218 protein-coding genes, 2 tRNA genes and 4 pseudogenes (2 of these 224 running past the window's edge) are annotated in these 223071 nt (G+C 66.1%); 112 read left to right on the top strand and 112 right to left on the bottom strand.

Going from position 1 to position 223071, the window contains the following annotated elements; translation table 11 throughout:
• Nucleotides 1-109, bottom strand: partial view of a DUF6489 family protein gene (locus F7D01_RS06605; RefSeq protein ID WP_215229398.1) — the 5' end (the start) only. The gene continues 164 nt to the left of window position 1, outside the view; 109 of the gene's 273 nt are visible here — the first part of the coding sequence; it begins with the start codon at nucleotides 107-109; its stop codon lies beyond the left edge, outside the window.
• A gap of 112 nt (nucleotides 110-221) precedes the next feature.
• Between F7D01_RS06605 and F7D01_RS06600 the strand changes: the two genes are divergently transcribed.
• The gene (locus F7D01_RS06600) at nucleotides 222-920 is read left to right on the top strand and encodes a dienelactone hydrolase family protein (protein ID WP_215229397.1); all 699 of its coding nucleotides are present in this window, start codon (nucleotides 222-224) and stop codon (nucleotides 918-920) included.
• 5 nt (nucleotides 921-925) lie between these two features.
• Entirely contained in the window at nucleotides 926-2497 is a 1572-nt protein-coding gene (locus F7D01_RS06595; protein ID WP_215229396.1) for an FMN-binding glutamate synthase family protein, read from the top strand.
• On the opposite strand, the gene F7D01_RS06590 is transcribed toward F7D01_RS06595, so the two are convergent.
• From F7D01_RS06590 to hemE, 4 genes are all read right to left on the bottom strand, one after another.
• Nucleotides 2494-3021, bottom strand: coding sequence for an AAA family ATPase (locus tag F7D01_RS06590; protein ID WP_215229395.1), 528 nt, complete (start codon nucleotides 3019-3021; stop codon nucleotides 2494-2496). The two genes, F7D01_RS06595 and F7D01_RS06590, sit on opposite strands and share 4 nt — an antisense overlap.
• Before the next feature lie 10 nt (nucleotides 3022-3031).
• Nucleotides 3032-4297: a transcription termination factor Rho gene (gene rho, locus F7D01_RS06585; protein WP_215229394.1), complete on the bottom strand. Its 1266-nt coding sequence runs from the start codon at nucleotides 4295-4297 to the stop codon at nucleotides 3032-3034.
• A gap of 186 nt (nucleotides 4298-4483) precedes the next feature.
• Nucleotides 4484-4927 carry a CopD family protein gene (locus F7D01_RS06580; protein ID WP_215229393.1) on the bottom strand — a complete coding sequence of 148 codons (444 nt, stop codon included), beginning with the start codon at nucleotides 4925-4927 and terminating at the stop codon, nucleotides 4484-4486.
• Between the two features lie 24 nt (nucleotides 4928-4951).
• Complete coding sequence (gene hemE / locus F7D01_RS06575; RefSeq protein ID WP_215229392.1) at nucleotides 4952-5977, bottom strand: uroporphyrinogen decarboxylase; 1026 nt, start codon at nucleotides 5975-5977, stop codon at nucleotides 4952-4954.
• Between the two features lie 326 nt (nucleotides 5978-6303).
• Between hemE and F7D01_RS06570 the strand changes: the two genes are divergently transcribed.
• From F7D01_RS06570 to F7D01_RS06525, 10 genes are all read left to right on the top strand, one after another.
• Nucleotides 6304-7140: a pyruvate, water dikinase regulatory protein gene (locus F7D01_RS06570; protein WP_215229391.1), complete on the top strand. Its 837-nt coding sequence runs from the start codon at nucleotides 6304-6306 to the stop codon at nucleotides 7138-7140.
• Nucleotides 7137-7736: a Maf family protein gene (locus F7D01_RS06565; protein WP_371819715.1), complete on the top strand. Its 600-nt coding sequence runs from the start codon at nucleotides 7137-7139 to the stop codon at nucleotides 7734-7736. Before F7D01_RS06570 ends, F7D01_RS06565 begins: the two co-directional genes overlap by 4 nt.
• Nucleotides 7733-8590 (top strand): shikimate dehydrogenase, encoded by an 858-nt coding sequence (locus tag F7D01_RS06560; RefSeq protein ID WP_215229389.1) that lies wholly within the window; start codon nucleotides 7733-7735, stop codon nucleotides 8588-8590. Before F7D01_RS06565 ends, F7D01_RS06560 begins: the two co-directional genes overlap by 4 nt.
• The gene (gene coaE, locus F7D01_RS06555) at nucleotides 8587-9195 is read left to right on the top strand and encodes a dephospho-CoA kinase (RefSeq protein WP_215229388.1); all 609 of its coding nucleotides are present in this window, start codon (nucleotides 8587-8589) and stop codon (nucleotides 9193-9195) included. Before F7D01_RS06560 ends, coaE begins: the two co-directional genes overlap by 4 nt.
• 51 nt (nucleotides 9196-9246) lie before the next feature.
• The gene (dnaQ, locus tag F7D01_RS06550) at nucleotides 9247-9936 is read left to right on the top strand and encodes a DNA polymerase III subunit epsilon (protein WP_215229387.1); all 690 of its coding nucleotides are present in this window, start codon (nucleotides 9247-9249) and stop codon (nucleotides 9934-9936) included.
• Between the two features lie 62 nt (nucleotides 9937-9998).
• Nucleotides 9999-10568 (top strand): ribosome hibernation-promoting factor, HPF/YfiA family, encoded by a 570-nt coding sequence (gene hpf / locus F7D01_RS06545; RefSeq protein ID WP_215229386.1) that lies wholly within the window; start codon nucleotides 9999-10001, stop codon nucleotides 10566-10568.
• Nucleotides 10569-10664: 96 nt separating this feature from the next.
• Nucleotides 10665-11126, top strand: coding sequence for a PTS sugar transporter subunit IIA (locus F7D01_RS06540; protein WP_215229385.1), 462 nt, complete (start codon nucleotides 10665-10667; stop codon nucleotides 11124-11126).
• On the top strand, nucleotides 11086-11583 hold the full coding sequence (locus tag F7D01_RS06535) for a PaaI family thioesterase (protein WP_215229384.1): 498 nt from the start codon (nucleotides 11086-11088) through the stop codon (nucleotides 11581-11583). Before F7D01_RS06540 ends, F7D01_RS06535 begins: the two co-directional genes overlap by 41 nt.
• Nucleotides 11584-11627: 44 nt before the next feature.
• Nucleotides 11628-11954: a DUF1491 family protein gene (locus F7D01_RS06530; protein WP_215229383.1), complete on the top strand. Its 327-nt coding sequence runs from the start codon at nucleotides 11628-11630 to the stop codon at nucleotides 11952-11954.
• A gap of 217 nt (nucleotides 11955-12171) precedes the next feature.
• Nucleotides 12172-12819 carry a cell wall hydrolase gene (locus tag F7D01_RS06525; protein ID WP_251567129.1) on the top strand — a complete coding sequence of 216 codons (648 nt, stop codon included), beginning with the start codon at nucleotides 12172-12174 and terminating at the stop codon, nucleotides 12817-12819.
• A 45-nt stretch (nucleotides 12820-12864) separates the two neighbouring features.
• Here the strand turns inward: F7D01_RS06525 and xth are convergent, their stop codons facing one another.
• The 3 genes from xth to F7D01_RS06510 are packed head-to-tail and all read right to left on the bottom strand — an operon-like array spanning nucleotide 12865 to nucleotide 14499.
• Complete coding sequence (xth, locus tag F7D01_RS06520) at nucleotides 12865-13644, bottom strand: exodeoxyribonuclease III (protein WP_215229381.1); 780 nt, start codon at nucleotides 13642-13644, stop codon at nucleotides 12865-12867.
• A gap of 38 nt (nucleotides 13645-13682) precedes the next feature.
• Nucleotides 13683-14036, bottom strand: a complete 354-nt coding sequence (locus F7D01_RS06515) for an iron-sulfur cluster assembly accessory protein (RefSeq protein WP_215229380.1) — start codon at nucleotides 14034-14036, stop codon at nucleotides 13683-13685.
• A gap of 31 nt (nucleotides 14037-14067) precedes the next feature.
• Nucleotides 14068-14499 carry a CBS domain-containing protein gene (locus tag F7D01_RS06510; protein ID WP_215229379.1) on the bottom strand — a complete coding sequence of 144 codons (432 nt, stop codon included), beginning with the start codon at nucleotides 14497-14499 and terminating at the stop codon, nucleotides 14068-14070.
• A 94-nt stretch (nucleotides 14500-14593) separates the two neighbouring features.
• Here F7D01_RS06510 and F7D01_RS06505 point away from each other — a divergent pair, with 94 nt between their 5' ends.
• Nucleotides 14594-14893, top strand: a complete 300-nt coding sequence (locus F7D01_RS06505; protein WP_215229378.1) for a hypothetical protein — start codon at nucleotides 14594-14596, stop codon at nucleotides 14891-14893.
• A gap of 12 nt (nucleotides 14894-14905) precedes the next feature.
• On the opposite strand, the gene F7D01_RS06500 is transcribed toward F7D01_RS06505, so the two are convergent.
• Genes F7D01_RS06500 through F7D01_RS06485 form a run of 4 tightly spaced genes read right to left on the bottom strand, consistent with a single transcriptional unit; the run spans nucleotide 14906 to nucleotide 17878 of the window.
• Entirely contained in the window at nucleotides 14906-15295 is a 390-nt protein-coding gene (locus F7D01_RS06500; RefSeq protein ID WP_215229377.1) for a ferredoxin, read from the bottom strand.
• Between the two features lie 46 nt (nucleotides 15296-15341).
• A complete protein-coding gene (locus F7D01_RS15380; RefSeq protein WP_215229376.1) occupies nucleotides 15342-15791 on the bottom strand; it encodes a DUF2497 domain-containing protein in 450 nt (149 codons plus the stop codon).
• A gap of 3 nt (nucleotides 15792-15794) precedes the next feature.
• A complete protein-coding gene (locus F7D01_RS06490; protein ID WP_215229375.1) occupies nucleotides 15795-17276 on the bottom strand; it encodes a TolC family outer membrane protein in 1482 nt (493 codons plus the stop codon).
• Between the two features lie 2 nt (nucleotides 17277-17278).
• Entirely contained in the window at nucleotides 17279-17878 is a 600-nt protein-coding gene (locus tag F7D01_RS06485; RefSeq protein WP_215229374.1) for a protein-L-isoaspartate O-methyltransferase, read from the bottom strand.
• Between the two features lie 137 nt (nucleotides 17879-18015).
• On the opposite strand from F7D01_RS06485, the gene F7D01_RS06480 reads away from it, so the two are divergent.
• The 4 genes from F7D01_RS06480 to F7D01_RS06465 all read left to right on the top strand — a co-directional run bounded on the left by F7D01_RS06480 (nucleotide 18016) and on the right by F7D01_RS06465 (nucleotide 21599).
• The gene (locus tag F7D01_RS06480) at nucleotides 18016-19527 is read left to right on the top strand and encodes a fumarate hydratase (RefSeq protein ID WP_215229373.1); all 1512 of its coding nucleotides are present in this window, start codon (nucleotides 18016-18018) and stop codon (nucleotides 19525-19527) included.
• A 67-nt stretch (nucleotides 19528-19594) separates the two neighbouring features.
• On the top strand, nucleotides 19595-19861 hold the full coding sequence (locus F7D01_RS06475; protein WP_215229372.1) for a hypothetical protein: 267 nt from the start codon (nucleotides 19595-19597) through the stop codon (nucleotides 19859-19861).
• Nucleotides 19858-20748 (top strand): diacylglycerol kinase family protein, encoded by an 891-nt coding sequence (locus F7D01_RS06470; RefSeq protein ID WP_215229371.1) that lies wholly within the window; start codon nucleotides 19858-19860, stop codon nucleotides 20746-20748. The genes F7D01_RS06475 and F7D01_RS06470 overlap by 4 nt, the downstream gene beginning before the upstream one ends.
• The gene (locus F7D01_RS06465; protein ID WP_215229370.1) at nucleotides 20745-21599 is read left to right on the top strand and encodes a metallophosphoesterase; all 855 of its coding nucleotides are present in this window, start codon (nucleotides 20745-20747) and stop codon (nucleotides 21597-21599) included. The genes F7D01_RS06470 and F7D01_RS06465 overlap by 4 nt, the downstream gene beginning before the upstream one ends.
• 16 nt (nucleotides 21600-21615) lie before the next feature.
• On the opposite strand, the gene F7D01_RS06460 is transcribed toward F7D01_RS06465, so the two are convergent.
• The 5 genes from F7D01_RS06460 to F7D01_RS06440 form a co-directional block, all read right to left on the bottom strand.
• Nucleotides 21616-22647 (bottom strand): phytase, encoded by a 1032-nt coding sequence (locus F7D01_RS06460; RefSeq protein WP_215229369.1) that lies wholly within the window; start codon nucleotides 22645-22647, stop codon nucleotides 21616-21618.
• Nucleotides 22647-25493, bottom strand: a complete 2847-nt coding sequence (locus tag F7D01_RS06455) for a TonB-dependent receptor (RefSeq protein ID WP_215229368.1) — start codon at nucleotides 25491-25493, stop codon at nucleotides 22647-22649. Before F7D01_RS06455 ends, F7D01_RS06460 begins: the two co-directional genes overlap by 1 nt.
• Before the next feature lie 210 nt (nucleotides 25494-25703).
• Nucleotides 25704-26171 carry a 30S ribosomal protein S9 gene (rpsI, locus tag F7D01_RS06450; RefSeq protein ID WP_215229701.1) on the bottom strand — a complete coding sequence of 156 codons (468 nt, stop codon included), beginning with the start codon at nucleotides 26169-26171 and terminating at the stop codon, nucleotides 25704-25706.
• 185 nt (nucleotides 26172-26356) lie between these two features.
• Nucleotides 26357-26836, bottom strand: a complete 480-nt coding sequence (gene rplM, locus F7D01_RS06445; RefSeq protein ID WP_215229367.1) for a 50S ribosomal protein L13 — start codon at nucleotides 26834-26836, stop codon at nucleotides 26357-26359.
• A 180-nt stretch (nucleotides 26837-27016) separates the two neighbouring features.
• A complete protein-coding gene (locus F7D01_RS06440) occupies nucleotides 27017-28063 on the bottom strand; it encodes a COX15/CtaA family protein (RefSeq protein ID WP_215229366.1) in 1047 nt (348 codons plus the stop codon).
• 126 nt (nucleotides 28064-28189) lie between these two features.
• Here F7D01_RS06440 and F7D01_RS06435 point away from each other — a divergent pair, with 126 nt between their 5' ends.
• The 5 genes from F7D01_RS06435 to F7D01_RS15200 all read left to right on the top strand — a co-directional run bounded on the left by F7D01_RS06435 (nucleotide 28190) and on the right by F7D01_RS15200 (nucleotide 31369).
• Nucleotides 28190-28582: a MerC domain-containing protein gene (locus F7D01_RS06435; RefSeq protein WP_215229365.1), complete on the top strand. Its 393-nt coding sequence runs from the start codon at nucleotides 28190-28192 to the stop codon at nucleotides 28580-28582.
• Nucleotides 28579-29592 (top strand): sulfur carrier protein ThiS, encoded by a 1014-nt coding sequence (thiS, locus tag F7D01_RS06430; protein ID WP_215229364.1) that lies wholly within the window; start codon nucleotides 28579-28581, stop codon nucleotides 29590-29592. The genes F7D01_RS06435 and thiS overlap by 4 nt, the downstream gene beginning before the upstream one ends.
• A 100-nt stretch (nucleotides 29593-29692) precedes the next feature.
• Nucleotides 29693-30220: a hypothetical protein gene (locus tag F7D01_RS06425; RefSeq protein WP_215229363.1), complete on the top strand. Its 528-nt coding sequence runs from the start codon at nucleotides 29693-29695 to the stop codon at nucleotides 30218-30220.
• A gap of 55 nt (nucleotides 30221-30275) precedes the next feature.
• Nucleotides 30276-30959, top strand: coding sequence for a calcium:proton antiporter (locus tag F7D01_RS15205; RefSeq protein ID WP_251567124.1), 684 nt, complete (start codon nucleotides 30276-30278; stop codon nucleotides 30957-30959).
• The gene (locus F7D01_RS15200) at nucleotides 30908-31369 is read left to right on the top strand and encodes a hypothetical protein (RefSeq protein ID WP_251567121.1); all 462 of its coding nucleotides are present in this window, start codon (nucleotides 30908-30910) and stop codon (nucleotides 31367-31369) included. The genes F7D01_RS15205 and F7D01_RS15200 overlap by 52 nt, the downstream gene beginning before the upstream one ends.
• A gap of 7 nt (nucleotides 31370-31376) precedes the next feature.
• On the opposite strand, the gene F7D01_RS06415 is transcribed toward F7D01_RS15200, so the two are convergent.
• From F7D01_RS06415 to F7D01_RS06405, 3 genes are all read right to left on the bottom strand, one after another.
• Nucleotides 31377-33182: a long-chain fatty acid--CoA ligase gene (locus F7D01_RS06415; protein ID WP_215229362.1), complete on the bottom strand. Its 1806-nt coding sequence runs from the start codon at nucleotides 33180-33182 to the stop codon at nucleotides 31377-31379.
• A gap of 109 nt (nucleotides 33183-33291) precedes the next feature.
• Entirely contained in the window at nucleotides 33292-35013 is a 1722-nt protein-coding gene (gene ggt, locus F7D01_RS06410) for a gamma-glutamyltransferase (protein ID WP_215229361.1), read from the bottom strand.
• An 11-nt stretch (nucleotides 35014-35024) separates the two neighbouring features.
• Nucleotides 35025-36074 (bottom strand): quinone-dependent dihydroorotate dehydrogenase, encoded by a 1050-nt coding sequence (locus tag F7D01_RS06405; RefSeq protein WP_215229360.1) that lies wholly within the window; start codon nucleotides 36072-36074, stop codon nucleotides 35025-35027.
• Nucleotides 36075-36225: 151 nt separating this feature from the next.
• Here F7D01_RS06405 and F7D01_RS06400 point away from each other — a divergent pair, with 151 nt between their 5' ends.
• The 11 genes from F7D01_RS06400 (at nucleotide 36226) to F7D01_RS06350 (ending at nucleotide 43224) form a co-directional block, all read left to right on the top strand.
• Entirely contained in the window at nucleotides 36226-36654 is a 429-nt protein-coding gene (locus tag F7D01_RS06400; RefSeq protein ID WP_215229359.1) for an SUF system Fe-S cluster assembly regulator, read from the top strand.
• 53 nt (nucleotides 36655-36707) lie between these two features.
• Entirely contained in the window at nucleotides 36708-38183 is a 1476-nt protein-coding gene (gene sufB, locus F7D01_RS06395) for a Fe-S cluster assembly protein SufB (protein ID WP_215229700.1), read from the top strand.
• Entirely contained in the window at nucleotides 38180-38353 is a 174-nt protein-coding gene (locus F7D01_RS06390; protein WP_215229358.1) for a hypothetical protein, read from the top strand. The genes sufB and F7D01_RS06390 overlap by 4 nt, the downstream gene beginning before the upstream one ends.
• On the top strand, nucleotides 38350-38928 hold the full coding sequence (locus F7D01_RS06385; protein WP_215229357.1) for an endonuclease domain-containing protein: 579 nt from the start codon (nucleotides 38350-38352) through the stop codon (nucleotides 38926-38928). Before F7D01_RS06390 ends, F7D01_RS06385 begins: the two co-directional genes overlap by 4 nt.
• Before the next feature lie 95 nt (nucleotides 38929-39023).
• On the top strand, nucleotides 39024-39770 hold the full coding sequence (gene sufC, locus F7D01_RS06380; protein WP_215229356.1) for a Fe-S cluster assembly ATPase SufC: 747 nt from the start codon (nucleotides 39024-39026) through the stop codon (nucleotides 39768-39770).
• Nucleotides 39767-40153 (top strand): hypothetical protein, encoded by a 387-nt coding sequence (locus tag F7D01_RS06375; RefSeq protein ID WP_215229355.1) that lies wholly within the window; start codon nucleotides 39767-39769, stop codon nucleotides 40151-40153. Before sufC ends, F7D01_RS06375 begins: the two co-directional genes overlap by 4 nt.
• The gene (locus tag F7D01_RS06370; protein WP_215229354.1) at nucleotides 40150-40920 is read left to right on the top strand and encodes a SufD family Fe-S cluster assembly protein; all 771 of its coding nucleotides are present in this window, start codon (nucleotides 40150-40152) and stop codon (nucleotides 40918-40920) included. Before F7D01_RS06375 ends, F7D01_RS06370 begins: the two co-directional genes overlap by 4 nt.
• Nucleotides 40917-42134 (top strand): cysteine desulfurase, encoded by a 1218-nt coding sequence (locus F7D01_RS06365; protein WP_215229353.1) that lies wholly within the window; start codon nucleotides 40917-40919, stop codon nucleotides 42132-42134. Before F7D01_RS06370 ends, F7D01_RS06365 begins: the two co-directional genes overlap by 4 nt.
• A gap of 12 nt (nucleotides 42135-42146) precedes the next feature.
• On the top strand, nucleotides 42147-42665 hold the full coding sequence (locus F7D01_RS06360; RefSeq protein ID WP_215229352.1) for an SUF system Fe-S cluster assembly protein: 519 nt from the start codon (nucleotides 42147-42149) through the stop codon (nucleotides 42663-42665).
• Complete coding sequence (locus tag F7D01_RS06355; protein ID WP_215229351.1) at nucleotides 42665-43021, top strand: iron-sulfur cluster assembly accessory protein; 357 nt, start codon at nucleotides 42665-42667, stop codon at nucleotides 43019-43021. The genes F7D01_RS06360 and F7D01_RS06355 overlap by 1 nt, the downstream gene beginning before the upstream one ends.
• A complete protein-coding gene (locus F7D01_RS06350; protein ID WP_215229350.1) occupies nucleotides 43018-43224 on the top strand; it encodes a hypothetical protein in 207 nt (68 codons plus the stop codon). The genes F7D01_RS06355 and F7D01_RS06350 overlap by 4 nt, the downstream gene beginning before the upstream one ends.
• On the opposite strand, the gene F7D01_RS06345 is transcribed toward F7D01_RS06350, so the two are convergent.
• A complete protein-coding gene (locus tag F7D01_RS06345) occupies nucleotides 43221-43667 on the bottom strand; it encodes a hypothetical protein (RefSeq protein WP_215229349.1) in 447 nt (148 codons plus the stop codon). The genes F7D01_RS06350 and F7D01_RS06345 overlap by 4 nt on opposite strands.
• Nucleotides 43664-44341: an EI24 domain-containing protein gene (locus F7D01_RS06340; RefSeq protein ID WP_215229348.1), complete on the bottom strand. Its 678-nt coding sequence runs from the start codon at nucleotides 44339-44341 to the stop codon at nucleotides 43664-43666. The genes F7D01_RS06345 and F7D01_RS06340 overlap by 4 nt, the downstream gene beginning before the upstream one ends.
• Nucleotides 44342-44475: 134 nt before the next feature.
• Between F7D01_RS06340 and F7D01_RS06335 the strand changes: the two genes are divergently transcribed.
• Nucleotides 44476-45471, top strand: coding sequence for an adenosine kinase (locus F7D01_RS06335; protein ID WP_215229347.1), 996 nt, complete (start codon nucleotides 44476-44478; stop codon nucleotides 45469-45471).
• A gap of 1 nt (nucleotide 45472) precedes the next feature.
• On the opposite strand, the gene purD is transcribed toward F7D01_RS06335, so the two are convergent.
• The gene (purD, locus tag F7D01_RS06330) at nucleotides 45473-46765 is read right to left on the bottom strand and encodes a phosphoribosylamine--glycine ligase (RefSeq protein WP_215229346.1); all 1293 of its coding nucleotides are present in this window, start codon (nucleotides 46763-46765) and stop codon (nucleotides 45473-45475) included.
• On the opposite strand from purD, the gene xseA reads away from it, so the two are divergent.
• The 4 genes from xseA to F7D01_RS06310 are packed head-to-tail and all read left to right on the top strand — an operon-like array spanning nucleotide 46764 to nucleotide 50369.
• Nucleotides 46764-48224, top strand: a complete 1461-nt coding sequence (gene xseA / locus F7D01_RS06325) for an exodeoxyribonuclease VII large subunit (protein ID WP_215229345.1) — start codon at nucleotides 46764-46766, stop codon at nucleotides 48222-48224. The two genes, purD and xseA, sit on opposite strands and share 2 nt — an antisense overlap.
• 24 nt (nucleotides 48225-48248) lie before the next feature.
• Complete coding sequence (locus F7D01_RS06320) at nucleotides 48249-48452, top strand: DUF2093 domain-containing protein (protein WP_215229344.1); 204 nt, start codon at nucleotides 48249-48251, stop codon at nucleotides 48450-48452.
• A complete protein-coding gene (locus F7D01_RS06315) occupies nucleotides 48452-49372 on the top strand; it encodes a M23 family metallopeptidase (protein ID WP_215229343.1) in 921 nt (306 codons plus the stop codon). The genes F7D01_RS06320 and F7D01_RS06315 overlap by 1 nt, the downstream gene beginning before the upstream one ends.
• Before the next feature lie 19 nt (nucleotides 49373-49391).
• A complete protein-coding gene (locus F7D01_RS06310; RefSeq protein WP_215229342.1) occupies nucleotides 49392-50369 on the top strand; it encodes an esterase-like activity of phytase family protein in 978 nt (325 codons plus the stop codon).
• A gap of 31 nt (nucleotides 50370-50400) precedes the next feature.
• Here the strand turns inward: F7D01_RS06310 and rpmB are convergent, their stop codons facing one another.
• A complete protein-coding gene (rpmB, locus tag F7D01_RS06305) occupies nucleotides 50401-50697 on the bottom strand; it encodes a 50S ribosomal protein L28 (protein WP_215229341.1) in 297 nt (98 codons plus the stop codon).
• Between the two features lie 211 nt (nucleotides 50698-50908).
• Between rpmB and F7D01_RS06300 the strand changes: the two genes are divergently transcribed.
• Both F7D01_RS06300 and tadA read left to right on the top strand, forming a co-directional pair.
• Nucleotides 50909-51157, top strand: coding sequence for a hypothetical protein (locus F7D01_RS06300; RefSeq protein WP_215229340.1), 249 nt, complete (start codon nucleotides 50909-50911; stop codon nucleotides 51155-51157).
• 25 nt (nucleotides 51158-51182) lie between these two features.
• Nucleotides 51183-51635, top strand: a complete 453-nt coding sequence (gene tadA / locus F7D01_RS06295; RefSeq protein ID WP_215229339.1) for a tRNA adenosine(34) deaminase TadA — start codon at nucleotides 51183-51185, stop codon at nucleotides 51633-51635.
• Between the two features lie 3 nt (nucleotides 51636-51638).
• Here the strand turns inward: tadA and F7D01_RS06290 are convergent, their stop codons facing one another.
• From F7D01_RS06290 to F7D01_RS06270, 5 genes are all read right to left on the bottom strand, one after another.
• On the bottom strand, nucleotides 51639-52385 hold the full coding sequence (locus F7D01_RS06290) for a ribonuclease T (RefSeq protein WP_215229338.1): 747 nt from the start codon (nucleotides 52383-52385) through the stop codon (nucleotides 51639-51641).
• Nucleotides 52348-52734, bottom strand: coding sequence for a hypothetical protein (locus tag F7D01_RS06285; protein ID WP_215229337.1), 387 nt, complete (start codon nucleotides 52732-52734; stop codon nucleotides 52348-52350). The genes F7D01_RS06290 and F7D01_RS06285 overlap by 38 nt, the downstream gene beginning before the upstream one ends.
• Nucleotides 52735-52827: 93 nt before the next feature.
• Complete coding sequence (gene nadC / locus F7D01_RS06280) at nucleotides 52828-53688, bottom strand: carboxylating nicotinate-nucleotide diphosphorylase (protein ID WP_215229336.1); 861 nt, start codon at nucleotides 53686-53688, stop codon at nucleotides 52828-52830.
• Nucleotides 53689-53819: 131 nt separating this feature from the next.
• Nucleotides 53820-54617 carry a LytTR family DNA-binding domain-containing protein gene (locus F7D01_RS06275; protein WP_215229335.1) on the bottom strand — a complete coding sequence of 266 codons (798 nt, stop codon included), beginning with the start codon at nucleotides 54615-54617 and terminating at the stop codon, nucleotides 53820-53822.
• A 2-nt stretch (nucleotides 54618-54619) separates the two neighbouring features.
• Nucleotides 54620-55861: a sensor histidine kinase gene (locus F7D01_RS06270; protein WP_215229334.1), complete on the bottom strand. Its 1242-nt coding sequence runs from the start codon at nucleotides 55859-55861 to the stop codon at nucleotides 54620-54622.
• Nucleotides 55862-55954: 93 nt separating this feature from the next.
• On the opposite strand from F7D01_RS06270, the gene F7D01_RS06265 reads away from it, so the two are divergent.
• The gene (locus F7D01_RS06265; RefSeq protein ID WP_251567117.1) at nucleotides 55955-56566 is read left to right on the top strand and encodes an HD domain-containing protein; all 612 of its coding nucleotides are present in this window, start codon (nucleotides 55955-55957) and stop codon (nucleotides 56564-56566) included.
• Here F7D01_RS06265 and F7D01_RS06260 read toward each other — a convergent pair.
• The 8 genes and pseudogenes from F7D01_RS06260 to F7D01_RS06225 all read right to left on the bottom strand — a co-directional run bounded on the left by F7D01_RS06260 (nucleotide 56563) and on the right by F7D01_RS06225 (nucleotide 64108).
• A complete protein-coding gene (locus F7D01_RS06260) occupies nucleotides 56563-57567 on the bottom strand; it encodes a M48 family metallopeptidase (protein WP_215229333.1) in 1005 nt (334 codons plus the stop codon). The two genes, F7D01_RS06265 and F7D01_RS06260, sit on opposite strands and share 4 nt — an antisense overlap.
• A complete protein-coding gene (locus F7D01_RS06255) occupies nucleotides 57564-58259 on the bottom strand; it encodes a DsbA family protein (protein WP_215229332.1) in 696 nt (231 codons plus the stop codon). Before F7D01_RS06255 ends, F7D01_RS06260 begins: the two co-directional genes overlap by 4 nt.
• 12 nt (nucleotides 58260-58271) lie before the next feature.
• A complete protein-coding gene (locus tag F7D01_RS06250) occupies nucleotides 58272-59627 on the bottom strand; it encodes a M48 family metalloprotease (protein ID WP_215229331.1) in 1356 nt (451 codons plus the stop codon).
• A gap of 103 nt (nucleotides 59628-59730) precedes the next feature.
• Nucleotides 59731-60849 carry a phosphatase domain-containing protein gene (locus tag F7D01_RS06245; RefSeq protein ID WP_215229330.1) on the bottom strand — a complete coding sequence of 373 codons (1119 nt, stop codon included), beginning with the start codon at nucleotides 60847-60849 and terminating at the stop codon, nucleotides 59731-59733.
• 84 nt (nucleotides 60850-60933) lie between these two features.
• Nucleotides 60934-62238 carry a PAS domain-containing protein gene (locus tag F7D01_RS06240; protein ID WP_215229329.1) on the bottom strand — a complete coding sequence of 435 codons (1305 nt, stop codon included), beginning with the start codon at nucleotides 62236-62238 and terminating at the stop codon, nucleotides 60934-60936.
• 102 nt (nucleotides 62239-62340) lie between these two features.
• Nucleotides 62341-62751 (bottom strand): DUF2141 domain-containing protein, encoded by a 411-nt coding sequence (locus F7D01_RS06235; protein ID WP_371819692.1) that lies wholly within the window; start codon nucleotides 62749-62751, stop codon nucleotides 62341-62343.
• Nucleotides 62752-62759: 8 nt separating this feature from the next.
• A complete protein-coding gene (locus tag F7D01_RS06230) occupies nucleotides 62760-63482 on the bottom strand; it encodes a sterol desaturase family protein (protein ID WP_215229327.1) in 723 nt (240 codons plus the stop codon).
• 84 nt (nucleotides 63483-63566) lie between these two features.
• A pseudogene (locus F7D01_RS06225) lies at nucleotides 63567-64108 on the bottom strand (MmcB family DNA repair protein).
• Between the two features lie 294 nt (nucleotides 64109-64402).
• On the opposite strand from F7D01_RS06225, the gene F7D01_RS06220 reads away from it, so the two are divergent.
• Nucleotides 64403-64479, top strand: a tRNA-Arg gene (locus F7D01_RS06220).
• 423 nt (nucleotides 64480-64902) lie between these two features.
• Here F7D01_RS06220 and F7D01_RS06215 read toward each other — a convergent pair.
• Nucleotides 64903-65934 (bottom strand): serine/threonine-protein kinase, encoded by a 1032-nt coding sequence (locus F7D01_RS06215; protein WP_215229326.1) that lies wholly within the window; start codon nucleotides 65932-65934, stop codon nucleotides 64903-64905.
• A complete protein-coding gene (locus F7D01_RS06210) occupies nucleotides 65934-66407 on the bottom strand; it encodes a hypothetical protein (RefSeq protein WP_215229325.1) in 474 nt (157 codons plus the stop codon). The genes F7D01_RS06215 and F7D01_RS06210 overlap by 1 nt, the downstream gene beginning before the upstream one ends.
• A 122-nt stretch (nucleotides 66408-66529) precedes the next feature.
• On the opposite strand from F7D01_RS06210, the gene F7D01_RS06205 reads away from it, so the two are divergent.
• A complete protein-coding gene (locus F7D01_RS06205) occupies nucleotides 66530-67231 on the top strand; it encodes a BglII/BstYI family type II restriction endonuclease (protein ID WP_251567114.1) in 702 nt (233 codons plus the stop codon).
• A gap of 1 nt (nucleotide 67232) precedes the next feature.
• Here the strand turns inward: F7D01_RS06205 and F7D01_RS06200 are convergent, their stop codons facing one another.
• The 9 genes from F7D01_RS06200 to F7D01_RS06160 form a co-directional block, all read right to left on the bottom strand.
• Nucleotides 67233-68075 (bottom strand): MT-A70 family methyltransferase, encoded by an 843-nt coding sequence (locus F7D01_RS06200; protein WP_215229324.1) that lies wholly within the window; start codon nucleotides 68073-68075, stop codon nucleotides 67233-67235.
• A gap of 210 nt (nucleotides 68076-68285) precedes the next feature.
• The gene (locus tag F7D01_RS06195; RefSeq protein WP_215229323.1) at nucleotides 68286-70157 is read right to left on the bottom strand and encodes an ATP-dependent endonuclease; all 1872 of its coding nucleotides are present in this window, start codon (nucleotides 70155-70157) and stop codon (nucleotides 68286-68288) included.
• A 260-nt stretch (nucleotides 70158-70417) separates the two neighbouring features.
• A complete protein-coding gene (locus F7D01_RS06190) occupies nucleotides 70418-70621 on the bottom strand; it encodes a hypothetical protein (RefSeq protein WP_215229322.1) in 204 nt (67 codons plus the stop codon).
• The gene (locus F7D01_RS06185; RefSeq protein WP_215229321.1) at nucleotides 70618-70872 is read right to left on the bottom strand and encodes a helix-turn-helix domain-containing protein; all 255 of its coding nucleotides are present in this window, start codon (nucleotides 70870-70872) and stop codon (nucleotides 70618-70620) included. Before F7D01_RS06185 ends, F7D01_RS06190 begins: the two co-directional genes overlap by 4 nt.
• Nucleotides 70873-71651: 779 nt before the next feature.
• Entirely contained in the window at nucleotides 71652-72734 is a 1083-nt protein-coding gene (locus F7D01_RS06180) for an IS110 family transposase (RefSeq protein WP_251567111.1), read from the bottom strand.
• A 233-nt stretch (nucleotides 72735-72967) separates the two neighbouring features.
• A complete protein-coding gene (locus F7D01_RS15510) occupies nucleotides 72968-73417 on the bottom strand; it encodes an HNH endonuclease (RefSeq protein ID WP_371819691.1) in 450 nt (149 codons plus the stop codon).
• A gap of 2 nt (nucleotides 73418-73419) precedes the next feature.
• On the bottom strand, nucleotides 73420-74358 hold the full coding sequence (locus F7D01_RS06170) for a HEPN domain-containing protein (RefSeq protein ID WP_215229697.1): 939 nt from the start codon (nucleotides 74356-74358) through the stop codon (nucleotides 73420-73422).
• 373 nt (nucleotides 74359-74731) lie between these two features.
• Nucleotides 74732-76060, bottom strand: coding sequence for a site-specific integrase (locus F7D01_RS06165; protein ID WP_215229319.1), 1329 nt, complete (start codon nucleotides 76058-76060; stop codon nucleotides 74732-74734).
• A gap of 249 nt (nucleotides 76061-76309) precedes the next feature.
• The gene (locus tag F7D01_RS06160) at nucleotides 76310-78601 is read right to left on the bottom strand and encodes an FdhF/YdeP family oxidoreductase (RefSeq protein ID WP_215229696.1); all 2292 of its coding nucleotides are present in this window, start codon (nucleotides 78599-78601) and stop codon (nucleotides 76310-76312) included.
• A 146-nt stretch (nucleotides 78602-78747) separates the two neighbouring features.
• On the opposite strand from F7D01_RS06160, the gene F7D01_RS06155 reads away from it, so the two are divergent.
• The 12 genes from F7D01_RS06155 (at nucleotide 78748) to F7D01_RS06100 (ending at nucleotide 91576) form a co-directional block, all read left to right on the top strand.
• The gene (locus tag F7D01_RS06155) at nucleotides 78748-79629 is read left to right on the top strand and encodes a COX aromatic rich motif-containing protein (RefSeq protein WP_215229318.1); all 882 of its coding nucleotides are present in this window, start codon (nucleotides 78748-78750) and stop codon (nucleotides 79627-79629) included.
• Complete coding sequence (locus F7D01_RS06150; protein ID WP_215229317.1) at nucleotides 79626-81692, top strand: cbb3-type cytochrome c oxidase subunit I; 2067 nt, start codon at nucleotides 79626-79628, stop codon at nucleotides 81690-81692. Before F7D01_RS06155 ends, F7D01_RS06150 begins: the two co-directional genes overlap by 4 nt.
• Entirely contained in the window at nucleotides 81689-82318 is a 630-nt protein-coding gene (locus F7D01_RS06145; protein ID WP_215229316.1) for a cytochrome c oxidase subunit 3, read from the top strand. The genes F7D01_RS06150 and F7D01_RS06145 overlap by 4 nt, the downstream gene beginning before the upstream one ends.
• Nucleotides 82315-82626 (top strand): cytochrome o ubiquinol/quinol oxidase subunit IV, encoded by a 312-nt coding sequence (locus F7D01_RS06140; RefSeq protein WP_215229315.1) that lies wholly within the window; start codon nucleotides 82315-82317, stop codon nucleotides 82624-82626. Before F7D01_RS06145 ends, F7D01_RS06140 begins: the two co-directional genes overlap by 4 nt.
• 107 nt (nucleotides 82627-82733) lie before the next feature.
• The gene (gene rpe / locus F7D01_RS06135; RefSeq protein WP_215229314.1) at nucleotides 82734-83399 is read left to right on the top strand and encodes a ribulose-phosphate 3-epimerase; all 666 of its coding nucleotides are present in this window, start codon (nucleotides 82734-82736) and stop codon (nucleotides 83397-83399) included.
• 17 nt (nucleotides 83400-83416) lie between these two features.
• Entirely contained in the window at nucleotides 83417-85249 is a 1833-nt protein-coding gene (locus F7D01_RS06130; protein ID WP_215229313.1) for a heparinase II/III family protein, read from the top strand.
• Nucleotides 85250-85257: 8 nt separating this feature from the next.
• Nucleotides 85258-86847, top strand: coding sequence for a bifunctional phosphoribosylaminoimidazolecarboxamide formyltransferase/IMP cyclohydrolase (gene purH, locus F7D01_RS06125; protein ID WP_215229312.1), 1590 nt, complete (start codon nucleotides 85258-85260; stop codon nucleotides 86845-86847).
• Nucleotides 86848-86944: 97 nt separating this feature from the next.
• Nucleotides 86945-87094, top strand: coding sequence for a hypothetical protein (locus F7D01_RS06120; protein WP_215229311.1), 150 nt, complete (start codon nucleotides 86945-86947; stop codon nucleotides 87092-87094).
• Nucleotides 87091-87777: a peptide-methionine (S)-S-oxide reductase MsrA gene (gene msrA / locus F7D01_RS06115; protein ID WP_215229310.1), complete on the top strand. Its 687-nt coding sequence runs from the start codon at nucleotides 87091-87093 to the stop codon at nucleotides 87775-87777. The genes F7D01_RS06120 and msrA overlap by 4 nt, the downstream gene beginning before the upstream one ends.
• Before the next feature lie 41 nt (nucleotides 87778-87818).
• Nucleotides 87819-88280, top strand: a complete 462-nt coding sequence (locus tag F7D01_RS06110) for a Fur family transcriptional regulator (RefSeq protein WP_215229309.1) — start codon at nucleotides 87819-87821, stop codon at nucleotides 88278-88280.
• Between the two features lie 78 nt (nucleotides 88281-88358).
• Nucleotides 88359-90281 (top strand): 1-deoxy-D-xylulose-5-phosphate synthase, encoded by a 1923-nt coding sequence (dxs, locus tag F7D01_RS06105; RefSeq protein WP_215229308.1) that lies wholly within the window; start codon nucleotides 88359-88361, stop codon nucleotides 90279-90281.
• A gap of 59 nt (nucleotides 90282-90340) precedes the next feature.
• Nucleotides 90341-91576: a S41 family peptidase gene (locus tag F7D01_RS06100; RefSeq protein WP_215229307.1), complete on the top strand. Its 1236-nt coding sequence runs from the start codon at nucleotides 90341-90343 to the stop codon at nucleotides 91574-91576.
• Between the two features lies 1 nt (nucleotide 91577).
• Here the strand turns inward: F7D01_RS06100 and F7D01_RS06095 are convergent, their stop codons facing one another.
• The 4 genes and pseudogenes from F7D01_RS06095 to F7D01_RS06080 form a co-directional block, all read right to left on the bottom strand.
• On the bottom strand, nucleotides 91578-92252 hold the full coding sequence (locus F7D01_RS06095) for an NnrU family protein (protein WP_215229306.1): 675 nt from the start codon (nucleotides 92250-92252) through the stop codon (nucleotides 91578-91580).
• A gap of 31 nt (nucleotides 92253-92283) precedes the next feature.
• Complete coding sequence (locus F7D01_RS06090) at nucleotides 92284-93666, bottom strand: amidohydrolase family protein (protein WP_215229305.1); 1383 nt, start codon at nucleotides 93664-93666, stop codon at nucleotides 92284-92286.
• Nucleotides 93663-95033 carry an amidohydrolase gene (locus tag F7D01_RS06085; RefSeq protein WP_215229304.1) on the bottom strand — a complete coding sequence of 457 codons (1371 nt, stop codon included), beginning with the start codon at nucleotides 95031-95033 and terminating at the stop codon, nucleotides 93663-93665. The genes F7D01_RS06090 and F7D01_RS06085 overlap by 4 nt, the downstream gene beginning before the upstream one ends.
• A gap of 62 nt (nucleotides 95034-95095) precedes the next feature.
• A pseudogene (locus tag F7D01_RS06080) lies at nucleotides 95096-96762 on the bottom strand (peptide MFS transporter).
• 173 nt (nucleotides 96763-96935) lie between these two features.
• On the opposite strand from F7D01_RS06080, the gene F7D01_RS06075 reads away from it, so the two are divergent.
• From F7D01_RS06075 to F7D01_RS06060, 4 genes are all read left to right on the top strand, one after another.
• A complete protein-coding gene (locus tag F7D01_RS06075) occupies nucleotides 96936-97292 on the top strand; it encodes a GntR family transcriptional regulator (protein WP_215229303.1) in 357 nt (118 codons plus the stop codon).
• A 151-nt stretch (nucleotides 97293-97443) separates the two neighbouring features.
• On the top strand, nucleotides 97444-97728 hold the full coding sequence (locus tag F7D01_RS06070) for an integration host factor subunit beta (RefSeq protein WP_215229302.1): 285 nt from the start codon (nucleotides 97444-97446) through the stop codon (nucleotides 97726-97728).
• 90 nt (nucleotides 97729-97818) lie between these two features.
• Nucleotides 97819-97903: transfer RNA gene (locus tag F7D01_RS06065), tRNA-Leu, on the top strand.
• A gap of 97 nt (nucleotides 97904-98000) precedes the next feature.
• Nucleotides 98001-98612: a PilZ domain-containing protein gene (locus F7D01_RS06060; protein WP_215229301.1), complete on the top strand. Its 612-nt coding sequence runs from the start codon at nucleotides 98001-98003 to the stop codon at nucleotides 98610-98612.
• Nucleotides 98613-98637: 25 nt separating this feature from the next.
• Here the strand turns inward: F7D01_RS06060 and msrB are convergent, their stop codons facing one another.
• The 4 genes from msrB to F7D01_RS06040 all read right to left on the bottom strand — a co-directional run bounded on the left by msrB (nucleotide 98638) and on the right by F7D01_RS06040 (nucleotide 102883).
• A complete protein-coding gene (msrB, locus tag F7D01_RS06055) occupies nucleotides 98638-99129 on the bottom strand; it encodes a peptide-methionine (R)-S-oxide reductase MsrB (RefSeq protein ID WP_215229300.1) in 492 nt (163 codons plus the stop codon).
• A gap of 73 nt (nucleotides 99130-99202) precedes the next feature.
• Nucleotides 99203-100537, bottom strand: a complete 1335-nt coding sequence (locus F7D01_RS06050; protein ID WP_215229299.1) for a cytochrome P450 — start codon at nucleotides 100535-100537, stop codon at nucleotides 99203-99205.
• Between the two features lie 109 nt (nucleotides 100538-100646).
• Nucleotides 100647-101891 carry an ABC transporter permease gene (locus F7D01_RS06045; RefSeq protein WP_215229298.1) on the bottom strand — a complete coding sequence of 415 codons (1245 nt, stop codon included), beginning with the start codon at nucleotides 101889-101891 and terminating at the stop codon, nucleotides 100647-100649.
• The gene (locus tag F7D01_RS06040) at nucleotides 101888-102883 is read right to left on the bottom strand and encodes an ABC transporter ATP-binding protein (protein WP_215229695.1); all 996 of its coding nucleotides are present in this window, start codon (nucleotides 102881-102883) and stop codon (nucleotides 101888-101890) included. Before F7D01_RS06040 ends, F7D01_RS06045 begins: the two co-directional genes overlap by 4 nt.
• 60 nt (nucleotides 102884-102943) lie before the next feature.
• Here F7D01_RS06040 and queG point away from each other — a divergent pair, with 60 nt between their 5' ends.
• Nucleotides 102944-103978 (top strand): tRNA epoxyqueuosine(34) reductase QueG, encoded by a 1035-nt coding sequence (queG, locus tag F7D01_RS06035; protein WP_215229694.1) that lies wholly within the window; start codon nucleotides 102944-102946, stop codon nucleotides 103976-103978.
• On the opposite strand, the gene F7D01_RS06030 is transcribed toward queG, so the two are convergent.
• From F7D01_RS06030 to F7D01_RS05995, 8 genes are all read right to left on the bottom strand, one after another.
• Nucleotides 103962-105188: an NAD(P)/FAD-dependent oxidoreductase gene (locus tag F7D01_RS06030; RefSeq protein WP_215229297.1), complete on the bottom strand. Its 1227-nt coding sequence runs from the start codon at nucleotides 105186-105188 to the stop codon at nucleotides 103962-103964. The genes queG and F7D01_RS06030 overlap by 17 nt on opposite strands.
• Before the next feature lie 62 nt (nucleotides 105189-105250).
• Nucleotides 105251-109939, bottom strand: a complete 4689-nt coding sequence (locus F7D01_RS06025; protein ID WP_215229296.1) for an NAD-glutamate dehydrogenase domain-containing protein — start codon at nucleotides 109937-109939, stop codon at nucleotides 105251-105253.
• Between the two features lie 176 nt (nucleotides 109940-110115).
• Nucleotides 110116-111102: an LLM class flavin-dependent oxidoreductase gene (locus F7D01_RS06020; RefSeq protein WP_215229295.1), complete on the bottom strand. Its 987-nt coding sequence runs from the start codon at nucleotides 111100-111102 to the stop codon at nucleotides 110116-110118.
• A complete protein-coding gene (locus F7D01_RS06015) occupies nucleotides 111099-111806 on the bottom strand; it encodes an alpha/beta fold hydrolase (protein WP_371819714.1) in 708 nt (235 codons plus the stop codon). Before F7D01_RS06015 ends, F7D01_RS06020 begins: the two co-directional genes overlap by 4 nt.
• 93 nt (nucleotides 111807-111899) lie before the next feature.
• Entirely contained in the window at nucleotides 111900-112775 is an 876-nt protein-coding gene (locus F7D01_RS06010) for an alpha/beta fold hydrolase (RefSeq protein ID WP_215229293.1), read from the bottom strand.
• Between the two features lie 4 nt (nucleotides 112776-112779).
• Entirely contained in the window at nucleotides 112780-112971 is a 192-nt protein-coding gene (locus F7D01_RS06005; RefSeq protein ID WP_241555023.1) for a helix-turn-helix transcriptional regulator, read from the bottom strand.
• Nucleotides 112968-113561 carry a hypothetical protein gene (locus tag F7D01_RS06000; RefSeq protein ID WP_215229291.1) on the bottom strand — a complete coding sequence of 198 codons (594 nt, stop codon included), beginning with the start codon at nucleotides 113559-113561 and terminating at the stop codon, nucleotides 112968-112970. Before F7D01_RS06000 ends, F7D01_RS06005 begins: the two co-directional genes overlap by 4 nt.
• A 1-nt stretch (nucleotide 113562) precedes the next feature.
• Nucleotides 113563-113739: a hypothetical protein gene (locus F7D01_RS05995; RefSeq protein WP_215229290.1), complete on the bottom strand. Its 177-nt coding sequence runs from the start codon at nucleotides 113737-113739 to the stop codon at nucleotides 113563-113565.
• A 370-nt stretch (nucleotides 113740-114109) separates the two neighbouring features.
• Here F7D01_RS05995 and thrS point away from each other — a divergent pair, with 370 nt between their 5' ends.
• On the top strand, nucleotides 114110-116107 hold the full coding sequence (gene thrS / locus F7D01_RS05990) for a threonine--tRNA ligase (RefSeq protein WP_215229289.1): 1998 nt from the start codon (nucleotides 114110-114112) through the stop codon (nucleotides 116105-116107).
• Between the two features lie 24 nt (nucleotides 116108-116131).
• On the opposite strand, the gene F7D01_RS15375 is transcribed toward thrS, so the two are convergent.
• The 3 genes from F7D01_RS15375 to F7D01_RS05980 are packed head-to-tail and all read right to left on the bottom strand — an operon-like array spanning nucleotide 116132 to nucleotide 118991.
• A complete protein-coding gene (locus F7D01_RS15375; protein ID WP_255750434.1) occupies nucleotides 116132-116254 on the bottom strand; it encodes a hypothetical protein in 123 nt (40 codons plus the stop codon).
• Nucleotides 116255-116290: 36 nt separating this feature from the next.
• Nucleotides 116291-117268 (bottom strand): agmatine deiminase family protein, encoded by a 978-nt coding sequence (locus tag F7D01_RS05985; RefSeq protein WP_215229288.1) that lies wholly within the window; start codon nucleotides 117266-117268, stop codon nucleotides 116291-116293.
• A gap of 10 nt (nucleotides 117269-117278) precedes the next feature.
• Entirely contained in the window at nucleotides 117279-118991 is a 1713-nt protein-coding gene (locus F7D01_RS05980; RefSeq protein ID WP_215229287.1) for a M28 family metallopeptidase, read from the bottom strand.
• Between the two features lie 105 nt (nucleotides 118992-119096).
• Between F7D01_RS05980 and glnE the strand changes: the two genes are divergently transcribed.
• From glnE to F7D01_RS05955, 5 genes are all read left to right on the top strand, one after another.
• Nucleotides 119097-121790: a bifunctional [glutamate--ammonia ligase]-adenylyl-L-tyrosine phosphorylase/[glutamate--ammonia-ligase] adenylyltransferase gene (gene glnE, locus F7D01_RS05975; protein ID WP_215229286.1), complete on the top strand. Its 2694-nt coding sequence runs from the start codon at nucleotides 119097-119099 to the stop codon at nucleotides 121788-121790.
• Nucleotides 121790-122263, top strand: a complete 474-nt coding sequence (locus F7D01_RS05970; RefSeq protein WP_215229693.1) for a peroxiredoxin — start codon at nucleotides 121790-121792, stop codon at nucleotides 122261-122263. Before glnE ends, F7D01_RS05970 begins: the two co-directional genes overlap by 1 nt.
• On the top strand, nucleotides 122260-123063 hold the full coding sequence (locus tag F7D01_RS05965) for a ferritin-like domain-containing protein (protein WP_251567106.1): 804 nt from the start codon (nucleotides 122260-122262) through the stop codon (nucleotides 123061-123063). Before F7D01_RS05970 ends, F7D01_RS05965 begins: the two co-directional genes overlap by 4 nt.
• Nucleotides 123064-123218: 155 nt before the next feature.
• Nucleotides 123219-123911 (top strand): M23 family metallopeptidase, encoded by a 693-nt coding sequence (locus tag F7D01_RS05960; RefSeq protein ID WP_215229285.1) that lies wholly within the window; start codon nucleotides 123219-123221, stop codon nucleotides 123909-123911.
• Nucleotides 123912-124022: 111 nt separating this feature from the next.
• Nucleotides 124023-125540: an acyl-CoA synthetase gene (locus tag F7D01_RS05955; protein WP_215229284.1), complete on the top strand. Its 1518-nt coding sequence runs from the start codon at nucleotides 124023-124025 to the stop codon at nucleotides 125538-125540.
• Here F7D01_RS05955 and galU read toward each other — a convergent pair whose 3' ends face one another.
• Complete coding sequence (gene galU, locus F7D01_RS05950; protein ID WP_215229283.1) at nucleotides 125541-126431, bottom strand: UTP--glucose-1-phosphate uridylyltransferase GalU; 891 nt, start codon at nucleotides 126429-126431, stop codon at nucleotides 125541-125543.
• Nucleotides 126432-126533: 102 nt separating this feature from the next.
• Between galU and murA the strand changes: the two genes are divergently transcribed.
• Together murA and F7D01_RS05940 are read left to right on the top strand one after the other, a co-directional pair.
• A complete protein-coding gene (gene murA, locus F7D01_RS05945) occupies nucleotides 126534-127817 on the top strand; it encodes a UDP-N-acetylglucosamine 1-carboxyvinyltransferase (RefSeq protein ID WP_215229282.1) in 1284 nt (427 codons plus the stop codon).
• 58 nt (nucleotides 127818-127875) lie between these two features.
• A complete protein-coding gene (locus tag F7D01_RS05940) occupies nucleotides 127876-128115 on the top strand; it encodes a hypothetical protein (RefSeq protein WP_241555035.1) in 240 nt (79 codons plus the stop codon).
• Here F7D01_RS05940 and F7D01_RS05935 read toward each other — a convergent pair.
• The 6 genes and pseudogenes from F7D01_RS05935 to F7D01_RS05915 form a co-directional block, all read right to left on the bottom strand.
• Nucleotides 128109-128363: a ribbon-helix-helix domain-containing protein gene (locus F7D01_RS05935; RefSeq protein WP_215229281.1), complete on the bottom strand. Its 255-nt coding sequence runs from the start codon at nucleotides 128361-128363 to the stop codon at nucleotides 128109-128111. The genes F7D01_RS05940 and F7D01_RS05935 overlap by 7 nt on opposite strands.
• Complete coding sequence (locus F7D01_RS15505) at nucleotides 128363-128542, bottom strand: hypothetical protein (protein ID WP_371819713.1); 180 nt, start codon at nucleotides 128540-128542, stop codon at nucleotides 128363-128365. The genes F7D01_RS05935 and F7D01_RS15505 overlap by 1 nt, the downstream gene beginning before the upstream one ends.
• A gap of 252 nt (nucleotides 128543-128794) precedes the next feature.
• A pseudogene (locus F7D01_RS05930) lies at nucleotides 128795-129729 on the bottom strand (lyase family protein); the annotation flags it as partial.
• A gap of 333 nt (nucleotides 129730-130062) precedes the next feature.
• Nucleotides 130063-131028: a hypothetical protein gene (locus F7D01_RS05925; protein ID WP_215229280.1), complete on the bottom strand. Its 966-nt coding sequence runs from the start codon at nucleotides 131026-131028 to the stop codon at nucleotides 130063-130065.
• Between the two features lie 91 nt (nucleotides 131029-131119).
• A complete protein-coding gene (phbB, locus tag F7D01_RS05920; RefSeq protein WP_215229279.1) occupies nucleotides 131120-131842 on the bottom strand; it encodes an acetoacetyl-CoA reductase in 723 nt (240 codons plus the stop codon).
• 131 nt (nucleotides 131843-131973) lie between these two features.
• Entirely contained in the window at nucleotides 131974-132714 is a 741-nt protein-coding gene (locus F7D01_RS05915; RefSeq protein ID WP_215229278.1) for a hypothetical protein, read from the bottom strand.
• A gap of 327 nt (nucleotides 132715-133041) precedes the next feature.
• Between F7D01_RS05915 and F7D01_RS05910 the strand changes: the two genes are divergently transcribed.
• The 4 genes from F7D01_RS05910 to holA are packed head-to-tail and all read left to right on the top strand — an operon-like array spanning nucleotide 133042 to nucleotide 137586.
• Nucleotides 133042-133497: a DUF3576 domain-containing protein gene (locus tag F7D01_RS05910; RefSeq protein WP_215229277.1), complete on the top strand. Its 456-nt coding sequence runs from the start codon at nucleotides 133042-133044 to the stop codon at nucleotides 133495-133497.
• A 38-nt stretch (nucleotides 133498-133535) separates the two neighbouring features.
• Nucleotides 133536-136055 carry a leucine--tRNA ligase gene (gene leuS / locus F7D01_RS05905; protein ID WP_215229276.1) on the top strand — a complete coding sequence of 840 codons (2520 nt, stop codon included), beginning with the start codon at nucleotides 133536-133538 and terminating at the stop codon, nucleotides 136053-136055.
• Entirely contained in the window at nucleotides 136052-136558 is a 507-nt protein-coding gene (gene lptE / locus F7D01_RS05900; RefSeq protein WP_215229275.1) for an LPS assembly lipoprotein LptE, read from the top strand. Before leuS ends, lptE begins: the two co-directional genes overlap by 4 nt.
• Nucleotides 136555-137586, top strand: coding sequence for a DNA polymerase III subunit delta (gene holA, locus F7D01_RS05895; RefSeq protein ID WP_215229274.1), 1032 nt, complete (start codon nucleotides 136555-136557; stop codon nucleotides 137584-137586). The genes lptE and holA overlap by 4 nt, the downstream gene beginning before the upstream one ends.
• Before the next feature lie 6 nt (nucleotides 137587-137592).
• On the opposite strand, the gene F7D01_RS05890 is transcribed toward holA, so the two are convergent.
• Genes F7D01_RS05890 through F7D01_RS05880 form a run of 3 tightly spaced genes read right to left on the bottom strand, consistent with a single transcriptional unit; the run spans nucleotide 137593 to nucleotide 139479 of the window.
• A complete protein-coding gene (locus F7D01_RS05890; protein WP_215229273.1) occupies nucleotides 137593-138177 on the bottom strand; it encodes an LptA/OstA family protein in 585 nt (194 codons plus the stop codon).
• A complete protein-coding gene (locus tag F7D01_RS05885; protein ID WP_215229272.1) occupies nucleotides 138174-138848 on the bottom strand; it encodes an LPS export ABC transporter periplasmic protein LptC in 675 nt (224 codons plus the stop codon). Before F7D01_RS05885 ends, F7D01_RS05890 begins: the two co-directional genes overlap by 4 nt.
• Before the next feature lie 13 nt (nucleotides 138849-138861).
• Nucleotides 138862-139479 carry a ribonuclease D gene (locus F7D01_RS05880; RefSeq protein WP_215229271.1) on the bottom strand — a complete coding sequence of 206 codons (618 nt, stop codon included), beginning with the start codon at nucleotides 139477-139479 and terminating at the stop codon, nucleotides 138862-138864.
• 80 nt (nucleotides 139480-139559) lie between these two features.
• Between F7D01_RS05880 and F7D01_RS05875 the strand changes: the two genes are divergently transcribed.
• Nucleotides 139560-140270 carry a uracil-DNA glycosylase gene (locus F7D01_RS05875; protein WP_215229270.1) on the top strand — a complete coding sequence of 237 codons (711 nt, stop codon included), beginning with the start codon at nucleotides 139560-139562 and terminating at the stop codon, nucleotides 140268-140270.
• A gap of 345 nt (nucleotides 140271-140615) precedes the next feature.
• Here F7D01_RS05875 and F7D01_RS05870 read toward each other — a convergent pair whose 3' ends face one another.
• From F7D01_RS05870 to F7D01_RS05860, 3 genes are all read right to left on the bottom strand, one after another.
• The gene (locus tag F7D01_RS05870) at nucleotides 140616-142052 is read right to left on the bottom strand and encodes a glutamate synthase subunit beta (RefSeq protein WP_215229269.1); all 1437 of its coding nucleotides are present in this window, start codon (nucleotides 142050-142052) and stop codon (nucleotides 140616-140618) included.
• Between the two features lie 10 nt (nucleotides 142053-142062).
• Nucleotides 142063-146703 carry a glutamate synthase large subunit gene (gene gltB, locus F7D01_RS05865; protein ID WP_215229268.1) on the bottom strand — a complete coding sequence of 1547 codons (4641 nt, stop codon included), beginning with the start codon at nucleotides 146701-146703 and terminating at the stop codon, nucleotides 142063-142065.
• 197 nt (nucleotides 146704-146900) lie between these two features.
• Complete coding sequence (locus F7D01_RS05860) at nucleotides 146901-147950, bottom strand: hypothetical protein (protein ID WP_215229267.1); 1050 nt, start codon at nucleotides 147948-147950, stop codon at nucleotides 146901-146903.
• A 287-nt stretch (nucleotides 147951-148237) separates the two neighbouring features.
• Between F7D01_RS05860 and F7D01_RS05855 the strand changes: the two genes are divergently transcribed.
• The 3 genes from F7D01_RS05855 to F7D01_RS05845 all read left to right on the top strand — a co-directional run bounded on the left by F7D01_RS05855 (nucleotide 148238) and on the right by F7D01_RS05845 (nucleotide 150663).
• A complete protein-coding gene (locus tag F7D01_RS05855) occupies nucleotides 148238-148687 on the top strand; it encodes a MaoC family dehydratase (protein ID WP_215229266.1) in 450 nt (149 codons plus the stop codon).
• Nucleotides 148688-148712: 25 nt separating this feature from the next.
• On the top strand, nucleotides 148713-149891 hold the full coding sequence (locus tag F7D01_RS05850; RefSeq protein ID WP_215229265.1) for an acetyl-CoA C-acyltransferase: 1179 nt from the start codon (nucleotides 148713-148715) through the stop codon (nucleotides 149889-149891).
• Nucleotides 149892-150033: 142 nt separating this feature from the next.
• Nucleotides 150034-150663: a hypothetical protein gene (locus tag F7D01_RS05845; protein WP_215229264.1), complete on the top strand. Its 630-nt coding sequence runs from the start codon at nucleotides 150034-150036 to the stop codon at nucleotides 150661-150663.
• Between the two features lie 22 nt (nucleotides 150664-150685).
• On the opposite strand, the gene F7D01_RS05840 is transcribed toward F7D01_RS05845, so the two are convergent.
• The gene (locus tag F7D01_RS05840) at nucleotides 150686-151906 is read right to left on the bottom strand and encodes a polyhydroxyalkanoate depolymerase (RefSeq protein ID WP_215229263.1); all 1221 of its coding nucleotides are present in this window, start codon (nucleotides 151904-151906) and stop codon (nucleotides 150686-150688) included.
• 305 nt (nucleotides 151907-152211) lie between these two features.
• Between F7D01_RS05840 and F7D01_RS05835 the strand changes: the two genes are divergently transcribed.
• From F7D01_RS05835 to F7D01_RS05815, 5 genes are all read left to right on the top strand, one after another.
• Nucleotides 152212-153939, top strand: a complete 1728-nt coding sequence (locus F7D01_RS05835) for an ABC transporter transmembrane domain-containing protein (RefSeq protein ID WP_251567199.1) — start codon at nucleotides 152212-152214, stop codon at nucleotides 153937-153939.
• A gap of 129 nt (nucleotides 153940-154068) precedes the next feature.
• Entirely contained in the window at nucleotides 154069-156246 is a 2178-nt protein-coding gene (locus F7D01_RS05830) for a M13 family metallopeptidase (RefSeq protein WP_215229261.1), read from the top strand.
• Between the two features lie 81 nt (nucleotides 156247-156327).
• The gene (locus F7D01_RS05825) at nucleotides 156328-157137 is read left to right on the top strand and encodes an undecaprenyl-diphosphate phosphatase (protein WP_215229260.1); all 810 of its coding nucleotides are present in this window, start codon (nucleotides 156328-156330) and stop codon (nucleotides 157135-157137) included.
• 65 nt (nucleotides 157138-157202) lie between these two features.
• Nucleotides 157203-157457, top strand: a complete 255-nt coding sequence (locus F7D01_RS05820) for a GlsB/YeaQ/YmgE family stress response membrane protein (RefSeq protein WP_215229259.1) — start codon at nucleotides 157203-157205, stop codon at nucleotides 157455-157457.
• A gap of 81 nt (nucleotides 157458-157538) precedes the next feature.
• Nucleotides 157539-157802 (top strand): hypothetical protein, encoded by a 264-nt coding sequence (locus tag F7D01_RS05815; protein WP_215229258.1) that lies wholly within the window; start codon nucleotides 157539-157541, stop codon nucleotides 157800-157802.
• 90 nt (nucleotides 157803-157892) lie between these two features.
• Here the strand turns inward: F7D01_RS05815 and phhA are convergent, their stop codons facing one another.
• The 3 genes from phhA to F7D01_RS05800 form a co-directional block, all read right to left on the bottom strand.
• Nucleotides 157893-158831 (bottom strand): phenylalanine 4-monooxygenase, encoded by a 939-nt coding sequence (gene phhA, locus F7D01_RS05810; protein ID WP_215229257.1) that lies wholly within the window; start codon nucleotides 158829-158831, stop codon nucleotides 157893-157895.
• 129 nt (nucleotides 158832-158960) lie between these two features.
• A complete protein-coding gene (locus F7D01_RS05805; RefSeq protein WP_215229256.1) occupies nucleotides 158961-159104 on the bottom strand; it encodes a hypothetical protein in 144 nt (47 codons plus the stop codon).
• 165 nt (nucleotides 159105-159269) lie between these two features.
• Complete coding sequence (locus F7D01_RS05800; protein ID WP_215229255.1) at nucleotides 159270-159611, bottom strand: hypothetical protein; 342 nt, start codon at nucleotides 159609-159611, stop codon at nucleotides 159270-159272.
• Nucleotides 159612-159760: 149 nt separating this feature from the next.
• Here F7D01_RS05800 and recQ point away from each other — a divergent pair, with 149 nt between their 5' ends.
• From recQ to F7D01_RS05785, 3 genes and pseudogenes are all read left to right on the top strand, one after another.
• Nucleotides 159761-161551 (top strand): DNA helicase RecQ, encoded by a 1791-nt coding sequence (gene recQ / locus F7D01_RS05795; RefSeq protein WP_215229254.1) that lies wholly within the window; start codon nucleotides 159761-159763, stop codon nucleotides 161549-161551.
• A gap of 64 nt (nucleotides 161552-161615) precedes the next feature.
• A complete protein-coding gene (locus tag F7D01_RS15500) occupies nucleotides 161616-161909 on the top strand; it encodes a hypothetical protein (RefSeq protein ID WP_215229253.1) in 294 nt (97 codons plus the stop codon).
• A pseudogene (locus F7D01_RS05785) lies at nucleotides 161852-162114 on the top strand (DksA/TraR family C4-type zinc finger protein). The gene F7D01_RS15500 and the pseudogene F7D01_RS05785 overlap by 58 nt, the downstream one beginning before the upstream one ends.
• Here the strand turns inward: F7D01_RS05785 and F7D01_RS05780 are convergent.
• The 3 genes from F7D01_RS05780 to F7D01_RS05770 form a co-directional block, all read right to left on the bottom strand.
• Complete coding sequence (locus F7D01_RS05780; protein ID WP_215229252.1) at nucleotides 162106-162609, bottom strand: GNAT family N-acetyltransferase; 504 nt, start codon at nucleotides 162607-162609, stop codon at nucleotides 162106-162108. The pseudogene F7D01_RS05785 and the gene F7D01_RS05780 overlap by 9 nt on opposite strands.
• 86 nt (nucleotides 162610-162695) lie before the next feature.
• The gene (ribA, locus tag F7D01_RS05775; RefSeq protein ID WP_251567104.1) at nucleotides 162696-163730 is read right to left on the bottom strand and encodes a GTP cyclohydrolase II; all 1035 of its coding nucleotides are present in this window, start codon (nucleotides 163728-163730) and stop codon (nucleotides 162696-162698) included.
• Nucleotides 163731-163759: 29 nt separating this feature from the next.
• Entirely contained in the window at nucleotides 163760-164554 is a 795-nt protein-coding gene (locus F7D01_RS05770) for an exodeoxyribonuclease III (protein WP_215229251.1), read from the bottom strand.
• Nucleotides 164555-164667: 113 nt separating this feature from the next.
• Here F7D01_RS05770 and F7D01_RS05765 point away from each other — a divergent pair, with 113 nt between their 5' ends.
• Complete coding sequence (locus tag F7D01_RS05765) at nucleotides 164668-166113, top strand: alkaline phosphatase (RefSeq protein WP_215229250.1); 1446 nt, start codon at nucleotides 164668-164670, stop codon at nucleotides 166111-166113.
• A gap of 241 nt (nucleotides 166114-166354) precedes the next feature.
• Here the strand turns inward: F7D01_RS05765 and F7D01_RS05760 are convergent, their stop codons facing one another.
• The 5 genes from F7D01_RS05760 to pabB form a co-directional block, all read right to left on the bottom strand.
• Complete coding sequence (locus tag F7D01_RS05760) at nucleotides 166355-167008, bottom strand: outer membrane lipoprotein carrier protein LolA (protein ID WP_371819689.1); 654 nt, start codon at nucleotides 167006-167008, stop codon at nucleotides 166355-166357.
• A gap of 100 nt (nucleotides 167009-167108) precedes the next feature.
• The gene (gene rpmG / locus F7D01_RS05755; RefSeq protein ID WP_215229248.1) at nucleotides 167109-167276 is read right to left on the bottom strand and encodes a 50S ribosomal protein L33; all 168 of its coding nucleotides are present in this window, start codon (nucleotides 167274-167276) and stop codon (nucleotides 167109-167111) included.
• A gap of 150 nt (nucleotides 167277-167426) precedes the next feature.
• Complete coding sequence (gene arfB / locus F7D01_RS05750; protein WP_215229247.1) at nucleotides 167427-167834, bottom strand: alternative ribosome rescue aminoacyl-tRNA hydrolase ArfB; 408 nt, start codon at nucleotides 167832-167834, stop codon at nucleotides 167427-167429.
• Nucleotides 167827-168477, bottom strand: a complete 651-nt coding sequence (locus F7D01_RS05745; RefSeq protein ID WP_215229246.1) for an RluA family pseudouridine synthase — start codon at nucleotides 168475-168477, stop codon at nucleotides 167827-167829. Before F7D01_RS05745 ends, arfB begins: the two co-directional genes overlap by 8 nt.
• Nucleotides 168474-170285: an aminodeoxychorismate synthase component I gene (gene pabB / locus F7D01_RS05740; protein WP_215229245.1), complete on the bottom strand. Its 1812-nt coding sequence runs from the start codon at nucleotides 170283-170285 to the stop codon at nucleotides 168474-168476. Before pabB ends, F7D01_RS05745 begins: the two co-directional genes overlap by 4 nt.
• Before the next feature lie 106 nt (nucleotides 170286-170391).
• On the opposite strand from pabB, the gene F7D01_RS05735 reads away from it, so the two are divergent.
• Nucleotides 170392-171966, top strand: coding sequence for a helicase HerA-like domain-containing protein (locus tag F7D01_RS05735; RefSeq protein WP_215229244.1), 1575 nt, complete (start codon nucleotides 170392-170394; stop codon nucleotides 171964-171966).
• A gap of 21 nt (nucleotides 171967-171987) precedes the next feature.
• Here the strand turns inward: F7D01_RS05735 and F7D01_RS05730 are convergent, their stop codons facing one another.
• The 6 genes from F7D01_RS05730 to F7D01_RS05705 form a co-directional block, all read right to left on the bottom strand.
• Complete coding sequence (locus tag F7D01_RS05730) at nucleotides 171988-174702, bottom strand: M1 family metallopeptidase (RefSeq protein WP_251567102.1); 2715 nt, start codon at nucleotides 174700-174702, stop codon at nucleotides 171988-171990.
• Nucleotides 174703-174773: 71 nt separating this feature from the next.
• Nucleotides 174774-176171, bottom strand: coding sequence for an ATP-binding protein (locus F7D01_RS05725; protein ID WP_215229243.1), 1398 nt, complete (start codon nucleotides 176169-176171; stop codon nucleotides 174774-174776).
• Nucleotides 176171-176905, bottom strand: a complete 735-nt coding sequence (locus tag F7D01_RS05720) for a response regulator (protein WP_215229242.1) — start codon at nucleotides 176903-176905, stop codon at nucleotides 176171-176173. The genes F7D01_RS05725 and F7D01_RS05720 overlap by 1 nt, the downstream gene beginning before the upstream one ends.
• Nucleotides 176906-176947: 42 nt before the next feature.
• Complete coding sequence (locus F7D01_RS05715; RefSeq protein WP_215229241.1) at nucleotides 176948-177529, bottom strand: EF-hand domain-containing protein; 582 nt, start codon at nucleotides 177527-177529, stop codon at nucleotides 176948-176950.
• Between the two features lie 200 nt (nucleotides 177530-177729).
• Nucleotides 177730-178131: a cupin domain-containing protein gene (locus F7D01_RS05710; protein ID WP_215229240.1), complete on the bottom strand. Its 402-nt coding sequence runs from the start codon at nucleotides 178129-178131 to the stop codon at nucleotides 177730-177732.
• Between the two features lie 75 nt (nucleotides 178132-178206).
• Entirely contained in the window at nucleotides 178207-180018 is a 1812-nt protein-coding gene (locus F7D01_RS05705; protein ID WP_215229239.1) for an aminopeptidase P family protein, read from the bottom strand.
• Nucleotides 180019-180168: 150 nt separating this feature from the next.
• On the opposite strand from F7D01_RS05705, the gene F7D01_RS05700 reads away from it, so the two are divergent.
• Entirely contained in the window at nucleotides 180169-182253 is a 2085-nt protein-coding gene (locus F7D01_RS05700; RefSeq protein ID WP_215229238.1) for a S9 family peptidase, read from the top strand.
• Nucleotides 182250-182660 (top strand): thioesterase family protein, encoded by a 411-nt coding sequence (locus tag F7D01_RS05695; protein ID WP_215229237.1) that lies wholly within the window; start codon nucleotides 182250-182252, stop codon nucleotides 182658-182660. The genes F7D01_RS05700 and F7D01_RS05695 overlap by 4 nt, the downstream gene beginning before the upstream one ends.
• Nucleotides 182661-182667: 7 nt before the next feature.
• Here the strand turns inward: F7D01_RS05695 and F7D01_RS05690 are convergent, their stop codons facing one another.
• Together F7D01_RS05690 and ald are read right to left on the bottom strand one after the other, a co-directional pair.
• A complete protein-coding gene (locus F7D01_RS05690; protein WP_215229236.1) occupies nucleotides 182668-184347 on the bottom strand; it encodes a diguanylate cyclase in 1680 nt (559 codons plus the stop codon).
• Nucleotides 184348-184468: 121 nt separating this feature from the next.
• Nucleotides 184469-185590: an alanine dehydrogenase gene (ald, locus tag F7D01_RS05685; protein ID WP_215229235.1), complete on the bottom strand. Its 1122-nt coding sequence runs from the start codon at nucleotides 185588-185590 to the stop codon at nucleotides 184469-184471.
• Nucleotides 185591-185766: 176 nt separating this feature from the next.
• On the opposite strand from ald, the gene F7D01_RS05680 reads away from it, so the two are divergent.
• Both F7D01_RS05680 and F7D01_RS05675 read left to right on the top strand, forming a co-directional pair.
• Nucleotides 185767-187158, top strand: coding sequence for an OprO/OprP family phosphate-selective porin (locus F7D01_RS05680; RefSeq protein ID WP_215229234.1), 1392 nt, complete (start codon nucleotides 185767-185769; stop codon nucleotides 187156-187158).
• A gap of 94 nt (nucleotides 187159-187252) precedes the next feature.
• Nucleotides 187253-188320, top strand: coding sequence for a substrate-binding domain-containing protein (locus tag F7D01_RS05675; RefSeq protein ID WP_215229233.1), 1068 nt, complete (start codon nucleotides 187253-187255; stop codon nucleotides 188318-188320).
• 37 nt (nucleotides 188321-188357) lie between these two features.
• On the opposite strand, the gene yghU is transcribed toward F7D01_RS05675, so the two are convergent.
• Entirely contained in the window at nucleotides 188358-189269 is a 912-nt protein-coding gene (gene yghU / locus F7D01_RS05670; RefSeq protein ID WP_215229232.1) for a glutathione-dependent disulfide-bond oxidoreductase, read from the bottom strand.
• A 125-nt stretch (nucleotides 189270-189394) separates the two neighbouring features.
• Here yghU and F7D01_RS05665 point away from each other — a divergent pair, with 125 nt between their 5' ends.
• The 4 genes from F7D01_RS05665 to ftsH all read left to right on the top strand — a co-directional run bounded on the left by F7D01_RS05665 (nucleotide 189395) and on the right by ftsH (nucleotide 194554).
• The gene (locus F7D01_RS05665) at nucleotides 189395-190156 is read left to right on the top strand and encodes a crotonase/enoyl-CoA hydratase family protein (RefSeq protein ID WP_215229231.1); all 762 of its coding nucleotides are present in this window, start codon (nucleotides 189395-189397) and stop codon (nucleotides 190154-190156) included.
• Entirely contained in the window at nucleotides 190156-191316 is a 1161-nt protein-coding gene (locus F7D01_RS05660) for a CaiB/BaiF CoA-transferase family protein (RefSeq protein WP_215229230.1), read from the top strand. The genes F7D01_RS05665 and F7D01_RS05660 overlap by 1 nt, the downstream gene beginning before the upstream one ends.
• A 31-nt stretch (nucleotides 191317-191347) precedes the next feature.
• The gene (locus F7D01_RS05655) at nucleotides 191348-192511 is read left to right on the top strand and encodes an acyl-CoA dehydrogenase family protein (protein ID WP_215229229.1); all 1164 of its coding nucleotides are present in this window, start codon (nucleotides 191348-191350) and stop codon (nucleotides 192509-192511) included.
• Nucleotides 192512-192595: 84 nt separating this feature from the next.
• The gene (gene ftsH, locus F7D01_RS05650; protein ID WP_251567100.1) at nucleotides 192596-194554 is read left to right on the top strand and encodes an ATP-dependent zinc metalloprotease FtsH; all 1959 of its coding nucleotides are present in this window, start codon (nucleotides 192596-192598) and stop codon (nucleotides 194552-194554) included.
• 108 nt (nucleotides 194555-194662) lie between these two features.
• On the opposite strand, the gene F7D01_RS15190 is transcribed toward ftsH, so the two are convergent.
• On the bottom strand, nucleotides 194663-195820 hold the full coding sequence (locus F7D01_RS15190) for a DUF3667 domain-containing protein (protein WP_251567098.1): 1158 nt from the start codon (nucleotides 195818-195820) through the stop codon (nucleotides 194663-194665).
• A 188-nt stretch (nucleotides 195821-196008) separates the two neighbouring features.
• Between F7D01_RS15190 and F7D01_RS05640 the strand changes: the two genes are divergently transcribed.
• Entirely contained in the window at nucleotides 196009-196392 is a 384-nt protein-coding gene (locus F7D01_RS05640) for a hypothetical protein (RefSeq protein WP_215229228.1), read from the top strand.
• A 33-nt stretch (nucleotides 196393-196425) separates the two neighbouring features.
• On the opposite strand, the gene F7D01_RS05635 is transcribed toward F7D01_RS05640, so the two are convergent.
• Nucleotides 196426-197481 (bottom strand): DUF3667 domain-containing protein, encoded by a 1056-nt coding sequence (locus F7D01_RS05635; protein WP_215229227.1) that lies wholly within the window; start codon nucleotides 197479-197481, stop codon nucleotides 196426-196428.
• An 89-nt stretch (nucleotides 197482-197570) separates the two neighbouring features.
• Between F7D01_RS05635 and F7D01_RS05630 the strand changes: the two genes are divergently transcribed.
• Complete coding sequence (locus F7D01_RS05630) at nucleotides 197571-197804, top strand: DUF3072 domain-containing protein (protein WP_215229226.1); 234 nt, start codon at nucleotides 197571-197573, stop codon at nucleotides 197802-197804.
• Nucleotides 197805-197884: 80 nt separating this feature from the next.
• Here the strand turns inward: F7D01_RS05630 and rpoZ are convergent, their stop codons facing one another.
• Entirely contained in the window at nucleotides 197885-198229 is a 345-nt protein-coding gene (gene rpoZ, locus F7D01_RS05625; protein WP_215229225.1) for a DNA-directed RNA polymerase subunit omega, read from the bottom strand.
• Between the two features lie 121 nt (nucleotides 198230-198350).
• Between rpoZ and F7D01_RS05620 the strand changes: the two genes are divergently transcribed.
• The gene (locus F7D01_RS05620) at nucleotides 198351-199523 is read left to right on the top strand and encodes a phosphatidylserine/phosphatidylglycerophosphate/cardiolipin synthase family protein (protein ID WP_215229224.1); all 1173 of its coding nucleotides are present in this window, start codon (nucleotides 198351-198353) and stop codon (nucleotides 199521-199523) included.
• A 12-nt stretch (nucleotides 199524-199535) separates the two neighbouring features.
• Here F7D01_RS05620 and F7D01_RS05615 read toward each other — a convergent pair whose 3' ends face one another.
• A complete protein-coding gene (locus F7D01_RS05615) occupies nucleotides 199536-200960 on the bottom strand; it encodes an HWE histidine kinase domain-containing protein (protein ID WP_251567097.1) in 1425 nt (474 codons plus the stop codon).
• Nucleotides 200961-201202: 242 nt separating this feature from the next.
• On the opposite strand from F7D01_RS05615, the gene F7D01_RS05610 reads away from it, so the two are divergent.
• From F7D01_RS05610 to F7D01_RS05600, 3 genes are all read left to right on the top strand, one after another.
• A complete protein-coding gene (locus F7D01_RS05610; RefSeq protein WP_215229223.1) occupies nucleotides 201203-202369 on the top strand; it encodes an isovaleryl-CoA dehydrogenase in 1167 nt (388 codons plus the stop codon).
• The gene (locus F7D01_RS05605; RefSeq protein WP_215229222.1) at nucleotides 202366-202671 is read left to right on the top strand and encodes an alkylphosphonate utilization protein; all 306 of its coding nucleotides are present in this window, start codon (nucleotides 202366-202368) and stop codon (nucleotides 202669-202671) included. Before F7D01_RS05610 ends, F7D01_RS05605 begins: the two co-directional genes overlap by 4 nt.
• A 204-nt stretch (nucleotides 202672-202875) precedes the next feature.
• Nucleotides 202876-203169 (top strand): hypothetical protein, encoded by a 294-nt coding sequence (locus F7D01_RS05600; RefSeq protein ID WP_215229221.1) that lies wholly within the window; start codon nucleotides 202876-202878, stop codon nucleotides 203167-203169.
• A 37-nt stretch (nucleotides 203170-203206) separates the two neighbouring features.
• Here the strand turns inward: F7D01_RS05600 and F7D01_RS05595 are convergent, their stop codons facing one another.
• Nucleotides 203207-205288 (bottom strand): M13 family metallopeptidase, encoded by a 2082-nt coding sequence (locus F7D01_RS05595; RefSeq protein WP_215229220.1) that lies wholly within the window; start codon nucleotides 205286-205288, stop codon nucleotides 203207-203209.
• 118 nt (nucleotides 205289-205406) lie between these two features.
• Here F7D01_RS05595 and F7D01_RS05590 point away from each other — a divergent pair, with 118 nt between their 5' ends.
• Nucleotides 205407-207014, top strand: coding sequence for a carboxyl transferase domain-containing protein (locus F7D01_RS05590; protein ID WP_215229219.1), 1608 nt, complete (start codon nucleotides 205407-205409; stop codon nucleotides 207012-207014).
• 14 nt (nucleotides 207015-207028) lie between these two features.
• Here F7D01_RS05590 and F7D01_RS15185 read toward each other — a convergent pair whose 3' ends face one another.
• A complete protein-coding gene (locus F7D01_RS15185; protein ID WP_251567094.1) occupies nucleotides 207029-207592 on the bottom strand; it encodes a PEPxxWA-CTERM sorting domain-containing protein in 564 nt (187 codons plus the stop codon).
• 199 nt (nucleotides 207593-207791) lie between these two features.
• Between F7D01_RS15185 and F7D01_RS15180 the strand changes: the two genes are divergently transcribed.
• The gene (locus F7D01_RS15180; protein ID WP_251567092.1) at nucleotides 207792-208088 is read left to right on the top strand and encodes a hypothetical protein; all 297 of its coding nucleotides are present in this window, start codon (nucleotides 207792-207794) and stop codon (nucleotides 208086-208088) included.
• 21 nt (nucleotides 208089-208109) lie between these two features.
• On the opposite strand, the gene F7D01_RS05580 is transcribed toward F7D01_RS15180, so the two are convergent.
• Both F7D01_RS05580 and gyrB read right to left on the bottom strand, forming a co-directional pair.
• Complete coding sequence (locus F7D01_RS05580; RefSeq protein WP_215229685.1) at nucleotides 208110-209291, bottom strand: NAD(P)/FAD-dependent oxidoreductase; 1182 nt, start codon at nucleotides 209289-209291, stop codon at nucleotides 208110-208112.
• Nucleotides 209292-209400: 109 nt separating this feature from the next.
• Nucleotides 209401-211920 carry a DNA topoisomerase (ATP-hydrolyzing) subunit B gene (gene gyrB, locus F7D01_RS05575; protein ID WP_215229218.1) on the bottom strand — a complete coding sequence of 840 codons (2520 nt, stop codon included), beginning with the start codon at nucleotides 211918-211920 and terminating at the stop codon, nucleotides 209401-209403.
• Between the two features lie 418 nt (nucleotides 211921-212338).
• Here gyrB and F7D01_RS05570 point away from each other — a divergent pair, with 418 nt between their 5' ends.
• From F7D01_RS05570 to nth, 6 genes are all read left to right on the top strand, one after another.
• A complete protein-coding gene (locus F7D01_RS05570) occupies nucleotides 212339-213037 on the top strand; it encodes a ZIP family metal transporter (RefSeq protein WP_251567090.1) in 699 nt (232 codons plus the stop codon).
• A gap of 50 nt (nucleotides 213038-213087) precedes the next feature.
• The gene (gene guaA / locus F7D01_RS05565) at nucleotides 213088-214662 is read left to right on the top strand and encodes a glutamine-hydrolyzing GMP synthase (protein WP_215229216.1); all 1575 of its coding nucleotides are present in this window, start codon (nucleotides 213088-213090) and stop codon (nucleotides 214660-214662) included.
• Nucleotides 214663-214687: 25 nt separating this feature from the next.
• Nucleotides 214688-215119 carry a GNAT family N-acetyltransferase gene (locus tag F7D01_RS05560; RefSeq protein ID WP_215229215.1) on the top strand — a complete coding sequence of 144 codons (432 nt, stop codon included), beginning with the start codon at nucleotides 214688-214690 and terminating at the stop codon, nucleotides 215117-215119.
• A 28-nt stretch (nucleotides 215120-215147) separates the two neighbouring features.
• Entirely contained in the window at nucleotides 215148-215354 is a 207-nt protein-coding gene (locus tag F7D01_RS05555) for a hypothetical protein (protein ID WP_215229214.1), read from the top strand.
• A gap of 96 nt (nucleotides 215355-215450) precedes the next feature.
• Nucleotides 215451-216593, top strand: coding sequence for an alkene reductase (locus F7D01_RS05550; RefSeq protein ID WP_215229213.1), 1143 nt, complete (start codon nucleotides 215451-215453; stop codon nucleotides 216591-216593).
• Nucleotides 216590-217333 (top strand): endonuclease III, encoded by a 744-nt coding sequence (gene nth / locus F7D01_RS05545; RefSeq protein WP_251567088.1) that lies wholly within the window; start codon nucleotides 216590-216592, stop codon nucleotides 217331-217333. Before F7D01_RS05550 ends, nth begins: the two co-directional genes overlap by 4 nt.
• Here nth and F7D01_RS05540 read toward each other — a convergent pair.
• The gene (locus F7D01_RS05540) at nucleotides 217309-217713 is read right to left on the bottom strand and encodes a hypothetical protein (RefSeq protein ID WP_215229212.1); all 405 of its coding nucleotides are present in this window, start codon (nucleotides 217711-217713) and stop codon (nucleotides 217309-217311) included. The genes nth and F7D01_RS05540 overlap by 25 nt on opposite strands.
• 86 nt (nucleotides 217714-217799) lie before the next feature.
• On the bottom strand, nucleotides 217800-218057 hold the full coding sequence (locus F7D01_RS05535) for a zinc-finger domain-containing protein (protein WP_215229683.1): 258 nt from the start codon (nucleotides 218055-218057) through the stop codon (nucleotides 217800-217802).
• A 98-nt stretch (nucleotides 218058-218155) separates the two neighbouring features.
• Between F7D01_RS05535 and F7D01_RS05530 the strand changes: the two genes are divergently transcribed.
• On the top strand, nucleotides 218156-219091 hold the full coding sequence (locus F7D01_RS05530; protein ID WP_215229211.1) for an ABC transporter ATP-binding protein: 936 nt from the start codon (nucleotides 218156-218158) through the stop codon (nucleotides 219089-219091).
• Here F7D01_RS05530 and F7D01_RS05525 read toward each other — a convergent pair.
• A complete protein-coding gene (locus tag F7D01_RS05525) occupies nucleotides 219088-219321 on the bottom strand; it encodes a hypothetical protein (RefSeq protein ID WP_215229210.1) in 234 nt (77 codons plus the stop codon). The two genes, F7D01_RS05530 and F7D01_RS05525, sit on opposite strands and share 4 nt — an antisense overlap.
• A 66-nt stretch (nucleotides 219322-219387) precedes the next feature.
• Here F7D01_RS05525 and nadB point away from each other — a divergent pair, with 66 nt between their 5' ends.
• The 3 genes from nadB to F7D01_RS05510 all read left to right on the top strand — a co-directional run.
• Nucleotides 219388-220974 carry an L-aspartate oxidase gene (gene nadB / locus F7D01_RS05520; RefSeq protein ID WP_215229209.1) on the top strand — a complete coding sequence of 529 codons (1587 nt, stop codon included), beginning with the start codon at nucleotides 219388-219390 and terminating at the stop codon, nucleotides 220972-220974.
• A gap of 44 nt (nucleotides 220975-221018) precedes the next feature.
• Complete coding sequence (locus tag F7D01_RS05515) at nucleotides 221019-221906, top strand: alpha/beta fold hydrolase (protein ID WP_215229208.1); 888 nt, start codon at nucleotides 221019-221021, stop codon at nucleotides 221904-221906.
• Nucleotides 221907-222339: 433 nt separating this feature from the next.
• On the top strand, nucleotides 222340-223071 hold the beginning of the coding sequence (locus F7D01_RS05510; RefSeq protein ID WP_215229207.1) for a ribonucleoside-diphosphate reductase subunit alpha. Its footprint extends 1299 nt past the window's final position; the window shows 732 of its 2031 coding nt (coding positions 1-732); its start codon is at nucleotides 222340-222342; the stop codon falls past the right edge of the window.

Below are 223071 nucleotides of genomic sequence, written 5' to 3'. Positions count from 1 at the left end.
CCTCCGCCATATTGTCGGAATAGACCGAGTTCGCCTTGCTGATATCGGGCAAGCCCATGAAGGAACGCGCCTCCTCCGGCGTACATTCGATTTCGACGTGGACCTTCATCGCAAGTTCTCCGTTTAGGCTATCGCGGCCCATCTTGGACCACCCGGCGCGCGACGCAAGTCCCGCCGGTCGCGAACGAACCATCGAACCGGCAATACAGGAAGATATCGGGATGAGCGAGAACGTCACGATCGATACCATCGACGGCAACGAGCATTTCACCGCCTATGTCGCCCGCCCGGCGGAGGAACCCCGTGCGGCGATTGTGGTGATACAGGAAATTTTCGGCGTGAATGCAGGCATCCGTCGCAAGTGCGATCTGCTGGCGGAGCAAGGCTATCTCGCCGTGGCGCCGGATCTTTTCTGGCGTCTGGAGCGCGAGATCGAGCTCGATCCCGATGTGGAACCCGAATTCAAGAAGGCTCTCTCCCTGATGGAGGATTTCGATCCCGATCGGGGCATTCGCGATATCGAGGCGACCATCAAATGGGCGCGGGCGGAGACCGGTGGGAGAAAGGTCGGAGCCGTGGGTTACTGCCTGGGTGGCAAGCTCGCCTACATGACTGCCGCGCGGACCGATAGCGATGCGACCGTGGGCTATTACGCGGTCGGCGTGGACGAGATGCTGGACGAGGCGCACGCGATCGCCAATCCGCTGATGCTCCACATCCCGACCGAAGACGGGTTCAACGACAAGGAAACGCAGAAGGCGATGCACGACGGGCTCGACGATCACCCGAAAGTGACGCTGCACGACTATCCCGGTCTCGATCACGGTTTCGCAACCCAATTCGGCGAACGGCGCGACGAGGCCGGCGCGCAGAAGGCCGATGCCCGAACGGAGGAATTCTTCGCCCAGCACCTGGGCTGACCGGAATGTGGCGTTACACCACTCCGCTGCTCCTGCTGGTCCTGTGCGCGCTGTTCGCATGGGTTTGGCCTTGGGCGCTGATCCTCGTTGCGCCGTTAGCGGTGATCGCGATATGGGATTTCTTTCAGAACAATCATACACTTAGGCGGAACTATCCGCTGGTGTCGAGAATCCGCTGGATCATGGAGGACCTGCGGCCCTTCGCCCGCGCCTATATCGTCGAGGACGAGATGGAGGGCCGGCCCTTCTCGCACCAGGAGCGCGCCCTCGTCTACGCCCGGGCGAAGGGCGATCTCGACGATCATCCCTTCGGCACCGAGCTGGACGTCTATTCCGACGAATATGAGTGGATGAGCCACTCGATCGTGCCCCGCAGCGACCTGCCGGAATTCTGGCGGCTCGATATTGGCGGACCGCAATGCGAGAAGCCGTACAATTCCGCGCTGCTCAATATCTCCGCCATGAGCTTCGGCTCGCTGTCCGCCAATGCGATCGAGGCGCTCAACCTCGGCGCAAAGCAGGGCGATTTCGCGCACGACACCGGGGAAGGCTCGATCAGCCGCTATCACCGCAAGCATGGGGGCGACCTGATCTGGGAGCTGGGCAGCGGCTATTTCGGCTGCCGCCGCGAAGATGGCGGGTTCGACCCGGATCGCTTCGCCGAGCAGGCGAATACCGATCAGGTCAAGATGATCGAGATCAAACTGAGCCAGGGAGCCAAGCCCGGGCACGGCGGCGTGTTGCCGGGCGAAAAGGTGACCGAGGAAATCGCCGAGGCGCGGGGCGTGAAGGTCGGGGAAACCTGTGTCTCGCCCGCCGCGCATTCGACCTTCTCCACCCCGATCGAGATGCTCGAATGGGCTGCGTCCCTGCGCGAGATGTCGGGCGGAAAGCCGGTGGGAATAAAGCTGTGCGTAGGCCAGCCGCACGAGGTGCTGGCAATCGCCAAGGCAATGCTGGAAACCGGCATCCTGCTCGACTTCATTAATGTCGATGGAGCGGAAGGTGGCACCGGGGCGGCACCGCTGGAGCTATCCAACAGCGTCGGCATGCCGCTGCGCGAAGGGCAGATCCTGGTGCGCAACGCGCTGGTCGGGACCGGCCTGAAGGACAAGATCAAGATCGCCAATGCGGGCAAGATCCACTCGGGCGCGCAGATGGCGAAATCCTTCGCGCTGGGCGCCGATTACTGCAACGCCGCCCGCCCCTTCATGTTTGCGCTCGGCTGCGTCCAGTCGCTGCGGTGCCATACGGGCCAGTGTCCGACCGGCGTCGCGACGCAGGAGGAATGGCGCCAGCAGGGGCTGGTCATTTCCGACAAAGCGCCGCGCGTCGCCCGCTTCCAGCGCGCAACAGTGAAGTCGCTGCGCGAGATCGTGGTCGCGATGGGGCTGGAATCCCCGTGGGACATCAACCAGTGCGATCTGCGCGAACGCCTCAACGCTGCCCGGTCCGACGCGGTCGACCATATCTACGAGTTCGTCGAGGAAGGCGCGCTGATCGAGAACCCGCGCGCGACGACGCTCAACCGGATGTGGGAACTGGCGCGGGCCGACAGCTTCCGACGGGCGGGCTAGCCGCCCGCCATCGTCAAGAGAAAGTCGGCTCGCCCGGCGATATCGGTCAGTGGAAGATCGACAAGTTCGTAGCCGTACTCGCGCCATGCCGCACAGACGGCTGCATCGCTCGCGACTGCTTCGTCCCACGATTGAATGCGCTGATCGTCGCGTGTGTAAATATCGCGCCAGGGAGGGGCACGGAAAATAGGCCCCGAATAGCGAGAGCTCTTGGCAGCGCGAATTATCTCGTCGCCGACCTGACACCCTTCCAGCCGCAGGAAGCCGACGATATCGGCAAATCCACGATCAAAGATGGTCGGGCTGTATTTCGCGGCAACATGCGATGCGAGATCGGCCTCGAGCATGGCGTGGGCGAAGCCTTGCGGCTTCCTTTCCCTTAGCGCCATGCCTCCCGCTTGTTGCAGAATGACCCGCGCGGCCTCCGGGACGGTCGCGTAGCCACGCCGCGCCAATTCCGTAAGGAGAGCCGATTTGCCCGCGCCCGGTGCGCCGGTAATGACCACGCGCACCGGTTCGGGCATCTCGAACATCCTACTGATTCATCGTCGCGAAGAAGTCTTCGTTGCTCTTGGAATCCTTCATCTTGTCGAGGAGGAATTCCATCGAGTCGATCGTGCCCATCTGCATCAGGATCCGGCGCAGGACCCACATCTTGGACAGATTGTCCTTGTCGACCAGCAGCTCTTCCTTGCGGGTACCGGACTTGCCGACGTCGAGCGCCGGGAAGATGCGCTTGTCCGCGACCTTGCGATCAAGCACGATTTCGCTGTTACCGGTGCCCTTGAACTCTTCGAAGATCACCTCGTCCATGCGGCTGCCGGTATCGATCAGCGCGGTGGCGATGATGGAGAGCGAGCCGCCCTCCTCGATATTGCGCGCGGCACCGAAGAAGCGCTTGGGCCGCTGGAGCGCATTGGCGTCGACACCGCCGGTCAGCACCTTGCCCGAACTGGGCACCACGGTGTTGTAGGCCCGGCCGAGGCGGGTGATGGAGTCGAGCAGGATGACGACATCCTTCTTGTGTTCGACCAGCCGCTTCGCCTTCTCGATCACCATCTCGGCGACCTGGACGTGCCGCTGCGCCGGTTCGTCGAAGGTCGAGGAAATCACCTCGCCATTCACCGAACGCTGCATGTCGGTGACTTCCTCGGGCCGCTCGTCGACCAGCAGCACCAGCAGGAACACTTCCGGATGGTTGTCGGTGATCGCCTTGGCGATGTTCTGCAGCAGCACGGTCTTACCCGTGCGCGGCGGCGCGACGATCAGTGCGCGCTGGCCCTTGCCCTGGGGGCTGATGATGTCGATCACCCGTGCGCTCTTGTCCTTCACCGTCGGATCGACATTGTCGAGCGTCAGCTTTTCTTCCGGATAGAGCGGCGTGAGATTGTCGAAATTGGTCCGCATGCGCACCGCCTCCGGATCGTCGAAATTGACGCTCTTGAGGCTCGTGAGAGCGAAATAGCGCTCTCCCTCGCGCGGGGCGCGGATTTCGCCCTCGACCGTGTCGCCCGTGCGCAGGCCCCATTTGCGGACCTGGTTGGGGGAGACGTAGATGTCATCGGGACCGGCGAGATAGTTCGCCTCGGGGCTGCGCAGAAAGCCGAAGCCGTCCTGCAGCACCTCGATAGTGCCCACGCCCATGATCTTTTCGTCGTATTCCTCGTCCTCCGCCAGTTCGCGCAGGATGCAGAACATGAGGTCCTGCCGGCGCATGGTGGAGGCACCTTCGACGCCCAGTTCCTCGGCCATCGAGACGAGGTCGGCCGGGGCCTTCGCTTTGAGTTCCTTGAGATGCATTGTCTTTTAATTCCAGTAAGGGGAGGCCGACCGATCCGTTCGGGCCCCGCGAGAATTCGTAGGGCAGGCTTGGGGAAAGCTGGACCGCGCCGCGACCGGGAAGGGCGGCAAGGCCGGTTGGTAGGAGGTAAAATAGGCGCGAGCGCGAGGCCCGTCAATTCACCTCACATGCTTTTCGCAGGATCGTCAGAACGGTTTGACGACGACCAGGATCACCACCAGCGCCAGGATCACCGCGGGCACTTCGCCCCACAGGCGCAACGCGCGTTCGGTCAACGGACGCGCACCCTTCGCCATCTTCTTCGCATTCGCGCTCATCCAGCCATGATAGCCGGACAGGAGCACGACGAGCGCCAGCTTGCCATGGAACCAGCCCTGATCCCACGCCCCGATTGTCTGCGCGAGCAACAGCCCGAGCACCCACACGACGATGATCGAAGGGATCAGGATCACCTTGGACAGCATCCGCGTACGCTTCGCCCACAGCGCCTCTTCCGCCGAACCGGGGGGCGCGGCGTGCATGTACAGCATCTGGCGCGGCAGGATGAACAATCCCGCCATCCAGAACACGATGAAGATGATGTGGCCGGCCTTGAGCCAGAGATACAGCAAGCCGAGAGTCTCCTGCATGGGCACAGCCCTTACCCGTTCAGATCAGCCCTGCCAATCGCGAACCGTCGCAACCAGCCGCTCGACATGCGCGATCGGCGTGCGCCGGTCGATCCCGTGGCCCAGATTGAACACATGCGGACGGTCGGCGAAGGCAGAGAGGATCTCCCGCGTACGCTCCACCATGGCATCGCCGCCAGCGAGAATCAGCAGCGGATCGAGATTGCCCTGAACCGGCAGCTCGCGCGGCAGATTGGCCGCCGCCCAGCGCGGATCGATCGTCTCGTCCAGGCCCAGCGCATCGACTCCGGTTTCGCGCGCATAGAGGGGCAGTTTCTCGCCGGCGCCCTTTGGAAAGCCGATGATCGGGACGTCGGGCCGCGCCGCACGCAATTGCTCGACGATCCAGGCATTGGGCGCGACCACCCAGCGTTCGAACTGGTCGGGCGCGAGACTGCCGGCCCAACTGTCGAACAGTTGTACCCCTTCCGCCCCGGCATCGATCTGGCCGATCAGATATTCCACCGTCAGCCGTGCGATGGCGTCGACGATCTCGCCAAGGCGCTCCGCATCGCGATAGGCCATGGCCCGGGCGGCATGCTGGTCGCGGCTCCCCTCGCCCGCGATCATGTAGGTCGCGACGGTCCACGGGCTGCCCGCGAAGCCCAGCAGGGTCGTCCGGTCGTCCAGCGCGGCGCGTACCTGGCGGACGGTATCGTAGATCGCGTCCAGCCGGGTGCGGTCGCTCGTCAGGGTATCGAGTGCGGTGTCCTTCAGCGGCGGCGAAAGCTGCGGGCCCTCCCCCGCCAGGAAGCGCAGGTCCTGTCCCATCGCGTAGGGCACGATCAGGATATCGGAAAACAGGATCGCCCCGTCGAAGCCGAAGCGCCGGATCGGCTGCAGCGTCACCTCGCACGCCGCCTCGCTGTCGTAGACGAGGTCGAGGAACCCGCCCTTTTCCGCCCGCAATTCGCGATATTCGGGCAGGTACCGACCGGCCTGCCGCATGAGCCAGAGCGGAACGGTGGAACCGCGCGTGCCGCGCAGCGTGTCGAGGAGAGGTCCGGGCATCGGGTCGGGAATCCAATAATATACTTATTTATAGATAGGATGATGGAGTCTGTTGGCCCTGTGGAAAGCGGGGATGGCGCATCCCTGCCCGAATTCTCCCGCACGAGCCACCCCTTTGCCACCATCCGACTCGCCCGCCGACGTGAGTCAAAGACTCGTTTTCCCGCTTATCCAGAGGCTGTCGATTATCGCGCGGCACGCGGACAAGCCCGCGGGCGAAACCCGGCATAGCGGGGGTGGAATCGGTCCACTGCCTCATCCCCAGGCCTGTCCGCACGTTTATGCCTTGCGTTCTCCACACCCCCGCGTGCAGGCTCGCGCGCATCATGAGCCGCATGCATTTGCACCTCCTTTCGGATTCCACCGGCGAGACACTCGAAATGGTGGCGAAGGCCGCGCTGGCCCAGTTCGAGAATATCGATGTGATACGCCATTTCTGGCCGATGGTGCGATCGCGCCAGCATCTCGACCGGATCGCGCCCGAACTCGCTGAGAGCCCGGGGCTGGTGCTCTATACGCTGGTCAATCCCGATACCCGCGCCGCGTTGGAACATCATTGCCGGGAACTGTCCCTTCCCTCCGTGGATGCGCTCGAAAACGTTGTCGATTCGCTCGAACGGCAATTGGGGCAAGAGGCGCATGGCCGGCCCGGTCGCCAGCACCGCATGGACGAGGCGTATTTCGACCGGGTCGATGCGATCCAGTACACGATCGCGCACGACGACGGGGTCGGCTGGGAGGAGTGGGAAGAGGCGGATATCGTGCTCGCCGGCGTTTCGCGCAGTTCGAAGACGCCGACGAGCATCTATCTTGCCAATCGCGGCTTCAAGGTGGCGAATATTCCATTGGTGATGGAAAGCCCGCCCCCGCCCGCGCTGTTCGGATTGCGCCATCCGCTGGTCGTCGGCCTCACGACCGCGCCCGACCGGCTGGTCCAGATCAGGCGAAACCGTCTGCTTTCGCTGAACGAAGCGACCGAAACCGCCTATGTGGAGAAGGAGCGGGTGTCGGAAGAGGTACGGTTCGCACGGCGCCTGTTCGCCGACAACAACTGGCCGGTGATCGACGTCACGCGTCGGTCGATCGAGGAAACCGCCGCGGCGGTGATCAGTATCTTCACCGAACGCAAGGAACGCGTGAAGCCCGGGGAGAAGCCGATCTGACCGAATATCCCGCCCTGCTCCTCGCATCGAAGAGCGAATCGCGCCGGGCCATGCTGGGCGCGGCGGGCATCCCGTTCGAATCGTGGCCCGCCGATGTGGACGAGCGGGCGCTCGAGGCGGCGATGGAGGATGCCGAACCGGCCGAAGTGGCGCAGGCGCTTGCCGCGGCCAAGGCGGCGGCGATCTCGCACGATCATCCCGGACGGCTGGTGCTGGGCAGCGACAGCCTGGTGGAGGTCGACGACCGCCGCTTCGACAAGCCCGCTTCGCGCATCGAGGCCGCGGAGCATCTGCGCTTCTTCTCCGGCAAGACGATGCGTCTGCACAGTGCCGCTGCGCTGGCGGTCGATGGCCGGATCGAATGGATCGGCGGTGATATGGCAAGCTTGCAGGTGCGTGCGCTGTCCGACGAATTCATCGAAGGCTATCTGCGTGCCGAATGGCCGGCGGTTGCCGGATGCGTCGGCGTGTTCCGGATCGAGGGGCGCGGGGTGCAATTGTTCGATGCCATCATCGGCGACCAGTTCACCGTGCTCGGCTTGCCGCTGCTCCAGGTGCTGGCCGCGCTGCGCGATCGCGGGGCGATTGCTGCATGAGCGTTCCCTATGCCGAGGTTATCGGCGATCCCATCGCGCAGTCCAAGAGCCCGGCGATCCACGGCTTCTGGCTCGCCAAGCTCGGGATCGAGGCCGAATATCGGGCCACGCGCGTAACGCCGGACGACATCGGTGACTTTCTCGCCGAGCGCCGCGAGGATCCTGACTGGCGTGGCTGCAATGTCACCATGCCGCTCAAGCAAATGGTCCAGCCGAATCTCCATTCGATCGAGGAACCGGCCGCGTCGATCGGGGCGGTAAACACGATCTGTCCCGTGTCCGACCGGCTGCTGGCAGGGTACAATACCGACGCGCCCGGTTTTCTGGAGCCGCTCCGCGACAGGCTCGGCGAGACGCATTATTTCCGTATGGCGCGCATACTCGGCACCGGCGGGGCAGCGCGCGCGATCGTTTCGGCGCTGGCGGCCGAGGGTTTCGTCATCGTCCTGGCGGGCCGCGATCCGGCCAAGGCGCGCGCGCTTCTCGACGAGCTCGCTCCCGAAGGCGAGCACCACGCCGTCGATCTGGCGCATTTTGCAGACCCGACCGACTTCGCCTTCGACGATCGCGAGGGCTGCTGCGATCTCATCGTCAATGCCTCCCCTCTCGGTATGCGCGGGCAGCCTCCGCTCGCCTTCGACTGGAGCCACGCCCCGCCCGGCGCGATCGCCTACGATATCGTGACCGATCCGATGGATACGCCGTTCCTGCAGGGCGCGCGCGAAGCCGGGTTCGCCACGATCGACGGGCTTTCGATGCTGATCGGTCAGGCGGCCTTCGCCTTCGAACGGTTCTTCGGCGCGAAGCCACCGCGCGAACACGACGCCGAACTGCGCGCGCTGCTCGTTCGATGACGGAGCCGATGATCGTCGGTCTCACCGGCTCGATCGGAATGGGCAAATCGACCGTCGCCGCCATGTTCGAGGCGGCCGGGGTGCCAGTGTTCGATGCCGATGCGGTGGTGCGGGCGTTGCAAGGGCCGGATGGCGAACTGGTTGCCGCGATCGAGGCTGCCTTCCCCAGTTCGACCGGCGATGGGGGCGTTTCACGTGAAGCATTGGGCGCGCTGGTTTTCTCCAATCCGGTGGCGCTCCAGGAATTGGAGGGGATCGTCCACCCGGCCGTGGCCAAGAAAAGAGCGGAATTTCTCGCGCGCCATCGCGATGCGCCGCTGATCGTGTTCGATATTCCGCTATTGTTTGAAAAGGGCGGGCATGAGGCGGTCGATCGCGTGGTGGTGGTTTCCGCGCCGGAAGAGATACAACGCTGCCGAGTACTGGCCCGGGCAGGCATGACTGAGACGAAGTTTGCGCACATACTGGCCCTTCAGGTGCCCGACGCCGAGAAACGCAAACGGGCGGATCACGTGATCGATACCGGCGTCCCCCTCGCACAGACCGAGGCGGCGATACGTGATCTGGTGGAGGAATTGCGCGCAATCCACGCCGCCGGGGACTGAGACCGCCCCACCCCCTTGCCCGACGCCGTTCGCAGTCCGATAATCACCCGCATGCGCGAAATCGTATTCGATACCGAAACCACCGGCCTCGATCCCCGAACCGGCGACCGCCTGGTCGAAATCGGCTGCGTCGAACTGGTCAACCGCGTCGCCACCGGCGAAGTGTTCCACGCCTACTTCAATCCCGAGCGCGACATGCCGGCGGAAGCGGAAGCGGTGCACGGCCTGTCGGCGGTCTTCCTGTCGGACAAGCCGCTGTTTCGCGATGGCGTGACGGCGCTGCTCGAGTTCATCGGCGAGGATCCCCTCGTCGCCCACAATGCCGGCTTCGATTTCGGTTTTCTCAATGCCGAACTGGCGCTGTGCGAATTGCCTGCCGTATCGATGGGGCGGATGGTCGACACGGTCGCGCTCGCACGGCGCAAGCATCCTGGCGCGAAGCTGTCGCTCGATGCGCTGTGCACCCGCTACGGGATCGATCGTAGCCACCGCGTGAAGCACGGGGCGCTGCTCGATGCCGAATTGCTCGCCCAGCTTTACGTGGAGCTGACCGGTGGGCGGCAGATCGGCCTGGGGCTCGACGCCGAACTGGAAAGCGCGGCCAGCACGATCGCAGTCGCCGGCGCGCGGGTCGAGCGCGGGCCACGACGCCAACCCCGCCCCCATGTAGCAAGCGAGGCGGAACTGGCGGCACACCGCGCATTTCTCGCTCGTCTCAACGATCCGTTGTGGAGCCGCTAGGCGGTTCGCGCGTTAGAGGAGATACCAGCCGGCAAACGGCCAAGAACATTGAAGGAGTGACGATGGATATTCGCGTTTCGGGCCACCAGATCGATACCGGTTCAGCGCTTCAGGATCATGCGACGGATCGCCTGAACGCCATCGTCGAGAAATATTTCACCCAGGCCCTGTCGTCCCACGTCACGTTCGGCAAAGCGGGTAGCGCAATTTCCTGCGACATCGTGGCGCATGTGATGCACGGTCTCGTGATCAAGGCGCATGGCGAGGCCCATGACGCGCATCAGGCGCTGGATCAGGCCACGGCGAAGCTCGACAAGCAGCTACGCCGCTACAAGCGCCGGTTGCAGGACCGCCACACGCAGGCATCGCATACCCAGGCGGAAGAGGAAGCGGCCTATCGCATATTCGCGGCCAACGAAGCCGAGAATGACGACGAGGATGAAGCCGCCGACGCGCCGCTGGTGGTTGCCGAGACCAAGACCGACGTGCCCGAAGCGAGCGTGGCCGACGCCGTCATGATGCTTGACCTGCGCGACACGGCTGCGCTGTTTTTCAAAAATGCTGGCACCGGGCGACACAATATGGTCTATCGCCGCCGCGACGGTACGATCGGTTGGGTCGAACCGCACTAGGGCGACCCGCGAACGTGCCGGTTGCCTCTTCCCGATGCCGCCCGAGAGCGAGGCGATCGGCGGACACTGTGAAACACCGAAGGAACTCGAGCAGAAATGTACCCCTCCGTGCGTTTCCATCCGGATGCCGTTATCGAAGCTGCTGCCGGGGACAAGCCTGCCGTCCTTGAGGCGGTCGCCGATGCTATGGCGAGCGTCTACGGGCTCGACCGGGAAACCGTACTGGACTCCTTGGTCGAGCGCGAAGCATTGGGGAGCACCGGGTTCGGGAACGGGATTGCGATACCCCATGCGCGGATGGAAGGGCTAGAGCGCCCCCTCGCCGCGGTGATCCGGCTGGATGGCGCGGTGGATTTCGCGGCGGCCGACGCGATGCCGGTCGATCTCGTCTTCGGGCTGCTTTCTCCGGCGCAGGCAGGTGCGGATCACCTGCACGCGCTTGCCGCCATTTCGCGCATGGTGCGGGGCGAGGATATGCGTCGCGCGCTGATCGAGGCACCCAGCACCGAGGCACTCTATGCCCTCATCACCAACGCCACGGACCGTGACGCCGCCTGACCCTTCCGCGGGCGCGGACGGCCACCATCGCGCGCTGGAGCGCCTCTATGCGGCTGCGCCGGTCAATGCGCTGTTCACCTCATCGATAACCATCCCCGCGGCAGGGGAGGCCAGGCTTACCTTCTCCGTCGATGAAAGCGTGTATCATGCGGCGGGCGCGGCGCACGGTACGCTCTATTTCAAGATGCTGGACGATGCGGCCTTTTATGCCGCGAACACCCTGGTGACTGATCGTTTTCTGCTGACCACGTCCTTCAACCTGCATTTTACCAAGCCCGTTCGGGCCGGAGAAGTGGTGGCGGAAGGGCGCTGGATCAGCGGGCACAAGCGGATCCTCGTGGCGGAATCGCGACTGGTCGACGCCGATGGCGATGAGATCGGGAGGGGGACGGGTACCTTCATGAAATCGCGCATCCCGCTCTCCTCGCTGCCGGGCTATGCAAAAAGCGCGGACTAGCCCGGACGCAGCAAGGTGCTGCGCCGCGCGACTCGGTGTCGATCATGGATAGTCGCCTTCCCACTCACCTGGAGGTTGCCGCTATTCGGCGGCTGGCGGAGGCGCACGGCGGGACCGCAATGGTTATTGCCAAAGGTGACCGGGACGCCGGATCGATCCTTATATTAACCGTAAATCGTGGTGCCGATCCGCAATATTTGGAAAGGATGCCGCAGCTCGACGGAGGCCGGACTTGGACAGTAATTCCCGAGCAAACCGTTGAAAAATATAATGATTATGGATTGGAGCGGCATGCCCAAGACCCTGATCTCTGGGTGATCGAAGTGGGTGTCGCAGACGGGCCACAGTTCGCCGCAATTCTGCCGCATTAAGTTGACTTGAAAGCCGTGGCGCCTATTTGGCCGCCCATCTTCCGAACGCGCAGGCTTATCCGCAACGGCAATACGGCCGTGGGCTGAGCACGCAGACGGGGGGCGGCCGGCAGGCCTGCAACGAACCCAACTCTACAATGCCAATAACGCAATCGGGTTCCAGCCTGCGTCTGGGCGTTCACCGCCGTGATCCGTGGGACAAATGGGTCAGAAGAAATTGAAATTTGGCACCGCGGCGATCATCGCCACAGGTGTCGTTGGATTTTTCGGTGCCGAGGCAACCGGCGCCTTCGCCCAAGAGGGCGTACTGCAGACTGAAACTCTCTCGCTCGACACGGCGCAGGAACCCGCGCTGGTGGACGAGACCATGCCGGTCATGGTTTCGGAGCCCGTCGTGCAACCGCTGCCCGAGCCGGTGGCGACTCCGGAAGCCGATGAGGATTCCGCATCCTCGCTGCGCGAGCTCGTATCCGATATGGATACGCCCAAGCGCCTGTCGCGGGAGATGGAGTGCCTGGCCGGGGCGATCTATTTCGAATCGCGCGGCGAACCGCTCGAAGGGCAGCTCGCCGTGGCGCGGGTAATCGTCAATCGAGCCGAATCGCGTGTATTCCCCTCCGATTACTGCGGCGTCGTCTACCAGCGATCGCAGTTCAGCTTCGTGCGGGGCGGCCGTATGCCGTCCATCCGCCGCGCTTCGGGCGCATGGCAACGGGCGCGCAAGATCGCGCGCATCGCGCATGAGGACCTGTGGGACAGCAAGGCGCGCGATTCGCTCTATTTCCACGCCAAGCGCGTCCGGCCGAGCTGGAGCAACCGCAAGATCGCGCGCGCCACGATCAGCAGCCACGTCTTCTATCGTTGATATGGGGCCGGGCGGGTCCATGCCGGGCCGCCCGACGCTTCCCGCTCAGGTTCGATCGGCGATCTCGACCCACACGGGGGTGTGATCGCTGGCTTTCTCGCGCCCGCGATATTCCTTGTCCACGCCGGCCGCGACCAGCCGGTCGGCGAGTTCTGGCGAGAGCAGGCAATGGTCGATGCGAAAGCCATGATCGCGCTGCCAGGCACCGGCCTGGTAGTCCCAGAACGTCCAGATACCGCCCCGCGGATTGAGCGTTGCGATCGCATCGGTCCAGCCATCCGCCAACAGGCGCGCATAGGCATCGCGCGAGGCGGGCTGCATCAGCGCGTCGCTCGCCATGGCCTGCGGCGACCACACATCCTTGTCCTGCGGGATGACGTTGAAGTCGCCCAGCACGATGGCCGGGACTTCGCGCGCCCACAACTCCGCCATTCGCGCGCGCAGCCGCTCCATCCAGGCGAGCTTGTAGTCGAATTTCGGCCCCGGCTGCGGATTGCCGTTGGGTAGATAGAGATTGCACACCGTCACCCCGCCAATCTCGGCCTCCAGATAGCGGGCCTGATCGTCGTTGGGATCACCGGGAAGGCCGCGCCGGGTTTCGACCGGCTTCTCGCGGTCCGCAAGGATCGCCACGCCGTTGAAGCTCTTCTGGCCGTGCCAGATGGCGTGATACCCGATCTTTTCGAATTCGTCGGCGGGGAAGCTTTCGTCCTGGCTCTTGATCTCTTGCAGGCAGGCGACAGCTGGCCGTGTCTCTTCCAGCCATTCCAGCAGGCGGGGCAGGCGCGCCTTGACGCCGTTGATGTTGAAGGTCGCGATACGCATGGGCCGCTTCATGCCGCAGCCCAACGCGCGCGTCTAACTCAAATGCCGAAGCTGGAGCCGCAGCCGCATCCTGCCGCCGCCTGCGGGTTCTCGACCCGGAACGCCGCGCCGCCGAGCGATTCGACGAAATCGATGCGGCTGCCGGCGACGAGGTCGAGGCTGACCGCATCGACCACCAGCTTCGCCGGACCGGTTTCGCTGACGCTGTCGTCCTCCTCGATACCCTCGGCCAGCCCGAACTTGTATTGGAAGCCAGAGCAACCGCCACCTTCCACCGACAGGCGCAGCAGCGCCGGTGCGCCCTGCTTCGCAGCGATCGCGGCGACGCGCGCGGCGGCGGCGTCGGTCAGTTCGGGCACCTTGTGGGCGGTCAGCGTGGTTTCATCGGCCATGGTGCGAATGTAGTGTCGCGATCCCGCCTCCTCAAGCGCTCTGGATATAGACGCGCAACTGCTCCGCTTCTTCCTGCACGCGGTCGAAGCGGGATTTGACGAGGTCGCCGATCGACACGAAGCCGACCATCTTGCCATTGTCGAGCACGGGCAGGTGGCGGATCCGTCGCTTGGTCATCAACGCCAGCGCTTCGTCCACGCGCGTGGATGGCGCGACGGTTATGGCAGGCGAAGTCATCACGTCGGACACCTTGCGATCGAGACACAATGCCCCTTCGTTGGCGAGGCGATAGACCACATCGCGTTCGGAAAAGATGCCCGTGACTTCGCCGTCCTGCACGATCGGCAGCGCGCCGATCCGCTTGCCCGCCAGCAGGCCGACCGCGTCGCGCACGGCCATGGCGCCATCGCACGTAAGGATGTCGGATGGGTCGCGTTCAGCGATGATTGCGGCTATGTCCATTGGGTCTCTCCCTTCCCTTGCCCGACCGGTCGCGACCCATGATGCCACGGCGCGACCGCGATGGCGAATCGCGAGCGAGGAAGCACGCGCGACCATGCAATCGAAGTCACCCCTCGACGATCCCGAGAACGCCGCTTTCGCCTGGGCGCGCTATCGCCGCCTGCTCCGCTTCATGTTCGCGGTGACGGTGGCAGTGGTCGGGATCGCGATGACCCTGATCTATCTGCGGGTGGAGAACCTCTCGATCCACCTGTTCATCGCGGTGGGCCTGGGCATCACCGCTTCGATGATGCTGACGGGCGCGCTGATGGGCCTGGTCTTTCTTTCCAACGGCACCGGACACGACGCATCGATCGACGACCGGCTGGAAGAAGAGCGCACCCGAGGCGACTAGGGGCCGGGCGCGTCAGTCGGTCGGAGCGCGGAGACGAAATTCCTCGACCGGTTCGCCACCGATCAGGTGTTGCTGGATGATCGCCTCCAGCACCGGCTCGGTGCAGGAACGATACCAGACATTGCCGGGATGGACGACCGCGATCGGCCCCATGGCGCAGACCTGCAGGCAGTCCGCCTTGGTCCGCTGCACCCCGCCGGTCCCATCGGCACGCTTAGGCCCGGCCAGGCCCAGCTCCTTCAGCCGCCCCTTCAGGTAGGACCACGCCGCCTTGCCGGTGTCGCGGTCGCAACATTTCTGCTTCTCGGAAATCGAGCACAGGAAGATGTGCCGTTCGATCGCATCCCCGCCGATCTTGGCAAAGGCGCGCTGCGCCTTGCGCATCTTCTTGTCGCTGCTCATTACCAGGGCAATGTAGGGCAGGGCATCGCGCCCGCAAGCGCCGGGATCAATCTTCCTTGCGCGCGATCCGCGCGATTTCCTCGCGCACCAGCCGTTCGACCATCGGGGGCAGGTTCTCGTCCAGCCATTGCGCCAGCATCGGGCGCAGCATTTCGCGCGCGAGACCTTCCAGCGAGGTTTCGCCTGAGCGCACGATCTGCGGCTTCGCCCCCGGTTCCGCCAGCATGGCGAGCGCCGCCAGATTGTCGCGCATCGCATGGCGCGCCGATTCGGTGGTCAGCGGCGGCTCTTCCTCGTCCGCTCCGGGCGCGCAGCGATCCTCGTCCAGCACGTCTCCCACGCCCAGGTCCAGGACGTCTTCCGCCTCTTCCTCACCCGCAGGCTCGGGCGTCTCGGCGGCAGGGCGTGCCCCGCGAACCGGCGGGGCATCGCGCGCGATCACCCGCTTGATCGATTCGAGAATTTCCTCGACCGAGGCCTCTGAATGGTGAGGCATGCTTTAATCCCCCTGGACCGGGGCGGACTCCATCTCGGCCGCCGCATCGTCGGGAATTTCCGCAGTCTGTGCGGGAATGTCAACCGTTCGCGTCGACTGGGTTTCCGGATCGGAATCGCGGCTCCAGTCCCACCATTTGCCCTGAACCCGGTCGTAATTGGTCACCGGGTCGTAAAGCACCCCACCGTCGAGCCCCAGGTCGCGCGCCTCCGCCCGGCCCATCGCCGCCAGCAGCGAGAACCCGGCGACATAGGCGTTGCGCCGCGCGGTCACCAGCTGGGCGCGCGCGTTGAGCAACTCCTGCTCCGCGTTGAGCACCTCCAGCACGGTACGGTTGCCGATGGAATTTTCCGCCCGCACCCCCTCCAGGCTCAAGTCGGCGGCATCGACCGCGACTTGCGAGCTTTCAATGATCTGCAGCGCCGCGCGATAGCTGGACCATGCCGCGCGCACCTGGCTGATGATGTCGCGTTCGGTCGCGACCACCTGTTCCAGTGCCGCCCCCGCACGCGCCTGCGCCTGTCGCTGGCGCGCGGCGGGCAGCCCGCCCTGGAAGATCGGAATGGTGAACTGGACCCCGGCGGAGGCGGTGGTCTGCGCTTGCGTCACGACGGGGTTAATCTGGCTGCCCGCACTACCGAGATAGTTCGCATATCCGCCGCTGGTGAAGACGGAGAGACGCGGATAGCGGCCGGCCCCGGCGACATCGATATCGTAATCGGCCGCGTCGGCGCGCTCACGCGCGGCGATCAGGTCCGGATTGCTTTCGAGCGCGACGTCCACCGCCGTCTCGACCGAATCGGGCAGGTTGGGGAGCGGGGGCGGGGGCTGGAGGTCGGTCGGTGCCTCACCCACCAGCTGGACATAAGTTTCGCGCGCCGCAATCAGGTTCGCCTGCGCGTTGCGCAGATCCCCCTGCGCCAGCGCGAGGCGGGCCTGCGATTGCGCCACGTCGGTCCGCGTCAGCTCGCCGATTTCGAAACGGTCGCTGGTCGCCTGCAGATTGACGCTCAGCACTTCGACCTGATTGATATTGAGCCCGACCAGCGCCTGCGCCCGCAACACGTCCATGTATGCGGCCACGACCTGGCTGAAGATCGCGCTCTCCGTCGCACGCAGATCGGCGCGCCCCGCCTGGACGCGGGTTTCCGCCGCGCGGACGGAATTCTTCACCGCCCCGCCGGAATAGATCGGCACGGCCAGATCGACATTGGTGCCGAAGCTACGGCTGGGGGAATTGAAGCTGTTGCTGCTCGTCTTGACGTATTCGACATATTGCCCGGTGCCCGACACGTTGGGCCGACCTTGCGCCTTCTGGATGGGCACGTTCTCGTCCTCGGCGCGTTGCTGCGCCCGCGCCGCTTCCAGCGTCGGATTGTCGAGATAGGCGGAGAGAAGCGCCTCGCGCAGCGTGTCGGCCTGCGCCGGGGTCGCCCAGATGGCGGCCCCCGCCAGCAACACGGCAATCCCCCTCCCACACGGCATGTTCAGAAGCTCCAGCCCTTCGGTTTGTCGAATGCCGGAAGCCGGGGCAGCGCGATGTCCTGGATCGGCAGCAGGGCCAGTTCCTTGCCGCTGCGGCGACCCAGCGCGAGCCGGGGAAGGCCGCGATCGACCAGGCCGGTCACCAGCCGTCCGTCCTCCGCAACAAGCTTAGCCAGCGCGGCTGGCGCATGTTCGATCGCGCCGTCCACCAGCACCAGATCGAAGCTCTTGCGGCCCTTGTATTCGACGGTCTCTGCTGCGGGCATCGTCTCGACCGAGGCGACCAGTGGGCGCAGCAGGGCGGCGAGATAGGCGCTGCCATTGGTTACGACCAGGGCGCTGTCGGTCTTCTTCGGCCGCGCTTCCTCCAGCATCATTCCATGCGCCGGAGGCGGGGCGAGCATGCCGCCGTCCTCCAGTGGAATGGCGCGGTCCATGTAGCAATAGCCGCGCGCGGCGGGCGGCACGAAATCCTCGCGCGGGACGGTGCCCATCCGGTCCAGTACGGCGGGATCGTTGATGCCGCTGGTGCGCAGCTGGCTATCGATCATCGCTCGGCGGGCGGCGGCGAAATCAAGGGTGCGGGCGGCGGAATCGATCATCTGGGTCTCTGACAGCGTGTGTTACACGTGCAATACAGCACGTCAATGGTCTCTAGCTTGCGGCGCATGGCAGGCCAAGCGAATTGGCCCGTCCGGGCCTCTTTGCCGCTGCTGGTGTAGCCGCTAAGGCACCCTGCATGATCACCATCACCGAAGAGCATCTGATCGAAAGCGTGGCCGACGCGCTCCAGTTCATCTCCTACTACCACCCGATGGATTACATCCGCGCGCTGGGCGATGCCTACGAGGCGGAGCAGGGCGAAGCGGCGAAGGACGCGATTGCGCAGATCCTGACCAACAGCCGCATGTGCGCCGAGGGGCACCGGCCGATTTGTCAGGATACCGGCATCGTCAACGTCTTCGTCAAATGGGGGCAGAACTGCCGCCTCGAATCGGACCGCTCGCTGCAGGACGTGGTCGATGACGGCGTGCGCCAAGCCTACACCCATCCGGACAACAAGCTGCGCGCCTCGATCCTGGCCGATCCGGCCTTCACCCGCCGCAACACGCGCGACAACACGCCGTGCGTGCTGTCGGTCGAGATGGTGCCGGGCGATACGGTTTCGATCGACGTCGCGGCAAAGGGCGGGGGCAGCGAGAACAAGTCCAAGTTCAAGATGATGAACCCCAGCGACAACATCGTCGACTGGGTGGTCGAACAGCTCCCCAGCATGGGGGCGGGATGGTGTCCGCCGGGAATGCTGGGAATTGGCATCGGCGGCACGGCGGAGCACTGCGTTCGCCTCGCCAAGGAAAGTCTGATGGAGCCGATCGACATGGCCCAGCTGAAGGCACGCGGCGCCCAAAGCGAGCTGGAGCAGCTGCGAATCGAGATATTCGACGCGGTCAACGCGGAAGGGATCGGCGCGCAGGGGCTGGGCGGCCTCGCCACCGTGCTCGACGTTAAGATCAGGGACTGGCCCTGCCACGCCGCGGGCAAGCCGGTGGCGATGATCCCCAATTGCGCCGCCACCCGCCACGCGCATTTCACGCTCGACGGTTCGGGGCCGAGCTTCCTGGAGAAGCCCGACCTGGCTGCCTGGCCCCAGGTGCAGTGGGCACCGGACTCCTCGGCGAAACGAGTCGATCTCGACAATCTGACGAAGGAAGAGGTCGAAGGCTGGAACCACGGCGACCGCCTGCTGCTATCGGGCAGGATGCTGACCGGGCGCGACGCGGCGCACAAACGGATCAAGGACATGCTCGACCGCGGCGAGGAGCTGCCGGTCGAATTCGCGGGCCGGGCAATCTATTATGTCGGCCCGGTCGACCCGGTGATGGGCGAGGTGGTCGGCCCGGCCGGCCCGACCACCGCCACCCGCATGGACAAGTTTACCGAAACCATGCTCGATCTCGGGCTGCTTGCCATGATCGGCAAGGCGGAGCGCGGGGCCGACGCGGTGGAGGTCATCAGCCGGTTCAAGGTCGCCTACCTGATGGCGACCGGCGGCGCGGCCTATCTCGTCGCCCGCGCGATCAAGGAAGCGAAGGTCGTAGCGTTCGAGGATCTGGGCATGGAGGCGATCTACGAATTCACCGTGCAGGACATGCCCGTGACGGTCGCCGTCGATGCAGCGGGGAACAACGTGCACAAGCTGGCACCGGCCCGGTGGAAGAAGAAGATCGCGCGCGAGAAGCTGCTCGCCTGATCGATCCAGCCGGGTGCTCCCGGACGGGCGGCGGAACCTTTCCGGTCGGCGGCCATATCGATCTATCATGGCGATCGTCGCTATCTTCCTGCTCGGCATCGGAAATTTCGCGATGCACAAGGCGGTGCTGGAAAGCGGGCACCGCATGCTCAGCCAGGTTCCCGGCTATGTCCACATGCTGGGCGGGAAGGCCACGCTGCTGACCGAATTCCTCGCCCTGCTCGCCGCCATGCTGCTGGCGAGCACCGGCTGGACATGGGTGTTGTGGGCCTATTGCGGGTATTCGGCGCTGAACGGGATCGCCGCATGGCTCATTCTCACGGATCGCTTATGATGGAAGATATGCATTACAGCGCGACTGGGCCTGCGAAGGTGCCGCGCAAGCTTTGCCTGATCATCAACGACGCCAGTGGCAGCTACAGCGAAGAGGCGGTGGACGCACTGCGAGCGGACCTGGCGGATGCCGGGCTGACGGTCGCGCGCTGCATCACCTGTCCCGACCAGGACCTGCCCGAGCCCGCAGAGCTCGATGCCGACGATATCGATTGCGTTGCCGTGTTCGCAGGCGACGGCACGATCAGCGGCACGGTGAAATCGCTGTCGGGCTGGGGCGGGGCGGTCTTGCCGTTGCCGGGCGGGACCATGAACCTGCTGTGCCATCGCCTGCATGGCGAGGCGGAGGCCGGGGACATCGTCCGCACGCTGGCCGATGGGAAGGCCAAGCTGGTCTGTCCGCCGATCATCCGCTCGGACGAGGGGCAATCCCTCGTCAGCATCTCGGCGGGACCCGGGGTCCAGTGGTATCATGTCCGCGAAACCATGCGCGACGGCTCGCTGGGCGAACTGCTCAACGAATCGAGCGACGCGGTGGACCACACTCTGAACGGCCCGCAAGTGCTGTGCCGCCAGCCCCGGCTGGGGCGGAGCGAGGGGTATCCGCTGATCGAGCTCGTCCCGCTCGACCGGGAGGATGGCATCCGCATCGTCGGATACACCGCCGACACGATCGGAGGCTATATCCGGCAGGGCTTCGCCATCGCCACGCGGCATTTCCGCGACGGGCCGCACGAAGTCCTCGGCCATGCCGAGCGGATCGTGCTGGCGAATGCGCAAGGCGAGCAATTGCAGCTTTCCTTCGACGGCGAACCGACCTGCGGGGCCGCCGAAGTCGAATTCGCGGTGGATCGCTGTCCGGTAAAGCTGATAGCGGTCAAGGCATGAGCCAGACACTGCTGTTTCACATTTCCGACATCCATTTCGGGCTGGAGGACAATCGCGCGCTCGACTGGCTGAAGGACGAGATCGCAGCGCAGCGGCCCGATGCGATCGCGATCACCGGCGACCTCACCATGCGGGCCCGCCACCATGAATTCGATGCCGCGTGCGACTGGATTCGCGGGCTGGACGTGCCGGTGACGGTGGAGATCGGCAATCACGACCTGCCCTATTTCAACCCGGTCGAGCGCTTCCTGACCCCCTACAAGCGGTTCCGCGGAATCGAGGACAAGGTGGAGCAGGAGCTCGACCTGCCCGGCATTGCGATCGTGCCGCTGAAGACGGTCCGCCGCTGGCAGCCGCGGTTCAACTGGTCGAAGGGCTGGATCACGCGCCCGGCGCTGGAAAAATGCCTGCGGGCTATCGACACCCTGCCGAAGGGGATGCGCGCGCTTGTCGCCTGTCATCACCCCTTGCGCGAAGTGGGCACCACGGGGACCGCGCTGACGAAGAACGGCGAAGAGGCCCTGCGCGAACTGGCGAAGCGCGAGGTTGTCGGCGTGCTGTCCGGCCACGTCCACGACGCGTTCGACATCGTAGAGCAGACCAAAGCCGGGCCGGTCCGGATGATCGGCGCGGGTACGCTGTCGAAACGCACCCGCTCGACGCCCCCCGGCTTCAACGAACTGCATTGGGACGGGGAGCGCCTGGAGGTGATCGTCCGCAATCTGGAAGCGCTACCCACTCCGGACATGCAGATCGACGACGTTCCCGAAGACGCGATGCCGCCACGCGAACCCGGCGAACCGGTGGCCCCGGCGGGACGGGTGCCGCTTACCGACCCGCCTGTTCACTAAGCCTTCGTCCTCGAAGTCAGTCGATCCCCAGCGCCGCGCGGATCGCGTCCCACCGTACCAGTTTGAAGTTCTGCGCCGCCGGTGCGTTATCGCCGTCCTGCGCCACGAACAGGCCGTCGGGATATTTCGCTCCGAAGCTGCCAGGCATCAGGCCGATGCCATCGGTTTCTTCGGTCGAACCGAAAGCGCCCGCGCCGATCCGGAAGCGACCTACCGGTTCCATGCCGGGCAGGGCGAAGACCGCATAGGCATTGTCGCCCTGGCTGGAGGCGACGAGCCAGCCACCATCCTCGCCTTCGGGGATCATGGCGAGTCCCTCGACATCGGCGACCAGCATGCGGTTGTCGGCCGGAGCGACCAGCGTACCTTCACGTGCGCCTCTGTCGAAACGCCAGATGCCGGCGTTCTCCTCGCCGACATACAGGGCGCCGTCGCGCGGGTCGTACACGCAACCTTCGGCCTGGGTCGGCACCTTGCGATCGATCGATTGCGTGCCGATGGGGGCGATGTTGCCTTTAAGGAAGCCGGTTTCCCGCTCCACAATGCGGCCATCCTTGATGATGGAGGCGACGCGCAACCGATCGCCCGCGCGCATCGCGCAGATGCCGTAGGCTTCGCCCGCACCGACCGCGCTGGAGCCGATCGGCGTCAGCGCGGCTGTCGCGGGGTCGAGCCGCCACATGCGGAACACCGCGTTCGCCGGGTCGGTGCGGTCGCTGGCCACGACCACGATGCCAGCGACCTCGCCCATATCGACCACATCGACATTGTTGACGCGCCCGGCGTCGGTGAAGCTGCGACGCTTGCCGTCGAGGTCGTAGACGTAGAGCCCGGCCTTCTTGTCGGTGGCGACGATCAGGCTGGCGGCCGGGTCGGCCGGATTGCGCCAGATCGCCGGATCGTCGGCCGCGTCCTCGTCGGCCGTGCCGACCGGCTCGGTCTCGCCGATCGCCTGCACCGTCACCGCAGGGTCGCCGGTGACGGGGTTCGTCGCGCAGCCCGCCAGCGCGAATGCGCCCGCTGCCGCCAGGTATATTGCCTTGCGCATCAGAAGTTCACCCTCACGCCGCCTTTCATGGTCCAGCCATACTGCTCGAACTGGTAGAGGTTCTGCGCGCCGCCCAGCCGGTTGTAGGCAAAATATTTCGCGTTGTTGATGTTCACCCACTCGTAGAACAGCTGGATGCCCTTGGTCACGCGGAGCTTGGCGCTGAGGTCGAGCTGGAAGTGATCGTCGACATAGCGATCGTAGTCCGGGCCATCGCCATTGATCTCGTCGAGATATTTGCTGCGATAGGTTCCGGCGAGCCGCACGCTGACCGGCCCCTTCTCGTAGCCGAGCACCGCGTTGAAGGTGTGCTTGGACGTCGTCGGCAGCGGGATGTCGCGATAGTTCGTGACCGAGCCGACATCGCTGATGTCGCCATCGACGATCGATCCCGTCGCGTCGGTATAGGTGTAGTTCGCCTGGACGAGGAAGCCGGAGAGCAGGCCGGGCAGGAAATCGAGGCTCTGATAAAGGCCTAGTTCGAGGCCGTAGACCTCCGCGCTCGGCCCGTTGACCGTATATTCGGCTTCCTCGAAGTCGATGCCTTGCAACGTGCCCGGGCTGTCGATCACGACATCGACCGCGTAATCCTGAATATCCTTGTAGAACACCGCAGCGGTCAGCGCGCCGTTGGAGTTCATGTAGTATTCGAAACTCGCGTCGAAATTCCACGCCTTGTACGGCAGCAGGCCGGGATTGCCGATCACCGCCTCGTCGTCCTCGTCGATCTCGAAGCGCGGGGCGAGGCGCGACAGCTTGGGCCGCACCAGGCTGCGATAGGCGGCCAGTCGAGTGACGAAATTGTCCGCCGCCTCGAACCGCAGCGTGGCGCTGGGCAACCATTGCCCGTAATCGCGATCGATGCGGCGCGGGGTGATGATGACCGTGTCGTCGGTCGCGGTGGTTCCGTCCGGCAGGGTCTGGCCGTCCTCGAACAGGTTGACCTGATTGCCGTAGAGTTGGTTCGCCGTGTGCTCGTAGCGCACGCCGCCGATCAGCAGCAGACGATCGTTTTCGTAACGGGCGAGAGCGTAGCCCGCCTGGATGTCTTCGTCTGCGCGATAATCCTCGACCGCCGAATCATATTGCGAATCGATCGCCTGGAATTCGAAATCGGAGAAATTGCTGTCGAAGAAGTTGCGCGGAGAGTCGAAACCGGCGACCGGCGCGATGTTCGTGATGCGGTAGGTCTGGCTGCCCAGCACATCGGCCAGGGTGAAATCGCCCGGGCCGTCATACTCCCAGAAATTGACCTGCTTGTCGTAGGTCTTCTTGCGCCAGCGTCCCTTGTATCCGGCCTGGATCGTGAAGGTGCCGTTGGCGGTATAGAAATCCTGCCCTAGGTCGAACTTCGCCGCCCATTCCCGGTCCTGCGAATCGGACAGGGCGGTCTGCTCGATGTCCTTCAGATTGTATTCCGCAGGATCGGTCGCCAGCGCGGCACCACTCGTGAAGCTGTAGAGCGGTATGCGCGGATTGCTGTAGTCGAAGGCGACGGTGACCCCGTCGCCGTCGAAGTCGCGGTCGAACTGGACGGGATCGAGCGATCCGGTCTCGCGCTCCGACGACTTCGAGTAGCTGACCGAGTAGTTGCTGAACAGACCGTCCCAGCGGCTCTTGCCCCCCAGCACGACCGACAGGATTCGCTGGCGCTCGAAGCGATCCTTCAGGTCGCGCTCGATCGTGAACTCTTCGTCGTCGTCGCTGAAGGTCGCGCCGGTCGCGGTCTGGCTCGACGGGCCGCCGTCGAAATCGCCCAGGTCGAAGGTGGTGCGGCGGCGATATTCCTGGTCGTCGAACTGGCTGAAGGTGCCACGGACATAGAGCTCGGTCGAATCGCCGAGCCGTCCGTCCGCGCCCAGCGTGCCGCTGATGCGGGTGCGCTCGACATCGTAATCGCGATACTGGACCTCGGTTGGGAACGGACCGTCGCCTGCATCCTCCCAGTTGTCGGCCTCGATATTGTCGGTCTCGAACTTGCGCCTGTAATACGAAATGCCGCCGGTGACCCCGAAATCGTCGCCGATCCGGGTGGAGAAGTCGACGCTGCCCTTGGGCGACAAGTAATCGGCGTAATCGTTGTAGCTGCCTTCGATCTTGGCCGTCAGGAGTCGCTTCTTGCGGTCGAAAGCGCTGGTGGTGTTGATCTCGATCGAGGCGCCGATGGTGTCGGCATCCATGTCGGGGGTGAGGGACTTCTTCACCTCGATCGATTCGATGATGTCGCTCGAAACCACGTCGAGCGCGACCGAGCGCACATCCGATTCCGGCGAGGGAACCCGCACCCCGTTCAGCGAAGTCGCGTTCAAATCCGGGTCCAGCCCCCGAATCGATACGAAGCGCCCTTCGCCTTGATCGTTGAGGACGTTGATGCCGGGAAGACGGCGCAGCGATTCGGCGACATTCTGATCGGGAAAGTTACCGATGGCGTCGCGCGTGAGGACGTCGCTGACACCGTCCGCGGCACGTTTGCGGCTGAGGGCGCTGGCGAGGTTGGCGCTCTGTCCGATGACGAGAATTTCGTGATCGTCGGCCCCGAGGAGGACGTCGATCCGCGCCGTGCCGGTGGCGGGCACGCTCACCGTGCGCTGGACCGCGGGTGCGCCGATATAGCTGATTTCCAGCGTGTATTCGCCCGCCGGGACATCGGCGAAATAGAAGCTGCCGTCGCGCTGCGTTACCGCCGCCCGATCGAGCTCCAGCAGATGGACCTGCGCCGCCTGCAGCGCGACGGTCTCGCCTGCGTCATAGACGCTGCCGGCAATGTCGCCGGCAATCGCCGGCGAGGCGCAGGCGGCGAATGCCAGACCGGCGGTGGAAGCGAGAAAGCGAGTGCGATATCCCATCGAGTGGCCCCTGTTTCTTGATTTCGGGGCCCGGCTACGACCGGCATATTACCGGTTTCCGGCGCTATCGTGACGTTGGCGTGACGCTGTATCGCTATGGCTTTTTGGCAACAGGGCATCGCTCGGGTGGGCGTGTGACGAAGAGCACGCATAAAAGAAAAGGGCGGCCCTGAAGGACCGCCCTCTCTTGGTGATGGGGTTGAGAAGCCTTTAGCGCTTCGAGAACTGGAAGCTGCGGCGCGCCTTGGCGCGGCCGTACTTCTTGCGCTCGACCACGCGGCTGTCGCGGGTGAGGAAGCCGGCGGCCTTCACCGTGCTGCGCAGCGCGGGCTCGTACTTCGCCAGCGCCTGGCTGATCCCGTGCTTCACCGCTCCGGCCTGGCCCGAAAGGCCACCGCCCTTGACGGTCGCGACGACATCGTACTGGCCCTGGCGATCGGTGATCGCGAAGGGCTGGTCGATGATCAGACGCAGCGTCGGACGCGCAAAATACGCTTCCTGGTCCTTGCCGTTGACGATGATCTGGCCCTTGCCCGGCTTCAGCCAGACACGCGCGGTCGCATCCTTGCGGCGGCCGGTCGCGTAGGCGCGGCCTTGCTTGTCGAGCTCCTGCTCGCGCAGCGGCGCGGTGCTCTGCGCAACCGCGGCGGCGTCGGCATCGGGGGTATCGCCGGCAATGTCCTTGAGGTCCGACAGGTCGCCGACGCTCTTCTTGGCGTTCGCACCTTCGTTGTCGGCGGAAGCGCCCTGCGTCGCTACCGTCTCGGCATTGTCCTCGACCGCGCTCTGCTCGACGGCCTGGTTCTTGTTTTCGGTCTGACCCTCGGTCTGCGGGGTCTCGTCCGTGTTCTTTTCGTCAGCCATTACGCGGAAACCTTGTTCTTGCGATTCATCGAAGCAACGTCGAGCACCTCGGGCTGCTGCCCGTCATGCGGATGCTCGGTGCCGGCATAAAGGTGCAGCGCCTTCATCTGCGCGCGGCCCAGCGGCCCCCGCGGGATCATGCGCTCGACTGCCTTTTCCAGCACGCGCTCGGGGAAACGGCCTTCCAGCACCTTGGCCGGGGTCGTTTCCTTGATGCCGCCGGCATAGCCGGTGTGCTTGTAATACTTCTTGTCGGTCAGCTTGTTGCCGGTGAACCGCACCTTGTCGGCGTTGAGCACGATCACGTGATCGCCGCAGTCGACATGGGGGGTGTAGCTCGGCTTGTGCTTGCCGCGCAGGATGTTGGCGACGATCGCGGCAAGGCGGCCGACGACCAGTCCCTCGGCATCCACGATGTGCCATTTCTTCTCGACTTCGGCCGGCTTGATCGACCGGGTCGTCTTGGTCAGTGCCTTCATGGCGATACTCTCGTCTTCGAATCGGAAACAGGGCCGAACCCGAAAGGGTCGGCAAGGCGGCGCATTTGTCGTGCCAAGGCCTGCAAGTCAAGCAAATCCGCACCTTAGCGGAGAGGTAAAATAATACCTCCAAGTTCGTTCCGCGCTATTGCGGCGGCGTCTTCCCGATCGGCAGCGGCGTCATCGCAGCCAGCGTTCGCGCCCCTTGGCGTGCGCCGCCCAGGCGAAGGTCGCGACGAGCAGAGCGCCCACCAGCTGGTGCAGGACCGCTATCCATAGCGACACGCCGCTCACGACGGTCAGGATCCCGAGCACCACCTGCGTGCCGACCACGCCATTGAGCGCCGCCGCGGGCAGGCGCGCGAAGCCGCGGATCGAGCGCGCGAACCAGATCATCGCCACCAGCACCGCGATCGCCCACCAGCGATGCAGGAAATGCAGCAGGAACGGATCGTGGGTCAGCGTGTAGAGCGCGCCGTGCCCGCCGCTGTCGACTTCCGGGACCAGCCGGCCGTCCATCAGCGGCCAGCTTCGCGTCACATGGCCCGCATTGAGGCCCGCGACCCACGCGCCTAGCACCAACTGGATCAGCAGCATCGCCCCCACCAGCAGGGCGTCGAGCCGGAGATGGCGCGGGCGGGACGCGGGGTGCCGGTGCAGCGCGAGGAGATCGAGTGCGGTCCAGACGAGCCCCGCCAGTGTGAAGAGGGCGGTGGTCAGATGGATCGAAAGCCAGAAATGGCTGACGTCCGTCATCTGTCCCGACAGGCCCGAACGCACCATCAGCCAGCCGAACGTGCCTTGCAGCCCGCCCAGCGCCAGCAGCGCGACCAGGCGCGGTTTGTAGCCTGTCGGAATCTGCCCCTTCACCCAGAACCAGGCCAGCGGCAGCGCGAAGGCCAGCCCGATCAACCGTCCGATCAGGCGGTGGAACCACTCCCAGAAGAAGATGAACTTGAAATGCTCCAGCGTCATGCCGGCCGGCCCGGCCTCGAAGCGAAATTCGGGCGTGGCGCGATAGCGGGCATATTCGGCCTGCCACTGCGCATCGGTCAATGGCGGCAGCGCGCCTGTGACCGGGTTCCACTGGGTGATCGACAGGCCGGATTCGGTCAGCCGCGTGATACCGCCCACGACCAGGATCAGGACTACCATTCCAGCGACCATCAACAGCCAGTTGGCGATCGCGCGTGGGCGTTTTGCCGTCAATTGCGAGGATGCGACCATTGCGGCGGCGTGATGCGCGTTTGTGCGCTTTTGCGCAAGGCCGGCTGCCCCGGATCAGCGCTGGGCGGTGGCCAAAGCAGGAGGAAGTCCTTGCCTAATGTAACAACATTACATATCTGGTGCGCCATGCCATCGCGACTCAGCCCGGCCCGCAATCGCCTCGACAAGTTCGGAATCGTCTTGTCGAGCCTATGCGCGGTGCACTGCGTTGCCAGCATCGTGGTCGTTTCCGCGCTAGGGATCGGGGGCGAATGGCTTCTCTCCCCCGCAATTCACCGTTGGGGCCTCGCCGTCGCGGTGGTTATCGCCGGGGCGGCGATCGGGTGGGGCGCGCTGCGCCATCGCCGCCGGGCACCCTTCGTAGTCGCGATGACCGGCCTCACCTTCATGGGCGGCGCGCTGGCCGCGCCGCACGGGATGGAGGAAGCGATACTGACCATCATCGGGGTGGCGCTGGTGTCGCTAGGCCACATCCTCAACTTGCGTCACGCGCATGGGGCTCTATCTCGCTCTTCATGAGCGAGACCGATACCCGCACCACCCGTTCCCTCACCGTCAATGGCGAGGTCCGGCGCACCGGCGCGCCGACGCTGGGCGCGTTCCTGAGCGAAATCGAGCTCGATCCGGCGAAGGTCGCGGTGGAGCGAAACGGCGCGATCGTTGAGCGTTCCGGGCTGGCCGACGTCGCGCTGCACGATGGCGATACGCTGGAAATCGTCCATTTCGTCGGCGGCGGAGAAGCCGCGCCGCCGGCCGGGCAGGACGACAGCTGGACGGTCGCGGGCCATACCTTCCGTTCGCGCCTGATCGTGGGGACGGGCAAATACAAGGATTTCGCGCAGAACGCCGCCGCGCTGGAGGCGTCGGGGGCGGAAATTGTGACCGTCGCCGTTCGCCGCGTGAACGTGAGCGATCCCAAGGCCCCGATGCTGACCGATTTCATCGATCCGAAGAAGGTCACCTACTTGCCGAACACCGCCGGGTGTTTCACCGCCGATGAGGCGATCCGCACGCTGCGTCTGGCGCGCGAGGCTGGGGGCTGGGATCTCGTCAAGCTGGAGGTGCTGGGCGAGGCGAAGACGCTTTATCCCGACATGCGCGAGACGCTGAAAGCGACCGAGGTGCTGGCCAGGGACGGCTTCCACCCGATGGTCTATTGCGCCGACGATCCGATCGCGGCGAAGCAGCTGGAGGAAGCGGGCGCGGTGGCGATCATGCCGCTGGGCGCGCCGATCGGCAGCGGGCTGGGCATCCAGAACCGCGTGACCATTCGCCTGATCGTGGAAGGCGCGAGCGTGCCGGTGCTGGTGGATGCGGGAGTCGGTACCGCCAGCGATGCGGCCGTGGCGATGGAGCTGGGCTGCGACGGGGTGCTGATGAACACCGCGATAGCCGAGGCGAAGGACCCGATCCGCATGGCCCGCGCGATGAAGCTGGCGGTGGAGGCGGGCCGCGAGGCCTATCGGGCGGGCCGCATGGCGACACGCAAATATGCCGACCCTTCCAGCCCGCTTGCCGGGCTAATCTGAGCTCACCGATATCCGGACCGGCGATTTTCACCGTCATGCTTACCCGGTCTTAACCAAGTTCCGCGATAGCTCGCTGCTGCAACAACAGCAGGGGCCACTCATGACGGTCAGCGGCACGACATCGCTGCTCATCAGCGAAATGCGCGAATTCGCGAGTTTCAAGCCGTGCACGCAGCGGTTCATCCGCCGCAGTCTGGACGTCGGGTTGGGGCGCTCGGACGCTTTCCGGCTATGGGCGCGCGACGCGGCGGAAAGCGCGGCGATCCGGCGGCAATACATCGCCTATCAGCCGCTTAAGAAGGTGCGTGGCACGGTGCCGGACCCGTGTGAGACGGCGGTGCCGACGGCATTTCTCGGCACCGTCGTGGGCATCGCGGCGGGCGATCTGGCGGAAGAGCGGATCGACGGCTTCCCCCCGTTCCGCTTCCTCTACGAAAGACTGCTCGGTGCCGAGGTCCGGCCATGGCTGCCCAGTATCTTCTGCGCCGCGGCGGCGCTGCCGCAGATCGACCCGCGGCAACGCAAGCGCCTGCTGCAAAGCTTGAGCGAAGCCGCCGCGACCGCGCCCGCATGGTCGAGCGCGCAGCCGGGCTTCTATCCCGAATTCATCGAGGATGCGGCGGCCTGAGCCGAACCGCGCGATCGCGCTTGCCACACACGGCCCATCCGCTAGCCATAGCGCGATGACCACGCCGCGACCGCTCAACCTCTACACGCTGCCCAGCTGGTCGGTGGCCGCGCCCATCCTGGCGCTGGCAGGGCTGCTGCTCGGCAAGCCGTCCGGCATCGCGCTGGCGATCCCGATCGGATTGCTGCTCGCCGCCGCGATCATGGCGGCGGTCTATCATGCGGAGGTACTGGCTCACTATGTCGGCGAGCCGTTCGGCACGCTGCTCCTCGCCCTCGCCGTCACGATCATCGAAGCGTCGCTGATCGTATCGATCATGCTGAGCGAAGGGGCGGGATCGCAGACGCTGGCGCGCGACACGCTGATGGCGGCGCTGATGATCACGATCAACGGGATTATTGGCATCTGCCTGCTGGCGGGCGGTCAGCGGCATCACGAACAGAACTACACCCAGGCGGGCGTCAGTGCCGGGCTGGCGATGCTGGCGACCCTGTCGGTGCTGGTGCTGGTCCTGCCCAATTTCACCACCGCGGCGAGCGGCGCGTTCTACAGTCCAAAGCAGCTGGTGTTCGTGGCGGTGATCTCGATGCTGGTCTACGCAACTTTCGTGGTGGCGCAGACGATCCGGCACAAGGATCACTTCGTCCACCATATCGAGGACGCGGCGATCACGCGCACGAGGCCCCGGTGCCGCGGGCGAAGGCGATCGCCGCGTCCGGCATGCTGCTGGTCGCGCTAGTGGCGGTCGTGCTGCTGGCGAAGCTGCTGTCGCCCGTGATCGAGAGCGGAGTGCGGGCGATCGGCGCGCCGCAGGCGCTGGTCGGGATCATCATCGCCGCCCTCGTCCTCGCCCCCGAAGGTTTCGCCGCCTATCGCGCGGCGCGGGCGGACCGGGTTCAGACCAGCCTCAATCTCGCGATCGGTTCGGCGCTGGCGGCCATCGGCCTGACCATCCCCGCCGTGGCAGGGGTGGCGCTGGTCTTCGGCCTCGATCTGGAACTGGGGCTATCGATGCGCTCGATCGTGTTGCTGGCGCTGACCCTGCTCGTCGCCACGCTGACGCTCAGTGGCGGTCGCACGACGATCGTTCAGGGCATCGTCCACCTCGTCATCTTCGCGACCTATCTGTTCACGACGATCGTGCCCTGATCACGCGTCAACTGCGATAGAGCCCCTCCAGCCGGGGGCCGTACACCTCGCGAATCTTGTGGCGGCGGATTTTCATGCTGGGGGTCATCTGCTCGTTCTCGATCGAGAACGGTTCGTCGGCGAAGGTAAACTGGCGCACCTTTTCGATCACCGACAGGTCCTTGTTAACGCGGTCCACCGCAGCGCGGATCGCCTGGCGGAATTCGGGATCTTCCTGCAGCGCCGCCATCTCGAATTTGCGGTCGTGCGCCTTCGCCCATTCGGCCGCCCATTCGGGATCGGGGACGATCAGCCCGACGACATAGGGGTGGCGGTCGCCGTGGACCATGGCCTGGCCGATCTCGCGCTGCAGGGTCAGCATCCCTTCGACCTTCTGCGGCGCGACATTGTCGCCCTTGTCGTTGACGATCATGTCCTTCTTGCGATCGGTGATCTTGATCCGCCCGCGCTCGTCCAGATGACCGATATCGCCGGTGTGGAGCCAGCCGTCCTGCAAGGCGCGGTTCGTTTCCGCCGCGTTCTGCCAGTACCCCTGCATCACCAGTTCGCCACGGCAGAGTATTTCCCCGTCGTCGGCGATGCGGATTTCGACCCCGTCCATCGGCGGGCCGACCGTGTCCATCGCGATCCCGGCGCGCGGGCGGTTGCAGGCGATCACCGGTCCCGCCTCGGTCTGGCCGTAACCCTGCAGCATGGTCAGCCCCATCGCCTGGAAGAACACGCCGACATCGGGATTGAGCGGCGCGCCGCCTGACACCATCGCCTTGATCCGGCCGCCGAACTTCGCCCGGATCTTGGGCCGCAGCAGCCTTTCGAGCAGCAGGTTCAGCGTCTTGTCGCCCAGGCGATAGCGGCCATCCGCGCGCCGTTCGCCCAGCGCGATCGCCATTTCCATCAGGCGCTGCGGCGCGCCGCCCTGCTTTTCGACCTGGCGCATGATGCGCGTGCGCAGCACCTCGAACAGGCGCGGGACGACGACCATGATCGTCGGGCGCGTTTCCTCGATATTGCTCGCCAGCTTGTCGAGCCCCTCGGCGTAGAAGATCTGCGCGCCGACCCCGATCGGCAGGAATTGCCCGCCGGTGTGTTCGTAGGCGTGGCTGAGCGGCAGGAACGACAGGAACCGCTCGTCCTCGTTGAGGCCGAAATCCTCCATCAGAATGCGCGCCGCGCCGGAAACATTGCACAGGATCGCGCCATGGTGCTGGATCACCCCGCGCGGCGCGCCGCCGGTGCCGCTGGTGTAGATCAGGCAGGCGGTATCCTCGCGCTGGATATGCGCGATCCGCCCTTCCACCGCCGCCCTCGCCGCCTTGGCGTCGCCGGTCGTGAGCGTGCTCCAGCCGTGACAGGTCAGCTGGCCCGACTGGTAGGACCGGACGGTATCGATCGGGACGATATGTTCGGCGAGGCCGGTGCGCATGATGGCGGGAATCAGCGGCTGGGACAGCTTCTCGTTCGACACGATGACGGCGCGCGCGCCCGAATCGGACAGGATGTGGACATGGTCGCGCTGCGTGTTGGTGGTGTAGGCGGGCACGGTGATGCAGCCGGCGGCCATGATGCCGAGATCGGCGATGCACCATTCCGGGCGGTTTTCCGACACCAGCAGCACCCGGTCGCCGGTCGCGAGCCCCATCGCGCGCAGGTTTTCCGCGAGCAGGCAGACTCGCTCCGCCGCCTCGCGCCATCTGATCGTCTGCCATTCGCCGTCGCGCTTGGTGCCCAGGAACGGCTTGTCGCCCAGCACGTCCGCCCGGTGCAGGAACAGCTGGACCAGATTGTTGGCGGAATCGACCTCGTTCAGCTGCATGCCGGAAGGCTCCTGTCCCATGATCGTCTTGTCTGTCGTTATCCTTGCGCCCGATACGGTCCCCGCGCCGTAGCGGCAAGCGGCGGGCAAGCAGCTGTCGGTAGGGCGATCAGGGAAGGGACAGCTTGTCCTCGACCCGGGGATCGCGCGCGCCTTCCCATCCCTCGGGCGTGCGCAGGACCGCATTCGCCTTTACCGGCGCCGCGCGTGCCATGATATTTTCATGGCCGAGCGCGCGGAAGCGATCCATCGCCCGTTCCATCCAGGTGCCCTGTTCGACCATCACCGCGTCGTCATATTGCATGATGAAGGGCATGCCGAGCGCATCTTGCGCCGACAGGCCGAAATCGATCACGCCGATGATGCTGCGCGCGGTCTGCACCGGAATGGTCGCACCCCCCGCCGCGCCTATGGCCAGGAAGGGCCGGCCCTGCGGATCGTAGACCACCACCGGCGCCATGGAGCTGCGCGGGCGCTTGTTGCCTTCCACCCGGTTGGCGACCGGTCGACCGTCCACTGTGGGCGAACGGCTGAAGTCGGTCATTTCGTTGTTGAGGAAGAAGCCGCCCGTCATCAGGCCCGAGCCGAAGGCGCTTTCGATGGTCGAGGTATAGCTGACCATCGTGTTCGACCCGTCGACCACCGCGAAATGCGAGGTGCCGTGCTCCTCCGGCTCGTCGCCATCGGCGAGCGCGGTGTCGGCCCCGACCGGCGTTCCCGCGCGCACCGTCGCCATCGTGGAATTCGGCTGGATCAGCGCGCTGCGGCGGGCGAGGTAGGCCGGATCGATCAGCCCCGCGACCGGCACGCGGACGAAATCGCTGTCGGCCGCGTAAAGCTCGCGGTCGGCATAGGCAAGCCGCTGCGCCTCTAGGAAAAGATGCCAGGTTTCCGGGTTCTGGACGCCCAGCTTGGCAAGGTCGAACCGTTCCAGCTCGCCGAGGATTTGCAGGACCGCGATCCCACCGGAGGTCGGCGGGCCCATGCCGCACACGCGGTATTGGCGGTAGGTGCCGCAAACGGCGTCGCGTTCCTTCGCCTCGTAATCGGCGAGATCGGCGGGGGTCATCGCCCCGGCATGGGGCGTGTGCGCATCGACCGTCTCGGCCAGCGCCTTCGCGCGCGGGCCGGTGTAGAACGCCTCCGGCCCCTGCGCCGCGATCGCTTCGAAGGTGCGCGCCAGCTCCTCGTTCACGATGGTATCGCCCACGGGGCGCGGCTGACCTTCGGCGGTGAAGTAGAGCGCGCGGCCCTCCGCCGTCCAGCCCGCACGATCGGCAGTCTCGGCGATAGACTGGTTGAGGCGCGGATTGATCTCGAACCCGTCGCGGGCGAGCGCGATGGCCGGCGCGAACAGCTTCGCCCAGGGGAGCTTGCCGTGTTCCCTGTGCGCGAGGGCGGCGAGGGCTAGATTGCCCGGCACGCCGACGCTGAGGCCGCTCTTCCGCGATGCCTCGAACGGGGGCAACTGGCCGTCGGGGGTCAGGAACCAGTCGGGCGTCGCGCCCGCCGGGGCTTTCTCGCGCCCGTCATAGGTTTCGACCGTGCCATCCGCCGCGCCGCGCACGATGAAGCCGCCACCGCCGATGCCCGAGCTCTGGGGCTCCACCACGTTGAGCGCCAGCATGGTCGCGATCGCCGCGTCGGTGGCGTTGCCGCCTTCGCGCAGGATCGCCATCCCGGCGGCCTGGGCGCGGGGATCGGCGGCGCTGACGGTGCCGACACCGGCGGATTGCGCGGTTGGTGCATCGTTAGCGACGGTGGCGCAGGCACCAAGAGTGGAAGCGAGGGCGAGGGGCGCGGCGAGCGCCAGCAGGGAACGGTTCAGCATGGCGCGCGACGCTATGCGGTGCCGACCGCCGCGGCAATCGAAGAAAAGCCGTCGCGCCGCATTCTCGCCTCCAGACCGTGTACGATGCGCCGTGCGAGACCCGGCCCGTGATAGACCAGCGCGCTGTAGAGCTGGACCAGGCTCGCCCCGGCGCGGATACGCTCCCACGCCTCGTCGGCGCTGGCGATGCCGCCGACGCCGACTAGCGGGATCGCGCCCCCGGTCGCGCGGCGGAAGTCGCGCAGCCGGGCGAGCGCCAAATCCTTCAGCGGCGCGCCCGACAGCCCGCCGGTCTCGTCGGCATGGGCGGATCGCAGGGCGGGGCGGGCGATGGTGGTGTTGGAAACGATCAGCGCGCCCAGCTTCCGGTCCAGCGCGATGCGCGCGATCGCGTCCATGTCGGCGGGCTGAAGGTCGGGCGCGACTTTCAGGAACACGGGCGGCGCATGTTGCGGGCAGGCCTCGTCCCGCGCGGCGATCACCGCATCGAGCAGGGCACCCAGCGCGCCCTCGTCCTGCAAGGCGCGCAGGCCGGGCGTGTTGGGGCTGGAGACGTTTACCGCCAGATAGCTCGCCACCGGGGCCATCGCCCGCGCCATCAGGGCGTAGTCGGCCACGCGGTCGTCCGAATCCTTGTTCGCGCCGATGTTCACCCCGACGATGCCAGGCCGACCCTGCCGCCGCGCGAGTCGTTCGCGGGCGGCCAGCGCTCCGCCATTGTTGAACCCTATCCGGTTGATGACTGCGGCGTCCTCTACCAGCCGGAACAGGCGCGGCTTCGGGTTGCCGCCTTGCGGGAAGGGCGTGATGGAGCCCACCTCGGCGAACCCGAAGCCGAGTGACAGCAGCGCATCGGGCACCTGCGCATCCTTGTCGTATCCCGCGGCCAGCCCGACCGGGTTGGGGAAGGTGAGCCCCGCGACCTGCGTCGCCAGCGGCCCAGCGCTTTCGGCGCGCGCCCCGCGCCCGGGCAGCGCTTTCAGCGCGGCGATGGAAAGCCCGTGCGCGCGTTCGGGATCGAGCGCGAAGAGAGCGGGGCGAATCATCCGGAAAGCGTCCATGCCCGCTCGCTGCACGCCAATCGCATCGTCTGGCAAGCATGGCCGCGTGAATGCTAACGACTCGCAACAGGCGGTTTCGCGTTGAAACCGGTTCGCATGGTGCATAGGTGAAATCGGAACGAAACGCTCCGATTAGGATATCGCCCGCCTCATGCGCCTTTCCAACCTCGCCGACTATGCCGTCGTCACCATGGGCGCCGCCGCGCGCCATTGCGGTGGCGGGCGGGTGAGCGCGGCGGAGCTGGCGGCGGAGACCGGCCTGCCCGCGCCCACCGTGCAGAAGATCGTCAGCAAGCTCGCCGCGGCGGGTCTGCTGCGCTCGATTCGCGGGGCGGGCGGCGGGCTGCAACTGGCGCGCCCGGCGGCGGCGATCACGCTGGCCGACATCGTCGAGGCGGTGGAGGGGCCGATCGCGCTGACCGCCTGCGTCGAAGGCACCGACTGCGCGATCGACCACGATTGCTCCGTCCGCCCGCACTGGCCGGTGGTGAACGAGGCGCTGCGCGGCGCGCTCGCAGGAATTTCGCTGACGCAGCTTTCGGCAAGAGCCGGCGCGTCGGCCCACAGGGAAATGGCATGACCGATACGATCGACACTCTGGACCATGGGCACCCGGCGCTCGAGAAGCCGGAAATGGATCGCCCCGAAATGGATAGGGACGCCAAGGAGGCCGCGGCAAAGGCCGGCGAGTACGAATTCGGCTGGCATTCGGAAATCGACACGGAGTTCGCGCCCAAGGGCCTGAATGAAGACACCGTCCGCTTCATCTCCGCCAAGAAGAAAGAGCCCGAATGGATGCTCGACTGGCGGCTGAAGGCGTTCCGCCTGTGGCAGGAGATGGAGGAGCCCGACTGGGCCAAGCTCGGCTATCCCGAGATCGATTACCAGGACGCCTATTACTACGCCGCGCCCAAGAAGAAGACAGAGCTGGAATCGCTCGACGAGCTCGATCCGGAGATCAAGTCGACCTACGACAAGCTCGGCATCCCGATCGCGGAGCAGGAAGTGCTCGCCGGGGTCAAGGGCGCGCGCAAGGTCGCGGTCGACGCGGTGTTCGATTCGGTCAGCGTCGCCACAACCTTCCGCGAGGAACTGAAGAAGGCGGGCGTGATCTTCCTTTCCATTTCGGAGGCGATCCGCGAGCACCCCGAACTGGTGAAGAAATGGCTCGGCAAGGTGGTGCCGCAGCGCGACAACTATTTCGCCACGCTCAACTGCGCGGTCTTTTCGGACGGCACCTTCGTCTATGTGCCAGAGGGCGTACGCTGCCCGATGGAGCTCAGCACTTATTTCCGCATCAATGCGGAGAATACCGGCCAGTTCGAACGCACGCTGATCGTCGCCGAGAAGGGCAGCTATGTCAGCTATCTCGAAGGCTGCACCGCGCCCATGCGCGACGAGAACCAGCTCCACGCCGCGGTGGTGGAACTGGTCGCGATGGAAGATGCCGAGATCAAGTATTCGACCGTCCAGAACTGGTATCCCGGCAATGCCGAGGGCAAGGGCGGGATCTACAATTTCGTCACCAAGCGTGGCCTGTGCCAGGGCGACCGCTCGAAGATCGCGTGGACCCAGGTCGAAACCGGCAGTGCGGTGACGTGGAAATACCCCTCCTGCGTCCTCAACGGGAAGGATTCGGTCGGCGAATTCTACTCGGTCGCGGTGACCAACAATTACCAGCAGGCCGATACCGGCACCAAGATGGTGCACAACGGCGCGGGCAGCCGCTCGACCATCATCTCCAAGGGGATTTCGGCGGGCAAGTCGAACAACACCTATCGCGGTCTGGTCCGCGTTGCCGCCAATGCCGACGGCGTGCGCAATTTCACCCAGTGCGATTCGCTGCTGCTGGGCGACCGCTGCGGCGCGCATACCGTGCCCTATATCGAGGTGAAGAACCCCTCTGCGCAGATCGAGCACGAGGCGACCACCAGCAAGATTTCCGACGACCAGCTGTTCTACGCCATGCAGCGCGGCCTGGGCGAGGAAGAGGCGGTGGCGCTGATCGTCAACGGCTTCGCCAAGGAGGTGCTGAAAGAGCTGCCGATGGAGTTCGCGGTCGAAGCGCAGAAGCTGCTGGCGATTAGTCTGGAGGGTTCGGTCGGATGACCACTCAAATTGCCCGCCACACCCGTCATGCTGAACTCGGTTCAGGATCCATCACGCCTCCTATGCCATCGGCGCATGTGAAGAAATGGACCCTGAAACAAGTTCAGGGTGACGTGTGCGCAATCAAGGCACTCTTTTTCGCGGAACAGGCGGAGGTGATTGTTAAGTGACCGACCGCAAAACCCTCCAGCTTCGCGATCCCTCCGAGACCGCCGACACTGCCCCCGCGCTTAAGAAGAAGGGGCGCGGCTGGGAAATCTCGGACAAGCGGCTCGACGCGCTGCATGAGCGGGCGCGGCATTTGCGGCGGCATTCGTCGGAGGCGCACAAGGCGCTCGCGGCGCGTTTCGCCAAGGCCGATCTCGGGCGCTACAAGTTCACCCGTCACGCGGTGGTCGGCAGCGCGATCGTCGATTTCAACTGCCATAACCTCGGCATGGCGATCCAGATCGACGAGCCGGACCAGGACGAGACGCTGGCCAAGCGCCGCGACAAGAGCCTCGAATCGGTCGGCATCCGCGTGATGCGGATCGCTGCGAGCGACATCCTGGAAAACATGGACGCCGTGCTCCAGCGCATCACCGCGGGGATGCGCATGCGCATCGCCGACAAGGGCGAGGCCCGCCGCCGCCACAATGCGGAGAATCCTCGGCAGTCGAAGCCGCGCTACGACCGCGACGGGAATGGGCCGTCGCGCGGCGGACGCGACTCCCGCCGCTCCCCTCCCACGTCATCCCGGACCTGATCCGGGATGGTGCTTTTCTTCCTCGGCGCTGCATCGAAGGCAGCACCGGCCCCGGGTCAGGCCCGGGACGACGATAAACTGATGGACGTCACGCAATGCTGAAAATCGACAATCTTCACGCCGAAATCGACGGCAAGCCGATCCTCAAGGGCCTTTCGCTCGAAGTGAACGCGGGCGAGGTCCACGCGATCATGGGCCCCAACGGCGCGGGCAAGTCCACGCTGGCCTACGTGCTGGGCGGTCGCCCCGGCTACGAGGTGACACAAGGCAGCGTCAGTTTCCTGGGCCAGGACATGCTGGACATGGAACCGCACGAGCGCGCTGCGGCGGGGCTGTTCCTCGGCTTCCAGTACCCGGTCGAAATCCCCGGCGTCTCCAACGTGCAGTTCCTGCGCGAGGCGCTGAACGCGCAGCGCACCGCGCGCGGGGAAGAGGCGCTGACCGGCGGCGACTTCCTGAAGGTCGCGAAGGAAAAGGCCGCGCTGCTCAAGCTCGACATGGATATGCTGAAGCGCAACGTGAATGTCGGCTTCTCCGGCGGGGAGAAGAAGCGCGCCGAGATGGTGCAGATGGGCATTCTCGATCCCAAGCTGGCGGTTCTGGACGAGACGGACTCCGGCCTCGACATCGATGCGCTGCGCGTGGTGGGCGACGGGATCAACGCGATCATGCGCGCACCCGACAAGGGGGTGCTGCTGATCACGCACTACCAGCGGCTGCTCGACGTGGTGAAGCCCGATTTCGTGCACATCCTGTCGAACGGCCGGATCGTGAAGACCGGCGGGGCCGATCTCGCCCTCCAGCTGGAGCAGGAGGGATATGACGAGGTGATGGCGGCATGAGCGTTCTCGCGGCCATCCTCCTCGCCCAGGCGCCCGCCGCCGTACCTGCGCCCACGCAGCCGACCGAGATCACCGTCATCGGCAAGAAGCTCGCCAACTGGAAAGGCGGCGTGTTCAAGCGCGGCGGCAAGCTGATGTGCCGCACCGAAAGAAGCACCGGCGATGCACAGCTCGACGCGATCCGCTGCGGCGCGATGCTCGCCTGCGTGCGCCCGGTGGAGGGGCAGATCGACGCGATCATGGGATCGGACCTGAACAAGGCGACCAAGCGCAAGCGTTTCGACGCGCTGCTCGACAGCACCAAGCCGTGCCTCGAATCATACGAGGACGCGGCGGTGGCGAAAATGCTGGCGCGGCGCGCGGAAGGACCGGCGAGCCGATGAGCGAATCGATTCTTCTCCCCACCCGCAAGGACGAGGCGTGGCGCTATTCGGATGTCGAGGCGCTGCAGGGCATGGACCTCGCCCGGTTCGACGACTGGCGCGATATCGACGTGCCCGCCGGCGAGCGCTTCCATGACGTGCTGGTGATCGAGCCCGGCCCCGGTGCGAACGATGATACCGAACTGCGCCGCCTGCGCGTGAAGGTCGGTGCGGGCGCGCGGTGCGAGCTGTTCGGTGTGATCGCGGGCGGCCGGCTCGGCCGGATCGAGATCGTCGTGACGCTGGGCGAGGGGGCGCATTTCGAGCTCGGCGGCGTGACGCTGGGCGGGCGCGAGACGACCCGCGAATTCGTCACCCGGGTGGCGCACGAGGCTCCGCACGCGACCAGCAACCAGGTCGTGCGCAGCGTCCACTGGGGCAAGGGCACGGGAAATTTCCTCGGCCGGATCGACGTGGTGCGCGACGCGCAGAAGACCGACGCGGCGCAAAGCTTCAAGGGTCTGCTGCTCGAACGCGGGGCCAGCGTGAATGCAGTGCCGCAGCTCGAAATCTTCGCCGACGACGTGAAGTGCGAACACGGCGCCAGCGTCGGGCAATTGGACGAGGCGGCGCGCTATTACATGGCGACGCGCGGCCTCTCGCCCGAACAATCGCGCAAGCTGCTGGTCCAAGCCTTCATCGGCGATGCCTTCGTCGCGCTGGCGGACGAGGACGAGCGCGAGCGGCTGATGGCCCTGGCGCTCTCGCGGCTGGAACAGCAATTGTGAGCGACACCGCGCTCCTGACCCGCAAGGCGGATTTCCCCGGCATGGTGACCGCCGACGGCGCGCCGTGGCACTATCTCGACACCGCCGCGACGGCGCAGAAGCCGCGCGCGGTGATCGACGCGATGGCGCGCGCACTGGGGGAGGATTACGCGACCGTCCATCGCGGGGTCTATTCGCGCTCCGCCAACATGACGCTGGGCTACGAGGCCGCGCGGCGGCGCGTGGCGGAATTCATCGGCGCGAAGAGCGAGGACGAGGTCGTCTTCGTGCGCGGCGCGACCGAAGGGATCAACCTCGTCGCGCAAAGCTGGGGCGGGGCGAACATCGGCCCGGGCGACCGCATCATGCTGTCGATGCTGGAGCATCACTCCAACATCGTGCCCTGGCAACTGCTGGCCGAGCGGACCGGGGCGCAGATCGACGTCTGCCCGCTGACCGAGGACGGCCGGATCGACCTCGACGCGCTGGCCGCCATGCTGACGGAGCGGCACAAGCTCGTCGCGCTGGCGCATGTCTCCAACGTGCTCGGCTCGAAACTCGACGCGCGCCGCGCTGCGGAGCTCGCGCATGGGGTTGGCGCGAAGCTGCTGCTCGACGGATGCCAGGCCGCGCCGCGCATGTCATTGGACTTGTCCGCACTTGGTTGCGACTTCTACGTCTTTTCGGGACACAAGCTCTACGGCCCGACGGGGATCGGCGTGCTGTGGGCGCGGGACGAAATTCTCGACAATATGCCCCCGTGGCAGGGTGGCGGCGCGATGATCGATGCCGTCACTTTCGAAGGCTCGACCTATGCGAAGCCGCCGCAGCGCTTCGAGGCCGGGACCCCCATGATCACCGAGGCGATCGCGCTCCACGCCGCGATCGACTACGTCGCGGCGGCCGACATCGCCGCGCTCGAACGCCATGAAACGGCGCTGGTGGCCGAGGCGCGCGATGCGCTGTCGCGGTTCAACTCGGTCCGCCTGTTCGGGCCGCAGGACAGCGCCGGGATCGTCTCCTTCGTGATGGAGGGGGTTCACCCGCACGATCTCGGCACCATATTGGACGAAGAGAATGTCGCGATCCGCGCGGGGCATCACTGCGCCCAGCCGCTGATGGCGCATCTGGGCGTACCGGCGACGGCACGGGCCAGTTTCGGCCTCTACAGCGATGCCGACGACATTGCCGCGCTGGTGCGCGGGATCGAGCGCACGCAGAAGATTTTCGCCTAGGAAGGCACGGATATGAGCGAAGACCAGGACAGCAAGGATTTCATCGCCGCCCCCGCTCCCAACGAGCAGGTGCTGACGGATACGCCGCCCAAGCCGCCCCGCGCGCGTGTGCAGGACGCGGTCGAGCCGGATGGCGAAACCGCGCGCGAGACGATGGAGCGCAAGCGCGATTATCTCGAAGGGTTCCTGCAGAAGAAGCCTGCCGAAGCGAAGGCGGGCGAGCCCGGCGGCCAGCTGTACGAGGCGGTGGTCGAGGCGCTGAAGGAAATCTACGACCCGGAAATACCGGTCAATATCTACGATCTCGGCCTGATCTACGGCGTCGAGGTGTCGGACGAGGCGGACGTGGTCGTGACCATGACGCTGACGACGCCGCACTGCCCCGTTGCCGAGACCATGCCGGGCGAAGTCGAGCTGCGCGCTGCGTCCGTACCCGGCGTGCGCGATGCCCAGGTCAATCTCGTCTGGGACCCGCCCTGGGGGCCCAACAAGATGACCGACGAGGCGCGCCTCGAATTGGGGATGCTGTGATGGCCGAGACCAAATTACGCGAACGCCCCGCTGCGGTCACGCTGACCAAGGCTGCCGAGCAGCGCGTCGCCGATCTGATGGGGAAGGCACCCGCCGATGCGATCGGGGTCAAGCTGTCGACCCCCCGGCGCGGCTGTTCCGGTCTCGCCTATTCGGTCGATTACGTTACGCAAGAGGCGAAGTTCGACGAGAAGATCGAGACGCCCGGCGGCACCTTCTACATCGACGGTGCCAGCGTGCTGTACCTCGTCGGTAGCGTGATGGACTGGCAGGAAGACGATTTCACTGCCGGCTTCGTATTCGAGAACCCGAACGCCAAGGGCGCGTGCGGGTGCGGCGAAAGCTTCATGGTATGACGACCGCGATGCTGCGCACCGTGGGTCGCATCGCACTCGCGATCGCGCTGTTTCTGGCGATCGCCTGGCTCGCCGAGGTCCTGGGCTGGTTCGATCTGTTCGACGCACCGCTCAGCGGCGTGGTCGGATTCGGCCTTGCCGGAATTGCCTGCCTCGTCATCGCCCGCCGTGCCTCGCGCGAGGGCGGAGAGGACCGGCCCTAGCGCCTGAGCGCCGCGACGCAGCTGGCGCGGTCGACGTCCAGCCCATCGCTCGCCCGGCGGGCATCGACATAGGTCGCGGTCGGCTCCGCCCCGGGAGAGAGCGGGTAGAGATAGATGTCGAGCACGCATGGCTCGCCCACGAATTGCAGCTTGCGCACGTCGCCTTCGATCACGTTGAGCCGCGCGGGGCCGAAGATGTTCTGCAATTGCGCGGATGTTTGCCCGATCACGCCCTCCAGCCCCGGCGCGCGCATGATGCGCGGCGCACGGAACCCGTCGGGCGACGGCGGCGGCGGCTTGCTGGGGGGAACGGCGGTCGGTCGGCTCGGCCGGGTACCGCTGGTGGAGGACGGCGAGGTCCCTTCGCTCCGCCCCGGAGGGATCGTGGCGCATCCGGCCAGCGCGAGGGAAGCGGCGGTGGCGAGAGCCCAGTTGCGTTTCATCTCGATCGTCCATGTACCAGGTGGGTGGCTGCGGCCGCGCCGATAACCGGTGCGAGCAGGTTGAGGAAGGGGACCGCGAGCAACGCCGCGATGGCGCCGCCCAGCAGGAAACGCGTAACAGCATCGACCGGTGGCGGATCTTCCCGGCTCGCCCGATGGGGCAACCAGGCGAGATCGCGCAGTTCACGGCCTACCAGCCATGCGTTGACGACCCAGAACAGCAGGATCGTGCCCACGCCGGTGACCAGCAGCACCAGCGCGACGGGGGCGATCAACAGATTGACCAGCACGGTACGGCCTGCCCCCTTCGCGCCTTCCGCCAGCGATTCTGCAAAGGGAAGTTCGCGCGCCGACGCGGCCGCCTGCGGATAATGGCGCCGCTCCACCGCGCGCACCACGTCGTCGGCGAAGAACTGGATCACCGCCAGCGCGATGACGCGAAAAAGCAGCCACCCGCCCAGCGCCACCGCCAGCAGGGTCAGCACACCCGCCAGCGTGTCGTCGTAGCTTGCGATCCATTGCGACAGCACGTGTTGCAACAAAGCATAGAGCCCCGCACCCGCGAGGGCGAAGATACCCAGCGTCGCCAGAATCGACTTTCCCAGCACCCGGAGAATGGCCGGATCGCCGAGTTGCGCGACGGCGCGTGCGAGGGATGCGGGAAGCGACAGCATTGTGCGACTGGAGTTTTCCGGCCCGTCCGGGCGCAAGTCAATCGCATCGTCGCGCACGCGGACTTGGCCCTTGCCCGCTTTGTCGCTAGGCGCGGCCCTTTCCCACCAGATACGATCTTCAGCAAAGGCCGCCCATGACCAAGCCCACCCACGACGTGATCGCCATCGGCAACGCCATCGTCGACGTTCTCGCCCCGTGCGAGGATGCCGATATCGAACGGCTGGGGCTGGCAAAGGGCGGGATGTCGCTGGTGGATACCGACCGGGCGGAGGAGCTCTACAAAGCGATGGGCCCGGCGCGCGAGATTTCGGGCGGGTCGGCGGCGAACACACTGGCAGGCTGCGCCGCGCTTGGCCTCAAATGCCAGTTCATCGGCCAGGTCGCCGACGATCAGCTGGGCAAGGTCTTCCGCCACGATATCGAGGCGGTCGGCGTCACCTTCGCCACTCCGGCGCGCGAGGCCGAGCCGCCGACCGCGCGCTGCCTGATCTTCGTGACGCCCGACGGCGAGCGCACGATGAACACCTTCCTCGGCGCGAGCCAGTTCCTGCCCGCCGCCGCGCTGGACGAGAGCGCCATCGCCGATGCTGCGATTCTCTACCTGGAAGGCTATCTGTGGGACCCCGAGGAGCCGCGCAGCGCGATGCGCCGTGCGATCGAGGTCGCGCGCAACGCCGGGCGCAAGGTGGCCTTTACCGCCAGCGAGAGCTTCGTGATCGAGCGCCATGGCGACGATTTCCGGCAGCTTATGGCCGAAGGGCTGATCGACATCCTGTTCGTGAACGAGCACGAATTGGCGACGCTCACCGGAGAGAGCGATTTCGAGGCGGGTATTGCCGCCGTGAAGGACAAGCTGCAGGTGCTTGTTGCCACGCGCAGCGCGGCAGGAGCGGTGGCGGTCGCTGGCGACGAACGCGCTGAAGTGCCCGCCGAACCGGTCGAAAAGGTGGTCGACACCACCGGCGCGGGCGACCTGTTTGCGGCGGGCTTCCTCTCCGGTCACGCGCGCGGCGCGGGGCTGGAGGAATGCCTCACCCGCGGTGCCGTCGCCGCGGCAGAGATCATCAGCCACTGGGGCCCCCGGCCCGAGGCGGATTTGAAGAAGCTGGTGGCCGCGCGGCTGGGCTGAATCAGCCGCCGTTCTCCCGGGCCACTTCGCGCCAGCCGATGTCACGGCGGCAGAAGCCCGAAGGGAAATCGATCGCATCGATCGCGGCGTAGGCGGCGGCCTGGGCTTCGGACACGCTGCCGCCCGTAGCGGTGACGTTGAGCACGCGTCCACCGCTCGCGACCAGCGCACCTTCGGCATCGCGCCGCGTCCCGGCATGGAAGACCTTCGCCCCCTCGGCCTCCGCATTGCCTAGCTCGATCGCGCCCCCCTTTTCCGGCGTGCCGGGATAGCCCTTCGCCGCCATCACCACGGTCAGCGCGGTTTCGTCCGACAGCTTCGCTTCTTGGTGGTCGCCCAGCGTGCCGTTGGCGCAGGCGAGCATCAGTTCGCCCAGATCCTCCTCCAGCCGCATCATCAGCACCTGGCATTCGGGATCGCCGAAGCGGCAGTTGTACTCGATCAGCTGCGGGCCGTCGGCGGTCAGCATCAGCCCGGCATAGAGCACGCCCGAATAGGGCATGCCCTCGGCGTGCAGCGTGTCGACCGTCGGACGAAGGATCCGCTCCATCGCCTCCCCCTGCAGGCCGGGGGTCAGCACCGGGGCTGGGCTGTAGGCCCCCATGCCGCCGGTATTGGACCCGGTGTCGCCCTCGCCCACCCGCTTGTGGTCCTGCGCGGTGCCGATCGGCAGGATAGCGGTGCCGTCGGTCAGCGCGAAGAAGCTCGCCTCCTCGCCCGCGAGGAACTGCTCGATCACGACTTCGCTGCCGGCATCCCCGAACTTCCCGTCGAACATGGAACGGAGCGCTTCCTGCGCCTCGGTCCGCGTTTCGGCGATCACCACGCCCTTGCCAGCGGCCAGCCCGTCGGCCTTGAGCACGAATGGCGCGTCGTATTGCTTCAGCGCGCCCCACGCCTCTTCCAGAGAGACGGCGCGGGTGTAGCGCGCGGTGGGTATTCCGGCGCGTTCGCACAGGGCCTTGGTGAAGCTCTTGCTGCCCTCCAGCTGTGCGGCGGCTTTCGAGGGGCCGAAGACGGCAATTCCCGCCGCGCGCAGATCGTCGGCCAGCCCCGCTACCAGCGGCGCTTCCGGGCCGACGACCACCAGTCCGATCGCGTTCTCGCGGCAGAAGGCCAGCACGGCGGGATGATCGCCAACGGCAAGCTCGACGCAGGCGGCGTGGTCTGCAATGCCCGGATTGCCCGGCGCGGCGTAGAGCGTATCGCCCTCGCCCGAAAGCAGCCGGGATTGCGCCAGCTTCCACGCCAGCGCATGTTCGCGCCCGCCCGACCCGATCAGCAGGATATTCATGGCACACCCCTATAGCGATACCGAAGACTCCGGCCTCGTAGCGAAGGGGCGCGCGGGCGACAACGCCGAGCCGCTGACGGTGAGCGCGCTGTCCGCCGCCCTGAAGCGCACGGTGGAGGACCGCTTCGGCCATGTCCGCCTGCGCGGCGAGCTGTCGGGGGTGAAGCGCGCCGCATCGGGCCATCTCTATTGCTGCCTGAAGGATGAGAAGGCGGTGATCGACGGCGTCATGTGGCGCGGCAACGCGGCGACCCTCGCCTTCCTGCCCGAAGACGGCCTGGAAGTCGTCGCAAGCGGCAAGCTGACCACCTATCCCGGCCGTTCCAAATACCAGATCGTGGTCGACCGGCTGGAGCTGGCGGGCGAAGGCGCGTTGCTGGCGCTGCTCGAGAAGACCAAGGCGCGGCTGGAGGCGGAGGGGCTGTTCGCGCCCGAGAAGAAACGCCCGCTGCCGTTCCTGCCGCGCACCATCGGCGTCGTCACCAGCCCTACCGGGGCAGTGATTCGCGACATCCTCCACCGCCTCGCAGACCGCTTCCCCAGCCATGTGCTCGTCTGGCCGGTGCTGGTGCAGGGGCAGGGCGCGGCGCAACAGGTGGCGAGCGCGGTGCGCGGCTTCGGCGCGATCGAGCCGGGCGGCGCGGTACCCCGACCCGACCTGCTGATCGTCGCGCGCGGGGGTGGCTCGATCGAGGATTTGTGGAGCTTCAACGAGGAAGCGGTGGTGCGCGCGATTGCCGAATCGCCGATTCCCGTGATCAGCGCGGTCGGGCACGAGACCGACACCACGCTGTCCGATTACGCCGCCGACCGGCGCGCGCCGACGCCGACCGCCGCCGCCGAGATCGCGGTGCCGGTCCGCGCCGAGCTGGCCGCGACGCTGGCCGACTTCGGCGCGCGGAAGAAACGCGCGATCCTGCGCCCGGTCCAGCTGGGGCGTGAACGGCTGGCGGCGCGGGCGGATCGCCTGCCGAAGATCGAGGCGTTGCTTCAGCCGCAGGCGCAGCGGATCGACGACGGGGCTGAGCGCTTGCGGCGCGCGCTTCGCGACCGTGCGCAGAGTGCGCGCGAGGCGTTACTGGCGGACAGCGTGCGGCTTTCCCCCGCCATCTTGCGCCACCGGATCGATCGCGCGCGCGACCGGCTCGGCGCGGCGCGGCTCTCGCCCGCGCTTCTGGCGGACCGGCTGGCGCGTGCGGGGGAGCGGCTCGAGGCGCGGGGCCGGGTGCTCGCATCGCTCGATCCGCGTGCGCCGCTCTCGCGCGGTTATGCGCTGGTCTACGATGGCGAGGGCATGATGGTGAAGTCGGCGAAGACCGCGGGCGCCGCGGCGTCGCTAGCGCTGGAATTCGCCGATGGACGGGTCGATGCGGTTCCCAATGCAAGGTCTGCACCACGACCGACGAGAAAGCGCGGCGCATCAGGACCTGCGGCGAAACAGGATGATTTGTTCGACTGAGCCGAGACTGGTAAGGGCCCGCCCATGCTGATGAATTCTTCCGACCAGCCCGCGCGGCTGCATTACGGCCCCAACGGATTTCGCGTCCTGCGGGCGGGCCGCTTCGTCAATTGCGCCGTTACGGGCGAGCCGATCGCGCTGGAGGATCTGCGCTATTGGAGCGTCGAGCGGCAGGAGCCCTATGCCAGCTGCGAGATCGCCACCCGCCGGATGACGGAGGGCGGTTGATGCGCAGGACGGGCCTGACTGCTGCCGCGCTTGCGGCGGCGCTGGCGATTCTGGGTGGATGCAGCGGCACCGACGCAGATGAAAGAGGGCCGGTCGAAACGGTGCAGCCGCTTCGCGCGCCCGCGCCTTCGCCCGCTACCGCCCCCGCGCCAGCTCCGTCAGGCCCTTCGACCTTCGTTTACGACGGCGAGCTGGAGCAGGGCGGCTGGATCGTCGGGCAGGTTCCTGCAGGCACGGTTTCCGCTAGGCTCGACCTGCGCGACCTTACTGTGACGCAGGATGGACGGTTCTTCGCCGGGTTCGACCGCGATGCCCCGGGCGACGCGGTGCTGGTCGCAAAGCTGCGCGACGGACGCACGGTCACCAGCCCGCTGACGATCCAGCCACGCGCCTGGCGCATCGAGAACATCAATATTGCGCGCAATCCGACTGGGCCCAGCGAGTCCTTCATGAAAATTCGCCGCCCCGAACTTGCCAGGATCAATGCGGCGCGGAGCGAGGATGCGCAGAGCGATGGCTGGAGCCAGTCCTTCATCTGGCCGGTCAAGGGGCGCATCTCCGGCCTGTTCGGCTCGCAGCGCGTCTATCGCGGCGAACCCGGCAGCTATCACACCGGGCTCGACATCGCGCCGGGCGGCGGGGTCCCCTATGTCGCGCCGGCGGACGGGGTGGTGACGCTGGCGGCGGACGATCCCTTCAGCCTGGAGGGCAAGCTGCTGATCATCGATCACGGCATGGGCCTTAACAGCGCCTTCCTGCATTCGTCCTCGCTCGCGGTGAAGGAAGGGGACGTGGTCCGGCAGGGGCAAGTGCTGGGCACCGTCGGCATGACCGGGCGCGCGACCGGCCCGCACCTGCATTGGAGCATCAAGTGGCGCGATACGCGGCTCGACCCCTTGCTGTTCCTTCCGCCGCAATGAGTTGCCGTGGAGGCGGCAGATGATCGGTCGTCTCGCCCTCCTCGCGCTGGTCGCCATCGGGCTTTCGCCTGGCCTGTTCTGGCGCGACGATCCCCCGCCATACGACCAGACCTCTGGCGTGGTGGCAAAGCGGATCGCAGCCGGTATGCAGCGGCTTGGACCGTTCGCGGTGGGGGGGGTGTGGCAGCTTCTCAGCGAGAACGACCGCTTCGGCGGTTATTCGGGGCTGGTAGCGCTGTCGCCGAACCGGCTGCTGTCGGTGAGCGATGCCGGCCGCATGATGACGATCACGCTGGAAGATGGCGCGCCAAAGCAATTCGCCATGACGAGCTTCGTGCGCGAAACGGAGGATTCGGCGAAGAACACCCGCGATGTGGAGGCGATCACGCGCGATCCCGCCAGCGGGCGGTTATGGGCCGCGTACGAGGATTCGAACGCGATCGAGCGGCGTTCACGCACCCTTGCTCCCGAGCGCAAGGTCCGCCCGCCGGAAATGCGCGGGTGGGGCAAGAATACGGGGCCGGAGGCATTCACCCGGTTGGCCGATGGCCGCTTTTTGGTCCTGTCCGAAGGGTCGCGCAGGATGTTCGGGGCGGTGCATCCCGCAGTGCTCTATCCCGATGACCCCACGACGGGCGTCGCGGGCCTGCGTTTCTCAATCCGCATGCCCGAAGGTTACGACCCGTCGGACATGGCGGCATTGCCCGATGGCCGGGTGTTGATCCTGGGGCGAAAGGTCAGGCTGATCCCGCCCGGCTTCCGAACCATGGTGATGGTGGCCGATCCGGCGCGGATCAGACTGGGCGAGGAATGGCGCGGCACCGTGTTGGCCCGCATCGATCCGCCGTTTCCGAGCGACAATTACGAAGGGCTGGCCGTCGTTCCGGCGGCCGATGGCGGCTATCCGGTCACGCTCTGGCTGATTTCCGACGACAACCGGATGCAAATCCAGCGCACGCTTCTTGCGAAGCTGCGCTGGGACGGCTCGTCGATGTAGCAAACCGGCGCGGGCGGCGCGCCGGGGGGAATCAGGCGGCTTCGGCCTGCTTCTCGGCCTTCTTCAGCTCGCGCTTCACCTTCAGCGCACGGGCCGAAAGCTTCTCGTCGCGAGTCTTAAGCAGCCAGTTGTCGAGACCGCCATTGTGCTCGACCGAGCGCAGGCCCTGCGTCGACACGCGGAACTTGAAGCTGCGATCCAGCTTCTCGCTCATCAGCGTGACGTTCTGCAGGTTGGGCAGGAAGACCTTCTTGGTCTTGTTGTTGGCGTGGCTCACATTGTGGCCGACCTGGCGGCCCTTGCCCGTCAGTTCGCAGATGCGCGACATGGTAGTTCTCTCGTTCCAAATGGAGCCGCGGGCGCATGCCCTGCGGCGTCAAAACACGACCGGTGGTATTCCGGGAAGCGGCGCGCTTAGCGGGCGAGGGGCGAATCGTCAAGTCGCAGCCGGACACAGCCGTGAGACCATGCGGGTCGGAACACCGGGCCCCGCGGTTCATTCCCCTCGTATCCGTAAAACGCAATATGGGGGAATTTCCATGCGCAATATCATCGCCACCGCCATCCTCGGCACCGCGGCCCTGGGCCTTGCAGCCTGCGACGTAGAGCAGACCGAGGAAGCCGAACTGCCGGAGATCGAGGCGTCCGGTGGGAACATGCCGGAATACGACGTCGATGCCGCCGAGGTCGATGTCGATGCCGGAACAGAAACCAAGGAAGTCGAAGTCCCGACCCTGGATGTGGACGTCGATCCGGCCGATGCGGACAGCGAATCGGCTGAACAATAACGGACTGCACCGCTAGGGGGAGCCGATGGCCGGCTTCCCCTCACCCTTCATGATTCGCGCGCTCGAGCTGGCACGCGAAGCGAGCGCCGAGGGTGAGGTGCCCGTGGGCGCGGTCGTCGTTCGCGACGGAATTATCGTGGGCGAGGGCCGCAATGCTCCCCGCCGCGATCACGATCCCACCGCACACGCCGAGATACTGGCCCTACGCCAGGCGGCGCGGACCGTGGGAAGCGAACGGCTAACCGGATGCGACTTGTGGGTGACGCTGGAACCGTGCGCCATGTGTGCCGGAGCGATCGTTCACGCGCGTATCCGCCGCCTCTATTATGCGGCCAGCGACCCGAAAGGCGGCGCGGTGGAGCATGGTGCCCGCGTGTTCGATCAACCGCAGGCGCATCATCGGCCCGAGGTCTACGCCGGGCTGGGAGAGCGCGAAGCGGCCGGCCTGTTGCAGGATTTCTTCCGCAACCGCCGCTAGCGGCTAAAGCCCGCGCCAGATCCTGATAGGTGCATTATCGGGAAGGCCGAAGCGGCGGCGATCGCAGGGTTCGGGCCGGAAACGGCGATCGTAGCACAGCTGAAGTTCTTCCAGCCAGCCGCTCTTGCTCAGGCGGATGCCCACCATGTTCGGCTCCCACCCCCCGTTCGGCTCTGCGAAGGCGCGGCGTACGTCGCCGACCGTCAGGCCGTCCTGGCGCGAAAGGCGATCGAGATCGGGCAGGCGGTAGGAGTTCCACAGGATGCGAACCACTTTGTAATAGGTCTCGGGCCGCCGCGTCATGCACGCGCCATGCTTGGCCCATTGCCGTGCCACCATGGCGGCGGAGGGGCTGAGGCAGAGCTGGCGAGCGATCTCCAGACCTGTCGGGCGGATGTCGGTGGGGCACCATTGCGGCCAGCTGCGCCCGCTTTCGGGCCAGAAACCGTGTACCACCAGGCCGAAGCGCCCGTTGCGCCCGCTGCATTGCAGCGCCCGTCCGCGCGCCCCCGTGCGGGGTGCGTGGCAGAATTCCGGGCTCCAGCTCAGCGCCATGGTATAGCCGGTTATCGGCAAGCGGCGCACCGGCCCGTCGCGGGGCACCACCGGCGCAACCACTGCGCGCGGCATCCGACACTGATAGGACTGCGCGGTAGCCGGTCCGGCAGTCAGCGTCGCGACCAGCGCGGCCCCGACAGCCAGTGCGCGTCCGTCAGCTACCCCGCTTCTCCGCGAACCAAGCCTTCGCATCGGGTCGAAACAGGAAGTAGATGGCGACGCCCTGCAATATGTAGGTGACGATGGTCAGCACCATCATCAGGCTGAAATCGCCCTGCAGCATGGTTGGAAGCGATACGAGGCCCCAGAGGAAGAACAGGATCAGGATCCACTTCACCAGCTCGATCCGCAGGCGTGAGATCAGCGCCCACAATCCGATGCTGATCGCCATTCCCACGACGAAGCTGCCGATAAGGAATGTGCCGGCATTCGCCATGTCGAGGCCGTTGGCGGCCATCTGCGCTTCCGCCTGTGCCGTCATCTCCCCGTAGCCGAGGAAGAAATTCACGATCGCGACCACGATCGAGGCCAGGTAAAGCATGTCGAATTTACGAATGGATTCAGGCCGCATGGCGCGAATATCTCCCTCTCCCCGGCCCGCTCTCCTGGCCGCGAACCGGTGGATGCCGCAATTCTACAGCGCGGTAAAGTCGAGACCGATATCGGCGGCGGGGGCACTCTGGGTCAGGCGACCGACCGAGACGTAATCGACGCCGGTCGCCGCCTTGGCGGCGATGGTCTCAAGCGTGATGCCACCGCTGGCCTCGGTCGGTACCCGGCCGGCGACGAGCGCCACCGCCTCGCGCAGCGTCGGCGGCTCCATATTGTCGAGCAAGAGCCGGGTCGCGCCGGCGGCGAGGGCGGGCTCGATCTGGTCGATCCGGTCCACCTCGCAGATGATCTCGCGCACCCCGGCATCGACCGCCCGGCGCACCGCCTCGGCGACACTGCCCGCGACGAGGACGTGGTTGTCCTTGATCATCGCGGCATCCCACAGCCCCATGCGATGGTTGTTACCGCCGCCCATGCGCACGGCGTATTTCTCCAGCATGCGCAGGCCGGGGATGGTCTTGCGGGTGTCGAGCAGGGTGCAGTCGGAATTGTCCATCGCCCGGACATAGCTGCGCACCAGTGTCGCGATGCCAGAGAGGTGCTGCACGGTGTTGAGCGCTGCACGCTCTGCGGTCAGCATGGCGCGCGCATCACCCTCGATCCGCATCAGATCGGTTCCGGGTGCGACCTCGTCGCCGTCCTCGACCAGCCTTTCCAGCGCAATATCCGCATCGAGCGCGCGAAAGAACGCCTCCGCCACCGGGAGGCCCGCGACCATGATCGCATCGCGGCTGTCCATCACGCCGGAGAAGCGTGCGTCTGGGGGGATCACGCTCTCGCTGGTGACGTCGCGCCCGCCGCCCGGTAGCCCCTCGCCCAGATCCTCCGCGAGAGTGTCGCGCACGAAGCGGTCGAGGTCGAAGCCGGGAAGTTCAAATACCATTTCCCGGTCCTAGCGGAAAAACGGGCTGCGACCAGTAGTCAGCAAGGCCGAACGGCTGCCCGCAGGCCGCGCGAAGCGAAGCGGAGCGAACAGCACCGAGGACGAGCGCACGGAGACGCGCTCGCAAATCCTCAATGCACGAAGCGCGCGACCACGTCGCGATAGGACCGGCTCACCTTCACCTCGGCCCCGGAATCGAGCACCAGGAAGCACTCGCCATTGGTGTGCGGCTTCACCTGCCGGACCTGGTCGAGATTGACGATGGTGGAGCGGTGCACGCGCTGGAACTTGCGCGGATCGAGCCGGCGTTCGAGATCCTTCATCGTTTCGCGCAGGATCAGCGAATTGTCGCCGGTGTAGATACACATGTAGTCGCCCGCGGCCTCGATGTGCTCGATCGACCCGACCTCGACTCGGAAAATCTGCCCCCGGTCCTTCACGTTGATCAGCTTCTCGAAGCGCTCGCTCGCCTCGCCTTCGCCTTCGGAGAATTCCTCCGCCGCTTCGGGCGCGACCTCGCTCAGGACGTTGAGCAGCTTCTCCGCCTCGTCGGCCGATTTCTTTTCGGCGAGGCGCAGGCGCACCCGTTCGATCGTGTCCGCCAGCGCATCCTCGTCCACCGGCTTCATCAGGTAATGCACCGCATTGGCTTCGAATGCCCGGACCGCGTGCTCCTGATAGGCGGTGACGAACACGAACAGCGGCGGCTCGATCTCCATGACCCCCTTTACCACGGAGAACCCGTCGAACCCCGGCATCTGGATGTCGAGGAAGACGAGATCGGGTTTCTCCGTCTTGATCTTGCGGATCGCCTCACGCCCGTTGGAGCAGGTATCGATCACTTCCACGTCCTCGAACGGTTCGAGGCGGAGCTGGAGCCCCTGGATGGCGAGCTTCTCGTCGTCGACGAGGATGGTACGGATAGTCATGGTCAAGTGGTTCCGGTTGCAGGACGGGTGAATGCCGGGTCAACGGCTGGGGGATCGGCGGGTTTCTGGGCGGGCGCGGCTTCCTGGCGCGCGGCTGGGCCGGCGGAAACGGGTCGGCTTTGGCCCGCCTCCTCGGCAGCGGTGCTGGTCTCGTAGGGGATTTCGATGATCACCGTGAACCCACCCCCGGCGGGCGCGCGGATTTCGAACAGGTGCTCGTCGCTATAGGCCTGGGCCAGCCGGTCGCGAATATTGGCGAGGCCGACCCCGGTGGATACGGTGTCGCCGGTCATCGCCGCGGGCAGTGTGCTGCGCGATTGGGGGTTCTGGATACCCGGCCCCGTATCCGCCACCGCCACCCGCAGGCGCGGGCCGACGACATGGGCGGTGAGCGAGATGCGCGCGCCCTCCTCCTGCGCGGAGACAGCATATTTTATCGCATTCTCGACCAGCGGCTGGAGCAGCATGGAAGGAAGGCACGCCTTGGCGGCATCGTCGGTGATGTCGAATTCGGTCCGCAGCCGCTCCTCGAACCGCATCCGCTCGATTGCGAGATAGAGCTTCAGGGTCTCTACCTCCTGCGCCAGAGTCACCTTCGCGCCGGGCTGGGTCACCAGCGTGTGGCGCAGGAAGCCCGACAGGCGGGTCAACATCGCGTTGGCAGGTTCGGTCTGTTTCAGCAGCACCAGCGTGCTGATCGAATTGAGCGTGTTGAACAGGAAATGCGGATTGAGCTGATACCGCAGCATGGCGAGCTGTGCGCTGGTCGCCTGCGCTTCCAGCCGTTCCAGCCGGTCGGCCTGCTCTTCCACCTGGAGGAAGAAATTGATCGCGTAGTAGAGACCGGTCCACGCGCCCAGCAGCAGGAAATCGAAGAACAAATAGAGGAAGATGAGCTGTGCCAGCGTGGTGTCGCGGTCGGAATAGTACAGGCCGCCCACCCATGCCTCGACCAGCGCGTAGAGGATGACGCCAACGCCCAGCGAGAGCGCGGTCAGCCCCCAGGTGACGATCGGCCGCCGGTTGATGAGGCCGCGATAGATCACGGACAGGACGAGGCTGATCGAAAAGCCGGTGATCGCCACCACCAGCATCAGGACCATGTAACTGGCGTTCTGCCCGTTTGAGAGGCCCTGGATCGTGCGCAGGAGCAACGCGCCGATCCAGCCGGCGATCTGGAGATTCCAGAAGGCGCGGTTCTTGTTCTCGAAGAACGGCGTCGGGCGGATCGGCAGGACGGGCATGCGCGGGCGAACTTATCCTATTGCCGCGGCCATGTCAGATATTTTGCGGCCCTGCGTGCCGGTGCTACGGTTGCTCGCAAGAGGAGAAGGCCGATGACTGGCGAAGCCGATGTAGTGCACGCGATGGCCGAACGCGCGGCCTTCCGTGAGATGAAGGACGGGACGGCGGAGGACTGGCAGATCATCGGGTCCGAATATCGTGCCTTTGCCCGGGGACTGCCCGACCGCGTGCTGGATCATCTGCGGTTGCTCGACGGAGATTTCGGCGGCTTTCCGGTATGCCGGCTGGAGCATTCGCTGCAGACCGCGACCCGCGCCCACCGCGACGGGCAGGACGAGCCCTATGTGGTGATGGCGCTGCTGCACGATATCGGAGACACGCTGGGCAGCTACAACCATCCCGATGTCGCCGCCGCGATCATCAAGCCGTTCGTCAGCGAGGAGCTGCACTGGATTTGCAAGAACCACGGTGCGTTCCAGGGCTATTACTACTTCCATTTCCTCGGTCTCGATCGCGATGCCCGCGATGCCTTCGCCGATAGCGAGCATTTCGAAGCGTGCCGCGCGTTCTGCGAGAAATACGATCAGAAGGCCTTCGATCCCGACTACGACAGCGAGCCGTTGTCCTTCTTCGAACCGATGGTGCGCCGCGTGCTCGCCCGGCCGACCAAATCGATTTACGTGAAAGCGGCGGCGGAGGCCTAACTCCCCGAACCGTCGCTTGGCAACGGCAGTTCGGCGGCTTCCGCCAGCTGGGCGGCGAAGCGGGCGCGCCAGTCGGCCCCTCCCGTGACCCGCATCGTCTGGGCGACCAGTTCGGCTTCCAGCGCCAGTGCCCGCGCCCGATCTTGCCAGCTATCGTGGGTCCGTTCGCGAAAGATGCCGCCGGCGTGTCCCGGGCCGACGCGCTGCATGAACCGCACCGCGGCGATCGGATCGTAGCCTGCATTGGCGAGCAGCCACGGCATCATCCGGTCGGCCTCGCGTTCCGTCTCCCGCTCGTTGCGCATGCTGCGTCCAGCGGTATCGAGCCGTGCGCGGTGGCGCAGGATATTGTGCGCCAGTTCGTGCGCGAGTGCGGCGCCGAACTCGTCCTCCGGATAGCCGAAGCCTGCGAAGTCGTTTCCGATGACGACGCGCGTTCCCTCCGCCGCCGCTTTGCCGCCCATCTGCACGACTTCGAACCGTGTGGCGCAAGCGGGCACGGCGCCGAGCTCGACCGTGCGGCGCTCTCCGTTCCGCGAAAGCGTGAGGCGCGCGACCCCATCCGCGCGCAACGCGGTCTCCAGCGCCGCCTCGATCGCTTGCAGCCGGGCCCAGCTGCGGCGGGCGTCGAACGGAAAATCGCCGATCGATCTGTTTCCTATCGCCAGCACCGTATCGTCGAGCGCGATGCCTGCGCGCGCGGCGGGCGAACCGGGCACCACGCTCTCGACGCCGATCGGGCCGGCAAGGGCAAGTCCCGCTTGCAGCGCACGCGCATCCTCTTCGCCGTAGGTGGCCAGATCGTGCAGCAGCAGCCCGGTTGCGGGCGCGGTTTGCGGGCACAGGGCGCCGTTCCCGTCGGCCAGGCGATAGCCCACCCGCTGCACCAGTGCGTCCTGCGCGCGAAGCTTCGCGAAGCCACGGGGCAAATCGGCGGCGCGAGCGGGTGTGGCGACGATCGCCAGCAGGGCGAACGCAGCGTACAGGGCGCGGGCGCTCATTCCCGGTCGGGGACCAGCGCCTTGGCCAGCGCTTCCTGCCCCTGTGCGCCTTCCAGGATGGTGCCGTTCGCCACCCAGCTCGGCGTACCGGAGAAGGCGAGCCGCTGCGCCAGTTCCCCGTTGCGCTCGATCTCTGCGGTGATGTCCGCGCCCACTGCATCCTTGCGCGCGCGCGCAAGGTCGAGGCCAGCCGCCTGCGCCGCCTTGGCTATCGCATCGGCGTCGCCCTGATGATCGAACAGCGCACGGTGGAACGCGGCGAACTTGCCCTGTTTCGCCGCCGCCAGCGCAAGCCGCGCCAGCTCTTCGCTCCCGTCGAAGATCGGCCACTCGCGCACGACCACGCGGACCTGCGGGTCCGACCGGATCAGCGCCTCAACCTCCCGACTCGAGAGGCGGCAATAGCCACAGTGATAGTCGGAGAATTCGACCAGCGTCTTGCTGCCTTGCGGGTTGCCCAGCACCGCGCCGGGAAAGGCGTGCGTTACGTCCGCCTCCACGCCGGACAACCGCCCCTCCGCCTGGCGCCGCTGCAGCTCCGCGACCATGCGTTCGAGGATCTGGGGGTGTTCGACGAGGTAGCTCTCGGTCCGCCGGTCGGCGAGTCCGCTGAGCGAGAACAGCCACGCGCCCAGAAATCCAGCGGCGAGTGCGGACAGGCCGAGGACGGCGATGAGGAGCGAACGTTTCACGGGAAGCAGCGGCTATCGGCGGTCGCGGCTGCGTTCAAGCTCCGCCTCGGCCTGCATGCGGATATCCTGTGCGCGCAGCCAATCGGGCGTATCCTTGGGCAGCGCGCTCTCGGCGGCGCGGGCACTCATCAGGGCGCGGGCGTATTCGCGCGACAATATCTGCTGTTCCGCGCTGGCGAGGCGGGCGCGCGGTTCGTCGCCCTGCGCCGCATAGACGACGCCGAGCTGATACCAGGCGAACGGATTGTCCCGGTCGCGCGCGACCGCAGCGCGCAGCACTTGCCGCGCCTCGTCGTAATGCGCCGGGTCCTCGGTCGCGATCAGGGCATGGCCGAAGATCGCCGCGATCAGCGGGCTGTTGCGCGTGAGCTCGTTGGCGCGGCGGAGCGATTCCAGCGCCTCGTCCGGGCGGCCCGACTCCAGCAGCACCTGGCCTTTCAGCTCCAGGAAATAGGGATTGTCCGGTTCGCGCGACAGAAGCGCGTCGGTTTCGGCGATCGCCTGATCCATGCGCGCGTCCTTGTGATAGGCATAGGCGCGCGCGTAGAGCGCCGCCTCGTCGTCGCGCGACAGGGGGTAGTCGCGCAATGTCGCTTCCGGGGTGGCGAGATAGCCCTCCAGCTTCGCCTTCATCAGCACGAAGCGGGACTGCAACTGCGGGTCGACCGGCGTGTTCCAGGCCGGGTCCTTCGAATAGACGTCGCGCAGCCGCGACATCCGGTCGCCCGTCATGGGGTGGGTGCGCACGAATTGCTCGTCGTCGTCCTGGCTGATGCCGTGGCGGATTTCCTCCCCCATCAGCTTGTCGAAAAACGCGATCGAACCGCGTCCGGAAATCCCCGCATCGGACAGAAATTTCGCGCCAGCGGCATCGGCGCTGCTTTCCTGTACGCGAGTGAAGGCGAGAAACTTCCCCAGCGCCGCGCGCTGACCCGCCATGATCGCGCCCATTCCGGCCTCGGCCGATCCGGCGGCCACCGCCACCGCGCCCAGCAGCAATGACAGGATCGAGATGCGCGAGGCATCCGCCATGCCTTCGGACGAACGGATCACGTGACCACCGGTGATGTGGCCCATTTCGTGCGCGATCACGCCCTGCACTTCGTTGGCGTTGTCGGCCGTTTCGATCAGGCCCGAATGGATATAGATCGCCTGTCCACCGGCGACGAAGGCGTTGATAGACGGATCGTTGAGTAGGACGATATCGATCGCCCCCGGCTGGAAACCCGCGGCCTTTACGATCGGGGCCGCCATGTCCTGCAACAGTGCTTCGCTCTCGGTATCGCGCAGGATCTCCTGCGCCATGGCCGGGCGGGCCGCGAACGCGCAGGCGGCAAGAGCGAGCAGGGCGTTGCGGAGGAAGCGCATCGGGCCCGCTTAGCCTTCCCGGCGCTGAACCGCCGCTGAAGCGGCAACGGCCGGGGACGCGCGCCTGGCGATAGCGACACCCAGCCTGCGGCGATCCGGTATGCTAGGTTTCCTGACGTGATCCCTGTTCATAACTGCCCTCTTCGATCATCTTGACGATGTTCGCGGTCTCGTCGTCGACCGCCAGCCCCGCGGTGCGCAGGAAGGCGTTGCCGGTGTCGTAATCGCTTCCCAGCCACAGCGGTACGCCGGCACCTTCGATCGTCGTCTTGGCTTCGATTTCCTCCGCCGACAAGGGCTGTCCCAGGCATCGGATGAACACCGCTGCGATCCGGCCGGGCGCGCGCTCGACCGTCTGGGCGAAGGCGGTGAGGTCCCCTTGCGTGTCGTCGCCGATCAGCGCGAAGCGCAAGTCCGGATAGAGGTCCATGATCTTCGCGATCGAGCGGCTCTTGTGCGCGGCGTGGCCCGCGCTGCCCAGTGTCGCCCGGTCGAAGCTCCAGTCACGCAGCATCATCGGGCCGAGCGGGAGCTCGCGACCCCGGAGGAAGGCCACCAGATAGGGGAACAGGTTCCACGGACTGGACGAAACATAGAAGAACGGGCGGCGCGAAACGGTCAGGCGCGAGCCGATGGCCGCACCCTCCTGCCCGGGCTGTCGCCCCCCGCCGAGTTCCCCGTAGAAGCCGCCTGCACCCGCCACCTGCTTGCGATCGTGGGGCAGCTGGATCAGCATCCGGCGCCAGTTGCGCACGACGTTGCGCAGGCCGCCCGTTATGCCGGTTTCGATGATGGTATCGTCAATGTCGGAGATCACCGCCAGCCGGATATCCTGGCCGGGCACCATCACGTGGCCTTCGACCGATTGCGGACCTTTCGCGTTCTCCCAGCCCAGCTCAACCACTTCCCAGCCGGTGCGCGCGGGACGGGCCCAGTCGCCATCCAGGGCAATATCGAACCACGCATAGCCTTCGCGATCGGTGGTCGCGCCATACCGGCGCTCGACCCCGTCCGGGCGGCGGACGGTCAGGGATACCCGCACCCCGGCGGCTTCGGCGCTGGCGAACTGGCCCCACATGGTGCGCAGGGCGCGCCACTGGCTCATGCGTTCGAACGCCACCGGATCGGAGCGCAGAGCCCGCGCCCCGATCAGCAGGCGCTCGGTGTTGCGATAGCCGAAAAACGGCTGGATGCGAACGGGCGACCGGGAGAAGAGGGACATGATCCGTCCCTAGCGTTCGTATGCCGGGGCCGAAACCCACAGCGACACATTATTTCCCGAACACGCGATAAAGTTTCCCTCTGATTAACCTTGATTAGTGATTCGCCGTGCTGCGCGTTCGATCATGGCGTGATCGGACGTAACCTCGCCCAACAGCACGATTTCTCCAGTGGCCAGGCGCCGGATCATCACCAGCCCGAACTCGTCCCCCTCCGTCGGGAGGGAAGTCAACGGGCGACCCGGATTCGACCGCAGGCTTCGGGGCAGACGTGGACGCGCGTTCTCGGCTTTCGAGGCCGCCCCGCTCTCCAGCCTTCGCAGCCGGCGTTCTTCCTGTACCACAGCCTTCAACCCGCCGTCGACAGTGCGCAAATGGCGCGCCAGCATGCCCGGCGCCATCTCCTGGCGGTGGGCGAAGGACAGGGCGGCGGCATATTCGGTGAGCCGCGTCTTGTCGTAGCCCGAACCGAAAACCAGCTTCACGACCGGGGTCATCGGCGCGCGCGCCTGCACCTTCAGGCGATATTCGGTCAGCAGTTCGGCGAATGCATCGGGCTCCTGCGCCGCCGCCAGGCTGACGTCGTAGGCGCGACCGATCGCGTTGTAGAGCGCCAGTCGGCTGCGATCTTCGCAACTTTCGGCGTGCGCCGCGAGCGCGCGAGCGGCGACGAGACAATCGTGCAGGCCGCCCGACAGCGCCTCGTCCGAATTTGCCGCCTCGGTATTGGGTCCGTCGGCCCATCGGCCCACCGGAGTTTGCGCACGGAGTGCGGGCCCGAGGGAATGGCTGGACAGCGCCTCGCGAACTTCCTGTTCCAGCGCCCGCGCGCGGTCGGCGTCGAGCGCTTCCTTCCAGTTGATCACGCCGAGGATCGAATCGATTTCCTCGTCGTCGCGCGAAAACGGCATCAGGATGCCGCGATACATGATCTGTTCGCCCCGCGCGTTCACGAATTCCGCCTCGAACCCGATCGGCGCGCGGTTCGCCAGGATTTCCATGTAATGCCCGGTGATACGGCTGAGCAGCGAGCGGGCGGGTACGTCGTCCACCGTTTCGATTCGTGCGTCCGCACCGCATTCCTCGGCCAGCGCGGTGCCGATATGGCGGATCGCCGGCTGGAGCGGATCGCCGGTGAAATCGAGGAGGACGCTGTTGGTGGCGAAATCCGCGACCGCGTTCAGATCGAGATCGTCGGTCGAAGGCAGCGAGCGCGAGCCCAGCAGGCTGGCCCAGTAGCTATAGGCGCGCACCTGCAACCGCCGGTCGTCCTGCCCCACGGGGGAAGGCGGCGGCTCGGGCGCGTAATCCGCCTCTGTCAGCGTCAGCTCGTCTTCTTCCGGGAGAGCATCCCAGTCGAAAGAATCGTAGTCGGGCGAGAGCCTGTCCATGATTGCGAAGTCCCCACTCGTGTTGCGTGGGCTCCTTCTGGCGCGACATGGTAAACAATCCCTTAAGTCGCGCCGACTAATCTGGCGCGACGTCCCGCCGGGTCAGAAGATGTATCGCATCCTGATCGTGTGCTTCACAAGTGGGCCGTCCACCGCGAAGGCGGCGGAAGAGAACGACGGCGGGCCGAGCCGGAGCTTCGCATTGCGCGAGAAGCCGAAGCCTTCCTTGGGCACCATCAGGGCCTTGTCCGCCTTCCCGTTCGCGTTCTCGTCATGCAGCAGCGCGATCGCGTATTCGCCCTGCGGCACGTCGGAGAAGGTGAACTGCATGCCATCCTGCGCGGGTATCGCTCGCCTGCGCGCGGCGGGGTCCTTGCTGCAGTCGGGAAAATCCTTCGCGTCGGCGGTCAGGCAGGCAAGCACCTGGCCATGGTCCGACCGCAGGCCGGTGACGGTAACCCGGACATCGCCCCTCGGCAGCGCGGCATTTCCGGCCAGGCCCAGACCGGCCACGCAGATTCCTATCGCCGAAAGGCGGCGGACAGTCCTCGGTCGGTTTTGCATAGTCGATCCCAAAATCTGAAATAGAGCCCGTAATTGCAGGCATAGCGCTCATGATGAAGCTGGTGGTGGCTGGCCGTTATCAGCCAGTTCCCTGCCCGCGAATGAACCAGCCGTCCCGGGAATACCTCCCAACCCATATGGTTGGTGACGCCCATCACGGTCATCACCAGCAAGACGCAGCCCAGCATCGCCACGTGGATCGGGACGAGGAACACCAGCGCCGGGATGACCACCGCACCGCTCAGCGCCTCGATCGGGTGGAAGCTCATCGCCGCCCACGCCGTCGGCGGTCGGCTTGCATGATGCACGGCATGCGCTACGCGGAAGATACGCGGGCGATGCATCAGGCGATGCGTCCAGTAGAACCAGGTATCGTGCGCGAAGAGATAGAGCAGGACCGACAGCGGCAGGTACCATAGCGGATAGTCGGTCCACCCGCTGTAGATCTGTGTCCAGCCATGCTCGCGCCAGGCCCATGCCGCGATCCCGGCCGGAATGCCGTAGATCGCTGCGGACGCCAGCGACCAGCGAATCTCGCGCCCGATCTGCGGTTTCAGCGGCGCGTGATAGCCGGGCCGCACGCGCCCGGTGAGCCAGGCGAAGAAGCCGCTGGTCGCGAGATAGCGCAGCGCGACGATCGCGGTCATGGCGAGGGCGGAAAGGGCGACGGCGATGAGCATCGCCCACCCCCTTACAGATATTCGCCCGAAGCGGGGAGGGGCAAGATTGCGGTAGGGCGGGGCCTTGGGCCTAGAAGCCCCGTGCTAAATGCCCGAGCCAGCGCCCCACGGCGCGCATTCGGGATCGACCGCCACGCTCAACCGCCGCATCGCCGCGCGCGCAGCTTCTCGATCTCGACCTTGCGCCGCGCGGCCGACAGCGGATGCGATGGGGCTGGGCGGACGATCTCCGCATCGTAACCGTCGGCCACGATCACGCCGCAGCAATCCGGGCGATAGCCTTCACTTTCGAGCGGAGAGCGATCGAGACCCGGTGGCAGGCCCCAGTAGAACCGGTCGCAATGATCCAGATAATCGGGCCATTTCGCATCGCCGAGCAAGTCCCCGCGCGCGACCTTGATTTCCACGATCACCACCCGACCCTTCGCATCGACCCCCATCAGGTCGGCACGCCGCCCGTTGCGCAGCGGCATCTCGGTGACGCACCAGATATCGTTGCGCGCGAACAGCCGCACGATCCCGCGCGCGACTGCGGCGGCATCGGTGGCAAGCGGATCGACAGCGGAGCGAAGGGAAGCGGTGGCAAGCGGATCGACAGCGGAGCGAAGGGAAGCGGTGGCGGACATGGCCCTTCACTGGAACAGACCGGGAACCTCGTCAACCCGTCCGGTAACGCAAACCGATACATTTGCGGGTGGCGCAGGCCCCCACCCTTTGCTAATGCCCCGCGACGCCCACGCGGCGGCCCATATCGGCACCCGTAGCTCAGCTGGATAGAGCGCTGCCCTCCGAAGGCAGGTGTCAAGCGGGATTGTGCTGTATAGTTTGAAGGAATTGGTTGGAAATTTAAGAGCTTAGATGAATGCGAGGATTGGGTTCACATCGCAATTCTTTCCGCGTAAGCATCGCGTAAGCGTAAAGCACCCGTAGCTCAGCTGGATAGAGTGTCGCCCTCCGAAGGCGAAGGTCACAGGTTCGAATCCTGTCGGGTGCGCCATTTCCTTATCAACCCCATTTCGTTCCTACCTAATTGGCGCACCGGCGTCGGAAGCCTTCGAGAGCGAAGGTTGCTTTTAATCGCCAATGCGGTTCGTGCCGGAAGCTCGACGTGAGCCCCCACATACTGTGACTCTTGACAGGAACCCGCAGATGATTCACGGTTTGTTCACAGCTTGTCCCCAGTATGAAGGGGAGGTCAAACGATGAAGCGCAAGTCACCAAATATAGGGGTAAGTCTCCCCAAGTGCCGTTGTTGCGGCAATTATTGGCGTCCAGCGCCGGGCGTCAATGCGAACGCTGCTTACTGCAAACGGTGCGCCAAGGAGCGTCACGCGAAAGCTGTCGGTGTTTTTGGCCTGAAACGCCTGAGCCCCTCCGACATCAAAGGTGCGTATTTGCTCCCAAGACGATTGCGCTCAAGCTAAGCGCCGAAGAAGGCCTTCAATCCTGCAATTGCTTTCCCTTGACCAACCACTCCGCCGGAGCCGTCCAACGACATGGAACGCCCGCTAGCGATTGGTTCGCTCCACGCGCGCCATTGATGCTTACGTGACGAAATCCGTTCCCACTCAACCTTTATTCGCCGCTGTCCCTTGGTCCGGTGCCACTTGATTAGCTGGGGCGCCACTTCAACCTCCCACTGCGGCTCGACTGGAAGTGCGGCTATGCCTGCCAGCACTTGGGTTGTGTTTTGGAAGCGCTTTGCCGGATCATCGTTCATCGTGCGGCGGATGAACGTGCGCCAAGGCTTCGGGATGTGCGGAAGCCACTTGAGGGTATCCACGAAGCCCCCGTCCTCGATCATCGTCTGCGGTCTGGGGGCCTCCTCGTACCAGACCTTGCCGTGGAGGAGGCGGTAAAGCGTCATGCCGAGAGCCCATATATCGCTCTTCGCGCTGGTTGGGCCGTTGTGCCAACATTCGTGGGCGATGTGGTCCCAGTAGCCCGCCTGAGATCCATAGCCCAGGAGCAAGTCATCCGTCACCAAGCCGAAGTCTGCAAGCTTTGCCACGCCCTGACCGTTGAGGAGGATGTTGGCGGGCTTGATGTCCCGGTGCAGCATTCCCCTTGAATGCAGAACCCCGAGGCCCTGTAGCACCTCGGTCGCCGCCTTCTTTACGGCCCGGAGAGTCATGGGCCCGGCCTCGTATTTCTTCTCAAGGGAGCCGCCAGCGCAGTATTCCATGCAAATCACTACGCTGTCGCCGCCGTCGCCCTCCACTACGTGATGGACTTGGACTACGTTCCTGTGGGTGGCCTTGGATAGGTGTTGGGCCTCGTTCAGCGAGCCACCTTTGTAGAGTTGCCACCGCGCATCGTCGTGGTGGGCTTCGCGTCGCAGGACCTTCACCGCAACGTTTCCATGCGCCGGATCGACACCATGGAACACCTCACCAAAATGGCCATTTCCAATTTTCACGCCGATTGTGAGGCCGGAGATGTAGTCGGTCATCAGTCATTCCTTGCAGCGACGAGGAGCATCGCAACCTCGCGGCTTCCTTTCCTCAGCTTCCCGCCGGTCGTGTGGGCGTCCCAGAACGAGTCATCCGCCACATAGTCGTCCACGTTGCGCTCCCCATAGGTGCGACTGATTACCCCTTTGGTGAGTTGCCTCACCGGACAGACTGAAGCCGCCGCTGCGATGACTATGCCGCGAACCTCGGCGCTATGAAGCATCCCTAGCTTCGCTGCGCCCTTGCCCATCACGGCGCTAGCTTTCACCACCACATCTTCGATGCCATTTTCGCGGATGTAGTCGGCACATTGCTGATGGAGGAAGCCGTAGGCCTCGCTCCGGTCGCCCTTCTGCACCTTCCAAGTGTCGTCGGTCAAAACGACAATCGGCCCCTCGTCGTCGGGGACCTCAACATCGACGTAGGTTACACCTTCCTTCGAGGCACTGAGCCCCAGCCATCGCTTAGTCATTCAGAATACCCTGTTTTCCGAGGTGCCTTGATACAGGGAGATGGCGCGGTGTGGAAGAGAAGGGAGGAAGCGTCCGGGGATACGGCATTGATACTGGACGATTATTGCAGCATTGGTGGAGCATGTACGAGACCTTCACCTATGATGATCCGGCCATTCTTCCGGCCGCCTCCCGCGATCACTGGGCCTACATGGAGAGCAATTCCGCTGCCGCAGTGATGAAGGCGGTCTGCCCGGACGAGTGGAGGGACATTGTCGAGGTGCTCTCGACCTACCGATTGGACCCGAAGTATTGGTTGAAGGCCGGTGGCAATCGGGGCGACATTGCCGAGCAGATTGATGATGAATTCGGAAAGCGCGGCTGGTCCGAGACCCGGCTCGACCTAGAGACACGCGGCCTGTTGTTCGACAAGGACGGCAATTCCGTGGGCGAACTCCCCGTCATCCGGCAAGAGGGCTACCTCGTGGACAACTTTAAGAACCGTATCGTGCTGGACGTGGAGTGGAACGCGAAGGACGGCAACCTCGACCGCGACCTCGCCTCCTACCGCTCGTGGTTCGATGCTGGCATCATTTCCGCAGGCGTCATCATAACGAAGGACCGACTCTCCCTGCTAGCTCTCGCCCGTCGACTTTGGGGCGACTATCAGGCTACCCTGCCCCAGGAGGAGCGGGTCGCTAGGCTGCCTATCGACCTAACCACATCCACCGTGACGGCGTTGGACAAGGCCGAGATGCGCATGCGCCGGGGCGTGATGGGGTCATGCCCCGTCCTGATAGTCGCGGCGAACGAGAGCACGTGGAACGGGCAGCCCTACGTCTGACTTAGCTCCCCCGTCTGCCCCTTGGACGCATCGACGTTTCCGCACTGGCGAGCAATGAACGCACCCGCTGGATCGAGTACCCGGTCTCGTCTGCGATCTGGCGAACGCTGTTTCCTGCCTCGTAACGGCTCTTGAGCTCGGCACCAAGCGCCACGGCAACATCCGGTTGGAGGTGCTCATTGGCGCGAAGCTCAGGGAGGATTTCGCCACCCGCATACCCCTTGTGGACCTTCCCACGCGGTACTTGGCCCTCTGCTGATTCGTCCCCCCACAGCGTCCACTGCGGCCGGGGGTGCCGGGCGAAGAGCTCGAGGTACGGCCCGGGCGAACAGCTCTCGATCAAGTCGTACTGCTCATCCGGTTTGCGCGAATGCTCTCTCTTCCTCGTCTCGATCATGTTGACCTGCGAGCGACCGGGCGCGAGCGTCCGCATCGAGCCCTTGACCCCGAAGAGGAGGATTTCAGTCACATTGCGGAAGTAGAAGCCCACCCCACGACCATCCGGGCCGCCGTCCTTCCGGCGCTTAGCCCAGATAATATTCGAGACATACCGAAAGCCCCACGCTGACATAACATCGAGCCCGTCCGGCAGCAGAGCATTCGGCACCCAGAGATAGAGGTGCGCGTTCTTCGCCGCTACATCGCTGACCGGAAGGTCCTTGATCGACTCAAGCGACATGGTCGAATAGCGATCGAGCCGCCGATGCTCCGGCGCTACCTTCCCTGTGCGGTTGGAGAACCGCCAAGGGGGATCGGCCAGCACGGTAGAGAAGCCGCCAACCACTCGGGGCAGGGGCGCGGGTTCAAGTTCGGGGCGGAGCGGTTGGGTCTGGGCAATGTTCATGCCGAACACACTAGGAACAAATTAGATCTTTGAAAAGATCTTTTTGCCCAATTTTCGCTGCCTTGGGCGGAAAAACCTAAGCCCCGGCTCCGGGCAGCCGTCCGCTAAGGTGGCACGGCCTTGCCTCCAATGTCGAGAGCGAAAGGGGCGCACAACGGGCTGTACCGTCCCCGGTAGCCAACCGAGCGAACGACACGAGCCCTCAGCGGTTTAAGCGGCACCCTTGAAACGAATATCGTCATTGTATCCATTGGCGTTGCACCACTCACCAAGTTGCGCGTGAACCTGGTCGATGTAAGCACCGTCCCCCGGGCCATGCCCAAAGGGGAGGTGTTCGTCACTGTCGCAGAGGTCAAGCATCATCGCCAGAGCCCGCCCTGCAAGATCGGGGTCCGCCTTGATGCGGAGATAGGCCTCGAGCGGCTTATCTTTGCCTAGCTCCTCCCCCCCGAGAGCTCGCTCGAAGTCCGGCACGCTGCAACGATGGCGGACGGTTACACCGTCTGACCGGCACTGCTCGATTTCGTCATAGATGCTCTGATTGATCGTCCACATAGCGCTGGCGCCCCCCTTGGACGTGTAAGGCCAATCTATATCATGAACGATGCCGAACGGGATTTGGAAGTGTCGGAGCATCCGAATGAGTCCCGGAAGGATACCCTTGCCGCGAGCCCGAATTACGGTCGCCCGGTCCGCGAGTTCGTGGTTGGTTTCGACCACCGCAGCAATGAATGCAGCGTGCTCTGTGTCGCCCTCAACGAGGATGGGGTAGGACCCAAAGAACACCTCAGAAAAGCCCACATCCATTTGCTGCAATGCTTGGAGGTTCTTCTTCATTCCTTCGTCGAACGTCACCTCTTCCGTGCGGTATGTCTTACGCTCAAGCGGGGATTGGTCTCCACCCTTGCGCTCGAGTCGAACAATGGTGGTGTGATTTTCGAGCGGGTTGACGAAGTACGGCGAGTGAGTGGTCATCATTACCTGCCAGTCCGGGTCAGTGGCGAGCTGGTAGAGATGTCGTTGAGCCGCTCGGGCAGCCATCGGATGGAGCGCATTCTCTGGCTCGTCGATAAGCAAGAGATAGCCAGGGAACGCAGGATCGTCCTCCGCCTCGGGCAGCTTCTCACCCGCATCGAATGCTGCGATTTTGGCTAAAGCGGCTTCGAGGACTTCGCCCTTTTTGCCCTTGGCCTCCTTCTCCAGCCCCGACCGCACTTCGAGTTGTCGGGTGAGTTGATTATGCACCTGAAGCATTGACCAGAAGAGTGCTCTCCGCGCCCCTGTGCCTTGCTGGGCAAGGGAGGTCTCAACCTCACCATCCTGCACACGGATGCCGGAGCCCTCCTTCATTAGCTTCTCGAGGCTTATAGATGGCGCCGCCATTGCCACGTCCAGCCGGACACCAAGGCTTGGGAACACTCCCTTGAACCCGTCGTGCACCTTCGCCGCGATGCCGTCGAAGCGCTCCTCGTGTGTCTTACTCAACTCATCGACGACACCCATCAAGGTGACGACCGACTTCGAGAGATCGGATTCAGGATCACCTTGATACGCCTTCATCTCCGCCACGAAGGGGGAGAGGGCTAGAGTCAATAGCAGCTCTTCGGTCTTATCCGCATCCTCCAGAGAGCCAATTCGTAGCGGTCGAGGAAGCCGTGACTTGAAGACATTGTCGGCACCACCGGCCTTAGCATCTGCTGACCAGTCGCTCTCCGTAGGGCTCCATGTCTTGCGCGCGCCCGATCCGTCCGCTTGCCACTCCCACCGGCTCTTCAGAATACGGAGATCACCCTTAACCACCTTCCATTCTTCGGCAACATTAGCAATGCCCTCCGGGATGTGAACGTCAAGCTCCACTACCGACGGTTCACCATCAGGTGCCCAACGGCAACGATCACGGCCAACATCAAACTTGTTTGGACTTTGCGCGAGCTCGTAACCCCGAAGAATGGTCGATTTGCCGGCGTTATTTTTGCCGACGAGGCAAACAACATCATCTAGCGCAACCTCTACGCCCTCCGTACCAATGCAACCTACATTTTTAATAGCGAGTTTCAGCAACTTCGAACGGTTCGCCATCATCCATCCCCTTAGAGATACTATATTTCCGTCGGTTGAGGATGGCCAGTCCAAGTGCGGAAAAATGCGCGCACCGTTCGCGGGGATCGCGTTACATTGGAGGTTACCTATGACTTGCTGCCTAAAGGCGAAACGCCACGAAAGTCTTTGAATAACTGGAGCGGGCGAGGCGGCTTAAGCGCCCGGCCCCAACCTGGGCTAGGCTTGAGCCCAATGGCTGCGATTGGCCAGGACGATTCAGTCCTGTTTCATCTTAGAATAAGTCACACACCGGACACCCACCCAACAGGCAAGCTGCACGCTATCGCTCCTGCGCCAATGCCGCCAAAAATGCTGGCAGCGATCACCTCCTCGGAACTTTCGCGACGCTCCGGCACTTTCGATACTGACCTGCGCTTCGTGCCGTCCGGAACCTTGGCGAGCGCTGCCAGGACGATCGCGCGAACAAGTGCAGGATGCATGGTCATCTGCCCGGGTCTTCGGCCTGCTCATCCGGAATGCGCCTGCGCTCGACCAGGCTACTCAAGCTCTCTGTCAGCACAAGGGTCGAGCTGCCCAGCTTGATAAACTCGATCTCACCTTCGCCGATGAGCACGTAGAGCGTACTGCGACCGATCCCGAGATAGCGACAGGCTTCCGGTATACGCATGGCAATCGGTTCAAAGGTGGACTCCCGTTTCCGTACGCTGCGCTGCTTGATCGTAGATTCTAGCGGCATGCCGGTCGGTCCTTTTCATCTTTCGGGTGATGACGGACCGACCTGGGGGACATGGAGGGGAGCAGGCCAGGCCCGCCATCGACACCGATTATCGGTCGAGTAGGTCCGATTGCGCCACATGACGTTTTTACGCTGGAGTTGCCGTTTCCACGCCGTCGCGCCGATCTGTCATTGGACTTGGCCAGAATGCATCTCCACGCATCCGGAGGGATGATAGCGGCCACGCCATTTGCGACGTCCGGGAACCGATTTGGGCGTAGTCCGACCGACCGCCGTCGCCAAGCACATTGAAAAGAAACGGGATTTTCCAAAGATCGCCGCACGACATCTCCGGGTGCCGTCGCATATTGCTTAGCAAAACCAACCACATGCAGCCCGGCCGACGGCGCTGCTTTTATCTCGCCATCCTATTTGGCTGTCTGGTTTTCGTAGTATTCGCCATCGTCGTTTCCTCTCTTTAGCACTAATTGACCAACTATTCGACGCTGCTGTGCGCAGGGATGCGAAGGTGCGATTGAGGTCTGATACGCCGCGCAATCCTCCGTGCTCATCGAGGGCAATATCGCTCTGCATTGAGGCGATAAGCGAGCCCTTGCGGCACATGTCGCTATCGGAGTTACGGGGCAACGTCACAGGCAATCGCGCGTGGTCCGCTAAGAGCGGCCACAGGCGAGATATCGTGCTTCCCGTTGTCCTGGTCTGTACCATTCCTTCTGCCGCTCGCGCGGACCTCCGTATGTCGTCGAGCCGTCAGCCGGCTGCGTTCGTCGTGTTCGTCCTCATGACCGCGCGTAGCTCAGTCGCTGCATCTTGGCGGCGTAGGCGGTGTCGATCTCGTGCGCGTCGGGGTCGCCCGCATAGAACGTGCCGTCGCGCCACATCGCGTGCATCACGATGGCGAGCTTGCGGGCAACCGCAACGCGCGCCTTGGCGTGGCACTTGGTCTTCGCGAGCTTCAGTCCCCATGTCTTGATCGTGTCACGGCCCTTGAAGCGGGTGAGCATCGCGGATGCGGCTTCGTAGAGCGCGCGGCGCATGTCCGGATCCCCAGCCTTGCTGATCCGGCCCTTCACATCGATGGATGAGCCCGACTGCCAGCGGCGCGAGGTGAGCCCGAAGTATGCCGCGACGTTGCGCGAGCGACGGAACCGGGCAGGATCGTCGATCGCGCTCTTGAAGCTCAGTGCGGTCACCGGGCCGACGCCGGGGATCGCCATGAACCGGCGGCACAGCTCATCGCGCATGGCGAGCTGGGTGACCAGCTTGTGCAAGATCAGATACTCGTCCCACAGCGCTGCGCGCGCTCTGAGCATGCACTCCATCAGCCCTGCGGTCATCGCATCGTGTGCAACCGCCTCGCGTACCGCCTTCTCCATCGATCCGCGCCCGACCTTGCCGAGCCGGATCCCGAACACCTTCAGCGAGTGCCTGATCGCGTTCTCGATATCGAGGAACTTGCGCTTGAGGTTGCGCCGCTGGACCAGCAGCAGGCGTATCCGGTAGCACTCCTCGGTCTTGATATGCGCCTGCCGGAACCACCCGGTGCGCATTATGTGGGCGATGCCGAGCGCGTCGGCGGCGTCGGTCTTGTTGCGCTGGGCCGACAGTGCAGCGCGCACATGGCGGGTCTCCAGACAGACAGCGGGCAGACCCAGTGCGATCAATCCGGCATGCAGCCAGGGCGAGACCGATCCCGCCTCATGGCCGACCCGGCGCAGGCGCCCCGTAAAGCGCTCCAGCGCCTCGGCGATCAGCTCCGGCTCGGTCGGGACCTCGGTCTCCAGCACCACCTTACCGTCATCGCCTACCACGCAAATGGCGGTCGCCTCGATCGATACATCGAGCCCTGCAAAGTACTCCATCACCCGACTCCTTCGCTTGCGCTTAACCGAAGCGGAGGAAGCGCCAGGTGCAGCCATCGTACAAGCCTTGGCTGTCGCCAAGTACTCGCCAAATACAGCGGCAATCCTAATACTACCCCTGCACCAGACGCCCCTGGACGCTCTTTTACGAGAGCCAATCCCTGCTGCAAGTTTGCACGCGCGTTGCACTGACTAAGCATATCATTTGCAACCCTGTTGCTCAGCGCCTGCACCTAGAGCGCGTTGCGAACACCTCCTTTGAATGTCGGCTTGAAGCTCTTGGGTCGCATTGAAAGTCGCGCCGTGACGAACTCCAGCCAGATCAGATCGCACCCGGTGGGCGCTCGATTGGCGCGTTGCTGATTGCAGCGCTGGTGCTTCAGAAGACCATTCTCGAGCGTTCTACCGCCGCCCCTGCTGCGCGTCGTGACATGATCAAACGTCGGATAGGCGGGATGGTATCGCTTGAGCCGGGAACCGCTCGGAACATGCTCTCCGCATCCGGCGCACAAGGATCCCTGTGCCCAGCGAAGGGCTCGGAGTTGTCCGGCACGTTGTTTGGTAGCGGCCACGGTGTTGCTTCTAGACTGTCGCGATGGAGACCAAGTTAAGTGCAGACTGCGAGATGGTCGGAAAGCGAGCAGCTGACATCGCGTCTCCCGATCGCACCGAGGAGCGCCCATGTCTATGCTTTGTCAGGGCGCGCCTTAGCATCGGCTTTGAGTTTATCGAGGCGCTCCGAACATACTTCGTGGACCACTCGGCCAAGCTCCTCGACCTGTTCGCCGAGCCATTCGAGTTCCTCTTTCGTGATGCGGTAGTGCTTCGAGTAGCGTGCCTTGACGTAAGCTTCCTTGAGCTTTTCGAAGCGGCTGCGGTCGCGTTTGGTGTCGCGCGGCCAGACGTAAGTGAGGCGCGGATCGATGCGCTCGGCCTGGGTGCGAAGAAAGCCGAGATTATGCACGTGCGGCGTGTAGAAGGTGCAGACCAGGAGGACACAATGGTAGAGGGTTTCAGTTCCTTGATGCAAAAGGAAGGCGGCTTTCTTCCAATCTCCCTCTGACATGTAGAAGCTAAAGCCTTTCAAGAAGCTCGCGGCGCTAGGCATCCACTCGTCAAAGTATTCCTGCGCCATCGACAAAGCCTGCTCGTGCGTCTTGGGCTTCGGCGTGTGCAGTTCGGTCTCATCGGACTGGTAAAGCGCGATCCCGTCTTGCTTCACGTCCATGAAGAAGTAGCGACCGTGGGCCAGCCCGTCATTCACCTCCTGCAAGGTGTGGACGATGAAATTTACCGGGGTCTTGAGCGCCTTGGTCACACCGTATTCGCGCATCAGCCGGTCATCGAGCTTGGACCAGTATTTGACCCGATCGACCAGCCGCTTGTCGTTGACGATGATCAGCAGGTCGAAATCCGACTGGTAGCCCTTGGCGGTGTGCGGCTCATCGACCCAGGTGCCGCGCGCATAGCTTCCGTAGAGGATCACCTTGAGGATGCGTCCGGCCTTCTTCCACTCGTGCTTGGCCAGCGCAAAAGCGTCTTCGAACTCCTCAAAGATGAGCTGCACCACGCGTTCAATCTCGCGCTGCTTTTGCGGTGGCAGATGATCGAGGTCGGTCTTCATCATCCGACACCTAGCAAGGTGCTGGAATGGTTGCACCTGTCGAGTGCAAAGGCGCGCGGTGACGGCGCCCCCCAAAGCGCTAAGGAGCCGCGCGCTGGCGCGCCGCGCGTTAGCAACAATCCGATGAGGATTGTCGTTAGGATTGTTAAGGGACGCTGTGTCCCAGCATTCCTGCGGGTTTGAGGCCTTTCTCGGTTCCCGATAGTCCGAGTTTCCGGTTCCTGTTCGTCCGAACAATCGGGTTCCCGATAGTCCGAGCGGACCAGCACCTTATGCACAGAGTTGGCCATCCCCATTTCTGGGGATAGGGCTTGATCCAAGAAGCGCGTAAGCGGCAGGTTGCAGGACTGAAGTCCAATTCGAGCCATCCTGATCATCTGGAAGTTCTGGCGTCACGGCCAGCCAGGAATTCGCTCATTGTGTTCTTTCGTGTCACGCGATCGAGCGAGTAGGCGCTCTCTTGAAATCGCGCACCCTTGAGGAGAGCATCGACATAGCCAGCGATTATGTCGGCGGCCGTGATCAGCGTAGCATCGAGGACATGAATATATTTGCTGGTGATCGATCCCTTTGCATGCCCCAAGAGCGCGGCGATCGTTATTTCCGTGAACCCAAGATCGTTGCCGATGCTGGCGAAACTGTGTCGCAGGACATGAGCCGTAACGCCTTCCAGCGGCGTGCCATTTAGCAACTGGTTCCACTGCCTCGGGAAGCCGCCGAAGGCGGTGTCTGCCCCATAGCCCGGGAATACGTAGCTGCCTGTTGCCGTTTTGTGCTCCGCCTCCAGGAACTCGATCACGGGCAGGCCAACAGGTCGAATCGACCTGCCTTCCTTGCTATCGGAAAGTCGAAGACAACTGCCGCTGAGATCGACATCGCACCATTTGAGATTGATGATCTCGCTTCGCCTGCAGCCGGTGAGAGCGATCTGGCGAATGATATCGGTTGATGGCCAGAACTGTTCGTTTTTCTTCGCTTCGATGAGCAACTGACCCAAAATGCCATACTCGGCCTCGGTTAGCCTCCGCTCCCGCACCTTGTATTTCGGCTTCTTGATACCGTGAGTTGGATTGCGGTCGATGACCCCAAGGTCGATGGCATAAGTCAGGATGCCGCCGATCAGGCCTAGTGTGCGTGTGGCGGTTCCTGGACCACCCTTCACAATCGACTTGCCCCGTAGCTTTTTGGTTTTGACGACAATACGCGACCGGCCTGCGATAATATCGCGCATGATCTTGACCATGTCGGCCCGGGTGAGATCCTTGACACGCCGACTGCCCATCAAGGGAATGACATGACGCTTGATCCGCCCGATGTCGGTATCGATCGTGGATTGCTTCTTGGGTCGCCCGCCTTTGCCGAGGATAAGCCCGTCTTCAAGGTCTTGAATGTAGCGCTCGCAAAGCTGCTTCATCGTCATCGCCCGATGATCTTCTTGTCGCTCCTCTGCGGGATCATCGCCGGTTGCGACGCGACCCAGCTGGGCCTTGGCTTCGCGCCGGGCAAGCTCGGCAGTCCAGATTCCGTGCAGCCCAATCGCCATGCGCCGCGATCGTCCGCACTGGCGGTATTGAACGATGTAGCTTCGTTTGCCTGAGGGGAAGACACGCAACCCAAAACCGGGTAGTTCTTCGTCCCACAAGATGTAGTCCTTGGTCTTGGCTTCGGCAGCTTCGACAGCGCGTTTGGTCAATTTGACCATGGCGATCTCCGTCTCGGGACCTCGAATTCGCGTAAGCGTGAAGGAAGCACGCGGCGGCAAGTCGAGGCGTAAACGCGGTTACGCCAGCGCAAACTGCAATCAATCTAAATCACTTAATAACAGTAGTTTAGAGTAGAATTTCGTAGTCTGGCGTACCGGTTTTGTACCGGCTCCGAAGGCAGAGGTCACAGGTTCGAATCCTGTCGGGTGCGCCAGCGGCTCGGGACGAATTCGGTTCGCCGCCCGCGCTCAGGCCGTCTTTTCGATCCGGACGGGCACGCCCTTGCTGGCCGGGGTTTTCGACAGCTGGTCGTGATACCATAGCGGCACCAGCGGGTTGAGTTCGGGGAAATAGCCCGCGAGCGTGCCCTTGGGGAGATTGTAGGGCACCACCGTCAGCCCCTCCACCGCGCGGGTCGGTTCGGCGTCGCGGCCGGTGTCGGTGATCAGCGAGACGCGGTCGCCTTCGGCAAGGTTCGCGGCGACCATGTCCTCGGGGCGCATCAGCACGATCATGCGGTCGCCCTCCAACCCGCGCAGTCGATCCGAATGGCCGTAGATCGTGGTGTTGAACTGGTCGTTGGAGCGCAGGGTGACGAGGTGATAGCGGCCCTGCGCGTCGCCGACGCCGCAAGCGTTCAGAACGGTCGGGTCGGTGAACTCCGCCTTCCCGCTTTCGGTCTTCCAGATACGCTCGTGTGCGGGATTGCCGCGGTAGAAGCCGCCCGGCTGGATCATCCGCGCGCTCATGTCGTGGAACTGGTCGGGCCAGGTGCGCGCGATCAGGTCGCGGATGAGCGCATAGTCCTCGGCCCATTCGCGCCAGCGCAGTTTGGGATTGCCCGAGACGGTCGCGGCGGCGATCCCGGCGACGATCGCGGTCTCGCTCAGCAGATGTTCGCTCGCCGGGCTGCGCTTGCCCATGGAACCGTGAATATGGCTGAAGCTGTCCTCTATGCTCACCCACTGGTTGCCGGTGGAGCGCAGGTCCTCCTCGGCCCGCACGAGGCAGGGCAGCAGCCAGCTTTCCTTACCCGGAATCAGATGCGTGCGGTTGAGCTTGGTCGCGACGTGGACGGTCAGCTCCATCCGTTGCCAGGCCTCGTGGACCGCCTCGTGATCGGGCACCGCCATGGCGAGGTTGCCGCCGAGCCCGATATAGCCCTTGTTCTCCCCCGCCAGCAGCGCTTCCAGGAATTCGACCGTGGTGTGCCCGTCCTCCTCCGGCGTTTCGAGGTCGAGCAGCTCGCGGTATTTCTCAACCGGGGCGAGCTTCACCTTCTCGGTGATGCCGACCGTGCGCTGCCCCTGCACGTTGGAATGGCCGCGGATCGGGCTGCACCCGGCGCCCTGCCGCCCGATATTGCCGCCCAGCAGCAGCAGGTTGACCAGCATCCCGATGCCCTGCGCGCCGTGAACATGCTGGGTCAGCCCCATGCCGTAGATGCCGATCACCTTCTTCGCGTTGCAATAGACGTCGCCCGCCGCCTCCATCTCGGCGCGGGTGACGCCGGAGGCACGCTCCAGCTCGGGCCAGCTCGTGTCCTTCAGCGTCGCGAGAAATTCGTCGAGCCCGGTGGTGTGCTGATCGATGAAGGCTTCGTCGAGGATCCTTTCGCGGCCCTTCGCCTCGGCCTCGGCGTCGCGTTCCAGCACCCGCTTGATCACCCCCATCAGCGCCGCGATGTCGCCGCCGGGGCGCACCTGCAGGTACTGGTGGTGCATCTTGGTCGGCTTGCCGACGGTCATCTGGACCGGGTGCTGCGGATCGACGAATTCGACCAGACCCTTCTCGCGCAAGGGATTGAAGACCACGATCTTGCACCCGCGCTGTACCGCTTCCTGCAGCGGGCGCAGGATGCGCGGCGAATTGGTGCCGGGGTTCTGGCCGAGATAGAAGATCGCGTCGCAATGCTCGAGATCTTCCAGCGTGCAGGTGCCGACCGGCGATCCGATCACCTTCTTGAGGCCGACCGAGGTCGTCTCGTGGCACATGTTGGAACTGTCGGGCAGGTTGTTGTGGCCATAAGCCCGGGCGAAGATCGCGTAGAGATAGCTCGGCTCCAGAGCCGCCTTGCCGCTGGCGTAGAACGTCACCGATTTGGGATCGAGCGCCTTCAGCTTCGCCCCGATCGCGGCAAACGCCTCGTCCCAGCTCGCCTCGACATATTTGTCGGTTTCCGGATCGTAGCGCAGGGGATGGGTCAGGCGACCTTCCATCTCCAGCTCGTAGCCGGACCATTCGCGCAACTCGGTGACGGTGTGCTGCGCGAAGAATTCGGGGGTGCAGCGCGCGCTGGTCAGGTCCCACAGCGTCGCCTTCGCACCGTTTTCGCAGAATTCGAACGTGTGCGGAGCGGGCGGTTTGACCCAGGCGCAGGAACTGCACATGTACCCGCCGGGCTTGTTCTGGCGGCGCAGCGTTTCGAGCGCGCCCGGCCCCGCGCGATCGCGCAGCTCGCTCTTGATCAGGCTCTTGACCGATCCCCAGCCGCCTGCGGGCCGGTCGTATTCCTTCGCCTCGGGTGCCTTGTCGCTCATGCCAGTGCCCTCGTCTGCCTGCCCAGTAGCAGGAATGGTCGGTTCGGTCTGCCGTTCCGCCTCGCCGTCTTGCCCCGGAACCGTGCGCACTGTAGCGCGGTTTGACGATGATGCGAAAGCCGCCAGAGCCGCGACTGCGATCCGCCGTGGCCGGCAGGCTCTCTTCGCTTACCTTGTTTATCGCGCTCACCGGCTGCGCCCAGGTGCATTCGGGCGGCATGCTCGATCCCGCCGGCCCGGTCGCGCAGGTCCAACGCGACCATTTCCTGATCGTCGTCGCGCTGGTCGCGATCGTGATCGTCCCGGTATTCTTGGCTCTGCCGTGGATCCTGTGGCGCTATCGCCTCTCGCGCAAAAGCACCGACTATAAACCCGACTGGGATTTCGACCGGCGGATCGAATGGGTGATCTGGGGCGTGCCGGTGCTGGTGGTGGCGGTGCTGGCGGCGGTGTTGTGGATCAATGTGCACCGGATCGATCCCTATCGTCCGTTGGCGCTGCAGGGGGTGCCCCAAGGCGCGCCGCCGCTGCCGGTGCAGGCGGTCGGGCTCGACTGGAAATGGCTGTTCATCTACCCTGAACAGGGTATCGCGACGGTCGACGAGCTGGTGGTGCCCGCCGGGCGCGACATCGCTTTCGACCTGACGGCGGATGGCCCGATGATGAGCTTCTACGTCCCCCGACTGGGCGGGCAGATCTACGCCATGGCGGGGATGCGCACGCAACTGCATCTGGCGGCGGACGCGCCGGGCGGTTTTCGCGGGCTCAACACGCAATATAACGGCGTCGACTTCCACCGGCAGAGCTTCCGCGTGCGCGCCCTGCCGCCGCGCGAATTCGCGGCGTGGGCGGCACGGGCGCGGTCAGCTCCGCCGCTCGATGTGGCGCGCTATGCCAAACTCGTGGAGCCGTCCGTTACCGCGCGCCCGCTCGTGTTCGGGCGAGTCGAGCCGGACCTGTTCGCGAAAGTGATCGGCAAATACGAAGGCGGGTCCGCCCCGCACCACATGGCGCAGGCCGCGCGATGATCTCGGGCCTCTCCTACTGGATCTTCGGGCGGCTCGAATGGAGCGATCTGCTGATCAAGTCGAACGCGATCGCCACCGGTGCCTCGTGCATGGTGGTCATCGTCGCGATCGCGATCGTCGCCCTGCTGACCTGGACCGGGCGCTGGGGTTGGTTGTGGCGCGAATGGCTGACCAGCCTCGATCACAAGCGGATCGGGATCATGTATATCGTGATCAGCTTCATCATGATGGCGCGCGCCATCGCCGAAGCGATGGTGATGCGCACTCAGCAGGCGATGGCCGCGGGCGGCGGGACCGATCTGGTCGGTGCGGAGCATTTCGGACAATTGTTCACCACCCACGGCACGGTGATGATCTTCTTCGTCGCGATGCCGTTCCTGTCGGGCCTGATCAATTACCTCCTGCCGCTGCAGATCGGGGCGCGCGACCTCAGCTTCCCCTTCATGAATGCGGTCGGCCTGGCTCTGACCTGGGCCGGTGCGGTCCTGATCATGGTCAGCCTGACGGTGGGCGATTTCTCGACCGGGGGGTGGAGCGCCTATCCGCCGTTCACCGAACTCGCCTTCTCTCCCGGCGAAGGGGTCGATTACTGGATCTGGTCGGTCACGCTGACAGGCATCGGCACCACGCTGACCGGCATCAATTTCGCGGTCACGATCTACAAGGAACGCTGCCCGGGAATGCACCTGATGCGCATGCCGCTGTTCTGCTGGACAGCGCTGTGCACCGCCATCCTGATCGTCTTCGCGCTGCCGCCGCTGACCGTGGCGAGCAGCCTGCTGGCGCTCGACCGCTATCTCGACTTCCATTTCTTCACCAACGGGTCGGGCGGCAACATGATGAATTATGCCAACCTGTTCTGGCTGTTCGGCCATCCGGAAGTCTACATCCTGATCCTGCCCGCGTTCGGGGTCTGGTCCGAAGTCATCTCCACCTTTTCCGGCAAGCGGCTGTACGGGTATCGTTCGCTGGTGCTCGCGACCATGTGCATCGCGGTGCTCAGCTTCACGGTGTGGATGCACCACTTCTTCACCATGGGGCAGAGCGCGAACGTCAATGCCGCCTTCGGCTTCGCCACCATGCTGATCGGCATTCCCACGGGGGTGAAGGTCTATGATTGGATCCTCACCATGTATCGCGGGCGCATCCGCTTTTCCGCCCCGATGCTGTTCGCGATCACGTTCCTGTTCTCCTTCGTGGTCGGCGGGCTCAGCGGCATCCTGCTCTCCAACGCGCCGACCGATTTCGCGATGCACAACTCGCTGTTCCTGGTCGCGCATTTTCACAACATGCTGATCCCCGGTACGCTGTTCGGCTTCATCGCGGGCTATATGTACTGGTTTCCAAAGGCGTTCGGCTTCCGGCTGGACGAACGCTGGGGGCGGATCGCCTGGGGCCTGTGGACCGCGGGCTTCTTCGCCGCCTTCGCGCCGCTCTATTCGCTCGGCTTGATGGGCGCGATGCGGCGCACCTCGCAGACCTACGACCCCGCTTACGAGCCTTTCCTCTATGTCGCGCTGGTCGGCGCTGCGCTGCTGTTCGCGGGCTTCGTGGCGCTGGTGGTGCAACTGGTCGTCAGCACCCGCCACCGCGACCGGCTGGCGGTGCCGATCGGCGATCCGTGGGACGGCCGTGCGCTCGAATGGTTCACGCCCTCGCCGCCGCCGGAATGGAACTTCGCCCGGCTGCCGCAGGTCGAATGCATCGATGCCTTCGCCCGCGAGAAACGCGAGGGCGACCCCTATGCGCCGCAGGATGGCGACTACGCGGATATCGAAATGCCGCGCAATACCGGCCTGCCCACGCTGATCGGCATGGCGGGGATCGCCTGCGCCTTCGGCCTCGTATGGCACATCTGGTGGATGGCGATCGTCGGCTTCGTCGCGATGTGGGGCTTCCTCGTCGCGCGCAGTTTCGAGAGCCGGACGACCCGGACCATTCCCGCGGCCACGGTTCGCGAAGCGAACGAGGCATGGCTCAGCCGGGCGCGGATGGCGCGGGCGGTGCCGCGCGAGATCGAGTTCACGGCGGCGAACACCGGCCGGGCGGAGCCACTGGCATGAGCGCGGGCAAGAACCTCCATCCCGGTATCAATATCGGTCATGTCGACCCCGGCGCACACCGCGCGGCGGAGCCGGTGATCTTCGGCTTCTGGGTCTTCCTGATGAGCGACCTGGTGATCTTCGCCCTGCTGCTGGCGACCTATGCCGCGATGAGCGTGCACGGGATCGCGGGCGGACCCACGCCGGCGCAGGTGGCCGATCTGCCCAGCGCCGCGATCGAGACCGGGCTGCTGCTGCTTTCCAGTTTCACCATGTCGCTCGCCACCGTGGCGCTCAAATATCGACCGGGGCGCGCGCATCTGCGCCGCTGGCTGGCAGTTACCGCCGTGCTCGGCCTCGCCTTCGTCGGAATGGAAGCGTGGGATTTCGCGAAGCTCGCTGGCCAGGGCGCGGTGCCGCAGCGCAGCGGGTTCCTGTCGGCGCATTTCACGCTGCTCGGCACCCACGCGCTGCATGTCTCGGCGGGGCTGGTGTGGATGGCGGTGCTCGCGTTCCAGCTGGGGCGCACGGAGCTGGAGGACCTCGTGCGGCTCAGGATCATGCGGCTCGCGCTGTTCTGGCACCTGCTCGACGTGGTATGGATCGCGATTCTTACCTTCGTCTTCCTGTTCGGGGCGGTTGGATGAGCGAACGCGACGACGAACGGCGCGAACTGCGCGACAGCTGGCTGGCGCTGGCGGGCGCGGTGGTGCTGACCGCCGCCAGCTTTGCGCTGGTGGTGTTGCTGAACCTGCCGCGCGGCTGGACGCTGGGCGGGCTGGCGCTGCTCGCGCTGGCGCAAATCGCGTGGCATTTCAGGTACTTCTTGCACATCGACCTCGACCGGTCGCACCGGCACGACCTCCAGCTCATACTCTTCACAAGCCTGATAATAGTGATGATGGTCGGCGGCACGCTCTGGATCCTGTTCGACCTCCACGCCCGCATGATGTGATCCCCCACCGTTCCGCGATGTGGAAAAGGAGCGGGGCTCGACTGTCGGAGTGCGTATTGCCTCGCTAGGGCATTCGGTCATATCCCGCTTCACCGGTGCGCGAGTATATGACCCGACCGCTGATCTCTCCCTCGATACTGTCCGCCGACTTCGCGGCATTGGGAGAGGAAGTGCGCGCGATCGACGCAGCCGGTGCCGACTGGATTCACATCGATGTGATGGACGGGCATTACGTGCCCAACCTCACCATCGGCCCCGCCGTGGTGAAGGCGCTGCGCCCGCACACGGACAAGCCGTTCGACGTGCATCTGATGATCTCCCCCGTCGATCCGTATCTCGAAGCCTTTGCCGAGGCGGGTGCGGACGTCATCACCGTCCATCCTGAGGCCGGCCCGCATGTCCATCGCACGGTGCAGGCGATCAAGGCGCTGGGCAAGAAGGCGGGCGTTTCCCTCAATCCCGGTACCCCGGCCAAGATGCTGGACTATTTGATCGGCGAGATCGACCTCGTGCTGGTGATGAGCGTCAATCCCGGCTTCGGCGGCCAGAGCTTCATCGCCAGCCAGCTCAAGAAGATCGAAGCGGTGCGCAAGATGATCGAGCGCGAAGGGCGCGACGTCAGGCTTGAGGTCGATGGCGGGGTCAATGCCGACACCGCGCGTCAGTGCGTCGATGCGGGGGCCGACGTGCTGGTGGCTGGCTCCGCCGCTTTCGCCGGTGGGCCCGATCGTTACGCCGCGAACATCGCGGCGCTGCGGGGGGATGCGGGTTGAGCGAGGTGGCCGATCCGATGACCGCTCCGCGCCAGGCGGACGTGTCGCGGGATCGCCCTCGCGAGGAACAGTCGGCCCTGCCGCTCGGCGACGATCCTGCGCCCACCACCCATCTGCTGGCCGAGCGGGTGCTGGAGCCTTCGCGGGCGCTGGTCGCGACCGATCTCGCCCCGCCTGCGCTGGGTGCGGTGGAGCGGCTGATCCAGTTCGCCTACCGGCTCGGCGTGCCCGCCAGCGCGCTGACCCTGCCGATGGGCCGGACGGAGAGCATGCGCATTCTCGCCACGGTCGACAGCCCGCTGTCGGGCGATCGTGCAGCGGGCGTGGCCCTGCGCGCCGGGCACTTCCTCGTCCACGGGGTGAAGGCCCCGATCGGGCAGATGGACTTCGCCTCCAACACCCGCCTTACCGCGCCGTTCGAGCGGGTCGTGCACGGTTATGCCTGGCTGCGCGACCTCGCGGGCTGCACCACTCGCGATCAGGCCGCGCCGGTCGCCAACCGAATCCACGCCGCATGGCTCGATGCCAATCCGCGCCCGGGCAAGGGGCGCGCGTGGGAAGTCGAACTGGTCGGCCACCGCCTGCTGGCGTGGCTGGTCCATGCCCCACTCATCATGGGAAGCGAGCCGTTGCGCGGTCGCACCCTGACCGCGATCGAGGACGGCGCGCGCTGGCTCGACCGCCATGTCGGCCAGGCGCAGGACCGGCTCGGAGAGGTCGCGGGCTGGGTCGGCATCGTCGCCGCGGGGCTATTGCTGCCTGGTGGCAAGCCGCGGCGGATATTCGGCGAAAGCGGGCTCGCCCGCGCGCTGGGCGAGCTGACCGCAGAGGATGGCGGCGTGCTGTCGCGCAGCCCGATCGCCCAGATGGAGGCGATCGCGCTGCTGGTGGATCTGGTCGCATGCTATGCCGCCCTCGATCGCGATCCGCCGCAGGCGCTGACCGCGATGAAGGCACTGCTGGTGCCGCCGCTGCTTTCGCTGTTGCACGGGGAAGGCGGGCTGGGCAGCTGGCAGGGAGCCAATGCGGTGCCGACCGAACGCGTCGCCGCGCTGGTCGCCGCGAGCGGGGTGCGGACCCGGCCGCTGAAGGACGTGCGGCACTGGGGTTACCAACGCGTCGCCACTCGCGCCGCCGTGCTCCATTTCGACGCCGCGCCGCCGCCGCTGCCGCGCCATGCCCGCGCCGGCTGCGCCTCTACCCTCGCGTTCGAGTTCTCGTCACGCGGGGAGCGGCTGATCGTCAATTGCGGCGGCGCAGCAACGGCCGGTGGGCAGGTGCCGGTGCGGATCGAACAGGGGCTGCGCGGAACGGCCGCCCACTCGACGCTGGTGCTGGACGAATCGAATTCCACCGCCGTCCTGCTCAAGGGGCAGATCGGGATGGGCGTGAAGGAGGTCGAGATCGACCGCCGCCAGATCGAGACCGGGCGCGGGACCGCGACGCGGCTGGACGCGACCCATGACGGTTACGCCTCGCGCTACGGCTTGCTCCACCGGCGTATCCTGGTGCTGCGGGACGACGGAACCGAGCTGCTGGGCGAAGATATCCTGACGCCGCAGGGCAAGCGCGGGAAGCGCGGCAAGATCGCCTTCGCCATCCGCTTCCACTGCGGACGCGGGGTCGAACTGCGCCTGGGTGAGGATGGCCGGGGGGCGACGATGCTGTTGCCCGGCGGTCAGCACTGGCAGTTCCGGCTGGGCCACGAATGCGATGGCGAACTCGCCATCGACGAAAGTATCTGGGTCGACGGGCAAGGACGCCCGCAACCGATCCAGCAGCTCGTCATTCAGGGAATGACCTCACGCAGCGGGGGAAGTTTCTCCTGGCTGCTCAAACAGATGGGATGAATACGGCCATGGCCGAACCGAAGATCACGCGGGCGCTGCTGTCCGTGTCCGACAAGAGCGGCCTCGTCGAGCTGGGCCGCGCACTGGCGGAACGCGGCGTCGAACTCGTTTCCACCGGCGGCACGGCGAAGACGCTGCGCGATGCGGGCCTGAACGTGCGCGACGTTTCCGATCTGACGGGCTTTCCCGAAATGATGGATGGCCGGGTCAAGACACTGCACCCGATGGTGCATGGCGGGCTGCTCGCGGTGCGCGACGACCCGGCGCATGCGGCGGCGATGGAAGAGCACGCGATCGGGCCGATCGATCTCGTCGTCGTCAATCTCTATCCCTTCGCCCAGACGGTCGCGAAGGGAGCGGAGCGGCCCGAGATCATCGAGAACATCGATATCGGCGGGCCCAGCATGGTTCGCTCGGCAGCGAAAAATCACCAATTCGTCACTATCGTAACCGATCCTGCCGATTACGACACGCTGATCGCGGAATTGGGCGAGGGCGATGGCGCCACCTCCCTGTCCTTCCGCCGCGAGATGGCGGCCAAGGCGTTCTCAGCCACCGCCGCCTACGATTCGATGATCTCGCAATGGTTCGCCTTTGCCGATCAGGGCGAAAAATTCCCCCGGCAGGTCAGCATGACGCGCGTGCTTTCGGGTTCGCTGCGTTATGGCGAGAACCCGCATCAGGACGCGGCGCTCTACCTGCCCGGCGGCCCCCATGTGCGCGGATTGCCGCAGGCGGAACAGGTTCAGGGCAAGGCGCTCAGCTACAACAATTACAACGATGCCAATGCCGCGCTGGAGCTGGCGGCGGAATTCCGTGGGCAGGATCCGGCGGTGGTGATCGTGAAGCACGCCAATCCGTGCGGCGTGGCGCAGCGCGGCACGTTGCTGGATGCGTGGCACGATGCCCTCTCCTGCGACAGCGTCTCGGCCTTCGGCGGCATCGTCGCGACCAACGTTCCGCTCGACGGCCCGACGGCGGAGGCCATCTGCGAGATCTTTACCGAGGTCGTCGTGGCTCCCGCGGCGGACGAGGCGGCGCGCGCTGCCTTCGCGAAGAAGAAGAACTTGCGCCTGCTTGTCACCGGCGACCTGCCCGACCCGCGCCGCCCGGGGCAGACGCTGGCGATCATCGCCGGCGGCATCCTGGTGCAGGACCGCGACAATGCCGCGATCGACGTGGCGGCGCTGAAAACGGTGACGAAGCGCGAGCCGAGCGAGCAGGAGATGAAGGATTGCCTGTTTGCCTGGACGGTCGCGCGACACGTCAAATCCAATGCCATCGTCTATGCGAAAGACGGTGCCACCGCCGGGATCGGCGCGGGGCAGATGAACCGCCGCGATTCGAGCCGGATCGCCGCGATGAAGGCGGCCGAGGCAGCGGAGAAATACGGCTGGGATAGGCCGCGCACGGTCGGCAGCGCGGTTGCCTCCGACGCCTTCTTCCCCTTCGCCGACGGTCTGCTGGCGGCGGCGGAGGCCGGTGCCACCGCCGTGATCCAGCCCGGTGGCTCGATCCGCGACGATGAAGTGATCGCGGCGGCGGACGAGGCCGGACTGGCGATGGTCTTTACCGGGATGCGCCACTTCCGGCACTGACCGCATCAGGCCAACATTTCGGCGCGCCCGGATACCTATTCAGCCTTGAGAAACGCTCGCGCATGCACAGATAGGTTGCAAGCAAGGACGTGATATCATGAAATTCATCAAATCGGATCTCTTTCGCTCGCTCGCCATCGGTTTCCTGATCGGCACCGCGATGGTCGGCATCAGCGCGGGCCCCGATGCGCTCGCGGTCGCGACGCCCGCCGCTATCGCGCCGGTGGCTCAGGCGATCGTACGATGAAAGCACGCCGTTCGCTTCTCGCGCTCGCTGGTGGGCTGGGTCTGGCGGTGGCTGCGTGCCAACAGCCCGCCTTCGCCGCGGAAGAATTCGTGCGCGCGCCTGCCGCAAAGGCGGAGGCGCACGAGAGCGGCGGGCTCAAGACCGCTATCTTCGCCGGTGGTTGCTTCTGGGGCATCGAGGCCGTATTCAGCCATGTGAAGGGCGTGAAAAGCGCCGTTAGCGGCTATCATGGCGGGACCGAGAAGACCGCCAACTACGCCACGGTTTCCACCGGGCGGACTGGGCATGCGGAAGCCGTCAAGATCACCTATGACCCCAAGGTCGTGCGCTACGATCAGCTGATGCGCATCTTCTTTTCGGTGGGTGCCGATCCGACGCAGAAGAACCGGCAGGGTCCGGATGTCGGCACGCAATACCGCACCGCGATCGTGCCCCTCAGCGCGGAGCAGAACCGGGTGGCGAAGGCGTATCTGGCTCAGATGAAGGCTGGCAATAGCTGGGGTCGTCCCATCGTGGCGACGATCGAACGCGGTCAGGCCTTTTATCCCGCCGACGCGCATCATCAGGATTTCGCCGCGAAGAACCCGAATCATCCCTATATCCGGCGCTGGGATGCGCCCAAGGTCGCCGCGCTGTCGAAATACTACCCGCAGTTCTACTCCCGCAGTTTCCAGCGCAATTGAGCCGGTGGCGCGGACCCGCGCAAAGGCTTATATCCATCCCCATGGCTAGCGCACACAAACACCACGAACACGAAGGCGCCGATCTGATCGCGGCGGCGCAAAGGACGCTCGAGGATCATGGCGAGCGGTGGACGGGCATGCGCAGCGAGGTGTTCGAGGAACTGGCCCGGCACGATCGCCCCGCCAGCGCTTACGACATTGCCGACAATCTGAGCGCGCGCCGCGGTAGCCGGGTCGCGCCAAACAGTGTTTATCGCATCCTCGATATCTTCGTTCGCAACAATCTCGCTAACCGGATCGAGAGCGCGAACGCGTTCCTGGTGAACACACATCCGGGGTGCCGCCACGATTGCGTGTTCCTGATCTGCGACGATTGCGGCGCGGCGACCCATTTCGACGACGACCGTCTGACGAAATCGCTTCGCCAGGCGGGGCGGGACCACGGGTTCAGCGATGTCCGTCCGGTCGTCGAGCTGCGCGGGCTCTGCAGCGCCTGCGCCTGAGTTTGCGCGTCTGAGCAATATATTGCTCCCCCTCTCGCGAATCGACAGCCTGCAAATCGCGGTGTAAGCCTGCGGGTTATGAGTTCCAGACCCGATACCCCGCTGCTCGATACCGTCGACACTCCCAAGGATTTGCGCAAGCTCGAGGCGAGCCAGTTGCGGCAGCTTTCCGACGAACTGCGCGAAGAAATGATTTCCGCCGTCGGCAGCACCGGCGGCCACCTCGGCTCCGGGCTTGGCGTGGTCGAGCTGAGCGTCGCGCTCCATTATGTCTTCGACACGCCGGAGGACAAGCTGATCTGGGACGTGGGCCATCAGGCCTACCCGCACAAGATCCTGACCGGGCGGCGCGACCGCATCCGCACGCTGCGCCAGGGCGGCGGGTTGTCGGGCTTCACCAAGCGGACCGAAAGCGAATACGATCCGTTCGGCGCGGCGCATTCCAGCACCTCGATCTCGGCCGCGCTAGGCTTCGCCATCGCCAACAAGCTGAACGACCGCCCTGGCCGGGGGATCGCGGTGATCGGCGACGGCGCGATGAGCGCAGGCATGGCCTACGAGGCGATGAACAACGCGGAAGCGGCAGGCAATCGCCTGATCGTGATCCTGAACGACAACGACATGTCGATCGCCCCGCCGGTGGGCGGCCTCTCCGCCTATCTCGCCCGTATGGTCTCCTCCAGCGAGTATCTCGGCCTGCGCACCCTTGCCAGCAAGGTTGCGCGCAAGTTCAGCCGAAAGGTTCATCAGGGGCTGGAGAAGGCCGAGGAATATGCTCGCGGCATGGCGACCGGAGGCACCTTGTTCGAAGAGCTGGGCTTCTATTACGTCGGCCCGATCGACGGACACAATCTCGATCACCTGATCCCGGTGCTGGAGAATGTCCGCGACAGTGGCCAGGGTCCGATTCTGGTTCATGTCGTGACCAAGAAGGGGAAGGGCTACGCCCCGGCGGAAAACAGCGCTGATAAATATCACGGCGTCGCCAAGTTCGACGTCGTCACCGGCGAGCAGAAGAAGTCGAAGGGTGGACCGCCGAACTACCAGAATGTGTTCGGCGAAACGCTGGCGAAACTCGCCGAGACGGACGACCGTATCTGCGCGATCACCGCCGCCATGCCCAGCGGCACCGGGGTGGACAAGTTCGCGCAGGCGCATCCCACCCGCGCCTTCGACGTCGGCATCGCGGAGCAGCACGGGGTGACCTTCGCCGCCGGGCTCGCGGCGCAGGGAATGCGGCCCTTCGCTGCAATCTATTCGACCTTCCTCCAGCGCGCCTACGACCAGGTCGTGCACGACGTCGCGATCCAGAACCTGCCGGTGCGCTTCGCGATCGACCGCGCCGGGCTGGTCGGGGCGGACGGCGCGACCCATGCGGGCAGCTTCGATGTGACCTATCTGGCCACCCTGCCCAATTTCGTGGTGATGGCGGCGGCGGACGAGGCGGAGCTGGTCCATATGACCTACACCGCGGCGGAGCACGACAGCGGCCCGATCGCGCTGCGCTATCCGCGCGGCAGCGGCACCGGGGTGGCGATGCCCGAAACGCCCGAACTGCTGGAGATCGGGAAGGGCCGGATCGTGCGCGAGGGGACGAAGGTCGCGATCCTGTCGCTCGGCACGCGGCTGGCGGAAGCGCACAAGGCGGCCGATCAGCTGGAGGCGAAGGGGCTGTCGACCACCATCGCCGACATGCGTTTCGCCAAGCCGCTCGATACCGCGCTGATCGAGAAGATCATGCGCAGCCACGAGGTCGTGGTGACGATCGAGGAAGCCGCGATCGGCGGCCTTGGCGCGCATGTCCTGACCTACGCCAGCGACGCTGGGCTGCTGGATGCCGGCCTCAAGATCCGCACAATGCGACTGCCTGATATCTTCCAGGACCAGGACGCGCCCGAGAAGCAGTACGACGAGGCCGGGCTCAACGCGCCCGACATTGTCGAGACGGTGCTGAAGGCGCTGCGCCACAACAGCGCAGGGGTGGAGGAAGCGCGGGCCTGAAATCGACCCATCGCGGCGGCTTTCGATGCCGTTCGTCCGCGCTTTCCGAAAGGTTTGGCATGGTGACGCTACCGTCGAAGACCCATGCGGTCGCCATCGCGCTGGCGGCGCTCGCGCTCGGCGCTCTTCCCGTGCCCGGGACCGCCCCCTCTGCCAGAGCAGCCGATCGCGCCGAAACGACCGTGGACTATCGCGCTGCCGCGCGCGAACTCGCGCCGCTGATCGATGCGCGCTACGCCTATCGCGAAACCCTGCCGCATGGCCTTTTCGCGCTCACACCCGTTCTCGCCGCGGAAGCGGACTCGGTGCACGACGCCCGCTCGCTGTTGCGGTTCGCCGAGCGGGCACTGTTCCTCCTCGCCGATCATCACGCCAGCACCGGCTCCAACCTCGCCGACAGCTGGGGCCTGGTCCCGAGCTACTCGGACCTCTGGCTGGAGAAACAAGGCGATGCCTTCGTCGTCACTGCGGTTCGCGAGGGCAGCCCGGCGGCGCGAGCGGGCATCACGCCCGGAGCGCGGCTGCTCGCAGTGGACGGGGTCGCAATCCAACAGGCCGTAAGCGCCTTCTGGGCCGACCTCGGCACCACCGGCTCACCGGTCCGGGACGCCTTTGCCGCGCGGGTCCTGGCAACCGGACGGCGCGATCGCCCCAGGCGGCTGACCCTGCAGCTACCGGGTAAGCCGCCACGCGACTACGCACTCGCCAATCTCTATCAGGCGGCAACGGGCGCCGAAGACGCCACCGGTCCGATCACCGTCTCGTCTGCGCCCGGCGCGGCGACGATCCGGTTCGCCAATTCCCTTGGGGACGGCGATGCTATCGCGGCATTCGACGCGGCGATGGCGCGGATCGATCCCGCCGCTCCGGTCGTCATCGACCTGACCGACACGCCGAGCGGCGGCAACACGGTCGTCGCGCGCGCCATCATGGGCTGGTTCGCGAAGGAGGCGACACCGTATCAACGCCATGCGGACCCAGCCGAAGAGCGGGAAACGGGCATCGCGCATCAATGGCTGGAACTGGTCATGCCGCGCGGTCGCTACCACGCCGGCGCCGTCACCGTCCGGGTGGGCCGATGGACAGGCAGCATGGGCGAAGGGCTGGCGATCGGATTGGCGCAGCTGGGCGCGCATGTGTGCGGCGGACCGATGGCGGGCCTGCGCGGCTCGATCGAGAGCTTCCCCCTCCGCGATGGCGGCGTGCGGATCGCGTTCCCGACGCAGAGACTCATGACCGTGAACGGCACCCCGCGCGAAGAGGTTGTCCCTCCACCATGCGCGTCTGGCGGCTAGGTCAGACCCAGCGCCATATCCCGGCCGGGATGCCGCCGGCGTGAATGTGGGCGTAGGTGAACGCCAGCCACAGGGCGAGGCCGACCAGCCACCAGACGATCCCCACGCGGAACAGCGCGCCCCAGCGCGGCCAGTAGCTTGTGCGCGCCTCCCACTTCGCCCATGCATCGCCCATCAGGGCGCGCTTCTTGCAATCCTGCAGATGGCTGCCGACCAGCGCGAGGATCAGCAGCGCCGCGGCGAAGATGACGCTGCGCCAGTCCCACCACAGGACGATGTGCGCCACGGCCCATAGCGCAACGCCCCACATCATCGGATGGCGCGTGACCCGGAACACACCGCGCGGTGTCTTCCCCGTCGCGAGCCGGTCCGCGCCCGGCTGCGGAAAGGCGGGATTGCCCGCGAACGATCCGCCAAGCAGGATTGCGGCGGGCAGCGTCAGCAGTGTGGCGACGATCCAGCCAGCCAGACCGGTGGAAGGAAGGTCGCCCGCGGGGGTGGCCACGAATGCCGCGATCATCCAGCCCAGTGTCAGGAAACTGACAAGGGTGTAGAGCGCCATGAACCCGAAGCGGCCCAAGCGTTCGACCAGAGCAGGGCGCAGCGGATGCGACATCGCAAAGTGGCTGCCCACGAAGGCGATGCTGGCCGCAATCAGGGATGTCAGCGGGTTCATGGCGGTGCTCCTTTCGCCGACCCTTCTGCGTTTACCAGTCGTAGGCCTTGGGCAGATCGCCGCGTTCGAGGTTGCGATAGCGGTCGCGCAGGCGCGTCTGGTGGTTCTCCATCGGCTGTTCCACCCCGTCGATGAAGATGCGCACCGGCGCGCTCGACACCTCCAGCGGGTCGCCGTCCCACACCACCACGTCTCCCGCCGCGCCAGGTGCCAGCACGCCCAGCCGCCCGCCGTAGCCCGCGATCTCGGCGGGCACCGAGGTGATGGAGGCCAGCGCCTCGCCCCAGCTGAGCCCGGTCGCGCCGGGCAGCTTCGTCAGCGCGACGAGGTTGCCGGCGAATTGCGGCGCATTGCGCGGCTGAGAGCCCGTGCCGCCGCCCAGTTTGCCGAGCGCCACCTTCACCCCGGCGCGCATCATCCGCCCGACATTGCTCTGCGTGGCGGCGATCTGTTCAAAGCTGGAAGGCAGGTCGTCGAGCGGGTCGGCGATAACCGGAACCCCGGCCGCAGCGATGTCGCGCGCCGCCAGCCAGCCTTCGCTCGCGCCCACCAGCACCAGTTTCAATTGCGGGAACTCGCCGGTCAGCGCCAGTACCGAGCGGATGTCCGCGGCGCGTTCGACATAGACGTAAAGCGGCTGCTCCCCGCGCACGACCGGGACCAGCGCGGAGGCGTCGAAGCGTGTCAGCAGGCTGTCGTCGCCGCGCTCGGTCCGGTTGTCGACCAGGCGGGGATCGAGCGGAATGTCGTCGCCGCTGCGCTGTTCGGGCGGCTGCGAAGCCATGCCCGGTATCTGCGCGTCGTCGCCATACTGCCGCGCTTCGCGCAGCGCATTGCGGAGCAGCGCCTGCGCGGACACGCGGCTGCCCCCGGCGAGGCGGGCCCCGCCTTCGCCGAGCGCCACGGTCTGGAAGGCGCGGCGGCGCGTGACCATGTCGGGGTCCGCACCAAGATCGACGATCGCCCCCTGGCCGCCGAAGATGGAGGCGGAGGGGTTCGCCACGATGCTGGCGCGGGTGACCCCCCCCATGCGGTTGACCAGCACCGGCTGCGCGTCCGGGTTGAGCGCGGTCGCGACATCCAGCGCGGCGCTGAACGGCCCGCCGCGCGCGGAGGTGTCGTCGCTCTCGCCGACCGCCTCGACATCCCACAGGCCGAGCGAGGTGATGGCGGAGAAGATGCCGGGCGTCACCCATTTGCCGGTCCCGTCGATGGCCTCCATCCCCGCGGGTACCGCGACGTCGCGCCCGGCGGCAACGACCTTGCCCCCGCGCACGATCACGGTCGCGCCCTCGATCGGATCGCTGCCGTCGCCGGTCGCGACGGTGGCATTGGTGATCGCCATGTCCTGCGCGACCGATGGAACGGCGAGCGCCAATGCGCCGGTGGCGGTAAGGAGGAGCCTGCCGATCATTTCACGTCTCCTTCGCCGGGCTGGCCGAGTTCGAAATCGCTGACCGGTCGGCGCTTGGGATCGTCCGCATCGAACAGCAGCGCGCCGTCGACCCAGACCTTCTCGGGCCGCGAATAGACGCTCAGCGGATCGCCGTTCCACAGCACGACGTCGGCCATCTTGCCGGCCTCCAGACTGCCGGTCCGGTCGCCTATCCCCATGGCCTTGGCCGCGTTGAAGGTGAACCAGCGCACCACCTGCCCGTCGGGAATATCGATCCCGATGCGGTGCCCGGCGGCCTGTGCCTTGGCCGCTTCCTGATTGAGCCGCTGGATACCGTTCTCGTCGTCCGAGTGGATCACCACGCAGGCCCCCGCCTGCTGCAGCAGCGCGGCGTTTTCGGGAATGCCGTCGTAGCTTTCCATCTTGAAGCCGTACCAGTCCGCCCAGACCGCGCTGCACACGTCGTTTTCGCGCAGCAGGTCCGCGATCTTGTAGCTTTCCACCGCATGGTGAAAGGCGGTGACCTTGTAGCCCATCTCCTTGGCCATATCGATCACCAGCGCCATCTCGTCGGCGCGGTAGCAGTGGTTGTGGACCAGGATTTTCCCGTCCAGCACCCCCTTCAGCGTTTCCTTGGCCAGATCGCGCTTCTTGCCGTCATAGCCCTGTGCGTCGATCCATGTTTGGCGATCGACTGCGAAATTGCCCATGCGGGTGGATGGCATGCGGCCCCTGTTGCCATAGACCCGCTTCGGGTTCTCGCCGCAGGCCATCTTGAAGCCATAGGGCGCGCCGGGAAATTTCATGCCCTGCACCGTGCGACTGGGCACGTTCTTGATCGTGGCGGAGCGCCCGCCCATCAAATTGGCGGAGCCCGGCAGGATCTGCAGAGAGGTGACGCCGCCATTGGCCAGCGCGCGCGAGAAACCGGGGTCCTGCGGCCAGATAGAATGTTCGGCCCACACCTCGGGCGTGGTCGGGCTGGTCGCCTCGTTGCCGTCGCTCAGCGCATCGACGGACGGGGAGGGGTAGTCGCCCAGATGGCTGTGGATGTCGATCACGCCCGGCGTGACGAATTTTCCGCGCCCGTCGATCCGGGTGTATCCGGCGGGAATGGCCATGTCCGCCGTGCCGATGCCGACGACTTCGCCCTCCGCGAACAGCACCGTGCCGTTGTCGATCTGGCCGCCCAGCCCGTCATAGACCGTCGCGCCGACCAGCGCGGTGGGGACCCCGGGATAGCGCGCATAGGTGGAGGGGTAGGGCGCTTCCTGCGCGGTATCGCTGGCGGAGGCGGTCTGCGCGCTCTCGCCGGTGGTCGCGCAAGCGGGCAGCAGGCCGCACAGAACCAGTGCGGCGGCCAGGCGGTATTGTATCGTCGTCATTCTTGCCCCCCAGAAAGGAAGGGCGCGAACCGTGCGGTACGCGCCCCCCCTCAATTCAATCGTCAGCCCTGCGGCCGTGTGGTCGGATGCAGTCCGCCTTCTTGGTTTTCCATGCCCGCGCCGGCCTGACCCTCCAGATCGTCGCCGACATCGTCATCCTTGAGCGTGTCGAGATGCATCAGCCTCTTCACGAGCGGATTGAGCAACACCACCACCGCGCCGATCCCGATCGCGGTGAGGCCCATGGTCCAGTAGAGACCCAGCGCGCCTTCACGCGTGATCTCGCCGCCTTCGCCCTCGCCCATGATGGAGCCGAGGAAGCCCGCGACGTAGTTGCCGCCCGCGGTGCCGAAGAAGAAGGCCGCCATCATCAGGCTGGCCATGTGGCGCACCGAAAGACGGTTCATCGCCGACAGGCCGACCGGGCTGAGGCTCAGTTCGCCGGTGGTCGACAGCAGGTAGAACAGGAAGATGAAGAGAACCGGGACCAGCGCGGAACCGGCGGCGTTCGCACCCAGCACCAGCACCACGAAGGCAAGGCCCATCTGCATGATGCCAAGGCCCATCTTGGCCGGCGTCGCAGGCTCCCACCCGCGCTTGCCCAGCCATTGCCACAGCGCGGCGAAAACCGGGCCGAGCAGGATGATGTATATCGGGTTGATCGACTGGAACAGGGATGTCGGCACACCCTGTCGATCGACATAGCGATCGGTAAACAGGTTCACCGAACCGCCCGCCTGTTCGAACAGGCCCCAGAACACCGGCATCAGCAGGATGAAGAAGATCATGGCGAACACGCGGTCGCGCGAATGGTCGTCGAGCTTGAACGCTTCTCTGAGGACGTAGAGCAACAGAAGCGCACCCGACACCAGCAGGATCCAGCCGACGGCATCCTGGAACTGGATCAGCGCCCAGATGATCGCCACGCCGATGAAACCGGTCAGGTAGAGGAACCATTCGAGATTGAGCCCTGCGACCTTCGATTTGAGGCGCGCGGGCACTGGCGGTTCGCCTTGGCCCATAAGCAGCGGCTTGCCGAGCACGAACACCACCAGGCCGAGCAGCATGCCCACGCCTGCCGCGCCGAAGCCGTAGGACCAGCCGATCGTCTCGCCCAGATAGCCGGCGATGATGGTGCCGATCGCGGCACCGACATTGATGCCCATGTAGAAGATCGTGTACGCACCGTCGCGCCGGATGTCGGTACGCGGATAGAGCTGACCCACGATCACCGAGATATTGGCCTTCAGGAAGCCCGAGCCGACGATGATGAAGGCGAGCGCGAGCCAGAAGATGTTGATCGCGGGGTTGTTTTCGTACCCCGCCCCGGCATCGCCTTCGAACGCCATGAAGAAGTGGCCGAAGGTCAGAGCACCGCGCCGAACAGCACCGCCTTGCGCTGGCCCAGATAGCGGTCTGCCAGCCACCCGCCGAGCACGGGGGTGATGTAGACGAGGCTGGTATAGGCCCCGTAGATGATCGTCGCCTGCCCGTCGGAATAGAGCCAGTGCTTCACGAGGTAGAGCGTCAGGAGCGCGCGCATCCCGTAATAGGAGAAACGCTCCCACATCTCGGCGAAGAACAGAACGAACAGGCCCTTGGGGTGGCCGACGAACTCGGGCTCCTTGCGCAGGACCGCATAGGCACCGATCGCCAGGAACACGATCAGCGCGACAGAGCCGATCGCGGCGATCCAATCGGCCTCGTTCCAGAGCGCCATATCCTTCATCCGAACCCCTCCACCTGCGTCGTAATCAAAAGCAAAGCGCGCACCCTAGCGGCTTTGTCTCTCGTGTGAAGAGCAAGTTACGCATGAAACCGGGGTGAACGGAGGGTTTGGCGCGCCATTCCGGGGCATCGATCGGCTTGACCCGCCCCGCTGTATTATGGCACTACAGCACTATGCCGCCCGCCGCCGTGTCCCGCCCCGTCTATCTGCGCCTGCGCGATCTGATTGCCGCCGCGATCATCGAGGGGCGGTATCGAGCGGGCGACATGCTGCCCAGCGTGCGCGCCTTTGCCGCCGAACAGGGTGCCAATCCGCTGACCGTCGCCAAGGCCTATCAGCAGTTTCAGGCGGACGGGCTGGTCGAGGTCCAGCGCGGTGTCGGCATGTTCGTCGCCGCCGGCGCGGCGGAGAAGCTGCGGCGGACCGAGCGGGAAACCTTCCTCGAGGTGGACTGGCCGGAAATCCGCGCGCGCATAGAACGGCTCGAGATCGATCCCGAGCGTCTGTTCCCCGCTATCGTCTCCGAATAGGACACGCGGGAATGGCCAAAGGGGCCGAAACGCTCGTGCCATTGCCTTGCGGACGCATTTCTGCCACGAAAACGCGCATTGTCCAGGCCGCGGGGCCGGCATCGTATTCCTGCACCGCGCATCGCTGTCCAACCGTACCGAAAGGTCGTCGATGATCCGTTCCGAACTGCTCCAGGCCCTGGGTAAGGAAAATCCCGAACTGCGTCCGGAAGAGATCGAGCAGGTTGTGGAGATTTTCTTCGACGAAATCGCCGGCCGGCTGGCCGAAGGCGGACGGGTGGAATTGCGGGGCTTTGGCGCGTTCTCGACGCGGGAGCGCGATGCGCGCACCGGTCGCAATCCGCGCACGGGCGAAGCGGTCGAGGTTCCGGCGAAGCGCGTTCCCTATTTCAAGGCAGGCAAGGAAATGCGCGAGGCGTTGAACGAGAACGGCTGAACGCCTTCGTTTGCCCTGCCTGGTAATTCCCCGAACGCGCCAGCCTCTTCCCAATCCCCCTCGTCCCGGTCTAGGCGCGATTTCTGCTCTGCGGGTGTGGCGGAATGGTAGACGCCGGGGACTTAAAATCCCCTGATCCTTGATCGTGCGGGTTCGAGTCCCGCCACCCGCACCACTTTTGCTCTCGCACCGGCCGGTATCGGTAAAGAAGTGTTAACGCCGCGCCTTTATCCCCTGACAGACTACCAATAAACGCAGGGGCAGTTTTGGGCATGTTGGCGCCAGACCGACAGGCAATCGCGACGGAAGCAGGCGAGGGCGAACAGCAGCGCGCCGCGCCGCGCTTCCAATTGATGCTCCGCCCGGCGCGGCTGATTTGTCGCGAAGCCGAGTATCTGGGCCTGATTCGCGATATTTCAGCCAACGGCGCGAAGATCCAGTTTTTCCATCCGGTACCGGAAGCGTGCAAGATGGCGATGGAACTGCGCGAGGACATGGTGGTCGAGATGGAGCGCCGCTGGGCCACCGAATCGAGCGCCGGCTACGAGTTCGCGTCTCCGATCGATGTCGAACGCGTGCTTCAGCCCGACCCTTCGCACCCCAGGCGCAAACCGCGCCTGTGCCTGCCACGCCCGATGATACTGACTGTCGACGGACACGACGTGCCGGCCCGGCTGCATAATATTTCCCAGCAGGGCGCATGCATCGAATGCGATTACGGTCTTGCGCGCTACCAGCTGATCCGGATCCATATCGACGGGATCGGGCAACGCCATGCCAAGGTTCTCTGGCACAAGCAGGGGCGCTACGGACTGGTGCTGGAGGAGACCTTCGAACTGCGCGAATTCGCCTGCCTGCTCGCGGCGCTTTCCGTCGAATCCTGACCGCGTTTTCGCGCGCTGCGCGGGTTCAGCCCGCGCGGAAATCCAGCGCGACGCCGTTGATGCAATGCCGCTTGCCGGTAGGCTTGGGCCCGTCGTTGAAGACATGGCCGAGATGCCCGCCGCAGCGCGCACAATGGACTTCGGTGCGGGCGTAGCCCAGCTTGCGGTCGGTGCGGGTTCCCACCGCGCCGGTCTTCGCCGCCCAGAAACTGGGCCAGCCGGTGCCGCTGTCGTATTTGGTCTTCGACGAATAGACCGGATTGTCGCACCCCGCGCACAGGAAGGTGCCGGCGCGCTTTTCCTTCAGCAGGGGTGAGGAATAGGGCCGCTCGGTCGCCTCCTCCCGCAACACGTCGAATTCGCGTGCGGACAGCTTCTTGCGCCATTGCGCTTCGCTCATCGAGACGGGGAAGCTCTGGGCGCGAGCCTCAGAACCGCCGCAGGCGGCGAGAACCCCGGCGGAGGCACCGAGGCCCAGCCAGGACAGGAGTGTGCGGCGGTCGGCGTGGCTAATCATGGTCGATGGTCCTGCGGTCATGGTGGGAGAATGGCACACCCTTCCTGAACCAACGCTTGGTTTGGCGAAGAGTTCAGAACCGACCGATTTCGACTTCGAGCCGGCGGAAACCCTCCACGAAATTGGCCCGTACCCGCTCGACCTCGCCCGCGACGTTCACCCGCATCCTCCGCGCATGCATTTCCTCCATCAGCACCCGCAGCTGAAGCTCCGCGAGCCGCGCGCCGACGCAGCGGTGGATGCCGTAGCCAAAGGAAAGATGCCGCCGCGCATTCTCCCGCGTGATGTCGAGGGTGTCGGCGTTCTCGAACACTTCCTCGTCGCGATTGGCGGAATTGTACCACAGGATCACCTTGTCGCCCGCCGCGATATTCTGCCCGAACAGTTCGGTGTCCTGGGTGCAGGTGCGGCGCATGTGCTTGAGAGGAGTCTGGTAGCGGATGCATTCCTGCACCGCGTTGGGGATGGTCCCCGCGTCGCCTTCGAACAACGCGCGCTGGTCGGGGAAGCGGTCCAGTTCGTGGACGATGCCGCTCATCGTGTTGCGCGTGGTGTCGTTGCCGCCGACGATCAGCAGCACCAGATTGCCCATGAATTCCTGAGGATCCATCTGGTTCATGGCCTCCGAATGGATCATCATCGAAATGAGGTCGGGCGTGGGCTCCGCCTGCATCCGCTCAGCCCACAGCTGGCCGAAATAGGCCCCCATTTCCTGCAGGATGTCCATCCGCTGATCGTCCAGCGCGCGCACCGTGGCGATCTCTGTATCGCCCGCCCAGTCGGACCAGAAGGTCAGCAGGTGCCGGTCCTCCCACGGAAAGCCGAACAGGATCGCCAGCATGCCGGTGGTGAGGGGAATGGAAACCTCGGACACCCAGTCGAACGTCTCGCCGTGCGGCAACCGGTCGAGCAGTTGCCCGGTGCGAGTTCGGACGTCGCGCTCCAGCCGCTTCATCTCCGCCGGGGTGAACGCGGGCGCGACCGTCCGGCGCTGGCCGGTATGCTTGGGCCGGTCCATGGCGATGAACATCGGCAGTTCGAACCGCTCGCGTCCCTCGGCCGCCAGCGTCTCGTCGCTCATCCGATTGAGGATGGTGATCCCGCCATGCTCCCAGCTGGAGGAGAACAGTTCGGGCAGCGCCTCGGTGTGCTGGATGGCCTTGTGCGAAACGACGCTCCAATAGGGGCCATAGGGGCTCTCGGGAATATAGTGCACCGGCCCCGCGGCGCGCATCTCGGCGAAGATCGGTTGCCAGCGGTTCTCGACATAGATGTCGCTGCGGCTGGTATCCCAGGGGTGCGGGTGATGCAGCGCGTCCTCAGGATGTGCGGCGAGATGGGCGCGCAGCGCCTCGTGTGCGATGGGGGCGCTGCGAAACTGCTGCGCGGGCTGGGCCTGCGTGGCCATGATCACTCTCCTGGGCGGGGGCGACTCATGAACCGGCCGCCCTCTCGACGGAGGGTATCCTGCGCTCGCTTACATCGATGTCAATATGCCGGTTGCCATTTGCGACGGGTCAATTCCGTCGCGAGGATACCAGCCCCGCGATACCGGCCAGCAGCCCTGTCGATTTCGTCTTCGCACGCCCGGCACCGCCCGATTTGAGAACCTTGCGCCGGAACAGCGTGGCCCCGAATTTCACGAACAGCACCACCCACAGCACTTGCCAGGCGAGGGCGGCGAAGTGCCACCAGACCACCGGCTCCTGCGCCGCGCGGGCCAGCATCACGTAGGGCGAGCTGAGCGGGAAGGCGATCGCCGCCAGCTCTATCGGAGAGCCGGTGGAGCTGACCGCAAAGGTGGCGAGGAAGAACACGCCGAGCTGCAGCATGGTCGCCGGCATCGACATGGTCTGCACGTCGCGAACCGTCGGTGCCATTGCGCCGATCGCCAGGAAGACCGATCCGATCAGTAGATAGGCCATGGCGAAATAGAGCAGGAACAGCGTGGCGAACAGCGGCCAGCCGATCGCGGGCGCGGGCAGCGGGGGAATGGCGCTCGCCCCCAGCACGAGGATCACCCCGGCGACCGAGCCCCACACCGCGATCCCGACGAAGCTGACCGCCAGCATGGCGAACAGCTTGCCCAGGAAAACCGCGTCCATCGGCACGGCGGCGGCGAGGATTTCGACGATCTTGTTCGCCTTCTCCTCCACCATGTTGGACATCACCATGCCGGCGAGCAGCATGGTCAGGAGGAACAGCAGCGTGATCGCTGCGGTTGCCGTGCCTGCCCGGGCGGAGCGTTCGCTCGCCCGACTGGTCGCGGCGGGGAACAGCGTGACCTCGGGATAGGAGGCGGTGTCACCCCGCGCGGTTGCGGCGAGGAGGGAGACATCGCCCTTCCACCGGTCGATCCGGTCTTCCGTCCCGTGCAGAGCGGGTGCCGACAGGCTGCCGCTCACCACCGCCGCGAGATTGCGATCCTTGTCCGCCAGCAGCGCGGGAATGTCGGTGGCCGCACCGCCGGAAACGGCCTCCACCGGCGGCAGGTCGATCAGATCCTCCAGCGACTCGTGCGCGCGCACCATCGCCGCGTTGTCGGCGGGCGACATGACGATGCCGAGCCCGGGGGGAGGGCCGGAATCGGCCGCGCTCGCCCCGATATATCCCGCGGCGCCGCTGATCCCGACGAATATCAGCGGCCCGATCAGGAAGAAGAAGAACGCCTTGCTGAACAGGATCGCGGTGAAATCGCGCCGCGCCACGACGAAGGCGGCGCGCGCCACCGACAGCCGGCTGGTTCTGTTCTCGCCACTCATCGTGCGCTCTCCGCCTGTTTCTGTGCGCTAGCCTCCAACTCGCGGGCCGCCGCTTCGCCGGCGATTTCCACGAAGGCATCGTGCAGCCCGGCCCGCTCGATGGAGAGCGACTGGATGCCCGCTTCGCCTTCGATCAGCGCGCGCAACAGCGGCTCTATCCCGCTGTCCGGGAGGGGGAAGTACCAGAAATCCCGCTCGCGCCGCGCGCTCTCGGGCAGGGCGCTGCGCCATGCGCCTTCGCGTGCCTTGGTTTCCAGTCGGACCTGCGCCGGAATGCGGTCGCGCGCGGCATCGACCGGACCGGCATAGGGCACCTTGCCCCCGGCGATGATCGCGACGCTGTCGCACAGCCGCTCCGCATGGTGGATGACGTGGGTGGAAAAGATCACCGTGGTGCCCTCTTCCGCCCATTCGCGGATCAGCTTCTCCAGCTTGCCCTGATTGAGCGCGTCGAGCCCGGAAAACGGTTCATCGAGGACCACCAGTTTGGGCCGGTGCACGAAGGTGCCGAGCAGCTGCACGGTCTGCGCCATGCCTTTCGACAATTGGCGGATGGTGCGTTCCGCGGCGTAGCCCATGCCGTAATCTTCCAGCAGCTCGCGTCCGCGGGCCTTCGCCTCGTTCAGGTCCATACCGCGCAGGGCACCCATGAAGCCGATCGCCTCGTACGCCTTCATCGAGGGGTAGAGGCCGCGCTCCTCCGGCAGATACCCGATCAGCCGGCTGATCTCGTGCGGGCGATCATGGCCGAGCACGCGGCGCACGCCCTCGTCCGGGTCGATGATGCCCAGCAGCATGCGCAGCGTGGTCGTCTTGCCCGCGCCGTTCGGGCCGAGGATGCCGTAGATCGCGCCTTCCGGCACCGCGATGTCGACCCCGTCGACCGCCAGGGTGCCGTCGAACCGTTTGACCAGCCCGCGGGCCTCGATCGCCAGATGCGGGGAAGGGGATGGATTGCCCGTCGCCGGAGCTTCGCTTAGCGCTGTTGCCATGGTCATGCTGATTGCCTTGCCCTTCCGCGCGATACAAGGGCGTTAAAGCGGGTGGACGATCTGCAAACGCGGCTGGTGGCGGAAGGGCGGCGGCTGGGCTTCGCCGCGATCGGCTTCGCGCGCGCGGACGAGGGGGAGGAGCGCGCCGACCGGCTGCGGCAATGGCTCGGCGAGGGAATGCACGGCACCATGAAATGGATGGAGCGCGAGCCCGCCGTGCGCGCGGGGGCGCAAGGGATGTGGCCCGCCGCGCGCAGCGTCATCGCGCTGGGCATGGCCTACACGCCCGACCGCGACCCGCTGGCCCTGGCGAACGCGGGGGAGGTGGGGCGCGTTTCCGTCTATGCGCAGGGGCGCGATTATCACGATACGGTGAAGAAGGCGCTGAAGGCGCTCGCGCGCTGGCTGGTGGCACAAGCGCCGGAGAGCGAGCTGAAAGTGTTCGTCGATACCGCGCCGGTGATGGAAAAGCCGCTGGGCGAGGCGGCGGGGATCGGCTGGCAGGGCAAGCATACCAACCTCGTCAGCAAGGCCCACGGCAGCTGGCTGTTCCTGGGGGCGATCTATTCAACGCTGGAATTCGCGCCGGACGAACCTCATGCCGACCGCTGCGGATCGTGCCGGGCGTGCCAGGACGCGTGCCCGACCGACGCCTTCCCCGCGCCCTATCGCCTCGATGCGCGCCGCTGCATCTCGTACCTCACGATCGAGCATGCGGGCCCGATCCCGGAGGAATTTCGCGCCGCGATCGGCAACCGCATCTATGGCTGCGACGATTGCCTGGCGGTGTGTCCGTGGAACAAGTTCGCCGATAGCGCGGCGCGGCACCGGGCCTTCCTGCCGCGCGCGGAACTGGTCGCGCCGCGGCTGGGGGAGCTGCTGGCGCTCGACGACGCAGGCTTCCGCCGATTGTTCTCCGGCAGCCCTATAAAGCGGATCGGGCGCAACCGCTTCGTGCGCAACTGCCTGATCGCGGCGGGCAATTCGGGTCGGCCCGATCTGCTGGGCCAGGTCGAGGCGCTGCGCAGCGATAGCGATCCGGTGGTGGCGGAGGCAGCCGACTGGGCCGCCGCCCGGCTCAGAGCAGGTCCTTGAGCGCGGTTTCGGTATCGGCGAGCCGCTCGGGCTCGGCCACCAGCCGCGCCTCCACCAGCTTGCGCCCCTGCACGTAATCCTTCGTCCGGTTGACGCAGTCGAGCGCGATCACCCGCCCCTCGCGCAGGTAGATCACGGAGAAGCTGCGGTCGGCCGGATCGCCGCGCAGCACGGCGCGGTCGAAATCGGTCGAGAAGCCGACGGTCTGCAGCCGCAGATCGTACTGGTTGGACCAGAACCACGGCACCGCGTCGTAGGGCTGGTGGTCGCCCGTGATCGCCAACGCCACGGTGGTCGCCATGTCGTGCGCGTTCTGCACCGATTCGAGGCGGATCACCGCCCCGTCGGCATAGGGGTTGGCATGCGCGGCGCAGTCGCCGATGGCATAGACGTCCTCCAGCGAGGTGCGGCAGAACTCGTCCACATCGACACCATTCGCGCCCGCCGCCCCCGCCGCGATCAGCGGGCCTATCGCGGGCACGATGCCGATCCCCACGATCACGATTTCGGCGGGAATCGTCTCCCCGTCCGCCAGCGTCACGCCGGTCGCCTGCCCGTCCCGCCCCTCGATGCCGGATACCGTCACGCCGGTGCGCAGGTCCACGCCATGCCGGCGGTGTTCGGCCTCGTAGAATCGCGACAGCTCCTCGCCCGCGACCCGGTTCAGCACCCGGTCCTGCGATTCCAGCACCGCGACCTCGCAGCCGAACTTGCGCAGGACCGCCGCCGCCTCCAGCCCGATATAGCCGCCGCCGATCACCACTGCGCGCCGCGCGCCGCCCGCTAGCTCCGCCTTCAGCCGGTCGACATCGGCGCGGTTGCGGATCGCGTGCACTCCGGCATTGTCCGCGCCCGGACAGCTCAGCCGTCGCGGGTCGCCGCCGGTCGCCCAGACCAAGCTGCCGTAGCGGAGGCGGGTGCCGTCGTAGAGCGCGATCTCGCGCCGCAGCGGGTCGATATCGGTCACGGCCTCGCCCAGCCGCAGGGCGATGTCCTTGTCCGCCCAGAAGCTTTCGGGGCGAAGCAGGATCCGTTCGAATGGCTTGTCGCCCGCCAGGTAGTCCTTCGACAGCGGCGGGCGCTCGTAGGGCGGCAGGTTCTCGCGCGTGATCAGCGCAATCGATCCCGCGAAGCCTTTCTGCCGCAGGGCGATGGCGGTCGCGGCGCCGCCATGCCCGGCGCCCACGATGATGACATCCCAGCTCTCCATGCGCGAAGTGATGGCCAGTCCCGCACCGGCGCGTCAAGCCCGCGCGGCACGAGCGGAGCCTGTCACCGGGCGAGCAGGTTGCGCGCCTGGCTGGCGATCTGGGCCAGGATCGCGGGTGCCACGGGGCTGTGCGCCTGCGCCCGCTTCACCATGCCGCGGAATTGGCGGATCGCGGTCTCGTTCTCCTGCGCCCAGGTGCCGACGACCGCCGCGGGGTCTTCCTTCGCCCCCTTGCGCCGCGCCAGGCGCTGGAGGAAATCGAGCCGCATCTGCTGGAAATCGCGGGCCAGCCCGGCGACCAGCAGCCGCTCCCAGATGTCGGAAGGATCCATCAGCGCGGCGATACCCTGCGCCCAGTCGAGGCCCAGTTGCGCGCCGAGCTCGGTGAAGGCGGCGGCGAGCGCGCGCGTCTCGATCTCCGCCTTGCGCGACAGATGGGCAAGACCCACCGCCCCGTCGAGATCGAACAGGTGCGCCACCCGCGCGGCGATCGGATCGGGTGCCCCGGCGCGGGAGAATTCCGCCCGCATCCGGGCGGAGCGCTGGCGCGTTTCCGCCCCCAGCAGGTTCTGCGTCCCGGTCGACAATTCGCCGATCCCCTGCGCCAGCTCGTCCACGGCCACGCTCGGGGTGGTGAACCCGCCATAGACCCGCAGGATGTCCGCCATGTGGATGCGCATCGCCGCGGCGGTGCGGTCGAACAGTTCGAGCCGGGTCTGCTCGGGCATGTCGGCGGCGTCGATCTCTGCCCACAGCCGCTCGGCACCGAACAGGTTTTCCGCCGCGACGAAAGCGGCGGCGACCTCGTCCAGCCCGACGCCTTCCTCCTCCACCAATTCGAACGGCAGGACCAGACCCAGACGGTTGATGATCCGGTTGGCGAGTTCGGTCGCGATGATCTCGCGCCGCAGCCGGTGGTCGTCGATCTCTTCGCGATAGCTTTCGCGCATGGGCTCGGGGAAATATTCCAGCAGCCCGCGTTCCAGGATGGGGTCGTCGGGCACGACGCTGGCCTCCAGCGCGCCCTGCAATCTCAGCTTGGTGCTCGACAGCAGCACGGCCAGTTCGGGGCGGACCAGGCCGGTTTCCTCGCTTGCCCGGCGAACATAGGTCTCGCTGTCGGCCAGCCCCTCGGTCCGGCGGTCCAGCCCGCCGTCCTGCTCCAGCAATTCGATCAGCCGCAGGTGCGAACCCATCGCCCGCGCGCCGCCATGTTCGGCAATGGAGAGGGCCAGCGCCTGGAGCCGGTTGTCCTCCAGCACGATCTCGCCCACTTCCTCCGTCATGCTGGCGAGCAGGGCGTTGCGCCTGTCCTCGGTCAGTTCGCCGCTGCGACAGGCGGCGGCGAGGGCGATCTTGATGTTGACCTCGTTGTCGGAGCAGTCGACGCCCGCGCTGTTGTCGATGAAGTCGGTGTTGATCCGTCCGCCATGCAGCGCGAACTCGATCCGGCCCGCCTGTGTCACGCCCAGGTTCGCGCCCTCGCCGATCACGCGCACGCGCAGGTCGCGCCCGTCGATGCGCAGCACGTCGTTGGCGGGATCGCCCACCGCGACGTTGTTTTCTCCCGACGATTTCACATAGGTGCCGATGCCGCCGAACCACAGCAGGTCCGCCTCGGTCCGCAGGATCGCGGTGATCAGCGCTTCGGGTTCTATCTCGCGCGTGTCGAAGCCGAGCGCGCGGGCCGCCTCCTGCGACAGCTTCACCTTCTTCGAATCGCGCGAGAACACGGCCCCACCCGCCGACAGCACGCTCTTGTCGTAATCGTCCCAGCTGGAGCGCGGCAGGTCGAACATGCGCTTACGCTCGGCCCAGCTCGCGGCCGGATCGGGATCGGGATCGATGAAGATATGGCGGTGGTCGAACGCGGCAATCAGCTTGATCGCCTTCGACAGCAGCATGCCGTTGCCGAACACATCGCCCGACATGTCGCCACACCCGACCACGCGGATCGGCTGGCTCTGCACGTCGATGCCCATTTCGGCGAAGTGGCGCTGGACCGAAACCCATGCGCCCCGGGCGGTGATGCCCATCGCCTTGTGATCGTAGCCGTTGGAACCGCCGCTGGCGAAGGCATCGCCCAGCCAGAAGCCACGATCCTGCGCGATGGCATTGGCGACGTCGGAGAAGCGGGCGGTGCCCTTATCCGCCGCGACCACGAAATAGGGGTCGTCCCCGTCGTGCACCACCACGCCTTCGGGGTGGACGATCCGGTCGTCCACGATGTTGTCGGTCACCGACAGCAGGGTGCGGATGAAGATCTCGTAGCTGGCCTGCCCCTCGGCCGCCCAGGCGTCGCGGTCGCGCGCCGGGTCGGGCAACTGCTTGGGATAGAAGCCGCCCTTGGCCCCGGTCGGCACGATCACCGCGTTCTTGACGCGCTGCGCCTTCATCAGACCCAGGATTTCGGTGCGGAAATCGTCGCGCCGGTCGGACCATCTCAGGCCCCCGCGCGCGACCGGCCCGGCGCGCAGATGGATGCCCTCCACCCGCGGCGAATAGACGAAGATTTCCCGCCATGGCACGGGCTTGGGCAGACTGGGCACCTTCGTCGAATCGAGCTTGAACGCCAGCGCCTCGGCCGCCGCCGGGGAGAAGGCGTTGGTGCGCAGCATCGCGTCGATCACCGCCTGGTACAGGCGCAGCAGCCGATCGTCGTTGATCGCCGCAACCTTGGCCAGCGCGGTACGGATCGCGTCGCGCGCCTTGTCCGCCGCATCGTCGCGGTCGCCAGCGAAAGCGGGATCGTGCCGGCCCCGGAACAGCTCGACCAGCGCGGTGGTGACCGACGGCGCGCGCGCCAGCGCGTCGACCACGGTGTAGATCGTGAAGCCGGCCCCGGCCTGTCGCAGATAGCGATAGATCGCGCGCAGCCATTCGGCCTCTTCCGCGGCCAGCCCGGTCTGCACCACCAGCCGGTTGAAGGGGTCGTTTTCCGCGGTGTCGTTCAGCACGCCCGCCACGGCGCGCTCGATCGCGTCGCTGCGGGTGACGATGGCGCCGGCATCGGCACCCGGTGCCAGGCCGAGCAGGAAATCGTGCACCGTGCCCAGATCGCCCCCATCGATGGAGGTGGGTATTTCGGTCAGGACCTCGAACCCGAAATTCTCCAGCGCGGGCACGGTGTCGGACAGCGGCAGCGCGCCTTCGTTCTGGTAGATCTTCAGCCGCAACCGGTGCGGATCGTCGCCCTCGCGGCGATAGAAGCGGGCATCGCGGCGGCGACCGCCGTCCGGTTCCGACCCGCCGGGGCGGGCAAGCTGGCGCAACCGGTCGATGTCGAGCGCGGCCTCGTGGGCCCCGTATTCGGCGCGGTATCCGGTCGGGAAGCCATCGGCATAGGTCCGCGCCAGCGCGGCGGCCCGGCCGGGCTCCATCAGCGCCGCCAGCTCTTTCTCGACCGCTTCGGGCCAGCCGCGCAGCATGTCCTGCAACCGCTGCTCGACCGCGTCCTCGTCGACCGAGTCCGCGCCTTCGCGGAAATCGAGCACCAGCCGGATCAACGCCAGCGGACCGCCCTCGATCTCCAGACTCCAGTCGATCATGCGGCTGCCCGTGACATCCTCGATCATCGCCTGGATGCGGCGACGCACATCGGTCGACATCAGGTCGCGGGGCAGCCAGACGAAGGCGAACAGGTGGCGCGCCAGCGGGGCTTCGACGATCGTCACCCGCGGGCGCGGCCGGTCGACCAGGCTCATCATGGTGGTCGCCACGCGGCGAATGTCGTCGTCGGAAAAGCCGATCAGCAGATCGTGTGGCAGGGTGGTGAGCGCATGCACCAGCGCCTTGCCCGCGTGGCCGGAGGGATCGAACCGCAATTCGTCCATGAGCGCGCCGAGCTGGGTACGCAGGCGCGGCACCTGCCCCGGCTTGGCCGCCATCGCGGCGCTGGTCCAGATTCCGGCATGGACCGACAGGCCGACCAGGTCCTCGCCTTCGCATTGCGGCAGGACGAACAGGTCCAGCGGCACGCGCCGGTGGACCTTGGAAATGCGGTTGGCCTTCACGATCAGCGGCACATGATGTTCGCGATTGGCGGCATCGTCGTACCAGGCGAAGGCGCGGTCCCACGATGCCTCGGTAAAGATGTCGCGCGCGCTCTTGCGGCAGATGCCCAGCTCTTCCGAATGGGTGCCGTCGCGCATGCGCGTGACATGGCCGAGCTGGGTCAGCATCCCGTCGTTGAGCCAGCGCAGCAGGGCCGCGCCTTCGTCGTCGGACAGGTCGTCGGCCTCTTGTGCCATCAGCTGCTGCATGCGGGGCCAGTCGGTCACCGCGGCGCGCACGTCCGCCAGCGTTTCGTGCAGCGCCGCCTCCAGCTCCCGCCGGTCCTTGGCGTCGGCCCGTTCGGTCTCGAGATAGATCATCGATTCCTGCGCGGCCCGCGGATCGTCTTCCGGCAATCCCGCGAGCTGCCCGCGCTCGTCGCGTGTCACCGCCAGCACGGGGTGGACCAGCCGGTCGATGGACAGCCCGTGCGCCGCGATCGCCGCCGCGACCGAATCGACCAGGAACGGCATGTCGTCGTTGATGATGGCGACCCGCAGATAGCGCCGCTCGGCATTGACGCTTTCGATATGGATGGACGCTTCGCCCGGCCCGCGCCGCTGGGCCGCCTGGAGCAGGAACACGGTCGCTTCCTCCAGCCGTTCGCCCAGGAAGGGGGTGTCGCCGGGCAGCAGCGATGTTCGCAAGATCGCGTTCAGGCGGTCGTACAGGGCTGTCTTCGCGGCTTTGCTGCCCATCGGGGCGCTCCCATCTTTATGGCGGGGCGTGCGGGCCTCCGCATTTTCATTGCCGTTGCAGGCAGCAATATTTCGCGCCTTAGGCGTCGCTGGATGCGGCGACAAGTATGCCGCCGCGCGTCACGATCTCAACAGGCGGGGCGCGAAAGCGATCCGGGAAAGGGCATGCGTCGGTCTCAACCGGCGTTCAGCGCGTCCATCGTCATCCGCAGCGACCGCTCGCGCGCTTCCGGGTCGTAGGTGGAGGCGGCGCAGATGATCTCGTCGGCCTGGGTCCGCTCGATGAACGACCCGATCCGTTCGCGAACGGTGGCGGGCGATCCGACCGCGCTCGCCTGGCCCAGATGGGTGAGCATGGCCTGCGCCTGCGGGGGCAGGCTGTCGCGATAGCCCCGCACCGGCGGGGCCAGCTTGCCCGGCGACCCGGTGCGCAGCCGCACGAAGGACTGCGCCTGGCTCGACGCGAGATACTCCGCCTCCTCGTCGGTGTCGGCGCACACGACCTGCATCGCGGCCATGGCGTGCGGGCGGTCGAGCGTCTCGGAAGGCTGGAAGTCGCGGCGATAGACCGCCAGCGCGGCATCGAGATGGTCGGGCGCGAAATGGCTGGCGAAGGCGTAGGGCAGCCCCAGCTTCGCGGCGAGCTGCGCGCCGAACAGGCTCGATCCCAACATCCACATCTCGACCTGTGCGCCGTAACCCGGCGTCGCCTTGACGCCGAGGTCCGGCTCGCCGGTGAACAGCGCGCGCAGCTCGGCCACGTCCTGCGGGAAATATTCCGACGCGGCGCGCAAATCCTTGCGCAACGCGCGTTGCAGTTCCGGCCCCGCCCCCGGCGCGCGGCCCAGCCCCAGGTCGATCCGGCCTGGGAACAGCGCGTCGAGCGTGCCGAACTGTTCGGCGATGGTGAAGGGGGTATGGTTGGGCAGCATGATGCCGCCCGCGCCGATCCGGATCGTGCTGGTGGCGTGCCCGACATGGCCGATGACGACGGAGGCAGCCGCGCCGCCGATCCCCTCCATCGCGTGGTGCTCGGCGACCCAGAACCGTTTGTAGCCCGCCTCCTCCGCCACGCGGGCGAGCGAGGCGGCGGCGCGATAGGCTTCCGCCAGCGATCCGCCTTCGCGGACGGGGACGAGGTCGAGCACGGAAAATTCGGTCATGGCAGAGTCTCCACGGTTCCAATCAGGCGGGCGATGTCGGCGTCGCGGGACAGGCGGTGGTCGCCGTCCTTCACCAGGGTCACGACGACATCGGGACTCTCGATTCGCTCGGCGAGGCGGAGGCTCGTTTCCCACGGCACGTCGCGATCGGCCTGTCCGTGCAGCAGGCGCACGGGGCAGCGGATCGCGATCGGCGCGTCCAGCAGGCGGTTGTCTTGTCCGTCGCGCCAGAACGCGGGAAAGGTCGGGGTCGGATCGGGGCCGTACGGGTTGTCCTCGAACACCGGCTCACCCCCGGCCAGGGTCGCGCGCTGCGTCTCGTCGTAGCCCCATTGCGTGAAATCGGGCGCGGCGGCGATGCCGACCATGCCCGCCAGCCGCTCGCCCAGCGCGAGGCCGACGAGCAGCATCAGCCAGCCACCCATGCTCGATCCGACGAGGACCACCTCGCCCTCTACCTGTGCCTCGATCAGCGCCATCACCTCGTCGCGCCAGCGCGACAGCGTGCCGTCGGCAAAATCGCCATCGCTGTCCCCGCACCCCGAATAGTCGAGCAGCAGGCACGCCCGGCCCGCGCCGCCTGCCCAGTCGAACAGCGCGGTCGCCTTCCCCCCGGCCATGTCGGACATGTAGCCGGGGAGGAAGACGATCGTCGGGCCGCTGCCGGCACGGTGCCGAAAGGCGATGCGCCGCCCGTCGGGCATGGAATGGAAATCGATCACCTGCACAGAGTCGGGAGTGCCGACCCACTTTGCAAGGCCGCCGCGCATCCGGATCGGCGCGCGGCGGCCCGCCGGTCATTCGCCGTCGCTGCCCTCCAGCGCTTTCGCCAGAGCCGCCGTAAAGGCATCCTCGCGATCCCACATCACGAAGTGATAGCTGTCGCCGATGGGAGTGAATTGCGCGTCGGGCAAATCGGCATAGGCGGTCTCGTACAGGGCCTTCATCCGTTCCGGCGCGGCGTAGGCGTTGGTCGCGTAGATCACGCTGACCGGGGTCGCGATTTCGGCCAGCTCGGGGCGCAGGTCGGTCGTCATCAGCGCCTGGACGGCGTCGGCCATGGTCGCGCGGTCGGTGGCGAGCGACCAGGCGACGATGCGTTCCTGCCCCTCCTTCGACTGGGTCAGCGAACGCGCGCCGTTCGCCTGGGTCGCGGCGAAGGTCGCATCGTCCATGCTACGCAGCGTCTCGGTGATCGCCTCGGCCCGGGGCTTCACCACTTCCACCGTGGCATCGGGGGCATAGACCAGCGGGTAGAACGGCAGCGAATCGACCACCACCACCCGGGAGAACCGGTCGGGATGCTCGCGCGCCGCCAGCAGGCCGGTGAAGCCGCCCATGCTGTGCCCGACGATGACCGGGTGATCGAGCTTGCGACAGGCGGCGTAGTCGGCGATCCGCTGCGCCAGCGCCTCGGGCACGGAACCCTCGCGTTCCGCCACCGGCGTTCCCGCGAAGCCCGGCACGCTGATGAGGTGGAAGCGATAGCGATCCGCCAGCGCCGCGACGGTCCCGTCCCACACCTGCGCGGAGGAGGCGAGGCCGGGCACCAGCAGGACGTCCGGACCCTCTCCCTTGACCTCGAAGGTGGGGCAATCGTCCTGCGCCTGCGCCTCTGCGTGCGCGGCAAGGGGGGTCAGCAACAGGGCGGCGGCAAACAGGGATTTCAGCATCGACTCAGTCCTTGGAAAAGATGGATTCGATCGGCATCGCGAACAGCTCGGCAATGCGGAAGGCAAGGGGGAGGGACGGGTCGTAGCGCCCCTTCTCGATGGCGTTCACGCTCTGGCGACTGACCTCCAGCCGGTCGGCGAGATCCTGCTGGCTCCAGTCGCGTTCGGCCCGCAGCACCTTGAGGCGGTTCTTCACGCGTCGTCCCCGGTGCCGCGGTCGGACAGCGCCATCCAGCACTGGCCCACCCCCATGCCCATCGCCCAGGCGGGGAAGACCCACCATGCATCGACATGCGGCACCACTTCGAAGCTTTCGAGGAAACCCCAGAAGGTGCCGAGCGTCAGCACCAGCCCCAGGCCGATCAGGCTGGCCATGATGGCACGGTGGCGCAGGAACTCGTCGTCCTCCTCCACCAGATAACGCCCCATGGTCCAGATCATGCCGAAAATGGGCAGGACCGGCAGCAGCGCGATGAGGAAGCTTTCCCCCCGGCTGAGATCGGCGCGGTCGGCGATCGTCACGGCCAGCCCCAGGCCGAGCATGTAGGCCAGGCTCGCGATCACGAATCGCCGCGTATAGCGCGTGATCGCGGGGCTCATGTAACCGCGGGCACGCTGGCGCGCCATGCTGGCCCGGACGAGCGGGATGATCTGGATCATCGCGATCGCCATCAGGATGAAGCCGGTGGTCGGTCCGATGGCACCGGTGATCCTGAGCACGGAAATGATCGCGAAGGACGCGAACAGCGACACGCCCCACAGCGCGGGTTTGGATAGCGCGGCCATCTCAGGCGGCCTTGCGCGAGCGCCGGCAGGTGCCGCCGTAGATCGAGACCACCGCAAGGGCGGGCAGAATCGCGAACATGGTCCGGGCCGGCTGCGATGCGATCAGGCCGAAATGCTCGCCCAGCGCGATCATGATCATGGCGAAGGCCCAGGGCAGGGCGGGTCGAATGTTATTCACGGCAAGCTCCTTTGTCTCTATGGAAAGGGTACTTGTCATGAGCGCGGTACTTTGTCAAGCGTGCTTGTCATAATGACAACCTCGCTCCCTAAGGCGATTTTTCCTACTGCGCGGGGATGCGCTATCGCCCACGCATCCGATCCACCGTCCACGCATGGCTTGTAGGAAAGCGAAAGTTGACTGCGATACCCGCCACTTCCGCCGCAACCCCTTGGGAGACCGACGGAATTCGTCGATTTCGAGTTTTGCAAAAGGGCCGGGTCGGTGTTCCATCCGGTCCGCAAGGCCGTGGGTTCCGCCGCGCGCCCGCTTGTGCCATGGCCAGTGCCACCTACTTCCCCTCAGCGACCTACCTCGACCGACGGATATCATGACCGAATTGCTCAAGATCAGCCTGCCCGACGGCTCCGTGCGCCAGATGCAGCCGGGCGCGACCCCGGCGGATGTCGCCGCCGCGATCGGCCCCGGCCTCGCCAAGGCGGCGCTCGCCGCGCGCGTCGATGGCGAGGTGCGCGACCTCAACCGCCCGTTCGACTGCGATTCGGAACTCTCGCTGATCACCGCTCGCGACGAGGCGGAGGCGCTGGAACTGGTGAGGCACGACTATGCCCACATCCTGGCCGAGGCGATCCAGGCGCTTTATCCCGGTACGCAGATCACCTTCGGCCCGGCGACCGATGACGGGTTCTATTACGACGTGAAGGCCCCGGAGGACCGCGAGCCGTTCAGCATGGACGACCTGCCCGCGATCGAGGAGAAGATGCGCGAGATCATTCGCGCGGACAAGCCGCTGAAGCGCGAGGTGTGGAGCCGCGAGGCCCTGATCGAGCGCTGGGAATCCGAAGGCGAGACGTTCAAGGCCGAATGGGCGAAGGAACTGCCCGAGGACGAGGAACTGACCGTGTACTGGTCGGGTGGCGACTGGCTCGACATGTGTCGCGGCCCGCATCTTCCCAGTACCGGCAAGCTGGACCCGGCGGCGTTCAAGCTGATGCGCGTCGCGGGCGCCTATTGGCGCGGCGACCAGAAGAACGCGCAGCTCACGCGAATCTACGGCACCGGCTGGCTCAACAAGAAGCAGCTGGACGCGCATCTCCACCGGCTGGAGGAAGCCGCCAAGCGCGACCACCGCAAGCTGGGCCGCGAGATGGACCTATTCCACCTGCAGGAAGAGGCGCATGGCAGCGTCTTCTGGCACCCGAAGGGCTATCGCATCTGGCGCGAGTTGGAAGCCTATATGCGCCGCAAGATGGACGGCGGCGGCTATCGCGAGATCAAGACGCCGCAGGTGATGGACGCCCGCCAGTGGGAACAGTCCGGCCATTGGGGCAAGTATCGCGAGAACATGTTCGTCATCCCGGACGAGGTGCCCAACACCGCGGACGAGGGCGCTCTTGTTTCCGACGAGGCCGAATGGATGGCGCTGAAGCCGATGAACTGCCCGGCGCATGTCCTCGTCTTCAAACAGGGCATCACCAGCTATCGCGACCTGCCGATCCGGCTGGGCGAGATGGGCTGCTGCCACCGCAACGAACCGCATGGCGCGCTCCACGGCCTGATGCGCGTGCGCCAGTTCACGCAGGACGACGCGCATATCTTCTGCACCGAGGCCCAAGTGGTCGAGGAAGTGCGCAAGTTCTGCGAGCTGGCCGACACGGTCTACAAGGATTTCGGCTTTACCTACGAGATCAAGCTGGCGACCCGGCCCGAACAGCGCTTCGGCTCAGACGCGGACTGGGACAAGGCGGAACAGGAACTGCGCGACGCGGTCGCGGACGCCGGAATGGCGACTGACGCGTTCGGGTGGGAAGAGCTGCCGGGCGAAGGCGCGTTCTATGCGCCGAAGCTCGAATGGCACCTGACCGATGCGATCGGGCGGACGTGGCAGGTGGGCACGATCCAGTCGGACCGCGTACTGCCCGAACGGCTCGACGCGAGCTATGTCGGGGAGGACGGCGACAAGCATCGCCCGGTAATGCTCCACCGCGCGATCTTCGGTTCGTACGAACGCTTCATCGGCATCCTGATCGAACATTATGCCGGCCGCCTGCCATCCTGGCTCGCGCCGGTGCAGGCGGTGGTCGCGACGATCGTTTCCGATGCGGACGACTATGCGGGTGAAGCCGTAGCGAAGCTGCAGGCTGCGGGCATCCGGGTGGAGGCCGACCTGCGGAACGAGAAGATCAACTACAAGGTGCGCGAGCACTCGCTGGCAAAGGTCCCGCATCTGCTGGTGGTCGGCAAGCGCGAGGCGGAGGAAGGCACCGTCGCCGTCCGTACGCTGGGCGAAAAGGAGCAGCGGGTGATGCCGCTGGACGAAGCGATCGCGATGTTGACGGCAGGTGCGACGCCGCCCGATCTGGGGTAGTCGGCGCGCTGAATGGGCTGGCGTTTAGAAGGGTAGCGGGTTGCCCGCCAGCACCAGCGCCAGGGCGCAACCGGCAACGATCGCGACGCGCGCGATCTCTCGGGTGTGCGCTTCGATCCGGCGGGTGAGGGTGCGGGCCTTGCTCATGGTCCGCGAGTATCGCAGCCCGCTCCTAACAAGGGGTTAAGCCCGCGCCAGCACCGGCATCTGCTGGCTGGCGCAATGGAAACCGCCGCCGCCCGCCAGCACCGCGTCGGCCGGCAGACCCACGGTCGCCCGATCGGGAAACAGCGCGGCGATGGCGGCGACGCCCTCGGCATCGTGGACCGATCCGAAGGTCGGCACCACCACCAGATGCGTGGTGATCGCGAAGTTGACGTAGCTCGCGGGCTCGACGAAATCGCCCCGCGTGATCCGCCCGGGTGAGGGAATCCCGACCACCTCGACCCCGAAACTCTCGGCCCGGCGCATGGCATCGGCATAGATGTCCACGTTCGGATCGTCCGGCCCCGTGGCGCGCGGAATCACCAGCCGGCTCGGCGCGACGAACCGCGCGAGATTGTCGACATGGCCGTCGGTGTGGTCGTTCAGCAATCCCTCGCCCAACCATAAGACGCGGTCGAAGCCGAGATCGTCCCGCAACCGTGCCTCGATATCGGCGCGGGTCAGCTCCGGATTGCGATTGGGGTTGAGCAGGCATTGCTCGGTCGTCGCGACCAGCCCGGTCCCGTCGCCATCGATCGCCCCGCCTTCGAGGATCCAGTCGGGTTCGGTCAGCGCCAGCCCCTCGTCGCCGGCCAGCTGCGCGCCAATCGCCTGGTCTCCCTCCATCAGGTACTTGCCGCCCCACCCGTTGAAGCGCGGGCGCACCGCCACCCCGTCGCCGCGCACCAACGGGCCGGTATCGCGCAGCCAGACATCGCCATATTCACGTCGTTCCAGATCGACCGAAGCCGACACCAGCGCCTTCGCCCGCGCCTCGTTCGCGGCGTCGCGCACCAGCAGGCGTACGGCTTGCCCGCTCTCGGCGACGGCGTTGGCGAAACCCGCGATCTGCTCCTGCGCGCGCTCTAGATAGCCGGGCCATTCCTCCGCATCGTGCGGGAAGCCGATCCACAGCCAGTCCTGCGGTGCCCATTCGGGCGGCATCGTTGCGGTCATGCTGCGAACGTCACCGGCCGCATGGGGCGCCGGGCCTCGCGCAGTCGGCGTCGCGGATCCCGCGGAACTCGTCGCTGGCACGCCAGTTCGGCCAGCTATCGCCATCGGCGAGCATCCGGCCAAGGCGGTAATAGAGCGCAAGATCCTGCGTCAGTCCCGCCCAGTTCCAGTCGTCCGACCATTCGTCGCTGGGTGCGTGATAGTGGTTCTCGACGTAGTCCTTCGCTGCTGCCTCTCCCGCCGCAGTCCCGCCCTGCATCCAGTCGGTCCCGCGCCCGATATCGAACATCGGCACGCCCAGCTTGGCGTAGCTGAAATGGTCGGAGCGGTAATAATGCCCCTTCTCCGGGCTGTCCTCCGGTGCTTCACGCAACCCCTGCTCGCGCAGCGCGGTGCGGAACAGGTCGTTGAGGTCGGACTTGTCGCCGCCCGTCATGGAATAGTCTCGCACCCGGTCACCGGGCAGCAGGGCATCGATGTTCACCCCGCCGACAGTCGCGTTAAGCGGATAGATCGGGTTCTGCGCGTAGTACTCGCTCCCCAGCAGGCCCGATTCCTCAAGCGTGAGCGCGATGAACACCTGGCTGCGCTGGGCCCCACCATGGCGGCGGTTGGCGTCGGCGAGCGCGGTGATCGCCCCCACGCCGGTCGCGTTGTCCACCGCACCGTTGCAGATATCGTCACCGGTCGCATCGGGCGTACAGTGGCCAAGGTGATCCCAGTGCGCGGAATACAGCACGTATTCGTAAGGCCGCGCGGTGCCGGGCAGGATGCCGACCACGTTGTGCGAGGTCGACCGGCGGATCGCGTTGCGAAAGCCGAAACTGGCGGTCATGCCCAGCGGCACGGGTTTGAACCCGCTGGCCTGTGCGGCCTTCGTCAGGCTGGCGAGATCGTGGCCCGAAGCCTTCAGGATCGCTTCCGCCACCGGCTTCTGTACCCATCCGTTCGCCTTCGTGGCGTCGGCGTTGTCGTTCGGGCTCTGGACGTAATATTGCGCGCCGGTCCAGCTCGAATTGACGACGTTCCAGCCATAGGCCGCCGGGAAGGTGTCGTGGATAATCAGGGCGGCGTCGGCCCCCTGCCGTGCGGCTTCCTCGAACTTGTAGGTCCAGCGCCCATAATAGGTCATCCGACGGCCCTTGAAGAGGCCATCCTCGGTCTCGTTCGCGTAGTCCGGGTCGTTGACCAGGATCACCGCCGTCTTCCCATGCATGTCGATCCCTGCATAGTCGTTCCAGCCCAGTTCGGGTGCGACGATGCCGTAGCCCACGAAGACCAGCGGACTGTCCTTCACCTGCGTTTTCGGGGCCACACGGTAGCTGGTGGCAACATACTGCTCGCCGAAAGCGTAGCTTTGCGTCTCACCGGCGCCCTTGACGGTCAGCGGTGTGAAATCGTCTCCGGTGATCTCGACCGTCGGCACTTCCTGCAGCCATTTGCCCTGGTTGCCCGGCTGCAAGCCCGCCTTCCTGAACTCGCCTATGATATACTCGGTGACCTTGGGCTCGACCGCGGTGCTGGGCGCGCGGCCTTCGAAATCGTCGGCAGATAGCCGCTTGGTCACCTCCTTCATCAGGGGAACTGAAGGCGCGACCGCCGCCTCGGCTTCGCTTGCACTCAGCGCGCCGGGCTGCCTTGTTCCACCATTATCCATCGTGGAGCAGGCGGAAACGGCAACCGCCCCGATGAGGGCAGCGATACAGATCGAAAAGCGGGCCATGATATCTCCCCTGAGTTGCGGTGGGTCTTGTGACACAGGCGGATGATGCCGCCAAGGTACCGCACTGCTTGCCAAGGTCGGTCTCGAACGTGCAGGGCCGACACGATGACGGCGGACTGGCAATCGGCACTCGAACGCGCGCGGGCGCATGCCCCGTTTCTCCGGCGGGCGCTGGAACGCCAGCCCGAGTTGGCCGAATTGCTGGCGCGGGGCGCGGGGGAGGAAGCGCTGGCCTTCGCTCGGCAGGTGGGCGATGGCGCTGCGGCCGCGACCGCGTTGCGGCGCGAGAAGCTGGCGCTGGCGACGGCTCTGGCAATCGGCGATCTCGCCGGAGCGTTTCCGCTTCTGCGCGTCACCGGCGAGCTGTCCGATTTCGCCGACCGCGCGCTCGACCGGGCGATGGCGACGGCGGTCGAGCGGCGCGTGGGAGAAGCCTCGACCGACGGGTTCATCGGGCTGGCGTTGGGCAAGCATGGCGCGCGCGAGCTCAATTACAGCTCCGACATCGATCCGATCCTGCTGTTCGATCCGGAACGCCTACCCCGCCGCGACAGGGACGAGCCGGGCGAAGCCGCCCAGCGCTACGCCCGCGAAGTGGTGCGGCTCCTCTCCGACGCGACGGCGGAGGGGTACGTCTTTCGCGTCGATCTGCGCTTACGCCCAGCGTCGGAAGTCAGTCCGCTCGCCATCCCGCTGGGCGCGGCGTTGACCCATTACGAAAGCCTGGCCCTGACGTGGGAGCGCGCGGCGTTCATCCGCGCACGGGCGGCAGCGGGGGACATCGCTGCGGGCGAGGACTTCCTCGCCGCTATCCGTGCGTTCGTGTGGCGGCGCAGCCTCGATTTCGGAGCGATAGAGGAAATCTCGCGCCTGACCGCGCGCATCCGCGAGGCGAACGAAGGCCCGACCGAGCCCGGACCCGGCTTCGATCTGAAGAAGGGGCGCGGCGGCATTCGCGAAATCGAATTCTTCGTCCAGACGCACCAGCTGGTGCATGGTGGGCGCCAGCCGTCTCTGCGCGTGCGTGGAACGCGGGCCGGGCTGGATGCGCTGGCGCAGGCCGACCTGATCGCGGGGGAGGATGCGCGCTTGCTGGGCGACGCCTACGACCGGCTGCGCACGGTGGAACACCGCGTGCAGATGATCGACGATCGTCAGACCCACGTCTTGCCAGACGGGGCCGCTCTGGACGGTGTCGCGCGGCTCGACGGGATGGCGGACGCCGGGGCGTTGCTGCGCGATCTGTCCCATCATTGCGCGATCGTCGGTGAACGTTTCGACCGACTGCTGGAGACGACGACCAGCCCAGCCGATGCCCAGACGGCGGGGAATATCTCCAGGCTGGTTACCGATGCCGGGATCAACGAAGCGGGCCGGGTGGCGGACCGTATCGAGGGCTGGCTGGACGGCCGGTATCGCGCCTTGCGCAGCACCGGGGCGAAGGACGCCTTTCGCGCGATCGTGCCGCATCTCGTCGAGGCGCTGAGCGAAGCGTCCGATCCCGATCAGGCGCTGCTGCGCTGGGAGCGGTTACTGGCCAATCTGCCCAGCGCGATAAACCTGTTCCGCCTGCTCGATGCGCGGCCGGGGCTGTTCGATCAGCTGTCGCGCATCCTGTCACTTGCGCCTCCGCTGGCCGATGCCTTGGGTCGCCGCCCCGCCTTGCTCGACTCCCTGATCGACCGCACTGCCAGCGACCTGCCCCCGTCGGTGGACGACATCGCGGGGCGCATGCGCCCGGTGGAGGGTGATGCCTCCTACGAAGTGAGACTCGATCGCATCCGCGTCGTGACTGGCGACTATCGCTTCGCGCTGGGTACGCAGCTGATCGAGGCGACACAGGATCCGCTTGCCATCGCGGCGGGGCTCGGCCGAGTGGCAGAGGCCGCGCTGGTGGTGGCCTGTTCGGCAGCCGAAGAAGAGTTCGCGCAGGCGCATGGCCGGATCGAAGGCGGAGAGCTGGTGGTGCTGGGCCTCGGCCGGTTCGGAGGGAAAGCGCTGACCCACGCCTCGGACCTCGATCTGGTGTATCTGTTCACCGGTGACCATGGCGCCGAAAGCGATGGCGAGCGCCCCTTGGGTGCCACGCTCTACTTCAATCGGCTGGCCCAGCGGGTAACCGCCGCGCTGAGCGTGCCGACCGCGCAAGGGGCACTGTACGAGATCGACACGCGACTGCGACCGCAGGGCAATCAGGGCCCGCTCGCCGCCAGCCTCGACGCCTTTGCCCGTTACCAGGGCGAAGACGCGTGGACCTGGGAGCACATGGCCCTGACGCGCGCCCGGGCGGTGGCGGGCTCCCCGGCGGCCCGCGCGGCGGTGGAGACGGTGATCGACCGCGCCCTGCGGCAGGAGCGTGCGCCGGAGGAATTGCGTGACCGGGTGCTGCGAATGCGGGAGGAGATGGCCCGCCACAAGCCGGCCGGCGGGTCGCTGGATGCGAAGCTGGCGCGCGGCGGACTGGTCGATCTGGAGTTCCTGATCCATTATCTGCAATTGCGCGATCACGTCGCCTTCGACCCCCATCTCGGAACGGCGTGCGGAACGCTGGCAGAGCAAGGATTGGTGCCCCGCGACCTGTGCGAGGCACATGATTTTCTCACGCGCCTGCTGGTGGCCGCGCGGCTGCTCGCGCCCGATCTCACGATCCCGACCGGACCGGGCGGCGCGGTGCTGGCACGGGCCTGCGGTTGCGAATCGACGACCGCGCTGCTCGACAGGCTGGCGAATGCGCGCAGGACGGTGGCTGCCGCGTGGCGCGAGACCTTCGGACGCGAACTGGAACAGGAGGAGCGATGATGGACACGATGCCGCAACCGGGTGACACGATCCCCGATATTGCCATGGAAACGCCCGATGGCGGCAGCGTGAAGCCGTCCGACTATCTTGGCCGCAAGCTGGTGCTGTTTTTCTATCCCAAGGACAATACGCCGGGCTGCACGACGGAGGCGAAGGACTTCACCGGGATGAAGGCGGAATTCGACAGCGCCGGGGCGGCGATCATGGGGATCAGCAAGGATTCCCCGCTGAAGCATCGCAATTTCATCGCCAAGCACGAGCTCACCGTCGATCTTGCCACCGATGCCGAAGAACGGGGCCTGTCCGACGCGCTCGGCATCTGGACCGAGAAGAAGATGTACGGAAAGACCTTCATGGGGATGGTCCGCACCACCATCCTGCTCGACGAGAGCGGCAGGGTGCTGCGCGTCTGGCCCAAGGTGAAGGTAAAGGGGCACGCGCAGGAGGTGCTGGAGGCGGTACGCGCGGCGTGACCGAGCGGCCGCTGCCCTCTCTCGGCCACGCGATACGCGATGCGCTGTCGACCGGCGAGCCGGAAGCCAAGGTGATGGCGGCGCGCAAGGTCGCGCGCGACTGGCGGCTGGGGCGGCTGGATTGGCGGTTCGACGCCGCCATGCCTGACGAGCCGGCGCGACCGGCCTCGCCCGAACTGCTGGCTCCTTCCCGGATGCCCAAGCGGCATGGCGGGTCGGCACACGGCCGAATCGCGCTATGGCATGCGCTGGCGCATATCGAGTTCGTGGCGATCGACCTCGCGCTCGACATGGTCGGGCGCTTCGGTGGGGAGCGGCCGCGTGGTTTCACTGAGGATTTCCTCTCGGTCGCGGCGGACGAGGCGATGCATTTCGCGCTGCTGGCGCGCAAGCTCGTCTCGCTCGGCAGCCATTACGGTGCATTGCCGGCGCATGGCGGTCTGTGGGAGGCGGCCCGATCGACTAGCGACGATGTCGCGGCCAGGCTCGCGATCGTACCGATGGTTCTGGAAGCGCGGGGTCTGGACGTGACGCCGGCTACGCTCGCGCGGGTGCGCGCGGCAGGCGACGAACATGGAGCGCGCATCCTCCAGCGAATCCTCGACGACGAGATACGCCATGTCGCTTTCGGAACGAGGCACTTCGAAAAAATCGCTCGAGAGCGAGGCGAACTGCCCGAAACGCTGTGGCAAGACTATGTGAAAACGCGGTTTTCAGGACGTTTGAAAGCACCGCTCAACGACTCGGCGCGCCTTTCAGCCGGTCTATCGCGTAGCTATTACGCAGCTATTGTCTCTTAAACGATCCGCCGGTTAACCCCCTTAACACGCAAGGCGGGATCGGGTTCCCGCTTCAGTTTGGGGTCTCGGCGGCCTGGTCTCTGGATCGACCGGTTGCCGGTTACGGCATGGCAAAAACCTCGTTCATGCCGGGACGAAAAAGGGACGGGTCTTACATGCAGAGCAAACTCCTTCTCGCGAAGAGCGTGGCAAGTGCGTGCATCGCCGCTGCGGCAATGGCCGCCACACCGGCAGCCGCCAACAGCAGTGCCGCAGCCGTGGATTTCTCCGAAAGCGTGAAGGATGCGGGCTCCCCGCTCGGCAATGGCGACCAGCAGTTCCAGGAACTGTTCGCCTCGTGGAAGTCGCAGGACGCGTCGAATGGCGGGGTGGTCGTCGAGCCGGCGGTTTCTGTGCCGTCGCGCATGCCGCTCGCCGATGCGCGCCTCACCAGCTCCTTCGGTATGCGCAACCACCCGGTCCTGGGCAGGATGCGGCAGCACAAGGGTATCGATCTCGCGGCCCCCAGCGGTACGCCGGTCTACGCAACGGCTGACGGGATCGTCGAACGGGCCGACCGCTTCTCCAGCTACGGCAATTATATCGCCATCGATCACGGCGGCTCGCTCGAAACGCGCTTCGCCCACCTGTCGGGCTTCGCGGTCACCGCCGGCGAGCATGTGACCAAGGGGCAGTTGATCGGCTATGTCGGAAGCACCGGTCGTTCCACCGGGCCGCATCTCCACTACGAAATCCGCGTCGCCGGCCAAGCGGTCAATCCCATTCCCTACATGGTCGAAACGGACGCCCAGGCCGCTTTCGCGCTGGTCGAGACCCCCGGCGCGCAGGGTGGCGGCGACGAGGACTGACGCTTTCCGGCCGAGGCCAGGACTTTCGAAAAAGGCGGCGCGGGGTAACCCGGCCGCCTTTTTTCTTGCCCGCCATCCGTTGCCGCGCAAAGCTGATCGCGGGAGACACGGATGCATCCGATCACGCACGCGGCCGAGCGGCCCTACCACCCGGCGATCATCATGGCCGCGAGCGGCGAGACCGTGACATTCGGCGAACTCGACAGGCGCGCCAACCGCTGGTCGCGCCTGTTCCGGCACAGAGGCCTTGAATCGGAAGACCGGGTCGCGGTGCTGATGGAGAACCGGCGAGAATATCTCGAAATACTATGGGGCGCGCAGCGTTCGGGAATCATGCTAGTGCCGCTCTCCACCCGCCTCGCGCGGCCCGAAGTCGAATATATCCTGCGCGACGCCGATGCGAAGCTGCTGCTCATTTCACAGCATTACGCCACTCGCATGGGCGATCTGGCGAATGTCTGTCCCGTGCTGGGCCTCGAAGGCGATGATGTGGACGCACAACTGGCCACGTTCGACGACGGGCCGATCGCGGATCCGGTCCCGGGGCAGGTCATGCTCTACAGTTCGGGCACGACCGGGCGGCCCAAGGGCATCGTCCCGCCCCCGCCGCCGAACGACGACGTGCAGGCGACCAATCCGCTGGTGGCGCTCGCCGTCCATGGCGTGGGCATGCCGACCGATGGCAGCATCGTCTATCTCTCGCCCGCGCCGCTCTATCATGCCGCTCCGCTCGGCTGGTGCGCGACCGTGCACCGGCTGGGCGGTACGATCGTCGTGATGGAGAGCTTCGATCCCGCAGAAGCGCTGGCCGCGATCGAGCGCTATCGCGTCACCGACAGCCAGTGGGTGCCGACCCATTTCGTGCGCATGCTCAAGCTGCCCGAGTCCGAGCGGACCGCGCACGACCTGTCCAGCCATCGCCGGGCGATCCACGCGGCGGCCCCGTGCCCGGAAGCGATCAAGCGCGCGATGATCGATTGGTGGGGGCCGATCCTGGTAGAATATTATGCCGGTTCGGAAAGCGTCGGCATGACCATGATCGGCAGCGCCGACTGGCTCGATCATCCCGGCAGCGTCGGTTGCGCGCTCTATGGCAGGGTCCATATCTGCGGGCCGGACGATGCTGACCTGCCGCCGGGCGAGAACGGTCTCGTCTATTTCGAGAACGACCGCATTCCCAGCTATCACAACGATGCGGACAAGACCGCCTCCGCCCTCAATCGCCACGGCTGGATGACGCTGGGCGATATCGGCCATCTCGACGCGGATGGATTTCTCTATCTAACCGACCGGGCGAGCCACATGATCATCTCTGGCGGGGTCAACATCTACCCGCAGGAGGTCGAGAACCTGCTGGTCGGCCATCCCGCGGTGGCGGACGCGGCGGTGATCGGCGTGCCGGACCCCGATATGGGCGAGACGGTGCTGGCGGTGGTGCAGCCGCTCTCGATGGAAGATGCGGGACCCGCCCTGGCTCAGGAACTGCTCGCCTTCCTCGAACCGCAGATCGCGCGGATGAAGCTGCCACGCCGGATCGAATTTCGCCCCGATCTGCCGCGAGAGGCGAACGGCAAGCTCTACAAGCGCGAATTGCGCGACGAGTATGCCGCACGCGCCGCCACGACCTGATCAACCCTCGGCGAGCAGTCGCTGCGCGATGGCCCGCACTTGCGCGCCCATGTCCTCGCGCTCCAGCGCCAGTGCCAGCGTCGCCTCGACGAAGCCGGTCTTGCTGCCGCAATCGTAGCGCGCGCCGTCGAAGGTGACGGCGTGGAACGGCTGGTTGCCGATCATCTTGGCCATCGCGTCGGTCAGCTGAATCTCGCCGCCCGCACCCTTCTCCTGATCTTCCAGCACGCGCATGACCTCGGGCTGGAGGATGTAGCGGCCAGAGATGATCTTGTTCGACGGGGCCTCGGCCACCGGCGGTTTCTCGACCAGGCCCGTGACCTCGGTCAGGTCGCCGTCGACCTTCCCCGGTGCGATCACGCCGTAGCTCGATACGGTTTCCTCCGGCACTTCGAGCACGCTGATCAGGTTTCCGCCGACCTTTTCATAAGCATCGACCATCTGCTTCATGCAGCCGCCGCGACCCTGCTTGTGCGCGATCATCAGCTCGTCGGGCAGGAAGATCGCGAACGGCTCTTCGCCCACAATTGCGCGGGCGCACCAAATCGCGTGGCCGAGGCCCAGCGGCACCTGTTGGCGCACGGTGATGATATCGCCCGGCGTGGCGCGGGTCGAATCGAGGATCGAGAGATCCTTGCCCCGCTCGCTCATGGTCGATTCGAGTTCGTAGGCGATGTCGAAATGCTCGACGATCGCGGTCTTGCCGCGCCCGGTGACGAAGATCATCTGTTCGATCCCCGCCTCGCGCGCCTCGTCCACCGCGTACTGGATCAGCGGTCGATCGACGATCGCGAGCATTTCCTTCGGAATGGCCTTGGTCGCGGGGAGGAACCGGGTGCCGAGCCCGGCGACGGGAAACACCGCCTTGCGGATGGGTTTGTGCGCGTTCATGGCGCCAATCGATAAGGCCAGACGCGCCCTGCGGTCAATCGATCGCTGCCGCGCGACCGGGGTCCCGCTTGTTTTGCGCGTGCAGGTCGGTAAACCGCCGCGATGGACAAGCTACGCATCATCGGCGGCCACCGCCTTTCCGGCACGATTCCCATTTCCGGGGCGAAGAACGCCGCCCTGACCCTGATCCCCTGCGCCCTGCTGACGGACGAGCCGCTGACGCTGCGCAATCTGCCGCGCCTCGCCGATATCGACGGCTTCCAGCACCTGATGACGCAGTTCGGCGTCTCGGTGAACATCGCCGGCAAGCGGCCGGAGGATTTCGGTCGCGTGGTAACGTTCGAGGCGACACGGCTGACCAGCACCGTCGCGCCCTACGATCTGGTGCGCAAGATGCGCGCCTCGATCCTGGTGCTCGGCCCGATGCTGGCGCGCGCGGGCGAGGCTACCGTGTCGCTGCCCGGCGGCTGCGCGATCGGCAATCGCCCGATCGACCTTCATCTGAAGGCGATGGAGGCGCTGGGTGCCGAGATCGAGCTGGCCCAGGGCTATGTCCGTGCGCATTGCCCCGACGGCGGACTGCCCGGCGGCGACTTCACGTTCCCCGTGGTGTCGGTGGGCGCGACCGAAAACGCGCTGATGGCGGCGGTGCTGGCCAAGGGCACGACGCGCCTTTCCAACGCGGCGCGCGAACCCGAGATCGTCGATCTGTGCAACCTCCTGACCGCGATGGGGGCAGAGATCGAGGGCGTGGGCGGCTCCGACCTCACGATCCACGGCGTCGATCGATTGAACGGCGCCACCTACAAGGTGATGCCCGACCGGATCGAAGCCGGCTCCTACGCCTGCGCCGCCGCTATCACGGGCGGCGAAGTGCGGCTGGAAGGTGCCGATGGGGAGGAGATGGGCGCGACCAACCATGCCTTGCGAAATATCGGCGTCGAGGTGGAGGCCGACAAACGCGGGGTTACCGTGCGCGCGGATGGGCGGCTGAAGGCGGTCAAGCTGTCGACCGCGCCCTATCCCGGCCTCGCCACCGACATGCAGGCGCAGCTGATGGCCCTGCTGTGCCGGGCGGAAGGCACCAGCGTGCTGAACGAGACCATTTTCGAGAACCGCTACATGCACGTGCCCGAACTGAACCGCATGGGCGCGCATATCGAGACCAACGGTCGCACCGCGATCGTCCATGGCGTCGATCAGTTGACCGGGGCCGAAGTGATGGCGACCGACCTGCGCGCCTCTATGAGCCTGGTGATCGCCGCCCTCGCCGCGCAGGGCGAGACGCTGGTCCGCCGCATCTATCACCTCGACCGGGGGTACGAGCGGCTGGAGGAGAAGCTGCAGCTCGTCGGTGCGGAGATCGAACGGATAGGCGACGACTGAATTTCGATCGGGTCGGACCCATTGCGGCCTCTCGCTCGTTCGAGAGGAAACACTTGCAATGGAGGCATTTATGGGCCTGATCAGGACGGCACTCATCGGTACCCTCGGCTATCTCGGCTACAAGGCGTACAAGAAGAATCAGGAAAGCGGCGGCGTCGCCTTTGCCAGCGGGCAGACCGGCAATCACCGTGATGCGGGGCCCGAGGCGATGGGCGACAAGCCGGTCCGCAGCTGGAACAAGGCGGATGAGGAAAGCGACGAGAGCTTCCCAGCCAGCGATCCGCCCGCCAATTACTGACCATCGGTTTTGGCGCGCAGCGCGCCGACCAGCCAAATCCGGATCGCGCCGGCAAGCCCAGGTGGGTTGTCGGCGCGAATTCGTTCCGCATCGATGCGCGCGACCAGCGCATTGAGCGGCATCTCCTCATGCATCGCTGCGTCGCGCAGCATGTCCCAGAACACGGGCTCCAGGCTGATAGAGGTCTTGTGCCCGGCGATCTCGACCGAGCGCTTGACCGGGGGATGGTAGGGCGAAGGCTCCGCCATCACTCGCGGTCCGGCCCCAGCATCGCTTCGGGCCGTACGATGCGATCGTAGTCCGCGTCGCTGACCTTGCCGCTGGCGATCGCCGCCTCGCGCAGCGTGATGTCCTGCTCGTGAGCGGTCTTCGCAATCTTAGCCGCGGCATCGTAGCCGATCTCGGGCGCGAGCGCAGTCACCAGCATCAGCGAATTGTCGACCCCCCGCCGGATGTTCTCGCGCCGAGGCTCAAGCCCGGCAAGCAAATGCTGCGTGAAGCTGTCGCTGGCATCGGCGAGCAGGCGCACGCTCTGCAGGAAGACATGCGCCATCAGCGGGCGATAGGTGTTCAGTTCGAACTGCCCCTGGCTATCGGCGAAGCCCAGCGTCGCCTGGTTGCCGTGCACCTGCGCGCACACCTGCGTCAACGCCTCGACCTGCGTCGGATTCACCTTGCCCGGCATGATCGAACTGCCCGGTTCGTTCGCAGGCAGCGACAGTTCGCCCAGGCCCGAGCGCGGCCCGGAGCCGAGCAGACGGATGTCGTTGGCGATCTTGTAAAGGCTCGCCGCGACCGCCGCGATCGCGCCGTGGAGGAACAACAGCGCGTCCTGCCCGGCCAGCATCGCGAACTTGTTGGGCGCGGTGCGGAACGGCAGACCCGTCGTCTCTGCGATCCGCTCCGCCACGCTTTCCGCAAAGCCCTTCGGCGCGTTGAGTCCGGTGCCGACCGCCGTGCCGCCCTGCGCCAGCGCGTAGATGCCTGGCAAGGCCAGTTCGATCCGCTCGATCCCCTCGCCCACCTGGGCGGCGTAGCCGGAGAATTCTGCCCCAGCGTCAGCGGGGTTGCATCCTGCGTATGCGTGCGACCGATCTTCACGATGTCGTCCCATTGCTCGGCCTTGCTCGCCAGATCGTCGCGCAGCCGGGCGAGCGCGGGGATCAGCTGCCCGGTGACCTCCAGCGCCGCAGCGATGTGAAGCGCGGTGGGGAAGGTATCGTTCGACGACTGGCTCATATTGACGTGATCGTTGGGGTGCACCGGGTCCTTCGCCCCGCGCGTGCCGCCCAACGCCTCGCTGGCGCGATTAGCGATCACCTCGTTCGCGTTCATGTTGGTCTGGGTGCCCGACCCGGTCTGATAGACGACCAGCGGGAATTCGTCGTCCAGCTCGCCCTCGGCCACCGCGCGCGCCGCCTCGGCGATGGCATCGGCGCGCCGGCTGTCGAGCCCGCCCAGCGACTCGTTGGCACGCGCCGCCGCCGCCTTGATGATGCCCAGTGCGTGGATCAGCGGGGGCGGGATGCGATCCGCCCCGATGCGGAAATTCTCCTTCGACCGCTGCGTCTGCGCGCCCCACAGCCGGCCGGCGGGCACCTCGATCGCGCCCATCGAATCGGTTTCGGTGCGGGTATCTGTCATGGTCGGGGCTCCTCGTGCGATTGCGGGTTCACAAGGCTCAACGCGAGGGGGGCGGGGGAAGGTCCGGGAGCGGGAATGGAACGCCGACCGGGCCACTTTGCAAAACTTTGCGGCGGGTATGTTCCGATGACGTTTCAATCGCTTGCGTGCCAAATCCGGGCATTCGACTGTCACCTTAGCCCAGGGCCCGTGGCCGCGCATGATTGTTTGACGTGAAACGCTCCGGTCATGCGGTCAGTCTATGCGGACGGCGTGAAGTAGGAAACGCTCGCAGCCGGCGGCCAAAGAGCATGGCGGTAACGTTCAGTCGCGCCTGACGGTGGCGGCTGCTTCGTCGAGCATATCGCCGACGGAAAAGGGCGCGCGCAGATATTCGCGGCGCCAGCCGGGCCGGAAACGATCGAGCATTTCCCCCTCGATCGCGCCATAGACGTAAAGGGCGCTGCGTTTCCACATCGCGATGCCGGTCCGGTCGATCGAGCGCAGGCTGACGGCAAAGCCGTTCTGCCGTTCGCTCGCGATATGGGCGACGGCGGGATCGGACCCGCTAGCAAGCCGCGCGAGCTGGATCTCGGACCAGCGCGCGATCCCCTCCTGCCCGATCTGGAACTCGAAATAGAGCGCCTGCTTCGGGTCGAGCACCCCCTTGAATGCCTTGCGCGCCTGCACATAGGCGACGAACGCCTGCGCCGCCTCGTCGTCGGACGCGGCGGTAAGAAAGCGCTCCCCCGCCGCGTTCATTCCCGCCAGCCGCTCCGCCACGCGCGGATCGTCGTAAGGGAACGGGTAGTCCAGCATCCACTGCGCGCCGGTCTCGCCCATCGCCTCGGTTACCGCGGCGACGGCATCGGCATAGCCGGGCAGACTCCATTGATACTGGTGGAATGCTTCGTGCAGGAAAGACACCTTCCATTCCGCATCGTCGATCCCGATCGCTTCCGGTGTGCCGACCTCGATGACGCTTCGCCCGTCCAGGTCGCTGGCCGCCAGAAGATCGAGCGGCAGGGTGCGGGGCCGCGTCTGCATCGCGCAGCGCGTGATGGAATCGAAGCCGAGGGGCGCGAACCCCTCGACCGGCGGGCTGCAGAACAGCGTTTCGGTGTCGTCCTCGACCAGGAGGACCGGCAGGGGCGCTTGCGAGAAGCCGTCCCAGATTTCCTCGCCGTGCTGCCGCACTGCCGCCTGCCCGTCGCGGATCAGGCGGCGTTCGGCCTCCGCCGGTAGATGCGCCGTGGCGAGAGCCGCGGACGCCGCTAGCAAACCGAGCATCACGTTCCCCTCGATGCATGCCCATCAGTGCAGGGTCGGGAGGGAAGTTAGCTTGCGTCCCGCCGCCCGGGAAGCGGCAATGCGCCCACCATCAATACATGTGCTGCCCGCCATTGATGCTCATGGTCGAGCCGGTGACGAAGGCGGCATCCTCGGAACACAGGAAGGAGACGCCGCGCGCGATTTCCTCCGCCTTCCCGAGGCGGCCGACGGGGATCTTGGCGACGATCTTCTCCAGCACCTCGTCCGGCACGGCGGCGACCATGTCGGTGTCGATATAGCCCGGCGCGATGGCGTTGACGGTGATCTTGAACCGGGCGCCTTCCTGCGCCAGCGCCTTGGTGAAGCCGTGGATGCCCGATTTCGCGGCGGCGTAGTTGACCTGGCCGTACTGGCCCGCCTGCCCGTTGATGGAGCCGATATTGACGATACGGCCCCAGCCGCGCTCCTTCATGCCGGGGAAGCACGCCTTGGCCATGTTGAAGCAACCGCCGAGATTGATCCGCATGACCTCGTTCCAGTCGTCGAAGCCCATCCGCATCAAGGTGCCGTCGCGCGTGATGCCGGCATTGTTGACCACGACATCGACGGGGCCGACTTCCGCGGCCACCTTAGCGCAGCCCGCCTGCGTCGCCTCGTGGTCGCCGACATCCCATTTGTAGGTCGCGATGCCGGTTTCGTCGGTGAACTTGCGCGCCGCCTCGTCATTGCCGGCGTAATTGGCGACGACGGTGAAGCCGTCCGCCTGCAGTTTCTCGCAAATCGCGCGGCCGATGCCCCGCGTGCCGCCGGTGACGATCGCTACCTTGCCCATGCACTATCCTTTCCCGATTGCGGCCCCCGTCTGCTGGCGGAGTGCCTTCCGGGTGGGATGGTAAACGCTACGCAAAGCGCGCGATAGGGGCTAAAACCGGGAAATCGCGCGGGTCTTGCCGCGCGGCGCGATCAGAAACGCAGCTGCGTTCCGACATAGACCGACTGGTTGTCGGCGGCCCCGTCGGTCAGCGGGGTCAGGCGATCGCGTTCCTGCGACAGGCGCACGCCAGCGGTCACGTTCAGATTGCCGACGATGCGATAGGAACCGCCCAGATCGACGCTTTGTTCGGCCATCCCCTCGATCGTGCGCGGCGCGCGCCCGGCGGGGCGTTCCTGTTCCAGCGAGATGCGCGGCTGGAACCGGCTCGGCTTGTCCGCGTGGCCGGTATCGGGCCGGTAGAGCGAGAGGTCGGGCATCTGGATATTGGAAACGCCCGGCGGCAGCTTGCTCGCCGGCTTGGCGAAGCTCTGATACCCGCGTGCGATCCCCATGTCGTATTCGCTCGCGGCCACTTCGACGGACCGCTTGCCGGGCTTCGCCGCGGAATCGATCGCATTGCGAACCGAAATGGCGCGGGCGGTCTTGTCGTCCAGCCGCACCGCGACGTTAACCCGGCGCTCCACCGCGTCGTCGCCCCCGGCCGGGGTGAATCGCATGGTTTCGCGCGAGGCGGTGAACCGCTGGGTCGCCTTGGAGGCGAGCGAGGGGTCGAGCTTGGCGGCGGTGGAGCCGCCCGTCTTTTCCGCCATCGGGGCCAGCACCACGCTGGACACGGCGAGCGCGGTGCCGGGCAGCGCCAGGGCGGCCGCGCCCATCGCCAGCGCCGGAAAGGCGCGCTTGCGTAGCTGCGATAGTCGATCGGCACGCATGGCTAAAACGAACATCCCCTGTAGGCCTACGCTCAACCTGACGCTTCCCCCGATGAACGGTTCCTGAGCATCGGGCGGGCAGATCCTGTTGCTGATCGAAAGGTAGGGCGCGGGGCGATGCGTTGCCAGTGCTTTTCCACAGGGGGCGGCCGAATCCCCGGCCAGGTGTGGCGATTCGCCCACAAGACGGATCGTGCGAAGGATATTCACGCCCGGTAAAGCCGCCGGAGCCGCAGGGAGGCGTGCTCTTGCCTTGCCGCGCGATACGGTGCGGTTATAGAGGCGGGACGACCGGTTACACTTATGACAGCGGACATCGCCCGAAGCATGACATTTTCCCTCTCCCCCCGCCGTACCCCGATTCGCTTCGTCGTCACGGGGGCGCTGCTCGCAGGATTGGCTGCATGCGGCGGTGGCCGCGATCTGCCGCGCGGCGACCTCGCCGCCAGCCAGGTGACCACCATCGGCGTGAATTCCTATCTCTGGCGCGCGGCGCTGGAGACGGTGAGCTTCGCCCCGCTGCTGCAGACCGACAGCGCGGGCGGTGTGATCGTGACCGACTGGTACGCCAATCCGCAAAATCCGGGCGAGCGGGTCAAGCTGACCGTCTCGATCCTCGATTCGGATCTGCGCGCCGATGCGGTGCGGGTCGCCGCCAGCCGCCAGGTGGCGCAGGGCGGTGCCTGGGTCGATGCCCCGGTGCAGGCGGCCACGGTGCAGAAGCTGGAAGACATCATCCTGACCCGCGCGCGCGACCTGCGGCGCGAGGCCATCGCCGGCTGATCCGCCACCACTTTTAATACCGTCCAACCGGGGGCAGCATGACCGAACAGCGTTTCGACCCGTCCGTGGCCGACGGGCGCTGGCAGCGTGCGTGGGAGGAGGCCGACTGCTTCCGCGCCGATTCGGCCAGCGACGCGCCGAAATCCTATATCCTGGAGATGTTCCCCTATCCCAGCGGGCGCATCCATATCGGCCATGTGCGCAATTATACGATGGGCGACGTGCTGGCGCGCTACAAGCGGATGCGCGGGCACGCAGTGCTGCACCCGATGGGCTGGGACGCCTTCGGCATGCCGGCGGAGAACGCGGCGATGGAGCGCGGCGTACATCCGGGCGGGTGGACGCGCGACAACATCGCCAACATGAAGGCGCAGCTGAAGCGGATCGGCTTCGCGATCGACTGGAGCCGCGAGTTCGCCACCTGCGATCCCGAATATTATGGCCACGAGCAGGCGCTGTTCCTGGCGCTGTACGAAGCCGGGCTGGTCTATCGCAAGGAAAGCACGGTCAACTGGGACCCGGTCGACATGACCGTGCTGGCGAACGAACAGGTGATCGACGGCAAGGGCTGGCGTTCGGGCGCGGAGGTCGAGAAGCGCAAGCTGGCGCAGTGGTTCCTGAAGATCACCGACTTCGCCGACGAGCTGCTCGAGGGTCTCCAAACCCTCGACAAATGGCCCGACAAGGTCCGGCTGATGCAGGAAAACTGGATCGGCAAATCGACCGGGCTGCAGTTCCGCTTCGCGCTGTCGAACGGGGAAGGTGTCGCGGTCTATTCGACCCGGCCCGACACGATCTTCGGCGCGAGCTTCGTCGCGGTCGCGCCCGACCATCCGATCGCGCAAGGGGTCGCGGCGAACGATGCGGAGGCCGCCGCCTTCGTTGCGGAATGCAAGCGTGGCGGCACCACCGCGGCGGCGCTGGAGACGATGGAGAAGAAGGGCTATCGCACCGCCATCACCGCGGTGCACCCGATCACCGGCGCGGACCTGCCGGTCTTCATCGCGAATTTCGTGCTGATGGATTACGGCACCGGGGCGGTGATGGGCGTGCCCGGCCACGACCAGCGCGATTTCGACTTCGCCAGCAAATACGGCCTGCCGATCCTGCGCGTGGTCGCTGGCAAGGACACCGCCGCCGACGCGCCGCTGACCGAGGCCGAGGCGGGCGAGGGCACGCTGGTGAACTCCGCCTTCCTGAATGGCATGGCGGTCGAGGACGCGAAGGCGAAGATCGTCGCGCGCGCCGAGGACGAGGGCTGGGGCGAAGGCCAGATCGTCTGGCGCCTGCGCGACTGGGGCGTTTCGCGCCAGCGCTATTGGGGCACGCCGATCCCCTTCATCCATTGCGAGAAGTGCGGCGTGGTGCCGGTGCCCGCCGATCAGCTGCCGGTGGTGTTGCCCGAGGATGTCGATTTCCGGACGCCGGGCAACCCGCTCGAACGCCATCCGACCTGGAAGCATGTCGCCTGCCCCGAATGCGGGGGCGAGGCGGTACGGGAGACCGACACGCTCGACACCTTCGTCGATTCGAGCTGGTACTTCCTGCGCTTCGCCAGCCAGCCCGCCGACAAGCCCTTCGTCCGGGAAGAGGTCGAGAAGTGGCTGCCGGTCGAACAGTATATCGGCGGCATCGAACACGCGATCCTGCACCTGCTCTACGCCCGGTTCTGGACCCGCGCGCTCAGGCACATCGGCATGATCGATTTCGCCGAGCCCTTCGCGAGCCTGTTTACGCAAGGCATGGTGACGCACGAAACCTATTCGCGCGACGAGGGCGGGCGCACGGTCTATTACGCGCCCGACGAGATCAGCCGCGAGGCGGAGCGCGCTTTGCTGAAGGACGATGGCGGCGAGGTCGAGATCGGCCGCGTCATCAAGATGTCGAAGTCGAAGAAGAACACGGTCGACCCCGACGCGATCATCGCCCGCTACGGCGCCGATGCGGTGCGCTGGTTCATGCTGTCCGACAGCCCGCCGGAACGCGACCTGCCGTGGTCCGAAGCCGGGATTGAAGGCTGCGCGCGCTTCGTCCAGCGCGTCTGGCGGCTGCTCGACACGGTCGATACCGATGCCTCGGGCGAGGACGTTGCCCTCCGGCGCAAGCTGCACCAGACTGTCGCCGCCGTGGCGGAGGATGTTGAGGCCCTGTCCTTCAACAAGGCGGTCGCGCGGATCTACGAACTGGTTTCCGCAATCGAAAAGGCGCAGCCGAGCGCGGATCGGGCGTCCGCATTGCGCGACCTGCTGCTGCTGGTCGCGCCGATGATGCCGCATCTGGCAGAGGAAGGCTGGGATCGCCTTACCGCGACCGAGGGCCTGATCGCGCAGGCGCGCTGGCCCGAGATCGACCCGGCGATGCTGGTCGAAGACGAGGTGACCATCGCCGTCCAGCACAAGGGCAAGCTGCGCGACACCATCACCGTCTCCAAGGGCCTGCCGAAGGAAGAGCTGGAGGCGCTTGCGCTCGCCAGCGAGAAGGTCCAGCGTTCGATCGATGGTGCTCCCTTGCGCAAGGTGATCGTCGTGCCCGACCGGCTGGTGAATATCGTCACGTGAGGCGCTCGCTCGCCCTCAACGGCGCGCTGCTGCCCGTCACCCTGGTGCTGGCGGGCTGCGGATTGCAGCCGCTCTATGGCGGCGGGGCAGGCAGTGTCGCCGCGCGCGGCCTGTCGCAGATCGAGGTCGGGCCGATCGCGGGCGAGGCAGGCTGGCTGGTTGCCAATTCGCTGCGCGACCGCCTCGGCGCGGGCGGCACGGCGGCCAGTCCGCGCTATCGCCTCGACGTGCGGCTCGACGATCAGCTGGAGGGGCTGGGCCTGCGGGGAGACGATTCGATCGGGCGCGAACGGCGGACCTTGCGGGCGCGCTATCAGCTGGTCGATCTCGCTTCGGACGAGATCGTGATCGACGCCACCGCGGGATCCGATGCGGGGATCGACGTGGTGTCGAGCGAATATGCCGTCATCGCTGCGGAGCGCACCGCACTGGAGCGCCTGTCGACCGAAGTCGCCGACCAGATCGTCACCCGGGTCGCGCTGACCCTGCGCGAAGGGCGATGAAGGCCACGCAGAAGGACTTCGCCGCCACCGCGAGGAAGGCCGCGAACCAGTGCTCCGTCTTCTTCTTCTGCGGTCCCGACGAGGCCGGCGCGAGTAGCGCCGCCGACACCATCCATTCGCTACTGAGAGACCCCGGAGAGCGAGTCGAGCTGAGCGGTGGCGAGATCAAGCGCGATCCGGTGCTGCTGGGGGACGAGGCACGCTCCACCTCGCTGTTCGGCGACAGGCGGCACATCCTGGTGCGCGCCAATGGCGACGAGGCGCATGATGCCCTCGACAATCTGCTGAAGGGCGAGGGCGAGGCGTGCCCGGTGCTGGTCGTCGCCACCGGGGCCACCGACAAGTCGCGCACGGCGAAGCTGCTGGCCAACCGCCCCGATGCGCTGGTCGCGATGTTCTATCCGCCCGAGCTGCGCGACTTCGTGGGCACGGTGCGCGACATCGCCGATGCGGCGGGACTGCGGCTGGCGGGCGATCTGGCCGAGCGGGTTGCGCGGGCCGCGGGCATGGACCGCCGGCTGGCGCAGACGGAGCTCGACAAGCTGGCGCTCTATCTCGATGCCTCGCCCGCCTCGCCCCGCGATGTGCAGCCCGCCGACTGGGAAGCGATCGGTGCGAAGACCGAGGAGGAGGGCTTCATGCCGCTCGTCAACGCCGCTCTTTCCGGCCAGGTCAAGCGCCTGCCGGGCGAGCTGGCGCGCATGCGCGAGGTCGGCCTGAACGCGGTCGCGGTGGCGCTCGCCTGCGAACGGCGCGCGGCGCAGCTGGCGCAGCTGGCGGCGCGGCTGGGGGGGGAGCGCGACATCCCCGGCTTCATCCAGGGGGAGAAACGGGCGCGCCGCGTGTTCTGGAAGGACGAGCGCGACCTGATCCAGCAATTGCGCATTTGGCGGGGCAAGCGGCTGGAGCGGCTGGTCGAGCGGCTGACCGCGCTGCACCGCAACCTGCTGTCCAACAGCCAGTCAGCGGAGCTGCTGCTGGCGCAGGAGCTGACCGAGATCGCCCGCTTCGCCGCCCCGCGCCCTTGAACCCGCCTAGTTCCTGTCGGGCACCGAGAAGCTGCCGGTCACCCGCCCGTTCGACCGGCTCACGCCCGGCTCGTCGCCCACCGGCGAGGTGCCCTGCGCGCTGCCGTCGACGCTCGACAAGCCGCTGTCGAGATCGATCGTCAGCCGCCCGCCGTTCAGCGTGTCGCCACCACGGTTCAGGCGCACATTGCCCGCCATGGTGATGATGTTGCGATTGAAGTCGTAGATCGCGAGATCGCCGCGCGCACGCTCGTTGCCGCGCTCCACCGTCACCCCGCCGGTCGCGGTGATGCGCTGGATGCGCAGCCCCCCGGCATCGGAGTAGTTCACGATGGTGCGCGCCGCGCGCAGTTCCAGTCCGGCCTGGTCGATTACCACATTGCCCGACAGGACCACGCGGTTCTGGCGATCCTGCAGCTCGATCCGGTTGGCGGCGTAGTTCACCGGCGCGTTGGAATTGTGCCCCGCGATCGCCTGCGCCTTCAGCGCGATCCCGCCAGCCAGGGCGCAGGTGGCGAGGAAGCCGAGCGCGAAGGAGCGCATTGCGGTGCGGCGCAGGTCGGCATTGCCGGTGGAATTGGGGCGGGTCATGGCATCCTCATCTTCCCCGGCACCATGCGCAGCCGCGCGTGCCCGTCAAGCGCGACCGTGCGCGCATCCAGATCGGCCTCCAGCCGATCGGCGGAAAACGTCCCCGCCGGAACCGAGCCTTCGACCCCGTCGCTGCCGGTGACCGTCTTGTCTCCGACATCGATAGAAACCCCGCGCGCGACGAAGCGGTAGCCGTCGGCCGCCGTCACGTTCAGCGCGCCGGTCACGTTCAGCACCTGCTGCGACAGATCGTAGGCCCCACCCGGTGCGAGCAGCCGCGCAGGGCCGCCCGACAGCAGGATGCGCCCGACCACGGTGTCGAGCCGCACGATCCCCTCCGCGCTCGATCGCTGGTTGGCGTCCTTCGCCATCAGCGAGAAGGGCCGCCCCTTATCGTCCGCCCCGCGATACAGCGCGTTCTGAACATCCAAGCGGTCGTTGATTTTCGCCACCTTGTCCCGGTCGAGGAGGAAGGACACCTCCCCGCGCGGGGTCAGCGGGCTCATCACCATCAGCGCGGCGACCACGCCCACGCCCATCGGCAGGGCGATGGCCAGCACGCGCACGAGCTTGTCGTGGAAGCCCCCGGGCGTGGCGAAACGCTGGCGCCCGCGGCGCAGCTTCTTCGCGTCCTCGGTCTCGATCCGGCGTTGGGTGTGCGTGGGGCTCATCGGGCCGGGCTACTCACTCGTGGCTGAATATGTCCTTGTCTTCCCACCCGGCGATGTCGAGCCGGGCGCGGGTGGGAAGGAAATCGAAACAGGCCTGCGCGGTTCCGGTGCGGCCCTCGCGCTCCAGCCGCTCCGCAAAGATGTCGCGCAGGCGGTGGAGATAGCGCACGTCGGAGGCGGCGTAGTCGCGCTGCGCATCGGTGATCACCGGCGCGCCCCAGTCGGAGCTTTGCTGCTGCTTGGAAATGTTCTCGCCCAGCAATTCCTCGACCAGCATCTTCAGCCCGTGGCGGTCGGTATAGGTGCGGGTCAGCTTGCTCGCGATCTTGGTGCAGAACACCGGCGCGGCGGTGACGCCGAGGTAATACTCGATCGCGGCGAGGTCGAAACGCGCGAAGTGATACAGCTTCACCCGGTCGGGATCGGCCAGCACCGATTTCAGGTTCGGCGCGGCATAATCGCTGTCGACCGCGAAGCGCACCAGATGCTCGTCCCCGCCGCCGTCGCTGATCTGGACCAGGCACAGCCGGTCGCGCCGCGTGATCAGGCCCATGGTCTCGGTATCGACCGCGACCGGCCCGTCGCCCAGCGCATCGGCGGGCAAGTCTTCTTCGTGGAAATATACTGCCATGGGGCCGAGCCCTAGGACCAATGGGGAAAGAGGGGAAGGGGCGATGGTGCGCCTGCGAAACGCGCGCTAGCACCTGCGGCATGGCCGACACGCTCCCCGAAAGCTGGCGCGATGCGCTCTCCCCCGCTCTCGATACGTCCGAGGCCCGGCGGCTGGGCGGCTGGCTGCGGGCGGAGGAGGAGGCGGGCAAGGCGATCTACCCGCCGCGCGGGCAAAGGCTGCGCGCGCTGGAGCTGACCCCGCTCGAGGCGGTGAAGGTCGTGATCCTGGGGCAGGATCCCTATCATGGGCCGGGGCAGGCGATGGGCCTGTCCTTCTCCGTGCCCGAGGGGGTGCGCGTGCCGCCGAGCCTCGCCAACATCTACAAGGAGCTGGCGAGCGATTGCGGCATCGCCCCGCCCGCCGGGGGTGACCTGACCCACTGGGCGCGGCAGGGGGTGCTGCTGCTCAACAACACGCTGACGGTGGAGGCGGGGCAGGCGGGCAGCCATGCCGGGCGCGGCTGGGATGCGATCACCGACGCCGCCGTGCGCGCCGTGGCACAGCGCGATGTGCCCAGCGTCTTCATCCTGTGGGGCAGCCACGCGCAGAAGAAGGCGGGCCGGATCGACGGTTTGCGTGGGGGGCGCGAAGGGTGCCGGCATCTGGTGCTGGCCAGCCCGCACCCCAGCCCTCTGTCCGCCCATCGCGGCTTCTTCGGCAGCCGACCCTTCAGCCGCGCGAACGCGTTTCTGGAGGAGCACGGGCGCGGCGCGATCGACTGGGGTGGAACACCGACCGGGGGTGTTTGAAAAACTTTCCACGGCGTATTTAGGTATGTTTTTGAAAGTCTTGGCCGAGAAATCCGGTGTGGGCGAGTCAACTTCGCCGGTCGGCTGTTGCTGGCGGCGATATGAGGCGGAAAAGGCGCGGTCCGACATGGGCGCATCCTCTCACACCGGATGCCCTGTAGGACAGCGGGCAGATGTGGTGCCGGGCATCCACCCCTTGCCCGTCGCCCCGGACCTGATCCGGGGCCGGTGCTTCTTTGAGAGCAAGGTCGGACGGCGATCCGCCGCGTCAGCCAAAGGCAGCACCGCCCCGAGTCGAGCCCGGGGTGACGATGACTTATCGGCTATGCAAACAGCGAGAGCGCCCTACCGCGGCAGGTCGGTGTGCCCCATTAGCGCCTCGTCCACGGCGGCGGCGCACTGGCGGCCTTCGCGGATCGCCCAGACGACCAGCGATTGCCCGCGGCGCATGTCGCCGCAGGCGAAGATGCCGGGCTCGCTGGCGGCGTAGCCTTTCTCGTCCGCGTGGACATTGCCGCGTTCGCTCAGCGCGACGCCCGCCCGGTCGAGCAGACCGCGCTTCTTCGGCCCGGTGAAACCCATGGCGAGCAGGATGAGGTCGGCGCGCAGGGTGAATTCGCTGCCTTCGACCTCCTGCATCTCGCGGTCCTTCCACTCGACCCGCACGCATTCGAGGCCGGTAACCGTGCCGTTCTCGGCGACCACCCGCTTGGTCAGGACCGCCCAGTCGCGGTCGGCCCCTTCCTCGTGGCTGCTGGAGGTGCGCAGCTTCAGCGGCCAATGGGGCCAGGTGGTGGCCTTGTCTTCCTTCTCCGGCGGCTTGGGCATGATCTCCAGCTGGGTGACGCTCTTCGCGCCCTGCCGGTTGCTGGTGCCAACGCAGTCGGAGCCGGTGTCGCCGCCGCCGATCACGATCACGTGCTTGCCGGTCGCGGTCAGGCTGCCGCGCGGGGCGGCGCGAACCTCGTCGTCGCCCGCATTGCGCTTGTTCTGCTGAGTCAGGAATTCCATCGCCAGCCGCACGCCGGGCAGTTCCGCGCCGGGAATGTCGAGCCTGCGCGCTTCCTCCGCGCCGCCCGCCATCACGATGGCGTCGAAATTCTCGCGCAGGGCAGAAAAGCTGACGTCGACGCCGACCTCGGCGCTCGTCTTGAACACCACCCCTTCGGCTTCCATCTGGACCGCGCGCCGGTTGATCAGGTGCTTTTCCATCTTGAAGTCGGGAATGCCGTAGCGCAGCAGCCCGCCGACGCGGTCGTTCTTCTCGAACACGGTCACCGCGTGGCCGGCGCGCGCGAGCTGCTGCGCGCAGGCGAGGCCGGCAGGGCCGCTGCCGATCACCGCGACCGACTTGCCGGTCTGCGTTTTCGGCAGCTGCGGGCGGATCCAGCCTTCTTCCCACCCGCGATCGACGATGGCGCATTCGATCGCCTTGATCGCCACCGGCTGGTCCACGATGTTGAGCGTGCACGCCGCCTCGCACGGGGCGGGGCAGATGCGACCGGTGAATTCGGGGAAATTGTTGGTCGAATGGAGGACCGTCAGCGCGTTCTTCCAATCGTCCTCGTACACCAGGTGGTTCCAGTCCGGGATGATGTTGTTCACCGGGCAGCCGTTGTGACAATAGGGGATGCCGCAATTCATGCAGCGGCTGGCCTGCCCGCGCAGCGTGTCGTCGTCGAACGGGACGGTGAATTCCTTGTAGGTCTTCAGCCGCTCTTCGGGCGGGATCGACGTGCGCTCCTGCCGGTCGAGTTCGAGAAATCCGGTTTCCTTGCCCATGTCCTGACCCTTATTCCGCCGCCTCGGTCGCGGCTTCCTCGCGCTCGTCCTCGAGCTGGCGCAGCGCGCGTTCGTAATCGGTCGGCATCACCTTCACGAACCGCCCGAGCGCATTGTCCCAATCGTCGAGCAGCGCCGCCGCCCTGGCCGAGCCGGTGTGCAGCTTGTGCCGTTCCAGCAGAATGCGCAGCCGCTCCGCATCGTGGCGCAGCATGTCGCCCATGCCGAAATCGAGCACGCTGTGCGGGCGCTGGCTCGGGCGGCCGGTGCCGTCCTCGCTGTCGCGCGCCGGATCGATCCGCCGCAGTTCGACCTGCGCCGGGTTGACCCGGTCGGCGAACTGGCCGTCCTCGTCCAGCACATAGGCAATGCCGCCCGACATGCCCGCCGCGAAGTTGCGGCCGGTGCGGCCCAGTACCACGGCGACGCCGCCGGTCATGTATTCGCAGGCGTGGTCGCCCGCCCCCTCGACCACCGCGATCGCGCCCGAATTCCTGACCGCGAAGCGTTCGCCCGCGACGCCTTCGAAATAGGCCTCGCCCGCGATCGCGCCATACAGCACGGTGTTGCCGACGATGATGTTCTCGCCCGGCTCGCGATCGACGCCGCGCGGCTGGCGGACCACGATGCGCCCGCCCGACAGCCCCTTGCCGACATAGTCGTTGGCATCGCCGGTCAGTTCCAGCACCACGCCATGGGCGAGCCATGCGCCCAGGCTCTGCCCCGCCACGCCGTTCAGATTGATGCGGATGGTTTCGGGCGGCAGGCCCGCGAGCCCGCGCGCCTCGGCGATCCGGCCCGACAGCATCGCGCCGACGGTACGGTTCACGTTGCGGATCTCCCGCTCCAGCACCACGGGCTCGCCGGTCTCGATCGCGCCCTGGCACGCCTCGATCAGCTCGTTGTCCATCGCCCCGGCGAGGCCATGATCCTGCACCTCGGTCTGGCGCAGGCTGCGGCCCGCGGGGACGGAGACGCGATGGAGGATCCGCGACAGGTCGATCCCGTCCGCTTTCCAGTGGCGGTGGACGCGCGCCATGTCGAGCCGGTCGACCCGCCCGACCATCTCGTCCACGGTGCGGAAACCCATCTCGGCCATGATCTGGCGCAGTTCCTCGGCGACGAAGAAGAAGTAGTTGATGACGTGTTCTGGCGTGCCGGTGAAGCGCGCGCGCAGCACCGGGTCCTGCGTCGCCACCCCCACCGGGCAGGTGTTGAGGTGGCACTTGCGCATCATGATGCAGCCCGCCGCGATCAGCGGCGCGGTGGCGAAGCCGAACTCGTCCGCGCCCAGCAGCGCCCCGATGGCGACGTCGCGCCCGGTGCGCAGGCCGCCATCGACCTGCACGTTGATGCGGCTGCGCAGATCGTTGAGCAGCAGCGTCTGCTGCGTTTCCGCAAGGCCGATTTCCCACGGGGAGCCGGCATGAGTTAGGCTGGTCAGCGGCGAAGCGCCGGTCCCGCCCTCGTAGCCCGAAATGGTGACATGATCCGCGCGCGCCTTCGACACGCCGGCGGCGACGGTGCCGACGCCGACTTCGGAGACGAGCTTCACCGAAATGCGGGCCGCCGGGTTCACGTTCTTTAGGTCGTGGATCAGCTGCGCCAGATCCTCGATCGAGTAGATGTCGTGGTGCGGCGGCGGGCTGATGAGGCCCACGCCGGGCGTCGAATGGCGCACTGCGGCGATCGCCTTGTCGACCTTGTGCCCGGGCAGCTGGCCGCCCTCGCCAGGCTTCGCGCCCTGCGCCATCTTGATCTGGATGTCGTCGGCATTGACCAGATATTCGGTCGTCACCCCGAAGCGGCCCGATGCCACCTGCTTGATCCGGCTGCGCATCGAATCGCCGTTGTCGAGCGTGGCGAAGCGATCGACCTCCTCGCCCCCTTCGCCGGTGTTGGAGCGCGCGCCGATGCGGTTCATCGCCAGCGCCAGCGTCGTATGCGCCTCGCGGCTGATCGAACCGAAGCTCATCGCCCCGGTGGAAAAACGCTTCACGATCTCGGCCGCGGGTTCGACCTCCTCGACCGGGATCGGGTGCTTGGCCCGCTTGAATTCCATCAGCCCGCGAATGGTCAGCAGCCGCTCGGACTGCTCGTTCATTACCTTCGCGAATTCTTCGTAGTTCTTCGGATCGTTGCCGCGCACCGCGTGCTGGAGATTGGCGACCGAAGTCGGGGTCCAGGCATGGTCCTCGCCCCGCAGGCGGTACTGGTAGATGCCGCCGACATCGAGCATTTCGGCATGGATCGGATCGTCGCCATAGGCGACCTCGTGCCGGCGCATCGCCTCCGTGGCGACCTCGTTCAGGCCGATCCCCTCGATCGTGGTCGCGGTGCCGGTGAAGAAACGCTCCACGAAATCGCTCGACAGGCCGACCGCGTCGAAGATCTGCGCGCCGCAGTATGACTGGTAGGTCGAGATGCCCATCTTGGACATCACCTTGCGGATGCCCTTGCCGATCGCCTTGATGTAGTTCGCTTGCACGCTTTCGGGCGACTGGTCGGGGTGGCGGCGCGCGCGCAGCTCCTCCAGCGTGTCGAAGGCAAGCCAGGGATTGACCGCTTCCGCGCCATATCCCGCGAGCACGCAATAATGGTGCACCTCGCGCGCCTCGCCGGTTTCGACCACCAGCCCGGTCTGCATGCGCAGCCCCTGTCGCACCAGATGGTGATGCACCGCGGCGGTGGCGAGCGCGGCGGGCAGCGGTACGCGGCCCTTGCACGTCGCGCGGTCGGACAGCACCAGGATGTTCGCATCCTGCAGCACCGCCTCGGTCGCGGCCCAGCACATTTCCTTGATCGCGAGCTCGATCCCCTCGACCCCGACCTCTGCATCCCACGTCATGTCGACCGTGGCGGTGCGGAATGCCCCGTCGAGCGTGCTTTCGACCGAGCGGATCTTGGCCAGATCCTCGCTGGTCAGGATCGGTTGCGCGACCTCCAGCCGCTTGTGCGTGCCGGCATCGAAACCGAGCAGGTTGGGGCGCGGGCCGATCATGGACAGCAGGCCCATCACCAGCTCCTCGCGGATCGGGTCGATCGGCGGGTTGGTGACCTGGGCGAAGTTCTGCTTGAAATAGTCGTAAAGCAGGCGGCTCTTGTTGGAGAGCACCGCGATCGGGGTATCGGTGCCCATCGACCCGATCGGATCGTCGCCGTTCACCCCCATCGGCTCCAGGAAGCGGGAGATGTCTTCCTGCGTATAGCCGAACGCCTGCTGCCGCTTGAGCAGGCTCGGTTCGCCGGTCTCGACCTCGGCCAGCTCGGCGTCGATCGTTTCCAGATCGGCCAGCTTGTACTGCGTGCGGTCGAGCCATTCGGCGTAAGGGTGCGCCTCCGCCAGCCCGGCCTTCAATTCGTCGTCCTCGACGATGCGGCCTTCCTCTAGGTCGATCAGCAGCATCTTGCCCGGCTGCAACCGCCATTTGCGTACGATGTCCTCCTCGGCGAAGGGCAGCACGCCGCTTTCCGAGGCGAGGCAGACGAGGTCGTCCTTCGTCACGCAATAGCGCGCCGGGCGTAGGCCGTTGCGATCCAGCGTCGCGCCGATCTGCCGCCCGTCGGTAAAGGCGACCGCGGCCGGGCCGTCCCACGGCTCCATCAGCGCGGCGTGGTATTCGTAGAACGCGCGGCGGCTGTCATCCATCAGCGGGTTCTTTGCCCACGCTTCCGGGATGAGCATCATCATCGCGTGGGCGAGCGAGTATCCGCCCGTGATCAGCAACTCCAGCGCGTTGTCAAGGCAGGCGGTATCGGACTGGCCGTGCGGGATCAGCGGCCACATCTTGTCGAGATCGGGGCCGAGCAGGTCGCTTTCCATCGCCCGCCGCCGCGCCTCCATCCAGTTCACGTTGCCGCGCACCGTGTTGATCTCGCCATTATGGGCGATCAGGCGATAGGGGTGGGCGAGCCGCCAGCTGGGGAAGGTGTTGGTGGAGAAGCGCTGGTGCACGAGCCCCAGTGCGCTCTGGCAATCTGGGTCGCGCAGATCGTCGTAGAAGCTGCCAACCTGGTTTGCGAGCAGCAGCCCCTTGTAAACGATCGTGCGGCTCGAAAAGCTCGGGATATAGGCCTGCGTCAGGCCGGGCAGATCGTGCTTCTGCGCCAGCTTCGCCAACGGGTTCAGCGTCTGCTTGCGGATCACCACCAGCTTGCGCTCGAACGCGTCCTGATCGGCGCAGTTCTCGCCGCAGGCGATGATGCACTGGCGGATGACGGGCATCGCGTCGATCACCGCCTTGCCGAGCCCATCCATGGTCAGCGGCACGTCGCGCCACCCGACGACGCGCTGGCCTTCCTTCTCGGCGAACTTCTCGAACTGCGCGATCACGAAGTCGCGCGGTTCCTCGTCCTGCGGCAGGAAGCACATCGCGACGGCGTACTTTCCCTGCTCGGGCAGGTCGTGGCCGTTCTCGTCCGCCCAGCGGCGGATCAGCGGGTCGGGAATCTGCAGCAGGATGCCCGCGCCGTCGCCCAAAAGCGGGTCGGCCCCGACCGCGCCTCGATGGTCGAGATTGGCGAGGATTTCCAGCGCCCGGGTGACGATGTCGTGGCTCCGCTCGCCCTTGATATGCGCGACGAAGCCGACGCCGCATGCGTCATGTTCGTTGCGCGGATCGTAGAGGCCCTGCGGAGCCGGATATGCCATCGTCCAAAACCCTGTCTGCGGCCGCTTGGCACCACGGCGGGCGCGGGGCGCGGCAATGAAGCACGCGTCTCGTCGGGCAAAGCCGCTCCGAAACTTTCGCGAAAGCTTCTATTGAAGACAGGAAGTGTTTTTTGCAAGCGGGGACCGGCCAAGAAGAACTTGCCCCCGGTGCAGTTCGAGGCGGATCGGGCGCGGGCTCAGGCCGCTCCGCTCAGCCGCCCCAGCCGCTCGATCGCGCGGCGCAGGGCGCGTTCCGTTTCGGCCGGATCGGACGGGATCTCGTCCGGGTTTTCAAGCGCATCCAGGGGCACGGATCGGCGGGGCGGCCACGCGCCGATGGCGTTGCCCGCGCGCGCCAGCTTGGCCCGAAGTCGCTCGTCCGTGCGCGGCTGGGGCCGCTCGCCGGCGCCCGAGAGCGCCTGTGCGAACCGTTCCAGCATGGCGGGCCATCCCAGGTCTTCGAGAGGCACCTGCGCCAGCGCCGGCTCGACCTCGGGCAGGGGGTGCCGCGCGGGCTCTTCGTCCGCGCGATCCATGGCGGGTGCCGGGGCGGGCGTGTCGGTGACCGGTCGCCACAACCCCGTCTGCGCCAGCTCGAAGCTGGTATCGGGATCGAAAGGCGCGAATGCGGGATCGAGCGACAGCGGCGCGCGCAGGAAAGACGGGATGGGAAGTTCGCCGCGACCCGAGGCCGGGCGAGGTTCGAAATCGCCGGTGTCATCGGTGGCAGGGTGCCGCTCCGCCGGCCTCTCGGGCCGGGCGGGCACGATGTCGCGGACGGGGCCCAGCCCTTCCTCGCCCAGCTCCTCGATCGCGGAGATCGGGCGCTTCACCGGCGCGTCGCGATGGCGATCGGCAGGCTTGCGGCGCTGCGGCGCGGGTGCGCGAACGGGCTCCTGCGAAGCGATCACGCGCCGCGAGAGCACCAGGCCCAGCAGCGCGCCCACCGCGGCGAAAGCGAGGGCGAGGAGGAGGTGCTCGGTATCGCCCAGCGGCGGCGCGGCGGCGGGAATGACCGAATCGATTCGCGACCGGGCGACCAGCGCTTCCAGCAGTGCGACAGGCAGCAGCATCACGCCGATGCCCAACAGCGCGGCGAACCAGGCGGCGACGAAGGCGGAGAACAGCGGGTGGGCGGCGATCGATCGTCGCTTCTCGCGCCCGTCGTCCTTTGGGTGGCGCAGGCGATCGAGCAGGCTCGGGCCGGGTCGATCGAAGGATGGTGCGGTGTCTTGCTGTGCCGTCACGGCGCGAAATCCCCTGAACTTCCCCCGGGGGACCGTGCGCCCCGCCCGTCGGGCGGCGGCGAAGACGATCCCAGTGCCCATCCGGGCTATCAGGTGATGGTAAACAGAAAGATAACGCGTCACGTTGCGCGCCTCGATTCGCCGTCGCGGCGCGGGATCGGCGCGCGGCTGGGGCGGCCCGGCGCTGGCGCAGGCCAGCAGGCCGTAGCGGCAGGGGCCCGCACGTTGCGCTAGCCGGTTCGATCGGTCATGAGGGCGCCTGAATCGACGCAACAAGGAGAGGCCCCATGACCCCCCAGGAAATCGCCCAAAAGACCGGCGAGCAGATCGGCACCAGCGAATGGGTCGAGATCAGCCAGGAGCGGATCAACCAGTTCGCAGAGGCAACCGGCGACCACCAGTTCATCCATGTGAACGAGGAAGCGGCCAAGATGACGCCGTTCGGCGGCACCATCGCCCACGGCTTCCTGACCCTCTCGATGATCCCCTATCTGTCGCAGAACAGCGATCTGCCGCGCCCCGACGGGATCAAGATGGGGATCAATTACGGCGGCAACAAAACCCGCTTCATCAACCCGGTGAAGTCGGGCAAGCGCATCCGCGGCATCTGGAAGCTCGTCGAAATGGTCGAGAAGAAGCCGGGCCAGTGGCAACAGACGGTCGAGATCACGATCGAGATCGAGGGCGAGGAGAAACCCGCCCTGATCTGCGAGTGGATCACCCAGTTCTTCGTATAAGACCGGACACAAGAGAGGTAGTATCATGCGCGACGCAGTCATCGTTTCCACCGCCCGCACCGCCATCGGGCGCGCCTACAAGGGCGGGTTCAACGACACCAAGGGCGCCACTCTGGGCAGCTATTCCCTCGCCCCCGCGATGGAACGCGCGAAGATCGATCCGGGCGAACTCAAGGACGTGGTATGGGGCTCCGCCCTGCAGCAGGGTGCGCAGGCGGGTAATCTGGGCCGCCAGGTCGCGCTGCGCGCCGGATGCCCGATCGGCGTATCCGGCATGACCATCGACCGCCAGTGCTCGTCGGGCCTGATGAGCATCGCCACCGCGGCGAAGCAGATCATCATCGACCGGATGGACGTGGTCGCCGCGGGCGGTCAGGAATCGATCAGCCTGGTCCAGACGCCGGAAATGCGGGTGATGCCCGATCCCGAACTGATGGCGATGCACGGCGCGATCTACATGCCGATGCTGCAGACCGCCGAAACGGTCGCGCAGCGCTACGGCATCAGCCGCGAGGCGCAGGACGAATATGCCCTCGCCAGCCAGCAGCGCACCGCCAAGGCGCAGGCCGAAGGCAAGTTCGACGACGAGATCGTCCCCGTCACGACCACCCACAAGGTGAAGGACAAGGAAACGGGCGAGGTCTCCGACGTCGAGATCACCATCGACAAGGACGAGGGCAATCGCCCGGAAACCACGCTGGAGGGGCTTTCCAGCCTCAAGCCGGTGATGGGCGAAGGCACCACGATCACCGCGGGCAATGCCAGCCAGCTGTCCGACGGTTCCAGCGCCAGCGTGCTGATGGAAGCGAAGGAAGCCGAGAAGCGCGGGCTCGAACCGCTCGGCCGCTATGTCGGCATGGCCGTCGCGGGCACGGAGCCCGACGAGATGGGCATCGGCCCGGTCTTCGCGATCCCCGCGCTGCTCGACCGGTTCGACCTGAAGGTCGACGATATCGGCCTGTGGGAGCTGAACGAGGCGTTCGCCGTCCAGGTGCTCTATTGCCGCGACAAGCTGGGCATCGACAACGACATCCTGAACGTCAACGGCGGCTCGATTTCGATCGGCCACCCCTATGGCATGACCGGCGCGCGCTGCACCGGTCACGCGCTGATAGAGGGCAAGCGTCGTGGCGCGAAATACGTCGTCGTCACCATGTGCGTTGGCGGCGGCATGGGTGCCGCCGGACTGTTCGAAGTCTTCTAGACCTTTCGCGCGTCACCGGCCGTGAGGTCTGGCGGCGCGCATTACCACATACCCTTGGACGGGTACGGGGCGGCATGCGGGAAACCGTGTGCCGCCCCTTCGCGTTCGGGGAGAGGGACATGTGTCCACCGGGAGAATGACGATGCGCCGCCCCGCCCCGATCGCCCTGATTGCCCTGCCACTCCTCGCGCTTACCGCCTGTGGCGGCGGCGGCGGTGCGGGCGAGCAGGAGACACCGTCGCCGCGGCCTAATGCTGGCACGTCGCCGGTTGCCCGGACCGGCACCGCAACGCCGGAGCCCGCGGACGCGATCACTTCGGCCTATACGCAGCTCGACCTCGACAAATGCACGGTGATCGACACGTCGGAGGAAGGGACGAGCACCGACTGGCGCTGTCCGGGGCTCGGCGACGTGCCGCTGTTCGTTTACGAAGGCGACGGGCGCTTCGACCTCGATGCCGGGGTCGAGAACGCGAAATTCCAGAGCATCGGCGCGTTCAACAGCATCGGCGACCGGATCGAATGGCGGCTGCGCGGCGGCGTGCCCTATGCCGCGATCTTCCGCTATCACGACGTAACGCGGCAGGACGATCCGCGCAGCGTGTTGGCAATCGAGAAGGTCGGCAGCGGCGACATGCCGGGTTGCCGGGTGGTGCAGATCGCGGGCGATACCCCCGACGCCAATGGCCGCGCACGCGAACTGGCGGACAGTCTCACGCCCGGCTTCGACTGCGCGAACGACGCGATGCGCGTCATCGGCGACGCGCGCTAGCGCGCCGCCCGAGCGTTTTCCCTCAGCCGTTCGCGGCGATGAAATCCTCTACCACCGGCGCGATCTTCGTGCGCCATTTGCTGCCGTTGAAGATGCCGTAATGGCCGACATTGGGGGCCATGTGGTACTTCTTTTTCGCGTCCGGCAGGTTGGGCGTCAGCTTCAGCGCGGCCTTGGTTTGGCCCAGCCCCGAAATATCGTCGCGCTCGCCCTCGATCGCCAGGATCGCGGTGTCGGTGATGTCGCCCAGATCGATCCGCTTGCCCCGGTGCATGAACTCGCCTTCGGGCAGGGAGTGCTTCTGGAACACCTCCTCCACCGTCTGGAGATAGAATTCCGCGGTCATGTCGCAGACCGAGCGATATTCGTCGTAGAAATCCTTGGTCGCCTGCGCGCTCTCGTCGTCGCCTTCGCGGATGTGCTTGTACATCTCGTAATGCGACTGGATGTGGCTGCCCAGATTCATGCTGAGGAAGCCGGCGAGCTGGAGGAAGCCGGGATAGACCTTGCGCCCCGCGCCGGCATAGTTTGACGGCACGGTGGCGATCACGGTGCGGCGGAACCAGGACAGCGGGCGATCCATGGCGAGATCGTTGACCGTCGTCGGGCTTTCGCGCGTGTCGATCGGCCCGCCCATCATGGTCAGCGAGGCGGGCCGCGCCGGATGATCGTCGCGGTTCATGATCGCGGTCGCGGCCAGCGCGGGCACGCTCGGCTGGCACACGGCCAGCATGTGCGTGCCGGGGCCGATATGATCCAGGAAGGCGACGAGGTAGTCGATGTAATCGTCGAGGTCGAAGCTGCCATCGGTCAGCGGCACGTCGCGCGCGTCGAGCCAGTCGGTGACGTACACCTCGCAGCTTTCCACCATGCGTTCCACCGTGCCGCGCAGCAGCGTGGCGTGGTGGCCGCTCATGGGCGCGACGATCAGCAGCTTGGGCGCGCCTTCGGGCAGGTTATCGCGCTTGAAATATTTGAGATTGCCGAACGGGCGGAACAGCACGGTCGCCTCGCACACCGGGTCGACCGTGCCATCCCCGGTCACGCTTTCGATGCCGAACGCGGGCTTGCCATGGCCGGCGGACGCGTGGGCGAACACTTCCAGCGCGCTGCCCGCGATCGATCCCCAGCCGGTATAGGACAGCGGATTGGCGGGATTTGTGGCCATTTCGGAGCCGATGGAGGCCCAGGCACTGGCCCCTTCGAGCCAGCTGCGCTGCAATTCGTAGGCGTGGTAAAGCACTGAAATTCCTCGCTTGCGAGTGCCGTGGTGCCGCTGCCGGGCACCTGTCGGCGATTGTGCGGTGCAACATAGGGATTGCGTGCGGTTTGGCAACGTACCGTATAGGCGACCGTCCCGAAATGCGCCTGCCCGACTGTTTGCCCGGTGGATTTGGCGGCGTGCACTCGCTAACTGACAGCGCGATGGCATCCGATCCCCACGAAGATCCGCTGGAAGCGCCGCCAAGGCGCGGCCTGTTCGCCCGGCGCCGGGCCCGCAGGGAAGACGGGGAGGAAAAGCAGCCGCGTTCGCTCCGGCCGCTGGGAATGATCCTGCGCGAGCTGAAGAAATATCCGCTGCAGCTGACCTTCGCCCTCGTGGCGCTCACGATCACCGCGACGATCACCTCGCTCGCCCTGCCGTCCGCGCTGAAGCTGATCATCGATCGCGGCTTCGGCGGCGTGTCGCAGGAGGTGGGGCGCTGGTTCCGCTATCTGCTGCTGCTGGTCTTCGTGCTGGGCATCGGCACCGCGGTGCGGTTCTATTTCGTCAGCTGGCTGGGCGAGCGCGTTGTCGCCGATATTCGCCGCAAGGTGCAGGCGAACCTGATGCGGCTGTCGCCCAGCTTCTTCGAACATAACAGTCCGAAGGAAATCTCCTCGCGCATGGTCTCGGATACGGCGATCGTGGAGCAGGTGGTAGGCACGACGGTCTCGATCGCGCTGCGCAATCTGGTGATGGCGGTGCTGGGAACGGCCTATCTGTTCTGGCTCGCCCCTTCGCTCGCCGTCTATCTGTTCCTTGCCATTCCGTTGGTAATCATCCCGATCGTGCTGTTCGCCTCGCGCCTGCGCGCGATCAGCCGCACCAGCCAGGACCGGGTGGCCGATGTCGGCGCAATGGTGACCGAAGTTCTGTCGGCGATGAAGGTGGTCCAGGCCTTCAACCAGCAGAACCGGGAGCAGGAACGCTTCGGATCGGCGGTGGAGGGCGCGTTCGACATCGCCCGGCGCCGCATCATGATCCGCGCGATCATGACGTCCGTGCTGACGATCCTCGTCTTCGGAGCGATCACGATCCTGCTTTGGCGCGGCGCGGTGATGGTGACGGAAGGACTGATTACCGGGGGCACCATCGGCGCCTTCGTGTTCGCCGCGATGATCGTCGCCGCCGCCTTCGGCGCGCTGACCGAGGTGTTCGGCGATCTGCTGCGCGGGGCGGGCGCGGCCAGCAGGCTCAACGAATTGATGCTGGAGCGGCCGGACATCGCCGTCCCCGCCCGGCCGGAGCGCTTGCCCGAACCGCCGCGCGGCAGCCTGTCGTTCCGCAACGTCACCTTCCGCTATCCCACCCGGCCCGATCTGCCCGCGATAAGCGATTTCAGCCTGGAGATCGAGCCGGGCGAGACGGTCGCTCTGGTCGGCCCCTCCGGAGCGGGGAAGTCGACCATTTTCCAGCTGGCCGAGCGTTTCTACGACCCGCAGGCGGGTACGATCCGCGTCGATGGGGTGCCGCTGACCGCGCTCGATCCCGCCGATCTGCGCGAGCGGTTCGCCCTCGTTCCCCAGGACGGGGTCCTGTTTTCCGCCAATGCGCGCGACAATCTGCGCTATGGCAACTGGGACGCGAGCGACGAGGAAATCTGGAACGCCGCCCGCGCCGCGCATGCGGACGAGTTCCTGCGCCTGCTGCCCGAAGGGCTCGACACGTTCCTGGGCGAGAACGGCACGCGGTTGTCGGGCGGCCAGCAACAACGCCTCGCCATCGCCCGCGCGATCCTGCGCGATGCGCCGATCCTGCTGCTGGACGAGGCGACCAGTGCGCTCGACGCGCAGGCGGAGCGGCTGGTGCAGGACGCGCTGGACGAGCTGATGCGCGACCGCACCACGCTGGTTATCGCGCATCGGCTCGCGACCGTCCGCGCCGCAGACCGGATCGTGGTGATGGAGGATGGCCGCATCGTGGAGCAGGGTTCGCACGATCGGCTGGCGAGCGCGGGCGGCCTGTACGAAAAGCTCGCCCGGCTGCAATTCGACATGCAGAGCGCCTCGTGAAGCTTGCCGGTCGTTCAGGCCCGTGTAAGTTACATGTGCAACAATGAGATAACTTCACGTTTCGCGGTTGCTCTCCGGCATGGCCGCGATCTTCCGTAGAATTCTTTTTGGACAGGGGATGTCAGACTTATGATCCGTACCGTATTCGCGACCACCGCCAGCGCCTTGGCGCTCGGCCTAACATTGCCCGCCGCGGCGCACGACGTGTCCCTCGCGGAGCAGGAGAGCGCGATCGAGACGCTCGCGCCGGCTGGTGACGAGGCGAGCGACGTCGATACGCCGACGATGAGCTTCGGTACTTGGGGCGTGGATCCGACCTCGATCGACAAGTCGGTCGACCCGGGTGACGACTTCTTCGATTACGTCAACGACAAGTGGCTGGCGGCGAACCCGCTGCCGCCCGAATATTCGCGTTTCGGTGCCTTCAATCTGCTGGGCGAGAAGTCCACCGCCGACGTCAAGACGCTGGTCGACGACATGGTCGCGCAGAAGGGCGCGATGTCGGCGGACGATCGGCGGATCGCCGATGCCTACAAGGCGTTCTACGACGAAGATGCGATCAATGCGGCGGGCCTCGCCCCGGCGCAGCCCTATCTCGACAAGATCGAGAACGCGGGGACGCTGGCCGACCTCGCCACACTGTGGGCGACCCCCGGTTACGCCTCGCCGGTCGGCGGCTTCGTGACCGTCGATGCCAAGGAGCCCACGCGCTATTCCGTCTATGTCGGATCTGGCGGGCTGGGCCTGCCGGACCGCGATTACTATCTGGACGACAGCGAGAAGGGCAAGGAGATCCAGTCGAAGTATCGCGACTATCTCGCCTTCATGTTCGGCCAGGCCGGTTACAGCGACCCGCAGGCGACCGCCCAGAAGGTCTATGATTTCGAGGACCAGATCGCGCGCAAGGTGAGCTGGGACCGGGCCACCAGCCGCAACCGCGACCTGACCTACACCGCGCTGACACCCGACCAGCTGGTCGCCCTCAACCAGGGCTTCCCGATGGCGGCCCTGCTGAAGACCAGCGGTTTCGGCGATACCGACAAGTTCGTGGTCGGCGACATGCCGCCCAGCGCCGAGCGGACCGAGCAGCTCGGCCTGGACGAGGCGACGCTGGCGAAGATCGGCGGCGGTACGCCCGCGATGCTCGACCTGCTGGTGAATACGCCGGTCGAGGTGCTGCAGGCCTGGACGGCCAAGCAGTTCCTGCGCAGCAATGCCTCGGTCCTGCCGAGCAAGATCGACGATGCAAATTTCGCCTTCTACGGCACCACGCTGAACGGCACGCCCGAGCAGCGCCCGCGGTGGAAGCGCGCGATCGGCGAGACCGAGGGTCTGCTGGGCGAGCTGGTCGGCAAGCAATATGTCGCCAAGTACTTCCCGCCCGAGAACAAGGCAGCGATGGAGGATTTGGTCGCGAACCTGCGAGTGGCCTTGCGCCAGTCGATCCAGGACAATGACTGGATGGGGGCCGAAACCAAGAAGGAGGCCCTCGCAAAGCTCGACGCGTTCGATCCCAAGATCGGCTATCGCGACAATCTGGAAACCTATCCCGGGCTCCAGATCAGCGCGACCGATCCGATCGCCAACCGCATGGCCTCGTCCAAGTGGGAATGGAACGACATGCTGTCCAAGCTGGGCGGCCCGATCGACCGCACCGAATGGGGCATGCTGCCGCAGACGGTGAACGCCTATTACAATCCGACCAAGAACGAGATCGTCTTCCCCGCCGCCATCCTGCAACAGCCGTTCTTCGCGCTGTCGAACGATATCGCGGTGAATTACGGCGGCATCGGCGGCGTAATCGGGCACGAGATGAGCCACGGGTTCGACGACCAGGGCGCGAAATCCGACGGTACCGGCCTGCTGCGCAACTGGTGGACCGACGCCGACAAGGCGGCGTTCGACAAGCTGGGTGACGAGGTGGTGGCGCAGTACAACCAGTTCTGCCCGCTCGACGACGGCGAAACCTGCGTCAACGGCCGCCTGACGCTGGGCGAAAATATCGGCGATCTCGGCGGGCTCAGCCTCGCCTACCGCGCCTACAAGATCGCGACCAAGGGCAAGGACGTGCCGGTGATCGACGGGCTGACCGGCGACCAGCGCTTCTTCATCGCCTGGGCGCAGGTGTGGCGTTCCAAGCAGCGCGAGGAGTCGGAACGCCAGCGTCTGCGCACCGATCCGCACAGCCCGGAGCAGTTCCGCGTCAACGGCGTCGTCCGCAACATGGATGCCTGGTACAAGGCGTTCAACGTGACGCCGCAGGATGCCCTTTATCTGCCGCCCGAAAAGCGTGTACATATCTGGTAATCGCGTCGATCGAACGCGTTTCCGCAATCGGGGGCGGGGCAGGTCGCTTGACTTGCCCCGCCCTTTCTTCATGGGGGCCGCATGAACGAGACCATCACCGCCATCCTGCTCGGCATCGTCGAGGGACTGACCGAATTCGTTCCCGTATCCTCGACCGGGCACCTGATCCTCGCGACCGAGCTGTTCGGTTACGACGCCGCGCAATGGGCGATGTTCAACGTCGTCATCCAGCTGGGCGCCATCCTGGCCGTGGTGTACCAGTATTGGGGCACTTTCTGGGGGGCGCTGGTCGACCTGCTCCAGTGGAAGCGGCACGGCGTGCGGTTCGCGCGCAACATCCTGGTCGCCTTCCTCCCCAGCGCGGTGCTGGGCCTCGCGCTCAAGGACTATATCGACATCCTGCTGGGCAGCCCGTCCGTGGTCGGCTGGGCCCTGATCGTCGGCGGCATCGCCATCCTGGCGATCGAGCGCGTCGCGAACCCGAAGGGTGAGGAAAGCGTCGCCGACCTGCCGCTGGCGAAGGTGCTGGGCGTCGGCCTGGCGCAATGCCTCGCCATGGTGCCCGGGGTAAGCCGGTCCGGTGCGACCATCATGGGGGCACTGGCCATGGGCGTTAACCGCAAGACTGCCGCCGAATTTTCCTTCTTCCTCGCAGTGCCGACCATGGTAGGCGCGACCACGCTGGAGCTGCTGACCAAGAGCGACCAGCTATCGGCGGGCAGCAGTGTGGGCTGGGGCGAGATCGCGATCGGCTTCGTCGTCAGCTTCTTCGTGGCTCTCGGCGTGATCCGCGCATTCGTCGCCTATGTCAGCCGCCATGGCTTCGCGCCGTTCGCCTGGTACCGCATCGTGATCGGCGGCGCGGCCGTCGCCTGGCTCGCACTGCGTTAACGCTTCCAGGGAACCATAGTGTGGCTCGCGTTTTCGGTATCGTACCAATTCGCGGGGAAGTTCACATGGGACTGATCGTCCTGGTTGCCATCGGCGGTATTCTCGGTTGGCTCGCCAGTATCATTTGCGAGACCGAGGACGGGCAGGATATCCTGCTCAATATCGCAGTCGCCCTGGTCGGGGCGCTGGGCTGCGGTGGGCTGACCAATCCCGGTCCGTTGCAGGTCGGGGTTTCCCCCTGGGCGTTGCTGGCGGCCGTGATCGGCGGAATGGCGCTATTGACCGGCCTCGCCATTCTGCGCCGCACCGTGCTGCGTTAATCTTACCGACATTTCCTCTTACGCGGGGGCGATAGCGTTGCTATGCCCCACCCTCCCAAGCAACAAAGGGGTGAGAACACCATGAAATTTTCCGCAAAGACCGCCATGTTCGCTTCCGTAGCCGCGCTGGGCCTCGGCCTCGCCGCCTGCGACGGCCCGCGTGAAGAAGCCGCCGAAGACAAGGGCGAAGCGATGGAAGCGCAGGTCGACCAGACCGCCGACGCCATGGAAGATTCCGGCCAGATTTCCGACGCGCAGGAAGATGCGATGAAGGACGCGGCCGACGACAAGGCCGACGCGATGGAAGAGCAGGGCGAAGCTGCCGACGAAGCCGCCGGTCAGTAAGCACCTGCCATCATCGATGGTTACGAAAAACCGGCCCGGGAGCGATCCCTGGCCGGTTTTTTGTTGTTCGGACCGGGCCGCCCTTCGGCGCTAGACCGGCTTCGCCCCGCTGCCGCGGCCGCCGCGCAGCAGATATTCCTGCGTGCCCCGGTGCACCACGTTGTCGACGTCGATCACCGCCGAATTGGCATAGGTGAAGGCGGGTGAGAGATTGCGGTAGAGCCGGTCGAAATCGCGTTCGACCGTCTGGCGGTAGAGATCCTCGAAACTCTCGATCACGAAATAGGTCGGCTGCAGATCGCTGATGACGTAGTCCGTCCGCATGACCCGATCGACATTCAGCATGATGCGGTTGGGGCTTTGCGCTTCCACCGCGAACACCGCCTCGGTCGGCCCGGACAGGATGCCGGCCCCATAGGCGCGCAGTCCCTCTTCCTCGCGCAGCAGGCCGAATTCGACCGTGTACCAGTAGAGCGCGCCGAGCGCCTTCAACCGATTGTGGTGCATCGCCTTCCAGCCGGCCTTGCCGTATTCCTGCATGTAGTCCGCATAAACCGGGTCGGTCAGCATCGGGACATGGCCGAACACATCGTGGAACACATCGGGTTCCTGGATGTAGTCGAAGGTCTCGCGCGTGCGGATGAAATTGCCCGCAGGAAACCGCCGGTTGGCGAGGTGCCAGAAGAACACATGGTCGGGGATCAGCATGGGCACCGGCACCACGCTCCACCCGGTCAGCTTGCCCAGTTCCTCCGACAGGTCGCCGAAATCAGGTACACCGCCCCGGCCCAGGTCGAGTTTCTCGAGCCCGGCCAGAAACGCGCTGGCGGCGCGGCCGGGCAGGACCTCCATCTGCCGGGCGAAGAGGTCGTTCCAGACCGCGTCGTCTTCCGAATCATACCGCGTCTGCGCGGGCTCAAGCCAGTCGTCGCCGACATGTTCGGGCCGCTTGAGCGGCGCGGTGAAGACATCCTCCGGCAAGTCGGGAATGGTCGAGAAATCGGGTTCGGTACGGGCAGGCGTGGCCATCGGCGCTCCCTCCTTCTGTGTGGTTCGCGCAGGGACCGGAGCGGTCGCAGGCGCATGAATAGGCTCTACGAAAATGGGGCCTCGGACACGCTAGCGCAAGCGAGCGTCCCCGGCGTCGTCACGCACACGTCAATCGCCTGGCGTGTTGCCGTCCCTCGAGACGGGGGATGCGGCTGGGCTATCGCCGCGCGAGGATTCGTTCAGCGCCGCCGGGGGAAGGCGCTCGTCCTCTATCCGGGCGGTCGCCGCGTTCAGGCGGCGTGCCTTGCCCATGGTGACCTCGCCGGTGCCCGGATCGTTCTCGCCGGGGCCGCAGGCCGAATACCAGCGTGCAGCCGAGCATGATGGCAGGGCCGGGGCGCAGACCGCCCCGTCGCGTGCGAGGGCGCAGGGACCCGTCCGCCTCCGCCATCATGCCCGAAAGGCTGCGGGCCGTGCTCAGTTGGTCTTCTGTTCGGCCTGGGCGGCGGCTTCTTCCGCCGCGGCCTGCACATCGGCGGCGGCAGCAGCGGCTGCTTCGCCTGCGTTCTGCGCGCTTTGCTGGGCTTCCTCGGCCTTGTCCTGCGCCTCTTCAAGCCGGTTGCGCGTCGCGGGGGCGAGAGTCGCGGTCGTCCCCTGCTCGTCCATCACCGGAGTCTCGGTCACGTCGGCCATCGCGTCCTCGGCCGGCATTTCGACCGAATCCGCCTGCGCGTCGTCCGATGCGTTGTCCGAGCTGCCGCAGGCGGCGAGCGCCAGCGCGCCGGTAAGTGCGAGACCGAAACGGAAAGTGGTTTTCATCTGGAAATTCTCCCTCGAATGGATCGCGACCGGGCCGGAGGGCCCATGATCGCTCCCGCGCGTGATAGCCCTCGTGCCCGGTTCCGGCCAAGGGAAAAGCGCGTCGCCCCGCTTGCAAGGCGGCACCCGCTCTGCACAAGGGGCGCGGCATGTCCGAACCAGCCGCATACCCCGTTCCCCAGCGCGCCCGCACCGCCTTGCGCGAGGTGTTCGGGTTCGACGAGTTTCGCGGGCGGCAGGCGGAGGTCGTGGGCCGGGTGCTGGCCGGGCGCTCCACCCTGGCGGTGATGCCGACCGGCGCGGGCAAGTCGCTCACCTACCAGCTGCCGGCCACGGTGATGGAAGGATGTTGCGTCGTCGTCTCCCCGCTGATCGCGCTGATGCACGACCAGTTGCGCAGCGCGCGGGCCAACGGCATCCGCGCGGCGACGCTGACCAGCGCCGACGCCGACTGGCGCGAGACGCAGGACGCGTTCCGCGCGGGCGAGCTCGATCTGCTCTACGTCGCGCCCGAACGCGCCAGCCAGCCGCATTTCCGCGATCTGCTCGGCGCGGCGCGCATCGCCCTGTTCGCGATCGACGAGGCGCATTGCGTGTCCGAATGGGGCCATGATTTCCGCCCCGACTACCGCCAGCTGCGTCCCATGATGGATGCGTTCGGCAACGTGCCGCGCCTCGCATTGACCGCGACCGCGGATGCGCACACCCGCACCGACATCCTCGCCCAGCTCGGCATTCCGGAAGAGGGGCTGATCGTTGCCGGGTTCGATCGCCCCAATATCCGCTACGCCATCCGTCCGCGCGACAACCCCGTGCGTCAGCTGGTCAAGATGATGGAGGAGGAGCCGGGGCCGGGCATCGTCTACGCGCCGACCCGGCGCAAGGTGGAGGAACTGGCGGAGAAGCTGGGCGGGGCGACGGGGCGCGAGGTGCGCGCCTATCACGCGGGGCTGGACGCGGACACGCGCGCCGCCAACCAAGCCGCCTTCGTCGCCAGCGAGGATATGGTGATCGTCGCCACCATCGCTTTCGGCATGGGCATCGACAAGCCCGACGTACGCTTCGTCGCCCATGCTGCCTTGCCCAAATCGATCGAGGCCTATTACCAGGAAACGGGCCGCGCCGGGCGCGACGGCGATCCGGCGCGCGCGGTGATGCTATGGGATGCGGGCGATTTCGCGCGGGCGCGCCAGCGGCTGGGGGAGCTGGCACCGGACCGCCGCCACGGCGAGAACACGCGGCTCGATGCGCTGGCGGGCCTGGTGGAAACCGCCGGATGCCGCCGCGCCGTGCTGTTGCGCCATTTCGGGGAGGACCCGCCGCAGACCTGTGGCAATTGCGACAACTGCTTGAACCCGCCCGGCGTGGTCGACGCGACGCAGATCGCGCGCAAGCTGCTGTCGGCGGTGTATCGCACGGGGCAGAGCTTCGGCCTGGGTCATCTGGAAAAGGTGCTGACCGGATCGCAGGACGAGCGCGTCCTGGCCAAAGGCCATGATCGCCTGTCCGTCCACGGTATCGTCGAAGGCGAGGAGGCCGGATTGATCCGCCCGGTCGCGCGGGCGCTGCAGGCGCGCGGCGCCCTCGTTTCGACCGAGCATGGCGGGCTGGCGCTGGGGGAGGGATCGCGCGCCATCCTGAAGGACGAGGCGGAGGTGGCCATCGTTCTGCCGCCACGGCGCAGCCGGACCCGGCGCCGGTCGGGCAGCGACGCCAATCCGGTCGGCGATCCGCTGTTCGACGCGCTCCGCGCGCTCCGCCGTGAACTGGCGGAGGAGGCGCAAGTGCCGCCCTACGTCATCTTCCACGACGCCACCTTGCGCGAGATGACCGAACGCCGCCCCGGAACCGCCGCGGAAATGGGCCGCATCGCCGGGATCGGGGCCCGCAAGCTGGAAACCTATGGCGAACGGTTTCTGAAGGCGATCCGCGAACACTGACAGCGCTTGCGTGTGACGCATGCCCGCACATGCTATTTAGACCGGCGCGATCGGGCAGCGGCGGGTGACCCGCAGCCGGATCGAACGCGGCACTGAGGGCCATTACGTCAAGACGCGCGCGGCGCGGGCCGACATTGCCGCTTCGGACTTCGACGATTCGCAAAGGCGCGGGATCAACTACATGATCGACCTCTCGCAAGGCGCGGCGGGCAAGATCACCAACAACTGGTTCGGTTGGGACCGCAATCTGGCAGGATCGCGAACCCGTTCCTATATCGGACGGGTGAAAGGAGGCCGGCTATGGCAGGCGGATGGTCCCGCGACGGAGCGGTACAGGATCAGATCGACGATACGATAAGCGACGCGGTGACGCCGCGAGGTCCCGCATGCCCACGGGCGAGGCGGCGGAATATTGCGACGAATGCGGTGAACCCATTCCCGAGAAGCGCCGCGCAGCCTTGCCGGGCGTGCGCACTTGCGTCGAATGCCAGGGCGCGCGCGACAGTGCGGTGCGCCATTCCACCATCAACCGCCGCGGTTCGAAAGACAGCCAGCTACGGTGACCCGAGAAATCCGGGGCTAAGCCGGATCGCGCCCGATGGCGCCTCACCTTCCAGCGGCAATGCCAGCAGCCATTCTGTCGGCGCACCCTGGAGCGTCAGATCGGGGACAGGCTGGAAGCCGAAGCGGGAATAATAGGCCGGATCGCCCATCACCACGATGCCCCGCGCGCCGGCCGCGCGCATTTCGGCGACCCCCCGCACGATCAGGCTGCCGCCGATGCCGGTGCGTTGCCGGGTCGCCATGACCGAAAGGGGGGCCAGATCGAACCAGCCCGTCGTCCCGTCCGAAACGGTGATCGGCGAAAAGGCGATATGGCCGATGACGGCCTCGTCCATGTTCAGCGCGACGAGCGAAAGGGCAAGAGACCCTGCCAGGCGCATTCGATCCAGGGCGTTGGCCGCATCGTCCCAGCCATAGTTGGCCTCATGGAAGGAAGCTTGTGTCAGCGCGCGGATAGCCGGAAAATCCTCGGCAGTTTCCGGTCGTACTCGCATCCACAATTTCCCACCTGTTCGCTCGCGCCCCGCCTGGGCCGCTAGCGGTCCATTAGCTAACGAAAACTTACTGAGTTAATATTTTCTCACAACAGGTGGCCGGACCGATCGCGCTTCGTGTCGAGATAGCGCGCATTGTGCGGATTGGCCGGCAGGCGGTGCGGCACCCGTTCGGCCACCGTCACGCCCGCCGCCTGCAGCGCCTCCACCTTCGCCGGATTGTTGGTCATCAGCCGGATGCGTTCGATCCGCAGCAGATCGAGCATCCGCGCAGCGGTCGGGAAATCGCGCGCTTCCTCCGGCAGACCCAGGCGCCGGTTCGCTTCCAGCGTGTCGAAGCCCTGATCCTGCAGGCGATAGGCGCGCAGCTTGTTGACGAGGCCGATGCCCCGCCCCTCCTGCCGCATGTAGAGCAGCACCCCCCAGCCGCCGTCGCCCGCCTCCTCCGCCATGGCGGCGAGCCCGGCGTCGAGCTGCGGCCCGCAATCGCATTTTAGGCTGCCGAGCACATCCCCGGTCAGGCATTCCGAATGCAGGCGCACCAGCGGCACACGCTCGGCCGAGCGCTGGCCGATGACGAGCGCGACATGTTCGCGCAGATCGTCGGGTGCGCGAAAGGCGACGATCTCGGCATCGATCGCGGCGGCCACGGGGAGCGCGGCGCGCGTCGCGACGACGAGGTTCGCTGGATCGCTCCAGGCGGCAAGATCGCCGGCCTCCAGCGCGACCGGTTCGCCCGGCGGGTCGGGATCGACGAGGAAGGCGGGCAGGATGCCCGCCAACCGCGCCAGTTCCATCGCCGCCTCGGCCTCGCCCGCGAAACCGATCGGCTCGGCGCGGAACGGGCCCTTCAGAGGCGCGGCGAGATCGAGCGAGGGGTCGGCGACCGGCAGAGCCGATCGCAGGTCGAACGGCTGGGCGGAACGGATCAGCACAGGCGCGTGACCGTGGGCCGCCTCGCGCTGGTTGGTCAGCTTCAGGGTTTCGGCCCGGGCGTTCGAGATCAGCAGTTGCGCGGCGTGCGCGCCCGGCGAAATCGCGGTTTCGACCGGCAGCAGCACCGGCGCCCCGCCGATCCGCACCGGCCAGCCATGCCGCAATGCGTCGATCGCCTGCGCCACGCGCCTGCCCGGCGAAGGCGCGTTGCTGCTCAGAGGCTGAACTCCGTCGTCAGCGGCACATGGTCGCTCGGCTTCTCCCAGTCGCGCGCATCCTCCAGCACGCGGTGTGCGGTCGCCTGCTTCGCGAGGTCGGGGCTGGCCCACATATGATCGAGCCGCCGCCCGCGGTCGCCCGTCTTCCAGTCCTTCGCGCGGTAGCTCCACCAGCTGTAATACCGGTCGGGCGCGCGGATATGCTCGCGCCCGATATCGACCCAGCCATGCGCATCCATGAAGCGTTGCAGCGTTTCGACCTCGATCGGCGTGTGGCTGACGACCTTGAGCAATTGCTTGCGGCTCCACACGTCGCTTTCGAGCGGCGCGACATTGAAATCGCCCACGATCAAAGTGGGTCGGTCGATCGCGTCGGCCCAGCGCGTCATCCGGCCGAGGAAGTCGAGCTTCTGCCCGAATTTCAGGTTCAGCTCACGATTGGGAATGTCGCCGCCCGCGGGGACATAGACGTTCTCGACGATCATCCCCTTGCCTTCGCCCAGCAGTTCGACACCGATATGGCGCGCCTCGCCATTGTCCTGCCAGTCGTGCTTCGAGAAGTCGCGAAAGGGGATGCGGCTGACCGTGGCGACGCCGTGATAGCCCTTCTGCCCATTGATCGCGATATGGTGGTAACCGAGCCTGCGGAACGCCTCGTGCGGGAACTGGTGTTCCTGGCACTTGATCTCCTGCAGGCACAGCACGTCGGGCGATTGTTCGGTGAGGAAACGCTCCACCAGCGGCAGGCGCAGGCGGACCGAATTGATGTTCCAGGTGGTGACAGAAACCATGGGGGCGAGCCTTAGGATGCGGCGCGCGCCACCGCAACACGGCTCGCTTTCGCCTTGCTGTCACATACCGGTCCGATAGAGCGGGGCGAACTTCACGCTGGAGATTTCCCACCATGCCATCGCTTCGCTTCCCCGCTCTCGCGCTCGGCGCGCTCGCCCTGACCCTGGGGGCCTGCACCACGGACACCGGTGGCGATGCGCGCGTGGCGAGCGCCTCGCAAGCTGCGCCGACAGCCCCCACCGGCCAGGCGAAGAACGTCATCCTGTTCATCGGCGACGGCATGGGCATCTCGGTCATCACCGCGACGCGTATCCTGGCGGGCCAGAGGCAGGGCGGAACGGGCGAGGAATACGCGCTCCCGTTCGAGAAATTCCCTCACGTCGCGCTGGTCAAGACCTACAACACCGATGCGCAGGTGCCCGACAGCGCGGGAACGGCGACCGCGATGAACTCGGGCGAGAAGACCCGCATGGGCATGCTGGGCGTCGGACCGGGCGCGGCGCGGGGCGACTGCGCCGCCTCGCTGGACAACCGCCTGCCCCATATCGCCGACCTCGCCAGGAAAAGCGGGCGCGCGGTCGGTATCGTCACCACCACGCGGTTGACCCATGCCACCCCGGCCGCGGTCTTTGCCCATGCGCCCGAGCGCGACTGGGAAGCGGACGCCGACATGCCCGCCGCGGCGCTCGCGCAAGGGTGCACCGACATCGCAAGCCAGCTGGTCGCCTATCCGTTCGATTTGGCGCTGGGCGGTGGAGCCGAGAAATTTGCCGGCAAGACGGCGGGCGGCGACCGCGCCGACGGTACCGACCTGGCAAAGGACTGGGCCGCCCGCACCGGCGGCAGCTACGTTACGAGCGAGACGCAGCTGGAGGCCGCCCCGCAGGGCAAGCCGGTGCTCGGCCTCTTCTCCCCCAGTCACATGACCTACATGCTCGATCGCAAGCCCGACAGCGCCGAACCGACGCTGACGCAGATGACCGCGCAGGCGGTCGACCGGCTCGGCCGCGACCCGGACGGTTATTTCCTGATGGTCGAGGGCGGGCGAATCGATCACGGATTGCACGCCGGGCAGGCGGGCTATGCGCTGGAGGAAGGGCTGGAACTGGCGAAGGCGGTGCAATACGCCATCGATCATACCGATCCGGCGAACACGCTGATTCTGGTCACCGCGGACCATAGCCACGTGCTGTCGATCGCGGGCTATCCCAAGCGCGGCAATCCGATCCTCGGCCTGGTCCGTCCGCCGGAAGGAGGCGACGAGGAGCATCACGGCGGGACCGGAGACGAACCTGCGCTGGCCGCCGATGGCAAGCCCTACACCACGCTGGGTTTCGCCAACGGACCCGGCGCGGTGCAGGGCGCGCGTCCGGTTCCCGAAACCGGGCCGCGCGCGCACCAGCAATCGCTCGTGCCGCTGGGCAGCGAGACGCATGGCGGAGAGGACGTGGCGTTGTTCGCGACAGGGCCAGGCAGCGACGAGGCGCATGGGGTGATCGAACAGAACGTGATCTTCGACATCATGGCCGATGCGATGGGGGTGTCGGAGAAAAACTAGCCCCAGCGCGTCCGCGCGGGGCAACAAAAAACCCTCGTGCCGGGGGCATGGTGGCACGAGGGTTCCTTGTCAGCGTTCGTCACGCTTTACAGAAGGCCTTGTCGGAGCCTCAGGGCAACAGGGGGGAAACCCGATGCTCCAGCCGTTCTGTTCCTGAAGGTTTACGGCAGCGGGGCTTTCCCCCCTATGAACGAACCGCAACGATTGGTCGCTAATTCGCTTCGCTCCGCCGGCCAGCCGTTCAGCCCGGGCGACGGGTGGTGCGGCGCGGGTCGCGGTAGGTGAACGCGGAGTCATTTACCGCAACGCCGTAACGCTGATTGCTCAGCCGCACCGTGGTTCGATTGTTCTGCGCATCGAGCGCGACCCAATTGGTCAGTTCCCAGCCCCCCGGCGCGGAACCGTCGCGCACGAATACCAGCGTAATGACGCCGAATTCGGGCTTCTTCGAATCGCGCACCTCGACGCTCATGACGTTGGGATTGCTGGTCGGGCGCAGCGTGCCGTAGCGCTTCACGTCGCGCTTGGGATCGAGCAGCGCGCCCAGCGGCGAATTGCTGATCGGCCAGCGCTGGACTTGGTTCACCTCGTAATCGATCAGCGTCAGCGACTTGCCGTTCGATACGACCAGCATCGGCGCGCTCTTGCCGTAATCGAACCGGATCTTGCCCGGACGCTTCAGCGTCATCTCGCCGCGCACGGTCTGCCCGTTGCGGTCGGTCTGGGTGAAGTTCGCCTTCATCGTGCTGATGCCGCGCAACGCGGAAACCGCATCGTCCAGCGTACCGGTCGAGGCAGCCTCGACCGGTACCGGCGCGAGCAGCGCGGCAGGGGCGGACACGGCCATCATGGCCGCCAGAGCGGCACCGGTGGCGGAGCGAAAACGGGTGATCATTGCTGTCATGCCTCGATTGTTATCATCGTGGCACTGAACCGTCACTGACACGGCCGCGTTCCCGCCGTTCAGGAACGTGCGAGAGCCGCGGCGGGAAGCCTTACTTGATCTTGGCTTCCTTGAACTCGACGTGCTTGCGCGCGACGGGATCGTACTTGCGGAAGCTCATCTTCTCGGTCGTGTTGCGCGGGTTCTTGCGCGTGACGTAATAGAAGCCCGTGTCTGCGGTCGAGACGAGCTTGATCTTGACGGTTGCGGGCTTCGCCATGGTCCAAATTCCTGAAAAATCGAATACGGCCACCGACGAAGGAGGCCAAAACAAACAGGCGGCGCACACCGGCACCGCCTCGTCGGCGCGCACATGACGCGTGGGGCCAGCGAAGTCAAGCCTTTCGGCGGGGTGGCACCGGGCCGGATCCTATAATTCGACCTTGCCGCGCTTCGCCTTCACCTCGCCCCGTGCCTTCTTGGTGGCGAGTCGCTTCTTCTTGTTGAGGCGGTTGAGGCGGGTCTTCGCGCGGCGCGGCGGGCGCCGGTGCGCGTCTTCCAGCAGCGATTCGAGCTTCTCGCGCGCCTCGGCCCGATTCGCCTCCTGCGTGCGGTGTTCGCGGGCAAGGATCAGGATGTCGCCCGATGCGGTCAGGCGGCTCCCGGCGATTTCGCGCAGCCGGCGGAATACCGCGGGCGGGAGGCGCAGCTTGTAGGCGTTGACGCGCAGTTGCACGTTGGTCGCGACCTTGTTGGCGTTCTGCCCGCCCGGCCCGCTGCCGGCGAGGAAGCTTTCCTGTGCCAGCGCGTGGGCGCGACCGAGCAAATCCTCATCCACAGCGCGCCCCGAGCATGCAGAAATCGCGCGGAAGCGGCGCTTCGGCGCGGATATCGGGCTTGCCCTCGCGCGGCACGACAATCGCGGCGGCGTGCAGCATGGTGCGCGGGGCGGTGCCGCCTTGCCCGTAGACCGGGTCGCCCAGCAGGGGATGCCCCAGCCCGCTGGCCGCGTGCACGCGCAGCTGGTGCGTGCGGCCCGTCTCCGGCCGGAAGCAGATCAGCGCGCCGCGCTGGAGCGGCTGGACCATGCGCCAGTGGGTCAGCGAGGGCTTCCCCTTGCGCGCAGGAATCATGCGCCACCCCGCCTCCTTGCTACTGATCTTGGCGAGGGCGAGGTCGATCGTCCCCTCGGTCTCGACCGGCACGCCATCGACGATGCCGAGGTAATGCTTGGTCACGCCCCGTTCCTCGAACGTCGCCGCGAATCGCTTCAACGCCTTCGGATTGCGCGCCAGCAACAGGCAGCCGGAGGTGTCGGTATCGAGGCGGTGGACCGGCACCGGGGCGCGTTCGAAGCCGAGCTTCAACGCGTCGAGGTGATCTTCCAGCGATTCGCCGCCGCGGCGCGGGCGCGAGACCGGCAGGCCCGCCGGCTTGTCGATCACCAGCGCTTCGGCGTCTTCGTACAGTATGTCGATCATGTCATGAGCTCCGCGCGCATCGTGCCGCGCAGGGCGTTGCACAGGTGAAATCCGTTTTCGATATCGGTCAGCCGCACCGCGCCTTCACGAGCGGCCCCCGACGCGATCAGCGCGCCGCGCTGAACGCCGGGGAGCAGGCCGAGGGCGGTGGCGGGGGTCACGTAATCGCCGTCCGGCCCGGCCAGGATCGAGGTAAAGCTGCCCTCGGTCAGCAGGCCCTCGTCGGTGACGAACAGCGCCTCGTCGGCTCCCTCGGTCAGCGCCACCGCGCGCGCGTCCGCGTAGAACCCGCGATCGGATGTTTTGTGACGTAGCCGCCAGTCGCCGGGATCGACCGGCAGGGGCAGGACGATGCAGCGTACAGGATCGGGAAGGGCTGGTGGCAGCGGCGCGGCCTCCAGCGCGACCGCGCCCGACCGCGCGCAGGCAAGGCGCACGCGCGTCGGCGCGTCGAGGTCGAAGCACAGCGCCTGGATCTGGTTGCGCAGGGCATGCCGGTCGAAGGCGAAGCCGAGCTCTTCGGCACTGGCCTTCAACCGCGCCAGATGCTCCTCGAGCAAGGCGATCCCTTCCTCAGGGTCGAAGCGCATGGTCTCGATCAGGTCGAAGCCCGGGGCGGTGCGTTCGGGGCCACTTGCCCGCGCGAAGCCGCTCTTAAGCACGGCCTCACGCCATTCGGCATCCGCCTCGCTATCGGCCACGATGGCCGAGCCGACGCCCAGCACCGCGTGCCCCTGCCCGTTCTCGATCGGGGTCAGGCGCAAGGTGCGGATGGCCACGTTGAACGCCGCGCTGCCGTCCGCCCCGATTCGCCCGATCGCCCCGCAATAGGGCCCGCGCGCATCGCGCTCGACCGCGTCGATCAGCTCCATGGCGCGGATCTTCGGCGCGCCGGTGATCGAACCGCAGGGGAAGAGCGCGCGGATCAGGTCGACGGCATCGCTTCCCTCGGCCAGCGTCGCGGTCACGGTGGTGACCATCTGGTGCACGGTGGGATAGCTCTCGACCGCGAAGGGGTGCGCGACCTTCACGCTGCCGGCGCGTGCGACGCGGGAAAGGTCGTTGCGCATCAGGTCGACGATCATCAGGTTTTCCGCGCGCTCCTTTCCCGAAACCGCCAGCTCGTTCGCCATCGCGGCATCGCGCGTCGGATCGGCATCGCGCGGGCGCGTGCCCTTCATTGGGCGGGCGCGAGCGGTGCCGTCCTGCAGCGAGACGAACAGTTCGGGCGAGAGGCTGAGGAGCCAGTGCGAGCCGTCGAACACTACGCCGCCGCAGCCCGCCTGCGCGGCGGAACGCAGTGCGGCGTAAAGCGCCAGCGGGTCGCCGCGATAACTGCCCGCGAGTGGAAAGGTGAGATTGCCCTGATAGATGTCGCCGGCGCGAATTTTCTCGGCGACGGTCGCGAATGCATCCCGATACCCGCCGGGCGAGAGCGTGGGGTCGAGCGGACCGAGCGAAGCGGCACCTCCGGCCCGTGCGGCAAGCCAGCCCGGCACGTCCCCGGCGGGAAGGCGCGTCTCTCCGGCGAACAGGCCCAGCCACACCAGCGGCCCGGCCGCCCCGGTGCGTGCCGGTGCCCGGTCCCTCAGCCGCGGTTCCAGCGCCAGCCCGGCCTCGTAGGCGATGTACCCGGCCAGCGTGCCGCCGCCTGCTGCCAACGCCGCCTGCGCGGCGGCCAGCACCGGTTCGACCTGCTCCGGCCGATGCGCGACGAAAACGCGCGCCGGGCGTTCGTACACCCGGGCATCGGCGGCCCCCTCGCCGCGCGCGTCGTCCAGCAACACGAAAGCTTCGCGCGAACCCATAGCTGACCAGCCATAGCGGCCACGGGGCGAAATGGAACCGCACTTGACCGCAGCAGGGCCAGGGGGCTTATCGCGAGCGGGAGCGATAGAGAGACGGGATCGGCACATGGCGGAGATTTTCATCGGGCTGGCGGCGAACGGCGAGCGGCAGGCGCTCGATCTTACCCGCGCCAATCGGCACGGGTTGATCGCGGGCGCGACCGGCACCGGCAAGACGGTGACGCTGCAGGGCCTCGTAGAAAGCTTCTCCGCCCAAGGCGTCCCCGTTTTCGTCGCTGACGTGAAGGGCGACCTGTCGGGCCTCGCCATGCCCGGTTCGCCGACCTTCAAGCATGCCGATACGCTGGAAGCGCGTGCGCGCGAGCTGGGGATGGAGGATTACGCCTATTCCGACAATCCGGCGATCTTCTGGGATCTGTACGGGGAGCAGGGTCACCCGATCCGCACCACCATTTCGGAGATGGGGCCGCTGCTGCTCGCGCGGCTGCTCGACCTCAACGACACGCAGGAGGGCGTCCTCCAGATCGTCTTCCGCTATGCCGACGACAACGGGCTGCTGCTGCTCGACCTCGGCGACCTGCAATCGATCCTCGCCTTCGCCGCCGAAAATACGAAAGAGTTTTCGGGCAAGTACGGCAATGTGACGAAGGCGAGCGTGGGCGCAATCCAGCGGCAGTTGCTCGGCTTCGAATCGCAAGGGGCGGACCGTTTCTTCGGCGAGCCCGCGTTGGAGGTCGACGATTTCCTGAAAGTGGACGAGCGCGGGCGCGGCTATATCAACGTGCTTGCCGCCGACCGGCTGATGCGCAGCCCGAAGCTGTACGCGACCTTCCTGCTGTGGCTGCTGGCCGAACTGTTCGAGACGCTGCCCGAGGTCGGCGATCCGGAGAAGCCGCGCCTCGTGTTCTTCTTCGACGAGGCGCATCTCCTGTTCGACGATGCGCCCAGTGCGCTGGAGGACAAGATCGAACAGGTCGTCCGCCTGATCCGGTCGAAAGGGGTCGGCGTCTATTTCGTCACGCAGAACCCGATCGACATTCCGGAGGAGGTCGCGGGCCAGCTCGGCAATCGCGTTCAGCATGCACTGCGCGCCTTCACCCCGCGCGACCAGAAGGCGATCCGGGCGGCGGCGGAAACATTTCGTATCAATCCCGATCTCGACGTCGAAACCGCGATCACCGAGCTGCGAGTGGGCGAGGCGCTGGTGTCCACGCTGATGGCGGACGGCGCGCCGTCGGTAGTGCAGCGCACGCTGGTGAAGCCGCCGCGCAGCCGCCTCGGTCCGATCACGGCGCAGGAGCGCGCGGCGATCCAGTCGGCAAGCCCGGTGGCAGGCAAGTACGACGTGCCGGTCGACCGCGAGAGCGCTGAGGAAGTGCTGGCGGCCAAGGCGGTCGATGCCGCCGACACCGCGCGCGAGGTGGAGGAAAAGGGCGTCGAGGAAGTGCGCAAGCGCTCCCGCAAGACGACCGGCCTGTGGCAGAAGGCGAGCAAGGCCGCGGCGGGTGCCGCCGCCAGTTCCGCCGCGACGATCGTCGCCGCCAAGATGACCGGCCGGACCAGCAAGGCCGATCCCGCCAGAAGCGCCGCGACCAGCGCAGCGGGCACGATCGCCACCGCGCTGGGCGGGGCGATCGCGGGTCGCTTCGTGCGGAACCTCATCGGCGGGCTGATGCGCTAGGCACCGCCCGCCGTCACAGGATTACTGCGCCGCCAGCCAGCTCTTCACTTCGGCGATCTGGCGCGGCTTCACCGATTCGCGCTGGCGGTTGATCGCGATCGAGCGGTCGATCGGCTTCTGCAGGTCGGCGCTCAGCGTCTTCTTGAACGCTTCCAGCCGGGCGATCGATTTCTCGTCCTTCACGCCGCCGGCCAGACGGGCGAGGAAGCGCGCCATGCCCGAATCGTCGACCAGCGAATTCACCTTCGCCTGGTTATCCAGCACGAAGTTGAAGGCAAGGTCGCCATGGCCCGACGCCACCGCGCTGATGATCGCGGCGCTGTCCGTCATGCCGACATCGCCCGACAGCGCGAGATCGAGCGCACGCTGCGCCAGCGTATCGTCGTCCGCCGCACCGAGCAGCGCGTAATAGGTGCTGCGCTGCACCGAGCTGTCGGAATTCTGCGCCAGCGACAGCAGCTGGTTCCACTGCGCATCGATCGCGTTGGATGCCACGATCGCAAGCCAGGTGGTCTTCAGCGGCCCGTCGAGCGCGGCCGGGTTGGTCTTGAGCGCGTCGAACCGCTTCGCCGCCTCGGCCAGCACCTTCTCGTCGCCCATCGCACCCAGCGCGCCCAGCAGGGAGGAGCGCAGGTTCTCTTCCGGCACCTGATCGCTTGGGCGCGGATCGTATCCCAGCGCCTGCAGGCGGGGGCCCCACGCCGCGGTCGCCATCTTCGCGACCTTGGCCTGCGCCGCGTCGTCATCCTCGAGCAGGGCGTAGAGCCCGGCCCAGCTGCCGATCGCGCTTTCCGCGACCAGCGGATTGGCGTTGCGCGGCACCGCGGCAAGGAGGTCGAGCGCGACACCCATCTTCTGGTATCCGGCGCTCGACAGCGCGCTCTGGTCGCGCAGCAGGCCGAGCTGGTCGATCGGCGCGAGCTTGCCCATGTCGGTGCGCAGCGCGGTCAGCATCTTCGCCGGATAGAGCGTGCGGTAATAGCCGAGCTGGCCCGCATTCACGAGCACCGTGCCGCACCCGTTCAGCGTCATGCTGGCCGACTTGCCATCCATCACGCTGCGCATCGGGGCGCCGCCGCCCACCGACACCAGCAGCGGAATGCGCCACCCTTGCGGATTGGCGGCGACCGCGTCCTTCTGGTCCTGGCTGAACTGGCTCTGCGTCAGCGACAGGTTCGTCTTGCCGCCGCTGCATGTGGCGGAGCCGACCTGGACCAGCGGCACACCTGGCTGGGTGGTGAAATCGCGCGCGATCCCGGTCAGCGAGGTGGCACCGGCCGCCTCGATCGCGGCCCACAGGTCCTCTGTCTTCGCGTTGTCGAACTTGTGCGCGGCCATGTAGCGGCGCAGACCGTCGCGCCAGGTATCCTCTCCGGCATAGGCTTCCAGCATGGAAATGACCGCTTCACCCTTCTGGTAGGTGATGGTGTCGAACGCCTGGTTGGTTTCCTCCACCGTGTTGATGGTCTGCACGATCGGGTGCGTGCTGGCGTAGGCATCGAGGCCCATCGCCGCCTCGCGCCCGCCGACGCGGTCGAGCAGCGGATACCATTCGGGGTGGAAGTGATCGGTCGCCTTGGTCGCCATCCAGCTGGCGAAGCCTTCGTTCAGCCACAGGTCGTCCCACCACGCCATGGTCACGAGATCGCCGAACCACTGGTGGGCGACCTCGTGCGCCTGCACTTCGTAAATCGACTGCCGCCCGCGTGCGCTGGTGATCTTGGGATCGTTCAGCAGGATGCGTTCGAAGGTGAAGACCGCGCCCCAGTTCTCCATCGCGCCGAAGAACTGCGACTGGCCGGGACCGGCGATGTTGTCGATCTTGGGCAGCGGGAAGGGCTGGCCGAAATACCCCTCGTAATAGGGGATCAGCCCGGCGAGGCCTTCCAGCGCGTAGCGGCCCTGCTCGCCGCTGCCGGCCGGTGCGACGATCCCGGCTTCCACCTTGGTGGTAGCGGGCATCGCAAGCCGCTCGAAATCGCCGAGGCCGAAGAACAGCAGATAGGTCGACATCTTCGGGGTGGTCATGAAGGTGACCCGCTTGGTCCCGTCGCCCAGCTCGTCTTCGCTCGCGGCGGGGGTGTTGCTGACCGCCATCTGATCGGCCGGAACGATCGCCGACAGGTCGAAGGTCGCCTTGTAGGCCGGCTCGTCGAACATCGGGGCAAAGCGGCGCGCATCGGGCGCCTCGAACTGGGTGAACAGCGCGCGCACGTCCTTGCCGGTGCGCTTGTCGAGATAGTTCAGCGCGAACAGCCCGTTCGCCTGCGTGTTGATCGTGCCGGAGTATTCGGTTTCCAGCCGGTAGGTTCCGGGCTGGATCGTCGCGGGCGCGGTGAAGGTCGCGGTCTGCGCCTGCGGGTCGGTCGCGACCTGCAGGTCCATCGCCGCACCGCCGCCGGCGGGAACGAGCCGGGCGGAAGCGATCGTCAACTCGTTTGCATTGAGCGTCAGCGAAGGCGTGGCCTCGAAAACCTTCATGTCGACCGCAGACTTGCCGGTGAAGGTCAGCGCCTGCGCATCCGGCGTCACCTCGATCGTGTAGTGATAGGGGCGCGCGGTACGCGGCAGCGAGGAGGTGGTCGCATCGCTCAGCGGAGCGAGGCCCTGCGGCGCGGCCGGGATCGCCATGGCGGGCATGTCCATGCCACCGGTGCTTGCCATGTCGGGCGCGGGAACGGTGGCGCAACCGGCCAGCAGGAGGCCGGTAACGAGAGGCAGAGCGAGGCGTTTCATAAGGGGCAACTCCGAGCTGAAATCGATGCCCGGTTACCCGCTATCGGTGCGCCGGACTGCACGGCCACCGCCTAAGCGCGAACCCCCTCTATTGCTAGCCGAATTTCTGCGCGCAGGCCGCCCCCCGCTCGGTTGGATAGGACCAGCGATCCGCCATGGTCTTCCGCTATGGCCCGCGCTAGCGTCAGCCCCAGCCCCGCCCCGCCGGTTGCGCGGTTGCGGCTCGCCTCGCCGCGCTGGAATGGTTCGAGCATCGCCGCGATCCGGTCGGGCGGAATGCCCGGCCCCTCGTCGTCCACCCGCAGCACGATCGACTCGCCCTCGCGCAGCAGCGAGACGCGCGCGACATCGCCATAACGCAGCGCGTTCTCGATCAGGTTGCGCAGCGCGCGGCGCAGCCAGGTTTCGTGCACGCGCGCGGTGATCCGCTCGGTCGCCTCCAGCGAGACCGGGCGGCCCATGTCTTCGAATTCCTCGACCACCGAATCCACCAGCGCGTCGAGCCGCACCGCTTCGGGCGGCGATCCGGCGCGGCCGATGCGGGCGAGCGAGAGGATGTCGTCGAGCGAGCGGGTGATGTCCTCGATCCCCTCCACCATGCGGGCGCGCTGGGCACTGCTTTCCACGCTCTCTATCCGCACCCGCAGCGCGGCCAGCGGCGTCTTGAGGTCGTGCCCGATCGCTCCGAGCATGACGTCCTTCTCGTCCAGCAGCGCGGCGATGCGCTGCTCCATCGCGTTATGTGCTGCGATCAGGCGGCGCACGTCTTCCGGCCCAGCGGGCTGGAGCGGCGGTTGCCCCGGCGCCGCGCGTCCGAACTGCTCGACCCGGTGCGTCAGCTGCGCGAGCGGGCGCGTGGCGCGGCGCAGCAACAGGGCCAGACCGCCGACCAGCAGCAGGTAGATGATCGCCGTCTGCAACAGGATCGCGCTCAGCGCCCCAGGCGAGCGGCGGTATTCCGGCAGGCGGGTGACGACCCAGCCCGCACTCTGCGGATAGCGCACGGCGACGTAGAACCAGCGATCGGGCGCGGGAATGCCGAGCCCACGCCGGGCGCGGCTGCCGCCGTCCGCGCGATCGTCGCGCGAAAAGCCGATCCGCCGCGTGGAACTCGTCACGCGGATGGCAGAGACGGGGACGCCCTGATCGACCAGTATCGTCTTCAGCCGCTGGGCGCGTTCGTCGTCCTGACCATTCAGGAAAAGCGGGGGGAGTCGCCCCACCGCCTCCAGCCGCGCCCGGCGTTCGCGCCTGCCGCCACGCCGTGCGCCCGGCGGACGGTCACCCTGGACACGCTCGTAGCCGGCGATGAAGCGAAACGCGGCGCTGTTGAGCAGCGCTTCCTCGCGCAGCTGCGCCCCGGCCCTGAGAGCGAGCGCGGCGGAGATCGCCTGTGCAACCAGCAGCGCCAGCGCCGCCGAGACGAGCACCTGCCCGAGCAGGCTGCGGGGCCAGAACCTGCGCACCATCAGCCCTGCGTGCCGGGGATGCGGCGCACGTCGGCGGCGAAGCGGTACCCGCCACCGCGCACGGTCTGGATGAAGCGCGGGTTGCGGCTGTCCTCCTCCAGCTTGCGGCGCAGGCGACTGACCTGGTTGTCGACCGCGCGATCGAACAGATGCGCCTCGCGTCCCTGCACCATGTCGAGCAGGCGATCGCGGTCGAGCACCTGCCGCGCGTGATCCAGGAAGGCGCGGAGCATCCGGAACTCGGCGGTCGAGATCGGCACCAGCGTGCCATCGGGATCGGTCAGCCGCCGCTTGAGTGGATCGAGCCGCCAGCCCTCGAACTCGTAGAGCCAGTCATCCTCGGCCGACTGCGGGGCGCGGCTGGCGCGGCGCAGGACAGAGCGGATGCGCGCGACCAGCTCGCGCGGTTCGAACGGCTTCGCGACATAGTCGTCGGCTCCGATCTCCAGGCCGACGATGCGGTCGGTCGCCTCGCCGCGCGCGGTCAGCAGGATCACCGGCAGATAGCGCGTCTCGACCAGATGGCGGGTCAGCGACAACCCATCTTCGCCCGGCATCATGATGTCGAGCAGGGCGATGTCGGGCCGCTCGTCGACCAGTCGGCTGCGCGCGGCTGCCGCGCTCTCCGCGGCGGACACGCGAAAACCCTGGCCGACGAGATACTCGGCCAGGGGTTCGCGTAGGCTCGCCTCGTCGTCGACGAGGAGGATCAGGGGGGCGCTATCGTCGCTCATGCGATGCCCAACGCTCCGCCCTCGATCGCGGTTTCGCGTAGCTTAGCTGGCATCGCCGGCGGTGCGGCGATCCTTGCGCATGGCGCGCATCTGTTCGAACGCAGCCTTGCGCTCGGCCGCGGTGACAGTGCCGTTGTTGTCGGCGTCCGCCGCATCGAACCGGGCAAGGGCGGCGGTGGTGAACTCGGCCTGGCTGATCGCGCCGTCTTTGTCGGTGTCGGCCGCCTTCATCATGGTCATGCCGCGCATGCCGTGATGGCCGCCGCGACGATGTCGACCCATGCGCTTGCCTTCGGCGTCACCGTTCTCTGCGCGCATCTTTCCGCGTCCTTCGCGCATCTTGCCCCGCGCGGCGTCGAATTCGGCGCGGCTGATCGAGCCGTTGCCATCAGCGTCGAGACGGTCGAACATCTTTGCGCGCATCGCTTCGCGGTCGGCCTGGTCAAGCGTGCCGTCGCCGTTCACGTCCATCTTCTGGAACATCTGCGCCGCCTTCGCCTGAACTTCGGCGCGCGTCTGATCCTTGGCCTGCCATTTGCCAGGCTGGGCCATGGCGATACCGGCGGTCCCGGTCAGCGCGAGCGCGGCGGCGATCGCGATGCTGCGTTTGGTGGTCGTCTTCATGAAGAAACTCCTCTGTGTGCCAGAGCGCAGCGTCGCGGCCGGGGGGAAGGAGGGGGAGGGTCGGCCACGACGCTGCCACTCACCATGCCCTTGTAGAAGCCCCTTGTCGCAGGAGTTTGCCGAGGAACGGGAAATCTGTCGCGGTTTGTATCGCGCAAGCGGGTTCATTCATGCTGCGTATAAGCTGAACGACGACGCACCTAGCGGGGTCGGTGCCGCGTCCCTTCGCCTGCGGTGATGAACACGGCGGTGGCTCGCGCCTCGACATCGGCGGTGTGCCACACTCCGGGCGCATTGATGGCGTATTCGCCCGGATGCAGGGTGTGGCGGGCATGCTGCCCATCGGCCCCTTCCTGGATCAACGTAAACGCCCCGTCCACGCACAGCACGACCTCGCTGCCCACCGGATGCATTTCCCAGCTCTCCCAGCTTTCGGAGAAGCTGTGCCACGAGACCAGCCGACCTTCGGCTCCGTCGCCCGAATGCCGCTCACCATAGGCTTCGTACCATTCCATCCCGGTGAAGGGCGGCTGCGGCAGGGCGGTCGCGTTCAGACCGAGGTGGATCGGCCGTTCGGAAAGGTCGTAGCTACCCGAGCTCATTTCGCTACCGTCATCGCTCTACCCCTCGTGACGACCCGCGACACGGAATGTACATCGCGCGAACATAACGCCGCCTCACAAGAGCGGCCTGGTATGCCGCTCCAGCCAGTCCAGCGCTTCGCCATCCAGTTGCGGCGCGAGCAGGGCGCGGGTCTGGGCGTGGTATTCGTCCAGCCAGGCGATCTCGGTCGGGCTCAGCAGCTTGGTCTCGATCAGCGCGCGGTCGATCGGGACCCAGGTCAGGTTCTCGAACCCCAGCCAGACGCCCTCGTCGGCGCGCGGGATGTCGCGGCGTTCGGTCAGCACGAGGTTCTCGATCCGGATGCCGTATTCGCCGGCCTTGTAATAGCCGGGCTCGTTTGAAAGGATCATCCCCTCGCGTAGCGGCTCTCCGGTGCCCGGGAAGCCGCCCGCAGGCTTCGCAATGCGTTGCGGCCCCTCGTGCACGGCGAGGAAGCTGCCCACGCCGTGGCCGGTGCCGTGCGCGTAATCGACGCCGGCGGCCCACAGATATTGCCGCGCCAGTGCATCCAAGGCGCCGCCGGTGGTCCCGTCGGGGAAGACGGCGGTGGCGATGGCAATGTGGCCCTTCAACACGCGGGTGAAGCGATCCTTCTGCTCCGCGCTCGGCTCGCCCGGTCCAACCCAGACGGTGCGCGTGATGTCGGTCGTACCGTCCCGGTACTGGCCGCCCGAATCGCACAGATAGATGCTGTTGGGCGGGATCGGGATATTGCTGTCCTCGTCCACCCGGTAATGCGGCAGGGCGGCATGGCCGGCGGCGGCGGAGATGGTGTCGAAGCTGGTATCGCGCAGCACGCCCGTTTCTTCGCGGAAGGACAGCAGCCTGGCGACGGCCTGCAGCTCGTCGACTTCGCCCGATGGCGCGTTGGCCTCGATCCAGCAGAGATAGCGCGACACGGCGGCACCGTCGCGCGCCTGCGCGTCGCGGTGACCCTGCGCCTCGGCCGGGTTCTTGATCGCCTTGGCGAGGATCGCCGGGTCGCGCACGGAAACCGGGGTCGCGCCGCCATCCTCCAGCGCCTGGAAGATCGCGGCGACGCCGTATTCCGGATCGACCGCCACGCGCTTGCCCCGCTGTTCGCCCAGCGCCGGCTCGAAATCGGCGCGGTCGCGGATCGTCACCGCATTGCCGAGATGGCGTTGCAGTTCGGGGGTGACCTTTTCGGGCGCGATGAACAGCTCCGCCGTGCCGTCCTGATGCGCGAGGAGATAGGACAGCGCGACCGGCGTATGGCTCACGTCCTCGCCCCGGATGTTAAGCACCCACGCGATCGAATCGAGCGCGGAGATGACGGCGGCGTCCAGTTTCTTGTCCTTCAGCCAGCGGGCGATCTCACCGCGCTTGTCCGCGCTGGAGCGGCCGGCCTGTTCGTCCGACTGGATGCTTGCGGTGGCGGAGCTCGGCGCGGGCCGGTCCTGCCACACCGCATCGATTGGATTGCTTTCCACCGGGACTAGTATCGCGCCGACTTCGGCGAGCTGCTCGGCGGCCGACTTCGCCCAGCCATGGGTGTGGAGCCACGGGTCGTACCCGATGCAGTCGCCCTCGCCGACATGTTCGGCCAACCAGGCCACCGGGCTGGTGGCGGGGACCGACTGATAGTCGAACAGCCGCTCTTCCACCTGCTCGCGCACCTGCACGGTGTAGCGCCCGTCGACGAAGATCGCGGCCTGATCGCGCAGCACCGCCGCGCTGCCCGCCGACCCGCCGAAGCCCGTAAGCCAGGCGAGCCGCTGCGCGTATTCGCCGACATATTCGCTCATGTGCTCGTCGCTGATCGGGACCACGAACCCGGCGAGGTCGCGGCGTTTCAGTTCCTCGCGCAGGGCGGAAAGGCGGGCTTCATGGGTCTGCATCAGCATGGGCGGTCCCTCTTGTCTTCGTTCGCGTGTCTGTCTGCCCGTTCATGTAGGTATTCGGGCGCGAAAGGGCCACCCACGCCGGGCGCGGCGGGCTATGTATCGGACGAGAGCGCTTGTGACCGCGCGGCAATGGCCTAAATCGCTGCGCACATGACCGACCAAACGCAGCTGCCGCCCCGGGCCGAGAAGAAGCCCGCCACTTTCACCCATCACGGGATCACCGTCAGCGACGATTACGCCTGGCTGCGCGATCCCGGCTATCCAGAGGTGAAGACGCCTGCGATCCTCGACTATCTCAATGCCGAGAATGCGTGGTTCGAGGCGCAGATGGCGGGGCAGCAGGGGCGGATCGACGCGCTGTTCACGGAGATGCGCGGACGGATCAAGGAAGCCGACAGCTCGGTGCCGCAGAAGGACGGCGACTGGCTCTACTGGGTCGAATACGAGGAAGGCGCGCAGTACAAGAAATGGTGGCGCAAACCCGTCGGTGGCGGCGAGGCGCAACTGATGCTGGACGAGCCCGCCCTGGCCGAGGGGAAGGAGTATTTCCGCCTCGGCGCGATCTCCGTCAGCAAGTCGGGCCACCTCCTCGCCTATGCAGTGGACGACAACGGGTCGGAGCGTTTCACGGCCCGGATCAAGGACTTGGAGACCGGCGAGCATCTGCCCGACGAGATCCCCGGCACGCTCTCCTCGCTGGTCTGGTGCGCGAACGACACCGCGCTGGTCTACTCGCTGGCGAACGAAAACTGGCGCACCGACAACGCACGGCTGCATCGCCTCGGCACCGAGAAGTCCGAAGATGTGCAACTTTATTACGAGGAAGACCAAGGTTTCCGCGTCGGGAGCGGGCTGTCGTCCGACGAGAGCTGGATCATCGTCACGAGCTCCGATCACGAGACAAGCGAAGTCCGCCTGATCCCCGCCGCCGACCCGACCGCGGAACCGATTCTGGTCCGCGCGCGGCAGGAAGGGGTCGAGTACGATGTCGACGTGCTGCCCGGCGGCACCGGCCCATGGGGCGAGGATCGCCTGTTCGTTCATGCCAACGACGCGCACGAGAATTTCCGGCTCGCCACCGCGCCGCTCTCCGACCCGGCTGCGTGGGAGGAGCTGATCGCGGGGTCGGACGAGTTCTACCTGACCGACGTGGCGCTGTTCCGCGACTTCTACGTGATCGAGGGCCGCGTGGGCGGGCTCGACCGGATCGATATCCGCGATTACGCCGATCCGGACCGCATTCGCCCGATCCACTTCCCCGAGGCGAGCTACAGCGCCGGTCTCGGCAACAATCCCGAATTCGACCAGACCGTGCTGCGGCTGGGCTACGAAAGCATGGTCAGCCCGGCTACGACCTACGACTATCATGTGGGTGAGGAGCGGCTCGAAACGCTCAAGGTGCAGGAGATTCCGTCGGGCTACGACGCCGATCTTTATGCAACCGAGCGGGTGGAGATCGCCGCGCGCGACGGGACGCCGATCCCGGTCTCGATCCTCTATCGCAAGGACCGCGAGAGCCCCGGCCCGCTGCATCTCTACGGCTATGGGGCCTACGGTATCGCGATCCCACCCGGCTTTTCCACCAGCCGGCTGAGCCTGGTCGATCGCGGCTTCGCCTATGCCATCGCGCATGTGCGCGGCGGGGACGATCTGGGCCGGGCGTGGTACCGCGCCGGCAAGCGCGAGGCGCGCATCAACACCTTCACCGATTTCGTCGACGTGGCGAAGGGCCTGATCGAGCGCGGCCTGACGCAGGCGGGGCGCATTTCCATCTCCGGCGGATCGGCCGGGGGCGAGCTGATGGGCGCGGTGGTCAATTCCGATCCCGACCTGTGGGGCGCCGTGGTGGCGCATGTGCCGTTCGTGGACGTGCTGGCGACCATGCTCGACGCCTCGCTGCCGCTGACGCCGGGCGAGTGGCCCGAATGGGGCAATCCGATCGAGGATGCCGCCGCGTTCGAACTCATCCGCAGCTACTCCCCCTACGACAATGTCCGCGCCCAGGACTATCCGCCGATCATGGTCACCGCCGGGCTGAACGATCCGCGCGTGACCTATTGGGAGCCCGCGAAATGGGTCGCCCGCCTGCGCGACGTGAAGACCGACGACAACGCGCTGATCCTGAAGACGAACATGGGCGCGGGCCACGGCGGCAAGTCCGGGCGGTTCGAATCCCTCCGCGAAACGGCGGAGGAGTTCGCCTTCATCCTGTGGCAGATGGGGGTGGAAGGGTGAGCGAGGCGTTCACCCGCACCTTCACCGCCACCCCCGATCACATCGACGAGCTGGGGCACGTCAACAATGCGGTCTGGGTGCAGTGGATTCAGGACGTCGCCGTCTCCCACTGGAACGCCGTTGCGCGGCCCGAGGATCGCGACGCCTATATCTGGGTCGTGCTGCGCCACGAGATCGACTATCGCGGCAATATCGGCACGGGCGAGCGCGCGCACGGCACCACCTTCATTCCCGGCGAGCCGAAGGGCGCGCGGTTCGATCGGCGGGTCGAGTTCCACGACGATGGCGGAAAGCTGCTGGTTTCGGCGCTCACCACCTGGGCGATGCTCGACCGCGAAACGTTGCGCCCGCAGCGCGTGCGCGCCGAGATCGCAGCCCCGTTCTTTTCCCACACCGGGCGCGAATGACGGAGCGTCAGACGGCCGCGACCCGCCCCGGCTTGGGCACGGTGAACAGAAGCAGCTTCTCCGTTTCACCGCGATTGCGCCCGTTCTCCTTCGCTTCGTAAAGCAGCGCGTCGGCGCGCGCGTAGAGCTCGTTGAAACCGACGGCGGTCATGCCGTGGCGCGGAATCTCGATCAGGCCCATGCTCGCGGTGAGCGGCACGTCGAGATCGACGACGTCGCGCGCCACTCGCAGCGTGATCGCCTGCCGCAGCGCTTCGGCCCGGCGCGCCGCTTCCGGCCCGCGCAGTAGCAGCATGAATTCCTCGCCGCCCATCCGCACGGCGATGACGTTGCGCCCTTCCGCCAGCGGCTGGAGCGCGCGGGCGCACGACACCAGCACCGCATCGCCGGTCTGGTGGCCGAAGCGGTCGTTCACGCCCTTGAACCGGTCGAGATCGATCAGCGCCATCGTGTCGAAGCCCTCTTCGCGCAGATCGGCGAAGCGCGGCTCGATCCCGCGCCGGTTGAGCAGCCCGGTCAGCGGGTCGCTGACGGCGAGCTCTTCTAGCGAGCGGGCATGGTCGAGCGCGCTGTCGCGCTGGCGGCGCAGGGTGATCATCCGGTCCGCCACCGCGAGGCCGGTGCCCAGCACCTCCAGCGCGCAGCCGAGATAGAACAGGGTCGGCAGTTCGACCGGGGAAACGCCGCCGATAAGATAGCTCGCCTGCCGCGCGATCGCGACGGCGAGGAGCGGGAACCAGCCGATCGCCTGGAACATCGCGGCCCGGCTGCGCCGCCACAGCGCGTTGCACAGCAGCACGATCATGAAGCCGAGCGCGGGCAGCATCGCCAGGCGATAGATATCCATCTGGAGCGCGCGATACACGCCCGGGAACAGCGCATGGAACAGGCCGATCGCGCCGATCCAGACGGCAACGGCGGGGATGGTGGCCCGGATGCGGGGATGCAGCTTGCCCGGTTCGATGAAATGGCGGGCAAACATCAGCGCGCACACCCCGACCAGCTCGAACCCGATCGCCGCGCCGAAGGTCACCTGCGTCGCGGTCAGCGGCAGCAATAGCAGCGCGATGTTGGATGCGCAGGAAACCGACACCAGCATCGCGACCGCCAGCGCCGAATGCCACAGCAGGAAGCGTTCGCGCAGGACGCGGTAGAACATGACATTGAACATCAGCGGCAGCACCAGCATCCCGCAGATCAGGGCCGCGAGGGCATAGGAGCGCATGTCCGCGCCGCCGGGCCGCTCCTGCGCGACGAAGGCGGACGGCACGGTGCGCGGATTGGCCGGACCGTCGATCATGGCGACTATCGCCGCCGGTCGCTGCGCGGTCTGCGGCAGTGGGAGCCGCATCATCCCCGCGATGCCCGCGGGCTCCTGATCGTCCATGGCATAACGCTGACGGATCGCAGTGCCGCTATCGTCGACCGCCGCGATCTCGACGCCCGATAGAGCGCCGCGGCGCAGATAGAGGCTGTCGGGCGGCGTGCCCGTGGCGGGAATATCGAACCGGACGAAGAACCGCTCCGCGTCGGAGCGCCCGGCCTCGGGCGAACAATCCCACCGGCGGTCCTCGTTCCTTACGCGCGCCAGCGTTTCCCCCGGAGCGGCGGCAGCAATGCATCGCTCCCGCACCGCGGACCCGGGTCCGGCCACCGCGGATTGCGGTACGGCGAGGCCAATGGCCATCGCCAGCAAAGCGATCAGAATCCTGACTACCCGTCTCCACTTGTTTCCCCGGGCGGCGCCTTAGCGCAACAGGCTTGCCACTCCGTAAAGAAGTGTGAAGGGAAATTGCGGAGTGGCGGCGTCAGGCGGTGCCGAGAATATCCACGACGCTGCGGTATTCGTAGCCCAGCTCCTTCGCCACCGCCTCGTAGGTGACTTCGCCGGCGTGGACGTTGAGCCCCTCGGCCAGATGCGGGCTCGCCTGCATCGCGGCCTTCCAGCCCTTGTCGGCGATTTCCAGCGCGTGCGGCAGGGTCACGTTGTTGAGCGCATAGGTGCTGGTGCGCGCGACCGCGCCGGGCATGTTGGCGACGCAGTAATGGACGATGCCGTCGACCACGTAGGTCGGGTCGTCATGCGTGGTTGGCTTGCTCGTCTCGAAGCAGCCGCCCTGGTCGATCGCGACATCGACCAGCACCGCTCCGGCCAGCATGTCGCCCAGCAGTTCGCGCGTGACCAGCTTGGGCGCGGCGGCCCCGGGGATCAGCACCGCGCCGATGACGAGGTCGGCCTCGCACACCGCGGCGTGCAGGTTCGCCTCGTTCGAAAAACGCGTCTTGGCGCGCGATTCGAAATGGGTGCCGACCCGCTCCAGCACTTCGGGATCGCGGTCGAGGATGGTGACGTCGGCGCCCAGGCCGGCGGCCATCTGCGCCGCGTTGAAACCGACCACGCCGCCGCCGATCACCACGACCTTGGCCGGCATCACGCCCGGCACGCCGCCCAGCAGCACGCCGCGTCCGCCATGCCCCTTCTCCAGCGCGGTCGCGCCCGCCTGCACGCTCATGCGGCCGGCGACCTGGCTCATCGGTTTCAGCAGAGGCAGCGTGCGCCCCGGACCCGTCACCGTCTCGTAAGCGATCGCGGTGACGCCGGACTTGACCAGATCGTGGGTCTGTTCGGGATCGGGCGCGAGATGCAGATAGGTGTAGAGGATCTGCCCCTCGCGCAGCTTCTTGCGCTCTTCCGCCTGCGGTTCCTTGACCTTCACCACCATTTCGCATTCGGCGAAGATCGGATCGGGGCCGTCGACGATCTGCGCCCCGGCGGCCTGGTATTGCGCGTCCGTCGCGTCGATGCCGAGCCCCGCGCCGCCTTCGATCCAGACTTCGTGGCCGTGGCGCACCAGCTCGCGCGCGCTCTCGGGCGTCAGGCCGACGCGGTATTCGTGGTTCTTGATTTCGCGGGGGCAACCGATGCGCATTGGGGCAGTCCTTTCGTGTTGCGTGCGCCGTTACAAGTGAAACCGCCGGGCGGCAACGGGGCTGCGTGGATCGACGACGGTCATAACTGACGGGAATGTCAGGAATGTCGTAATAGCGTCATACGAGGGCCATAAGGGCGGTTTCCGAACCCGGACATGGGGCGGAGCACGAGTCGATGAAGCAGAAAGCGGTTCTGGCTGGTCTCGCGCTGGCGGCGGTCGCATGGGCGGTGCCGGCCCCCGCTAATGCGCAGGCGCAAGCTGCCGACGACGCAGTGGTGCGCGAGCAGATCGCGCAGTTGCGGGCCGAGATGGCGCAAATGGCGCAGCGCCTCGAGGCACTGGAAGGCCAGCTCGCCCCGGCCGCGCCAACGGCGGGCGAGGCTGTTCCCATGCAGACCATGGCAGCCGCCCCTGCCCCGACGCCTGTCGAGCCTGCGTCGCCCTCCTCCATTGCGTGGAAGGGCGCGCCGGTCATCACGGGGCCGGACGGCTGGAGCTTCAAACCGCGCGGACGCCTGCAATTCGACGCGGGCACCGTTTCGGCGCCCGTCGCGACCGGCGTTGACGACGGCTATGGCGGGGAAGTGCGCCGCGCCCGGCTCGGCGTCCAGGGCGATATGCCCGGCGGCTTCGGCTACAAGCTGGAGATCGATGTCGCGCACGACACGACCGAGGTCACCGACGCGCTGATCACCTGGGAACGCGGCGGCGCGACCGTGACGGTGGGGCAGCAAAATCCGTTCCAGGGGCTGGAGGAACTGACGAGCAGCCTGTTCATCTCGCACCTGGAGCGCGCGGCGTTCACCGATGCCTTCGGCTTCCAAAGGCGGCTGGGGGTCAGCCTGCAATACGCGCGCGGCGACGTGCTGGTGCAGGGCGGCATCTTCAACGACAATATTGACGACCTGCCCGACCGCAACTGGAGCGTGGACGGGCGCGTGGTCTATCTGCCCCGGCTGGGCGGGACGCAGCTGCATCTCGGCGCGTCGATCCACCATGCGGGGCTGGAGGACGGGTCGCAGCTTCGCTATCGACAGAGGCCACTGGTCCACTTCACCGACCAGCGTTTCATCGATACGCGCGCAATGCTCGCCAGTGCCGAGACCGGAGTAGGGCTGGAGGCGGCGGCGATCGCCGGGCGGTTTCACATTACCGGCGAGACCTACTGGCAGCATGTCGCGCGCCCCGGCGGCCTGACCGATCCGACCTTTTTCGGCGGCTATGCGGAAGTCGGCTATTTCCTCACCCGGGGCGACCGGCGCGGGTACAAGGCGGGAATTTTCGATCGCGTGAAACCGGCGCGTCCGTTGGGCGAAGGCGGCATCGGCGCGGTGCAGGCGACCCTGCGCTACGACCGGCTCGATCTCAGCGATGCGGAGGCCGGGATCGCCGGCGGCACGCAGGACGGCTACATCGCCTCTTTGATCTGGACCCCGACCGACTACACCCGCCTGATGCTCACCTATGCCCGGCTGCAATACGACGATGCCGCCGTGCCGCTGTCGGATGGCGGGCGCAGCTACGGCGTCGACAGCGTCGGCGTGCGGGGGCAGATCGATTTCTGAACCGGCGGGTCTGCCCGCCCCGTCACCCGGCCATTGTCACACCAGCGTCAAAAACAGCGCCGATAGGCGCTCTTATCAATCAGGGAACATGCACATGAAGAAGATCGCGTCTCTCGGCCTCGTCGCCGCTTCCGCTCTGGCTCTCGCCGCCTGCGGCGGTGCCGGCGGCGCGGGCGCAACGCGCGACACTATCCGCGCGGTGGGCTCCTCGACCGTCTATCCCTTCGCCAAGAAGGTGGCGGAAACCTTCGCCCGGTCGAACCCGAACTACGGTTCGCCGCTGATCGAATCGACCGGCACGGGCGGCGGCATCGCGCTGTTCTGTCAGGGCGTGGGGGCGGACACGCCCGACCTCGCCAATGCCTCGCGCCGGATGAAGCCGAGCGAGTTCGACACCTGCGCCGCGAACGGCGTGAAGGACATCGTGGAGGTCCAGGTCGGACTCGACGGGATCGCCTTCGCCGCGACCAAGGGCGGCATCGAGATGAACTTGACGCCCGAGATCGTGTACCGCGCGCTGGCGGCGAAGCCTTATGGCAAGGAGCAGACCGCGCAGACCTGGAAGGACGTCGATCCCTCGCTGCCCGACCTGCCGATCCTGGTCTATGGCCCGCCCTCGACCAGCGGCACGCGCGACGCGCTGAAGGAGCTGATCCTGGAAAAGGGTTGCGAAGGCAATGCGGAGATGGAAGCGCTGAAGGAAAGCGACAAGGACGCCTTCACCCGCACCTGCACCGAGGTTCGCACCGACGGCAAATATGTCGAGCAGGGCGAGCAGGACAATCTGATCGTGCAGAAGATCGAGGCGAACAAGAACGCCGTCGGCATCTTCGGCTATTCCTATCTGGAAGAGAATGCGAGCCGGCTGAACGGGCTGAAGATGAACGGGGTCGAACCGACCTACGAGAACATCTCCAGCTTCAGCTATCCCGGCGCGCGGCCGCTGTTCGTCTATGTGAAGAAGGCGCATGCGAACGCCATTCCGGGCCTGAAGGAATATCTCGCCCAGTGGCCGCAGATGTGGGGCAAGGGCGGCCCGCTGGCCAAGATCGGCCTGGTCGCCTCGCCCGATGGCGTGATGAGCACCAATGCGCAGAAGGCGACCACGCTGGCCCCAGTGGTGACCAAGGCCGAGCTGGAAGCGCCGCTTACCGCCCGGTAGGGCGGGCACTTCCTAGCGCAGCGCGTCGTTCGTCCGATCAGGGAACGACGCGCTCGCCGCCGCGAGCCTCCATCTTGTCCTGCGTGTTAAGGTCGAAATCGCGGGCGTCGTGGCGCTCGTGCAACTGGCGTTCGGCGGGGCCGCGGATATTGTTGACCATCTCGCCGCGCCGGACGGCGGGCCGGTTGCCGACCTCTTCGGCATAGCGCTGCAGATTGGCGTACTCCTTGACCTGCAGGAATTCCTGCGCGTCGTAGGCCGATTTCATCACCCCGCCGTACCAGGGATAGATCGCCATGTCGGCGATGGAGAAATCCTCGCCCGCGATGAAGCGCCGGTCGGCAAGCACGCTGTCGAGCAGGTCGAGCTGCCGCTTCACCTCCATCGCGAAGCGGTCGATCGCGTATTCGATCTTGATCGGCGCGTAGGCGTAGAAATGACCAAAGCCGCCGCCCAGGAACGGTCCGGCCCCCATCTGCCACATCAGCCAATTGAGCGTTTCGGTCCGCTGCGGCCCGGAGGCGGGCAGGAACGCGCCGAACTTCTCCGCCAGATGGAGGAGGATCGATCCCGATTCGAACACGCGCACCGGTTCGCGGCCCGAACGGTCGAGCAGGGCCGGGATCTTGGAATTGGGGTTCACTTCGACGAAGCCGCTCGAAAACTGGTCGCCATCCATGATGTTGATCAGCCAGGCATCGTATTCCGCCTCCGCGTGACCGGCTTCGAGCAGTTCCTCGAACATGATCGCCGCCTTCTGCCCGTTGGGTGTGGCGAGCGAATAGAGCTGGAACGGGTGGTCGCCCACAGGCAGGTCGCGGTCGTATCGCGCGCCGGCGGTCGGCCGGTTGATACCCGCGAACTGCCCCCCGCTTTCGGTTTCGGCATTCCAGACCTTCGGTGGTTCGTAGCCTGCGGGCAGATTGTCGGCGGGGTCGTGATCGGCCATCGGATTCTCCTGCGTTGGTTCTTGCTCTCTCAACGTCGAACGCCCGGATCGGTCCCGCCTTGACGCTGGGCAAGGGGTGCGCCAGCACGGTGATAACCGGTTGCAAACCGAAATGGGAGAGAGACATGAGCGAGCCCGTCCACACCGAAACGCGCGGAAACGTGCTGGTCATCACCATCGACCGGCCCGAAGCGAAGAACGCCATCAACCGCGAGGCTGCGGAAGGGATCGCCGCGGCGCTCGACCGGCTCGACGCCGAGGACGAGCTGCGGGTGGGTATCCTGACGGGCGCGGGCGGCACCTTCTGTTCGGGCATGGATCTCAAGGGATTCCTGCGCGGCGAATCCCCCTTCGTCGAAGGGCGGGGCTTCGGCGGCCTGACCGAGCGCAAGCCGGCGAAACCGCTGATCGCCGCGGTAGAGGGCTATGCGCTGGCAGGCGGGCTCGAACTGATGATCGCCTGCGACATGGTCGTCGCGCATAGCGGGGCGAAGCTGGGAATTCCCGAAGCGAAGCGCGGCCTTGCCGCGGCGGCGGGTGGCCTGATGCTGCTGCCCGACCAGATCCCGCACAAGGTCGCGATGGAACTGGCGCTGACGGGCGATTTCACCGACGCCGCGCGCGGCTACGAACTCGGGCTTATCAACCGCGTAACCGACGGGTCCGCGCTGGACGGCGCGATGGAGCTGGCGCAGGCGATCGCCGCGAACGGGCCGCTGGCGGTGCGTATCTCGAAGCAGATCATCGAAGAATCGCGCGGCTGGTCGCCCGACGAGCGGTGGCAGCGGCAGGGCCAGCTTACGCCGCAGGTTTTCGCCAGCGAGGACGCGCGCGAAGGCGCCGCCGCCTTCGCCGAGAAGCGCAAGCCGGAGTGGAAGGGCAGATAATGTCCACCACGCGAGGCGGCCCGCTGTCGGGGCTGACCATCGTGGAGTTCGCCGGGATCGGGCCGGGGCCGTTTTGCGGCATGATGCTGGCCGACCACGGCGCGGACGTGATCCGGATCGACCGCGCGAGTGGCGCGCGCGGAGGCTCGCAGCCGGTCTCGACCAAAGACGTCCTGGCACGCGGGCGGCGCTCGATCGCGCTCGACCTGAAGAGCGAGCAGGGGGTCGCGCTGGCGCGCCGGCTGTGCACAGGGGCGGACGGGCTCATCGAGGGGTTCCGCCCCGGGGTGATGGAACGGCTCGGCCTTGGCCCGGAAGAGTTGCTGCGCGACAATCCGAAGCTGGTCTATGGGCGCATGACCGGTTGGGGCCAGACCGGCCCCTACGCGCACGCCGCCGGGCACGACATCAACTATATTGCGCTGAGCGGCGCGCTCGCGCATTTCGGCCGGGCGGGCGAGAAGCCGACCCCGCCGATAAATCTCGTCGGCGATTTCGGCGGCGGCGGCATGATGCTGGCGTTCGGGATGGTGGCGGCCCTGCTCAACGTCGCGCGCGGCGGGGAAGGCCAGGTGATCGACGCCGCCATGACCGATGGCAGCGCGGTGCTGATGGCCATGCTCCACGGAATGCGCAGCATGGGGGCGTGGTCGGACGAACGCGGCACCAACATCATCGATACCGGTGCGCCGTTCTACGACACCTACCAGACCGCCGATGGCAAGTATGTCGCGATCGGCAGCATTGAGCCGCAATTCTACGCGGAACTGCGGCGGCTGGCGGGACTCGCCGACGATCCCGCTTTCGACGCGCAGCACGACCGTGCGAACTGGCCTGCGCTCAAGGAGAAGCTGGCAGGCGTTTTCGCGACGAAGACCCGCGCCGAGTGGGACGCGCTGATGGAGCATACCGACGTCTGCTATGCGCCCGTCCTGACCATGGGCGAAGCGCCGGAGCATCCGCACAACCGCACCCGCGAAACCTTCGTCACCGTGGGCGGCGACATCCAGCCCGCGCCCGCGCCGCGCTATTCCGACACGTCGACTGACCCGCCCCGCCCGGCCCCGCTGCCGGGTGCCGACACCGACGCAATTCTGGCCGGGTTGGGTATGACCGGAAGCGAGCGCGAGGCACTGCGCGCCGCCGGCACCGTCGGCTGAGACGAGAAGCAGACGAGAGAGGACCGCCACCATGCCCGTGATCGATGTTCCCGCCCCCGCCTTCATGGAAGACGAGGAGATCGCGATCTTCTCCGACGTGGTCGGCAAGTTCCTGGAGCGGGCCGCGCCCGAGAAGCGCGTCGCCGGCTGGCGCGAGGCGGGGCAGGTCGAACGCGCGTTCTGGAGCGAGGCGGGCGAGGCCGGGCTGCTGGGCGTCTCCGTGCCGGAGGAATATGGCGGCCATGGCGGCGATTTCCGGCACGATCTGGTGGTGGTCGACCAGGTGTCGAAGCATGGCGTCGAAGGCTTCGCCGCGAGCCTGCACAACGTCATCATCCTGCCCTATCTCGTGCGCCACGGGACCGAGGAGCAGAAGAAGAAATATCTGCCGCGCCTCGTTTCGGGTGAGCTGGTCAGCGCCATCGCGATGACCGAGCCGGGCGTCGGCTCCGACCTGCAGAGCATCACAACCACCGCCACCAAGGATGGGAATGGCTACCGCCTCAACGGCTCCAAGACCTACATCTCCAACGGCCAGATCGCCGATTTCGTGATCGTGGTGGCGAAGACCGACCCGAACGAGCGCGCCAAGGGCATCTCGCTGGTGCTACTGGAAACCGAAGGGGCGCAAGGGTTCCAGCGCGGCAGGAAGCTCGACAAGATCGGACTCGACGCGCAGGACACCAGCGAGCTGTTCTTCGACGACGTGTTCGTGCCGGGCGACGCGATCCTGGGCGGGGTCGAGGGCAAGGGCTTCTACCAGCTGATGGGCGAGCTGCCGCAGGAGCGGCTGATCATCGCGGTCCAGGCGATGGACGGGATCGAACGCGCGCTCGACGTGACGGTCGATTTCGTGAAAAGCCGCAAGGCTTTCGGCCAGACCGTGTGGGATTTCCAGAACACCCAGTTCGTGCTCGCCGACCTGAAGGCGAAGGGCACCGCGGCGCGCGTGTTCGTGAACGATTGCATCGGGCGGCTGCTGAAGGGCGAGCTCGACGTCGCGACCGCCAGCATGGCGAAATACTGGGTCACCGAACTGCAGAGCGAGGTGGTCGACAAATGCCTGCAACTGCACGGCGGCTCTGGCTACATAAACGACTATCCGATCGCGCGGATGTACCGCGACAGCCGTATTGCGCGCATCTTCGGCGGATCGAACGAGATCATGCGAATGCTGATCGCCAGATCGATATGATTCACGGGAAGAATCGGGTATAGGCGTCAACTTGCCATTCACTTGCCTGCGCCTACATTGCGAAGGTGAAAGGAACCGCGCCCGATGAGCGATAACCAGAATCAGCAAGATCCCGAATCCGGGGGGCCGAATCCCTGGATCAAGAGCATGATGATCTGGGGCGGGGTGTTCCTCGCGCTGCTGCTGGTCGTCTCCATGTTCTCCAACGGGTCCAGCACGCCGGGCACGCAGATCGGCTATTCCGATTTCCGCAACCAGGTGGAAGCGGGCATGGTCAAGAGCGTGGAGATCGCGCCGGACCAGATCACCGGCACGCTCAAGAACGACAAGGCGTTCACCACCGTTCCGGTCCAGGGCGACACGAATCTGACGCAGCTGCTCGACGCCAACGACGTCACCTATTCGGGGGCGAAGGCGGACCAGCCCAACGTATTCCTCTACATCCTGCTGCAATCGCTCCCGTTCCTGCTGATCCTGGGCATCGCGTTCTTCGCGCTGCGCCAGGTGCAGAAGGGCGGCGGCGCAGGCGGTGCCATGGGCTTCGGCAAGTCGAAGGCCAAGATGCTGACCGAGAAGCAGGGCCGCGTGACGTTCGACGACGTCGCCGGGATCGACGAGGCGCGCGAGGAATTGCAGGAGGTCGTCGAGTTCCTGAAGGACCCGAGCCGCTTCTCCAAGCTGGGCGGACAGATTCCAAAGGGTGCGCTGCTGGTCGGCTCGCCCGGCACCGGCAAGACCTTGCTCGCTCGCGCCATCGCGGGTGAGGCGGGCGTGCCGTTCTTCACCATTTCTGGCTCCGACTTCGTCGAGATGTTCGTCGGCGTGGGCGCGAGCCGCGTGCGCGACATGTTCGAACAGGCGAAGAAGAATGCGCCGTGCATCCTCTTCATCGACGAAATCGACGCGGTCGGCCGTTCGCGCGGCCACGGCCTCGGCAATTCCAACGACGAACGCGAGCAGACGCTGAACCAGCTGCTGGTCGAGATGGACGGGTTCGAGGCGAACGAAGGCATCATCATCGTCGCCGCAACCAACCGGCCCGATGTGCTCGACCCCGCATTGCTGCGCCCGGGCCGCTTCGACCGCCAGGTGGTGGTGCCGGTGCCCGATATCGACGGGCGCGAGAAGATCCTCCAGGTCCACATGAAGAAGGTGCCGCTCGCACCCGACGTGAACAGCCGCACCATCGCGCGTGGCACACCGGGTTTCTCGGGCGCGGACCTCGCCAACCTCGTCAACGAGGCCGCGCTGCTCGCGGCACGCCGCAACAAGCGGCTGGTCGCGATGCAGGAGTTCGAGGACGCGAAGGACAAGGTCATGATGGGCAGCGAACGCCGCTCCATGGTCATGACTGACGACGAAAAAAAGATGACCGCCTATCACGAGGCGGGCCATGCCCTCGTCAGCCTGAACGAGCCGGCGTCCGACCCGATCCACAAGGCGACGATCATCCCGCGCGGCCGCGCGCTGGGCATGGTGATGCGCCTGCCGGAACGCGACAACTACTCCTACCACCGCGACAAGATGCTCGCCGACCTCGCGGTCAGCATGGGCGGGCGCGTGGCGGAGGAGATCATCTTCGGCCACGACAAGGTGTCGAGCGGCGCTTCGTCCGACATCCAGTACGCGACCAAGCTGGCGCGCAACATGGTCACCAAATGGGGCATGAGCGACAAGCTCGGTCCGCTCCAGTACGAGGAAAGCCAGGAAGGCTATCTCGGCATGGGGCAGACCGCGCGCACCATGGGCTCGGACGAGACCAACAAGCTGATCGACGCCGAGATCAAGACGCTGGTCGAAACCGCGCTCAAGCGCGCGACCGAGATCCTGACCGACCAGGAGGACAAGCTCCATCTCCTCGCGCAGGCGATGCTCGAGTTCGAGACCCTGACCGGTGACGAGATCGTCCAGCTGCTCAAGGACGGCAAGCTGGAGCGACCCGACGAGCCGAAGGGCCCGAGCAATATTCGCCCCGTGACCGGGTCCGCCATCCCCAAGTCGGGCAAGCGCTTCGGCGGAGAAGGCGCCCCGCAGCCGGGCTGATCCCGATCGGCCAAGCGCCAAACCAACACGATCTCGCGAAACCAACATCCAGCCCCGGCAGGTGATTCACCTGTCGGGGCTTTGTTTACATCACCCCGAGCGCCGCGATCACCAGCAGGAACACGACAGCGCGACGAAAGTGATTAGATAGAGCGCCGGCAGGCGGAGGATGAAGCCCAGCGTGCTTTGCCGGTAGGTGCCCCAGAAATGCACCGCCATGTGGATCGGCATCGCGAGTGCCGGAATGGCGGTCCAGCTCTCCAGCCCCAGCTTGCCCAGGATCGACGCGAAGAGGACCAGGAACAGGCTCACGCTTATCGAATAGGTCACGAACACCGTGTGATCGTACATCGGGTAGCGCCGCGACCCGAAGACGAACAGCAGCCACACCAGCGGCGCGCTGATCGGAATCAGCAGCCAGCCGAACTTGTAGGCCGTGTTCTTGAGCTTGTAGGCAAGCAGGTTCGGGTTCGCTTTCGCCTTCTTCCACGCATGATCCATGAACCCGTCGCCCCCACCGGCGGCCTGGATCGGCCCGAAAGTGCCATCGTTCTCGAGCTGGACGGCGCGCGCTTCCGAAAACTCGGCCTCCACCACGCCGCCCTTCCGCATCGCCTCCAGCGTCGCGATATCTTCCTGCTGGATCGCAATCGCCCGGTCGAGCGCGTCGAGCGCTTGCCGACGATAGGTTTCGACGTTGGAAGCGTCGATCGCAACGTCGCGCGCCTCGTACATTTCCCGCACGGCGGTGAGGCGCGCAGGGCCCGCATCCTGCGTCAGGCTTTCGCGCCGATCGCGCAGGCTGCCGAGCAGCTCGCGATTGCTTTGGAGCTGCGCCCCGACCTCGCCCCGGTTCTCGAGCCCGCCCAGATCGATCGCGTTGCCCATCATCGAGAACGCGGCGAAGGTGACGAACACCACGAAGAGGTAGAGCGCGATCGGCGAGACGTAGCGCGCCCGCTGGCCCTCGATGTAGGCGCGGGTCATGCGCCCCGGGCGCAGCGCGATCGCCGGCAGCGTGCGCCACAGCTTGCCTTCGAAATGAAACACGCCGTGGACCAGGTCGTGGAAGAACGCGCCCAGCGTGCGGTGGACATGCGCGCGTTGCCCGCATTCGTTGCAATAGGGACCGATGAGCGGGGTGCCGCAATTGAGGCAGCGATTCTCGTGCGTATGGCCGTCCTTCGCCTCGCCCGCCTCCGGCTCGACCGCGCGCGCGATCAGGCCGCCCTCCACCGCTCCGCCAAGATCCTCGATTCCGTTCATCGGCGCATACCCCCCAGGCGCGTCCACCGTGCCGATCCATCCGGCAATTGCAAGGTGCCAGCTTGTGTCAGCCCCATCTACCAGCGGACGACGCTATCGCGCTGGAATGCGGTTCCCTCCTGTAAGGAGCCGTTCATGCGCGAAAGAGGAAATCTCGGGACATCGCAAATTCGATGGGAGGGAAACCATTGCGTATCACGATCCTGACCGCAGCCGCCTTGGCTCTGGTGCCTGCCATGGCGCTTGCGCGCCCTGCCGATATGAACGCGGACACGTTCTATGTCGCCTCCGTCGAGCTTCTGGGCAAGGGAATGGGAGCCCTGCTCGACAAGCGAACCAAGCCGATGATGGCCGCCATGAAAGATGCCGGGGCGGCGGTAAAGGCGGAGAACGATGCGGCGGCGAAAGCGGGCAGGCCGCTCTATTGCGTACCGGAGAGCGCGAAAAAGAAGGGTGTCGGGCCGCGCTTCGTGGTCGATCGCCTGGGTGCGATCCCGCAACAGCGTCGCCGCGCCTTGACCCTGCGCCAGGCGTGGCGTGAAATCCTGGTCCGCGAATATCCGTGCAGTTGAAAGCTTAGTGGACAGCGCGTGCCCGCTGGCCGGTCAGGCTATCGCAAGCGCGATCGCACCCGAGACGATCAGGGCCAGCGCGATTGCCGCACACACCGCGAGCACGCCCGCGCGCCACGCCGCGCCTGTGAGCCCGACTCCATAGGCTCCGCGCAACTGCAAGGCCGCATGGAACAGCCAGCCGATGAGGAAGAGCGAAATAGTCAGGGTCGCCCCGACACCGGTGGCGGAAAGGAGGGCCATGGCGGTCGCCAGCAGCGACGCGAAGGCAAGCGAGTAGGTCACGAAGCTGGCGTGATGGAACAGGCTGAACTGCCTCCGCCGGTGAACGAACAGCAACCAGACGAACGGCGTCAGCACCACGATCAGCACCCAACTGAACTTGTAGCCGGTCGAACCGACCCGGCTGAAGAACAGCGCCGGATCGGTGAGCTGGCGGCGCAGATCGGATCGGGTCTGGCGGCGCATCTGCGCCTCCACGTCCAGCGGATCGTTCTGAGGGTCCCAGGCGGTGCGGGCCTGGTCGAGGAAGAAGAGCGCGCTGCGACCCCGCTCTATGGTGACGAGTCGCTCGCGCTCCGTCGCCGGGTCGCCGCCTTGCGCGGCCCGGTCGGGGGCGGACCGCTCGGCCTTGTCGACTTCGGCGCGCAAGTCGTTCTCGGCGCGGCCCAGCGACAGCGCGGGGTACCCGCTGCCGAGCGTACGCGTATCGCCATCGGTCAGCGAGATGGCGGCGAACAGCAGCACGAAGCCGAACAGGAACAGCGCCAGCGGGCTCGCAAAGCGGGTCCTCTGGCCCGCGACATACCGCCGCGTCAGCTCGCCCGGGGACACGACGAGGGCGCGCACGCTCGCCAGGAAAGTGCCGTTGGCAGGCGCCAGCCAGCGCCGCATGCTGTCGCGGAACAGGGCGGGGAGCGTTACCGGCGTATGCGCCTGCTGCCCGCAACGATGACAGTGCGGCCCGATCAGCGCGGTGCCGCAATCGAGGCAGGCTTCCTCGGCGAAGTGCCCGCCGGCCACCGCGCGCGCCCCGGCGTTCCCCGGCCGGACCGGGTCGGTAACCAGCGATGGTCCTTCGTCACTCACGACAAGCAGCCTTAGCCGCGCCATGCTTTTCGATAAAGCTGGAACAAAATAGGAACTCTAGGGGTTGGGCTTTCAAAGGAGTAAATCGCATGACCGCCACGCAACCGCATGAGCATCCCAAGGCCGAGCCCGTTTCCAATGCCGAAAAGGAGCCGGACAACTGGACCACCGGCGACGAGCGCATGACCGGTGCGCAAGCCAGCTATCTGAAGACATTGTGCGAAGAGGCCGGTTGCCCCGAACGCTACGATACCGAACTGACCAAGGCCGACGCGTCGAAGATGATCGACGAATTGCAGGAAACAACCGGCCGCGGGCAATAGGTCGCTGTTACAAGTGGATCCAAAAAAGGGGCCGCGATCCTTTCGGATGCGGCCCCTTCGCAATTTTACGCCAGGACGAATCAGCCTTCGTAATCGCTTCCGATCGAAGTCGAGCGAGTCGGGGCGGACGCAGTGATGCGCAGCGCCTCGGCCGACTGGCTGAGCGAACCGATCTCGTCGATATCGTCGTCGTCGTCCGGCAGGATCTTCTGCAGGTTCGTGGTGAGCGCTTCCTTCAGGTCCTTCGGGCGAATCGTCTGTTCGGCGATTTCACGCAGGGCGACCACCGGATTCTTGTCCCGGTCGCGTTCGATCGTCAGCTCGCCGCCGCCCGAAATTTCGCGCGCGCGCTGCGCGGAAAGCAGCACGAGGTCGAAACGGTTGGGGATCTTGTCGACGCAATCTTCGACGGTAACGCGCGCCATGGGCACTCCGGTTCTGGCTGGAATGAAGGGAATTCGAACCGCGCACCTAGGCGCGGGGCTGCGAAAAGTCAAGAATTCCGGGTGGCTTGCCTGCCGCCGCCGTGCGGACTAGGCCCGATGGATGGGGCAACCGCCAACGGGCACACAATATCGCGACCCGCCTCCCTTCTCGGCCGAGGTGGAAGGGGCGGCCCTGACGCTCTATCCGGCGGGCGCGGACCGCCTGAACGCGCTGCTCGAAATGATCGGGAATGCGCGCGATACGCTGAAGCTGGTCTTCTATATCTTCGCCTGCGACGGCACCGGAGTGAAGGTGCGCGACGCGCTGACCGCGGCGGCGCGGCGCGGAGTAATGGTCACGTTGATCGTCGACAGCTTCGGCGCGGATGCCGACGAGAAATTCTTCGCCGATTTCTGCGGGGCGGGCGGTGAATTCCGCTGTTTCTCCGCGCGGCGCACGATGCGCTATCTCATCCGCAACCACCAGAAGATGGTGATCGCCGATCGCGACCGGGCGATGATCGGCGGTTTCAATATCGCCGACGACTATTTCGCCCCGCCGCAGCAGAACGGCTGGAACGACCTGGCGATCGCGCTGCGCGGCGATGCGGTCGGCCCGCTCCACCAATGGTTCGCCCACCTGCTCGACTGGACCGACGACGACGGTGCCGAATGGCGCCAGGTGCGCGACGCCGTGCGCAAGTGGGACGAGCGGGTCGGGGCCTGCCGCTGGCTGGTCGGCGGACCCAGCCGCCATCTGTCGACCTGGGCGCATTGCGTGAAGCGCGATCTGGACAAGGCGTCGCGCCTCGACCTGATCATGGCCTATTTCTCCCCCCCGGGCGCGTTGCTGCGGCGCATCCGCCGGATCGCCCGGCGCGGCTCCGCGCGCCTGATCACCGCGGGCAAGTCAGACAATGGCGCCACCATCGGTGCGTCGCGGGCGCTCTATTCCGATCTGCTGAAGTCGGGCGTCGAGATCCATGAATTCGTCGCGTGCAAGATGCACACGAAGCTGCTGGTGATAGACGACGCGGTCTATCTCGGCAGCGCCAATTTCGACATGCGCAGCCTCTATATCAATCTGGAGATCATGCTGCGGGTGGAAGATGCCGCATTTGCGGCGCGGGTCCGGGAATTCGTGGCGCAGCATCTGGACGGCACGACCGAGATCACGCGGGAGGGGCACCGCGAACGCAACACGCTGATGAATCGGCTGCGCTGGAATTTCAGCTGGCTGCTGGTCTCCGCGATCGACTACACCGTCAGCCGACGGCTCAACCTCGGCTTGTAAGCGCCCGGCGGATCAGCTTGCCAGTGTGCGACGGGGGATCACCAGACGCACGACCAGCCCGCCATCGTTCCATTCGCGATTGATCGATCCGTCCAACTGCGATTCCACGCTCATGCGCAGCAACCGGGTGCCAAAGCCTTCGCTCTCGGGCGGCGTGACCTGCGGGCCGCCGGTCTCGTGCCAGACGATCTCGATCGTATCGTCGCCCTCTCGCAGCGCGATCTCCACTTCGCCGCCTTCCGCCGACAGGGCACCGTATTTTGCCGAGTTCGTCGCCAGTTCGTGGAAGATCAGCGCGATCGGGGTCGCGGCGCGCATTCCGATCGGTGCGGTCACCCCTTCGATCCTGACCTGGTGCTTCCCCGCGTCGGCATAGGGTGCCATCAGCACATCGAGCAGGCCGCGCAGATCCTCGCCCTTCTCCTCCGTCAGCGGGCGGACGAAATCCTGCGCCCGGCCCAGCGAATGGATCGTCTCGATCAACTGCTCGGCGAATTCCTTAACGTCGCTCTTGCCCCGCGCACGCAGGGAGACGAGCCCGGTGATCACCGCGAAGATATTCTTGATCCGGTGCGCCAGTTCGCGCGCCATCAGCTCGCGGCTTTCGGACAGGCGATGCCCTTCGTCGATGTCGGTCGCGGTGGCGAACCATTGTTCGACCTCGCCATCGGCATCGAGCAGCGGCAGCACCTGCATCAGCACCCAGCGATAGACACCGTCCCGCCGCCGAACGCGCAGCTCGTCGCTCCACGCCTCGCCGGTTTCGAGACACCGCGCGCGCGCGGAACTGAATTTCTCCGCGTCGTCCGGGTGGGCAGTGAAGCGGGTATCGGTCGCCCCATCCTCTCCAGCAAATTCATGGAAGGCGCGGTTGCCGTAAAGATAGCCCCCTTCAGCGTCGGTCGACCACGCCATGACAGGCATGAATTCGGCCATCCGCATCAGCTGAGAGCGCTGGCTTTCGATCAGTCTTTCGCTCGCCAGGTTCACGCGCCGACAGTGGAACCGGTTCATCACCCCCTGCGCCAGCACGATCAGACCTTCCTGCTGAAGCTCGGTCAGGCCATCGGGACGCGGCTCGGTATCGATCACGCACAGCGAACCCATGGGCGTGCCGTCCGCCGCGACCAGCGGTGCCCCGGCATAGAAGCGGATATGCGGTTCACCGGTCACCAGTGCGTTGTCGGCGAAGCGTTTGTCCTCGCGCGCGTCGGGCACGATCATAAGCTCGCGCTCCAGCATGGCGTGGGCGCAGAAACTGACCGAGCGCGGCGTCTCCGTCATATCGGTGCCCGCGGAACCCAGAAAGCGTTGCCGCTCCTTCTCCACGATGGTCACGAAGGCAAGCGGGGTCGCGCACAGCCGCGCGGCGAACTGGGCTTCGCGCTGCAATTCCTCGTCGCCGTCGAGTGCATCCAGTCCGAACGAGGCGATCACCCCCAGGCGATCGTCTTCCGTTCGGTCCGCAGCATGCCCTGCGTCCTGCGTGTCGCCTGCCTTCGAAATCTGCCGAGCCCTCCTGCTTCGCTGACAGAAATTAGGATCGCCGCGCGTATTATCAACTTGTTTTCGTTGGCCCCCCTGCAAGCCGCGCTACGCCCATCGCGGGTTTGCCCGCCCAGCCGCCCTCCGCTATGCGCGACAGCAATCCGATTGACTGCATAACTCCAGGAGTTCCGATGCGCGCGACCCCCGATTTTGATTTCCAGCTCGGCGAGACGGCGGACATGATCCGCGAAAGCACCGCACGCTTCGCCGACGAGCAGATCACGCCGCTGGCCGAAAAGGTCGATCGGGAGGACTGGTTCCCCCGCGATCTCTGGCCGCAAATGGGTGAGCTGGGCCTGCACGGCATTACCGTGCCCGAGGCGGACGGCGGACTGGGCCTCGGCTATCTCGAACATGTCGTCGCGGTCGAGGAGGTCAGCCGCGCCAGCGCCTCCGTCGGCCTTTCCTACGGCGCGCATTCGAACCTGTGCATCAACCAGATCGCGCGCTGGGGCAATGACGAGCAGAAGGCGAAGTACCTGCCCGGGCTGGTCAGCGGCGAGCATGTCGGCAGCCTGGCGATGAGCGAGGCCAATGCAGGCTCGGACGTCGTTTCGATGAAGACCAGGGCCGAGAAGGTCGAGGGTGGCTACCGCCTCAACGGCACCAAGTTCTGGATCACCAACGCGCCCTATGCCGACGCGCTGGTGGTCTATGCCAAGACCGACAGCGACGCAGGTTCGCGCGGCATCACCGCGTTCCTGGTCGAGAAGGACGACGAAGGCTTCTCGATCGGTCAGAAGATCGAGAAGGTCGGCATGCGCGGCAGTCCGACGGCCGAACTGGTGTTCGACGACTGCTTCCTGCCCGAGGACCGCGTGATGGGGCCGGTCAATGGCGGCGTGGGCGTGCTGATGAGCGGCCTCGATTACGAGCGCGTGGTGCTCGCCGGGCTGCAACTGGGCGTGATGCAGGCCTGCCTCGACACCGTGATCCCTTATCTGCGCGAGCGCACCCAGTTCGGCAAACCCATCGGCAGCTTCCAGCTGATGCAGGCCAAGGTCGCGGACATGTATGTCGCGCTGCAATCGGCGCGCGCCTACACCTACGCGGTGGCCAAGGCGTGCGATGCCGACCGGACCACGCGGTTCGATGCGGCGGGTGCGATCCTGCTCGCGAGCGAGAACGCCTTCCGCGTCGCGGCGGAAAGCGTGCAGGCGCTGGGCGGCGCGGGCTACACCTTGGACTGGCCGGTGGAACGCTACATGCGCGATGCCAAGCTGCTCGATATCGGCGCGGGCACGAACGAGATCAGGCGGATGCTGATCGGGCGCGAACTGATCGGTGCGGCGGGATGAGCGGCGACGATGATTACGTCTACGACGAGGACAGCGGCGAATGGATGCCTACGTCAGACCTCGCCGCGAAACAGGCTGCGGCGAACACTGTAGAAGTGCGTGACGCGGTGGGTAACATCCTCGAGGATGGCGATCAGGTAACTCTGGTAAAGGACCTCGATGTGAAGGGTGCGGGCCAGACGCTGAAGCAGGGTACGCTGATCAAGTCGATCCGCCTGACCGGCGACGAGCAGGAGATCGACTGCAAGTATCCCGGCATCAAGGGCCTCGTCCTGCGCGCCGAGTTCGTGAAGAAACGCTAGCGGTCGGGTGGTTAGACTGGCGCGGCTTTACCGAGTTCTTCCTAGTGGACCTCGTTTTCTCGCCCAGCCCCATTCGCGCCGGCTGTCGTGGCACCATGCAAGGCGGGCAATAAGTCTCTGATGGCACATGGAAACAACGGGCCGTGCATCCGTTGGCCCGTTTGCGTGGCGAAACCCTGCCGCCGAGCTGCGAGAGGCCCATCGATGAGCGAGACGACCCTGAACATCCTGCAATATTACGGCGCCGGCGCGGGTCTGCTCGCGGCATTCATCGTGTCGCTCAATCTCGGCACACGACCGACCGGGTGGGGCTTCGTGATCTTCGTCACCAGCTCCTCCGCACTGATCGCCTGGGGTTTCCTCAACGACGAAGGGGAAGGGATCGGCTGGCAGAACATCGGCCTGCTGCTGATCAATCTGGTCGGGGTCTATCGCTACCTCTTCGCTGCGGACCCGGCGGAACAGATCGATGGGCAGGCGGAGCCGCAAGAGGCGTAGCGGCAATCCGCCGACGGCCGCTACGCTCCTGTCTGTCTTACCAGACCTGTACGCGATCTTCCGGCGCGAGGTAGAGCTTCGCCCCCGGCTTCACGTCGAACGCCTTGTACCAGGCATCCATGTTGCGCACGGTCAGCGCGCGGTAGTTGCCCGGTGCGTGGCCGTCGGTCGCGATGCGCTGGCGCAGCGCCGCTTCGCGCATCTTGGTCGCCCAGGTCTGGCCGAACGCGATGAAGAAACGCTGGTCGCCGGTGAAACCGCCGATCACCGGCGCTTCCTTGCCGTTTAGCGAAGCGCGGTAGGCGTCGTAGGCGGCCTGTAGCCCGGCGATGTCGGCGATGTTCTCGCCCAGCGTCAGCTCGCCCTTCACGTTCAGGCCGGGGAAGGGCTCGTACTGGTCGTACTGGTCGGCCAGCGCCTTGCCCGCTTCCTCGAACTTCTTCTTGTCCGCGTCGGTCCACCAGTTGCGCATCGCGCCGGTCGAATCGAACGCCGCGCCGTTGTTGTCGAAGCTGTGGCTGATCTCGTGCCCGATCACCGCGCCGATCGCGCCGTAATTGAAGGCCGGGTCGGCCTTCGGATCGAAGAAGGGCGGCTGGAGAATCGCGGCGGGGAAGTTGAGCGCGTTCTGCACCGGCAGGTTGACCGCGTTGACGAGCTGCGCGTTCATCCACCACTCACGCTTGTCCTGCGGCTTGCCGATCTTGGCTAGCTGCTGGCGATAGCGCAGCTTCTCCGCCGCCTGCATATCGGCGTAGGGCGCGCCCGGTTTCAGGTCGAGATCGTCGTAGCTGGTCCAGCTGTCGGGATAGCCGACGCCGACTTCCATCGTCTCGACCTTCTTCTTGGCTTCCGCCTTGGTTTCGGGGGCCATCCAGTCGACCCGGTCGATCCGGTTGGCGAATGCGGTCTTGATGTTGTCGACCATCCCCTGAATCTCGGCCTTGGCTGAGGCGGGGAAGTATTTCTCGACATAGAGCTGGCCCAGCGCGTCGCCCATGTTCGCGTTCAGCGCCGCTAGCGCGCGCTTGTCGCGCGGGCGCGGCTGCTCCGTGCCCGACAGCGCCTTGCCGTAAAAGGCGAAGTGCAGATCGTCGAGCTTTGTGGGCAGCACATCGCCATTGGCGTTTATCTGGTGGAAAGTGAGCCAGTCCTTCCACGCGTCCAGCGGCTGCGACTCCACCAGCGCGGAAAGCTGCGTGATCGCGGCAGGGTGATAGGCATCGAAGGTCTTGAACGGCGACAGCTGCGAACCGGCGAAGAACGCGTTCCAGTCCAGCCCTGGGGCCTTCTGCGCGAAGTCGTCCTGCGACCACAGGCTGCTGGCGGTGGCCCAATCGTCGCTTTCCTCGCGGCTGACATGCGCCCGCGCGATCTTCATTTCCAGGTCGAAGACGCGCTTCGCCTTGGCATCGGCATCGGCGATCCCCGCGGCCTTCAGCAAATTGCCGATATAGCTGCGATACTGGTCGCGCAGCGACGCCATCTTCGGATCGTCGGACAGGTAGTATTCGCGCTCCGGCATGCCCAGCCCGCCTTGCAGGATATAGGGCACGACCTCGCCGCCTTTCAGCGCCTGCGTCACGAACACGCCGAACAGGTTCTCGGTCGCAAAATCGGTGGCGTTGAGAGGATCGACGTCGGCCCGGACCTGGCTGCCCAGGACATAGGCCAGGTCGCGCTTGTCGGTGATCGCCTGGAAGCGCTGGAGGTCGGGCTGGATCGGCGTCATGCCCGCCGCGTCGATCGCCTTGGTGTCGAAATAGGCATCGTAGAACGTCTTGACCCGCGCGGCATTGGTGCCGGGCTCGGGATCGGATTTCTCGATCTCGGCGATCAGAGCGGCGAGGTTCTTCTCCGTCTGCTGATCGGCGATGAAGAACCCGCCGACGCCGGACCGGTCGGCGGGTATTTCGGTCTTCTTCATCCAGCCGCCGTCGACATATTCGTACCAGTCGTCGCCTGGATTGGCGGAGGTGTCCATCCAGTCGGTGCGGATGCCCAGCTCCGTGCCCTGCGGCGCCGCCTGCTCCATCGCCTGGTCGGGAACCTGGCAGGCGGTGAGCGTGCCGAGTGCAGCGGTGGAAGCCAGAAGGGCGGCGAGAAGCGGCGTTTTCATCGGTGCGGACGACCTTGTCAGTGAATGCGGTGCATTCGCATACGCCCGGCCACCGGTACTGGCAATGAACGCGCATGGCGGTTGGCGATTGCCGCGCCACGCGCTAGGCGCATTGCCCATGACCGCACCTGTGCTGACTTCGACGCTCGACCGGGAAAGCCCCGAAGCGAAAGCCCGTTTCGAACACAACCGCGCGCTGGCCGCCAAATTGCGTGCCCGCGTGGCCGAAGCGGCGCTCGGCGGGCCGGAGCGGCATCGCGACAAGCATGTCGAACGGGGCAAGCTTCTGCCGCGCGAGCGGGTCGAGCGACTGCTCGATCCGGGAAGTCCCTTTCTCGAGATCGGGCAGCTGGCCGCGAACGGCATGTACGGCGGCGACGTCAACGGCGCATCGATCATCGCCGGGATCGGGCGCGTGGCCGGGCGGCAGGTGATGATCGCCGCCAACGACGCCACGGTGAAGGGCGGCAGCTACTACCCTATGACGGTCAAGAAGCATCTGCGCGCGCAGGAAATCGCACAGGAAAACCGCCTGCCATGCATCTATCTGGTCGACAGCGGCGGCGCGAACCTGCCCTATCAGGCAGAGGTCTTCCCGGACCGCGACCATTTCGGGCGGATCTTCTTCAACCAGGCGCAGATGTCGTCGCTCGGCATCCCGCAGATCGCCTGCGTGATGGGGTCCTGCACCGCAGGCGGTGCCTATGTCCCGGCGATGAGCGACGAGACCGTGATCGTGCGCAACCAGGGCACGATCTTCCTCGCCGGTCCGCCGCTGGTGAAGGCGGCGACGGGAGAGGAAATCAGCGCCGAGGATCTGGGCGGCGGCGACCTCCACGCGAAAAAGAGCGGCGTGGTCGACCACCTGGCCGAGAACGACGAGCACGCGCTCACCATCGTGCGCGACATCGTGAGCCATCTGGGCGCGAACACCGGCGAGGCGGCGGATATTGCGGTGAAGGACCCGCGCCCGCCGAAATTCGACGCGGACGACCTCTATGCCCTGATCCCCGAGGATGTGCGCGCGCCCTACGACGTGCACGAGGTGATCGCGCGGCTGGTGGACGGGTCCGAGTTCCACGAGTTCAAGAAGGATTACGGCGGCACGCTGGTATGCGGCTTCGCCCATATCTGGGGCATGCCGGTCGCGATCCTCGCCAATAACGGCGTGCTGTTCTCGGAAAGCGCGATGAAGGGCGCGCATTTCATCGAGCTTGCCTGCCAGCGGCGCATCCCGTTGCTGTTCCTCCAGAACATCTCCGGCTTCATGGTCGGCGGGAAATACGAGGCGGAAGGTATCGCCAAGCATGGGGCGAAGCTCGTCACCGCGGTCGCCACCGCCAACGTGCCCAAGATCACGGTGGTAATCGGCGGCAGCTTCGGGGCGGGCAATTACGGAATGGCGGGCCGCGCCTATTCGCCGCGCTTCCTGTTCACCTGGCCCAACGCACGCATCAGCGTGATGGGCGGCGAACAGGCGGCGAGCGTGCTCGCGACCGTCCACCGCGATGCCGACAGCTGGACCGAGGAGCAGGCCGAGGAATTCAAGGCCCCGATCCGCGAGAAGTACGAGAGCGAGGGCAATCCCTATTACGCCACCGCGCGGATGTGGGACGACGGGGTGATCGATCCGGCGCAGACCCGCGATGTGCTGGGCCTGGCGTTCGCCGCCACGCTCGAAGCCCCGATCCCCGAGCGTCCGCGCTTCGGCGTGTTCAGGATGTAGCTAAGCGAAACGGTTCAGGCGTAGGAAGCGCTGGCCGTTGTGCGCCGCTTGCGCATCGCCCCGCCGACCGCGCCGAAGCCGAGGATCATCAGCATCCACAGCGCCGGTTCCGGAACCGCGCCGTAAGACAGCGTGTAGCTGCCGGCCTGGGTCGTCTCGAAGGAGAATTCGAATTCGCAGCAGCTGTCGAATTCGTCGTAGCCGGTCTCGAACCCGCCTCCGCCGAAATACACCGTTTGCGGTGCATCCACGGTCAGCGTCGCCAGATATCGCGACGGATTGACCTGTGTGAACGAAGCGTAGGTCGGGACGTCGTCACCGCCGCAGGCGAACTCGCCATCGCCCTCGTCGCAATAGAAATTGGTGGTGGTCTGCTTGATCGCGTCACCGAAGAATCCCTCGACCGGCACCGAGGTTTGCACCACGAAGCGGTAGCGGCCCGGACCCAGCGTGGTGCTGGGCGACTCGTACACGAAATCGTCCGCGTCGAACGTCCCGGAATCGATTACCGTCGCGGCCTGCGCAGGACCGGCACCCGCGAGCACAATCGCCGCAATTCCCATACCCCAACGATACATGGTCGAACTCCCCCTGCCGACTCGGGGCGAGGCCCCCGATGCGAACATGGTAAATTCACTTTTAGCGTTATGGCAAGTCGAAGGACGCGGGCGCTCTAGCGGGTTGGGCGCAGCACGGGCGCGCCCAACCCGAACGTGCGTGAAACTTCCATAGCCCTTCATTCGTAGATCGGGGGCATCAGTCTTCGAAGGAGTTCCCATGCGCATCCTCGCCAAAATCGCCCTCGCCGGTTCGCTCGCGCTCGGTCTCGCCGCTTGCGGAGAGCCTGCGCAGGACGAGCAGGACAACACCACGGACATGGTCGGTGCGACCACCGCGCCCGAAACCGGCGTGCCGGTCGACCTGCCGGAAGAGCCTGTGGAAACGGTCACCGTTCCGGAAGCCACCACCGGTGCGGCAACGCCCGAGACCGCTCCGCCGGTCATGTCCGACCTGCCGGGTTCACCCACGCCCGGTACCCGTAGCCCAGCCCCGGCTGCCACTCCCACGCCTTAGGGCAGGCCGAATGGTGGAGTGCTAGAGCGCCTGCCCGCAGGCGTAACCGCTCGCCCACGCCCACTGGAAGTTATAGCCGCCGAGCCATCCGGTGACGTCCACCGCTTCGCCGATTGCGTAAAGGCCGGGCACGCGTTTCGCCCCCAGAGTCTGCGAGGACATCTCGGCAGTGGCGATGCCGCCCGCGGTCACCTCCGCCTTGGCGAAACCCTCGCTCCCCGATGGCGTGAAGCGCCAATTGGCAAGCAGCGCCTCTGCCGCGCGCAACACCTTGTCGGTCGTCTCACCGAGGGGACGATCCAGCCCCAGCCGGTCGGCCAGAGTTTCCGCGAGACGTTGGGGCAAATGTTCTGCGAGGAGCGCCGCGGCTGTCTTTCGCGGAGCCTGCGCTTTTGCCGCGATCAACCAGCCATCCGGGGCGTCGGGCACGAAATCCACGTCCACCGGCTCGCCCGGTCGCCAGTAGGAACTCGCCTGCAATATCGCCGGGCCGGACAGTCCGCGATGCGTGAATAGCGCCGCCTCGCGGAAAGTGCCGCGCGCTTTGTTGCTGCCAGAGCTGGTTTCGACCGGGGCGGAGACGCCCGACAGCTCGCGGAACAGTACTTCCTCGCCGCCGAGCACCAGTGGTACCAGCGCCGGGCGCGGTTCGACGACCTTGAGACCGAATTGCCGCGCGAGCCGGTAGGCGAAATCGCTCGCGCCCATCTTGGGGATGGATGGGCCACCGGTGGCGATGACGAGTTGCGCGCCTGCGTAGGATGCATCGTGGGAAGAGACGCGGTAGCCGTCGTCCACCGCCTCGACCGACGAAACCTGCGCGCCGGTTACAATCTCTACCCCGCCCTTGTCGCATTCGGCCACCAGCATGTCGACGATCTGCCGGGCGCTCCCGTCGCAAAACAGCTGACCCAGTGTCTTCTCGTGCCAGGCGATGCCGTATCGCTCGACCAGATCGAGAAAATCGCGCGGCGTATAACGGGCGAGCGCGCTCTTGGCGAAATGCGGATTGGCCGAGAGATAGTTCTCCGGCCCGGTACCGAGATTGGTGAAATTGCACCGCCCTCCGCCGGAAATCAGAATCTTTCTGCCGATTGTCTCCGACCGCTCCAAGACCAGCACGCGCCGCCCGCGCTGCCCCGCTATGGCGGCGCAGAACAGGCCGGCCGCTCCGCCGCCCAGGATAATCGCATCGTAATGCATCGCAGGCCGGCTGTGACGGGCCGCACGTCGCTTGTCGAGCCGGGCCGTCCCCGCAGGAGACACGGCCATCGGCGTCAGCGATCTGTTCTAATCGTCGGCCTGAGCGGGGTCAGATATCGAGGTTCGCGACGTTCAGGGCGTTGACCTGGATGAACTCGCGGCGCGGCTCGACCACGTCGCCCATCAGGCGGGTGAAGATCTCGTCGGTCACGTCGGCATCTTCGACCTTTACCTGCAGCAGCGAGCGGTTTTCGGGGTCGAGCGTGGTCTCCCACAACTGTTCCGCGTTCATCTCGCCCAGCCCCTTGTAACGCTGGACCGACAGGCCCTTGCGCCCCGCTGCCAGCACCGCGTCGAGCAATTGCGTCGGGCGCGTGATCGCGTTGTCGTCCGTCAGCGCGGGCGAATCGGAATCGGTTTCGTCGTCGCCTTCCCCTTCGGGCGAGACCGGCTCCTGCGTACCACCCTTCACCAGCAAGGCGGGCGCGGCGTAGGTTTCCGCCTCCAGCGCCAGCACGGAATGGAGCTTCCTCGCCTCCGCGCTTTCGAGGAACTTGGCATCGACCAGGTGGACGTCGGTCACGCCGCGCCACACCCGTTCGAGCCGGACGTTGCCGTCTTCGCCCCGGCGGCCCGACCACTCGGCCTCGCTATCGCCCATCTGCAACCGTGCCGCGGCGGCATCCAGCGCGGCTGCCGAACCCGGATCGGCCGGATCGAACGCACCGCCCATGGCCAGCGCTTCGATGATGACGGGGTCGTAGCGGCGCGGCGCGAAGCCGATCAGACTGCGCACGCGCATCGCGTGGTCGACCAGCGCGGCGAGATCGGCATCCGCCCGCGCGCCGCCTGCGGTTTGCAGGACGCGTCCGTCGAGCCCGGTGCTGGTGAGGTAGCGGTCGAGCTCGCGATCGTCCTTCAGGTACACCTCGGACCGGCCCTTGCTCACCTTGTAGAGCGGCGGTTGGGCGATGAAGAGGTGGCCCGCCTTCACGATCTCGGGCAGCTGGCGGTGGAAGAAAGTGAGCAGTAGCGTGCGGATATGCGCGCCGTCGACGTCGGCGTCGGTCATGATCACGATCTTGTGATAGCGCAGCTTGTCGAGGTTGAATTCGTCGCGCAGGCCGGTGCCCATCGCCTGGATCAGCGTGCCGACTTCCTTCGACGAAATGATCCGGTCGAAGCGCGCGCGCTCGACGTTCAGAATCTTGCCCTTGAGCGGCAAGATCGCCTGCGTCTTGCGATCGCGGCCCTGCTTGGCGGAGCCGCCCGCCGAATCACCCTCGACCAGGAACAGCTCTGCCTTCGTCGCGTCGCGTTCCTGACAATCGGCAAGCTTGCCGGGGAGCGAGGCGATGCTCATCGCGCCCTTGCGGCTCATTTCGCGTGCGCGTCGCGCGGCCTCGCGCGCGGCGGCGGCGTCGATGATCTTCTGGATGATCGCCTTCGCGTCGGCGGGGTTTTCCTCCAGCCACTCGGTCATCTTCTCGCCCATCAGCGATTCCAGCGGCTGGCGGACCTCGGAGGAGACCAGCTTATCCTTGGTCTGCGATCCGAACTTGGGATCGGGCAGCTTGACCGAGACGATCGCGGTAAGACCTTCGCGCATGTCCTCGCCCGAGAGGCTGACCTTCTCCTTCTTCATGAGCCCGCTGGCCGATGCGTAGTTGTTGAGAGTGCGGGTCAGCGCGGCGCGGAAGGCGGCGAGGTGCGTGCCGCCGTCGCGCTGCGGGATGTTGTTGGTGAAGGTGAGGACGTTCTCGTAATACGAGTCGTTCCATTCCAACGCGACGTCGATCCCGATGCCGTCCTTCTCCGCGCTCACCGAGATCGGCTCGGCGATCAGCGCTTCCTTGTTGCGGTCGAGATATTTGACGAAGGCCGCGATCCCGCCTTCGTAGAACAGGTCATGCTCCGCGGTTTCCTCGCCCCGCCGGTCGCGCAGTTTGATGCGCACGCCGGAATTGAGGAAGGCGAGTTCGCGATAGCGGTGCTCGAGCTTGTCGAAATCGAATTCGGTGACGTTCTTGAACGTGTCGGTGCTGGGCAGGAAGGTGACGCGCGTACCCTTCTTCAAACCGTCCTCGTCGCCATTGCTCTCGACCGGCGGGGCATCGCCCGTAACTTCGAGCGACTTCACGGCGTCGCCATGCTCGAAGCGCATCCAGTGCTCCTTGCCGTCGCGCCAGACCTTGAGTTCGAGCCATTCGCTGAGCGCGTTGACGACCGAGACGCCAACGCCGTGGAGGCCGCCCGACACCTTGTAGGCATTGTCGTCGCTCGTGTTCTCGAACTTCCCGCCCGCGTGCAGCTGGGTCATGATGACCTCTGCCGCCGACACGCCTTCTTCCTTGTGCATGTCCACCGGAATGCCGCGGCCATTGTCCTCGACCGAAACCGAGCCGTCGGGGTTGAGTTCGATCAGTACGAGGTCGCAATGCCCGGCCAGCGCTTCGTCGATGGCGTTGTCCGACACCTCGAACACCATGTGGTGCAGGCCCGACCCGTCGTCGGTATCGCCGATATACATGCCGGGCCGTTTGCGGACCGCGTCGAGGCCTTTCAGGACCTTGATCGAGTCCGCGCCATAGCCATTCTTTTTGGGGGTGTTTCCGGTGTTCTCGTCCATGCCGATTATATAGGCGCGGCCGCAGGAAAACCCAAGTTTCGTGCGCTGTCTCGGCCGCTATTGTCCACGGCTTGGAAAGCGGGCGAAATCCATCGCGCGCCTCGCGCCTGAAGCGACGTGATGATCGGGGTGCTCGAATGTGTGGGGAGGTAGAGGACCGGACGGCGAGGCTTTGGGGGGAGGGGGAGAGAGGCACTCGCCGCCCGGCTCTGAGGGGCAAATAGGCGCGTCTTGCGCCAGCCAAAAGTGAGAAAATCCGCAGGTGAGTTGCATTATGCGCAACATGAACGGGAGATTACGTGAAAAGCGCGCAAACTTGCGCAACCTTGTTGCTTGAAAGGGAAGCATTTTTCTGCGGGGTACCCCGCCGATCCGCTTTACCGCTCCTACGGGAGGGCCTAGCGGCGGAACCATGATCATGACGCTTATCGTAGTTGCGGTCGTATCGGGAGCGCTCGTGCTCGGCGCGGCCTGGGGAATTTACGGAAAGCTGGGAAAACGTACCGAGGGGTTCATCGTCGCGCTGGCGGGCGGTGCGCTGCTGCTGTCGGTGGTCAGCGAATTGATTGAGCCGTCGATCGACAAGAGCTCGATATTTCACGCCATGGCGGGTGTCGGGGCGGGAGCGGTGGTGTTCGCGGTGCTCGACTATCTGGTCGACGAGAAATGGGGCTCGAACTCGGGCGGCGGATTGCTGGCGGCGATCACGCTTGATGGGATACCCGAGAACCTCGCGCTCGGCGTCGCGTTGATCGGTGCCGGTCCGAAGGAGGTCGCGGCGCTGGCGGGTTCGATCCTGCTTTCCAACCTGCCGGAGGCGGCGGGCGGGGCCAAGAGCATGGCAGGCGGACGGCACTCCAAAACAAAGGTGCTGTGGCTGTGGGTCGCGACCGCCGCCTTGCTGTCTGCCGCGGCGATCGCGGGCAACCTGTTGCTGGAAGGTGCGCCCGAGGAAGTGCTGGCGGTGATCCGCTGCTTCGCGGCTGGGGCCGTGGTCGCGAGCCTCGCGACGGAAGTTTTCCCACAGGCGTTCAAGGAGGATCGCCACTGGGCCGGGGTCGCCACCGCGCTCGGCGTGATACTCGCCTTCGTGCTCGGCTCGCTGAGCGGCGGATAGCCGCGCGCCGTACGCTGGACTTGCCTCGCGCGCGTGGCCTAGGTGCGCGCATGGACCAAGAGCACCTTCCCGATTCCATCCTGATCGTCGATTTCGGCAGCCAGGTGACGCAACTGATCGCGCGCCGCATTCGCGAGGCGGGCGTCTATTCCGAGATCGCTCCCTTCACACAGGCCGAGGAGGCGTTTGAGCGGCTCAAACCGAAGGGCATCATTCTGTCCGGCTCGCCCGCCAGCGTGCCTGAGGACGGCAGCCCGCGCGCGCCGCAGGTGCTGTTCGACAGCGGCCTGCCGATCCTGGGCATCTGCTACGGCCAGCAGGTCATGACGCACCAGCTCGGCGGCGAGGTCCGGCCGGGGCACGAGACGGGCGAAGGGGGAGAGTTCGGGCGCGCCTATCTCACCGTCACACAGGAATGCGCCTTGTTCGACGGGCTGTGGCAGGTCGGCGAGCGGCACCAGGTGTGGATGAGCCATGGCGACAAGGTCACCCAGTTCGCCGAGGGGTTCGAGATCGTGGCGACCAGCGACGGCGCGCCCTTCGCCGTGATCGCCGACGAGTCGCGCAAACTCTACGGCACGCAGTTCCACCCGGAGGTCGTGCACACGCCCGACGGCGCGAAGCTACTCGCCAATTTCGCGCGGCATGTCTGCGGGCTCGCGGGCGACTGGACCATGGCCGAATTTCGCGCGACCAAGATCGAGGAAATCCGCGCGCAGGTCGGCGACAAGCGGGTGATCTGCGGCCTCTCTGGCGGCGTCGATAGCGCGGTCGCCGCGGTCTTGATCCACGAGGCGATCGGCGAGCAGCTGACCTGCGTGTTCGTCGACCATGGGCTGCTCCGCACCAACGAGCGCGAGCAGGTCGAATCGCTGTTTCGCGGATCGTACAACATCCCGCTGGTGGTGGTGGACGCGGAGGAGCGCTTCCTGTCCGGCCTGACGGGCGAAACCGACCCCGAAAAGAAGCGCAAGTTCATCGGCAAGACCTTCATCGACGTGTTCGAGGAAGAGGCGAAGGCGATCGGCGGGGCGGATTTCCTCGCGCAGGGCACGCTCTATCCCGACGTGATCGAGAGCGTCAGCTTTACCGGCGGGCCGAGCGTGACGATCAAGAGCCATCACAATGTCGGTGGGTTGCCGGAGCGGATGGACATGGCGCTCGTCGAGCCCTTGCGTGAACTGTTCAAGGACGAGGTGCGCGATCTGGGCCGCGAGCTGGGCCTGCCAGAGGCCTTCGTCGGCCGTCACCCCTTTCCTGGCCCCGGCCTCGCCATCCGCATTCCCGGCGAGGTGACGAAGGAGCGCTGCGACATCCTGCGCAAGGCCGACGCGATCTATCTCGAGGAGATCCGCAACGCCGGGCTCTACGACGCGATCTGGCAGGCTTTCGCCGTGCTGTTGCCGGTCAAGACCGTGGGCGTGATGGGTGACGGGCGCACCTATGACAGCGTGTGCGGTTTGCGCGCCGTGACCAGCACCGACGGCATGACCGCCGACGTCTATCCCTTCGATGCGGCCTTCCTGACCCAGTGCGCCACCCGCATCGTCAACGAGGTGCAGGGCATCAACCGCGTGGTCTACGATTACACCAGCAAGCCGCCGGGCACGATCGAGTGGGAGTGATCCGCCTGAAAGCAAACGGCCTTCGATGAGCGATTTCGCGATCCGGGATGGCCGCGCCGCGGATTGCGAAGCGATTTCGCGCCTGTTCGGATCGATCCGTTTCGATCTCTCGCCCCTACTGATTGCGGATCGGTTGACCGCCATGCAGGATCGCGGCGACGGCCTGTTGGTGGCGGCGACTACCGATGACACGCCTGTGGGCTGCATCGCAACTAGCCGGATGGTGACTCCGCACCGCCCCGCACCGGTCGGCCGGATTTCGGTCCTGGTCGTGGAAGAGGCTTGGCGAGGCTGCGGGATTGGCAGCGCTCTGGTGCATGCCGCGCAGGGGCGGCTATCGAGCCAAGGGTGCACGCTGATCGAGGTGACCAGCCGTTTCGAACTGGAAGCCGCGCATCGTTTCTATGAGCGGCACGGCTACATGCGAACCAGTCTGCGGTTCGCGCGCGAGCTATAAACGATCCGCAACCATCAGAGGCAGCGCCATGAATTCCATTTGCATCCCTGTGGCCATCCCGCCCGAACTCAACGCGATCGACGACGAACTGAAGGCGATCTACCACGGGCCGGACAGCGTATGCGTGTGGGTGTTCGCGACCCGCGCTGATCGCAATCGCTTCATGGACGAAACCGCAGGGATGAAGAAAGCCGAGCGCGAGGCCGTGTTCGCCGCACGCTACGCGGCCTCGTAGACCCGGCAGCCGGAACGCAGCGCGGGCCATTCGCGTTGCAAACACGAACCGAGCGGGACGCGTCCCGCCCGCATTGTCCTCAGCACCGGAGCCTTCATGACCGACACCCAGCACAGCGCGCTGTTCGACGCGCTCGACCTGCCGCAATTCACCGTGCCCAATCGCATCTGGATGGCGCCGCTCACGCGCAGTCGCTCCACCGCAAAGGATTGCGAGCAGACCCCGCTGCACGCGCTCTATTACAGCCAGCGCGCGTCCGCTGGGCTGATCGTGTCGGAAGCGACGCAGATCAGCCACGAGGGGCAGGGATATGCCTGGACGCCGGGCATCTTCACCGATGGTCAGGTGGAAAGCTGGAAGCTGGTGACCGACGCCGTGCATAACGCAGGCGGGCGCATCTTCTGCCAGTTGTGGCATGTCGGCGCGATCAGCCATCCCGTGTTCCAGCCCGACGGCAAGGCGCCGGTATCGGCCAGCGCCTGGACGCCCGAGGGTGAGGCCTTCGTGGGCGACCGGCACGAGGATGGGCCGACCGTCGCATTCGGGGAAGCGCGCGCCCTGCCGCTCGACCAAATTCCGCGCTTGTTGGACGACTATCGCCATGCCGCACGCTGCGCGGCAAAAGCGGGCTTCGATGGCGTCGAGATCCACGCGGCGAACAACTACCTGATCGACCAGTTCATCCGCAGCGAGACGAATACGCGCGACGACGACTATGGCGGCAACCTCGACAATCGGTTGCGCCTGCTGGACGAGGTGGTTGCCGCGGTTACCGAGGTCCTGCCCGCGGGCCGCGTCGGCGTGCGCCTGTCGCCGATGGGCGGACCGGGCGGGACGTCCGACGCGAAGCCGGAGGAGAGCTATCCGGCGGCGGCGGCCAAGCTCGCCGGACGCGGCCTCGCCTATCTCCACGTCGTGCGCCCCAACGGCCAGACCGGCAGCGGCGGATCGGAAGAGGGCGACAGCATCGTTGGCGCGATGCGTGAGGCGTTCGACGGGGTGTTCGTCGCCAATGGCGATTTCGAACCGGAGGAGGCGGCCGCGTGGGTCGGCGACGGTCGTGCCGACGCGGTTACGTTCGGGCGCGAGTTCATCGCCAATCCCGATCTGCCCGCGCGGATCGCCGCGGACGGCCCCTATAACGAGCCCGATGCCGATACCTTCTACGGTGGTGGGGCGGAGGGGTATGTCGACTACCCCGCACTGAATAAGATCGACGATCCGCTGCCGCTGGAGTGAGCGATCGCCTGCCCTTTGGCGACGATCCTCGCACCGAAATCCTGCGCCGAACGCAGGCCGCGCTGATCGACGCCTTCGGGCGCATCGTCCGACCGATCGACAAGCGCCGGTCACCCGAATGGGTGCTGGTGCATGGCGTGATCGGCGCGCGCAGCAAGACTGCGGTGTCGAACGCGTCCACCGACGCGCTGCTGTCGACCTACGGCAGCTGGGAAGCGGTAGCGAGAGCGCCGGTCGCGGAGCTGTCCGACCGTCTCGCGCGTCAGACGTTTCCCGAGCAATCCGCCCAGCGGTTGAAGGCCTGCCTGGAACGGGTCGTTGCCTTGCGCGGCAGCGTCGACCTGCGGCACCTCTCCAACCTGCCGACCGCGGAGGCGATGGTATGGCTGGAGGCGCTGCCCGGCGTGGGGCGCAAGATCGCCGCCGGCGTGATGAATACCAGCGGCTTCGCCCGGTCGGTCATGGTGATCGATTCGCACCATCGGCGAATCATGCAACGCATGGGGATCGTGCCGGCCAAGGCCGATACGGCACGCGCTTATGACGCACTCATGCCGCTATTGCCGCCGGAATGGCATGCGGCCGACATGGACGAGCACCACCTGCTGCTGAAGAAACTCGGCCAGACGTTCTGCCGCCCGCGCGAGCCCCGATGCAAAAACTGCCCCGTGCGCGCGGATTGCGCGACGGGGCAGCGGAAACCGTCTTCGCTAGATCAGCCCTTGTCGGGCAGGCGGTAGGGCACGAATTCGCCGAGGAACACCGGGCCGGAATAGAACCCTCCGGTGCGATCGATCATGTAGGTATGATCCAGGCGACAGAAATTTCCGCCGAACCGTTCCGTCACGAGGATATCGCTATCGTCGAGATTTTCGGGGTGCTCCGGCCGGTTGACCCAGATCGTGCTACCCTGGCGATAGACGATCGCGGTCTTGTCGATGATCGTCATCTGCGGGCTGGTGCCGCTCACGAAGATACAGTCCTCGGCCTCGCCAGCGACGCGACCTTCGAGCATCTTGGCCAGCTCCTGCTCGCCCTTGCTGGGCGCGTCCTGGGCCGAAGCTGCAGGAACGACCGCCATCGCGGAGGCGGCCAATGCGGTTGCAATCAGCTTTTTCATGGTTGGTGTACTCCTTTGCCGTCAGGCAATAGCGAATATACACTGAACCGAAGCTGAGTGTGGCCGGTTCCGGCGGCGCGACGGTTTCAGCGGTGGCCCGGGTCGGCCCCTTCCGAAATGTCGCGCAACGCCGCCTGGTCGACCCCGTCGGCGGGTCCGCCTTCCAGCACGAAGCGGCGGTCGCAGTAACCGCAATCGACGTAGCCGTGCTCGTCGATTTCCAAATAGACCTTGGGGTGGCCCAGCGCGGCGGGGCGATAGTTCGCGCCGCTGCGGATATCGGTCGCGCCGTCGCACCATACGCGGCGCGTCAGGACCTTCACGGTTTCGGGAGGCGGTGTCATCATAGCGGGTGATGCGATAAGGCCCCGTCGCGCGGCTGGCAACGGGCAAGGCGCGCCGCTCTAGCCAAAGACATCCCGGGGCCCTAAGCGCACGGGCCATGACCCAGCCTCCCGCCATCCGGATCGACAACCTCGTCAAGCGCTATGCCGGGGACAAGGGCGGCGAGGGCAAGCTCGCGCTCAAAGGCGTCAGCTTCGACGTGCCGCAGGGTGGTATTTTCGGCCTCCTCGGCCCCAACGGCGCGGGCAAGTCGACCCTGATCAACATCCTGGCGGGGCTGGTCACCAAGACCTCAGGCCAGGCATCGATCTGGGGCTTCGACATCGACGATAATCCGCGCAATGCGAAGCGGTCGATCGGGATCGTGCCGCAGGAAATCGTGTTCGATCCGTTCTTCACCCCGTTCGAGGTGCTGGAGAACCAAGGCGGCTTCTACGGCATTCCCAAGGCCGAGCGGCGCAGCGAGGAACTGCTCGCGGCGGTCCACCTCTCGGACAAGCGCGATGCCTATGCCCGCACGCTTTCCGGGGGCATGAAGCGGCGGCTGCTGATCGCGAAGGCGATGGTCCATTCCCCGCCGATCCTGGTGCTGGACGAGCCGACCGCGGGTGTCGATGTCGAACTGCGCCGCCAGCTCTGGGAACTGGTGACCGAGCTCAACCGGCAAGGCGTGACGATCGTGCTGACGACGCACTATCTCGAAGAGGCGGAGCAGCTGTGCGACCGGATCGCCATCATCAACCATGGTGAGCTCATCGCTAACAAGCCGACCCGCGATCTAGTTAGCATGGCGCGCGAGAAGATCGTGTCGATCACCGTCGACAAGGACATCGCCGGCCCGCCGATGGAACAGGCGTTCGTGAAGGCGGAGGTGGTGGAGCCGCGCCGGCTCGACATCACCTACGATCGCGACACGACCACGGCGGGGCAGGTCCTGGCGCTGGTGCAGGGCCACGGCTACGCGATCGAGGATGTGACCACGCGCGAGGCGGATCTGGAGGACGTGTTCGTCCAGCTGACGGGCGCGGGCTAGCCCTTCCGGCTTTCCGCCAGAATACCTGCGCGACCCATCGGATCGGAGACCCAGTCGTTCCGGTCGCGCCGCACGATGTTCGCCCCGCAGGCACGGCAGATGCCGAAGAACCCGTCGCTTTCCACGAACACCCGCATCCGGTCGGGCTCGTGCTTGCCCAAGAGGCATCTCAGTTTCGTCTTGACCACCCTGCGTTCCCATCGCCAGCGATCGTTCCATTGGATCGCCACGCGTAGCCAGTTCCCATCCTACGCTCTGCGCTTGCCGTCAACCTCCCGGCTCGCCATGGGGGAGCCATGTCACATTCCGATCACGACGTACTGGTTATCGGCTCGGGCGCTGCCGGGCTCACCGCCGCGCTGGCGCTGGCGCAGCAGAGGAAAGTGCTGGTTCTGGCGAAGGGCTCGCTCGATGGCGGTTCCACCGCGTGGGCACAGGGCGGCATCGCCGCGGTGCTCGATGCTGGCGACACGTTCGACGATCATATTCGTGATACGATGGTCGCCGGCGCCGGGCTCAACGACCGGGAGACGGTCGAATTCGTGATCGAGCGCGCGCCGCTGGCGATCGACCGGCTGATCGAGCTCGGCGTGCCGTTCAACCGCGAAAGCGGCGACCTGCACCTCACCCGTGAAGGCGGTCATTCCCACCGCCGCATCGTCCATGTCGCCGACGCGACAGGCTGGGCGGTGCAGGAGGCGCTGCTGAAAGCTGCCGAGGCCAATCCCAACATCACCCTGTTGCCGGGGCGTAGCTGCATCGACCTGATCACCGGCCACCATGCGGAACGGTTCTCGGGTTCGGGCCGGGTGTGGGGTGCCTATGCGCTGGACGAGGCGGCGGGCGAGGTCGAGTGCCACGTCGCACGCGCTACGGTGCTGGCAGCGGGCGGAGCGGGCCGCGTCTATCTGTTCTCCACCGCGCCGCGCGGCGCGACGGGTGACGGGATCGCCATGGCGTGGCGTGCGGGCGCGCGCGTTTCAAACATGGAGATGATGCAGTTCCACCCGACCTGCCTTTACAATCTGGAGGTCAAGAACTTCCTCATTACCGAGGCGGTGCGCGGCGAAGGCGGGCGGCTGATCAACCCGCAGACCGGCGAACGCTACATGGCGAAATACGATGCCGAGCGCATGGAACTCGCCCCGCGCGACATCGTCGCCCGCGCCAATGACGACCAGATCAAACGCTACGGCCTCGATTACGTCCATCTCGACATCAGCCATCAGCCCGCCGATTTCGTGAAGGCACACTTCCCGACGATCTACGAGAAGCTGATGGGCCTCGGCATCGATATGACGAAGGAGCCGATCCCCGTCGTACCGGCACAGCATTATACCTGCGGCGGAGTGCTGGTCGACCTCGACGCGCGCACCGATCTGCCCGGTCTGTGGGCGGCGGGCGAATGCACCGAAAGCGGGCTGCACGGCGCCAACCGGCTTGCTTCCAACAGCCTCCTCGAATGCTTCGTGTTCGGGGAGGCGGCGGCGCGCGATATCCTGGACCGGTGGGAAGATCTGGAAGGGCCGCCGGCGATCAAGCCGTGGGATGCTAGCCGCGTCACCGATTCGGACGAAGAGGTCGTGATCAAGCAGAACTGGACCGAAATTCGCCGGTTCATGTGGAACTATGTCGGCATCGTGCGCACGACGAAGCGGCTGGAGCGCGCGGCGCACCGCATCGCCACGCTGGGCCGCGAAATCGAGGATTATTACGGCGCCTTCCGCGTTACCACCGACCTTATCGAACTGCGCAACCTTCATCAGGCCGCCGACCTGATCGTGAAGAGCGCGCTGAAGCGGCACGAGAGCCGTGGCCTGCATTTCACGCTCGACTGGCCGGAGACCGATCCGGTGGCCAAGGACACGGTGCTGGTGCCGTAGGGATACGTCGGAGAAGGCGAAACAGAAGCGGGAGGGACGCACGAATGCCCCAGATCAACGCAAACGGGATCACGCTCGAATATGAAGATCGCGGTACCCGCGATGCGCCTGTGATTTTGCTGATCATGGGGCTGGGCGCGCAGATGACGCTATGGCCCGACGAGCTGATCGATGCGTTAGTGGCTGAGGGTTTCCGTGTGATCCGTTACGATAATCGCGACATCGGCCTGTCGCAGAAGATGGAAGGGGCGAAGTTCCCCGGCCCGGCGAAACAGATCCTGCTCGGCAAGATCGGGCTGAAGCCTGCGGTTCCCTACACCCTGGCCGACATGGCGGACGATGCCGCCGCCTTGCTCGACGCGTTGGCGATCGACCGGGCGCATATCGTGGGCGCGAGTATGGGTGGCATGATCGCGCAACTCGTCGCCGCGAACCATCCGGGCAAGACCATCACCCTCACCTCCATCATGTCGACCACCGGCAATCCGAAGCTACCCGCTGCGAAGAAGGAGGCGATGGACGTGCTGACCAGACGGCCCGATTCGGCGGACGAGGTTGTGCTGGTGGCGCACGGGATGAAGATCGCGCGTGTTATCGGCAGCCCGGGCTATCCGGTGGACGAGGAGGCGTTGCGCGACCGGGTGACGAAGACCGTCCGCCGCAGCGTCTATCCTGCCGGGATGCAGCGCCAGCTCGCCGCGATCCTGCACGATGGCGACCGCCGCGCGCGGCTGAGCCGAATCGAGGCCCCGACATTGGTGATTCATGGCGAAGACGATCCGCTGGTCCCGTGCGCGGGCGGGCGCGATACCGCCGCGAGCATCGCCGGCGCGCGGATCGAGACCTTCCCCGGGATGGGTCACGACCTGCCATTGCCGCTGGTCGATCGCTTCGCTGCGCTGATCGCGGAGCACGCGCGCGGCGCAGCATAATTGCGCACTCCGATTCGATTGATTCAAAGCCCCGCTCGACCGCTTTTCCGGCGATAAATTTTTTCACGGATTCGTTTTCCGGCTTGCCTTGACGAGAGGCCAGCTTGGTCCACGCGTCGCGGTGTATTGCCATCATAAAACACCTGTGATCGGGACCTGTGCTCACGGCAAATCGCCCCTTCGCCCTATTGCGCATTCCGCCGCTCTGATTCAGTATCTAGTGGTTCGCTTCGCAGACGAGCCCCAAGACCTAGCGGTGCCGGGACAAACCGGTGGGCAGACTGTGGACGGCCTGGGGACTGACGGGGGACGGGAAATCCTGCGAACCCTACCTATATGCAAGACGGACGCACGGCGCTCGACTTGCACGAACATATGTGGAACATTCGGCGATATCACGAATCGTCGGGAAGCCAGCGATTGGGGCGACGAGATGGATTTCAGCAAGGATACCGGGATGACGATGGATAGCGCGGATGCGGCCGTCGACACGATCGACGCGGATACCTCGTCTCGAACCGTGAAGAACGAGAAGGCGATGAGCATGGACAAGCAGGACACGGGCTCCGGCACGCTGGTCGACGCCGCGGCATCCGCCATGGCCGAAGCGATGAAGACCGCTGCTTCTCCGCAAAGCGATAGCAAGCGGGTCAACGCGCGCCGGTTCGACATCACGACCGACCCCGCGCGCGACGCGAACCTGACCGAATTCGGCAAGGAGACGTTGATCGACCGTTACCTGCTGCCCGACGAGACTTTCCAGGACCTGTTCGCCCGCGTCGCCGATGCCTATGCCGACGATCAGGACCATGCGCAGCGGCTCTACGACTACATCTCGAACCTGTGGTTCATGCCCGCCACGCCGGTGCTGTCGAACGGCGGCACGGGCCGGGGCCTGCCGATCTCGTGCTATCTCAACAGCGTCGAGGACAGCCTGGAAGGCATCGTCGGCACCTGGAACGAGAATGTCTGGCTGGCCAGCCGCGGCGGCGGCATCGGCACCTATTGGGGCCAGGTACGCGGCATCGGCGAGCCGGTCGGCCTGAACGGCAAGACCAGCGGCATCATCCCCTTCGTGCGGGTGATGGATTCGCTGACGCTGGCGATCAGCCAAGGCTCGCTGCGGCGCGGCTCGGCGGCGTGCTATATCGATGTCAGTCACCCC

This window comes from Erythrobacter sp. 3-20A1M (assembly GCF_018636735.1).
GTDB lineage: Bacteria > Pseudomonadota > Alphaproteobacteria > Sphingomonadales > Sphingomonadaceae > Alteriqipengyuania.
The sequence above is the reverse complement of the archived record's forward strand: the minus strand, read 5'-3'. Positions and strand labels throughout refer to the sequence as shown.

What these genes read in the sequence shown, in the direction of transcription:
- F7D01_RS06600 (WP_215229397.1), top strand. Translation starts at nt 222, where the DNA reads ATGAGCGAGAACGTCACGATCGATACCATCGACGGCAACGAGCATTTC.
- F7D01_RS06595 (WP_215229396.1), top strand. Translation starts at nt 926, where the DNA reads ATGTGGCGTTACACCACTCCGCTGCTCCTGCTGGTCCTGTGCGCGCTG.
- F7D01_RS06590 (WP_215229395.1), bottom strand. Translation starts at nt 3,021, where the DNA reads ATGCCCGAACCGGTGCGCGTGGTCATTACCGGCGCACCGGGCGCGGGC.
- rho (WP_215229394.1), bottom strand. Translation starts at nt 4,297, where the DNA reads ATGCATCTCAAGGAACTCAAAGCGAAGGCCCCGGCCGACCTCGTCTCG.
- F7D01_RS06580 (WP_215229393.1), bottom strand. Translation starts at nt 4,927, where the DNA reads ATGCAGGAGACTCTCGGCTTGCTGTATCTCTGGCTCAAGGCCGGCCAC.
- hemE (WP_215229392.1), bottom strand. Translation starts at nt 5,977, where the DNA reads ATGCCCGGACCTCTCCTCGACACGCTGCGCGGCACGCGCGGTTCCACC.
- F7D01_RS06570 (WP_215229391.1), top strand. Translation starts at nt 6,304, where the DNA reads ATGAGCCGCATGCATTTGCACCTCCTTTCGGATTCCACCGGCGAGACA.
- F7D01_RS06560 (WP_215229389.1), top strand. Translation starts at nt 7,733, where the DNA reads ATGAGCGTTCCCTATGCCGAGGTTATCGGCGATCCCATCGCGCAGTCC.
- coaE (WP_215229388.1), top strand. Translation starts at nt 8,587, where the DNA reads ATGACGGAGCCGATGATCGTCGGTCTCACCGGCTCGATCGGAATGGGC.
- dnaQ (WP_215229387.1), top strand. Translation starts at nt 9,247, where the DNA reads ATGCGCGAAATCGTATTCGATACCGAAACCACCGGCCTCGATCCCCGA.
- hpf (WP_215229386.1), top strand. Translation starts at nt 9,999, where the DNA reads ATGGATATTCGCGTTTCGGGCCACCAGATCGATACCGGTTCAGCGCTT.
- F7D01_RS06540 (WP_215229385.1), top strand. Translation starts at nt 10,665, where the DNA reads ATGTACCCCTCCGTGCGTTTCCATCCGGATGCCGTTATCGAAGCTGCT.
- F7D01_RS06535 (WP_215229384.1), top strand. Translation starts at nt 11,086, where the DNA reads ATGCCCTCATCACCAACGCCACGGACCGTGACGCCGCCTGACCCTTCC.
- F7D01_RS06530 (WP_215229383.1), top strand. Translation starts at nt 11,628, where the DNA reads ATGGATAGTCGCCTTCCCACTCACCTGGAGGTTGCCGCTATTCGGCGG.
- xth (WP_215229381.1), bottom strand. Translation starts at nt 13,644, where the DNA reads ATGCGTATCGCGACCTTCAACATCAACGGCGTCAAGGCGCGCCTGCCC.
- F7D01_RS06515 (WP_215229380.1), bottom strand. Translation starts at nt 14,036, where the DNA reads ATGGCCGATGAAACCACGCTGACCGCCCACAAGGTGCCCGAACTGACC.
- F7D01_RS06510 (WP_215229379.1), bottom strand. Translation starts at nt 14,499, where the DNA reads ATGGACATAGCCGCAATCATCGCTGAACGCGACCCATCCGACATCCTT.
- F7D01_RS06505 (WP_215229378.1), top strand. Translation starts at nt 14,594, where the DNA reads ATGCAATCGAAGTCACCCCTCGACGATCCCGAGAACGCCGCTTTCGCC.
- F7D01_RS06500 (WP_215229377.1), bottom strand. Translation starts at nt 15,295, where the DNA reads ATGAGCAGCGACAAGAAGATGCGCAAGGCGCAGCGCGCCTTTGCCAAG.
- F7D01_RS15380 (WP_215229376.1), bottom strand. Translation starts at nt 15,791, where the DNA reads ATGCCTCACCATTCAGAGGCCTCGGTCGAGGAAATTCTCGAATCGATC.
- F7D01_RS06490 (WP_215229375.1), bottom strand. Translation starts at nt 17,276, where the DNA reads ATGCCGTGTGGGAGGGGGATTGCCGTGTTGCTGGCGGGGGCCGCCATC.
- F7D01_RS06485 (WP_215229374.1), bottom strand. Translation starts at nt 17,878, where the DNA reads ATGATCGATTCCGCCGCCCGCACCCTTGATTTCGCCGCCGCCCGCCGA.
- F7D01_RS06480 (WP_215229373.1), top strand. Translation starts at nt 18,016, where the DNA reads ATGATCACCATCACCGAAGAGCATCTGATCGAAAGCGTGGCCGACGCG.
- F7D01_RS06475 (WP_215229372.1), top strand. Translation starts at nt 19,595, where the DNA reads ATGGCGATCGTCGCTATCTTCCTGCTCGGCATCGGAAATTTCGCGATG.
- F7D01_RS06470 (WP_215229371.1), top strand. Translation starts at nt 19,858, where the DNA reads ATGATGGAAGATATGCATTACAGCGCGACTGGGCCTGCGAAGGTGCCG.
- F7D01_RS06465 (WP_215229370.1), top strand. Translation starts at nt 20,745, where the DNA reads ATGAGCCAGACACTGCTGTTTCACATTTCCGACATCCATTTCGGGCTG.
- F7D01_RS06460 (WP_215229369.1), bottom strand. Translation starts at nt 22,647, where the DNA reads ATGCGCAAGGCAATATACCTGGCGGCAGCGGGCGCATTCGCGCTGGCG.
- F7D01_RS06455 (WP_215229368.1), bottom strand. Translation starts at nt 25,493, where the DNA reads ATGGGATATCGCACTCGCTTTCTCGCTTCCACCGCCGGTCTGGCATTC.
- rplM (WP_215229367.1), bottom strand. Translation starts at nt 26,836, where the DNA reads ATGAAGGCACTGACCAAGACGACCCGGTCGATCAAGCCGGCCGAAGTC.
- F7D01_RS06440 (WP_215229366.1), bottom strand. Translation starts at nt 28,063, where the DNA reads ATGGTCGCATCCTCGCAATTGACGGCAAAACGCCCACGCGCGATCGCC.
- F7D01_RS06435 (WP_215229365.1), top strand. Translation starts at nt 28,190, where the DNA reads ATGCCATCGCGACTCAGCCCGGCCCGCAATCGCCTCGACAAGTTCGGA.
- thiS (WP_215229364.1), top strand. Translation starts at nt 28,579, where the DNA reads ATGAGCGAGACCGATACCCGCACCACCCGTTCCCTCACCGTCAATGGC.
- F7D01_RS06425 (WP_215229363.1), top strand. Translation starts at nt 29,693, where the DNA reads ATGACGGTCAGCGGCACGACATCGCTGCTCATCAGCGAAATGCGCGAA.
- F7D01_RS15205 (WP_251567124.1), top strand. Translation starts at nt 30,276, where the DNA reads ATGACCACGCCGCGACCGCTCAACCTCTACACGCTGCCCAGCTGGTCG.
- F7D01_RS06415 (WP_215229362.1), bottom strand. Translation starts at nt 33,182, where the DNA reads ATGCAGCTGAACGAGGTCGATTCCGCCAACAATCTGGTCCAGCTGTTC.
- ggt (WP_215229361.1), bottom strand. Translation starts at nt 35,013, where the DNA reads ATGCTGAACCGTTCCCTGCTGGCGCTCGCCGCGCCCCTCGCCCTCGCT.
- F7D01_RS06405 (WP_215229360.1), bottom strand. Translation starts at nt 36,074, where the DNA reads ATGGACGCTTTCCGGATGATTCGCCCCGCTCTCTTCGCGCTCGATCCC.
- F7D01_RS06400 (WP_215229359.1), top strand. Translation starts at nt 36,226, where the DNA reads ATGCGCCTTTCCAACCTCGCCGACTATGCCGTCGTCACCATGGGCGCC.
- sufB (WP_215229700.1), top strand. Translation starts at nt 36,708, where the DNA reads ATGGATCGCCCCGAAATGGATAGGGACGCCAAGGAGGCCGCGGCAAAG.
- F7D01_RS06390 (WP_215229358.1), top strand. Translation starts at nt 38,180, where the DNA reads ATGACCACTCAAATTGCCCGCCACACCCGTCATGCTGAACTCGGTTCA.
- sufC (WP_215229356.1), top strand. Translation starts at nt 39,024, where the DNA reads ATGCTGAAAATCGACAATCTTCACGCCGAAATCGACGGCAAGCCGATC.
- F7D01_RS06375 (WP_215229355.1), top strand. Translation starts at nt 39,767, where the DNA reads ATGAGCGTTCTCGCGGCCATCCTCCTCGCCCAGGCGCCCGCCGCCGTA.
- F7D01_RS06370 (WP_215229354.1), top strand. Translation starts at nt 40,150, where the DNA reads ATGAGCGAATCGATTCTTCTCCCCACCCGCAAGGACGAGGCGTGGCGC.
- F7D01_RS06360 (WP_215229352.1), top strand. Translation starts at nt 42,147, where the DNA reads ATGAGCGAAGACCAGGACAGCAAGGATTTCATCGCCGCCCCCGCTCCC.
- F7D01_RS06355 (WP_215229351.1), top strand. Translation starts at nt 42,665, where the DNA reads ATGGCCGAGACCAAATTACGCGAACGCCCCGCTGCGGTCACGCTGACC.
- F7D01_RS06350 (WP_215229350.1), top strand. Translation starts at nt 43,018, where the DNA reads ATGACGACCGCGATGCTGCGCACCGTGGGTCGCATCGCACTCGCGATC.
- F7D01_RS06345 (WP_215229349.1), bottom strand. Translation starts at nt 43,667, where the DNA reads ATGAAACGCAACTGGGCTCTCGCCACCGCCGCTTCCCTCGCGCTGGCC.
- F7D01_RS06340 (WP_215229348.1), bottom strand. Translation starts at nt 44,341, where the DNA reads ATGCTGTCGCTTCCCGCATCCCTCGCACGCGCCGTCGCGCAACTCGGC.
- F7D01_RS06335 (WP_215229347.1), top strand. Translation starts at nt 44,476, where the DNA reads ATGACCAAGCCCACCCACGACGTGATCGCCATCGGCAACGCCATCGTC.
- xseA (WP_215229345.1), top strand. Translation starts at nt 46,764, where the DNA reads ATGGCACACCCCTATAGCGATACCGAAGACTCCGGCCTCGTAGCGAAG.
- purD (WP_215229346.1), bottom strand. Translation starts at nt 46,765, where the DNA reads ATGAATATCCTGCTGATCGGGTCGGGCGGGCGCGAACATGCGCTGGCG.
- F7D01_RS06320 (WP_215229344.1), top strand. Translation starts at nt 48,249, where the DNA reads ATGCTGATGAATTCTTCCGACCAGCCCGCGCGGCTGCATTACGGCCCC.
- F7D01_RS06315 (WP_215229343.1), top strand. Translation starts at nt 48,452, where the DNA reads ATGCGCAGGACGGGCCTGACTGCTGCCGCGCTTGCGGCGGCGCTGGCG.
- F7D01_RS06310 (WP_215229342.1), top strand. Translation starts at nt 49,392, where the DNA reads ATGATCGGTCGTCTCGCCCTCCTCGCGCTGGTCGCCATCGGGCTTTCG.
- rpmB (WP_215229341.1), bottom strand. Translation starts at nt 50,697, where the DNA reads ATGTCGCGCATCTGCGAACTGACGGGCAAGGGCCGCCAGGTCGGCCAC.
- F7D01_RS06300 (WP_215229340.1), top strand. Translation starts at nt 50,909, where the DNA reads ATGCGCAATATCATCGCCACCGCCATCCTCGGCACCGCGGCCCTGGGC.
- tadA (WP_215229339.1), top strand. Translation starts at nt 51,183, where the DNA reads ATGGCCGGCTTCCCCTCACCCTTCATGATTCGCGCGCTCGAGCTGGCA.
- F7D01_RS06290 (WP_215229338.1), bottom strand. Translation starts at nt 52,385, where the DNA reads ATGCGAAGGCTTGGTTCGCGGAGAAGCGGGGTAGCTGACGGACGCGCA.
- F7D01_RS06285 (WP_215229337.1), bottom strand. Translation starts at nt 52,734, where the DNA reads ATGCTTTACCTGGCCTCGATCGTGGTCGCGATCGTGAATTTCTTCCTC.
- nadC (WP_215229336.1), bottom strand. Translation starts at nt 53,688, where the DNA reads ATGGTATTTGAACTTCCCGGCTTCGACCTCGACCGCTTCGTGCGCGAC.
- F7D01_RS06275 (WP_215229335.1), bottom strand. Translation starts at nt 54,617, where the DNA reads ATGACTATCCGTACCATCCTCGTCGACGACGAGAAGCTCGCCATCCAG.
- F7D01_RS06270 (WP_215229334.1), bottom strand. Translation starts at nt 55,861, where the DNA reads ATGCCCGTCCTGCCGATCCGCCCGACGCCGTTCTTCGAGAACAAGAAC.
- F7D01_RS06265 (WP_251567117.1), top strand. Translation starts at nt 55,955, where the DNA reads ATGACTGGCGAAGCCGATGTAGTGCACGCGATGGCCGAACGCGCGGCC.
- F7D01_RS06260 (WP_215229333.1), bottom strand. Translation starts at nt 57,567, where the DNA reads ATGAGCGCCCGCGCCCTGTACGCTGCGTTCGCCCTGCTGGCGATCGTC.
- F7D01_RS06250 (WP_215229331.1), bottom strand. Translation starts at nt 59,627, where the DNA reads ATGCGCTTCCTCCGCAACGCCCTGCTCGCTCTTGCCGCCTGCGCGTTC.
- F7D01_RS06245 (WP_215229330.1), bottom strand. Translation starts at nt 60,849, where the DNA reads ATGTCCCTCTTCTCCCGGTCGCCCGTTCGCATCCAGCCGTTTTTCGGC.
- F7D01_RS06240 (WP_215229329.1), bottom strand. Translation starts at nt 62,238, where the DNA reads ATGGACAGGCTCTCGCCCGACTACGATTCTTTCGACTGGGATGCTCTC.
- F7D01_RS06230 (WP_215229327.1), bottom strand. Translation starts at nt 63,482, where the DNA reads ATGCTCATCGCCGTCGCCCTTTCCGCCCTCGCCATGACCGCGATCGTC.
- F7D01_RS06215 (WP_215229326.1), bottom strand. Translation starts at nt 65,934, where the DNA reads ATGACCGACTACATCTCCGGCCTCACAATCGGCGTGAAAATTGGAAAT.
- F7D01_RS06210 (WP_215229325.1), bottom strand. Translation starts at nt 66,407, where the DNA reads ATGACTAAGCGATGGCTGGGGCTCAGTGCCTCGAAGGAAGGTGTAACC.
- F7D01_RS06205 (WP_251567114.1), top strand. Translation starts at nt 66,530, where the DNA reads ATGTACGAGACCTTCACCTATGATGATCCGGCCATTCTTCCGGCCGCC.
- F7D01_RS06200 (WP_215229324.1), bottom strand. Translation starts at nt 68,075, where the DNA reads ATGAACATTGCCCAGACCCAACCGCTCCGCCCCGAACTTGAACCCGCG.
- F7D01_RS06195 (WP_215229323.1), bottom strand. Translation starts at nt 70,157, where the DNA reads ATGATGGCGAACCGTTCGAAGTTGCTGAAACTCGCTATTAAAAATGTA.
- F7D01_RS06190 (WP_215229322.1), bottom strand. Translation starts at nt 70,621, where the DNA reads ATGACCATGCATCCTGCACTTGTTCGCGCGATCGTCCTGGCAGCGCTC.
- F7D01_RS06185 (WP_215229321.1), bottom strand. Translation starts at nt 70,872, where the DNA reads ATGCCGCTAGAATCTACGATCAAGCAGCGCAGCGTACGGAAACGGGAG.
- F7D01_RS06180 (WP_251567111.1), bottom strand. Translation starts at nt 72,734, where the DNA reads ATGGAGTACTTTGCAGGGCTCGATGTATCGATCGAGGCGACCGCCATT.
- F7D01_RS15510 (WP_371819691.1), bottom strand. Translation starts at nt 73,417, where the DNA reads ATGGGCGCTCCTCGGTGCGATCGGGAGACGCGATGTCAGCTGCTCGCT.
- F7D01_RS06170 (WP_215229697.1), bottom strand. Translation starts at nt 74,358, where the DNA reads ATGAAGACCGACCTCGATCATCTGCCACCGCAAAAGCAGCGCGAGATT.
- F7D01_RS06165 (WP_215229319.1), bottom strand. Translation starts at nt 76,060, where the DNA reads ATGGTCAAATTGACCAAACGCGCTGTCGAAGCTGCCGAAGCCAAGACC.
- F7D01_RS06160 (WP_215229696.1), bottom strand. Translation starts at nt 78,601, where the DNA reads ATGAGCGACAAGGCACCCGAGGCGAAGGAATACGACCGGCCCGCAGGC.
- F7D01_RS06150 (WP_215229317.1), top strand. Translation starts at nt 79,626, where the DNA reads ATGATCTCGGGCCTCTCCTACTGGATCTTCGGGCGGCTCGAATGGAGC.
- F7D01_RS06145 (WP_215229316.1), top strand. Translation starts at nt 81,689, where the DNA reads ATGAGCGCGGGCAAGAACCTCCATCCCGGTATCAATATCGGTCATGTC.
- F7D01_RS06140 (WP_215229315.1), top strand. Translation starts at nt 82,315, where the DNA reads ATGAGCGAACGCGACGACGAACGGCGCGAACTGCGCGACAGCTGGCTG.
- rpe (WP_215229314.1), top strand. Translation starts at nt 82,734, where the DNA reads ATGACCCGACCGCTGATCTCTCCCTCGATACTGTCCGCCGACTTCGCG.
- F7D01_RS06130 (WP_215229313.1), top strand. Translation starts at nt 83,417, where the DNA reads ATGACCGCTCCGCGCCAGGCGGACGTGTCGCGGGATCGCCCTCGCGAG.
- purH (WP_215229312.1), top strand. Translation starts at nt 85,258, where the DNA reads ATGGCCGAACCGAAGATCACGCGGGCGCTGCTGTCCGTGTCCGACAAG.
- F7D01_RS06120 (WP_215229311.1), top strand. Translation starts at nt 86,945, where the DNA reads ATGAAATTCATCAAATCGGATCTCTTTCGCTCGCTCGCCATCGGTTTC.
- msrA (WP_215229310.1), top strand. Translation starts at nt 87,091, where the DNA reads ATGAAAGCACGCCGTTCGCTTCTCGCGCTCGCTGGTGGGCTGGGTCTG.
- F7D01_RS06110 (WP_215229309.1), top strand. Translation starts at nt 87,819, where the DNA reads ATGGCTAGCGCACACAAACACCACGAACACGAAGGCGCCGATCTGATC.
- dxs (WP_215229308.1), top strand. Translation starts at nt 88,359, where the DNA reads ATGAGTTCCAGACCCGATACCCCGCTGCTCGATACCGTCGACACTCCC.
- F7D01_RS06100 (WP_215229307.1), top strand. Translation starts at nt 90,341, where the DNA reads ATGGTGACGCTACCGTCGAAGACCCATGCGGTCGCCATCGCGCTGGCG.
- F7D01_RS06095 (WP_215229306.1), bottom strand. Translation starts at nt 92,252, where the DNA reads ATGAACCCGCTGACATCCCTGATTGCGGCCAGCATCGCCTTCGTGGGC.
- F7D01_RS06090 (WP_215229305.1), bottom strand. Translation starts at nt 93,666, where the DNA reads ATGATCGGCAGGCTCCTCCTTACCGCCACCGGCGCATTGGCGCTCGCC.
- F7D01_RS06085 (WP_215229304.1), bottom strand. Translation starts at nt 95,033, where the DNA reads ATGACGACGATACAATACCGCCTGGCCGCCGCACTGGTTCTGTGCGGC.
- F7D01_RS06075 (WP_215229303.1), top strand. Translation starts at nt 96,936, where the DNA reads ATGCCGCCCGCCGCCGTGTCCCGCCCCGTCTATCTGCGCCTGCGCGAT.
- F7D01_RS06070 (WP_215229302.1), top strand. Translation starts at nt 97,444, where the DNA reads ATGATCCGTTCCGAACTGCTCCAGGCCCTGGGTAAGGAAAATCCCGAA.
- F7D01_RS06060 (WP_215229301.1), top strand. Translation starts at nt 98,001, where the DNA reads ATGTTGGCGCCAGACCGACAGGCAATCGCGACGGAAGCAGGCGAGGGC.
- msrB (WP_215229300.1), bottom strand. Translation starts at nt 99,129, where the DNA reads ATGATTAGCCACGCCGACCGCCGCACACTCCTGTCCTGGCTGGGCCTC.
- F7D01_RS06050 (WP_215229299.1), bottom strand. Translation starts at nt 100,537, where the DNA reads ATGGCCACGCAGGCCCAGCCCGCGCAGCAGTTTCGCAGCGCCCCCATC.
- F7D01_RS06045 (WP_215229298.1), bottom strand. Translation starts at nt 101,891, where the DNA reads ATGAGTGGCGAGAACAGAACCAGCCGGCTGTCGGTGGCGCGCGCCGCC.
- F7D01_RS06040 (WP_215229695.1), bottom strand. Translation starts at nt 102,883, where the DNA reads ATGGCAACAGCGCTAAGCGAAGCTCCGGCGACGGGCAATCCATCCCCT.
- F7D01_RS06030 (WP_215229297.1), bottom strand. Translation starts at nt 105,188, where the DNA reads ATGGAGAGCTGGGATGTCATCATCGTGGGCGCCGGGCATGGCGGCGCC.
- F7D01_RS06025 (WP_215229296.1), bottom strand. Translation starts at nt 109,939, where the DNA reads ATGGGCAGCAAAGCCGCGAAGACAGCCCTGTACGACCGCCTGAACGCG.
- F7D01_RS06020 (WP_215229295.1), bottom strand. Translation starts at nt 111,102, where the DNA reads ATGACCGAATTTTCCGTGCTCGACCTCGTCCCCGTCCGCGAAGGCGGA.
- F7D01_RS06015 (WP_371819714.1), bottom strand. Translation starts at nt 111,806, where the DNA reads ATGCCCGACGGGCGGCGCATCGCCTTTCGGCACCGTGCCGGCAGCGGC.
- F7D01_RS06010 (WP_215229293.1), bottom strand. Translation starts at nt 112,775, where the DNA reads ATGCTGAAATCCCTGTTTGCCGCCGCCCTGTTGCTGACCCCCCTTGCC.
- F7D01_RS06000 (WP_215229291.1), bottom strand. Translation starts at nt 113,561, where the DNA reads ATGGCCGCGCTATCCAAACCCGCGCTGTGGGGCGTGTCGCTGTTCGCG.
- thrS (WP_215229289.1), top strand. Translation starts at nt 114,110, where the DNA reads ATGACCGAATTGCTCAAGATCAGCCTGCCCGACGGCTCCGTGCGCCAG.
- F7D01_RS15375 (WP_255750434.1), bottom strand. Translation starts at nt 116,254, where the DNA reads ATGAGCAAGGCCCGCACCCTCACCCGCCGGATCGAAGCGCACACCCGA.
- F7D01_RS05985 (WP_215229288.1), bottom strand. Translation starts at nt 117,268, where the DNA reads ATGACCGCAACGATGCCGCCCGAATGGGCACCGCAGGACTGGCTGTGG.
- F7D01_RS05980 (WP_215229287.1), bottom strand. Translation starts at nt 118,991, where the DNA reads ATGGCCCGCTTTTCGATCTGTATCGCTGCCCTCATCGGGGCGGTTGCC.
- glnE (WP_215229286.1), top strand. Translation starts at nt 119,097, where the DNA reads ATGACGGCGGACTGGCAATCGGCACTCGAACGCGCGCGGGCGCATGCC.
- F7D01_RS05970 (WP_215229693.1), top strand. Translation starts at nt 121,790, where the DNA reads ATGGACACGATGCCGCAACCGGGTGACACGATCCCCGATATTGCCATG.
- F7D01_RS05960 (WP_215229285.1), top strand. Translation starts at nt 123,219, where the DNA reads ATGCAGAGCAAACTCCTTCTCGCGAAGAGCGTGGCAAGTGCGTGCATC.
- F7D01_RS05955 (WP_215229284.1), top strand. Translation starts at nt 124,023, where the DNA reads ATGCATCCGATCACGCACGCGGCCGAGCGGCCCTACCACCCGGCGATC.
- galU (WP_215229283.1), bottom strand. Translation starts at nt 126,431, where the DNA reads ATGAACGCGCACAAACCCATCCGCAAGGCGGTGTTTCCCGTCGCCGGG.
- murA (WP_215229282.1), top strand. Translation starts at nt 126,534, where the DNA reads ATGGACAAGCTACGCATCATCGGCGGCCACCGCCTTTCCGGCACGATT.
- F7D01_RS05940 (WP_241555035.1), top strand. Translation starts at nt 127,876, where the DNA reads ATGGAGGCATTTATGGGCCTGATCAGGACGGCACTCATCGGTACCCTC.
- F7D01_RS05935 (WP_215229281.1), bottom strand. Translation starts at nt 128,363, where the DNA reads ATGGCGGAGCCTTCGCCCTACCATCCCCCGGTCAAGCGCTCGGTCGAG.
- F7D01_RS15505 (WP_371819713.1), bottom strand. Translation starts at nt 128,542, where the DNA reads ATGCTGGTGACTGCGCTCGCGCCCGAGATCGGCTACGATGCCGCGGCT.
- F7D01_RS05925 (WP_215229280.1), bottom strand. Translation starts at nt 131,028, where the DNA reads ATGCTCGGTTTGCTAGCGGCGTCCGCGGCTCTCGCCACGGCGCATCTA.
- phbB (WP_215229279.1), bottom strand. Translation starts at nt 131,842, where the DNA reads ATGGGCAAGGTAGCGATCGTCACCGGCGGCACGCGGGGCATCGGCCGC.
- F7D01_RS05915 (WP_215229278.1), bottom strand. Translation starts at nt 132,714, where the DNA reads ATGCGTGCCGATCGACTATCGCAGCTACGCAAGCGCGCCTTTCCGGCG.
- F7D01_RS05910 (WP_215229277.1), top strand. Translation starts at nt 133,042, where the DNA reads ATGACATTTTCCCTCTCCCCCCGCCGTACCCCGATTCGCTTCGTCGTC.
- leuS (WP_215229276.1), top strand. Translation starts at nt 133,536, where the DNA reads ATGACCGAACAGCGTTTCGACCCGTCCGTGGCCGACGGGCGCTGGCAG.
- holA (WP_215229274.1), top strand. Translation starts at nt 136,555, where the DNA reads ATGAAGGCCACGCAGAAGGACTTCGCCGCCACCGCGAGGAAGGCCGCG.
- F7D01_RS05890 (WP_215229273.1), bottom strand. Translation starts at nt 138,177, where the DNA reads ATGACCCGCCCCAATTCCACCGGCAATGCCGACCTGCGCCGCACCGCA.
- F7D01_RS05885 (WP_215229272.1), bottom strand. Translation starts at nt 138,848, where the DNA reads ATGAGCCCCACGCACACCCAACGCCGGATCGAGACCGAGGACGCGAAG.
- F7D01_RS05880 (WP_215229271.1), bottom strand. Translation starts at nt 139,479, where the DNA reads ATGGCAGTATATTTCCACGAAGAAGACTTGCCCGCCGATGCGCTGGGC.
- F7D01_RS05875 (WP_215229270.1), top strand. Translation starts at nt 139,560, where the DNA reads ATGGCCGACACGCTCCCCGAAAGCTGGCGCGATGCGCTCTCCCCCGCT.
- F7D01_RS05870 (WP_215229269.1), bottom strand. Translation starts at nt 142,052, where the DNA reads ATGGGCAAGGAAACCGGATTTCTCGAACTCGACCGGCAGGAGCGCACG.
- gltB (WP_215229268.1), bottom strand. Translation starts at nt 146,703, where the DNA reads ATGGCATATCCGGCTCCGCAGGGCCTCTACGATCCGCGCAACGAACAT.
- F7D01_RS05855 (WP_215229266.1), top strand. Translation starts at nt 148,238, where the DNA reads ATGACCCCCCAGGAAATCGCCCAAAAGACCGGCGAGCAGATCGGCACC.
- F7D01_RS05850 (WP_215229265.1), top strand. Translation starts at nt 148,713, where the DNA reads ATGCGCGACGCAGTCATCGTTTCCACCGCCCGCACCGCCATCGGGCGC.
- F7D01_RS05845 (WP_215229264.1), top strand. Translation starts at nt 150,034, where the DNA reads ATGCGCCGCCCCGCCCCGATCGCCCTGATTGCCCTGCCACTCCTCGCG.
- F7D01_RS05835 (WP_251567199.1), top strand. Translation starts at nt 152,212, where the DNA reads ATGATCCTGCGCGAGCTGAAGAAATATCCGCTGCAGCTGACCTTCGCC.
- F7D01_RS05830 (WP_215229261.1), top strand. Translation starts at nt 154,069, where the DNA reads ATGATCCGTACCGTATTCGCGACCACCGCCAGCGCCTTGGCGCTCGGC.
- F7D01_RS05825 (WP_215229260.1), top strand. Translation starts at nt 156,328, where the DNA reads ATGAACGAGACCATCACCGCCATCCTGCTCGGCATCGTCGAGGGACTG.
- F7D01_RS05820 (WP_215229259.1), top strand. Translation starts at nt 157,203, where the DNA reads ATGGGACTGATCGTCCTGGTTGCCATCGGCGGTATTCTCGGTTGGCTC.
- F7D01_RS05815 (WP_215229258.1), top strand. Translation starts at nt 157,539, where the DNA reads ATGAAATTTTCCGCAAAGACCGCCATGTTCGCTTCCGTAGCCGCGCTG.
- phhA (WP_215229257.1), bottom strand. Translation starts at nt 158,831, where the DNA reads ATGGCCACGCCTGCCCGTACCGAACCCGATTTCTCGACCATTCCCGAC.
- F7D01_RS05805 (WP_215229256.1), bottom strand. Translation starts at nt 159,104, where the DNA reads ATGGGCAAGGCACGCCGCCTGAACGCGGCGACCGCCCGGATAGAGGAC.
- F7D01_RS05800 (WP_215229255.1), bottom strand. Translation starts at nt 159,611, where the DNA reads ATGAAAACCACTTTCCGTTTCGGTCTCGCACTTACCGGCGCGCTGGCG.
- recQ (WP_215229254.1), top strand. Translation starts at nt 159,761, where the DNA reads ATGTCCGAACCAGCCGCATACCCCGTTCCCCAGCGCGCCCGCACCGCC.
- F7D01_RS05780 (WP_215229252.1), bottom strand. Translation starts at nt 162,609, where the DNA reads ATGCGAGTACGACCGGAAACTGCCGAGGATTTTCCGGCTATCCGCGCG.
- F7D01_RS05770 (WP_215229251.1), bottom strand. Translation starts at nt 164,554, where the DNA reads ATGGTTTCTGTCACCACCTGGAACATCAATTCGGTCCGCCTGCGCCTG.
- F7D01_RS05765 (WP_215229250.1), top strand. Translation starts at nt 164,668, where the DNA reads ATGCCATCGCTTCGCTTCCCCGCTCTCGCGCTCGGCGCGCTCGCCCTG.
- F7D01_RS05760 (WP_371819689.1), bottom strand. Translation starts at nt 167,008, where the DNA reads ATGATCACCCGTTTTCGCTCCGCCACCGGTGCCGCTCTGGCGGCCATG.
- rpmG (WP_215229248.1), bottom strand. Translation starts at nt 167,276, where the DNA reads ATGGCGAAGCCCGCAACCGTCAAGATCAAGCTCGTCTCGACCGCAGAC.
- F7D01_RS05745 (WP_215229246.1), bottom strand. Translation starts at nt 168,477, where the DNA reads ATGATCGACATACTGTACGAAGACGCCGAAGCGCTGGTGATCGACAAG.
- pabB (WP_215229245.1), bottom strand. Translation starts at nt 170,285, where the DNA reads ATGGGTTCGCGCGAAGCTTTCGTGTTGCTGGACGACGCGCGCGGCGAG.
- F7D01_RS05735 (WP_215229244.1), top strand. Translation starts at nt 170,392, where the DNA reads ATGGCGGAGATTTTCATCGGGCTGGCGGCGAACGGCGAGCGGCAGGCG.
- F7D01_RS05730 (WP_251567102.1), bottom strand. Translation starts at nt 174,702, where the DNA reads ATGAAACGCCTCGCTCTGCCTCTCGTTACCGGCCTCCTGCTGGCCGGT.
- F7D01_RS05725 (WP_215229243.1), bottom strand. Translation starts at nt 176,171, where the DNA reads ATGGTGCGCAGGTTCTGGCCCCGCAGCCTGCTCGGGCAGGTGCTCGTC.
- F7D01_RS05720 (WP_215229242.1), bottom strand. Translation starts at nt 176,905, where the DNA reads ATGAGCGACGATAGCGCCCCCCTGATCCTCCTCGTCGACGACGAGGCG.
- F7D01_RS05715 (WP_215229241.1), bottom strand. Translation starts at nt 177,529, where the DNA reads ATGAAGACGACCACCAAACGCAGCATCGCGATCGCCGCCGCGCTCGCG.
- F7D01_RS05710 (WP_215229240.1), bottom strand. Translation starts at nt 178,131, where the DNA reads ATGAGCTCGGGTAGCTACGACCTTTCCGAACGGCCGATCCACCTCGGT.
- F7D01_RS05705 (WP_215229239.1), bottom strand. Translation starts at nt 180,018, where the DNA reads ATGCTGATGCAGACCCATGAAGCCCGCCTTTCCGCCCTGCGCGAGGAA.
- F7D01_RS05700 (WP_215229238.1), top strand. Translation starts at nt 180,169, where the DNA reads ATGACCGACCAAACGCAGCTGCCGCCCCGGGCCGAGAAGAAGCCCGCC.
- F7D01_RS05690 (WP_215229236.1), bottom strand. Translation starts at nt 184,347, where the DNA reads ATGGCCATTGGCCTCGCCGTACCGCAATCCGCGGTGGCCGGACCCGGG.
- ald (WP_215229235.1), bottom strand. Translation starts at nt 185,590, where the DNA reads ATGCGCATCGGTTGCCCCCGCGAAATCAAGAACCACGAATACCGCGTC.
- F7D01_RS05680 (WP_215229234.1), top strand. Translation starts at nt 185,767, where the DNA reads ATGAAGCAGAAAGCGGTTCTGGCTGGTCTCGCGCTGGCGGCGGTCGCA.
- F7D01_RS05675 (WP_215229233.1), top strand. Translation starts at nt 187,253, where the DNA reads ATGAAGAAGATCGCGTCTCTCGGCCTCGTCGCCGCTTCCGCTCTGGCT.
- yghU (WP_215229232.1), bottom strand. Translation starts at nt 189,269, where the DNA reads ATGGCCGATCACGACCCCGCCGACAATCTGCCCGCAGGCTACGAACCA.
- F7D01_RS05665 (WP_215229231.1), top strand. Translation starts at nt 189,395, where the DNA reads ATGAGCGAGCCCGTCCACACCGAAACGCGCGGAAACGTGCTGGTCATC.
- F7D01_RS05660 (WP_215229230.1), top strand. Translation starts at nt 190,156, where the DNA reads ATGTCCACCACGCGAGGCGGCCCGCTGTCGGGGCTGACCATCGTGGAG.
- F7D01_RS05655 (WP_215229229.1), top strand. Translation starts at nt 191,348, where the DNA reads ATGCCCGTGATCGATGTTCCCGCCCCCGCCTTCATGGAAGACGAGGAG.
- ftsH (WP_251567100.1), top strand. Translation starts at nt 192,596, where the DNA reads ATGAGCGATAACCAGAATCAGCAAGATCCCGAATCCGGGGGGCCGAAT.
- F7D01_RS15190 (WP_251567098.1), bottom strand. Translation starts at nt 195,820, where the DNA reads ATGAACGGAATCGAGGATCTTGGCGGAGCGGTGGAGGGCGGCCTGATC.
- F7D01_RS05630 (WP_215229226.1), top strand. Translation starts at nt 197,571, where the DNA reads ATGACCGCCACGCAACCGCATGAGCATCCCAAGGCCGAGCCCGTTTCC.
- rpoZ (WP_215229225.1), bottom strand. Translation starts at nt 198,229, where the DNA reads ATGGCGCGCGTTACCGTCGAAGATTGCGTCGACAAGATCCCCAACCGT.
- F7D01_RS05620 (WP_215229224.1), top strand. Translation starts at nt 198,351, where the DNA reads ATGGGGCAACCGCCAACGGGCACACAATATCGCGACCCGCCTCCCTTC.
- F7D01_RS05610 (WP_215229223.1), top strand. Translation starts at nt 201,203, where the DNA reads ATGCGCGCGACCCCCGATTTTGATTTCCAGCTCGGCGAGACGGCGGAC.
- F7D01_RS05605 (WP_215229222.1), top strand. Translation starts at nt 202,366, where the DNA reads ATGAGCGGCGACGATGATTACGTCTACGACGAGGACAGCGGCGAATGG.
- F7D01_RS05600 (WP_215229221.1), top strand. Translation starts at nt 202,876, where the DNA reads ATGAGCGAGACGACCCTGAACATCCTGCAATATTACGGCGCCGGCGCG.
- F7D01_RS05595 (WP_215229220.1), bottom strand. Translation starts at nt 205,288, where the DNA reads ATGAAAACGCCGCTTCTCGCCGCCCTTCTGGCTTCCACCGCTGCACTC.
- F7D01_RS05590 (WP_215229219.1), top strand. Translation starts at nt 205,407, where the DNA reads ATGACCGCACCTGTGCTGACTTCGACGCTCGACCGGGAAAGCCCCGAA.
- F7D01_RS15185 (WP_251567094.1), bottom strand. Translation starts at nt 207,592, where the DNA reads ATGTATCGTTGGGGTATGGGAATTGCGGCGATTGTGCTCGCGGGTGCC.
- F7D01_RS15180 (WP_251567092.1), top strand. Translation starts at nt 207,792, where the DNA reads ATGCGCATCCTCGCCAAAATCGCCCTCGCCGGTTCGCTCGCGCTCGGT.
- F7D01_RS05580 (WP_215229685.1), bottom strand. Translation starts at nt 209,291, where the DNA reads ATGCATTACGATGCGATTATCCTGGGCGGCGGAGCGGCCGGCCTGTTC.
- gyrB (WP_215229218.1), bottom strand. Translation starts at nt 211,920, where the DNA reads ATGGACGAGAACACCGGAAACACCCCCAAAAAGAATGGCTATGGCGCG.
- F7D01_RS05570 (WP_251567090.1), top strand. Translation starts at nt 212,339, where the DNA reads ATGACGCTTATCGTAGTTGCGGTCGTATCGGGAGCGCTCGTGCTCGGC.
- guaA (WP_215229216.1), top strand. Translation starts at nt 213,088, where the DNA reads ATGGACCAAGAGCACCTTCCCGATTCCATCCTGATCGTCGATTTCGGC.
- F7D01_RS05560 (WP_215229215.1), top strand. Translation starts at nt 214,688, where the DNA reads ATGAGCGATTTCGCGATCCGGGATGGCCGCGCCGCGGATTGCGAAGCG.
- F7D01_RS05555 (WP_215229214.1), top strand. Translation starts at nt 215,148, where the DNA reads ATGAATTCCATTTGCATCCCTGTGGCCATCCCGCCCGAACTCAACGCG.
- F7D01_RS05550 (WP_215229213.1), top strand. Translation starts at nt 215,451, where the DNA reads ATGACCGACACCCAGCACAGCGCGCTGTTCGACGCGCTCGACCTGCCG.
- F7D01_RS05540 (WP_215229212.1), bottom strand. Translation starts at nt 217,713, where the DNA reads ATGAAAAAGCTGATTGCAACCGCATTGGCCGCCTCCGCGATGGCGGTC.
- F7D01_RS05535 (WP_215229683.1), bottom strand. Translation starts at nt 218,057, where the DNA reads ATGACACCGCCTCCCGAAACCGTGAAGGTCCTGACGCGCCGCGTATGG.
- F7D01_RS05530 (WP_215229211.1), top strand. Translation starts at nt 218,156, where the DNA reads ATGACCCAGCCTCCCGCCATCCGGATCGACAACCTCGTCAAGCGCTAT.
- nadB (WP_215229209.1), top strand. Translation starts at nt 219,388, where the DNA reads ATGTCACATTCCGATCACGACGTACTGGTTATCGGCTCGGGCGCTGCC.
- F7D01_RS05515 (WP_215229208.1), top strand. Translation starts at nt 221,019, where the DNA reads ATGCCCCAGATCAACGCAAACGGGATCACGCTCGAATATGAAGATCGC.